The sequence below is a fragment of the uncultured Chitinophaga sp. genome, assembly GCF_937898475.1.
Taxonomy (GTDB): domain Bacteria; phylum Bacteroidota; class Bacteroidia; order Chitinophagales; family Chitinophagaceae; genus Chitinophaga.
In genome coordinates, this window is record NZ_CALEJS010000013.1 from 115344 (window position 1) to 346029 (window position 230686).

The 230686-nt window shown below is 48.9% G+C and carries 191 protein-coding genes and 1 other RNA gene (1 of these 192 running past the window's edge); 83 read left to right on the forward strand and 109 right to left on the reverse strand.

Translation table 11 applies throughout. The features are described 5' to 3' along the window. The first annotated feature begins 41 nt into the window (after positions 1-41). Positions 42-656 carry a DUF4230 domain-containing protein gene (locus Q0577_RS06085; protein ID WP_298733741.1) on the forward strand — a complete coding sequence of 205 codons (615 nt, stop codon included), beginning with the start codon at positions 42-44 and terminating at the stop codon, positions 654-656. Positions 657-662: 6 nt separating this feature from the next. On the opposite strand, the gene Q0577_RS06090 is transcribed toward Q0577_RS06085, so the two are convergent. After that, positions 663-1382, reverse strand: a complete 720-nt coding sequence (locus Q0577_RS06090; protein WP_298733742.1) for a hypothetical protein — start codon at positions 1380-1382, stop codon at positions 663-665. 249 nt (positions 1383-1631) lie between these two features. Between Q0577_RS06090 and Q0577_RS06095 the strand changes: the two genes are divergently transcribed. Further along, a complete protein-coding gene (locus Q0577_RS06095; protein WP_298733744.1) occupies positions 1632-1955 on the forward strand; it encodes an RNA-binding protein in 324 nt (107 codons plus the stop codon). Between the two features lie 619 nt (positions 1956-2574). Here the strand turns inward: Q0577_RS06095 and Q0577_RS06100 are convergent. The 5 genes from Q0577_RS06100 to Q0577_RS06120 all read right to left on the reverse strand — a co-directional run bounded on the left by Q0577_RS06100 (position 2575) and on the right by Q0577_RS06120 (position 7000). Then, the gene (locus Q0577_RS06100) at positions 2575-3204 is read right to left on the reverse strand and encodes a response regulator transcription factor (protein WP_298733746.1); all 630 of its coding nucleotides are present in this window, start codon (positions 3202-3204) and stop codon (positions 2575-2577) included. 184 nt (positions 3205-3388) lie between these two features. Beyond that, positions 3389-4738 carry a dihydrolipoamide acetyltransferase family protein gene (locus Q0577_RS06105; RefSeq protein WP_298733748.1) on the reverse strand — a complete coding sequence of 450 codons (1350 nt, stop codon included), beginning with the start codon at positions 4736-4738 and terminating at the stop codon, positions 3389-3391. Between the two features lie 108 nt (positions 4739-4846). Continuing rightward, positions 4847-6094, reverse strand: coding sequence for a CinA family nicotinamide mononucleotide deamidase-related protein (locus Q0577_RS06110; RefSeq protein ID WP_298733750.1), 1248 nt, complete (start codon positions 6092-6094; stop codon positions 4847-4849). 60 nt (positions 6095-6154) lie between these two features. Continuing rightward, the gene (locus Q0577_RS06115; protein WP_298733752.1) at positions 6155-6568 is read right to left on the reverse strand and encodes a thioesterase family protein; all 414 of its coding nucleotides are present in this window, start codon (positions 6566-6568) and stop codon (positions 6155-6157) included. A gap of 24 nt (positions 6569-6592) precedes the next feature. Beyond that, complete coding sequence (locus tag Q0577_RS06120) at positions 6593-7000, reverse strand: DoxX family protein (RefSeq protein WP_298733754.1); 408 nt, start codon at positions 6998-7000, stop codon at positions 6593-6595. A 311-nt stretch (positions 7001-7311) separates the two neighbouring features. Here Q0577_RS06120 and Q0577_RS06125 point away from each other — a divergent pair, with 311 nt between their 5' ends. The 3 genes from Q0577_RS06125 to Q0577_RS06135 are packed head-to-tail and all read left to right on the forward strand — an operon-like array spanning position 7312 to position 13047. Continuing rightward, positions 7312-10383 (forward strand): tetratricopeptide repeat protein, encoded by a 3072-nt coding sequence (locus tag Q0577_RS06125; protein ID WP_298733756.1) that lies wholly within the window; start codon positions 7312-7314, stop codon positions 10381-10383. Positions 10384-10410: 27 nt separating this feature from the next. Next, positions 10411-12057 carry a hypothetical protein gene (locus Q0577_RS06130; protein WP_298733758.1) on the forward strand — a complete coding sequence of 549 codons (1647 nt, stop codon included), beginning with the start codon at positions 10411-10413 and terminating at the stop codon, positions 12055-12057. A 30-nt stretch (positions 12058-12087) separates the two neighbouring features. Continuing rightward, positions 12088-13047: an SPOR domain-containing protein gene (locus Q0577_RS06135; RefSeq protein WP_298733760.1), complete on the forward strand. Its 960-nt coding sequence runs from the start codon at positions 12088-12090 to the stop codon at positions 13045-13047. Here Q0577_RS06135 and Q0577_RS06140 read toward each other — a convergent pair whose 3' ends face one another. After that, positions 13048-13953 (reverse strand): SDR family oxidoreductase, encoded by a 906-nt coding sequence (locus Q0577_RS06140; protein ID WP_298733762.1) that lies wholly within the window; start codon positions 13951-13953, stop codon positions 13048-13050. A gap of 60 nt (positions 13954-14013) precedes the next feature. Continuing rightward, the gene (locus Q0577_RS06145) at positions 14014-16110 is read right to left on the reverse strand and encodes a prolyl oligopeptidase family serine peptidase (RefSeq protein WP_298733764.1); all 2097 of its coding nucleotides are present in this window, start codon (positions 16108-16110) and stop codon (positions 14014-14016) included. Positions 16111-16321: 211 nt separating this feature from the next. On the opposite strand from Q0577_RS06145, the gene pfkA reads away from it, so the two are divergent. The 4 genes from pfkA (at position 16322) to coaA (ending at position 21275) form a co-directional block, all read left to right on the forward strand. After that, positions 16322-17302, forward strand: coding sequence for a 6-phosphofructokinase (pfkA, locus tag Q0577_RS06150; RefSeq protein ID WP_298733766.1), 981 nt, complete (start codon positions 16322-16324; stop codon positions 17300-17302). A gap of 11 nt (positions 17303-17313) precedes the next feature. Continuing rightward, a complete protein-coding gene (gene pyk / locus Q0577_RS06155) occupies positions 17314-18804 on the forward strand; it encodes a pyruvate kinase (RefSeq protein ID WP_298733768.1) in 1491 nt (496 codons plus the stop codon). 134 nt (positions 18805-18938) lie between these two features. Further along, positions 18939-20297, forward strand: a complete 1359-nt coding sequence (locus Q0577_RS06160; protein ID WP_298733771.1) for an NAD-dependent succinate-semialdehyde dehydrogenase — start codon at positions 18939-18941, stop codon at positions 20295-20297. 27 nt (positions 20298-20324) lie between these two features. Then, the gene (gene coaA, locus Q0577_RS06165; protein ID WP_298733773.1) at positions 20325-21275 is read left to right on the forward strand and encodes a type I pantothenate kinase; all 951 of its coding nucleotides are present in this window, start codon (positions 20325-20327) and stop codon (positions 21273-21275) included. Positions 21276-21383: 108 nt separating this feature from the next. On the opposite strand, the gene tssD (Q0577_RS06170) is transcribed toward coaA, so the two are convergent. The 5 genes from tssD (Q0577_RS06170) to Q0577_RS06190 form a co-directional block, all read right to left on the reverse strand. Beyond that, positions 21384-21773: a type VI secretion system tube protein TssD gene (gene tssD, locus Q0577_RS06170; RefSeq protein WP_298733775.1), complete on the reverse strand. Its 390-nt coding sequence runs from the start codon at positions 21771-21773 to the stop codon at positions 21384-21386. A 177-nt stretch (positions 21774-21950) separates the two neighbouring features. Continuing rightward, positions 21951-22472 carry a type VI secretion system TssO gene (gene tssO / locus Q0577_RS06175; protein WP_298733777.1) on the reverse strand — a complete coding sequence of 174 codons (522 nt, stop codon included), beginning with the start codon at positions 22470-22472 and terminating at the stop codon, positions 21951-21953. A 127-nt stretch (positions 22473-22599) separates the two neighbouring features. Continuing rightward, positions 22600-23775, reverse strand: coding sequence for a hypothetical protein (locus Q0577_RS06180; RefSeq protein ID WP_298733779.1), 1176 nt, complete (start codon positions 23773-23775; stop codon positions 22600-22602). 11 nt (positions 23776-23786) lie between these two features. Then, on the reverse strand, positions 23787-24641 hold the full coding sequence (locus tag Q0577_RS06185) for a TssN family type VI secretion system protein (RefSeq protein ID WP_298733781.1): 855 nt from the start codon (positions 24639-24641) through the stop codon (positions 23787-23789). Positions 24642-24672: 31 nt separating this feature from the next. Then, entirely contained in the window at positions 24673-25626 is a 954-nt protein-coding gene (locus Q0577_RS06190) for a hypothetical protein (RefSeq protein ID WP_298733782.1), read from the reverse strand. A 147-nt stretch (positions 25627-25773) separates the two neighbouring features. Here Q0577_RS06190 and Q0577_RS06195 point away from each other — a divergent pair, with 147 nt between their 5' ends. From Q0577_RS06195 to Q0577_RS06205, 3 genes are read left to right on the forward strand one after another with little or no spacing between them, the layout of a single operon-like run. Continuing rightward, entirely contained in the window at positions 25774-26835 is a 1062-nt protein-coding gene (locus tag Q0577_RS06195; protein ID WP_298733784.1) for a PKD domain-containing protein, read from the forward strand. 9 nt (positions 26836-26844) lie between these two features. Then, positions 26845-27276 carry a GPW/gp25 family protein gene (locus Q0577_RS06200; RefSeq protein WP_298733786.1) on the forward strand — a complete coding sequence of 144 codons (432 nt, stop codon included), beginning with the start codon at positions 26845-26847 and terminating at the stop codon, positions 27274-27276. An 8-nt stretch (positions 27277-27284) separates the two neighbouring features. Beyond that, complete coding sequence (locus tag Q0577_RS06205; protein ID WP_298733787.1) at positions 27285-29114, forward strand: hypothetical protein; 1830 nt, start codon at positions 27285-27287, stop codon at positions 29112-29114. A gap of 77 nt (positions 29115-29191) precedes the next feature. Here the strand turns inward: Q0577_RS06205 and Q0577_RS06210 are convergent, their stop codons facing one another. From Q0577_RS06210 to Q0577_RS06230, 5 genes are all read right to left on the reverse strand, one after another. Beyond that, positions 29192-30214, reverse strand: coding sequence for a transglycosylase SLT domain-containing protein (locus tag Q0577_RS06210; RefSeq protein ID WP_298733788.1), 1023 nt, complete (start codon positions 30212-30214; stop codon positions 29192-29194). Positions 30215-30238: 24 nt separating this feature from the next. Then, on the reverse strand, positions 30239-31138 hold the full coding sequence (locus tag Q0577_RS06215; protein WP_298733790.1) for a hypothetical protein: 900 nt from the start codon (positions 31136-31138) through the stop codon (positions 30239-30241). Positions 31139-31246: 108 nt separating this feature from the next. After that, a complete protein-coding gene (locus Q0577_RS06220; protein WP_298733792.1) occupies positions 31247-32626 on the reverse strand; it encodes a DUF5458 family protein in 1380 nt (459 codons plus the stop codon). Between the two features lie 55 nt (positions 32627-32681). Next, entirely contained in the window at positions 32682-33131 is a 450-nt protein-coding gene (locus Q0577_RS06225) for a hypothetical protein (RefSeq protein WP_298733794.1), read from the reverse strand. A 109-nt stretch (positions 33132-33240) separates the two neighbouring features. Continuing rightward, positions 33241-35709, reverse strand: a complete 2469-nt coding sequence (locus Q0577_RS06230) for an ATP-dependent Clp protease ATP-binding subunit (protein ID WP_298733796.1) — start codon at positions 35707-35709, stop codon at positions 33241-33243. A 527-nt stretch (positions 35710-36236) separates the two neighbouring features. Between Q0577_RS06230 and tssD (Q0577_RS06235) the strand changes: the two genes are divergently transcribed. The 5 genes from tssD (Q0577_RS06235) to Q0577_RS06255 are packed head-to-tail and all read left to right on the forward strand — an operon-like array spanning position 36237 to position 40538. Next, positions 36237-36626: a type VI secretion system tube protein TssD gene (gene tssD / locus Q0577_RS06235; protein WP_298733798.1), complete on the forward strand. Its 390-nt coding sequence runs from the start codon at positions 36237-36239 to the stop codon at positions 36624-36626. A 3-nt stretch (positions 36627-36629) separates the two neighbouring features. Next, positions 36630-37013: a hypothetical protein gene (locus Q0577_RS06240; protein ID WP_298733800.1), complete on the forward strand. Its 384-nt coding sequence runs from the start codon at positions 36630-36632 to the stop codon at positions 37011-37013. A 21-nt stretch (positions 37014-37034) separates the two neighbouring features. Next, positions 37035-38858: a type VI secretion system Vgr family protein gene (gene vgrG / locus Q0577_RS06245; RefSeq protein WP_298733802.1), complete on the forward strand. Its 1824-nt coding sequence runs from the start codon at positions 37035-37037 to the stop codon at positions 38856-38858. Between the two features lies 1 nt (position 38859). Next, the gene (locus Q0577_RS06250) at positions 38860-40227 is read left to right on the forward strand and encodes a hypothetical protein (RefSeq protein WP_298733804.1); all 1368 of its coding nucleotides are present in this window, start codon (positions 38860-38862) and stop codon (positions 40225-40227) included. A 41-nt stretch (positions 40228-40268) separates the two neighbouring features. Continuing rightward, the gene (locus Q0577_RS06255) at positions 40269-40538 is read left to right on the forward strand and encodes a hypothetical protein (protein WP_298733806.1); all 270 of its coding nucleotides are present in this window, start codon (positions 40269-40271) and stop codon (positions 40536-40538) included. A 6-nt stretch (positions 40539-40544) separates the two neighbouring features. Here Q0577_RS06255 and Q0577_RS06260 read toward each other — a convergent pair whose 3' ends face one another. Then, positions 40545-41807: a PmoA family protein gene (locus Q0577_RS06260; RefSeq protein WP_298733808.1), complete on the reverse strand. Its 1263-nt coding sequence runs from the start codon at positions 41805-41807 to the stop codon at positions 40545-40547. A gap of 112 nt (positions 41808-41919) precedes the next feature. Here Q0577_RS06260 and Q0577_RS06265 point away from each other — a divergent pair, with 112 nt between their 5' ends. After that, a complete protein-coding gene (locus tag Q0577_RS06265) occupies positions 41920-42189 on the forward strand; it encodes a hypothetical protein (protein WP_298733810.1) in 270 nt (89 codons plus the stop codon). A gap of 62 nt (positions 42190-42251) precedes the next feature. Here the strand turns inward: Q0577_RS06265 and Q0577_RS06270 are convergent, their stop codons facing one another. Both Q0577_RS06270 and dnaK read right to left on the reverse strand, forming a co-directional pair. Further along, positions 42252-43268 (reverse strand): dipeptide epimerase, encoded by a 1017-nt coding sequence (locus Q0577_RS06270; RefSeq protein WP_298733812.1) that lies wholly within the window; start codon positions 43266-43268, stop codon positions 42252-42254. A gap of 87 nt (positions 43269-43355) precedes the next feature. After that, a complete protein-coding gene (dnaK, locus tag Q0577_RS06275; RefSeq protein ID WP_298733814.1) occupies positions 43356-45266 on the reverse strand; it encodes a molecular chaperone DnaK in 1911 nt (636 codons plus the stop codon). A 194-nt stretch (positions 45267-45460) separates the two neighbouring features. Between dnaK and Q0577_RS06280 the strand changes: the two genes are divergently transcribed. The 3 genes from Q0577_RS06280 to argS all read left to right on the forward strand — a co-directional run bounded on the left by Q0577_RS06280 (position 45461) and on the right by argS (position 49856). After that, on the forward strand, positions 45461-46807 hold the full coding sequence (locus tag Q0577_RS06280; protein ID WP_298733815.1) for an OmpA family protein: 1347 nt from the start codon (positions 45461-45463) through the stop codon (positions 46805-46807). A 412-nt stretch (positions 46808-47219) separates the two neighbouring features. Further along, on the forward strand, positions 47220-47777 hold the full coding sequence (locus Q0577_RS06285; RefSeq protein WP_298733817.1) for a porin family protein: 558 nt from the start codon (positions 47220-47222) through the stop codon (positions 47775-47777). Positions 47778-47924: 147 nt separating this feature from the next. Continuing rightward, complete coding sequence (argS, locus tag Q0577_RS06290) at positions 47925-49856, forward strand: arginine--tRNA ligase (protein ID WP_298733819.1); 1932 nt, start codon at positions 47925-47927, stop codon at positions 49854-49856. A gap of 115 nt (positions 49857-49971) precedes the next feature. On the opposite strand, the gene cdd is transcribed toward argS, so the two are convergent. The 4 genes from cdd to Q0577_RS06310 form a co-directional block, all read right to left on the reverse strand. Continuing rightward, positions 49972-50457, reverse strand: coding sequence for a cytidine deaminase (gene cdd, locus Q0577_RS06295; RefSeq protein WP_298733820.1), 486 nt, complete (start codon positions 50455-50457; stop codon positions 49972-49974). Between the two features lie 90 nt (positions 50458-50547). Then, positions 50548-51720: a signal peptidase I gene (gene lepB, locus Q0577_RS06300; RefSeq protein ID WP_298733822.1), complete on the reverse strand. Its 1173-nt coding sequence runs from the start codon at positions 51718-51720 to the stop codon at positions 50548-50550. Positions 51721-51805: 85 nt separating this feature from the next. Beyond that, positions 51806-52450, reverse strand: coding sequence for an alpha/beta hydrolase (locus Q0577_RS06305; RefSeq protein WP_298733824.1), 645 nt, complete (start codon positions 52448-52450; stop codon positions 51806-51808). Between the two features lie 11 nt (positions 52451-52461). Further along, a complete protein-coding gene (locus tag Q0577_RS06310) occupies positions 52462-53646 on the reverse strand; it encodes a sigma-54 dependent transcriptional regulator (RefSeq protein ID WP_298733826.1) in 1185 nt (394 codons plus the stop codon). Between the two features lie 245 nt (positions 53647-53891). On the opposite strand from Q0577_RS06310, the gene Q0577_RS06315 reads away from it, so the two are divergent. Together Q0577_RS06315 and cysM are read left to right on the forward strand one after the other, a co-directional pair. Next, positions 53892-54701, forward strand: coding sequence for a serine O-acetyltransferase (locus Q0577_RS06315; protein WP_298733828.1), 810 nt, complete (start codon positions 53892-53894; stop codon positions 54699-54701). Between the two features lie 20 nt (positions 54702-54721). Beyond that, positions 54722-55603, forward strand: coding sequence for a cysteine synthase CysM (gene cysM / locus Q0577_RS06320; RefSeq protein WP_298733830.1), 882 nt, complete (start codon positions 54722-54724; stop codon positions 55601-55603). A gap of 106 nt (positions 55604-55709) precedes the next feature. On the opposite strand, the gene Q0577_RS06325 is transcribed toward cysM, so the two are convergent. After that, entirely contained in the window at positions 55710-56693 is a 984-nt protein-coding gene (locus Q0577_RS06325) for a pyruvate dehydrogenase complex E1 component subunit beta (protein ID WP_298733832.1), read from the reverse strand. Between the two features lie 200 nt (positions 56694-56893). On the opposite strand from Q0577_RS06325, the gene Q0577_RS06330 reads away from it, so the two are divergent. Then, positions 56894-57520, forward strand: coding sequence for a hypothetical protein (locus Q0577_RS06330; RefSeq protein WP_298733834.1), 627 nt, complete (start codon positions 56894-56896; stop codon positions 57518-57520). A 57-nt stretch (positions 57521-57577) separates the two neighbouring features. Here Q0577_RS06330 and Q0577_RS06335 read toward each other — a convergent pair whose 3' ends face one another. Together Q0577_RS06335 and Q0577_RS06340 are read right to left on the reverse strand one after the other, a co-directional pair. Beyond that, on the reverse strand, positions 57578-58753 hold the full coding sequence (locus tag Q0577_RS06335) for an acetyl-CoA C-acyltransferase (RefSeq protein WP_298733836.1): 1176 nt from the start codon (positions 58751-58753) through the stop codon (positions 57578-57580). A 120-nt stretch (positions 58754-58873) separates the two neighbouring features. Then, complete coding sequence (locus tag Q0577_RS06340) at positions 58874-59680, reverse strand: PKD domain-containing protein (protein ID WP_298733838.1); 807 nt, start codon at positions 59678-59680, stop codon at positions 58874-58876. Positions 59681-59824: 144 nt separating this feature from the next. Between Q0577_RS06340 and dnaG the strand changes: the two genes are divergently transcribed. Further along, the gene (dnaG, locus tag Q0577_RS06345; RefSeq protein ID WP_298733839.1) at positions 59825-61807 is read left to right on the forward strand and encodes a DNA primase; all 1983 of its coding nucleotides are present in this window, start codon (positions 59825-59827) and stop codon (positions 61805-61807) included. 7 nt (positions 61808-61814) lie between these two features. On the opposite strand, the gene Q0577_RS06350 is transcribed toward dnaG, so the two are convergent. Both Q0577_RS06350 and Q0577_RS06355 read right to left on the reverse strand, forming a co-directional pair. Next, positions 61815-62309 carry a dihydrofolate reductase gene (locus tag Q0577_RS06350; protein WP_298734170.1) on the reverse strand — a complete coding sequence of 165 codons (495 nt, stop codon included), beginning with the start codon at positions 62307-62309 and terminating at the stop codon, positions 61815-61817. Positions 62310-62320: 11 nt separating this feature from the next. Continuing rightward, complete coding sequence (locus Q0577_RS06355; RefSeq protein WP_298733841.1) at positions 62321-63115, reverse strand: thymidylate synthase; 795 nt, start codon at positions 63113-63115, stop codon at positions 62321-62323. Between the two features lie 330 nt (positions 63116-63445). Here Q0577_RS06355 and Q0577_RS06360 point away from each other — a divergent pair, with 330 nt between their 5' ends. Beyond that, a complete protein-coding gene (locus Q0577_RS06360; protein WP_298733843.1) occupies positions 63446-66463 on the forward strand; it encodes a SusC/RagA family TonB-linked outer membrane protein in 3018 nt (1005 codons plus the stop codon). 32 nt (positions 66464-66495) lie between these two features. Continuing rightward, a complete protein-coding gene (locus Q0577_RS06365; protein WP_298733845.1) occupies positions 66496-67803 on the forward strand; it encodes a RagB/SusD family nutrient uptake outer membrane protein in 1308 nt (435 codons plus the stop codon). A 95-nt stretch (positions 67804-67898) separates the two neighbouring features. Here Q0577_RS06365 and Q0577_RS06370 read toward each other — a convergent pair whose 3' ends face one another. After that, a complete protein-coding gene (locus Q0577_RS06370; protein ID WP_298733847.1) occupies positions 67899-69077 on the reverse strand; it encodes a proline dehydrogenase family protein in 1179 nt (392 codons plus the stop codon). Positions 69078-69158: 81 nt separating this feature from the next. Between Q0577_RS06370 and Q0577_RS06375 the strand changes: the two genes are divergently transcribed. Next, a complete protein-coding gene (locus Q0577_RS06375) occupies positions 69159-69935 on the forward strand; it encodes a FecR family protein (protein WP_298733849.1) in 777 nt (258 codons plus the stop codon). A 65-nt stretch (positions 69936-70000) separates the two neighbouring features. On the opposite strand, the gene Q0577_RS06380 is transcribed toward Q0577_RS06375, so the two are convergent. Continuing rightward, positions 70001-71032 (reverse strand): sugar phosphate isomerase/epimerase family protein, encoded by a 1032-nt coding sequence (locus tag Q0577_RS06380; protein WP_298733851.1) that lies wholly within the window; start codon positions 71030-71032, stop codon positions 70001-70003. A gap of 150 nt (positions 71033-71182) precedes the next feature. Here Q0577_RS06380 and Q0577_RS06385 point away from each other — a divergent pair, with 150 nt between their 5' ends. Further along, positions 71183-71608 (forward strand): hypothetical protein, encoded by a 426-nt coding sequence (locus tag Q0577_RS06385; RefSeq protein WP_298733853.1) that lies wholly within the window; start codon positions 71183-71185, stop codon positions 71606-71608. 6 nt (positions 71609-71614) lie between these two features. Here Q0577_RS06385 and Q0577_RS06390 read toward each other — a convergent pair whose 3' ends face one another. From Q0577_RS06390 to Q0577_RS06400, 3 genes are all read right to left on the reverse strand, one after another. Beyond that, positions 71615-72481: an alpha/beta hydrolase gene (locus Q0577_RS06390; RefSeq protein ID WP_298733855.1), complete on the reverse strand. Its 867-nt coding sequence runs from the start codon at positions 72479-72481 to the stop codon at positions 71615-71617. Between the two features lie 80 nt (positions 72482-72561). Then, positions 72562-73005, reverse strand: a complete 444-nt coding sequence (locus Q0577_RS06395; RefSeq protein ID WP_298733857.1) for a hypothetical protein — start codon at positions 73003-73005, stop codon at positions 72562-72564. A 49-nt stretch (positions 73006-73054) separates the two neighbouring features. Then, complete coding sequence (locus Q0577_RS06400; RefSeq protein ID WP_298733859.1) at positions 73055-73975, reverse strand: S-adenosyl-l-methionine hydroxide adenosyltransferase family protein; 921 nt, start codon at positions 73973-73975, stop codon at positions 73055-73057. A gap of 103 nt (positions 73976-74078) precedes the next feature. Here Q0577_RS06400 and Q0577_RS06405 point away from each other — a divergent pair, with 103 nt between their 5' ends. The 4 genes from Q0577_RS06405 to Q0577_RS06420 all read left to right on the forward strand — a co-directional run bounded on the left by Q0577_RS06405 (position 74079) and on the right by Q0577_RS06420 (position 80309). After that, complete coding sequence (locus Q0577_RS06405; protein ID WP_298733861.1) at positions 74079-75923, forward strand: glycoside hydrolase family 9 protein; 1845 nt, start codon at positions 74079-74081, stop codon at positions 75921-75923. Between the two features lie 725 nt (positions 75924-76648). Beyond that, entirely contained in the window at positions 76649-78769 is a 2121-nt protein-coding gene (locus Q0577_RS06410; RefSeq protein WP_298733863.1) for a DUF4082 domain-containing protein, read from the forward strand. 146 nt (positions 78770-78915) lie between these two features. Then, positions 78916-79503: a TetR/AcrR family transcriptional regulator gene (locus Q0577_RS06415; RefSeq protein ID WP_298733865.1), complete on the forward strand. Its 588-nt coding sequence runs from the start codon at positions 78916-78918 to the stop codon at positions 79501-79503. Between the two features lie 65 nt (positions 79504-79568). Then, a complete protein-coding gene (locus Q0577_RS06420) occupies positions 79569-80309 on the forward strand; it encodes an SDR family NAD(P)-dependent oxidoreductase (protein ID WP_298733867.1) in 741 nt (246 codons plus the stop codon). 202 nt (positions 80310-80511) lie between these two features. On the opposite strand, the gene Q0577_RS06425 is transcribed toward Q0577_RS06420, so the two are convergent. The 4 genes from Q0577_RS06425 to Q0577_RS06440 all read right to left on the reverse strand — a co-directional run bounded on the left by Q0577_RS06425 (position 80512) and on the right by Q0577_RS06440 (position 85712). Next, a complete protein-coding gene (locus Q0577_RS06425; protein ID WP_298733869.1) occupies positions 80512-81288 on the reverse strand; it encodes an SDR family oxidoreductase in 777 nt (258 codons plus the stop codon). 21 nt (positions 81289-81309) lie between these two features. Next, positions 81310-83847 (reverse strand): phosphocholine-specific phospholipase C, encoded by a 2538-nt coding sequence (locus Q0577_RS06430; protein WP_298733870.1) that lies wholly within the window; start codon positions 83845-83847, stop codon positions 81310-81312. Between the two features lie 118 nt (positions 83848-83965). After that, a complete protein-coding gene (locus Q0577_RS06435) occupies positions 83966-84664 on the reverse strand; it encodes a LytTR family DNA-binding domain-containing protein (RefSeq protein WP_298733872.1) in 699 nt (232 codons plus the stop codon). After that, positions 84654-85712 carry a histidine kinase gene (locus Q0577_RS06440; protein ID WP_298733874.1) on the reverse strand — a complete coding sequence of 353 codons (1059 nt, stop codon included), beginning with the start codon at positions 85710-85712 and terminating at the stop codon, positions 84654-84656. Before Q0577_RS06440 ends, Q0577_RS06435 begins: the two co-directional genes overlap by 11 nt. Before the next feature lie 182 nt (positions 85713-85894). Between Q0577_RS06440 and Q0577_RS06445 the strand changes: the two genes are divergently transcribed. From Q0577_RS06445 to Q0577_RS06455, 3 genes are read left to right on the forward strand one after another with little or no spacing between them, the layout of a single operon-like run. Further along, positions 85895-86377 (forward strand): (2Fe-2S)-binding protein, encoded by a 483-nt coding sequence (locus Q0577_RS06445; RefSeq protein ID WP_298733876.1) that lies wholly within the window; start codon positions 85895-85897, stop codon positions 86375-86377. Then, the gene (locus tag Q0577_RS06450) at positions 86374-88569 is read left to right on the forward strand and encodes a molybdopterin cofactor-binding domain-containing protein (RefSeq protein ID WP_298733878.1); all 2196 of its coding nucleotides are present in this window, start codon (positions 86374-86376) and stop codon (positions 88567-88569) included. The genes Q0577_RS06445 and Q0577_RS06450 overlap by 4 nt, the downstream gene beginning before the upstream one ends. A 24-nt stretch (positions 88570-88593) precedes the next feature. After that, positions 88594-89004, forward strand: coding sequence for a cytochrome c (locus Q0577_RS06455; protein WP_298733880.1), 411 nt, complete (start codon positions 88594-88596; stop codon positions 89002-89004). 157 nt (positions 89005-89161) lie between these two features. On the opposite strand, the gene Q0577_RS06460 is transcribed toward Q0577_RS06455, so the two are convergent. Both Q0577_RS06460 and Q0577_RS06465 read right to left on the reverse strand, forming a co-directional pair. After that, positions 89162-89536 carry a DUF779 domain-containing protein gene (locus Q0577_RS06460; protein WP_298733882.1) on the reverse strand — a complete coding sequence of 125 codons (375 nt, stop codon included), beginning with the start codon at positions 89534-89536 and terminating at the stop codon, positions 89162-89164. Between the two features lie 99 nt (positions 89537-89635). Next, positions 89636-91165: an aldehyde dehydrogenase family protein gene (locus Q0577_RS06465; protein WP_298733884.1), complete on the reverse strand. Its 1530-nt coding sequence runs from the start codon at positions 91163-91165 to the stop codon at positions 89636-89638. 159 nt (positions 91166-91324) lie between these two features. Here Q0577_RS06465 and Q0577_RS06470 point away from each other — a divergent pair, with 159 nt between their 5' ends. Continuing rightward, complete coding sequence (locus Q0577_RS06470; protein ID WP_298733886.1) at positions 91325-92257, forward strand: AraC family transcriptional regulator; 933 nt, start codon at positions 91325-91327, stop codon at positions 92255-92257. On the opposite strand, the gene Q0577_RS06475 is transcribed toward Q0577_RS06470, so the two are convergent. The 5 genes from Q0577_RS06475 to Q0577_RS06495 all read right to left on the reverse strand — a co-directional run bounded on the left by Q0577_RS06475 (position 92211) and on the right by Q0577_RS06495 (position 98266). Further along, positions 92211-92708 carry a hypothetical protein gene (locus Q0577_RS06475; RefSeq protein ID WP_298733888.1) on the reverse strand — a complete coding sequence of 166 codons (498 nt, stop codon included), beginning with the start codon at positions 92706-92708 and terminating at the stop codon, positions 92211-92213. The two genes, Q0577_RS06470 and Q0577_RS06475, sit on opposite strands and share 47 nt — an antisense overlap. A 56-nt stretch (positions 92709-92764) precedes the next feature. Further along, positions 92765-93346 carry a Crp/Fnr family transcriptional regulator gene (locus tag Q0577_RS06480; RefSeq protein WP_298733890.1) on the reverse strand — a complete coding sequence of 194 codons (582 nt, stop codon included), beginning with the start codon at positions 93344-93346 and terminating at the stop codon, positions 92765-92767. A 28-nt stretch (positions 93347-93374) separates the two neighbouring features. Next, on the reverse strand, positions 93375-94178 hold the full coding sequence (locus Q0577_RS06485) for a helix-turn-helix transcriptional regulator (RefSeq protein WP_366883971.1): 804 nt from the start codon (positions 94176-94178) through the stop codon (positions 93375-93377). A gap of 177 nt (positions 94179-94355) precedes the next feature. After that, positions 94356-95132: a response regulator gene (locus tag Q0577_RS06490; protein WP_298733893.1), complete on the reverse strand. Its 777-nt coding sequence runs from the start codon at positions 95130-95132 to the stop codon at positions 94356-94358. Between the two features lie 17 nt (positions 95133-95149). After that, positions 95150-98266, reverse strand: coding sequence for a two-component regulator propeller domain-containing protein (locus Q0577_RS06495; protein WP_298733895.1), 3117 nt, complete (start codon positions 98264-98266; stop codon positions 95150-95152). A 251-nt stretch (positions 98267-98517) separates the two neighbouring features. On the opposite strand from Q0577_RS06495, the gene Q0577_RS06500 reads away from it, so the two are divergent. The 5 genes from Q0577_RS06500 (at position 98518) to Q0577_RS06520 (ending at position 110338) form a co-directional block, all read left to right on the forward strand. Then, a complete protein-coding gene (locus tag Q0577_RS06500) occupies positions 98518-101622 on the forward strand; it encodes a TonB-dependent receptor (protein WP_298733898.1) in 3105 nt (1034 codons plus the stop codon). A 26-nt stretch (positions 101623-101648) separates the two neighbouring features. Then, positions 101649-103547, forward strand: coding sequence for a RagB/SusD family nutrient uptake outer membrane protein (locus Q0577_RS06505; protein WP_298733900.1), 1899 nt, complete (start codon positions 101649-101651; stop codon positions 103545-103547). A gap of 25 nt (positions 103548-103572) precedes the next feature. After that, positions 103573-104274, forward strand: coding sequence for a DUF3823 domain-containing protein (locus Q0577_RS06510; protein ID WP_298733902.1), 702 nt, complete (start codon positions 103573-103575; stop codon positions 104272-104274). Between the two features lie 103 nt (positions 104275-104377). Continuing rightward, positions 104378-106822, forward strand: coding sequence for a glutaminase family protein (locus Q0577_RS06515; RefSeq protein WP_298733904.1), 2445 nt, complete (start codon positions 104378-104380; stop codon positions 106820-106822). Between the two features lie 102 nt (positions 106823-106924). Then, entirely contained in the window at positions 106925-110338 is a 3414-nt protein-coding gene (locus Q0577_RS06520) for a PA14 domain-containing protein (RefSeq protein ID WP_298733906.1), read from the forward strand. A 70-nt stretch (positions 110339-110408) separates the two neighbouring features. On the opposite strand, the gene Q0577_RS06525 is transcribed toward Q0577_RS06520, so the two are convergent. Continuing rightward, positions 110409-111185, reverse strand: a complete 777-nt coding sequence (locus tag Q0577_RS06525; RefSeq protein WP_298733908.1) for a M57 family metalloprotease — start codon at positions 111183-111185, stop codon at positions 110409-110411. A 373-nt stretch (positions 111186-111558) separates the two neighbouring features. Between Q0577_RS06525 and Q0577_RS06530 the strand changes: the two genes are divergently transcribed. Together Q0577_RS06530 and Q0577_RS06535 are read left to right on the forward strand one after the other, a co-directional pair. Next, complete coding sequence (locus tag Q0577_RS06530) at positions 111559-112617, forward strand: glycosyltransferase family 2 protein (RefSeq protein ID WP_298733910.1); 1059 nt, start codon at positions 111559-111561, stop codon at positions 112615-112617. A gap of 22 nt (positions 112618-112639) precedes the next feature. Continuing rightward, positions 112640-114445, forward strand: a complete 1806-nt coding sequence (locus tag Q0577_RS06535; protein ID WP_298733911.1) for a hypothetical protein — start codon at positions 112640-112642, stop codon at positions 114443-114445. On the opposite strand, the gene Q0577_RS06540 is transcribed toward Q0577_RS06535, so the two are convergent. From Q0577_RS06540 to Q0577_RS06620, 17 genes are all read right to left on the reverse strand, one after another. Continuing rightward, complete coding sequence (locus tag Q0577_RS06540; protein ID WP_298733913.1) at positions 114411-116960, reverse strand: lantibiotic dehydratase; 2550 nt, start codon at positions 116958-116960, stop codon at positions 114411-114413. The genes Q0577_RS06535 and Q0577_RS06540 overlap by 35 nt on opposite strands. 111 nt (positions 116961-117071) lie before the next feature. Further along, entirely contained in the window at positions 117072-117791 is a 720-nt protein-coding gene (locus Q0577_RS06545; RefSeq protein ID WP_298733915.1) for a head GIN domain-containing protein, read from the reverse strand. Between the two features lie 28 nt (positions 117792-117819). Then, positions 117820-118200, reverse strand: coding sequence for a holo-ACP synthase (gene acpS, locus Q0577_RS06550; protein ID WP_298733917.1), 381 nt, complete (start codon positions 118198-118200; stop codon positions 117820-117822). Between the two features lie 21 nt (positions 118201-118221). Continuing rightward, complete coding sequence (locus Q0577_RS06555) at positions 118222-120609, reverse strand: TonB-dependent receptor (protein ID WP_298733919.1); 2388 nt, start codon at positions 120607-120609, stop codon at positions 118222-118224. A 131-nt stretch (positions 120610-120740) separates the two neighbouring features. Beyond that, entirely contained in the window at positions 120741-122048 is a 1308-nt protein-coding gene (locus tag Q0577_RS06560) for a hypothetical protein (RefSeq protein ID WP_298733921.1), read from the reverse strand. A gap of 19 nt (positions 122049-122067) precedes the next feature. Beyond that, a complete protein-coding gene (locus Q0577_RS06565) occupies positions 122068-123384 on the reverse strand; it encodes a hypothetical protein (RefSeq protein WP_298733925.1) in 1317 nt (438 codons plus the stop codon). Positions 123385-123422: 38 nt separating this feature from the next. Further along, a complete protein-coding gene (locus Q0577_RS06570; RefSeq protein ID WP_298733927.1) occupies positions 123423-125177 on the reverse strand; it encodes an ABC transporter ATP-binding protein in 1755 nt (584 codons plus the stop codon). After that, positions 125174-125449, reverse strand: a complete 276-nt coding sequence (locus Q0577_RS06575; RefSeq protein ID WP_298733929.1) for a hypothetical protein — start codon at positions 125447-125449, stop codon at positions 125174-125176. The genes Q0577_RS06570 and Q0577_RS06575 overlap by 4 nt, the downstream gene beginning before the upstream one ends. Positions 125450-125455: 6 nt before the next feature. Next, positions 125456-126286, reverse strand: a complete 831-nt coding sequence (locus Q0577_RS06580) for a cupin-like domain-containing protein (RefSeq protein ID WP_298733931.1) — start codon at positions 126284-126286, stop codon at positions 125456-125458. A gap of 20 nt (positions 126287-126306) precedes the next feature. Further along, positions 126307-128226, reverse strand: a complete 1920-nt coding sequence (locus Q0577_RS06585) for a S8 family serine peptidase (protein WP_298733933.1) — start codon at positions 128224-128226, stop codon at positions 126307-126309. Between the two features lie 21 nt (positions 128227-128247). Beyond that, the gene (locus Q0577_RS06590; protein WP_298733935.1) at positions 128248-129120 is read right to left on the reverse strand and encodes a hypothetical protein; all 873 of its coding nucleotides are present in this window, start codon (positions 129118-129120) and stop codon (positions 128248-128250) included. A gap of 23 nt (positions 129121-129143) precedes the next feature. Then, on the reverse strand, positions 129144-130604 hold the full coding sequence (locus Q0577_RS06595; RefSeq protein ID WP_298733937.1) for a radical SAM protein: 1461 nt from the start codon (positions 130602-130604) through the stop codon (positions 129144-129146). A gap of 65 nt (positions 130605-130669) precedes the next feature. Further along, positions 130670-130858: a hypothetical protein gene (locus Q0577_RS06600; RefSeq protein ID WP_298733939.1), complete on the reverse strand. Its 189-nt coding sequence runs from the start codon at positions 130856-130858 to the stop codon at positions 130670-130672. A gap of 41 nt (positions 130859-130899) precedes the next feature. After that, the gene (locus Q0577_RS06605; RefSeq protein WP_298733940.1) at positions 130900-131088 is read right to left on the reverse strand and encodes a hypothetical protein; all 189 of its coding nucleotides are present in this window, start codon (positions 131086-131088) and stop codon (positions 130900-130902) included. A 44-nt stretch (positions 131089-131132) separates the two neighbouring features. Continuing rightward, positions 131133-131324: a hypothetical protein gene (locus tag Q0577_RS06610; protein WP_298733942.1), complete on the reverse strand. Its 192-nt coding sequence runs from the start codon at positions 131322-131324 to the stop codon at positions 131133-131135. An 80-nt stretch (positions 131325-131404) separates the two neighbouring features. Continuing rightward, positions 131405-133327, reverse strand: coding sequence for a S41 family peptidase (locus Q0577_RS06615; protein ID WP_298733945.1), 1923 nt, complete (start codon positions 133325-133327; stop codon positions 131405-131407). 45 nt (positions 133328-133372) lie between these two features. Next, entirely contained in the window at positions 133373-134332 is a 960-nt protein-coding gene (locus Q0577_RS06620) for a UPF0489 family protein (RefSeq protein ID WP_298733946.1), read from the reverse strand. Between the two features lie 474 nt (positions 134333-134806). On the opposite strand from Q0577_RS06620, the gene Q0577_RS06625 reads away from it, so the two are divergent. The 3 genes from Q0577_RS06625 to Q0577_RS06635 are packed head-to-tail and all read left to right on the forward strand — an operon-like array spanning position 134807 to position 137855. Further along, positions 134807-136156 (forward strand): condensation domain-containing protein, encoded by a 1350-nt coding sequence (locus Q0577_RS06625; protein WP_298733947.1) that lies wholly within the window; start codon positions 134807-134809, stop codon positions 136154-136156. Between the two features lie 59 nt (positions 136157-136215). After that, the gene (locus Q0577_RS06630; protein WP_298733949.1) at positions 136216-137004 is read left to right on the forward strand and encodes an AraC family transcriptional regulator; all 789 of its coding nucleotides are present in this window, start codon (positions 136216-136218) and stop codon (positions 137002-137004) included. A 17-nt stretch (positions 137005-137021) separates the two neighbouring features. After that, a complete protein-coding gene (locus Q0577_RS06635) occupies positions 137022-137855 on the forward strand; it encodes a glycosyltransferase (RefSeq protein WP_298733951.1) in 834 nt (277 codons plus the stop codon). Here Q0577_RS06635 and Q0577_RS06640 read toward each other — a convergent pair. Both Q0577_RS06640 and Q0577_RS06645 read right to left on the reverse strand, forming a co-directional pair. Next, positions 137845-138591, reverse strand: coding sequence for a GNAT family N-acetyltransferase (locus Q0577_RS06640; RefSeq protein ID WP_298733952.1), 747 nt, complete (start codon positions 138589-138591; stop codon positions 137845-137847). The two genes, Q0577_RS06635 and Q0577_RS06640, sit on opposite strands and share 11 nt — an antisense overlap. A 67-nt stretch (positions 138592-138658) precedes the next feature. Continuing rightward, positions 138659-139576, reverse strand: a complete 918-nt coding sequence (locus Q0577_RS06645) for a hypothetical protein (protein ID WP_298733954.1) — start codon at positions 139574-139576, stop codon at positions 138659-138661. A gap of 540 nt (positions 139577-140116) precedes the next feature. On the opposite strand from Q0577_RS06645, the gene Q0577_RS06650 reads away from it, so the two are divergent. The 5 genes from Q0577_RS06650 to Q0577_RS06670 all read left to right on the forward strand — a co-directional run bounded on the left by Q0577_RS06650 (position 140117) and on the right by Q0577_RS06670 (position 143449). Then, on the forward strand, positions 140117-140566 hold the full coding sequence (locus Q0577_RS06650) for a carboxymuconolactone decarboxylase family protein (RefSeq protein WP_298733956.1): 450 nt from the start codon (positions 140117-140119) through the stop codon (positions 140564-140566). A gap of 18 nt (positions 140567-140584) precedes the next feature. Beyond that, positions 140585-140788, forward strand: a complete 204-nt coding sequence (locus tag Q0577_RS06655; protein WP_298733958.1) for a hypothetical protein — start codon at positions 140585-140587, stop codon at positions 140786-140788. Beyond that, a complete protein-coding gene (locus tag Q0577_RS06660; protein WP_298733959.1) occupies positions 140760-141242 on the forward strand; it encodes a YciI family protein in 483 nt (160 codons plus the stop codon). Before Q0577_RS06655 ends, Q0577_RS06660 begins: the two co-directional genes overlap by 29 nt. A 44-nt stretch (positions 141243-141286) precedes the next feature. Continuing rightward, entirely contained in the window at positions 141287-142525 is a 1239-nt protein-coding gene (locus Q0577_RS06665; protein WP_298733961.1) for a DUF6596 domain-containing protein, read from the forward strand. A 123-nt stretch (positions 142526-142648) separates the two neighbouring features. Next, positions 142649-143449 carry an OmpA family protein gene (locus Q0577_RS06670; RefSeq protein WP_298733963.1) on the forward strand — a complete coding sequence of 267 codons (801 nt, stop codon included), beginning with the start codon at positions 142649-142651 and terminating at the stop codon, positions 143447-143449. A gap of 55 nt (positions 143450-143504) precedes the next feature. Here the strand turns inward: Q0577_RS06670 and Q0577_RS06675 are convergent, their stop codons facing one another. Both Q0577_RS06675 and Q0577_RS06680 read right to left on the reverse strand, forming a co-directional pair. Then, the gene (locus Q0577_RS06675) at positions 143505-144347 is read right to left on the reverse strand and encodes a hypothetical protein (protein WP_298733965.1); all 843 of its coding nucleotides are present in this window, start codon (positions 144345-144347) and stop codon (positions 143505-143507) included. A 626-nt stretch (positions 144348-144973) separates the two neighbouring features. Next, a complete protein-coding gene (locus Q0577_RS06680) occupies positions 144974-146503 on the reverse strand; it encodes a TROVE domain-containing protein (RefSeq protein ID WP_298733967.1) in 1530 nt (509 codons plus the stop codon). Positions 146504-146753: 250 nt separating this feature from the next. Here Q0577_RS06680 and Q0577_RS06685 point away from each other — a divergent pair, with 250 nt between their 5' ends. Next, a complete protein-coding gene (locus tag Q0577_RS06685; RefSeq protein WP_298733969.1) occupies positions 146754-148601 on the forward strand; it encodes a thiamine pyrophosphate-dependent enzyme in 1848 nt (615 codons plus the stop codon). Between the two features lie 6 nt (positions 148602-148607). Here the strand turns inward: Q0577_RS06685 and Q0577_RS06690 are convergent, their stop codons facing one another. The 7 genes from Q0577_RS06690 to Q0577_RS06720 all read right to left on the reverse strand — a co-directional run bounded on the left by Q0577_RS06690 (position 148608) and on the right by Q0577_RS06720 (position 157283). Next, a complete protein-coding gene (locus Q0577_RS06690) occupies positions 148608-150329 on the reverse strand; it encodes an alpha-amylase family protein (protein ID WP_298733971.1) in 1722 nt (573 codons plus the stop codon). 274 nt (positions 150330-150603) lie between these two features. Then, positions 150604-150897, reverse strand: coding sequence for a hypothetical protein (locus Q0577_RS06695; protein WP_298733973.1), 294 nt, complete (start codon positions 150895-150897; stop codon positions 150604-150606). Positions 150898-150979: 82 nt separating this feature from the next. Beyond that, on the reverse strand, positions 150980-153925 hold the full coding sequence (locus Q0577_RS06700) for a histidine kinase (protein WP_298733975.1): 2946 nt from the start codon (positions 153923-153925) through the stop codon (positions 150980-150982). After that, the gene (locus Q0577_RS06705; RefSeq protein ID WP_298733977.1) at positions 153918-154721 is read right to left on the reverse strand and encodes a LytTR family DNA-binding domain-containing protein; all 804 of its coding nucleotides are present in this window, start codon (positions 154719-154721) and stop codon (positions 153918-153920) included. The genes Q0577_RS06700 and Q0577_RS06705 overlap by 8 nt, the downstream gene beginning before the upstream one ends. 158 nt (positions 154722-154879) lie before the next feature. Beyond that, complete coding sequence (locus Q0577_RS06710; RefSeq protein ID WP_298733979.1) at positions 154880-155362, reverse strand: LytTR family DNA-binding domain-containing protein; 483 nt, start codon at positions 155360-155362, stop codon at positions 154880-154882. Positions 155363-155485: 123 nt separating this feature from the next. Beyond that, positions 155486-156220 carry a LytTR family DNA-binding domain-containing protein gene (locus Q0577_RS06715; RefSeq protein WP_298733981.1) on the reverse strand — a complete coding sequence of 245 codons (735 nt, stop codon included), beginning with the start codon at positions 156218-156220 and terminating at the stop codon, positions 155486-155488. Further along, the gene (locus Q0577_RS06720) at positions 156192-157283 is read right to left on the reverse strand and encodes a histidine kinase (RefSeq protein WP_298733983.1); all 1092 of its coding nucleotides are present in this window, start codon (positions 157281-157283) and stop codon (positions 156192-156194) included. Before Q0577_RS06720 ends, Q0577_RS06715 begins: the two co-directional genes overlap by 29 nt. Positions 157284-157505: 222 nt before the next feature. Between Q0577_RS06720 and Q0577_RS06725 the strand changes: the two genes are divergently transcribed. Then, positions 157506-158321: an alpha/beta hydrolase gene (locus Q0577_RS06725; protein WP_298733985.1), complete on the forward strand. Its 816-nt coding sequence runs from the start codon at positions 157506-157508 to the stop codon at positions 158319-158321. Between the two features lie 184 nt (positions 158322-158505). Continuing rightward, positions 158506-159345, forward strand: a complete 840-nt coding sequence (locus Q0577_RS06730) for an alpha/beta fold hydrolase (RefSeq protein ID WP_298733986.1) — start codon at positions 158506-158508, stop codon at positions 159343-159345. A 591-nt stretch (positions 159346-159936) separates the two neighbouring features. On the opposite strand, the gene Q0577_RS06735 is transcribed toward Q0577_RS06730, so the two are convergent. Then, complete coding sequence (locus Q0577_RS06735) at positions 159937-162159, reverse strand: DNA/RNA helicase domain-containing protein (RefSeq protein ID WP_298733988.1); 2223 nt, start codon at positions 162157-162159, stop codon at positions 159937-159939. Continuing rightward, the gene (locus Q0577_RS06740) at positions 162156-162485 is read right to left on the reverse strand and encodes a nucleotide pyrophosphohydrolase (protein ID WP_298733990.1); all 330 of its coding nucleotides are present in this window, start codon (positions 162483-162485) and stop codon (positions 162156-162158) included. The genes Q0577_RS06735 and Q0577_RS06740 overlap by 4 nt, the downstream gene beginning before the upstream one ends. A gap of 551 nt (positions 162486-163036) precedes the next feature. Here Q0577_RS06740 and Q0577_RS06745 point away from each other — a divergent pair. Further along, positions 163037-163450: a DUF6088 family protein gene (locus Q0577_RS06745; RefSeq protein WP_298733992.1), complete on the forward strand. Its 414-nt coding sequence runs from the start codon at positions 163037-163039 to the stop codon at positions 163448-163450. Beyond that, positions 163440-163841, forward strand: a complete 402-nt coding sequence (locus Q0577_RS06750; protein ID WP_298733994.1) for a nucleotidyl transferase AbiEii/AbiGii toxin family protein — start codon at positions 163440-163442, stop codon at positions 163839-163841. The genes Q0577_RS06745 and Q0577_RS06750 overlap by 11 nt, the downstream gene beginning before the upstream one ends. A gap of 205 nt (positions 163842-164046) precedes the next feature. On the opposite strand, the gene ssrA is transcribed toward Q0577_RS06750, so the two are convergent. From ssrA to Q0577_RS06770, 4 genes are all read right to left on the reverse strand, one after another. Next, positions 164047-164421: a transfer-messenger RNA gene (ssrA, locus tag Q0577_RS06755) on the reverse strand. A gap of 96 nt (positions 164422-164517) precedes the next feature. Continuing rightward, positions 164518-165867, reverse strand: a complete 1350-nt coding sequence (rseP, locus tag Q0577_RS06760; RefSeq protein WP_298733995.1) for an RIP metalloprotease RseP — start codon at positions 165865-165867, stop codon at positions 164518-164520. A gap of 77 nt (positions 165868-165944) precedes the next feature. Then, the gene (locus Q0577_RS06765; protein WP_298733997.1) at positions 165945-167111 is read right to left on the reverse strand and encodes a 1-deoxy-D-xylulose-5-phosphate reductoisomerase; all 1167 of its coding nucleotides are present in this window, start codon (positions 167109-167111) and stop codon (positions 165945-165947) included. A gap of 69 nt (positions 167112-167180) precedes the next feature. Further along, a complete protein-coding gene (locus Q0577_RS06770; protein WP_298733999.1) occupies positions 167181-168674 on the reverse strand; it encodes a GH3 auxin-responsive promoter family protein in 1494 nt (497 codons plus the stop codon). Between the two features lie 374 nt (positions 168675-169048). Here Q0577_RS06770 and rplU point away from each other — a divergent pair, with 374 nt between their 5' ends. Then, positions 169049-169351, forward strand: a complete 303-nt coding sequence (gene rplU, locus Q0577_RS06775) for a 50S ribosomal protein L21 (RefSeq protein ID WP_298734001.1) — start codon at positions 169049-169051, stop codon at positions 169349-169351. Positions 169352-169380: 29 nt separating this feature from the next. Beyond that, the gene (gene rpmA, locus Q0577_RS06780; protein WP_298734003.1) at positions 169381-169635 is read left to right on the forward strand and encodes a 50S ribosomal protein L27; all 255 of its coding nucleotides are present in this window, start codon (positions 169381-169383) and stop codon (positions 169633-169635) included. A 91-nt stretch (positions 169636-169726) separates the two neighbouring features. On the opposite strand, the gene Q0577_RS06785 is transcribed toward rpmA, so the two are convergent. Further along, complete coding sequence (locus tag Q0577_RS06785; protein WP_298734005.1) at positions 169727-170086, reverse strand: hypothetical protein; 360 nt, start codon at positions 170084-170086, stop codon at positions 169727-169729. Positions 170087-170235: 149 nt separating this feature from the next. Here Q0577_RS06785 and Q0577_RS06790 point away from each other — a divergent pair, with 149 nt between their 5' ends. Together Q0577_RS06790 and Q0577_RS06795 are read left to right on the forward strand one after the other, a co-directional pair. Continuing rightward, positions 170236-171912: a DNA polymerase/3'-5' exonuclease PolX gene (locus Q0577_RS06790; protein ID WP_298734007.1), complete on the forward strand. Its 1677-nt coding sequence runs from the start codon at positions 170236-170238 to the stop codon at positions 171910-171912. A gap of 102 nt (positions 171913-172014) precedes the next feature. Beyond that, positions 172015-172512: a GNAT family N-acetyltransferase gene (locus tag Q0577_RS06795; protein ID WP_298734009.1), complete on the forward strand. Its 498-nt coding sequence runs from the start codon at positions 172015-172017 to the stop codon at positions 172510-172512. Between the two features lie 316 nt (positions 172513-172828). Here Q0577_RS06795 and Q0577_RS06800 read toward each other — a convergent pair whose 3' ends face one another. From Q0577_RS06800 to Q0577_RS06810, 3 genes are all read right to left on the reverse strand, one after another. After that, positions 172829-173770, reverse strand: a complete 942-nt coding sequence (locus Q0577_RS06800; protein WP_298734011.1) for a type IX secretion system membrane protein PorP/SprF — start codon at positions 173768-173770, stop codon at positions 172829-172831. A gap of 6 nt (positions 173771-173776) precedes the next feature. After that, complete coding sequence (locus Q0577_RS06805; RefSeq protein ID WP_298734013.1) at positions 173777-179899, reverse strand: Calx-beta domain-containing protein; 6123 nt, start codon at positions 179897-179899, stop codon at positions 173777-173779. A 67-nt stretch (positions 179900-179966) separates the two neighbouring features. Continuing rightward, a complete protein-coding gene (locus Q0577_RS06810; protein WP_298734015.1) occupies positions 179967-180092 on the reverse strand; it encodes a hypothetical protein in 126 nt (41 codons plus the stop codon). A 271-nt stretch (positions 180093-180363) separates the two neighbouring features. On the opposite strand from Q0577_RS06810, the gene ahcY reads away from it, so the two are divergent. Beyond that, entirely contained in the window at positions 180364-181692 is a 1329-nt protein-coding gene (gene ahcY, locus Q0577_RS06815; protein ID WP_298734018.1) for an adenosylhomocysteinase, read from the forward strand. A gap of 184 nt (positions 181693-181876) precedes the next feature. Beyond that, positions 181877-182608, forward strand: a complete 732-nt coding sequence (locus Q0577_RS06820; protein WP_298734020.1) for a pyridoxine 5'-phosphate synthase — start codon at positions 181877-181879, stop codon at positions 182606-182608. A 322-nt stretch (positions 182609-182930) separates the two neighbouring features. Here Q0577_RS06820 and porQ read toward each other — a convergent pair whose 3' ends face one another. The 6 genes from porQ to Q0577_RS06850 all read right to left on the reverse strand — a co-directional run bounded on the left by porQ (position 182931) and on the right by Q0577_RS06850 (position 190410). Further along, complete coding sequence (porQ, locus tag Q0577_RS06825) at positions 182931-183986, reverse strand: type IX secretion system protein PorQ (RefSeq protein ID WP_298734022.1); 1056 nt, start codon at positions 183984-183986, stop codon at positions 182931-182933. 140 nt (positions 183987-184126) lie between these two features. Further along, positions 184127-184357: a hypothetical protein gene (locus Q0577_RS06830; protein ID WP_298734024.1), complete on the reverse strand. Its 231-nt coding sequence runs from the start codon at positions 184355-184357 to the stop codon at positions 184127-184129. Between the two features lie 211 nt (positions 184358-184568). Continuing rightward, entirely contained in the window at positions 184569-186971 is a 2403-nt protein-coding gene (gene lon, locus Q0577_RS06835) for an endopeptidase La (protein ID WP_298734026.1), read from the reverse strand. A 229-nt stretch (positions 186972-187200) separates the two neighbouring features. Then, positions 187201-187818, reverse strand: a complete 618-nt coding sequence (locus tag Q0577_RS06840; RefSeq protein ID WP_298734028.1) for a porin family protein — start codon at positions 187816-187818, stop codon at positions 187201-187203. Positions 187819-188077: 259 nt separating this feature from the next. Continuing rightward, entirely contained in the window at positions 188078-189076 is a 999-nt protein-coding gene (locus Q0577_RS06845) for a hypothetical protein (protein WP_298734029.1), read from the reverse strand. 149 nt (positions 189077-189225) lie between these two features. Then, a complete protein-coding gene (locus Q0577_RS06850; protein ID WP_298734031.1) occupies positions 189226-190410 on the reverse strand; it encodes a metallophosphoesterase in 1185 nt (394 codons plus the stop codon). Between the two features lie 323 nt (positions 190411-190733). On the opposite strand from Q0577_RS06850, the gene Q0577_RS06855 reads away from it, so the two are divergent. The 9 genes from Q0577_RS06855 (at position 190734) to Q0577_RS06895 (ending at position 198478) form a co-directional block, all read left to right on the forward strand. Then, positions 190734-191414: a metal-dependent hydrolase gene (locus Q0577_RS06855; RefSeq protein WP_298734033.1), complete on the forward strand. Its 681-nt coding sequence runs from the start codon at positions 190734-190736 to the stop codon at positions 191412-191414. Positions 191415-191545: 131 nt separating this feature from the next. Continuing rightward, complete coding sequence (locus Q0577_RS06860) at positions 191546-192367, forward strand: AAA family ATPase (RefSeq protein ID WP_298734035.1); 822 nt, start codon at positions 191546-191548, stop codon at positions 192365-192367. Continuing rightward, on the forward strand, positions 192351-193265 hold the full coding sequence (locus Q0577_RS06865; protein ID WP_298734037.1) for a ParB/RepB/Spo0J family partition protein: 915 nt from the start codon (positions 192351-192353) through the stop codon (positions 193263-193265). The genes Q0577_RS06860 and Q0577_RS06865 overlap by 17 nt, the downstream gene beginning before the upstream one ends. Before the next feature lie 28 nt (positions 193266-193293). After that, the gene (locus Q0577_RS06870) at positions 193294-193956 is read left to right on the forward strand and encodes a DUF5683 domain-containing protein (protein ID WP_298734039.1); all 663 of its coding nucleotides are present in this window, start codon (positions 193294-193296) and stop codon (positions 193954-193956) included. Positions 193957-194006: 50 nt separating this feature from the next. Next, on the forward strand, positions 194007-194723 hold the full coding sequence (gene dapB, locus Q0577_RS06875) for a 4-hydroxy-tetrahydrodipicolinate reductase (RefSeq protein WP_298734040.1): 717 nt from the start codon (positions 194007-194009) through the stop codon (positions 194721-194723). A gap of 68 nt (positions 194724-194791) precedes the next feature. Beyond that, entirely contained in the window at positions 194792-195208 is a 417-nt protein-coding gene (locus Q0577_RS06880) for an Rrf2 family transcriptional regulator (protein WP_298734042.1), read from the forward strand. Between the two features lie 215 nt (positions 195209-195423). Next, on the forward strand, positions 195424-196107 hold the full coding sequence (locus tag Q0577_RS06885; RefSeq protein ID WP_298734044.1) for a phosphoadenylyl-sulfate reductase: 684 nt from the start codon (positions 195424-195426) through the stop codon (positions 196105-196107). A 111-nt stretch (positions 196108-196218) separates the two neighbouring features. Continuing rightward, entirely contained in the window at positions 196219-197127 is a 909-nt protein-coding gene (cysD, locus tag Q0577_RS06890) for a sulfate adenylyltransferase subunit CysD (RefSeq protein ID WP_298734046.1), read from the forward strand. 103 nt (positions 197128-197230) lie between these two features. Beyond that, positions 197231-198478: a GTP-binding protein gene (locus tag Q0577_RS06895; RefSeq protein ID WP_298734048.1), complete on the forward strand. Its 1248-nt coding sequence runs from the start codon at positions 197231-197233 to the stop codon at positions 198476-198478. 292 nt (positions 198479-198770) lie between these two features. Here Q0577_RS06895 and Q0577_RS06900 read toward each other — a convergent pair whose 3' ends face one another. Then, positions 198771-199589: a glycerophosphodiester phosphodiesterase family protein gene (locus Q0577_RS06900; protein WP_298734050.1), complete on the reverse strand. Its 819-nt coding sequence runs from the start codon at positions 199587-199589 to the stop codon at positions 198771-198773. A 363-nt stretch (positions 199590-199952) separates the two neighbouring features. Further along, a complete protein-coding gene (locus Q0577_RS06905) occupies positions 199953-200891 on the reverse strand; it encodes an NAD-dependent epimerase/dehydratase family protein (protein WP_298734052.1) in 939 nt (312 codons plus the stop codon). Positions 200892-201086: 195 nt separating this feature from the next. Here Q0577_RS06905 and kdsA point away from each other — a divergent pair, with 195 nt between their 5' ends. Then, positions 201087-201920, forward strand: coding sequence for a 3-deoxy-8-phosphooctulonate synthase (kdsA, locus tag Q0577_RS06910; protein WP_298734055.1), 834 nt, complete (start codon positions 201087-201089; stop codon positions 201918-201920). A 51-nt stretch (positions 201921-201971) separates the two neighbouring features. Further along, the gene (locus Q0577_RS06915; RefSeq protein ID WP_298734057.1) at positions 201972-202376 is read left to right on the forward strand and encodes a hypothetical protein; all 405 of its coding nucleotides are present in this window, start codon (positions 201972-201974) and stop codon (positions 202374-202376) included. Positions 202377-202452: 76 nt separating this feature from the next. On the opposite strand, the gene Q0577_RS06920 is transcribed toward Q0577_RS06915, so the two are convergent. Together Q0577_RS06920 and Q0577_RS06925 are read right to left on the reverse strand one after the other, a co-directional pair. Beyond that, positions 202453-203250: a DUF4382 domain-containing protein gene (locus Q0577_RS06920; protein WP_298734059.1), complete on the reverse strand. Its 798-nt coding sequence runs from the start codon at positions 203248-203250 to the stop codon at positions 202453-202455. A gap of 112 nt (positions 203251-203362) precedes the next feature. After that, positions 203363-203932 carry a thioredoxin family protein gene (locus tag Q0577_RS06925; protein WP_298734061.1) on the reverse strand — a complete coding sequence of 190 codons (570 nt, stop codon included), beginning with the start codon at positions 203930-203932 and terminating at the stop codon, positions 203363-203365. Positions 203933-204376: 444 nt separating this feature from the next. Between Q0577_RS06925 and Q0577_RS06935 the strand changes: the two genes are divergently transcribed. Then, on the forward strand, positions 204377-206644 hold the full coding sequence (locus Q0577_RS06935; RefSeq protein ID WP_298734067.1) for an aconitate hydratase: 2268 nt from the start codon (positions 204377-204379) through the stop codon (positions 206642-206644). A gap of 56 nt (positions 206645-206700) precedes the next feature. On the opposite strand, the gene Q0577_RS06940 is transcribed toward Q0577_RS06935, so the two are convergent. Beyond that, positions 206701-207192, reverse strand: coding sequence for a metallophosphoesterase family protein (locus Q0577_RS06940; RefSeq protein WP_298734069.1), 492 nt, complete (start codon positions 207190-207192; stop codon positions 206701-206703). Between the two features lie 69 nt (positions 207193-207261). On the opposite strand from Q0577_RS06940, the gene purU reads away from it, so the two are divergent. Then, positions 207262-208131: a formyltetrahydrofolate deformylase gene (gene purU, locus Q0577_RS06945; protein ID WP_298734071.1), complete on the forward strand. Its 870-nt coding sequence runs from the start codon at positions 207262-207264 to the stop codon at positions 208129-208131. Positions 208132-208253: 122 nt separating this feature from the next. Here purU and Q0577_RS06950 read toward each other — a convergent pair whose 3' ends face one another. Then, positions 208254-208850, reverse strand: a complete 597-nt coding sequence (locus tag Q0577_RS06950; protein WP_298734073.1) for a hypothetical protein — start codon at positions 208848-208850, stop codon at positions 208254-208256. A gap of 58 nt (positions 208851-208908) precedes the next feature. Here Q0577_RS06950 and Q0577_RS06955 point away from each other — a divergent pair, with 58 nt between their 5' ends. Further along, positions 208909-209736 carry a CHAD domain-containing protein gene (locus Q0577_RS06955; RefSeq protein WP_298734075.1) on the forward strand — a complete coding sequence of 276 codons (828 nt, stop codon included), beginning with the start codon at positions 208909-208911 and terminating at the stop codon, positions 209734-209736. Positions 209737-209741: 5 nt separating this feature from the next. On the opposite strand, the gene hutG is transcribed toward Q0577_RS06955, so the two are convergent. The 6 genes from hutG to Q0577_RS06985 all read right to left on the reverse strand — a co-directional run bounded on the left by hutG (position 209742) and on the right by Q0577_RS06985 (position 216443). Then, a complete protein-coding gene (gene hutG, locus Q0577_RS06960) occupies positions 209742-210764 on the reverse strand; it encodes a formimidoylglutamase (RefSeq protein WP_298734077.1) in 1023 nt (340 codons plus the stop codon). Between the two features lie 9 nt (positions 210765-210773). Further along, positions 210774-212000: an imidazolonepropionase gene (gene hutI / locus Q0577_RS06965; RefSeq protein WP_298734079.1), complete on the reverse strand. Its 1227-nt coding sequence runs from the start codon at positions 211998-212000 to the stop codon at positions 210774-210776. A 100-nt stretch (positions 212001-212100) separates the two neighbouring features. Beyond that, positions 212101-213774, reverse strand: coding sequence for a urocanate hydratase (gene hutU / locus Q0577_RS06970; RefSeq protein WP_298734081.1), 1674 nt, complete (start codon positions 213772-213774; stop codon positions 212101-212103). After that, a complete protein-coding gene (hutH, locus tag Q0577_RS06975; RefSeq protein WP_298734083.1) occupies positions 213752-215320 on the reverse strand; it encodes a histidine ammonia-lyase in 1569 nt (522 codons plus the stop codon). The genes hutU and hutH overlap by 23 nt, the downstream gene beginning before the upstream one ends. Positions 215321-215346: 26 nt before the next feature. Further along, positions 215347-215847: a MarR family transcriptional regulator gene (locus Q0577_RS06980; RefSeq protein WP_298734085.1), complete on the reverse strand. Its 501-nt coding sequence runs from the start codon at positions 215845-215847 to the stop codon at positions 215347-215349. Between the two features lie 206 nt (positions 215848-216053). Further along, the gene (locus Q0577_RS06985; protein WP_298734087.1) at positions 216054-216443 is read right to left on the reverse strand and encodes an SET domain-containing protein; all 390 of its coding nucleotides are present in this window, start codon (positions 216441-216443) and stop codon (positions 216054-216056) included. A gap of 141 nt (positions 216444-216584) precedes the next feature. Between Q0577_RS06985 and Q0577_RS06990 the strand changes: the two genes are divergently transcribed. After that, positions 216585-217454: a bestrophin family protein gene (locus Q0577_RS06990; RefSeq protein ID WP_298734089.1), complete on the forward strand. Its 870-nt coding sequence runs from the start codon at positions 216585-216587 to the stop codon at positions 217452-217454. A gap of 52 nt (positions 217455-217506) precedes the next feature. Then, a complete protein-coding gene (gene mgtE, locus Q0577_RS06995) occupies positions 217507-218883 on the forward strand; it encodes a magnesium transporter (RefSeq protein WP_298734091.1) in 1377 nt (458 codons plus the stop codon). Positions 218884-218944: 61 nt separating this feature from the next. On the opposite strand, the gene Q0577_RS07000 is transcribed toward mgtE, so the two are convergent. Next, positions 218945-219484 carry a histidine phosphatase family protein gene (locus Q0577_RS07000; protein ID WP_298734093.1) on the reverse strand — a complete coding sequence of 180 codons (540 nt, stop codon included), beginning with the start codon at positions 219482-219484 and terminating at the stop codon, positions 218945-218947. A gap of 34 nt (positions 219485-219518) precedes the next feature. Here Q0577_RS07000 and Q0577_RS07005 point away from each other — a divergent pair, with 34 nt between their 5' ends. The 4 genes from Q0577_RS07005 (at position 219519) to Q0577_RS07020 (ending at position 226769) form a co-directional block, all read left to right on the forward strand. Beyond that, a complete protein-coding gene (locus Q0577_RS07005; RefSeq protein ID WP_298734095.1) occupies positions 219519-221891 on the forward strand; it encodes a prolyl oligopeptidase family serine peptidase in 2373 nt (790 codons plus the stop codon). Positions 221892-221939: 48 nt separating this feature from the next. Further along, positions 221940-223775, forward strand: a complete 1836-nt coding sequence (gene glmS / locus Q0577_RS07010; RefSeq protein ID WP_298734097.1) for a glutamine--fructose-6-phosphate transaminase (isomerizing) — start codon at positions 221940-221942, stop codon at positions 223773-223775. 24 nt (positions 223776-223799) lie between these two features. After that, on the forward strand, positions 223800-226031 hold the full coding sequence (locus Q0577_RS07015) for a DUF4954 family protein (protein WP_298734099.1): 2232 nt from the start codon (positions 223800-223802) through the stop codon (positions 226029-226031). A gap of 168 nt (positions 226032-226199) precedes the next feature. Continuing rightward, positions 226200-226769 carry a DNA-3-methyladenine glycosylase I gene (locus Q0577_RS07020; protein ID WP_298734101.1) on the forward strand — a complete coding sequence of 190 codons (570 nt, stop codon included), beginning with the start codon at positions 226200-226202 and terminating at the stop codon, positions 226767-226769. On the opposite strand, the gene Q0577_RS07025 is transcribed toward Q0577_RS07020, so the two are convergent. The 5 genes from Q0577_RS07025 to Q0577_RS07045 all read right to left on the reverse strand — a co-directional run. Next, positions 226766-227158, reverse strand: coding sequence for a septal ring lytic transglycosylase RlpA family protein (locus tag Q0577_RS07025; RefSeq protein WP_298734103.1), 393 nt, complete (start codon positions 227156-227158; stop codon positions 226766-226768). The two genes, Q0577_RS07020 and Q0577_RS07025, sit on opposite strands and share 4 nt — an antisense overlap. 48 nt (positions 227159-227206) lie before the next feature. Beyond that, positions 227207-228274 (reverse strand): cytochrome c peroxidase, encoded by a 1068-nt coding sequence (locus Q0577_RS07030; RefSeq protein ID WP_298734105.1) that lies wholly within the window; start codon positions 228272-228274, stop codon positions 227207-227209. A gap of 30 nt (positions 228275-228304) precedes the next feature. Beyond that, positions 228305-229075, reverse strand: coding sequence for an MbnP family protein (locus Q0577_RS07035; protein WP_298734107.1), 771 nt, complete (start codon positions 229073-229075; stop codon positions 228305-228307). 63 nt (positions 229076-229138) lie between these two features. Beyond that, positions 229139-230383, reverse strand: a complete 1245-nt coding sequence (locus Q0577_RS07040) for a sugar MFS transporter (RefSeq protein ID WP_298734109.1) — start codon at positions 230381-230383, stop codon at positions 229139-229141. 58 nt (positions 230384-230441) lie between these two features. Beyond that, positions 230442-230686 carry the final stretch of an SDR family oxidoreductase gene (locus Q0577_RS07045; RefSeq protein ID WP_298734111.1) on the reverse strand. Its footprint extends 538 nt past the window's final position, so the window shows 245 of its 783 coding nt (coding positions 539-783); the start codon falls outside the window, past its right edge; its stop codon occupies positions 230442-230444.

The window sequence follows — 230686 nt, forward strand, 5'->3', positions numbered from 1 at the left end:
TATACCTCAAACTTCAAAACTCAAATCTCAAACTTTAAAACATGAAACGATTTTTTACGCTTTTAATCCTGGCCCTGCTGGTGCTCCTGATCTTCTGGCTGGGCAAACAGTTTGGCAGCAGAACCACCAGCCAGGAAGTATTGAGCAACAGTATAGTAGTAAGGGAAATTGCAGAACTGGCCAGCTTGGAAGTACAGGGCGTTGCCAGCATTAAACGCAGTAACCTGGAGAACAGCGGCGACTGGACGGATAACCTCAAGAAGGTGTTCCTGGAAAATACGATATGGGTATCTGTTCCCTATCTGGCAAAATATGGTGTGGATGTGAACGAACAGAATTTTCGTGTATCCAGCAATGCAAGCAAGATTACCGTGCGGATGCCCACCCCCAAACTGCTCAGCTATGAGCTGAAGATAGACAAGATGGAAACCGCCAACCGCAAAGGCTGGTTCCTTTTCCAGGATGATGAAACCTATACGGACGTACAAAAGAAACTGTACCAAACCTCCCGCGCGCAGCTGGAATCCAACACCGTATACCTGCAGCAGTCTAAAGACAAGATCCGCAAGATCATTTCGCAATATTACCAGCCATTTTTAAACGATCATGAGCTGGAAGTAATATTTGAAGATGGAAACAACCCGGCCTTAAATTAGGCGCTTTTAAGCCGCATTCCGGGCTATATATTTTACCAGGCAGCGTTTAGCCACCGGCAGCAGCGTTTCGTTCAGGGGAAATACCAGTTCGGTATCGATCCGGTATACGGCCGGGTTAGGCAGTTTTTTACGCTGGCGGATCAGTAATGTTTTGATATGCTCACAGGAATACACCAGGTTCTTCTGGTAAGCCTCAATATACTGCGTGTGAATACCACGGTATTTTTCATCATGCCGCTCAAAAATAGTGAGCCGGTACTCATACACCAACGTGTCGCGGCGGCGGCCGTCTGACAAAAACAGGTACCCCTCCTGGCTGTCCAGCGGGATCAGTCCAACCGGCGCAATATTGATACTCTCTTCCACCAGTTCATAGATCTCCGTGCCTTCCTTAATGGTATTGTTCATTTTGTTCATGGCGTAGTGAATGATGGACTCAAGTTCCTGCATCAGCTCGTCATCTGCGATCATCTGCTCATAGAGCAGCTGCAGCTTTTCCATGTTCAGTGCCGTAAGCCGTTTGGGAAAGTGCTGCTGGATAAACTGTTTGTTTTCACGGAAAGCGACCAGGTTGTTGTAGTGAAAGATCACATCTGCCAGCTGCGGGTACAGCATGTGCTGGTTGAAGTAGCGGTTTATTTCCTGGAGATAGGCGAGCAAGGTATATTTTTTCTGCTCGAAGTCTATATATCCGTCTGCGAACCATGTTTCACTTAATACACCCATAACAATAAAATTTAATGGATTATATATTAAATTTACAAAAAAAAGGTCATAAATGTTGCATGATATTGCCTTTTATATCGTTTTAATAAATATTTAAAAAACTGTCGTAATCCTTACCAGCACTATATCCGGGGTATAGCAGCTATACCCCCTGGACATCTTTTTACAAATAGTTTAACCGGTTGTCGCTTTTATCGAAGTAATTTCTTTATCTTCAGTATTATTTTTCAATTTTATAATTTTTTAGTCATGAACATTTACGTAGCCAACCTTCACTATAGGTTGAACGATGAGGACCTTCACCAGATATTTGCCGAATTTGGGGAAGTTAAGTCCGCTAAAATCATTAAAGACCACGAAACTGGCCGTTCCCGCGGTTTCGGATTTGTGGAAATGCCTAATCAGGAAGAAGGACAAAAAGCTATGGACAGTTTAAACGGCAGCGAGATTGAGGGCAAGCAATTAATGGTAAACGAAGCAAGACCTAAACAACCGAATAATAACTTCAGAAGTGGTGGTGGTAACCGTGGTGGCGGTGGATACGGCGGCGGCGGACGCGATCGTCGCTATTAATGTTGTTACTTATTCTATTGCGCCAGGTTATTCAAGGCCAAAACGAATTGAAAGAGCCGTCTCAAAAGTAATTTTGGGACGGCCTTTTTCTTTTAGGTTGTTCAGGGGTAATTAAGCGTATTCACCATAGAAGACAGTATAGGTCCTGAAATGAAACGGGGCCGCCTCAGGAATGAGACGGTCCCGTTTCATTTCAGGCAGGACCAGGATGTATAACCCGTATCAGGGCTAGACACCCGGTCTACCTGGCAATAAAGCATCGGCTATGACCTGTAGCGCTTTTTTAGGACTTATGGACTCGGATGTATAACCAGTATCAGGACTATTTTATTCACCTGTATAGCTATTTTAGGACTAGACAGACCCGCGCTACATCTGTGTTAGATCAGGGATGTCCGGTAGATGTCCGGTATGTGTCCCGTAGTTGAAGGGTAGATGTCCGGTCTCTTAATAGATACCAGTCATCTACCGGTCATCTACCGGGATCATACAAATGAACCAGCCTTCATCATACTGGAGCAATGCATAAACAATGGGGCCGCCTGCTGACTGACAGGCGGCCCCATTGTTTATCTGGTAAACCTTAATGGAGTTTATATGCTAAGTGGCTGAAAATGCATCAGAGATTATTCAGGCAGATTCTTGAAACCAGTTCTGATTTGGAAGACACGTTCAGTTTGTGATAGATCTTCTTCAGGTGATGATTGACCGTGAAGACCGACAGATGCAGGCGGTCTGCCATGACCTTATAGGAATGCCCTTCCTTCAGCAGGTGTAGTAACTCGTATTCCCTTTCTGTTAGCTTATACCGGATGTTCTGCAGCGGATCTTCATTGATATGACGGATCAGCGTATAACAGACCCGAGGGCACAGCGTGCCGCCGTAGCGGATGGCGTCCTGTATGCCCTGGTAAATCTCCGTAAGGCGGCTGCTTTTAACAATATAGCCGTGAGCGCCCGCCTTGAGGGCTTCCAGCACATACTGTTTTTCCTGGTGGCCAGATAGTATAATGATCTTTGCGTCCGGAAAGAGGGTGCGCAGCCTGGGGATACCGGCTATACCAGTTTCGCCGGGCAGGTGAATGTCCAGCAGCACTGCATCTGCATGCATTTGCTGCAAGGGCAGTTCCCAGCATTCTTCCAGCGAGCGCTGGGCAAATACCACTTTACATTCGGGGTAATCTTCAAAAAACTCCCGGTAGCTGCTTAACTGGAAAGTATTGTCTTCAATAATGCCGATTCTGGTCATGGGGTAAGGAATAGGGTATTTAAGTACACTGGTTGTTATTTCATAGCTATACCGTGTAAGTTACTGTGAATCGCCCTTTTAGCGGTTAACCAGATGTTAATGAACCCGGTATATTTAGCAAATAAGTAATTAAAAAAGGCCGGACCGCATGGCGGTCCGGCCTTTAACTTTAAAAAGACGTTTATCAATATTCTTTCTGCGGATCAAAGCTTTCGAGTTCCTGCGCCACTGCGCTGAGGAAGGTAGCGCCCAGTGCGCCATCCACAATACGATGGTCGTAAGAAAGCGAGAGGTACATCATGTGGCGGATAGCGATGGAGTCGCCATATTCCGTTTCGATCACCACCGGTCGTTTTTTGATGGCGCCTACGGCCAGTATGGCCACCTGCGGCTGGTTGATGATGGGTGTACCGGCCAGGCTGCCAAAGGTGCCCACATTGGTGAGGGTGAAAGTACCGTTCTGGGTATCTTCCGGTTTCAGGCGGTTCTGGCGGGCGGCATTGGCCAGATGGTTTACCTGCCGGGTCAGGCCTACCAGGTTGAGCATATCTGCATTTTTGATCACCGGCACGATCAGGTTGCCGCTGGGCAGTGCAGTAGCCATGCCGATATTGATATCCTTTTTGATGATGATCTTATCACCATCCAGGGAGCAGTTCACCAGGGGGAAACGTTTCAGGCATTTCACCACTGCTTCTATAAATAGTGGCGTAAAAGTGAGCTTCTCTCCTTCCCTGCGTTCAAAATCTTTCTTAACAGCATCGCGCCATTTTACCATGTGGGTAACATCGGCTTCTGCAAAGCTGGTGACGTGCGGACTGGTATGCTTGCTGCGAACCATGTGCTCGGCAATCAGCTTGCGCATACGGTCCATTTCAATGATCTCTACATTACCATTACTGCTGCCGTTATATTGCGGCGCAGGCGCGGCGGCTATTACGGGCCTGGACGCTACTACGGGCGCCTGCACGGGTACCGTTTCTTCTGTTACAGGCGATGGTGTACCCTGTTTGCGGGCGGCTACGTATTCCAGTATATCTTTCTTGGTCACTCTTCCTTCATTACCGCTGCCCGGTATCTTTTCCAGCTCGGCAAAGCTTACGCCTTCCTGCTGGGCAATGGTGAGCACCAGGGGAGAATAGAAACGCGGGGTACCGGTGGTGAACTTTGGCTCTATCTGCTCCTGCACCGGTGTTGCCGCAGCGTAGGATGCTTCCTGCTGCGCCGGTGCATGATGAACCTCTTCCCGGGGCGCAGGCTGTGCGGGAGCCGGCGCCGGTGTTCCGGCAGCATCAGCAGTCTTAATACGTGCAATGACGGCGCCTACCGGTACTACTTCGTTCTCTGCAAACAGTAATTCGGTAATTTCCCCATCTGCAATGGAGGGCACTTCACTATCCACCTTATCGGTAGCAATTTCAAGCACGGTTTCATCAGCTTTTACCTGATCACCGGGCTTTTTATGCCAGCGTAATATGGTGGCTTCCATGATGCTTTCCCCCATTTTAGGCATTACCAGTTCTACAATGGCCATAAGATCTATTTTAGTGTTTTGCTGGGAACAAATGTAAGGTAATTAGTTAGAACGCGAAACGCTGAAGGCGGAATGCGCAACGCTGCATGCCGCGTTAGGTGTTCTGCATTAAGCATTCAGCAACTTCCTGAGCTCATTCATGGCATAAATAGCGGTCATGTGGATGTTGCGCTCACGGTCGTATATCATCCGGTGTTTGACAGTGACGATGTTTGCGGCACTGGCAACGGCTATCCACACCGTGCCCACCGGTTTTTCGGGAGAACCGCCATCAGGCCCCATGATGCCGGAAACGGCGATCGCATAATCTGTTTCCAGCAGCTGCAGTGCTCCTGCGGCCATTTCGCGCACCGTCTCCTCACTCACGGCGCCATGTGCGGCCAGCGTTTCCTCCTTTACCGCCAGCAGCTTCATTTTCATTTCATTGGAGTAAGTCACCACACTGCCTTTAAAATAGGCTGAACTGCCCGGAATGGCCGTGATGTTATGAGCAATATAGCCGCCGGTACAGCTTTCTGCGGTACCCACGGTTTTATTGCCGGCGCGCAGTATGCGGCCCAGCACTTCACCCATGGGAATGTCTTCTTCTGCCACCGTAATATCTGCCAGCAGGGTTTGCATTTCCTGGAAATGCAGTTTCAGTTCTGCCGCTGTAGATACCTTGTCTTCACCCAGGGCGGTGAGCCTGAGTTTTAACAGTCCGTAGCTGGGCAGGTAGGCCAGTTTAATATAGGGAGGCAGATTGGCTTCAAAGTTCAGCAGCCGTTCTGCAATGAAGGATTCTCCCAAGCCGGAAGTAAGGAGGGTTTGATGGATCACGGCCTTTGTCGGGAATTGCTCCTGCAGGCGGGGCAGCACATGGTGTTCCATGATGCCTTTCATTTCGTGCGGCACACCGGGCATAGACACATATACCTTTCCATCCTTTTCGAACCACATACCGGGTGCAAGGCCCCAGTTGTTGAACAGTACCGTGCACACATCCGGCACCAGGGCCTGGTCTACATTGCGCTGCAGTACGGGCAGGCCACGGCTTTCAAAGAATTTCATGAGGCGCTGCAAGGTAGGCTCGTGCGATACCAGTTTGCCGCCGAAATATGCTGTAAGGGTAGGTTTGGTGATATCATCTGCCGTGGGGCCCAGTCCGCCGGTGATCAGGATGATATCTGCAGTGGCGCTTTCCGCGTCCAGGGCTTCCACGATGGCCTGCCTGGTATCTCCTACGGCTACACGGCGTTGCACCCAGATGCCCATATTATTCAACTGCTGTGCCATCCAGGCAGAGTTGGTGTCTATCGTCTGTCCGATCAGCAATTCGTCACCAATGGTGATAATGCTGGCTGTGATCTTTTCCACACTTGTTGGTTTGTTCCAAACCAAAAATAAAAAAGAAAAAAGCTTTTTTACTTTTCTTATTTATTTCTTGAAGAACGGTTCCAGCCGTACCCTGAGCGGTTCAGGCAGGTTCGACTTCGCTTTTGTGGCTGCATGCAGGAACACCAGGGTGGTAACGCCTACATTCAGCAGCTCGCCTTTTTCGTTATACAACTCTGAATGGAACTGTATCCTGTGTGTGGCGGGTAATTCCCTCAAAGTGGTCTTTACGGTGATCAGGTCATCATACAGTGCAGGGCGGAGGTATTTGATCTGCAGCTCCGCCACGGGCATGATTACGCCCTGCTCTTCCAGTTCGCGGTAGGTAAAGCCCAGTTCGCGGATGGCTTCCGCGCGGCCCACTTCGTAATACAGCGCATAATTACCGTAGTACAGGTACCCCATCTGGTCTGTTTCTCCGTAACGAACGCGTATGGTAGTAATCGATGTAAACATGCTGAAAAGTAAAACTTTTTACTTTTATCTTCCTATGAGGCTGTCAAAGCTCAGACGGCCGGGACCACAGAACAGGATCACGATAAAAACAGCCAGGTACAGGATGGCCTTTTCTTTCTGAGCGATGGGGTCATGCCCGTGGATCATAAAAAGCGCTACGGCCATCAGGATCACCAGGGGGATAGCCGCCAGGCGGGTAAGCAGCCCCAGGATAATAAAAACAGAACAAAATACTTCGGCGAAAACCGTCATGCCCAGCGAAGTAGCCTTGCCTACATGCAGGGGATCTGCAAATTTATGGGCCAGGCCGGCGAAATTCATCAGTTTAGGCCAGCCATGTGTTAACATCATTGCTCCAAACACCACCCGCAACAACAAAAGGGAAAAGTTAACCGTTCCATTGGTAAAGCCGGCAGAAAAGAGTTTTCTCATAGAATTTAAATATGGTTTAATTCTTGCTAATGAAATTGCCTGCAAGATAGGGGAATACGCATATGCCAGGGGTTAGAGTTATCCACATTATGGTTATCCACATCACTGTAGATAAGCTGTCAGAGTGAAAAAGGTTTAAACTTTTATATTTGCTACCATTGATTTAGCGTTTACTGGTTTATCCGTTTTCTTCGTTGAACGACCCTCCGGACTATTGATACCCTGCCAACATTAATTACCTGACATTCAATAGCCATTAGTCAATGAAGGAAACAGGTAAGCCAATAAACTATTTTAACAAATACAAGCGCATGCAATTTATAAGAAAGATCGTGGTTTCCGGACATTTGTATTTATCCCTGCTGGCTCTGGGAGGCGCCGGCCTGGCCGCCATTACCCCTGCCCAGGCCCAGCATACCCGTATTTATACTGACCAGGATAAAGTTTTCAAGGATGCACAGCAGCTTTTCCAGCAGGAGAAATACGCGGTGTCTATGCAGCTTTTCAGGCAGGTGCTGGATAATATCAACTATTTCCAGGAAACCAACCGCTCGCTTGTAAAAACAGATGCAGCCTACTACTATACCGTGTGTGCGCTGAAACTGCAGCAGGCCGACGCGGAGAAAATGGCGCAGCAATACCTGCAACGCACCAACAACAATGCCCGGGAGCAACTGGTAAGCTACCAGCTGGCCAAATACTACTTTCACCGCAACAAGCTGAAAGAGGCCATCCCCCTGTATGAAAAGGCCAACATCGACAACCTTTCCAACGACGAAATAGCCGATGCTAAATTTGAGCTGGCCTACTGTTACTTCAATGTAAAAGATTTCCAGAAAGCCCAGCCTCTGTTTGCCTCTATTAAAGAAATAGAAGGCAAATACTACATACCCGCGAATTATTACTATGGCTTTATTGCTTACAACAACCGGCAGTACAGCGAGGCGCTCGCCAGCTTTAAACGGGTGGAGAAAGAACCCAAATACGCTGGCATCGTGCCCTACTACATTGCAGAGATCTACTACTTCCAGGGCAAAAAGGATGAAGTGATCCGCATTGCAGAACCGCTGCTGCAGAAAGGCAATGTATACTACGATGCAGAACTGAAGCAGTTATTAGGACAAGCCTATTTTGAGAAAAAAGACTATAAAAAAGCGCTGCCTTACCTGCAGGAATACCAGGACAATGCAGAAGAAGTAAGGAAAGAAGATGTTTACCAGCTGTCTTACTGCTACTACCAGACGGGCGACTATAACAAAGCCATCAGCGGTTTTAAACAGCTGAGCGGCGAAAAGGATTCACTGGGACAGAACTCCATGTACCTGCTGGGCGACTGTTACCTGCGCACCGGCCAGAAGGCCAATGCACGTAATGCCTTTGCCTTTGGCGCCCGCAACAACGCCAACCCGCAACAGCAGGAAATATCGCGGTTCAATTACGGCAAGCTTTCTTATGAACTGGGCTACCAGGACGCAGCGCTGACAGAGCTGACCAATTTTGTAAACACCTACCCGCGATCTGCTTACAACAAAGAAGCGAAAGAGATACTGGTCAGCCTTTTTGCCAGCACCAATAACTACCAGGACGCCATCACCACCATTGAGTCGCTCCCTGAAAAGAACCCGACCGTGCTCCGCGCCTACCAGCGGGTAGCCTACGGAAGAGCCACCCAGCTGATAAACGATCAGCAGCTGGGTGAGGCAGACCGCCTGCTGGATATTGCCATCAAAAATGCCTATGATCCGAACATCAAACAGCTGGCGCATTTCTGGAAAGCCGAAATTGCCCTGCGCCAGCAACGTACCGATAACGCCATCATCAACCTCAATGCCTACCTGACCGGCGGCGTGCCTTCCTCCGGGGAAGCCAATGCACAGACGGCCAGCTATAACATGGGGTACAGCCTGCTGAAGAAAGAGGACTATACCCATGCCCTGCAGCATTTTGAAGCTGCCCAGCGTGTCAGCGGGCCCAATGCGCCACGCATCGCCAACGATGCATTACTGCGCAGCGCAGACTGCTACTACATGCTGAAAGATTTTGGCAAGGCCACCGCCTTGTATGACCGCGTGATCGCCAAAAATGACCCGGACGCAGACTATGCTACTTACCAGAAGGCGGTGATACTGGGCATACAGGGTAAATACAATGAGAAACTGGCCCTGCTGAAACAGCTGGGTAACAAATATCCTTCTTCCAGCTTCGGCAACGACGCAGATTTTGAGATCGCCAACACCTACCTGGCTTCAGAAAAATACACAGAAGCGATCCCCTTCCTGGAGCGTGTGCTGCAGAAACAGCCCAACGGGCCCAATGCACCAAGGGCGCTGCTAAAACTGGGACTGTGCTATTTTAACCGGGATAATGATAACAAGGCCCTCTCCTATTACCGCCAGGTAGTAGAGAAATATCCCAACTCGGCAGAAGCCGGAGAAGCATTGGCGGCCATCAAAGACATTTACATCAGCCAGGGCAAAACCGATGATTACGTAGCCCTGCTCAAAGCCAGCGGCCGTACCGTAACTGCATCTGCAGCGGATTCTCTTGCCTATGCAGCGGCAGAAGCCAAGTTCAACGGCAATGATTGCAGCGGCGCTACCGCGGCTTTCAACAACTACATCAAACAATATCCCAACGGGCAGTTCCTGCTGCCTGCTTACTTCTATAAATCAGAATGCGCCTATAACAATAAAGATTATACGGCCGCATTGCCGGGGTATGAGTTCATCCTCTCCGGGAACAACAGCATTTATGCGGAGCGCGCCGCCCAGCAGGCCGCCAACATTTATTTCTACCAGGTAAAGAATTATGAAAAAGCCCGCAACTATTACCTGCAGCTGCAGGACCTGAGCACGGGCAAAGAAAATACCCTGACCGCCACCCGTGGCCTCTTACGCAGCAACCTGCAGTTAGGGCACTGGGATGAGGCAGGCAATTATGCGGAAATGCTGCTGTCTTCTTCCAGCATCAGCACAGACGACCAGATACTGGGACATTATGCCATGGGCCGTTCCCTGCAGGAAGCCGGCAAACATGACGATGCCATCAGCGAGTTCAAAACAGTGGCAGGCATGACAAAATCCGAGACCGGCGCTGAAGCCCGTTATTATACAGGTATCAGTTACCTGAAAAAGAACGAGCTGGATGCTGCGGAAAAGGCAGGCTTTGACGTGATCAAAAACACCCCTTCCTATGGATACTGGGTGGCAAAAGCCTATATCCTGCTGGGAGATGTATATACCCAACAGAAAGATTATTTCAATGCCAAAGCCACTTTCCAGAGCCTGGCTGAGAATTGCCCGATACCGGAGCTGAAACAGGAAGCAAAAGAAAAACTGGGTAAAGTAGAAGCAGCAGAAAAAGCAGCTTCCAAGATCAAGTAAAAAAGTTAAAAGTAAAAAGCAAAACGAATGAAGGGTTATACCAAATATATGAGCAGGTGGGGAATGGGAACGGCGCTGGTTGTTGCAGCCCTTGGACTTCAACAACCGGTGCAGGCGCAGGACTCGCTGAAACAGGAAACGATCGACATTATCTCTACCTATCAGCCCAAATTGCGCGACGCCGCCAAGCTGAACTTAACGGCTTCACTGCCCGGTACGGATACTGCCCGTCCGCGCCTGTTGTACCAGGTACCGGCCCTTAACCTGGCTTTCATGTATCAGCCCGTGCCCTTAAAGCCCCTGGCCCTGGGTAAAGATTCCCTGAGCGCGCTGCAGAATAATTTTATCAAAGGCGGCTTTGGCAATTATAAAACACCCCTGATCCAGGCTGGCTTTGGCAGCAACCGGAACGAAAAGTTCAACTACGGGCTGTATGGCAGCTTTATTTCTTCAAAAGGGAATATCAAAAACCAGGACTACAGCGCGCTAAACGTGCTGGCCTCCGGTACCTACTACTCCCCCCTGTTTGAGATTAACGGCAGTGTAGGTTTTGACCGCAATGTAATCCACTATTACGGGTATGACCATACGATGTTTGACTTCTCCAAAGGGGATGTAAAGCAGGCTTTTAACCAGGGCACCCTGCAGGTAGGACTGAAGAACCGCCCCCTGAACGACTGGGCGCTGCAATTTGCACCCAAGGCAAAATTCATCCTGTTCAATGATGCTTTTGACCGCAAGGAAAATACCGCCATCATCAACGTACCGGTGAGCAAGCAGCTGGTGCAGGACCTTTTCCTGAAAGCAGAAGGCGTACTTGATCTCTCCACTTTCAAGGAAGATAACCAGGAACAGATCAACAACAACGTGGTGGCCATCCATCCCGCTTTTGAGATCATCAAGCCGGGCTTTACCCTGCATGCGGGCGTAAATCCCACCTGGACCAACAGCAAGTTCTACCTGCTGCCAGACATTGTGAACGAATCACACCTGATACGCAAGAAAGTGATCCTGAGCAGCGGCTGGATCTCTTATATCGACAAGAACAGTTTCCGTAACCTGGCCAACAAGAATCCTTTTATTGGCCAATACCCCGGCGACATACTGAATACAAGAGTAGAGGAAAAATATACCGGTATTAAAGGTACACTGGGAAGCCATTTCAACTACAATACCAAATTTGCCGCGGTTACCTGGCATAACCTGCCCCTGTTTGTAAACGACACCACAGTAGGCAATACCTTTCTCATCAAAAATGAAGACCAGCTGCGTGCTTTCCAGCTGCATGCAGAGATCGGCTATATCGAGGAAGAAAAATTCCAGGTACGTCTGAGTGGCGACTGGTATAATTACAACAAGCAATACACCGAGGTAAAAGCCTGGCATATGATCCCTTTCCAGGCCAACCTGTACGGACAATATACGGTAGGCAGGCACCTGCACCTGGACGCCAATCTCTATGCGCTGAGCGGCAGTTACTACCAGCTGGCCAATAAGGATTTTGCCAAAACCAAGGGAGCGGTTGACCTGAACGCCGGCGCCAACTATGATGTTGGCCGTAATTTTAACGTGTGGGTAACTGCCAATAACCTGTTTAATTCGCATTACCAACGCTGGAACGGCTATCCCACCTATGGTTTTAATATCGTAGGAGGAGTGATGATTAAATTTTAAAGTTGTAAACTTGCGCAATAATCAAACACCTTGATATTAGAACAGTACATACAGGACGTCCTTTTCAGGCAGCAGGTATGCATTGTGCCGGGGATCGGAACCTTTACCCTTGAGCACATACCTGCGCAGTATAATGTAGTGGACAAAAGCCTTGACCCGCCGGGACAGCGGGTGACTTTTGAAGAAAAATGGACAGACGACGGCTCCTGCCTGGAATGGATCTCGCTGAAAGAGCAGCTGGTTCCCGCTATTGCCAGCCGTAAGCTGGAAAAGTATATTGAAGACTTCAAGGCCAGCCTGCAAAGCGGCCGCCCGCTGGAATTACCGGGCATAGGCTCCCTGCAGGCCGGCCCTACAGGACATATCAGTTTCACCCCGGAAACCCTGCCCGGCAGGCCGGACGCCCTGCACCTGCAGCCTGTGTTGCGGCCCGATGCCACGCCAAGTGTAACGGTAGGCACTACGGAAGTAGTGAACAATGAAGTGGTGGATCATTACACCGTACCACCATGGGAGGAGGAAGAACAGCAGTCCCGTTTTAAATGGTGGTGGGTGGCAATTCCTATTGCGGCCGCCCTGGTAGCTACCGCCATCTGGTGGTTTGTGAGCAACCAGGTACCAACGGAATCTACAGTAGATAACACGGCAGTTACAGCGCCTGCCGTTACCGATACCATGAGCTTACCGGCCGAGGTAACACAGACGGATACCGCCAGTACGGCGCCTGTGCAGCCGGAGCCGGGAGATCCGTCGCAGATCCTGGAGTATTATATTGTATGCGGTTCCTATAACAGCCTGGCTGCTGCTGAAAAGCGTGCGGCCAATCTAAAAACCTATGGGCAGGATGCATCTGCATACGGCAATAATGACTCTACCCAGTTTAAAGTGAGGATCAGGTTTAAAACGCCGGCGGCCGATACAACAGAAAAGATCAGATTTGTGAAGACGACCTATGGGGGAAAACACGATGTTTACCTGGAGTTTAAATAACTATTGTTTTGCCCCTATTTCCCTGGCAACTATTTCCAGCCCTTCTGCAAAGCTTCTAGGCTGATACCCCAGTTCCTGTACCGCCTTATCGATGACAAAACCTGTTTTAGCCGGACGTTTGGCCGGTTGAACAAAGCTTTTGGCATTTACCTTCTCGATGAGGCGGAGATCGAGCTTAAAGAACTGGGCGGTTTGTACGGCCATTTCATAAGGCGATAACATTTCATTGCCGGATATATGAAAGATGCCGGTAGCCTGCTTATCCGCCACCAGCTTACAACCTTCGGCAAGATCCTGCACCAGGGTAGGCGTACGCCACTGATCGTCTACCACCTTGATCTTCTTACCCTGCTGGAGATTGTTCTTTACCCAGGTGATAATATTGCTGCGCTGCATATCGATGGCAGTGCCGTACACCAGCACGGTCCGTACAATAGCCCAGGGCAGCTTGCTGTTCCGGATCATACGTTCTGCCGCTACTTTGCTGGCGCCGTAGTAACTGAGCGGGTTGGGGGCATCATCTTCCCGGTAAGGACCTTCCAGGCCGTCAAAAATGAAATCAGTAGAGAGGAACAGGAAAAAGGCATTATACTTTTCAGCCGCCTGGATAAGATAACGTGTAGCGGCTACGTTGGTATCCCAGCAGGCATCTTTGTTACGCTCGCATTCATCCACCTGTGTCATAGCGGCCGCATGTATAATGATATCGGGACGGTGCTTTTCCACTAACTGCTGCACGCTGACCGTATTACGCAGGTTCACTGATTCATAAGTATACCCCTGCCGGGACGGGAGGCGGTTCACACCCCTGCCTGCCGCAATCACTTCATACCGTTCGTCCGCAATAAACAGCGGAATAAGATGCTGGCCTAATAAACCGTTACTTCCTGTGATTAAAACCTTCATAGCAGCAATTTATTAAAATTACGAATTATCCCGGCTAGCGGGATAATTCGTACTAATAAATTACTTAAAATCCACGCCAAGATTATACAACGTGAACGCCCATACATCGGTTGCCTCGTCTATTTGTTTGGACGTAGGTTTGCCGCTGCCGTGTCCAGCCTGTGTTTCAATGCGGATCAGCACCGGGTTGGGGCCTGTCTGGCAGGCCTGCAGGGTGGCGGCAAATTTAAATGAGTGGGCGGGCACTACGCGGTCGTCATGATCGGCAGTGGTAACCAGGGTGGCCGGATAAGCGGTACCTGGCTTCAGGTTATGGAGGGGAGAGTATTTTACCAGGTAACGGAATTGTTCAGGATTGTCGCTTCTGCCATACTCAACCGCCCAGGCCCAGCCAATGGTGAAATGCTGGTAACGCAGCATATCCATTACGCCCACAGCCGGCAGCGCCACCTTGAAGAGGTCCGGCCGCTGGGTCATACAGGCTCCTACCAGCAGGCCGCCGTTGGAACCACCCCTGATGGCTATACGTGAAGGGTTGGTATATTGCTGCTGTACCAGGTATTCTGCCGCGCCGATAAAATCGTCAAACACGTTCTGCTTATGCTCCAGCATACCCGCCTTGTGCCAGGCTTCTCCATATTCACTGCCGCCGCGCAGGTTCACTACCGCGTAGATACCGCCCTGTTCCATAAAGAGCAGGTTGGAAGGACTGAAGCCCGGCGTCATGGGAATATTAAAACCGCCATAGCCATAAAGCAGTACCGGGTTGTTGCCTTGCTGCTGCATTCCCTTTTTATAAGACAGGAAAATGGGTATGCGGGTACCGTCTTTACTGTTAAAGAACACCTGCCTGGTTTCATACTCGTCCGGGTTGAAGTTAAGCGTAGGCCTGGTATAAAGGGTAGATTTACCGGTGGCTACATCATATTTATATATTGTGCCGGGAGTAGTATAAGAGCTGAAGGAATAGAACAGGAATTTGTCGTCTTTCTTTCCATTGAAGCCACTTACCGAACCTATACCCGGAAGTACCACTTCCCTGGATGTAGCTTTCGCGCCCGGCCTGATCTCGTACTGGTACATGCGTTCAGAAGCGTCTTTCAGGTAGCCCACAAACAGGCGGCCGGCTGCCATACCTGCGCTGGAGAGCACTTCCGGTTTCTCGGGCACAATGGTTTCCCAGTTCTCCTTTTCTGGATGTGCAGGATCTACCAGCACGATCTTATAATTAGGCGCATCATGGTTGGTGTGCACCAGCAGCTTACCCCCTATATTGTCTATCACACCAGGCTGGAAGTCGAAACCTTTGATGAGCAGTTTAAAGTCTTTCTGCCCCGCATCCTGCAGATCACGGTACCAGATCTCAGCACCGGACGTACCTTCCGTGGTGTGGAGGATCAGGAAGCGCTCATCTTCCGTAACAGCCACGTTGGCATTGCGGAGGGGGTGGTCTTTATCTACAAACACCAGTTCGTCCTGCTCCTGCGAAGTGCCCAGGCGGTGATAGTATACCTTGTGGAACTCATTCTTCTGGGAAAGGCGGTTTTTCTCGCCGGGGGCGTCGTAGCGGCTGTAGTAGAAGCCATCGCCCTTCCAGGAAAGGCCGCTGAACTTGATCCATTCCAGCTTATCGGGCAGCAGCTCCCTGGTGGCCACATCCATCACAAAGGCCTGTTGCCAGTCTGACCCCGCGCCGGACAGTAAATAAGCTACATAGCGGTGATCCCTGGAGAAACTGACGGAGCCGAGGGCCGTAGTGCCGCTGGCAGACAGCTTGTTGGGATCAAGGAACACTTCGGGCTTGCCGTCCAGGCCTTTCTGGCGGTAAAGGACAGACTGGTTCTGCAAACCATCGTTCTTATAATAATAGTAATATTCCCCTTCGCGGAAAGGCGCCCCGGTTTTTGGATAATTCCAGAGAACGGAGAGGCGTTGCCTGATGGCGTCCCGGAAAGGGATCCTGGAGAGGTAAGCATTTGTTACCGTGTTCTGCTCCTTTACCCAGGCGGCGGTAGCTTCACTGTGGTCGTCTTCCAGCCAGCGGTACGGGTCCGCTATTTTAACGCCATGATAATCATCCACCGAATCTGTTTTCATCGTAGCCGGATATACCATCCCGGCTTGCTGTGCCATTGCACTGCCTGTTAAAATACTCATACCCAATACCAATATTTGTCTATAATGCTTTTTCGTCATAAGTATAGTTTTTGAAAAAATTTCCAGGATTGTTTAACTAAAATTGAAAATTTCAATTATTTAAGCGGATTACTGTTAGGAAACAAAATCCAAAATGTTATTTTTGTGCGCCCTTTCGGTGTTTTTTTAACAAATCAATATAAGCACCGGGAAGATAAATATTATATCCTGAATGAAAAAAGTGAACAACATTGCGGTTCTTACTTCTGGCGGGGATGCCCCAGGCATGAATGCGGCTGTACGTGCGGTGGTAAGAACAGGTATTTATCACCAGTTGAACGTTTATGGCATCATGTATGGCTACCGGGGAATGCTGAGGAACGAGATCCTGCCAATGGAATCAAAATCAGTGGCCAACATTATCCAACGTGGGGGCACCATCCTTAAAACGGCCCGTTGCAAGGATTTTTATGAGCCGGAAGGCAGGAAGAAAGCCTACGAAAACCTGAAAAAGCACAACATTGACGGCCTGGTAGTGATTGGAGGTGATGGTTCTTTCAAAGGAGCCCAGAAATTCTCTGAAGAATTTGACATCCCCTGTATCGGTTTACCGGGTACTATTGATAAAGATATTGCCGGTACGGATTTTACGATCGGGTTTGATACTGCCGTAAATACCGCTATCGAAGCTATTGATAAAATACGCGATACTGCCGATGCGCACGACCGTCTTTTCATTATTGAGGTGATGGGACGTGATGCCGGTTATATAGCGTTGTACAGTGGCATTTCCACTGGTGCGGAACATATCATGATGCCGGAGCATAAGTCTGAAGTGGAAGAGATCATTGCAGACCTGCAGGCTAATGAGCGCCGCCGCAAACTGGTGAACCTGATCGTAGTGGCGGAAGGCCATGAAGCAGGCGGCGCCAACGGCGTAGCGGAAATGATCAAGCACGAGCTGCCGAACGCAGACACCCGTGTGTGCATCCTGGGCCATATCCAGCGGGGCGGCTCTCCTACTGCGCAGGATCGTATCCTGGCCAGCCGTATGGGTTTTGCAGCCGTGAACGCACTGCTGGAAGGCAATCATAACGTGATGGTAGGCATCGTAAACAACAAAATCCACTATACACCGCTGGATCATGCTATAAAAGCAAAAGAAGAAATGGATCCGGAATGGGTTAAGATGTGTAAAATTCTAGCGAGTTAAAAATAAGCCGTATGAGTACAAAGGATTTATCCAAATATTACCACAAGCAGATGGATCATGAAAAATCCAGGGAACACTCTAATCACAAAACAAAGATTGTTGCCACTGTAGGACCTGCTTGCGATACCTATGAGAAATTGCTGGAGCTGGTGCAGGCCGGCGTAAATGTGTTCCGTCTGAACTTCTCTCACGGCTCACACGAAGACAAGCTTCGCATTATCCAACATATTCGCCAGATAAACAGCACTGAACCTTACAATGTAGCCATCCTGGCAGACCTGCAGGGCCCCAAGCTGCGTGTGGGAGAGATCGAGAACAACGCCCTGCCCCTGAAAGCAGGCGATATCCTCACTTTTGTGAACGAGAAAGTGGTGGGCACCAAGGAAAGGATCTATGTTTCTTACGAGAACCTGCACAGGGATGTAAAGCCCGGTCAAAAGATCCTGCTGGATGATGGCAAGATAGAAACCGTGGTAAAAGAGGTGACCGCTGCCGGAGAGATCAAGGCAGAAGTAACCCTGCCGGGCGTACTGTCATCTAAAAAAGGGTTCAACCTGCCTGATACCAAGGTTTCCCTGCCTGCGCTGACAGACAAGGACCTGGTTGACCTGGAATTCATCATTGACCAGGAGTGCGATTGGGTGGCCCTGTCTTTTGTACGTAACGTAAAAGACCTGACTGATCTGCGCAAGAAGCTGAAAGAGCGTAATTCCAAGATCAAGATCATCTCTAAAATAGAAAAGCCGGAGGCTATCCAGAACCTGAAAGAGATCATCTGGGAAAGCGACGGCGTAATGATCGCCCGTGGCGACCTGGGTGTGGAACTGCCGGTAGAGCAGATCCCGATGATCCAGAAGGATATCATCCGCAAATGTATCCACCGTGCAAAACCGGTGATCGTGGCTACCCAGATGATGGAGAGCATGATAGACCGTACCCGTCCCAACCGTAGTGAAATTACGGACGTGGCCAATGCGGTACTGGAAGGCGCCGATGCGGTGATGCTGAGCGGCGAAACCGCTACCGGTCAATTCCCTGTACTGGTGATCCAGACCATGAAGAAGATCATCGGGGAAGTTGAGAAAGAAGACATCATCTACAACCGTAACCTGATCCCCCACCGTCACTCTTCCACTTTCCTGAGCGACGCCCTTTGCTATAATGCGTGTAAGATAGCAGAAGACCTGGATGCAGACGCCCTGATCGGTATGACCCAGAGCGGCTACACCGGCTTCATGCTGAGCAGCTACCGCCCGCGTTCTCCGCTGTATATCTTTACCAAGGAAAGAAGCCTGGTAAACCAGCTGAGCCTGAGCTGGGGTGTGCGCGCCTTCTACTATGCTGAAGAAGAGAGCCTGGACGATATCGTGTTCGACCAGATCAACATTCTCAAGGAAAGAGGCTTCATCAAAGCAGGCGATGTGGTGGTGAATACCGGCAGCACGCCTGTAAAAGAGCACCTGCCTACCAATGCCCTGAAGATCACCAGGGTAAGTGAATAAGGTACTAACGGCACTTAAAATAGAAAGGAGAAGCAGCGCAGCTGTTTCTCCTTTTTTTTACGGATAATGCTATTCATGGAAAAAGTACGCCATTAGCGCATATAAGCCTTAAATTTGAGGCCTAAAATAATTTTATGGGTACTTTTAAAAGCATATACCCGTACACACTGGAAACCATTGCCGAGTACGCAGCGCATACTGATAAAGAGATTGAAGCCAGGCTGGCGCTGGGCCATACCGCTTACCTGCAGTTACGGCAGATGCCGCTGCAGCAGCGTTGCGACCTGATGCTGAAAGTGGTGGAGCTGCTGAAAAAGAACACCACGGCCTATGCCACGGTGATCACCAGGGAGATGGGTAAAACACTGAAAGAAGCAAAGGCAGAAGTACTAAAATGCGCCACCAGCGCAGCATACTATGCTCAAAATATGGCGGAGATCTTACGGCCCAGGCCTATTACAGCCGATGCCAAAAGGAGTTATGTAGCCTATGAGCCCAAGGGTGTAATACTGGCAATTATGCCCTGGAACTTCCCCTACTGGCAGGTATTCCGCTTTGCCATTCCGAATTTACTGGCCGGCAATGCAGGCCTGCTGAAACATGCCAGCAACACCAGCGGTTGCGCACTGGACATTGAGAAGATCTTCCTCGAAGCTGGTTTTCCGGAAGGCGCTTTTCAAACCCTGCTGGTATCTTCCAAAAACATAGAACCCGTTATCGCCGATATGCGCGTGCAGGGCGTTACCCTTACCGGCAGCACGCCGGCGGGCATGAGTGTGGCGCAACTGGCGGGTAAATACATAAAAAAGACCGTGCTGGAACTGGGTGGCAGCGATCCTTTTATTGTACTGAAGGATGCCGACCTGGAAAAGGCGGCCTCCATTGCCGTAAAGGCCCGCATGCAGAATGCAGGGCAGTCGTGCATAGCTGCCAAACGCTGGATAGTGGAAAAAGACATTGCAGCTGCGTTCACCGATAAGGTAAGCAGCCTGCTGCAGCAGATGAAGCAGGGAGATCCGCTGGCGGAAGATACACAAATGGGTCCTATGGCGCGGCCCGACCTGGCGGAGGAGCTGGCCGGGCAATTAGCAAAAAGCCTGCAGCAGGGAGCTCAGCTGTTAACCGGCGGAACACATGACGCCTGTAATTTTGCCCCTACCCTGCTGAGCGGCGTAACACCGGATATGACAGCTTTTGAAGAAGAGACCTTTGGTCCGCTGGCTGCCATCATCACAGCTGAAAACGAGCAACAGGCCATTGCGCTGGCCAACCAGACACCGTTTGGCCTGGGCGCCGCGCTGTGGACCAGCGACATAGAAAAGGCCACCCGCCTTGCCACACAAATAGAAAGCGGCAATGTGTTTATCAATGACATGGTACATTCAGATGCCCGCCTGCCTTTTGGCGGTGTCAAGCAATCCGGCTACGGCAGGGAGCTCTCGTCCGAAGGTGCGCACGAATTTCTGAACATCAAGACCGTGTACGTGAAATAAAAGCAATGCTGCTTCCTATATCCGCATATGAAACAACAAACTAAACCAGTGCGCTACTCTCCTTACACCACTATCAGCAGGGAAGAATGGGCCAAAAGAAGGGACGATGCCATTATACATTTCGAGAATGACCTGCATAAGCTGCAGGGCCTTAATGAACCACTGACATCGGAAGAGATACTGCAGGTGTACCTCCCGCTCTCCCGCCTGCTGAACCTGCATGTAACAGCAGCCCAGCAGCTCCATGCTACTACCAGCAGGTTCCTCAACAACCATGCGCATAAGGTGCCCTATATCATCGGCATTGCAGGCAGTGTGGCGGTAGGGAAAAGTACCACCGCCCGTGTATTGCAACGCCTGTTATCTGCCTGGCCCAATCATCCGCGGGTAGACCTGGTAACTACAGACGGTTTCCTGTTTCCCAACAAGGTACTGGAACAGAAAGGGCTGATGAACCGTAAGGGATTTCCTGAAAGCTATGATATCAGAAGACTGATACATTTCCTTGCCAATGTAAAATCAGGCATGGAAAAGATTGCTGCGCCCATTTATTCTCACCTTGAGTATGACATCATACCCAACAGCGTGCAGTGGATAGAATCGCCTGACATAGTGATCGTGGAAGGTATTAACGTGTTGCAGGTAAGAGCGCGTAAAGAACGCGAGCCGGCGGTATTCGTATCTGATTTCTTCGACTTTTCCATTTATGTGCATGCAGAAGAAAAACACCTGCGGCAATGGTATATTTCCCGTTTTGAATCATTACGGCGCACTGCCTTCCAGGACCCTCACTCCTACTTTCACCGGTACGCCCATCTTTCAGACGAAGAAACAGTGGCCATGGCTACCCAAATATGGAACGGGATCAATAAACCTAACCTGGAGGAGAACATTGAGCCCACGCGTTACCGCGCCAGCCTGATACTGGAAAAGGGCAGCCATCACTTTGTACAATCCATACAATTAAGAAAAACTTAAGGCGGGACCAAACTCACTTTAACGCGCGTATAACCTTAACGCATACATGAAAAAACCCCGTTCATTGCAGAACGGGGCTTCCCAAAAAATGTCTGTGACATTATATTACTATCCTACCCATTGGTTAATGTGGGAGCCGCTGCCTGATGACAGTTCGCGGGCAGAGATAGTAAAGCTAATTGTCATCGGGTTCGGATTGTCTGCTTCGAAGTTCTCTTCGAATTTTACCAGATAGCCCTCTTTGAACTCAACTGTTTTTAACTTTGAATCAGAATCTCTTTTGTAGAAGGTGATCTTACCATCTTTTCTTTCAAAGTTGTTGACCATCCATTCAAAGAGATCTGTTTCTCCGGTGGATTCTACTGTTAAGCGGATGCGGCCGCCGCGGGTAATGGCGGACGGACGGCCCGTGGCGTCTACCTCCTGACTGAGGTCATAGCTGCAATGTTTTACAACGTACTTTTTGCCAGCTACTTCGAATTCGGATTTGAAGGACATGGGTTAAATGTTTAAGGTTACCAAATAAAAAAATACCAAGAAGTAATAATAAGTATGATAACCAAATTTAGCGTATACCGCTAAGGTAGACAAGCCAGCAGGGCGGATAAGCAGATAATTTAACAAATAAATTTTAAACTAATTTTTAAAATTAATAATGTAACACAGCCGTCACCGTTATCTTCCCGGTGTGCTTGCAGACAACCTTCTGTAGTAGTCAAGCTGGCTCTGGGTTTGATTTAGCTGGCTGGTAAGATCCTGCACCTTTTCTTTCAGTTCGGCAATTGTTTTCTGTGCATCCTGCAGACCGCGGAGCTGCTGTTTGCTTTGATGCAATGCCAGTCCGATCTGCACAGAATTATCATACAGGTTGTAATGACTTACCACATCTTTCGGAATGGCATTGTGCATATCAGATAATCGTTTGGCCACTTCCTGGTCCATATAGATTGCATTCTGATTGGGCATATTAATAGAATCCAGGTTGGTCTTTACTTTCTCAAGGTTCTGCAGGAAAGATGCCTGGAATGCTTCTTCCTTGCGGAAAGTACTCAGTTCTTTCCTGAGTTCAGTGTTTTCTCTTACCGGCACCTGGTAGTTAAAGAAGATGGCCAGCACGAAAAGGCCCACTGTGACAACAAAAAATAAAAGGAACCATAAAAAGGCGGTTGTTCTTTCCTGTTTGTTTAGTACTTGCATGTTTATTTTAGCTTTTAGCTTTTGGCAATTAGCCTGTAATTTTTTACAGACTTATCTGCTAATTAGTATATAAATATGATAAAGGCATTGGCTAACAGCTAACTGCTAATAGCCAACAGCTGCTTTATCAGTCTGTAAAGAACCAGCGTTTTGTTTTGTGCTTGCGAAGGTATTCGCTGTCCTCCGGTGTCTCTTCTTTCACGAAGATGCTGCTGTCAGTTTTGCGGCCGATATAGTCAAGACGGCTGAGGCTATCAAAGAGTTTGTTCACTGCGCGTACAAAGGGTATCATGGGTTGCAGGCATTCCCTGATATCAGTATGCCTGTAGCGGATGTTGGCGCAATTTACCATAAGCGCCTCCAGCTCTCCTTGTTTCAGCTCGCACCATTCACTGAAATAGTTCAGCAATTCTTCCTTACCGGCGCTGGCGCGCTGGTCTATGGCGTTCTTCATTACACGTGCCAGTCCTGCAATTATCTCCAGCATGACAGCCGGCGCCTGGTATAGTCCGAGCCACCGGAACTGTGAGATGCGGGTGCCAAGATATTGCACTACCCGCTCGGTGATATAGAGCACTACCTGTGCAAGGTCGTTATCCTGTTTACGGGAGTAGATCTTCTGTACAATGTGCACGCCATAGAGCTCCATCTGCCCAAGGAACTGATCCAGCTCCTGGTGAAGGTCTGCCAGTGCAGGATGTGCAGCGATCATGGAACAGGGCGGAATGTAATCATCATCCAGCTCAGGACGTGCATCCTTCACCGTGATCCTGCCCAGTATCATCTGGTAGCTGCCCAGTTGCCCCTGCGGCAGCTGAGACACCGGCGTTACCTGCAGGGTATACTCCGGCGTAGCATAGGGCAACCTGGGCGGATCTTCCTGCAGCAGCGGCTCTCCGCTGGGCTGGCGGTTAAAGGGATTTACCTGCATCAGTATATAATAAGCCGTTTCTGTATGCCGGGGATCCCAGTTATATACAGTTTCAGGAAAGGTAGTAGCATATTTAAGTGAATGCACGGTATGTTCGGGTATTTCTATACGTGCGCCACCGGGCGTAACGGCCCTGCATTCTGTCAGCTTGATACGCCACTGATGCTGATTATCTGAAACGAACCAGCATCTCAGCGATTCCTTCTGTTCTGCCTTGGGTGGCAACAATCCGTAATTCTGTGCATGTAAGCCAACGGTAACGGCATCCCGGATCTGATCCAGCATCGCATTTTCAGTATCGATAAAATGCTGCTTCTTTATCTTCATGCCATCTACCCAGTTAACGGGAAAATATTTTAAAGGCTCCGCCATAAAAACGATGTTTAAGATATAGTTACTCTGTTACAAATGATCACGCTGTTCTCCTGTATCCCATTCATAAAAACGGGCTTCTCCGGATCCAGCGTTTTAGCGCCTGCAAGCCAGCGCGGTTTGAGATGGAACACCCATCCGTAGGGTTGTCCGTTCGCATCTATGAAGTCGATAGGCGTATTGGGATAGCGGTCGTTATAATCATTAATGAAGTGATAGAAAAGATCCCCCAGGTCCATTTTTATGGGTGTGCGGGCCCTGAAATAAATGCGGGCATTATCGTTGGCTTTTTTCTCCAGCTCAAAACCTATTACGATCAGGTCTCTCATTTCATCTTCGTTCACTTCCGGTGCTTCCTTATATAAGGGATACTGCCACCATTTATGCACCTTGGCAGGGATGGCCATCATCCTTTCAAATGTTTTATACACAAATGTTGGCAGCACAAATGAGAACATGGAAGTGAGCATGGGATAATAAAGGTAGGTGCCTTTAGACATCCAGTAGTGCATCAATACTGAAAGGCCGCCACCGAAGAGCCAGATAGCCACGATGAAGGCCAGCTCCGAGCCCAGCGTTTTTTCATTTGCCCAAAATCGTGTATACATAAAATGGCAGTGTACAATACCTAAGCCAAGGAACCAGACCATGTAAAAGATGTACTGGCTCATCAGGTTCTGATGTGTAAACAGGTAAGGCAGGGAGGCTACCACGCCAAATACGAGGGCCATGAAGAAAAGGTACCAGAGGGCCTTCTTTTTATAGAGTGCAAAGTTCCGGATAAAGCGGCTTAACAGGGCCACCACCAGGGAGCCGATGGCCAACATAGCCGCTACAACAAAATATATTTTAGCTTTCAGTAACATACCAATGAATGTATATCAAAAATAATTCCGGTTAAAGGAACATGTTATATCCCATGATGCCCTCCCTGGGGTTTGCATCCGCTACAGCCGCTCCCTTTTCGCCTGCGTTAGGTTCAAGAATGGTTTCTACCTCTGCATCAGCAGGCAATAAAAAGCTGTAACAGGTTTCCAGCAACCTGCCATAAGGCTGCCATGGCAAATAATCGTATATGCGGCGATGTTGGAGGGGGCCAATGGTCACTTTCATCAGCGGCATATCGGTGTAAAAGTCTTCTCCGGCCAGTGTATCCATTCCCAGGCGGCACTCGCCCAGCGGGATGCCGCTGCTGCTCTTTACCTGTTGCGGTGCGTGATCGCAGACAATGCTTACCTCTTCTTCGAGTATCACCTGCAGGCATAACTGTACCAACGGAATGTTACCGGCAATGCGGTGCATATAGGGCAACAACTTTACAAGCCGGTTTACAGGAACGCGCGGCAGATCGGGGCTGATATTCCAGAAAGAAAGGAACAGCTGATCTGCATCTTTTCCAAAAGCATCGAACAACAAATGTTTTTCTCTTTGCTCGAGGAATACACGTTGTAAAAAAAACTCATGTTCAATAGGCCTGAAAAATTTACGGGCCTGCAGTTCTTCCTGTTGTTGTTTTTTATAACTGGCCACCATCTCACTCACACCACCGCGGCGTTGTGATGAAAACTCATGGAACAGTCCTTCAGGCAGGCGATCGTACAATCCATCCCTGGAGAGCAGCAGTGTGATGAATGGATGATAAGGCTGCGCATCATCTAATTTCACTCCTGTTATATCACGCGCAAAGGCACGGCTGAACACGTTCTCCATTTGCACGGTAACGGCATCCTGCGGCACGTGGTTATCCAGCAGCTCACCCACTACTACTTCGGCTCTTACGTCTTCATGCAAACAACGAATATGGTCTATCACTTCTTCCAGCACAGCCGCTTTTTGTGCATAGTTCGCCATTTAAGATATTATTTACGGTTTTTCTGCGGTTATTATTGATATGAACAATTGTGTAATGTTAGTTCAGTTTTTCGGGTTAATATCAATTCATATTTAATGGCAATTTATCTAAAAAATTATTTAAAATTGCAAAAACGTGAAAAACCGATGGCCCCACCTAAAACACCCAACGAGCGACAAGTTAACTCGGTAAGACCTTTCAGCAGCATCACCAGCCATATCGATCCGATGGTGTTGTATACTTTCCTGGCCTTGCTGGTAATTAGTGTGGCGATACTGGCTTTCAAGGCCGGTACGCATCAGGATTGCAGTAATATGAGCATAATGTTCAGCAGTCGTGAGCATGGTGTAAATAATACTTATACAGTTGGTGAAGTGATCACTTTCAAGGCCGGTAATACAGGTGAATCACGTTCGGGTTACAGTTGGAATTTTGGTGATTCCAGTGCACAGCAGCAAGGGCAGCAGGTATATCACTCCTTTGCAGAGGCTGGTGATTATACCATCACGCTGCAGTCTGGCAAATGCAGCTGGCAGCAGGATATACGCGTGGTGAATCCCGCGCCTGTGAACACACCTCCACCGGTAGCGGATATATTTCCTGTGATAGAGGGGCCTGAAGAAGCATTTGTAGGCAAGCCTGCTACCTACCGTAACAGCACACCCGGCGCCAACCGCTGGGAATGGAGATTACAGCAGCCCAATGCGGAGACCCATAACGGTTCTTCGCATACATATATCTTTAGCAGTCCGGGAGAAAGGATCATAACGCTGATCGTAAACGGAGATTCCAGCCGCATGGTAAAGAAACGTATACAGGTATTTCCCGCGCCGGCAACAAACCGTCCTGATAATTTTGTACCGCCGCCGTTCCCTGTGCAGGAAACCAAACCGGAGCCTGCCATAACGCCGCAGCCGGAGAAGCCTAAGGTGCCTTCCATCACGGATGATGAATTCCGCGTGATGCTCACGCAGTTAAACAACAAGCAGAAAACCACGCAGGACTTTGCTCCTTACCTGTGTAACAACCTGAATGCACGGGTATTGCTGAACGATAAGGAGGTGAAAACGTTCAATGAGTTCTGCAACGCCATCAGGGGCAAAAAACGTATCAAGATAGAAATGGTGAATCTTATCAAGGACCAGGAAGGATGTGTGAAAGAGATCAGGATACGGTATGACAAAAAAGGATTCCTGGGTATATTTTAGCAAACAAACATGAAAGGACAATACTACCGGTTACCGCTTGACCTCTCCCGTATCCTTCAGAAAAAGGATATGCCGGTGTGCAACCTGGAAGAATCAGTGGGACAGCATATACACCTGCTGATCACTACTGTGCTGGGAGAAAATAAAGATGATCCGGAGTATGGCTGCCAGTTGTGGGACAACGATTTTGATATCAAAGCCACCAACAACGAGATCAAGGAACACGTTGAAAATGCCATCCGGCAGGCCATTGTGCGATATGAAAAAAGACTGGTACAGGTAAGGGTCACAGCGTTTGTGAGCCAGGAAGAGCTGTCTATGCTGAGTGGAAAGAAAATAAAGAAGAAAATTAAAGTGAGCGTTAACGGCACACTGGCCAAGAATAACAACCCGTTCCAGTACAGCAGTTATTTCTTTGTAAGCCCCTTGTCTTTTGACTGATACAGATTATGAAAGAGAAAAAAGAACGCATAAAGGACAGGATGTTAAAAACGGCCGCGCGCCTTTGGGGCTACCCGGATGTGGAAGTAGAAACATCTTTTGACCCTGTTGTGCAACTGCTGCTCGAAGCCTGTGCCAGCGAGCTGGAAAAGATATCCGGCGAGGTGGATGTATCGCACGCCAGGCTGGTAGAACGGCTGGCCCAGATCATGATGCCGGAGATCATCACCAGCAGTCAGCCTGCCTATGGCATATTGCACGCCAGCAGTAATGAAACAGTCACCACCATTCAGGCAGATCACCAGTTCTTCTATAACAGCAGATCGGGACACAACAGCCCGGATATTTTCTTCAGCCCTGTTACACAGCACCGGCTTTTCCGCGGGCATATCCGTTATATGGCCATTGGCAGCAAGCTGTTTGAAAGCAGGGATCACTGGTTCAAGGAACAGGTGCTGCAGGGCGCCATTCTGCCGGATACCGCCCCTAATCATATGTGGCTGGGCCTGTCTATGGATGTGATGCCCGAAAGCTTTGAAGGCCTCTCTTTCTTCTTTGACCTGCGTAATATTCATCAGCAGGAAATGTTTTATTATTACCTGCCCCAGGCGCGCTTCTTCATCAATGAGCAGGAGCTGCCTTTACAAAGCGGTTATTATCACAGCCGCGGAGAGCGGGAGGAAGCGCTGGATACGATGATGAACCTGGCCTTTGACACCAATGCCAGGTACAGCAGCGAAGTGCTGCAACGGTACCGCCGGCACTTCCTTACAATCAATAACCCCTCAGCAGCCATAAAAGGAAGCACGGCACCGGAGAGACTGCGGCAGACATATGGAAAGGACTGGGCCAGTGTTGCACCCAATATTACCTGGATCAGGGTGGAGTTCCCGGAGGCCCTGCATCATACCCTGCTGGAAGACCTGTATTGCAATACGAACTGTTTCCCGGTGATCAACAAGCAGCTGAACGAACAGTCGCTGAAGCTGAACCGCTACCTGAACATCATTCCCCTGCATACACCCGATATTTTCTTTGATGTAAAAAGAGTGTATGACCTGGGCGGCGCCGATTATCATGTGCGCAATTTTACTACCGCAGGTGAAATGCAGGAAGGTGAACTGGTTGTACGCAGCAGTGGTATAGGCCGCTTTGATTCAAGAGAAGCCAAGGAAATTATTGCTTACCTCATTGAAGTGATACGGGATGAAAGCTCGCTGTTTGAAGAAGTGAAGAACGATTATGTAGCGGGCCGTATGCGCGAGCTGCATCAATTGATCGCCTCCCTGGAAGAACAATTGCAGCCATCCAGCAACAAAGGGAATATTCCTTACCTGATGGTCAAGCCCAGGGAACAGGCCAGTTACCTGTTCGTAGAATTCTATACCACCAATGGCACTGCCGCCAACAATATACGGATGGGCACCCGCCTGCAGGAATATGGGAATATACATGTACAACCCACCAGCATTACATTGGTCACCAATACACAAGGGGGAAAAGACCGGCTGAGCATTGATGAAAAGATCAACCAGTACCGCTATCACCTGCTGTCTCATAACAGGATCGTTACGCCGGAAGATATCAAGGCGCTCTGCAGGTATATTTTAGGCAAGGAGCTGAAGTCTGTAGCCGTTACCAAGGGCGTAACCCTGCTGCCAGGCGGCGCTGCGGGCTACAGCCGCAGTATTGATATCCGCATTACCCTGACCAGCCCCCCGGATAAATATACCAGCGGCAGCTTAAACTACCTGAAAGATGAACTGCTGACCCAATTGAAAGAACACGCCGCCAACAATTTTCCTTACCGCATATTCATGAACGACATACTTATGTGAGTTTAATGGTTTGAGCGTTTGAAAGTTTGGAGGAGTACATTTTCAGGACGCCAGCAAACACTCAAACGCTCAAACTTTCAAACGCCTTTAATAAGCTTGACGGCGCCCCCTTCTTTCAATTGAGTTAAGGGCACCCCTTTGTTACCGTCGTTATCGCATAGTACCAGGGTGTTGCCAAAACCGAGATCCACGTAAATACGGTTGCTCACCAGCCATCCCCTGCCGGAAATGTTGGTGTTCCTGCTGATGTACACGCCGTCTGCCTGCAGATCGTCCAGCAGCTGTACGCTTACGAGCTGGCCATCTGTAAAGGAGGCGCTGTTATGCAGGCGGGCATTATAGGTTTGTGCAGGTGTTTTGGTGCGTTTCTTTCCTACGGTGATACGGATGGTGTTGAAGGCAAGATCATTATCGGGGTTGGTGCTGCCGGCGAACACGGAAGCATTGGTGGCATTCTTGTTAAAAACATTAAAGCCAAAACCGGGAAGATACAGTTCGGGGCTTTCAAATAGCTGCTTTACGGCAATGATCTTATAGATATACTGGGCGGTTTCATTGTTCAGCATGAGCTGATAGTAATCTTTACTGCCCTGCTTACGTATGTTGCGGGAGATATTACCAGCGCCGGCGTTATAAGCAGCGGCTGCAAGGGTCCAGGACTGCAGCTGTCCGTACAGTTTACGCAGCAGCACACAAGCCGCCTGGGTGGCTTTGAGCAGGTGGTTACGTTCATCATATCCGTCACCAACTACCAGTCCCAGTTCTGCGGCTGTACCTGGCATCAGCTGCCATACGCCCTGGGCGCCCACCGGCGAGGTGGCATTGGTAAACCCGCTTTCTACTACGGGCAGGTACTTAAAATCTTCGGGGATCTGATATTGTTTGAGTATAGGAACAATAAGCGGGAAGTATTGTTCTGACTTGGCTTTCAGCAGGGGCAGAAAATTCTGATGACGCAACTGACCTTTGATCACATCCATGAGGCGATAGGATACAAAATCGCGTTCCATTGGCACAGCTTCCCCGCAGAAGTCCAGCTGCTGGGCCTTCACTGTGTTAACATACAGGCATAAAAACAATATGAGGTACCTGATGATCATGATCGTTGATCCGGACTGCTTAGCTTATGGTGTGATCATATACTTTGGCAATGCATTGACTGGTGTATAGAGCACCAGTTGTTTCTGATCTGCATTATTCTGCAATACGATGATCACTTCGTCGTTGCGTTTGAATGTGCGTGAAGGCACCACCAGTACAAGGTCCTGGTCTTCCTTCTTATCTACCTTTGCAGGTGTTTTCTTATATAACACCGGCATGGTGTACAGGCGGTCTGCCGCTTTGCTGTCCTTATACATCATAGTAGCTTTTACCGGCTGATAAGGCTGTTGCGAACGGTTTCTCAGCTTATAACAGAAATACACCAGGTTATTCAGTGTCATGGCATTTGAGAAGCTGAGGGAGATGCCGTTTACTTTTGTTTCGTACTGGCGGTTCACTTTCTTCTGTTTACCAAAATCCGCTGCTATTTTACCTACGGTAAAAGTATCTATTTCCGGATGCGCGGCGGCGGCGGCATCATCTGTCACCACGGGTATCTGTTCTCCGTCGCTGCCTTTTACAACGGCTGTTTGCGGGGCATTGCCCGCGCCTTTTTCTGCGCCGTCTTTACCTGAAAGCGTGTACTTCAGTTGCGTCAGGTCTACTTTATCCCGGTAGGCCAGGATGAGGTAGTGAATGTTACCGCCTTCCCTTACAATCAGGTTGGTGGTTCTGGGCATTGGCGCCGTTGGCCTGATAAATACCAGGTTGCCGTCTACAATGCGGTAATCATAATCTGCATTCTTGCCATCACCGATCTGGAAGGTGCTCACTGCTGCGTCACAGCTGATCAGTGTGGCTGCCCCCCTGGTGGTTAATATCGTATCTACGGAATTTCCTGTTTGTGCAATTGCCTGCCGGCTGCTGAACGCCAGCAAAGCGCACAAACATAAGCCGGCTATCACATGCCCTGTTCTTGTCATGCTTTCTGAAATAATTATTAACACAGGTATGGAATTAATGATATGATGTGCAGACAGGCGGATGCGCTTTTCAGCACATGCTCCTGTCTGCACATACGCTCAATGATGTTATTTGTTATCCTGTTCGTATTCGGTTTCCCATTCATTCACATCTTCACCTTTATGGCCTTCCATTTTGATCAGGAAGTTCTTGGCCGGGAAATAAGGCTTGAGATGAATATCGAGGTGAATACGGTCTTTCTGTATCGGGTCCTGTTCAAAACGGCGGACGTTGAAATCCTCTATCAGTTTGTCCGGCCCGGTGATGCTGTCGAGGAAGCGGATAATCTGTTTCATGAGGTCTTTCCGCGTGTTGGCATTGAAGTTTTCAAATGCACGGCGGTTCAGGAAGTCCATCAGTACTTTGGTAACATAATCGAACACGCGCACAACGGAGTAGGTTTGCAAACCGATATTATCGCCGTTGAACAATGTTTTGGCGCTGAAGGCCATGACCTTGCCATACTCTTTCACCATGGGAACGAGGCCCAGTTTTTCGAGGCTGGCTATTTCACTTTTCTTCAGTTCAAATTTTACGCCGTCCACTTCATTCATACCGCCGAATTTCTTACCGGCGGTTACCTGCGACATGAGGGTTTTATAAATCTTGCCTGCCAGTGCGCCGGAAGGTGGTATGTACAGGTTATCGTCCTCTCCCACTTCATCAAATTTACCACGGCCTACCAGCCAGTTACAGGCCATGATCACATTGGAGCGGTGTATCTCACCACCGGTCAGATTAGCCTGCTCAAACATTTCCATTACATCATCCGGCGCATCCAGGTGCGAGAAGTCGGTGATGAGCATCACTTTACTGTTGTGCGCTATCTTGGCCCATTTCTCCAGCACTTTATTAGAACCCAGGTAACCCGGGATCACGAGCAGGCTGTAGTTGCCACGAAGGTCCAGCCTGTCGTAGTTCTGGATGATTTCCTGGTTGATGGCGTCAATAAAGCGGGTGTTATCCAGGTCTTTCAGCTGATCCAGCTCTACGTTGATGAACGCTACATTCTTTATCTTGTCTGATTCTGTGTTCTTGAAGAAGAGGGCTACGTTGCGGTAAGACTGTTCCAGTTCGCGGGTAGCTTCCACGGCTTCGGCAAGATTGGTATTCAGCACTTTTTCTGCCTGTTCTGCATGTTCAGCGCAGTAGTTCACCAGGTCATTGAGTTCTGCGTTGGTAGACAACACTTCTTCCCAGATCTTGAGTGATTTACGGAGATCGTCACGCTCGCCTTTCTTATTGGCTTCGGTGAGAAATATATTACGTCTTGCTTTACGTTCAGGATTGAGGTTCTGGGCGCCATCAATAGATGCTTCCAGCAGGTCAAATCCCCCGTATTTTGCCAGCGCTGCAATACTTTGTTCAAGGGATAATTCCTGCGGTTGTGCTGCAGGCTGACCGGCAGTTTGCAGCTCCTGCTGCTGGTTTTTTTGTAGTTCTGCCATAGCGATTGAATTATTCAATTACGAATTATCAAGGATGTGATGCGGTGCATCGCGGTTATTTATTTGCGTCAAGGTCTTTTAACATACCTCTGATAGCGCTTAACAGGGCCTGTCTTGCAGACGGGTCTGCCAACGCAGTTTTCAGGATCTTATTCGTCTTCAGGTGTTTCATGATCTTGATGAACTGCTCTTTCTCTGCTGCGAGGTCATCCAGGAATGGACTTTGAGCGGTGATACCTTTTACACCGAAGTCTCCCAGGTTATGGAACTGTAATGTTTCGGGCACGGTGCGGCCCTCTGCATCATGAAAGGTTACGGGTACGGAAGGCTTGTAGTGTGCAAAAACATCTTCTACCGAGGTTAAACCTTGTACTATTTCGGGCTTAACGGGCGTTTGCTGGGTTAACTTTTCAGCAAACAGGGTGCGGTTATGAGATATTTCAACAATGGCCTCATTGGCGTCGAGCTTTACCTCATTACCGCCAATTCCATAATTATCATTCATAAGAAACGGTTTTATTATTATTGATGGTTACCCTTGTTACAATTTAATCAATTTATCTAAAATAGTTTTCAGCCTTTAGTGATGATGGAAGCGGATGATGTATTAATGATTAAGCATTAACAACGGTCCATTTCAGTTCTCCCTGTTCATCCAGGTCAAGAGACACTTCCATATTCTTCTGCAATGCACCTTCGATGATCATACGTGATAACGGTTTGCGCAAACGGCTGCGGATCACTTCTTTCAACGGGCGTGCACCATATTGCGGCGAATATCCCAACCCGGCCAGATGCCGGCGTGCCGCATCAGACACCTGGAAGCTGATCTGCTGTTGTTTTAGCATTCGCAGCAGGTGCTGCAGGTGAATGTCAAATATCTTCACTACGTTCTCCTGCTGTATAGGACCAAAAGGCACAATCTCTGTCAGGCGGCCCAGGAATTCGGGCCTGAAGTACCGGGCCATGATCTCCATGAGCTGTTGCGCCGGAGGGATCACTCCATCACGGAAAGATTGTGCGATATGATCACTTCCTATATTAGAGGTGAACAGGATCAGTGCATTTGAGAAATCGCCGGTTTTGCCCAGGCGGTCATGCAGCTTTCCTTCGTCCATGATCTGCAGGAAAATATCGAACACAGAAGGGTGGGCCTTTTCAATCTCGTCAAACAATACTACTGCGTAGGGCTGCTGCCGTATTTTATTTACCAGCAAGCCTCCTTCTTCATAGCCCACATAACCTGGCGGGGCGCCGTACAGGAGGGCTGCAGAGTGCTCTTCCTTGAACTCAGACATATCAAAGCGGATCATGCAGCGCTCATCCTGAAACAAGAAGTCTGCCAAAGATTTTGCCAGCTCTGTTTTTCCCGTACCAGTGGGCCCCAGGAAAAAGAAGGAACCAATGGGCTGGCCGGGCCTGCTTAAGCCTGAGCGTGATTCGAGAATGGCCTCTGCTACTGTTTTCAGCGCATGGTCCTGTCCTACTACACGCCTGCGTAAATGAACGTCCATATTCACGAGCCGTTCTCTTTCCTGCGTCTGTATCTTGCCCAGCGGTATGCCGGTGGCTTCTGCAATGATGGTGGCGAGGTCAAGCGGCGTTACTTCATCCTGGTGGGTGGCGGCCAGTGACTGCAGTTGTGATAACACATCCTGCAAAGTATTTTTCAGCGTTGTTATATCTTCAATTTTGTAGAGATCCGCAGGATCCTGCAGGCGGCTGGTAAGTAATGCGCTCAGCCGCTGCATTAACTGCTGATGCAGCCATAGCAGTTCCTGTCGTGCGGCGGGCGCAGCTGTATCAATAGCATCCAGCTCCTGCTGCAATTGTTCCAGTACCTGGCTGCCGGTATCCTGCAGGGTGCGGATGGCCGCCATCGTACGGTCCAGCAGGTTAATGGCGCTATCAGGCAGGCTGCGTTCCTTGAGGTAGCGGCGGGAAAGGCGGATAGCCTCCTGCGTTACAGGCGACGCAAGTTTGAGGCGGTAATATGCTTCATAAGCGGGGATCACGGCCCCGATCATACGTGCTGCCAGCGCTTCGTCAGGCTCCGCCAATGATATTGTTTCAAAGCAATGGCGCAGCAGGCTGTCTGGTTCTATGAGCTTACGGAAACCTTCGGGTGTGCTGCTGCCAATCACAATGATCTCACCCTTCCCGATGGCGGCCTTTAGAATATTGGCGATACCGCCGCTGCCTGAGGCGGGTTGCTTATCCAGCAGCGTGTGCAGGTTATCTATGAACAAAATATGTCTGCCATTTTGCTTCAGCTGCTGAATAATCTGCAGGAGACGATCTTCCAGCTCATTCTTGTAAGCAGCCCCGGCAATAAAGGCGCCATAATCCAGCGCATAGATATCCGTTTGCTGCAGTAGCAGCGGCACCTGCTTTTGTACAATGGCGCGGGCAAGTCCGCCAGCGAGCGATGTTTTACCAACACCGCCTTCCCCTGTCACCAGTATGCTGGATCTGCCTTTGCGTGTAAGTATCTCCGTCATCATGCGGATCTCCGCATCGCGGCCTATCAGCGCATGTTGCGTTTCCAGCAGCTGCGGCTCGGTGAGGCGATATACATATTTCAGATTGAATGGCGTAAGTGTGGTTGCGCTGTGCTGACCATTGGTACCGGCTTGTTTTACCTTACCGTTATTATAGCGGGCCAGCAATTGATCGCGGGTAAAAGGAAATGTTTTCAGCTGCTCATACGAAAATCCTACCCCTGGTGTGCTGATGGCGATGAGCAGGCACCAGGCATCGGTAACATCCTGGTTCAGTTCCAGGTGAATGGCATCAGCTTCATGCAACACAGTGGCAGCCTGCTGATCAGGCCCCGGCTCATCTGGCAGGCGAGGTGATTTAGGCTGGCTATCCAGGCGTACATCTGCCCACTCTTCCATATAATATATATCCAGGTCCATGGATTGCAAAGCATTGGCCAGGCCTACTTCTTTATGCAGACATGCTTTCAGCAGGTGCGCAGGAGTGTACTGTGCATGATGATATTCTTTTGCGATTGCCTGGGCTATACGTATGGCAGCCTGCACTTCGGGTGTATAAGTAGTGTATGTTGCCAGGGTCATTGGATGATATACGGTTTTTCTAACTAATGATTAAATTATTCCATTCGTGGATCCATGCCTGCTGGCGATGGATGGGTCTTTTGTTACAATGCTGTATTATGGCAATAAAGATACGGTTAAAATGTATATATTATATTTTCAACACGGTGAAATAGGCTGTGGTGGCTGACGGATATATGATGTATGAAAGCGGTTCTCTTCTTTTACAATTTTCTTCACAAGACCGTCGTGCTCGCAAAATGTTATCAATCAACGAAGCAAATACTTACTTTATAAAAAGTAAAAATTCATTTATTCGTTAATGTTATAACTAATCGGCAAACATCTATTTTGTTAAATTACTTAAATCAGTTACTCACGTGTGCATAGTCGCTGAAAAAATACAATCCTGTATTTCTGAAGAATAGTTATTTTCGTAGCCGAACCATCATCCATTCAGACAACGCTTAAAAAGGACAAAAATGGAAAAACCTTAACCCGTCACCCGACACGAATATTATATCTGTACATTCTAAACCCAACATTATATGTCATTCATTGCAGAATTAGAAATAGACGGACAAACCCTGAACGTGCTGGAGTGCAATTACGGGTTTTCACAAGCTACTGATAACCTCGGCAAACCTTCCGCTATGCCCAGAGGCGGATCCATCTCACTGATACTTGAATCATCAAAGGACACTGATCTTGTACAATGGATGGTATCGCCCGATCAGAAAAAAGGCGGCACCATTACTTTTAAACGGCACGACTTTAATGCCCCCCTGCGGACGGTTGAGTTCTCAGACGCCATTTGCGTTCAGTTTCATGAAAGCTTTAACAGTTCAGGTGCAAGCCCCATGGTAACGCATATCGTTATCTCTGCAAGAGAAATGAAAATAGGCAGCGTTTCACATGTAAAGAACTGGGGAGAGTAATTTATGTATACGCTTACTGACAAACATTATTCAATTGCCTGGTTCATCCGGCAATGCCTGGAAAATGCTTTCCGGCAGCAAGACGGGAAGCCTGCACAACACCTGCAGCTGAACCAGGAGCTGACAAAGTTTACACTTAAGCTGCCTGCCTTTTTATACAATGCAGGTTATACCCCTGCTATCATAGCACCAGACAGCATTCATATAAAACAACAGGGCCTTATTGCTGACATCAGCATAGACCAGGTTGGCCAGTTCAGATATGATATCAGCACAAAACAGGTACATGCTTTAAACACTGTTCCGGATACAAAAGCAACACTGGCCATTCCTGATACAAAAACGCGCTGGCAAAAACGTAAGCACGTGTTGACATTTAATTTTTAACCCATCCACAATTATCATACTATGCAAACATTATCCTCCGGCATAGATAAATTCCTGCAGCAATCTGCTATCAGCATTGAAGGATATAACGGACCGGTAGAGTTCAAAGAAGTGGTCCTTGAGCAGGCGGTTAACAGTCATCATTACTTCAGCTTTTTCTGGCGGCCCGGCGGCGTGATCAGCGATATCAACTATCAGCGCCAGATCGTGGAAAGCTATATTGGCAAAAGCCTTTCCATCAGCTTTAACAGTTACCGCTTCCAGGGACTGATCACCAGCATTGGCGTAATAGACGAAGACGGCGCCACCAGGGGTTTTCATGTGGCCGGTGTAAGTCCTACTATTTTGCTGGATGATGTGCCGCAAAGCAGCTCCTATTACCAGCAGAACCTGCAGGCCATCCTGCAGGCATCTTTGAAAGATGCAGGCAGCGCCGTAAAAACGGAAATGGTGCCTGCCTATAAAAAACAGATACCGTATTGCGTACAGTATAATGAAACAGACTTTGATTTTGTGGCGCGCCTGGCTGCACGCTATGGCGAATGGATGTACTACGACGGCAGCAAGCTGGTGATAGGCGATATTCAGAAAAGCGATCTTAAGCTGGATAACAATGTAACGCTTCACAACCTGAAAATAGTGGCCTCTGTGAGCCCGCAGCGGGTAAACCTCGTTTCTTATGATGCACTCACCGCATCGCCGGTAAGTGAAAAAGCACAGCGCGCGGAAATTGGCAGCGATGCCTATATGCGTATATCAGCTGCTGCATCTGACGGTATCTTCTCTGCTGCTTCCAATAAACAGACCTTTATCAGTCATGGATATAACCAGGATGAACTGAAGCGCGCCAAAGAGCTGCAAACAAAAACCACTGCAACAGAATTTGTAAAAGTAAGCGGCGTAAGCCAGCTGCCTGTGGCGCCCGGTCAGCGTATTATCATAGCATCAGATAAAAGCCAGTCTGCCTACATCGTTACTGCCGCTAAACATTACGCAGATACGCCCGGCAACTATCAATGCTCATTTATGGCCGTACCCGGCGATGTAAAAGCACCGCCCTACAGCAATCCTCACCAGGTGCCCAAAGCAGAAATGCAAAGCGCTATTGTGAAGGATAATAACGATCCCGATAAACTGGGCCGGGTAAGAGTGCAGTTCTTCTGGCAGCAGCAAAGTGATATGAGCCCCTGGCTGCGACAGGCATCGCCTGCAGCGGGCGGTGGCACCGGTTTCCACTTTGTACCCGAAGTTGGAGAAGAAGTGGTGATAGGCTTTGAAGGCGGCAATGCAGAAATGCCCTTTGTGCTGGGCAGCAAGTTCAATGGAAAATCCAAAAGCGGGTATGGCGATCCGCAGAATAATGTGAAAGCCATTAAAACCCGTAGCGGCAATACCATTGCACTGGACGACGCCTCCGGCAGCATTACGGTTACAGACAAGAACGGCAGCCAGATGATGATGGACGGATCAGGTAACATCACGGTATCTTCACAAACACTGGTGACCGTAAAGACGGAAGACAAAATTGTAGTAGATGCGCCCAATAAAATAGAGTTCCTCTCCAAGGAAGTGCATATTAAGGGATCGGAAAAAGTGGTGATTGGAGAAGGCCCCGCACAGATCACGGTAGACAATGTAGGCAACAAGATCGAATCTGCTGCCGATAAGATCAAGCATACCGCCCAGACGCTGCACGAACTTTATTGCGACGCCAACTTCAAATTCAAAGCGGAACATTGTGAGGGCATTGGCAGTACTAAAATGGACTTCAGCAGTACCAGTGTAAAGATGACGGGCAGCACAACAACCGATATTGTAGGAGGAGCTTTGAACCTTAACTGTTAAAATGAACGAACATAATCCGATAGCGCTTGAACTGAATAAGATCCAGCGGGCCTGGTTAAAAGAGGTAAGCCCCCGGCCGGAGCAGCGCGTGGTAAGAATGATCATCAAACCGGAAGAAGCGCGTGTATACGAAGGATTCTGTAAACTGGAATCTTCTGCATTTGGACAACTGCCGGAAGTTTTTGTTACACATCTTACGGCTTTTGAGGATGAAGACACTTTCAGCGCAGCTATTATAAAAGACTGGCTGGAAACTTACGATAACAGCGAAAAGCTGATGGAGGACCTCCAGCAGCGCAACATTGCCTTTGCATGGAACCCGCAGGCATACCGCCAGGCGCTTGCCAATAATAATGGCGAGCCGCTGGATACTACCCTGTTGTGCATGCTGGACGATTTCCGGCAGGCATTGCCGCAGGAGGAAAAGCAACTGGTACTTGTTTTGTTACCCCGCCTGGTCAGTGATCTCAGGCATATGAAGCAATGGCTCATCGCATTGCTGAAAAAAGGTATACCCGCAGGCGTTAAGCTGCTGGTCTTTGATCATGCAGGTAATGAACAGTTAGCCATACACGAGCGGCAGTTTCCGGGACAGCTGCACGCCATGCATGTACCCATTGACCTGCACAAGGCCATCCAGAAATTGTCGCAAAGCGGCAATCCCAATGATCCGGAAATTGCCTTACGCAAATGCCTGTTTGAAATGGGTAAGGCCCTGCAGGCGAAAGATGTGAAGCTGCTACATGAATGGGGACAAAAAGCGCTTGACTGTACGCAGCGAAGCGGGAATAAAGGTTTATTTGCGACCACCCACATCATGTATGCAGGCATGCTTTTTTATTTTAAGAAAGATCCCGCGCTGCCCCAGCTGCTGGACCGCGGCATGCGTATTGCCAAACAAGGCTCACAACAGGGAGATAAAGCCTGCCTGCCGCTCCTGATCCAGTTTTACGGTTATCACGGCGCCTACGCACAATTGCGCAGACGATTTGATGAGGCTATTGACTGGTTCATCAAACAGGCCCGCGCAGCGCAGGAGCATCAGTTTAACCAGCAGGCGATGAATGGATGGTACCAGGCCGCGGAGCTGTGCAGACGTAAAGATACAGGGCGCTATTACAGCGTACTGGAAGAAGCCTACCTTGCTGGTCTGAACCTGCAGGATGAGGAGATCAGCACTTCCGTTTACATTTACCTGCTGCGCGATTATTACGATTATGTACACTCCAAAAAGATCCAGGAAAGGATCAATAATATAGATGAAAAAATGGGCCGGCTTTTCGGCGAAAACTGGAAAGAAGAGGTGGACCGTATCCGTAAAACCCGTGCGCCGTTAATGATGCCTCCGCAGACAATGGAGGAAGCCTGAAAATTAAGAAAGCAGCTTTTTACGCAGCAACTCATCGCCTTATGAAAAACCTCCACCATCCTCACAAGAATACTGATACCGCTTCCTGGGGCCAGGTAATATTGTCTGTTGCCGTGGCATTTATTGGCTTCGGATTTGCCATATTCCGCTATCTGCAGTTTTCCGGCCTGGCTGCCAACCTGCGCCTGAGCCGTATTGAGCGGCCCATTTACCGGCTGGCTGGTAAGTGGGGCATTATCACCGTATTTATTCTCATGGGCCTTACGGGCGTTTACTACACCATCAGGTATTACAGGCTGATGAGGAAATAAGCTGCTTTAGTGAGCAGCGGTTATTTTCAACACCGGCGGGTGGGCCAGGTCATTCCATATGGCGTCTGCTTCTGCCGGGGTAATATCATCGTTATAGATCAGTATGCGGTATTTTAGCGTGTACTCTTTCCCGTAAGTCAGCAACCAGGGTTTCATTTTAGTAGGGCTGAAATTGATGAACAGCTCTCCCCGCTCCATATTTTCGCCCCATACCCTTACAGGCTCGGGTGCATCAAAATTTTCCGGGTAACATAATACCAGCATACCTGTACGGCCTTTCGCCGTTTGTCCGGTTACCTTTATCCAGCGGGCACGCGTACTGTCTGCATCTTTACGGGTGCGCCCTTCAGAGGTCAGCACCTCGCTGGTGGCCGTGGTCCATTCTGTGGTAGCCCTGAAACCAAAGCCGCCGCCGTAACGGTATTGCAGCAGGTGTACAGCACTGTTGCCGGCGCAACTGAAAGTGGAGGTAAAATCCCAGAAACGGCGCGCGCCATTTGCCTGTGCGGGATAAGCGCGAACATCCAGCACTTCATTCATGGCTACCTTTTCCGGAGCCTGGCCATTTAGTACTACGTGTTCCTGCAAGGCTTTAAAGCCGCCCCATACAGGGCCTTCATTCCTGGAGAGAAAGCCGGTAAAGCGTACGGTGCCTTCTTTTTTATACAGGTTCCAGAAGTCTATTTCGCGCCCTTCAAATTCAGTATGCGTCCAGGGATTCCAGATGCCCACATGGTGCCAGTGGTCTTTCGGATGGATATGGGTGAGCACCGCCCCGTTGGGCGCCCATAAAGGATGTATGAACCCGCTGCGCTTAAATGCACTGTCAACACCTGCGGGTGGATATACCGTGGCATAGTTGTATTGCAGTATAGGCTGACTGCCCTGCTGTAATACCAGTGTGCCCTGCTTGTCTGTCGCCTGTATCAGCGCTGCATCCGCCGGGGCCTTATTACTTTGCACCAGTTCAAATGTTCTTTGTGTTCCGGCTGCGGTAATGCCTGAAAGTATCCACCACAGTTTACGGGTGTAGCCCTGCTCTACCTGGAAGGGGACGGTAATACGTTGTGCGCCTTTCACTTCTACCAGTGTAAAGGCGGAATCCGGCAAAGCCGTGAGGCCATCAAGGGCAACAGATATGGGCGTGTTCTCTCTTTTATAAGCGCCGGCTTCCACTGCAATGCGGGCCAGTTGCTGTGCATGAGTACTAAGCATATCAACAAAAAAGAAATGGAGGAACAGTAGTATGCTGACAAATAGTTTTTTCATCCGTGGATTTCTTTTTAAGGCTACACCGGGTTATAAATACGAAGTCCTTTAAAAATAGACAATCCCTGCGGGCTATGCAAACATAAAATAACGTAACTTGAATCAGTAACCCATGAAAGCACTGCATCATAACAAACAATCACCGGAGTACCTTGAATTAACGGGCAGGCTGGAGCTACGCACCTTTTACGCCAATACCAAACGTAGTTTCAGCGGTATTTACCTGGTTACTGAAAAGGCTGCCTACCTCATACGCCCCGCCCATATGCCGGCTGACGGGCATAATCCGTTGCAGGCGCTGTTAGGCAAGGTGATCACCGCAACGGGACAGTTGAAACATGAGGTGTTCCTGGCACAGCAGTTTTCAATTCTTAATGAATAATGAATAATTAAGAATTGCGGAGGAGGGACCAGCCGCCAGGTTGAGACACTAAATAATAATTGTTAATTATTAATCAGAACAGCCCCCGTTCCAGGGCGATCTGCATAAGCAATGCGGCCGTCGATGATCTTCACGCCGTCGGAGGTGTCTTCTGCTAAAAGGAGTGGTCCGTCCATATCAACGTAGTCGAGGTAAGGCAACAGGTGTGCGACAGCGGAGGTGCCAACGGTGCTTTCGTTCATGCTGCCGGTCATCACCTTCATGCCCAGATGTTTTGCGCTGGCGATCATCCTGCGGGCGGGTGTGATACCGCCACATTTGGTCAGCTTGATATTGATGCCGTGAAAATAACCGTGGCAGCGCTCTACATCGGCTTCTACGATACAGCTTTCATCGGCGATGAGAGGCAGGGCGGAACGTTCAAATACCTGTTGCATGCCTTCCCAATCGGCGGCAGGCATGGGTTGTTCAATGAACTCTACGCCCAGCTCACGAAAGGCGGCGGCATTGCGGAGGGTTTCCTCTACGCCCCAGGCGCAGTTGGCATCTACCCGGAAGATGGCAGCGGTGTGCCGCCGCAGCTCCTTTATAATGGCAATATCATCCGGGGTACCGAGTTTTATTTTATAGATGGGCCAGGGAAATTCTCTGAGCTTGTTCACCATATTTTCGATGGTGTCTATACCGATGGTATAGTCTGTAAGCGGGTTATGGCTGATATCAAGCCCCCATAGTTCATACAGCTTCTTACCCTGCATTTTTGCATAAAGATCGTGTGCGGCGAGGTCCAGGGCGCAGAGGGCAAACATATTATCGGCAAATAAGGGATACAGTTTTTCCCAGAAGGCTTCCGGGGTATCCAGCGTATAGGCTTCTATGATGCTGCGGTGTTGGTTAATAGCTTCCATGAGCCGGGGCACCGTCATATTATAATAGGAGTTATCGGCGGTTTCTCCCAGGCCGCTGTAACCATTTTGCCGCAGCTCTGCCACCAGTAGGGGCTGTACGTCCTTTGACTTACGGGATATGGTAAAGGTATGTCTGAATTTAAGTTCGAAAGGGTATAGTGCTAGCTCCATGTTAACAAAGTAAAAAAGAAAAAGCAAAAAAGAAAAAGGCGCGGAGAATGTCCGCGCCCTTTTTGTATACTTTACTGCTAGTTGTTGTTATTTCACTTCTTCAAACTCTGCATCGGTTACGCCACCTTCACCGGCGTTACCGGTACCCTGACCCTGTGGCTGGCCTTGCGGCTGTTCGCCGTTAGGCTGTGCACCCTGGGTAGCTTTGTACATCTCTTCTGAAGCAGCGGTCCATGCAGCATTCAGTTCTGCCACACCAGCATCGATCTGGGCAATGTCCTGTGCTTTATGTGCTTCTTTCAGTTTGTTAAGCGCCGTTTCAATAGTGGCTTTTTTGTCAGCAGACAGTTTGTCGCCATACTCCTTCAGCTGTTTTTCTGTCTGGAATACGAGGCTGTCTGCCTGGTTCACCTTTTCTATCTTTTCGCGTTGTTCCTTATCTGCAGCTTCGTTTGCCCTGGCTTCGGCCTTCATCTTTTCGATCTCGTCTTTGTTCAGACCGCTACCCGCTTCGATACGGATGTTCTGGGTCTTACCGGTGCCTTTATCCTTCGCGGTTACGTGCAGGATACCGTTGGCGTCAATATCGAAGATCACTTCGATCTGCGGAACGCCGCGGGGTGCGGGCGGAATATCTCCCAGCATGAAACGGCCGAGGGAACGGTTCTGGGCGGCTAAAGGCCTTTCACCCTGCAGTACATGTATTTCTACGCTGGGCTGGTTATCAGCAGCGGTAGAAAATGTTTCAGATTTCTTGGTAGGAATGGTGGTATTAGCTTCGATCAGCTTGGTGAACACACCACCCATTGTTTCGATACCCAGGGAAAGCGGCGTTACATCCAGCAGCAATACGTCTTTTACTTCACCGGTCAGTACACCACCCTGGATAGCAGCACCAATGGCCACTACTTCGTCAGGGTTTACGCCCCTGTTGGGTTTCTTGCCAAAGAATTTTTCTACCACTTCCTGTATCTTGGGGATACGGGTAGAACCACCTACCAGGATCACTTCGTTGATATCTGAAGTGCTTAAGCCTGCATCCTGGAGGGCTTTGCGGCAGGGTTCAAGGGTCCTTTCCACCAGGGTGTCGCTCAGCTGCTCAAACTTGGCGCGGCTCAGCTTCTTCACCAGGTGTTTGGGAACGCCATCCACTGCAGTGATATAAGGCAGGTTGATCTCTGTTTCTGAGGAAGAAGACAGCTCGATCTTCGCTTTTTCTGCAGCTTCTTTCAGGCGCTGCCATGCCATCGGATCTTTGTGGAGGTCAACAGCTTCGTCCTTTTTGAATTCGTCTGCCAGCCAGTCCATGATCACCTTATCGAAGTCGTCACCACCCAGGTGGGTATCACCGTTGGTAGATTTTACTTCAAACACACCATCGCCCAGTTCGAGGATGGAGATATCGAAGGTACCGCCACCGAGGTCAAACACGGCAATTTTGCTGTCATGATGTTTTTTATCCAGACCGTAAGCCAGCGCGGCTGCGGTAGGTTCGTTAATGATACGGCGCACATTCAGACCGGCTATTTCACCAGCTTCCTTGGTGGCCTGGCGCTGGGCATCATTAAAGTAAGCGGGCACCGTGATTACGGCCTCGTTCACTTCCTGACCCAGGTAATCTTCTGCTGTTTTCTTCATTTTCTGAAGGATCATGGCAGAGATCTCCTGCGGCGTATACAGCCTGCCATCTATATCTATACGGGTGGTGTTGTTATCTCCTTTAGCCACTTTGTAGCTCCAGTGGGGTATTTCATTGTTCACCTCATCATAGCGGCGTCCCATGAAACGCTTCACTGACATAATGGTGTTGATAGGGTTGGTGATAGCCTGGCGTTTGGCCGGGTCCCCTACCTTTCTTTCTCCGTTCTTTAAGAATGCCACTACAGAAGGGGTCGTACGGCGGCCCTCATCGTTGGCGATCACTACCGGCTCGTTGCCTTCCATTACCGCAACGCATGAGTTGGTAGTACCTAAGTCTATACCTATTATTTTTCCCATAGTAATTAAGATTCTCCTTTAGTTGTAGATTCTCGAGTATTTGCTAAAGGTTTGTCAATGATTATGCCAAGCAAAAATTTATGCAAATATGTCAGTTTCATGAACCAGGGCTGCTATTATTTGTTAATGGGTTACAGGATCATCCTTTGCCCACAGGGGCGGATAACCATATTGGTAACTTAACCTTTAAGTTCATGAAAAAGACCTTCCTATTATGGGCTACCGGGACGCTGGCCCTCGCAGCTCCCCTGAGCACCTCAGCCCAGACACCAAACAGCAGCAGTACTTCAGCGGGAATCTTCAACGGCCCCAAGGACTTCAAAACCTGGTCCATCGGCGTAAACGGGGGACTACTGGCACCTGTAGCAGCTACCGGCGGACAAAATGATTTTACGAAATGGAAAGCTTCTGCAGGGTATGGCGCTTATGTAAAATGGCAGCTACTGCATGCCCTTGGCATCAGGGCAGATTACGTTGGCGGTAAACTGCGGGCAGACAATTCAAAAGAGCTGGGTAATGATGAACTACCTTCCCGGCCATACGATGCTTATGAAACCAAGCTGAAATGGTCTGCCAGCCTCAGCGCAGTGGTAAATGTGGCCACTATCAACTGGCTGTACAAGCAGAACTTTGTACAGATCTATCTTATGGCCGGGGCGGGGTTGGCCGGCTATAACCCCGAACTGGAAAGAGGCGGCACCAAGACCGAGTATAAACCCAATGGCACTATCAAGGAGCTGATCATTCCCGTGGGCGGCGGCCTTAAGTTCAAACTGTCAGAAGTGGTGAACCTTGACCTGGGTTATACCATGCATTTCCTGGACGGGGATAACCTGGACGGCTATAACTACGGCGGCGGGCATGACAAGTATTCCTATGGTTATGCAGGCCTGGAATTCAGCCTGGGCCCCGGCACCAAACGGCAGCTGGCCTGGCACAACCCTGCCAAAGTGATGTATGATGAACTGGCAGCCCAGAAGGCAGCCCTGCAACAGGAGCTGGAAAGCACCCGCAGCACCAATGCCCGGCTTAGCGCAGATATGGACAAGGTGTTAAAGGATACGGATGGAGACGGCGTATCTGACTTCTTTGACAAATGCCCCGGCACCACCCAGGGCGTAAAAGTGGACGGCGGCGGCTGCGAGCTGCCAAAAGATACTACCCCCAGGACCGTTGTACAGCAGGTTACGGAAGAAGACCGGCGGCTGGTGCGCGATGCCATCCAGAACCTGGAATTTGCCACCGGCAAGGCGGATATCAAACCCAACTCCTACCCTTCCCTGAACCGGGTGGCAGAACTGCTGAAAACCAAGAATTTCAGCCTGAAACTGGCCGGGCATACGGATAATGTGGGCAGGGACGATAATAATATGCGCCTGTCTAAAGACCGGGCAGAATCAGTGAAACAATACCTGGTGAGCCAGGGGGCCAACCCGTCCAGGATAGAGGCGACAGGTTACGGCGAAACGCAGCCGATTGCCAGCAACAAGACAGCGGCAGGGCGGCAGAAGAACCGGAGAGTGGAATTTACCCTTTACTAGCCCGGTACGCCATACGTTTTTACCTGCGCTGGTGCGCTTTAATCTAAGCTTGTGTGCGCTTTTAATGCGGATAGCACGCAGGTCTCACTAAGCTCTCCCGTTAGAACAACGAGGAAAGGACTAAGATACCATGGGGAACCGGCGAGGAAAAGACTAAGGAACGACTAGGAACACATTAAACACCTGCGGCGAACAGACTAAGGAACGACTAAGGTTGCATGAGGCATTCCTTAGGAAAAGACTAAGTGCAGACAAGGGATTGACGAGGAAATAACGCGCAGATATACAAGGGCGCTCCTGGCAGGAGTGCCCTTTTTTTCCTCCCTCCACCGGCGGTAAGTGTACCCTCAATTCCATATATTATAAACCGGCATACTATTTGCTTCTGCTGAGTCCAATACATCTACATATTATGAAAAAATTATTCTTAACAGTGATCATTGCCGCGGGCGCTACCTTCGCAGCACAGGCACAGGACATCAGTTTTGGCGTAAAAGGCGGTCTGAACGTAGCCTCCATGACAGACGTTGATGCCAGCAGCAAAATTTCAGGTCATATTGGCGGTTTCGCTAACTTCAAATTCCAGAAAAGCTGGGCCATCCAGCCGGAGCTGCTGTTCTCGGGTCAGGGCGCCAGGGTGGATCTTCCCGGGGATGATCTCAAATATGCGCTGAGCTATATCAACATCCCGGTGCTTTTCCAGTATTATTTCCTGCCTGAATTTTATGCAGAGGCGGGTCCTCAGCTAGGCATCCTGGCAAGTTCAAGGGTTAAAAGAGGCGGTGTCAGCGAAGATGTTGACGGCTTCAAATCGGTAGACATCGGCAGCGCGATCGGCGTAGGATACAAATTCCCGATCAACGTAGGCGTGTATGCCCGTTATACCTTTGGTTTCACTGACCTGATTGACGGCCTGGCTGATCCCAGGAACTCCGTTTTCCAGATAGGTGCGTCTTACACCTTTAAATAACTGATCCATCCGGATCAATTAGTCCGTGGTCAATTATTCATCGTCCGCCGCCTGTTTGCCCGATATGCGCAGGTCCGTTTACGATGAATTATCGGCCATGGACTTTTTTTTTACCTTTGCTGCTACTTTGCATTAACAGTTTTCCACATGAGTGTTGTACAAACCATCAGATCAGCAGCAGTTACCGCTATTAAATCGCTTTATAGCCAGGAAGTTTCCCTATCCGATATTGCCATCAATGTTACCAAACCGGAATTCGAAGGGGAGTATACCATCGTTGTGTTTCCTTTTACGAAATTCAGCCGCCAGAAACCGGAGGAAACCGGTAATAACCTGGGCAACTATCTCCTGACCCACTTTCCTGAGCTGATCTCCGGTTTTAACGTGGTAAAAGGCTTCCTGAACCTGAGCATCAGCAATGCTTACTGGACAGGCTTCCTGCAAACTCAGTTTAACAACCCCCACAGTGGCCGCAAGCCTGCCAACGGTAAAAAGGTAATGGTGGAATATTCTTCCCCCAATACCAACAAACCCCTGCACCTGGGCCACCTGCGTAACAATTTCCTGGGCTATTCCATTGCCGAGATACTGAAAGCTAACGGCTATGAAGTGATTAAGGCCAACCTCGTGAACGACCGGGGCATCCACATCTGTAAATCCATGTTGGCCTGGCAGCTGTTTGCCCATGGAGATACCCCCGCCTCTACCGGGATCAAGGGAGACCACCTGGTAGGCGATTATTACGTAAAATTCGAGACCCAGCTGAAAGAGCAGGCGGAACCTATTATAGCCAGGGTGCTGGAAAATGACCTGCGGGATTTTGAAGGCACTGAAAGAGAAAAAGTGGAAAAACTGGCAGCCCTGCTGCATAAGCCTGAGATCCAGCAGGACAAAGAGAAGTCTGGTAAAATAACGGACGAGATCAAAGAGCTGGCCCGCAATAAAACAGAGATCATGCAGCAGGCCAAGATCATGCTGCAGCAATGGGAAGCCGGCAATCCCGAGGTAAGGACGTTGTGGGCCACCATGAACGGATGGGTATACGAAGGATTTGAGACCACCTACAAAAGGTTGGGCATCGATTTCGACAAAATGTACTACGAAAGTCAGACCTACCTGCTGGGTAAAGACCTGGTGGAAGATGGCTTACGCAAAGGCGTGCTGTTCCGCAAGGAAGACAATTCTGTGTGGATAGACCTGACCGCCGATGGCCTGGACCAAAAGCTGCTGCTGCGTGGCGATGGCACCTCTGTATATATGACGCAGGACCTGGGCACCGCACGGCTCAAGTATGATGATTATCATATGGACCAGAGCATATACGTAGTGGCGGATGAACAGAACTACCACTTTAAAGTGCTGCAGCTGATCCTGCAGAAACTGGAAGAGCCTGCTGCAGCGGGCATTTATCACCTCTCCTACGGGATGGTGGAACTGCCCCATGGGAGGATGAAAAGCCGCGAAGGCACCGTGGTGGATGCAGATGACATGATAGATGAAATGGTGAACACCGCTGCCCAGCATACAAAAGAATCCGGCAAGCTGAGGGATTTCAGCGAGGATGAACTGCAACGCCTCTACGAAATGATAGGCCTGGGCGCCATGAAGTTTTTCCTGCTGCGTGTAGACCCCAAAAAGAAAATGATCTTTAACCCGGAAGAGTCTATTGACTTCCATGGATTTACCGGGCCTTTTATTCAATATGCACACGCCCGTATCAAATCTATTTTAAGAGAGTCTGGCGTGACAGATACCAGTCATTTGGACACATACCGGCATAATGACAGTTTACTGCCAATGGAGAAAGCACTGATCGTGCTGAATGAACAATTTGGTGAAGTACTGCAGGACGCTGAAAAAGAAATGAGCCCTTCCATCATCGCCAATTATGCCTTCCACCTGGCGCAGCAGTTCAACTCTTTTTACGCTGAAAAAGTGAATGGGGTGTATACTTACTCTATTGTAAATGCGGAGTCTGAAGAGAAAAGGAACCTGCGTTTGCAGCTGATCACACTCACGGCGAATACCATTGCCCAGTGCATGAAACTGCTGGGAATTGATGTGCCGGAGAGAATGTAAGAAAGAGCTGTTGGCAGCTGGCTGCTAGTAGCTATTCTCCACTGCCCTGTGACAGAGTTGTTCTCCTTTTGTCAGCTCACCGGAAGCGATATACGATTTCCCGAGCATGAATCTGCTAATCCATGTCTTTGGCGGAGAAGGACAGTGGTAACAGGAGGCTGGCTGCAGGAAGGATGTACACTTTTCCGCTCTGGCCGCCCATGATCAGGCGGATGGGTTGTTGCTGCCGCTGCTCGTATTCTGCCAGGGTCTGGCGGCAGATGCCGCAGGGAGAGATAGGATGACTGCTGCTGCCCTCCATATTATGATAGCTGACAGCAATGGTTTGTATAGCTACGCCGGGGTACAGTGAAGAGGCGGCCGACAGTGCTGTTCTTTCTGCACAGATGCCTACGGGAAAAGAGGCGTTTTCCTGGTTGGTACCGCTCAGGGTCTGGCCATTGGCCAGCTGCATCACTGCGCCAACACGGAAATTGGAATAGGGTGCATACGCCTGTTCCGCAACTTTCCTGGCTGCCTGCAGCAGTAGCCTGTCGCTCTCTTCCAGTTCGGAAATATCATCATAACTCAGGTATTCAAAAGACTGCTGCTGTTTTTTCATATGCTTGTTTTTTAGCGGGGTGTTGAAATTTAAAATGTCCTGCCCCCTTCAACAGGCGCAGGACATCAGCAATTTGTATATGGAAGTATCCTATTTAATTGTTCTGAACAGGCGGCTCCAGCGTATGCTTCCGTTGCCGTAGCTCATCCAGATCAGCCAGGCTTTACCTACTACGTGATCTTCCGGAACGAAGCCCCAGTAGCGGGAATCCAGTGAGTTGTTACGGTTGTCGCCCATCATCCAGTAATAATTCATTTTAAAGGTGTAGGAATCAGCCGGTTTATTGTTGATATAGAACTGACCGTTCTTTGATTCCAGGGTATTGCCTTCGTATACACGGATCACGCGCTCATAAATGGAGATGTTGCTGCTGTCCAGCTTAATGGTAGCGCCTTTCTTGGGAATATAGAGCGGGCCAAAGTTTTCTTCGGTCCAGTGATAGTTGGCGGTATCGTAAGGAAATACAGACTGTTCGCCGCTGAAATAGGGCTTTATGCTCTTTACCACCGGGAAATTCTTCAGGGCTGCCACATTACCGGGTGTGAGGTTGTAAAGGAAAAGTCCTGCTGAAAGCGTAGCGTCGGGGTTAGGTGTTACGTCCAGTTCATCCAGGCGCTCCGGGTTCAGGGGATCGCCGTTGGTTTCCACCATGTACCTTCTTTCACTTTCAGGCGGTATGGGGGCCTGTTTGCCGTTCACGAACACCACACCGTCCCTGATGGAAAGGGTATCGCCGGCTTCTGCCACGCAGCGTTTAATATAGTTCTCGCGTTTATCTACCGGGCGGGCGGTAACATGGTAAGACTCCCAAACGGCGTCGCGGCCAAGGCTGCGCACCAGTCCGTAATAGCTTTGGTCCTGCTGTTCCAGTGCAACGGTATCGCCTTCGGGGAAGTTGAACACCACTACATCGTTCCGTTTGATATCTGAAAAGCCGGGCAGGCGTTTATAGGGCCAGTGCACTGCTTCAGAATAAGCTTTGGTGTATTTGGTACCCGGCAGGGTATGATGGGTAAACGGTACTGCCAGCGGGGTATTAGGGATGCGCGGGCCATAGGTGATCTTGCTCACAAAGAGGAAGTCATTTACCAGGAGCGTTTTTTCCATGGAAGGGGTTGGAATGGTATACGCTTCAAAAATGAACGTACGTATTAACGTGGCTGCGATGATTGCAAAGATGGCCGCATCCAGCCATTCGCGCACGGCGGATTTCCTCTTCCTGGGTTGCCCGTCATTATTGCGCCTCCAAAATGCCAGATTCATTGATCAGTACTAGTTTAAAATATCGTTAAAAGAACAAATATAATATTCTGTTGGTAGCCAGCTAACTTTCCGTGTAAAAGTTTTCTTAAAGTTCCTGGCTGAGTATCCTGTTGATTTCTTCCGCCCGGTTCATGACCATAAAATGTCCGCCACCGGGTATTATATGCGTAGGTTTTACAAATCTCACCGGGAAGGTAAGATCTTTCGCACCATTTATATGTACGATGGATGGCGGAATAAAGTCATTTTCCCATTGTATAACCGTATTGATGGCCCATCGCAGGTAAGTATAGTCTTTTTTCCGGAGATAATCGCGCAACAGGGCTTCCTCCTCCGGAGATTTTACGCCCAGGAAATATCTCACCACGGGGTATCGTTGTCTGAATATCAGCTGATCCGGCAGGTGGTGCAGGCGCAGTTTCCTTACCCAGTTAAAGTACGGCGGGCGCTCACGGGTATGCTTGATGGTGCTGACCAGTATATTTTTGGCAATGGGCCGCTGCCGGGCAATTTCCAGGCTGATCATCCCACCGAAGGAAAGCCCCAGCAGGGTGATCTCTCCGTCTGCGGTGATGCCCTGCGCCATCCTGGCGGCGTAGTCACGGAAAGGCTCATTGGGCAGCGGATCTAACCAGGGCAGGTAGTGCACCGTATACGAGCCGGGGAACCGCAAACGGCAGAAGATGCGCTCATCTGCGCCCATACCACTGATCAGGTAAATGTGCTTCATCAGCTGACCGCTTAAATATTAGCCTTTTTTCTTTCGCGGCCGGGCAGCACATAGTCTTCCACATTGTCTGCCGTAATGGTTTTGCCGGAGAGGATGACCAGCCTTTCCACTACGTTGCGGAGTTCCCGGATGTTGCCAGACCAGTTATGCTGCTGCAGCGCTTTCATTGCTGCGGGATCAATTGCTTTTTTGGCGATGCCGTATTCCTGGCAGATGTTACCCAGGAAGTGCTCTACCAGTGGCGGCACATCTTCGCGGCGATCGTTCAGGGAGGGCACATGTATGAGTATAACGCTCAGGCGGTGGTAGAGATCGAGGCGGAAGTTCTTTTCCTCCACTTCCCTCAGCAGGTCTTTGTTGGTAGCTGCGATCACGCGCACATCCACACTGATCTCCTTATCGCCACCCACACGGGTGATCTTTCCTTCCTGGAGGGCGCGCAGTACTTTGGCCTGGGCGCTGAGGCTCATGTCGCCGATCTCATCGAGGAAGAGGGTACCGCCGTTGGCCTGTTCAAATTTGCCGATGCGTTGCTTAACGGCAGAAGTGAAGGACCCTTTTTCATGCCCGAAGAGCTCACTTTCAATCAGCTCGCTGGGAATGGCGGCGCAGTTCACCTCTACCAGGGCGCCGGCAGCGCGGCTGCTGCGTTCATGGATCCAGCGGGCCACCAGCTCCTTACCTACCCCGTTCTCGCCGGTTACCAGCACGCGGGCGTCTGTTGGGGCTACCTTCTCGATGGTTTCCTTTATTTTAAGAATGGGAGCGGATGCCCCGATCATTTCCTGTGTTTTGTTCACCTTGCGGCGAAGCGTTTTAGTTTCTGCCACCAGGTGGGTCTTATCCATTGCGTTGCGCAGGGTGATGAGCAGCCGGTTGAGATCGGGCGGTTTTGAGATATAGTCAAAAGCGCCTTTCTTCACAGCGTCTACCGCGGTGTCGATATTACCGTGACCTGATACCATGACAATGGGAATGTCGGGATTGGTTTCCTTGGCCTTTTCGAGGAATTCCAGGCCGTCCATCTTGGGCATTTTAATATCGCATAACACCGCATCGTACTGTTTTTCCTGGAACATCTTAAAGCCTTCTGCACCGTCTGCCGCTTCGCTGATTTTATAGCCTTCATATGTAAGGATCTCAGTGAGCGTTTTCCGGATACTCTTTTCGTCGTCAATAATCAGGATATGAGCCATATTGGTGTTTTGTGTAGGGAGCAAAGATAATGAATTGATGGGCTAATATGCTAATGTACTGATGAGCGGAGACAGGGCGGGACAGCCGCCCGGATTTGTTATTATTCAGAAAAAAAAGCGATTTTTTATAGAAATCTACTGCAAATGCCATGCAGTTTGAAAATTTACAAATGGAAAGCAAATTTTACAGGTTTTATGCGTACTTTCAATATACTAAGTGTTTAGACCTGTAATTTTACGCCGCTATGAACAAACTAATAGAGGAGCTAAAGCGGAGGCATCAATGGGCAGCGGCTAATACGTTCCCGTCTACTTCGGCGGTAAGCGAATTTGCCAACAATCTTGTCAATTGGTTATTCCCGGAACATACGGGCAAAGTAATGAATGAAACGGAGCTGGAGCAATATGCCCTTGTATTGCAGGATGAGCTGCAGCAATTGCTGCAGGTGATGCAAACCCAGCTGCCTGATACGGCGGCGCAACTGGCGGCCCGTTTCATGGCCCAGGTACCTGCCATCTATGAAGATCTTACCAAAGACGCTACCGCCATTTACCAGGGAGACCCCGCCGCTACCTGTTTATATGAGGTGATCAGGGCCTATCCCGGGTTTTATGCAATTGCCTATTACCGCATGGCGCATGCCCTGCACCTGCTGCATATCCCCCTCCTGCCCCGTATGATCACGGAACTGGCCCACGCCCACACGGGGGTGGATATCCATCCCGCTGCCGAGATAGGGCCTTATTTCTGCATTGACCACGGCACCGGTATTGTTATCGGTGAAACCTCTGTGATCGGCGCGCATGTAAAGCTGTACCAGGGCGTTACGCTGGGCGCGCTCAGTATCGACAAGAGCATGGCCAAGAGCAAACGCCATCCTACCATAGAAGAGCATGTAGTGATTTATGCAGGAGCCACCATACTGGGAGGAGACACCATCATCGGCCATCACAGCGTGATTGGCGGTAATGTATGGCTGATCAAAAGCGTGGCGCCGTTCTCCCGGATCTACTATAAGGCGGATGGCAGCATGAACATTGTAGAAGTAGTTTAAACAGGCATAAAAACATCAAGATGCATTCGATACTCGACCAGGTAGGTAATACACCGTTAATTGAACTGAAGAAACTGACTGCAAATCCCAAAGTAACGATATACGGAAAGCTGGAAGGCAATAACCCGGGCGGCAGCGTAAAAGACAGGGCTGCCTACGGGATGATCAAAGGGGCGCTGGACCGGGGGGAGATAAAGCCCGGCATGAAGCTGATAGAGGCCACCAGCGGCAATACCGGTATTGCGCTCGCCATGATTGCGAATCTCTTTGGCGTTGAGATAGAACTGGTGATGCCTGAAGACGCTACCCGTGAGCGGGTGCTGACCATGGAAGCTTATGGCGCCAGAGTGGTATTGACCCCCAAAGAGGGATCTATGGAAGCAGCGATTGACTATGCCCATTCACAGGTGGCCAAAGGCGGGTACTACATGCTGAACCAGTTTGCCAACCCCGATAATTATGGCATGCACTATAAAACCACCGGTCCGGAGATTTGGCGGGACACTCAGGGTGGCGTTACCCATTTTGTCAGCGCCATGGGCACTACCGGTACCATTATGGGGGTATCCCGCTACCTGAAAGAGCAGAATCCGCAGGTACAGATTGTGGGTTGCCAGCCTACGGAAGGTTCCCGGATACCGGGCATCCGTAAATGGCCGGAAGCTTACCTGCCTAAGATATTTGAGAGTGAGCGGGTAGACCGCATTATGGATATAGCGGAGAGCGAAGCCCGGGAAATGACCCGGCGGCTGGCTAAAGAAGAGGCTGTGTTCTGCGGTATGAGCAGCGGCGGAGCAGTGGCAGCGGCCGTGCGCCTGTCGAAGGAACTGGAGCAGGGGGTGCTGGTGTGCATCATCTGCGACCGGGGAGACAGGTACTTGTCGAGTGACCTTTTCGGCTGAGCGGGCTATTAATAACTAATAATAAAAAAGCTGACTGTTATCATAAACAACAGTCAGCTTTTAATATTACGGTATAGCTGATGGCTAAAATCCAGCAGCTAGCAGCTTATTTCTTCATGTACATTACTTCCTTCACCAGTTTCACGGTACGCTCCACATCAGGTAGGTACAGTTTAACCAGGTTGGGTGCGTAGTGCATGGGCGCATCTGCCGCAGTGATACGGCGGATGGGCGCATCCAGGTAGTCGAAACCTTCTTTCTGGATACGGTAGGTGATCTCAGCAGAAACGCTGGAGAAGGGCCATTGTTCTTCCACGATCACCAGGCGGTTGGTTTTCTTCACAGATTCCAGGATGGTGAACCAATCCAGCGGGCGGATGGTGCGGAGGTCTATCACCTCAGCCTCAATACCTTCCTTGGCCAGTTCTTCAGCAGCGCCCAGGGCTACTTTCATCATCTTGTTGAAAGAAACGATGGTAACGTCTTTACCAGCGCGTTTCACGTCTGCCTTACCGATGGGGATAATGTACTCTTCTTCAGGTACTTCGCCCATATCGCCATACATTACTTCACTTTCCATGAACACTACCGGATCGTCGTCACGGATGGCAGCCTTCAGCAGGCCTTTGGCATCGTAAGGGTTGGAAACGGATACTACCTTTAGGCCCGGTATATTGGCATAATAACTCTCGAAAGCGGTGGAGTGCTGTGCACCCAGCTGACCGGCTGAACCGTTGGGACCGCGGAAAACGATGGGGCAACCCACCTGTCCGCCGCTCATGGCCAGCATTTTAGAAGCAGTATTCAGGATCTGGTCCAGCGCCAGTACCGCAAAGTTCCAGGTCATGAACTCTACTACAGGGCGAAGGCCATTCTGAGCAGCGCCAACGCCGATGGCAGCAAAGCCTAACTCTGCAATAGGGGTGTCTATTACCCTTTGGGGCCCGAACTCATCCAACATTCCCTGGCTCACTTTATAGGCACCATTGTATTCGGCTACTTCCTCTCCCATCAGGAATACACGCTTATCAAGGCGCATCTCTTCCTGGAGGGCTTCTCTTAAGGCTTGTCTGAAAGCTATCTGACGCATGCTATTGGTATAATAATTTGTAATGATTAATACCTTTCCTTTAAAGGCAGGGCAAAATTATTGTTTGTTGACGAAAAAGCAAAGGATTTAGAAAGGGTTCCGGATTTAAATGTTAATAAAATATGAAAAAAGATTAATATATTGGCTTTACGAAAGTCACTGATAACTGATAACTGTCAACTTAATTTAGTCCCTATCCTATGATCACTGTTACTATCCTGTCTATCAGCTTCCTGACAGCGGTGTCCTGCAAGATCAAAAAGGTAAAATCGCCGGATGCCGTACGGCTGCTATGGTATATTCACCTGGCGTTGCTGTTCTTTTCTGTTATATGCCTGTTGCTGTTGGCAAATGGCTATGGCTTTAAAGGGGCCTATACTGAGAGGGTCTTTTTTTCGCTGTACGCCGGATCGGGCGTCATACTATACGGGCTTACGCCCAAGGATACTACGGGCAGGTGGCTGTACCTGCTGTGTTTTTTCGGGTTTCCCTTTGTGTTGCTGTTTGGCTTGTTGCTGCCGCCGCTGCGGATACTTACCATTATGGCGGGTGTTGCCCTTTTGTATGACGGCAATTTAACCCGCTACCCTATTGACAATGATTATGCTATCCAGGCAAAAGAGCAGGGGATCCTGTCACGCTATCCTACCTATAGCCTGATCAGCGATAAATACTGGTTGTTTGAGAAGGTGACGCCGGATGTGATCAGACAGGAGTATACGCCCAGATCGCTGGAGATTGCGAAGAAAAATGAAAACAGCGTTGATATCCGGCTCAGGGGTGTCAACAGGATGCGTTTTGACACCACGATTGTATTGATAGATTAGCTGCCGGCTACCGGCATTCAGTTAAAAGCCGGGAGCGGGCAGCTAACAGATTTGTGCTTATGCTTTTTCGAGGATGATAGCGCTTGCGCCGCCTCCGCCGTTACAGATGCCGGCTACACCGTAGCGGCCATTGTTGCGGTGAAGGATGGAGTTAAGCGTTACCGTTATACGTGCGCCGCTGCAGCCAATGGGATGCCCCAGGGCCACGGCGCCTCCCCATACATTGAGCCGGTCTGGCGACAAGCCAAGGTCCCGCTGGTTAGCCAGTGCTACGCAGGAGAAAGCTTCGTTGATCTCCGCAAAATCCATATCAGAAATTTTTAGCTGTGCCTTGGCCAGGGCTTTGTTGATGGCTTTCACCGGTGTGGTGGTGAACCATTCCGGCGCCTGGGACGCATCTGCAAAACTAACGATACGGGCCAGGGGCTTTAATCCAAGCTCTTTCAGTTTTTCGCCGCTTACCAGCAGTGTTGCTGCCGCGCCATCATTAATATTGGAGGCATTGGCAGCAGTTACGGTGCCGTCTTTCTGGAAAGAGGGTTTGAGGGAGGGGATCTTTTCGAAGTTCACTTTTTTATAATCTTCGTCTTCCGTAACGGTAACTACCTGTTTACCCGGCACTTCTACGGGAAGTATCTCCTCTTTGAAATATCCTTTCTCAAAAGCTTCGGCTGCCCGCTTGTAGCTGCTGACTGCATAGGCGTCCTGGTCTTCCCGGGAAAGCTTGTATTCAGCCGCACAGATCTCTGCCGCGTTGCCCATGTGAAAATCCTTGTAGGGGTCCCAGAGGCCGTCTCGCAGGATACCGTCTATCAGGGTGCCATTGCCCATGCGATAACCGCTGCGCGCTTTATCCAGGTAATAAGGAATGTTGCTCATGCTTTCCATACCGCCTGCCACCACAATGTCATTGTCGCCCAGCAATATGCTCTGCGCGCCCAGCATAATGGCTTTCATACCGGAGGCACATACTTTATTAACGGTAGTACAAGGTACGTTGGTGGGAATACCGGCATAGATACTGGCCTGGTTGGCGGGCGCCTGACCAAGATTGGCACTGATCACATTGCCCATATATACTTCGTTCACTTCGCTGGGTGCCACGCCTGCCCTTTCCAGCGCTGCCTTTATCACCAGCGCGCCCAGCTGCGTGGCCTGCAATGCGGCCAGTGCGCCGTTGAATGCGCCGATGGGCGTGCGGACTGTTGAAACGATAAATACTTCTTTCGTCATAAAATAAGATTGTTTGGCTTGATCATTCAAATATAGGGGAAAAAGGCGAAGGTGCTTTATAAACAAAAAGGTGAAAAGCGGCGTACCGCTTTTCACCTTTTTACATACCTGTAAATATCATTACTGCCTTACCGTCAGCTTCCGCGTAACGATATCAGAACAGCTGTTCTGGTATTCCATGTGCACTTCTATGGTATACTCACCGGAAAATCCGTATTCATGATCAAACCTGAGCGGTTCACGGTTCTTGCCCGTAAGGTTCTGGGAGGTACCGTCGCCCCAGTTGAGCCACATGCGGTAAGGCACGTTCTCATATGCCGGTGTTACTTCCAGGTCTACCATCCGGCTGCACAGCCAGGTGTAGGAGATCTGGGCCAGGGTTTCTGTTACCCGTCCGATCACCACGGTGGTGTCGCGCAGCGTTTGACCGCAAACGTTATAGGTAACCGAATAGGTACCGGGTTCGCAGGCACGCAGCGTACTGGTAGTATCACCGGTAGACCACAGGTACCATCCCGGATCGTGATGGCCTTCGGCCATGGCAGTATTATTAATAATGGCGCAGTAGTTCCGGCAAAGCGGATGCTGAACGCCAAGGTCGAGAATCGGGAGAATATCCACCTCCTTATAGCTGAACACCTTCATGGAAGTAGCACCTGAAGGTACTACCATTGTCAGCCTTACCACGTAGTGGCCCGGGTTGTTAAAGGTATGGGTAGGCTGAGGACCGGATGCTGTACCACCATCGCCAAACTCCCAGTACCAGTCGATCACTGACAACTCAGAAGTAGTCTTTACATCAAATGTGATTTTCTTGGGAGCGCAACCAATTGTGTCGGTAGCTACGATCTTCACGTCAAAACTCTGTGCCTTTATGCCGGAAAAAGCCAGGAACGTGCATGCAAACAGTATTAAAAATCTTTTCATGCTTAAAGGTATAGGGTGAAATTTGATGTAAATATATAAAAATTAATATGTAATTGCATTAAAATTGATTAAATATCAACATATAATCCTTTATAAACGGTTGAAAGGGGATATTTAACGGCGAAATCTGTAAATTACCTATGTTTGCAGTTTGCATTTTCCAGTACCGTGATCGCGCAACATACCATACAACAGATACTGAGCCGCATAGACATCGTGGAGATCGTAGGCTCGTTTGTGAAGCTGAAGAAAAGAGGTACCAGCTACCTGGGCCTGTGCCCTTTCCATAATGAAAAGACCCCCTCTTTCACGGTATCGCCCAGCAAGGAGATCTATAAATGCTTTGGCTGCGGCGCCAGCGGCAACTCTATCAGCTTTCTGATGGAGCACGAAAAGTACTCTTACGTAGAGGCTTTACGGTGGCTGGCGCAGAAATATAATGTAGAGATCGAGGAAACCGAGGTTAGTCCAGAGGTAAAGCAGCAACAACTGCTGGCAGACAGCCTGTATATTATTAACGGGTTTGCAAGGGATTATTTCAGCAAAACCCTGCTGGAAACCGAGGAAGGACAGAATGTGGGCCTCAGTTACTTTGAAGAGCGTGGCTTTACACGCGAAACCGTGCAGAAATTCCAGCTGGGCTACTGTACCAATGAGCGGGACGCTTTTGTGAGAACCGCGCAGGAAAAGGGATACAATATTGAATACCTCCAGAAAACGGGGCTGGTAACCATCCGCAACGAGCAGCCGGTAGACAACTACCGCGGGCGGGTAATATTTCCCATCCATAACCAGTCAGGTAAAGTGCTGGGCTTTGGCGCCCGCATACTGGTAAAGAATGACCGGGCGCCCAAATACATTAACTCCCCGGAAAATGAGATCTATGTAAAAAGCAAGGTATTATATGGTACTTACTTTGCCCGGCACTCTATAGACCGCCTGAACGAATGTTTGCTGGTGGAAGGGTATACAGACGTAATCTCCCTGCACCAGGCAGGTATTGAGAATGTGGTAGCATCCAGCGGCACTTCGCTTACGGCTGATCAGCTGCGGCTGATCAAAAAATACACCAATAACCTCACCATCCTGTATGATGGCGACAGCGCAGGTGTTAAAGCAGCGCTGCGCGGCCTTGATATGGCTGTGGAAGAAGGCCTGAATGTGAAGGTGGTGCTGATACCGGATAAAGAAGACCCGGACAGCTACGTGCAGAAGATCGGCGCTCCTGCCTTCCGCGAGTTTGTGGAAACCAGCAAGCAGGACTTTGTGCTGTTCAAGCTGCAGGTTGCCATGCAGGAAATGGGCAACGACAGCAGCCGTAAAAGCCAGCTGGTAAACGAGATTGCAGAAACCATCTCCAAGATTGACAAAGTAGAGGATTTTACCCGCCAGCAGGATTATATACGACAGTGCAGCCAGCTCCTGAAGATCGATGAACAGGGCCTGATCACCCTTGTCAACAAATTCATCCGCGAACGCCTGCATAAAAGGGAACAACAACTGGCTAAGAACGCTCCGCCTGAAGACGACCAGCTGAGCGATGAAGCCATTGCCGCCATGGAAGCACAGGAAGCCGGAGTGGAAGTGGTTTTCAATACGGATGAAAAACAGGAAAAGGAACTGGTGAAGATTCTGCTGCGCTTTGGAGATATGCCTTTCAGCGAAGAAGACAAAAGCACGGTAGCTGACTATATTTTTCATCTGCCCTACGATTTCGAATCCCTGGCAGATAGCATGGTCATTAAAAAGATATTGCGGGAATATAAAAGCCAATATGATGAAGGCAATATTCCTGACAGGAAATGGTTCCTGTACCATGCGGACAGTGAGATATCCAAATACACTGCACTGGTGCTGGAAGATAAGGAAGCAGACCTGAGCGTGAACTGGAAACAGCGTTTTGAAATAGATACGATCTGCGGAGATAACGCCTATCTGAAAGATACCATCAGTACCACCAACTACCTGATATTACGCAAAGTAAAAAAGCTGGTGCTTGAAAACCAGCAGGAATGGGATCAATCTGCCCCGATAGAAGACCAGTTAAAATTCATTGAAGTACATAACCATCTCAAACAGCTCGAAAGAGAGCTCACCCAGAATATTGGAACGGTGATTTTCCGATAAGAAAGTTTTAAACTTTCTCCCACACTTCAAATGTGAAAGCGTACGCATGCTTTTCATCGGCAGGGTGCAGCTGGCTGCTTACCAGTTGCCACTCCTCTTTTGCAAGCACCGGAAAAAAGGTATCACCCTCTACATTTGCGTGCACCCTTGTAAGATAGACCCGTTGAATCAATGAAGGTAAGGCCTGTGCAAAGATCTCTGCTCCGCCGGTGATGAATACCTCATCGGTGTCAAAGGTGCTGGCGGCATCCAGCGCCTCCTGCAGGGATGCGGTAACGATCAATCCTTCCCGGGCATAATCTGCCTGGCGGGTGATCACAATATTCGGCCTGCCGGGTAAAGGTTTTCCCAGTGATTCAAAAGTTTTGCGGCCCATAATAATGGGCTTGCCCATGGTGGTTTGCTTAAAATACTTCAGATCAGCCGGTAAGCGCCATGGCAGCTGGTTATCACGGCCTATAGCATTATTCTCAGCTGCGGCAACAATAGCGGAAACAATCATCACAGATTAGATTATATGGCCACCGGTGCTTTAATATGCGGGTGGAACTGGTAATTAAGCAGTTCAAAATCTTCATACTTAAAGGAGAAGATATCCTTCACATCCGGGTTGATCTTCATCAGTGGTAAAGGATACGGTGTTCTGCTCAGTTGCAGTTTGGCCTGTTCTATATGGTTATTATATAAATGCACGTCGCCAAAACTGTGTACAAAATCGCCGGGCTGAAGTCCGCATACCTGCGCCATCATCATCGTCAGCAAAGCATAAGATGCGATGTTGAAAGGCACCCCCAGGAACACATCTGCACTGCGCTGGTACAACTGGCAACTGAGACGTCCATCAGCCACATAGAACTGGAACAGGCAATGACAGGGGCTAAGGGCCATATCCGGCAGATCTGCCACATTCCAGGCATTTACTATAATACGGCGGGAGTCAGGATTGGTTTTGATCTGCTTTACCACATCGCTGATCTGGTCTATCACTTTTCCGTCCCTTCCTTCCCAGCTGCGCCATTGCTTACCATAAACAGGTCCCAGGTCGCCATGTTCATCTGCCCATTCATCCCATATGCTTACACCATGCTCTTTCAGGTAACGGATATTGGTATCCCCGTTGAGAAACCATAAGAGTTCGTAAATGATTGATTTAAGGTGAAGCTTTTTGGTGGTCACCAGCGGAAAGCCATCCTGCAGATTAAAACGCATCTGGTAGCCAAAGCAGCTGATAGTACCCGTTCCGGTGCGGTCTGTTTTTGCAGCGCCATGGTCTAATATATGTTGTAGTAAATGAAGATACTGTTCCATGGGGGCAAAGTAACGAAAAATGTTGTTAAGGAGGAGGCATGGGGAAAGTGTGGGGAAACTTGAGCAGTAATAAACGAAAAATATAATATAAATTCTTCAAACAAAAAATGTGATTATAACGTAGAATTTTCGTAATCTGCTGTTAACAACCAAAACCGTCGCTAAACAAAGTGGGAGCCAGCTCGCAAGATAAGTTCCGTATGTACAGGCAGCCTTTTTGTCACCCAAATATTTAATCATAGTCTTTATCATATCCATGTCATTATTCCATGTATTATCTGCAACCTCATGAACTAAACACACTATCAATCACACCAAAAACCTAGTTCTATGTATCTATCTAAATCTACGCTTTTTGTGCTGCTATGTTTGTGCAGCACGTATTCGCTGTATGCACAACAAAACGTATCCGGGAGGGTAACGGATGCGGTGTTGGGCAAAGCCATCCCCGGTGTTACCGTTCGTGTGCCCAACACGAACAGGGGCACCATCACGGATGTTGATGGCAGATTCACGCTGTCTGTTCCGGATGGCAGTAACCAGCTGACATTTTCATTTACCGGCTATAAAACCAAAACGGCTGCCATTACAGGCAACACAGTGAATGTTACCATGGAAGAGGATTTTGCCCGCCTCGATGAAGTAGTGGTCACCGGTCTGGCCACCTCCGTAAAACGCAGCAACCTGGCCAATGCGGTAGCCACCATCAACTCCCGCCAGCTATCGGGTACAGCGCCTGCACAAACCTTTGATGCTGCATTGAGCGGTAAGGTACCCGGCGCATATATATCTGCCAACTCCGGTGCGCCCGGTGGCGGTATCTCTGTAAAGGTAAGAGGTATTACCTCCGTGTTCAGTAACTCTCAACCTTTATATGTGGTGGATGGGATCTTTGTGAACAGCGCCAGCGTTCCGGCAGGACTGAACGATGTAACCGGCGCGGCTACCGCCGGTAACCCGCAAAACCAGGATAACCCTTCCAGCCGTATTGCAGACCTGAACCCACAGGATATTGAGAGCATCGAAATACTGAAGGGAGCATCTGCTGCTGCATTGTATGGCTCTAAAGCTGCTGCAGGCGTAGTGGTTATCACCACCAAAAGAGGAAAGACCGGGAGAACCAATATCAGCGTAAACCAGGAAACCGGTTTTGTAAAAGTGCGGAAGCTGCTGGGACAACGTGTTTTCACCGCAGAAACAGCGGCCGACCTGGCAGGGTCTTCCAGCTCTCCCGACCCCGATGTAATTGCAGCCCGCAATGCGCTCCGCCAGGAGTTTCTGGATGCGCAGGCAGCCGGTAAGATCTATGATTATGAAAAAGAACTGTTCGGCCATACCGGTTTGCTGTTAAGCACCAACCTGAGCGTGAGCGGCGGTTCTGAAAAAACTACTTTCTTCTTTGCCGCCAACCGCCGCAGCGAAGACGGGATCATTAAAGGTACCGGCTACCTGAACAGCTCTTTGCGTTTGAACCTGGATCATAAGATCAACGACCGTATGTCAGTTGGCATTACCACCAACTATGTTAATTCCAGCGCAGACCGCGGCCTTACCAATAATGATAACAACGGCGTTACCTACGGCGTGGCACTATCTTCCACTCCAGGGTTCGTGGAACTGCATGCTGACCAGAACGGCAATTTTCCCCGCAACCGTTTTGCTGCATCCAACCCGCTGGAAACAAGGGCCAGGATGTTCAACAACGAACAGACCAACCGTTTTACCACCGGTATAAAGTTTGACTGGCGGCTGTTGCAAAGCGATAAAAGCACCACGCGCCTGGTAGCCAATGGTGGTGTTGACTTTTATAACTTCAGAACAAATGTAGTTTTCCCCAGCTCCTTACAGTTTATGGAAAACACCCTGAGAGGCGCTTCCATACAGGGTAATACCAATAATATCAACACGAACCTGAACGGTTACCTGATCAATAATTTCACCCCCTCCTCCAATCTCAGCTTCACTACCACGGTAGGCGCTACACTGGAAACTGGTAACCTTGATAACATTATTGTATTGGCCACACAACTGGTAGGTACACAAACCAGTGTAGACCAGGCAGGTGCTTCCAACCCCAGGCAGTTCCGACTGAAATACCGCGACAACGGTATTTTTGCACAGGAAGAGGTAACGATCATGGACGCTATTACCGCTGCCGCAGGTGTACGTTTCGACCGCTCTACCAACAACGGCGATTTCAAAAAGTACTACGTTTATCCCAAAGGATCCCTTGCCTGGAACCTGGCAAAAATGGATTTCTGGCAAGTTGACGCCATTGAAAGCTTTAAGCTCCGCGCCGCCTACGGGCAGTCTGGCAACGTGCCGCCCTATGGCAGTAAATTTACCGCCCTGGTGGGCTCTAATACCGGCGGACTGCCAGGTTCACTGGTAGACAACCAGCTGGGAAACACCATCATCAAACCAGAAAAACAGACCGAACTGGAAGCGGGTCTGGACATCAGTTTATTGAACGGCCGCATAAACCTGGAAGCTACTTACTACAACAAGAAGATATTTGACCTGCTGCTGCGCAGGCTTCCTCCCGGATCCAGCGGTTTTACCGCAGAATGGGTGAACGGCGGCGACCTGCGTAACCAGGGTATAGAGCTTGGCTTAAGCCTGCTGCCCGTTAATACCAAAAACGTAAGGTGGAGCTCCAACATTAACTGGTGGCGGAACCGCTCTAAAGTTACCAAGCTTAGCATCCCTCCATTTGCACTGGGCGCATTTGGTAACTCGCTCGGTACTTTCTATATAGAAGAAGGCGAACCGGCCACACAGATCAAAGGGTCCATACCTGATCCACAGCATGCAGGGCAGAACCTGTTTGTGACACTGGGAAATTCAGAACCTACTTTCCAGATGAACTTCTTCAACGAAGTGACCGTTTTGAATAATCTCAGCCTGCGTTTCCTGGTACATTGGAAAAAAGGCGGTGACAATATTAACCTTACCCAATTGCTGACAGACCTTGGAGGCACCAGTCCTGACTGGGATGAAGACAGTGATGGCGACGGTGTGAAGAATGGCCCCCAACGCGCTAATGCAGGCAGCGCTGCCATTTTTGTACAGGATGCGTCTTATGTAAGGATCCGTGAGATAGGCCTTTACTATAATATTCCATTACCTCAGAACAGGTATGTGAGAGGTTTACGGGTAGGAGTTTCAGCAAACAACTGGTTCACCTGGACAGACTACATCAGTTATGATCCGGAAGTATCCAACTTTGGCAGCAATACCATCAGCACCACCACCAGTCGTGGCAGCAACGGTATATCCAGCGGCGTGGAAGTAACGCCGTTCCCTGCTTCCAAACGTATGAGCTTCCATGTTGGCGTTGATTTCTGATCCGGTTCACCTTTACTTAAACTCATTATCATATGAAACTATCAATCACAAAATATACTGCACTATCTGGCTTAATACTGCTGGCGGCCGCCTGCCAGAAAGGCGAGATACCTAACCTGAACACTCCGCAGACAGACGTTATCACCATTAACCCTACCAGGGGAGAATTGAATAACCTGGTGACCGGCACCGAGTCTGGTATGCGTTTTACACTGGGCACCTATTACGATGCCATCGGCGTTATAGGGCGTGAAATTTACCGCTTCTCCGGATCTGAGCCCCGTTTTACAAGCGAGCTGCTGGGCGGCGGTTCATCTACACTGGACAACAATACCTTTTACCTTACCAATCCCTGGGCCTCCCGCTACCGCGTTGTAAGGCAAACCAATATACTGCTGGACGCAGCCACCAATTCAACAGCGGTTACTGATGCAGAACGCAAGGCTTACCTGGGGTTTGCCAAAACGATCCAGGCTTACCAGCTTTTGCTGAACCTGAATATGACAGATGCCAACGGCGTACGTATTGACGTAAGGGATGTTTACAATCCAGGGCCTTTTGTTCCGAAAGAACCTGCGCTGGAGGCTATTGCGCAATTGTTGGATGCAGGTAAGGCAGACCTGACAGGGTCGTCCGTGATCTTCCCGCTTTCCGAGGGTTTTGAGGGCTTTAACGATGCAGACGGACTTATCCGGTTTAACCGTGCACTGGCTGCAAGGGTAGCGGTATACCGCCAGCAATGGGCTGCCGCACTCACGGCGCTGAGTGAATCTTTCTTTGACCTGAACGGTGACTTTAACACAGGCGTATATCATGTATTCGGCACCGGCGCCAATGACATTCTGAACCCGGCATTCATTGCGCAGAACCAGAGCGGCGAGGTAAGAGTGGCGCATCCCTCCTATGCTGCAGATATCACACCCGGTGACGACCGTATCAGCAAAGCTACCCTTCGTACCAGCGCCGCAGGCCAGAGCGGGCTTTCCAGCAATCGCGACGTATGGGTGTACACCAGCAATACCGCGCCTATCCCCATCATCCGCAACGAAGAGCTGATCCTGATCTATGCCGAGGCCAGGATACAGCAGAACAACCTGCCCGATGCACAGGTAGCCTTAAACAGGATCCGTACCGGGCATAATATTGCTCCATATGGCGGCGCAGTAACACAAACAGCGCTGATCAATGAAATGCTGCGGCAACGGCGTTACTCTCTCTTCTATGAAGGACATCGCTGGATTGATGTACGCCGCTATAACATGCTTAACACATTGCCGCTGGACAGAGCAGGAGATGATGTATGGGATAAATTCCCGCTACCGCAGAACGAAAACCAGTAAATGCAAAAGCCAAATACTAAATTCCAAATACCAAATTCCAAATGATCTTCGCGACTACATTCGCTTATTTGGAATTTGGTATTTGGTATTTCCCCCTACATGGCTCTGCGCTTCAGCTCTTTCCTGATCAGGCTAAGCTCGCGGCCCATTTGTCCGGCGATGGAAGTATTCTCCTGGGCGCGCCTGATAAGGTAAGGCATTACATCTTTTACAGGGCCGTAAGGCAAATATTTTGAAACGTTATACCCTGCATGGGCCAGGTTGAAAGTGATGTTATCGCTCATGCCCAGCAGCTGGGAAAAGCTGACATGCGGGTGATTATGTGGTAGTCCTTTTTCGTGGAGCAGGCTGGCAGCCAGCATGCAACTTTGTTCGTTATGCGTACCTACAAAAACAGCCAGTTGATCAAGATGATCCATACAGAACCTGAGGGCCTCGTTATAGTCACGATCGGCAGCTGCTTTATCGGGTTGTATGGGCGATGGATAGTTCTGCTCCTCCGCCCGTTTGCGTTCTTTTTCCATATAGGCGCCGCGCACCAGTTTGGCGCCCAGCCAGTAGCCTTTTTGCTGCGCCTTCCTAAAAGAAGCATATAGAAATTCCAGGCGGTCATGCCGATACAGCTGGAAGGTGTTATAAACAATTACCTGTCCTTTATTGAACAGTTCCATCATCTCATCCGCCAGGTCATCAACGGGCTGTTGTATCCAGGATTCTTCTGCATCTATCAGCAGCCCTATCTTGTGTCTGGCCGCTGTTTCCGATATGGTGCGGATGCGGTTGCGTACCCGTTCAAATTCCTGTTGCTCTTCGCTGTTCACCGTGTCTTTACGATGCAGCTTTTCCAGCAGTTCAAAGCGGGCAAAACCGGTGACTTTAATAGCAATAAAGGGAATATTGGGATTGGTGGCAGCATATTCAATGGCGCGCATGAATTCAGGCACGGCTTTGTCGTAGTTCTCCTCTCCTTCCATCGCTTCCACCCCATAATCCAGGGCTGCTCCTACATGAAATTTGCCCAGGTGCCGGGCTGTTTGAGCGGCTTCTTCCAGGTTTTCACCGCCGCAGAACTGTTCAAAGATGGTGTTTTTAATGATCCCTTTAATGGGGAGGCCTATTTTAAAGGCCAGCGGAGTAAGCGTTGCTCCCAGCTTTACCAGCCATGGCCGCCCGATATTACTGAACAGGAAATCGGCTTTTCTGAGCGCTTTATCTGTTCTGTGCTCAAATGCAATGGCGGTATTATCAAATGACAAGGGTAGCTGCTTTTCCATGGGCCGCAAAGTTAAGGGGCCGCCATTGTTTTAACAAAAAACTGTTTATTTTTAACGCTGTCAGTAAAAACATCACCTTAAGTGTCAGTAAAATATACATTCCACAAATTTACAGGCCTGCTGTTATCAGCGGCTCTCTACAGCGGCTGCCAACAGCCCGGCGCAGATGCGGTAAAGGCCCTGCTGAACGATAACCTGACGTATACCACCTATGAGGGACAGGTAGGCCAGCGTAAACAGCTGCAGCTGGCCGACAGCAGTACGGTTGTACTGAACGCGGGTTCCAGGTTGCTGGTACCCCAAAATTTCCCCCAGGGAGGACGTGAACTGGTGCTGGACGGAGAAGCTTTCTTTGATGCCGCCCCCTCTGCCGCCCAGCCGCTGGTGGTAAAGACGGAGATCCTGACCATTACCGCACTGGGGACGGGCTTTAAAGTAAGATGTTTTGCGGCGCAACCCGGTGCTACCGCCTATTTGCTGAACGGAAAAGTGAGGGTAGCCAAAAGCTACCACTCCAGTTCAGACAACCAGCCGGAGATCCTGGAACGGGGTAACATGGTGCTGGCCAATAAAGAGATTGACCTGATGGAAAAGGAAACCTATGATCCCGCCGAGCTGGAAGCCTGGTTGCAGGAAGCGCTGCGTTTTGAAAACACACCTTTTACAACGGTAGTAAGGAAACTGGAAGACTGGTTCGCTGTTACGATCACCATTAAGGGCAGTGCATCAGACGTTCCGCCGCTGAACGCCAGCTTTAACAAACAAACCCTGCAGCAGGTACTGGAAAGCCTCCGTGAACCGGTGGGTTACAATAGTTACAAGATCAAAGGGAATGAAGTACAGCTGAATTTCAACTGATAAATGTGCTGATATGCGAATGAGCTGCTACTGCATTATCATCCGCATATCAGCACACTGAAAAATTATGCGAGTGTTGCTCCCACTTTTAACAGGAGTTCCTTTGTTTTACGTATACCTTCTTCTTCAGACAGCTTGCTGCCTTCGTATTCGATGCCTATATGCCCGGTATAGCCGGCATCCTTTACGATCTTCAGCATTTTGGCATAATCTGTTTCCACGCAGTTGCCGTTAGCGTCAAAGTCGTATGTTTTAGCGCTCACCCCTTTTGCAAAAGGCATTAATTCGAGTACGCCTTCATAGCGGTCGTATTCTTCCAGGCACTTTGTATTGGCCCAGCCTTCCGGCGTATTGCTCTCCGGCTTGGTACGGTTAAGGCAGAAGTTTCCAAAGTCAGGCAGTGTACCGCAGTTAGGCATGTTCACTGTTTTCATTACGTTGGCGAGCCATTTGCCATTGGAAGAAACCCCGCCATGGTTTTCCACTATTACGCTAATATTATGCGCTTTACCGAATTCAGACAGCTTGCTGAGAGATTCTGTTACTGCTTTGGCCACATCTTCAGGTTTGCCTTCGCCTGCGGCGTTTACCCGGATGGCGTGGCATCCCAGGTATTCGGCAGCTTCTATCCATTTGTAGTGATTCTCTACTGCCTGCAGGCGTTTTTTGGTGTTCTGGTCGCCCATCTCTCCTTCCCCGTCGCACATGATCAGCACACTGCGCACTCCATTGTCATCGCAGCGCTTCTTCAGATCGGCCAGGTAGGTTTTGTCCTTTGCCTTGTCTTTGAAGAACTGGTTCACATACTCCACTGCATTAATGCCAAATTCACTGGCTTTAGCCGGGAAATCGAGGTTGGTCATTTTACCTGCAAACAATGCCTGGTGGAAAGACCATTCTGCCAGTGAAATCTTGAAGAAAAGCGATTGAGCGGTTTGTTGGCCGGCGGTAGTATCGGCAGCGGTGGAATCGGCGCCGGCTTCCTGAGATGTGCCAGCACCTCCACAGGCGGCCAGCACAGATGGCAACAGGCCCATACCCATAGTATACACGCTTAGTTGTCTCAGGAACTCACGACGGTTTTTTGCTGTAGTCATATACGTGGTTTTCTGGTGAAGAGACCAAAATACAAATTATCAGGTACAAATCAACCCTAGTACAGGTGCGCTCAATACCCTACCCTGCATAACATTATTTAATTTAATAATATTTAGTATCTTGCAGCGGTCTAACTAACACCAATACCTATGAAAAAGACCCGAATACTCATGCTGTTGGCAGGTGTAGCCCTGTTTGCCTCCTGTAAGAAAGATGAAGAACAAGCACCCGCCGATGTGGCCATTAGCGGAACATGGAACAAGGTGAGCGAATACAGAACCATTACACAATCAGGAAGGATAACGAAGGACACGGTCTTTTACCCGGCAGGCAGCCATACCTGGACCTTTGACCTGGAAGCGGGAAAAATATACCGCCTGAAAGATACACAAGCCGATACCCTTTTTTACAAGCTGATAGAAGAGAATAAAAAGATAGTAACTGCGGTGGATGGTGATTTTATTTTTGAACTGGATACATTGCCTGTTCTGCAGCTGGATAAATACTACCTGAAAACGGAAGGACATTACACCACACCATTTACTATGGATGTGATCTCCAACTTTGCCCGTTAACGGCTGCTACCGGAGGAAGGCCAGTACGCTGCTGATCACCGTTTCATTTTTCATGATACGGAAGTGCCCCTCTCCCTTTATCCTGAGGGATTGAACAGCAGGGTATTGCCGAACAAATTCGCTGACCTGTTCCTGCTTTACCAGGTGGTCGTTCTCATCATAGGCAACCAGTATCTTATCTGCCTTGATCTGGTTAATGTGACGAAAAAGATCGAGCTCCCGCAGGTCTCCTCTCAATCGCTGCAAAATTATGCTTTGCAGTTTGGGCATTACCTGCTGGGGTATACGAAACAGCTGAAAGGTTTCATTGAAGAATACCGGTGCGCTCACGGCAGCGCTGATCATTGCCAAACGCGGCACACTCACCTGTTTATGCACCAGTGTAAGGGCTGCATTCAGTCCGCCCAGCGAGTGACCAATTACTGCATGCACCGCACCGCTGCGCTGCAGTAATTGTTCCAGTACATGCATCCACTGCATCAGGTTGGTGCGCTTTCCCTGGGAAGCACCGTGCGCCGGTGCGTCAAAAGTTATTACTTCATACCCGGCTGTTACCAGCGCTGAGACCATCTGTTTGAAATCAAAAGGGCTGCCGCCCCAGCCATGCAGTAACAGTACTTTTTTGCCGGATGTTCCCCAGCTGTAGAGTACCAGCGAAAGCGGGCGATCATCAAAAGGATAGCGGCTGAACTTCACTTTTTCTACGCGGGCAGTCTTTCTCAGGGCCAGCTGTGAATCCCTGAGTTTTCTTTTTGGCGGTGTGCTATACATGTTAAAGAACATACGGGCGGTTAAACCAGGAAATGGTTTCCCCAGCCTTGACAGTACAAATGCAGATACCCGCAGGGAGAATGGTAATACCTGGTGCTGCATACAATAAAGGTTAAGTATGCTAAATTAGACCATACGGTCTTAAGTAAAAAATTTAATTGGGAAAGGGGTGGAACGCTCCCTTACATGGTTTCCACCGCATCTTTATGGGTAGGTTTGTAATACAGGTAATAGAAGGCCAGTATCAGCACTCCTGTCACAAAGGGGATTACCGCCAGGTGCTTATAGGTGATGCTGCCTGTAACGATCTTTTCGTCAAAATGCATGAACTCTCCGATCATCCAGTAGGAGTTGGCCATGATCCACACGGTAATGGCCAGGTTATGGCATAGCTCTGACATAAATTGCCGGGTACGCCATGCGATGATGATGGATATGATCAGGGTAGGGAAGATCATCGCAATGCCCAGCGGACGCCATAGCATACACCAGCTGATGTCTTTCAGCAGCCAGAAAACAATGTGCAGGTTCTCCATCCTCCGGTAGCCGATAGGAATGCTGTAAAAGTTGTTGGAACCGCCGGCAACAGCCGTCTCTGTGGTTTGAGTGAGTGTCTCTTGCTCCATGGCTGCAAAAATATAAAAAGCAGGGAGCTTTCGGGAGAAAAACAGCTTCCTATTTCCGGATGGCCGCCGCCCGCTTCAGCACCACGCTCCAGTCGCTTCCGCTCCCGATATGATATCTGGCGGCAAAGTTGTCCATATTCAGTGCAAAAGCCACCTGCATCAGGCTGTTCAGATAAGCCAGCGGTTTGCCTTCAGCAACATCGCCAAAGGTGCGGGCATAAGGCATGACGCCCTGGTACACCTGTTTGCCTTTATGATACAGGCTAACCTGTAACATATCTTCCGGCTTTGCATCCAGGCGCTGGAAAAGAGTGTCTGGTATATTTGTCCATAAATTACCATACTGTACATCCAGGATGGCGATGGCGCCTTTCAGCGCGCCGTTTTCCAACACGGCTGACTGATGCGGAAGGCTTACAACAGTATCTGGCAATTCCGGGCCTACCTGCTCAAAAGTGATCACACCGGCAGCCAGGCGGGCCCCTGTATAAGCATAAACATCGCGACCATGGAAAGTATAGGATTGACGGGAATCATTCCGCCGGTTCAGTGCCTCGTCTATTTCGCGCAACGCTTCAATTCCTTCTGACCGGGCAATAAGGGTGAGTGTGCCGTTATCAGGGGTTACGATATAGTGACCGGCTTTTGTTTTTAATACGACAGATTTACGTGATGTACCCACCCCCGGATCCACTACAGACACAAACACAGTGCCTGCAGGCCAGTAAGGAATTGTTTGTTCCAGGCGGTAGGCCGCTTCCCAGATGTTATAAGCAGGTATCTCATGCGTAACATCATACAACTTCAGATCAGGAGATACACTGTTAGCTACACCTTTCATAGCTGCCACCGCACCATCCTTTAAACCGAAATCTGACTGGAAAACAAGGAGCTTATTCTGGGCGTTCAGCCGGAAAGCGCTTAATACCAACAGTAACAGGTACACGGACCTTTGAAAGTTAACTGGCATAACCATCATGTTTAACCGTGTCAAACTTACTAAATATTCAGCGGCAGCATATACATTACCGTGAATTATGATTATTTTACTGCTATCAGTCAAATTTATATCCATGCTTTATCAGCGGAAAAAACACGTCATCCTGGTATTGCTTTTAAGCATACCCATCTTGCTGCCTGCGCAAAACATCAAAATAGTAACCAATCATGTTGGTTATGAAAGCAGCAAGGCAAAGAAGGCCATTATCGTTGCCGAAAGCCCGGCCAGCATCAACAGTTTTCAGTTGATCAACGCGAACACCGGCAAGGCCGTCTATACAGGTAAACCGGTATTTACAGGCCCCGTTAATAAATGGAAGCACTGGGTGTTCTGGACCATGGACTTCAGCAGCTGTACAAGCCCTGGCGCCTACCGGTTACAGCTCACTGCCGGTGGAAAAAGTATCACCTCCTACCCTTTTATTATCGGTAAAAATGTGTTGGAGCAGGCCACCATTTCTGATGTGATCTACTATTTCAAAGGGCAGCGCAGCTCCGGGCTGCTGGATCAGGCAGACCGCCATCTCAGATTGGCTGGAAGAACCACAGATACAACGGGTATAGACGCACATGGCGGTTGGTACGATGCCACCGGCGATTATGGCAAGCATCTCTCCCACCTTTCCTTTTCTACTTACTTCAACCCGCAGCAGATCTCCCTCACGGTATACAGCCTGTTAAAGACATATGAGCTGCTGCACCAGAAAAGCGGCACCGGCTATCGTCAGTACAACAGAAGGTTGCTGGATGAAGCTATGTACGGCGCCGATTACCTGGCCCGTGTACATACTGCCGGCGGCTCCTTTTACCGCTCTGTGTCTGCACCGGGACCTGGTAAATATGCAAAAGACCGGATCATACCCGGCAAGGAAAGAGGATACAGCATCAAAAAATCAAAAGACCAGGCCGCAGGCAATGCAAATGTAAGGGAAGATGACTGGAAAGGCTACCAGGTAAGTTATCGTTCCGGCGGTGGTATCGCTATCGCGGCACTGGCTATTGCCGCTACCTATGATACCTCCGGTGAATACAGCAATGCTGATTACCTGAAAGCGGCAGAAAGCGCATTTGCATTCCTGGAACAACACAACCCTTCAATGACAAATAACGGCATTGAAAACATTGTGGATGATTATTGTGCACTGGCTGCTGCTGCAGAACTGTACAAGGCCACCCATAAGCCGCAATACCAGGCAGCTGCTGTTAAAAGGGCCGGGCAGTTAATGGACCGGCTTAGCTCCTGGAAAACTTATCATGATTACTGGCGGGCAGATGATAAAGACCGTCCCTTCTTTCACGCCGCCGATGCAGGCTTCCCGCTGGTAAGCCTGGCCAGCTATTATCCGCTGGCAGGCAGTGATATGCAACAGCGTATAAAGGAAACCGTTAGAAGGTCATTGCAGTTTGAGCTGTCTGTTACCCGCGAGGTTAATAATCCCTTCGGCTATAGCCGCCAGCTGGTACAGGATACTTCTGGCAAGCGGCATACTGCTTTCTTCTTTCCGCATGGTACGGAAACCGCTCCCTGGTGGCAGGGCGAAAATGCCAGGATCGCTTCCATGGCCAGCGCCGCACGTTTGACGGCCCGACTGTTCCCGGAAGACAAGCCGCTGCGCGATAGCCTGGAACGTTTTGCCCTGGACCAGCTGAACTGGATACTGGGCCTGAATCCTTACGATGCCTGCATGCTGCAGGGCACGGGTCATAATAACCCGGCTTACGGCTTCTTTGGTACCTTTGAATATACCAATGCGCCGGGCGGCATTGTGAACGGTATCACTTCCGGACTGGAAGATGAGGAAGATATCGACTTTAACCTGTCTTATGCTGTTACCGGTAAAGATTATGACTGGCGTTGGGCCGAACAATGGCTGCCGCATGCGGCCTGGTACCTGTTGGCGGTTGCATTGGGAGAATAATAAATATTATATGCTGAAAAGATTATTCCTATTACCTGAACTGCTGCTACTGCTCTGCATGGTGGTAGTTCGCCTGTACATCGGTAACTCCGGTATAGATATACATATGCATGACACTTACTTCATCTTCAGCGACCACCCATTATTCGGCAACATACTGTTCGCACCATTGTACTTCATGTTGCTTCTTACATGGTTAATACACCTTGCACTCAGAAAAAAAGGTTTGTTATCAGCCAGGTGGCATTGGGCACAGGTAATCATAAGCCTGCTAAGCTTATTAATCTTTAGCAGCTTCCCTGCTGCAATCGCTTATTACGGATTACCGGGGAGGCATTACGAGTACAACACCTTTGACACCCTTATCCTTGGACAGCTGTTTGTCGCATCCTGCCTTGCTGTCTTTATTATCTGTCAGCTGTTATTCTGGATAGCTGCGGCAGTTTTAGTGATAAAACAAGCCTTAAGCCGCTAAGGTCATTATTTATCTTCCTCCAACCGGGTGACAAGACTTGTTCCATCACCCGGTTTTTCTGTTTCTGGCACGGTTGTTGACAGATGGTGGTTTTTAATAATATTAATATTTTTCGTATATTTCGGCTCAGGTAAACCGATATCTTTATTTTAAAGCGTTATTAAGCATCATGTTAGGCAACTCTCTATCCTATGTTTGCGAAAAGCATTTCAGAACTCTGCTTTTCCCGCTGCTGGTTTCTCCTCTTTTTATGGTACAGACAATGATGGCTGCCAGCCACTTTGAGCGGGCATTGCCGGGGGACACAAGTATCTTTCAACCTGCAGACGCACCTTCCACTCCTCCCGTTAATGACGGGATGGGCGGCATTGAACTGGGTGTAAAATTCAGAGCCGCCCAAAGCGGTAAAATAACAGCCATCCGGTTTTATAAAGCCGGCGCCGTAGCCGGTAACTATACCGTGCACCTATGGAGCAGTTCCGGCAACAAGCTGGCTGAAGGTACCTTTGAGGCAGACACCGCAAAAGGCTGGCAACAGGTAGCATTTACCACACCTGTGACTATCAGCGCCAATACTACTTATATAGCTTCCTATTTCAATAACACGGGCGACTATGCCACCACCAATCCTTTCTTTGACAAGGCAGTGGTAAATGGCCCCCTCCGCGCGCTGGCCAATGGTGAAGACGGGCCTAATGGCTTGTATAAATACTCCACCACACCGGTATTCCCGGATAATAACTACGGCTCCAGTAATTACTGGGTAGATGTGGTTTTCATTCCGGATGAAGTACCTGCACAGCAGGCTGCGGTTGCAACACCGGTTGCTACTGCTACCGCTGGTGTTAAAGATACCATTGCTCCTGCTGTGAGCAATGTAAAACCGGTAACCAATGAAGATGGTACGGTAACCGTTTCCTGGAATACCGACGAAAGTGCAGATGCCACCGTGGATTACGACATCAATGCCGAAAACCTTACGCAGCATGCCGGTGATAATAAACGAGGCACAGACCACGCAGTACAGATTGCCGGCCTTACGCCGGGAGTTACCTATTATTTCAGGATAAAATCGAAAGACGCCGCCGGTAACACAGTGGTACGCCCTAATACTACCGCTCCGCCATTAAGCTTTACCGTCACAACGGGACCTTGTGCAGTAGACAGTTCTGCTGCCAACTTCCGTGATGGCGGACAGGATGTTGGGGCACTGGTAAACCCCAACGGCAGCATTACCCTGCAGCCACTGGTAAACGAAGAGTTTATCAGTGTACTTAAATCCATTCCCGAAGGCTGGTCCGGCGCCCGTTATAATAACGATGGTACCACCGTTAATAATAACGGCGTGATCACCGTAAACGGCACACATATCTTCTCCAATGCCAGCTTCGAGCCCGGATCGTCCATCGAGTTCGCCGCCATCTTTGGTGCAGGCAGCTATCAGAACATCGGCTTTTCCAGCGATCAGCCCTATGCAGACGGCACCTGGATCACCATTGGTCAGGCCAACAAGGCGGACGGTAATATATATGCCCGCGCTTCCAACAATACCGAAATAAAGATTGGATCAGGTTTACTGGGCTCTCTACACTTTTACCGTATCAAATGGAACCCGACCAATTTTGAGTTCTATGTTGATAACGATGTAAAACCTGCGGCCACCATCAACCTGAAGGTGACCACCAATATGTACATCCAGATCAGCGATTTTGTGAGCAGCGATGAAGGACTGTCTATAGATTGGATGCATGTGGCCCCCTACGCCACCTCCGGCAGCTTCACTTCAAGAGTGTTTGACGCAGGCGCCGCTACCAACTGGGGCGCGGTGAACTGGTTCGGGGAAACACCCCCCGGTACATCCATCGCTATTGCTGTCAGCACCGGTGACACCCCCAACCCCAATGATGGCACATGGTCTTCCTTTACACCTATTAAGGCGCCTGGCACCCCGGTGAACAGCAGCAGCCGCTACATCCAGTATAAAGCAACGCTGAGCACCACAGATAAAAAGTATACGCCTGTATTAAAGGGTGTTTCCATCAACTGCTCCGGCAACAGCAATATGGCGGAGAAAGTAAAGGAAACCCTTCAGCCTTCCAAGCCAACACAGGCGCCTTCCAACGGCAAGTTGGACGTAAAGGTGGCTCCCAATCCCAGCACCGATTACTTCACCCTGTCTCTCAGTGGTCCGGCAGATAAGCCCATCATGGTGAATATCCTGGACGCCTATGGCAGGATCGCAGAGCACCATCAGAAGGTAATGCCTTTTACCACCTTACAGGTAGGAGCAGCACTATCCCCCGGCACTTACTATGTAGAGCTGCTGCAGGGCTCACAACGCAAAACTGCCAAGATCGTGAAAGTGAAATAACCCGCCGCCGCAAGGCTGCTACTCATAAGTGATAAAAGATCACAGGCGCTTCTTCCCGAAGCGTTTGTGATCTTTTTAATTTGGCCGCTGCGTATCCCGAAAATAAATTTGGTAAAATAGACCGATTGGTTTAATTTTGTGTCATCATGAGTAAAGCAGAACGTACACGACAGTTGATCATTGAGAAAGCAGCGCTGATCATGAACCGAAAGGGAATGGCCGGCACCTCTATCAGTGATATAATGGAGGCCACCAAACTGGCCAAAGGTGGCGTGTACGGAAATTTTGCAAGCAAAGAGGAAATATGCGCTGAGGCCTTTGACTACCTGCTGAATAACGTCAGCAACACCATCCGTGCCTCCCTGTCAGATAAAACATCCGCAAAGGAACAACTGTTCAGCCTTCTGGATTACTACAAAAGTACTCCCCTGCGGCAGGATCTCTACGGTTGCCCTATGCTGAACTTCGGCACTGAAGCAGATGATACCAATCCCCTCATTAAGGAGAAAGTAAGCAAGGCTATCGCAGATTCCCAGGCGCGCATCGTTAAAATAATACGTAAAGGGATTGAAGCCGGAGAGTTTAAACCAGACTTTGATGCATCCCTGTTTGCCGTTAAAGCATTCTCCATGATAGAAGGCGCTGTACTGGTATGCCGCGTACAGGGCAACAGCAGGCAGATGCGTATCGTAATAGACATCCTCCGCAAAGAAATTGAAGAGCATTGTCTCTGATTTTTTTTGAGTTTTAAAAGACCGTTCGGTCTATTATATATACAAGACTATTAAATACTTTAACAATGAACATTCAAAACAAAAAAGTGCTTGTTACCGGCGGTGGTTCCGGAATAGGATTCTCTATCGCTAAAGCATTCGCAGATAAAGGCAACCAGGTGATCATCTTTGGCCGCACAGAAGACAGGCTGAAAGGGGCCGTAGCTAAACTGCCCAATGCCTCCTATGTAGTAGGCGATGTTACCAACGAAAAAGATGTACTGGCCCTGGTTAAGCAGGTGAAAGAAAATTACGGCGGTATTGATATACTGGTAAACAATGCAGGAACCGGAAGACCGCAGCCCCTTGACGGATCAGATAACATTATTGAAAGCGCCAGGTACGAGATTGAGCTCAATTATCTTTCCGTGGTGCGCCTTACCAGCCTGTTGCTGCCTGCACTGAAAGCGAGCAAGGAAGCCGCTATCATCAACATACAGTCTATCGTGTCTTATGTACCCAGCACTTACCTCGCCACTTACAGTGCCAGTAAGGCTGCATTGCACTCCTACTCTCAGTCGCTTCGCCTTGTGCTGCAGCAAAGCGCTCCGCAGGTAAAGGTATTTGAGGTGTTCCCTCCCTATGTAGACACAGATCTGACCAAGAACCTTGAAGCCAGTAAGTTAAGTCCGGAAGAGGTATCCAGCGACCTTATCCAGGCCCTGGAAAGCGATTCATTCGCTATAAGGAACGGCATCACCAAAGATATTTACCAGCTGTTCCGCCAGTCTCCCGAAGAGGCCCTGCTTGCGCTCAACGCCAAATAAACAGCTAATAGCAAATCAACCATACAACCGTGAATTGCGGGCTCCTTTTCAGGGCCTGCAATTTACATTATACACTTTACCGCATTGCTGGATATTCCCTATTGGCTGGCGCTCGCTATGATACACATCACCCAGCGGGTTCTAATAAATACATAATTGAAGGCAGTGATATTATCCGTCTTGGTAAAGAACAGGCCCCCGCTTACCCATCGTAAGGTGAAGGACTGATAGACGACCAGCCCCCATCTATCACCAGGCTTTGGCCCGTAATGTGCCGGGCCTTTTTAGATACCAGGAACATTGCCGCCTGGGCAATATCCAATGTGGTGGCTGGCCGCCCCATAGGGGTGAGGCGCGACCAGGTCTTTTCGTAATCAGGATCCGCAAGCGTCCGTTCTGTGAGCGTGGCGCCCGGTGCTACCGTATTCACATTGATGCGGTAAGGCGACAGCTCCACTACCAGGTTTTTGGCCAGCATTTCCAGTGCAGCCTTGGTCATACTGTAAGCTGCCAGGTCTTTATGCGCCTGGTGCCCCGTTACGGAAGATGTGAACAGGATACTGCCACCCTCCGCCTGTTCCTTCATCTGTTTTGCAGCCGCCTGCGCCAAAAAGAAATTACCGCCCAGGTTCACCTGCAGCACTTTATAGAAATCCTGCTCCGGATAAGTAAAAAAGTTGCCGAACAAAGTAATACCGGCATTCCCGATCACCACATCCAGTCTGCCAAAGCGATCTGCCGCCGTTTGTACCATTCCCTGGATGAAAGACAACTCAGCTGCATTACCACCGAACGGGATACAGGTTTTACCGGAAGGATCGATCTCCGCTGCTGCCTGCGCTGCCAGCGCCGGGTCAATATCATTGAGCAGCACTACCGCTCCTCCCTGTACCAGCTGACGGCACATCTCAAATCCTATTCCCTGCCCGGCACCGGTAACAATGGCCACCTGGTCTTTAAACATAGCACTGTCAGACATGATGTTTGCTTTTTAATGTAACTAACCGAGCACCCTCCCCATCAAAGGATCGCTGAAGCTTTCCCTGCCATTTTCCGCGTGGCCCGCATATCGCTTTTCAAAGATATCAAAACCATCCACTTTCACACTGAAATCATACCAGCCATGACTCTTATCCAGCGATAGCAGGATGGCCTCCGTAGCTCCCTGGCCAATCTTCTTTACTACATCTTTCTGACCATAGGCATTATCACGAATCGTTACCTTAAATGCACCGGAAGCCCCGGAATGCTTTATCCTGAGTATTGTGTTACCTGTTGGCCGTTTGGTCTTGGTGTCCAGCTGATCTTCAAAGCGGAATAGCAATGCGGGGTCTTTGTCACTACCCGCGAACTCGCGGTAAAAACCATTGGGTCCGTGCAGGCGTAACCGGTAGTGCCCTTTGTCAAAAGCATCCAGCGGCCATTGATAGGTAATGGCATCACCAGCAGCTACGGCAAATGCCCAGCTCCTGGCCATTTCCATCCCGCCTTGCTCACTCCTGAATTTGCCGGGCGCATATACCGTGAACGGTGCGCCGGCGGCCTTACCGCTGCTGTTGCCGGCGGCCATTTTGATCTCAATATGTTTTTTATCGGCACTCCACTGCGCATCTGCATATAACTCATAAGGCAGGCCACAGGCGGGACGTACGCCCTTTTCCTGCGCTACCAGGCGGTCAATCGTCAGCGGATCACGAACGATCTTCGCAATCTCCTGTTCAGACAATTGTTTATATCCTTTAGGCACGGCCTTAAAACGGGCATTATGAATATCTTCCACATAACGGTCCCTGTTGAGGAAGGCAATGTTATCCGGTTTGGCGCCGTTAAAGGGACTGAAAGCTGCTGTAAGATCACCGCAGATCGTTCTCCGCCAGCGGCTGATATTATCCTGGCGGATGTCTTTGCCCAGTTTCTGTTTTAAGAAAGTCTCCAGGAACTGTAAAGTGGAAGTATGATCAAATACCTGTGAACATACTTTACCGCCCCTGCTCCAGGGCGATGCGATCAGCATAGGCACCCGGAAACCTAGTCCTATCGGGGCTTCCCGCGCCTGTTTCTTCGGGACGCCCTGCTTCAGCTCATTTTCCAGCCTTACAAACTCCACTTCGGTATCAATACCTGCAGACACTTTACCCGTACCGGGTTTGTTATTATCGGGGATAGAGAATGGTACAAAGTGATCAAAGTAACCGTCATTCTCATCATAGGTAACAATGAAAATGGTCTTCTTCCACACTTCCGGGTTCTGCGTGAGGATATCCAGTATTTCAGATATATACCAGGCGCCATACCAGGGCGCGCTGGGATGATCAGAAAAGTTCTGCGGACCCGCCAGCCAGGATACCATCGGCAGCTTTCCTTCCTGCGCATCTTTGCGGAACTGGTACAACAGGTCGCCTGCGGGTACCTGTATTTCCCTTTGTGTTGTACCGTCTGTATAATTCAGCTTTGCCAGCGATCGGAAATTGGAATCGCCTTCATTGATTACAAAAGCCCTGCGGTACAGGTTCTTTTCTCTTTCTGTAAGCTTGTCAAAATTGGCAGTGGTCCATCTGGCCAGTTCTACCCGGGCATTATCCAGCACCTCCTGCTTCTTACTGATAGCTGCTTTTATCTTTCTAGCAGCTTCCTCTGTTGATGGCGTAGCTTCTTCCAGCGCATTGATCTCTCCCGGCAGGGTATCTGCCTGCTGCTGTAAATTCCGGAGATAGCGGGATGAGAACTTCACATTGTAGGCTGCAAAGAACTCCAGCAGGTTACAGCCAAAGTTGGCCAGCCATGCACGCTCCTCTCCCTTAAACCCGCCTCCGCAACTGAGGTCGTTCTGGTAGAACTTCCAGGGTATGTTGTGGTCTTCCAGCAGCTCTGGAAAAGTGTTCCAGGGCAGCTTTCCGTAGCTGTAATCATCATTGCGTATATGCGCTTTAGGACGCCCGTCTACCTCATGCGTAATCTTACCCGTCCAGAAAAACGAACGGTTGGGCGTTGTGCTGGTCATAGCAGAACAGAAGTTCTGGTCGCAAACCGTGAACGCATCTGCCATGGCATAATTGAACGGAAGATCTTCGCGCGTGTAGTAGCCCATTGTAAGCGGCATTGGAGCATACTCCTTATTGCCGGATCGTTTGGAGATCAGCCACTGGTCATATTTACCACCATTGTGCGCATCTACCTGGCTGGCGCGCGAGTGAGGCAGGGCCCCCATCCAGGTGCTTTTGGTGTCTTTAATATCCAGGCGGAAAGGCGCATAGGTTTCGCCCCGCTCATTGGTTTGCAGCCACACCGGTTTGTGGTCTGGCTGGCAAACAACCCTCGGATCATTAAAGCCACGCACTCCTTTTAAGGTACCGAAACAGTGATCGAATGAACGGTTCTCCTGCATCAGTATCACGATGTGTTCTGCATCCAGATAAGTACTTCCCGGCGCAGGGTCAATGGCAAGCGCCCGTTGTATGGAAGTGGGGAGGAACGTGGAAAGTCCGGCTGCACCGGATAATAACATTGACTTCTTGAGAAATTCTCTGCGTGTATCCATGCTAACAGTAACAGTTAAATGCCGTGAATATAATAAGGCATTTAAACAAATAAAAGCGCAGGGCGGGAAAACTGGATGACCGGTAAAAAACAGCAAAAGCCGGGGTAAGGGGGCTCACTCAGTTTCCGCGCAGGTATTCCATGAATTTCTGCTTATAGCTTCTGCCTACCGGGATGGAGAATTTATCGAGAGAAACAAGATCATTGCTGAAACCGCTTACCCTGTCTACCGCGATGATGTAAGACTTATGAACGCGTAAAAACTTACTCTCCGGAAGTTTCTCTTCCATATAGCTGATACGCTGATACGTGACCACCGACCTGGAATCCGTGATGATCTTGATATAATCCTTGATGCTTTCTATGTAGATGATCTCCCGCAGAAAGATCTTGGCCAGCTCCTTGTTCACTTTAAAATACATGTATGCCTGCTCAAAAGCATTGGCCAGCAGGCCGGATTCATGATGACTGAGATAAAGCTTATACTGGTTAAACTTCGCAATGGCTTTCAGAAAACGGTCAAAGGTGATGGGCTTCACCAGGTAATCCAGCGCATCGAGCTCATAACCGTCTGCACCATATTCGCGGTAGGCTGTTGTAAAAATAACCGGAGGACGCTGCGGCAATGAACGGATCAGCTCCAGGCCCGACATCTGCGGCATGGAAATATCGAGAAAGAGCACATCCACCATGCTCTTTTGCAGGAGGGCAAATGCTTCCAGCGCATTATTGCAGATGGCTGCTATCTCAAAGTGTTCGATCCTCGAAACATAAGAGCGGAGCAGTTCCTGTGCAGGAGGCTCATCATCAATGATCATGCACCGTACTGTTTTCATCTTTTTTGATCTTCAGAATAGTAAGAAAAGAATCATTCTCCCGTATACACTTGAACTCATAATTATCCTGGTACAGTATATCAAGACGTTTCTTTACGTTCTCCAGCCCTATACCGTTCTTGCTGCTGCCGTTTCCATTACTGTGCTCATCGCAGCTGTTCTCAATTTTTACAGAGAGCCATCCATCCTTCAATGCAATATCCATTCTTATCCAGCCGTCCCTGATATTGTTGGACACCCCGTGTTTGAAACTGTTCTCGATCAGTGGCAGCAGCAACAAGGGCGCTATTTTAAAATGATCTACCGGGTCAAAAACATTGAGTGATACATCCAGTCTTTTTCCATAGCGGATCTTCTCCAGTTCTATATAATTGTTGATATACTCCAGCTCCTTGCTCAGTGAAATAGCCGTTTCCCGGCTGTCATACAGCATATAGCTCAGTAATGCGGATAGACGGTAGATCAGTTCCGATGTTTGCTGGTTATTCTGCTGAGCATATGAGTAGATATTATTAAGCGTATTGAAGATAAAGTGCGGCTGCACCTGTGATTTTAACAGTTCCAGCTGCGCCTCTGCCTTGTCTTTCTGCAGCTGCTGGGTAGTACGCTGCTGTTCATACCAGGCCCGCAGAAAATAAAACATGGCATACAATGCTACGATCAGGTAGGTATTCACGGCTTCGATGATCAGCTTGGGCGGAAACAGGAAAGACATGGTCTGCTGTCCTTCGGGATAATACAAGGGATAGGTATAGTAGTAATTAAATGCACGGCGCATCAGCGTGAACACAACAGCGCTTACTCCGAATAATATCCAGAATGTGGTCCTCTTTCCTTTCAGGAAGAAGCGCTCTATCAGCACATGCACTGTGAACCAGGTAGCGCCGAAAGTAATGGGCACGATCACCGCAGCATTGATAGCGTATCTTTTGTACTCGCTGCCAACGGCAGCATTGCCCAGCCATTCATATAAAAAGTAAAATGCCCAGAACAGCAGAATGAAGCCCGTATTTCGTTTATAGCGCTGCATGCTGCAACTAAAATAATGAATTTAAGCTAAGAAAAACCTGTTTCGACAAACAACGGATTTGCACCACGAACGGCATTCGGAATGCGTATTGCCGCATGGGCGAATAATGCTCCCTTTGGGCTAAATAGCGCTTCGCCGCTGCGATAATGTGTTTACTTTGAAACTACAAAATACCTCATCACATGCCCACCTTACGTTTTCATATCAATGGCGCCGCACAACAATATGATGTGGATGCTGAAATGCCGGTGTTATGGTTACTGAGAGATTATGCAGGTTTAACCGGTACCAAATACGGATGCGGTATTGCGCAATGCGGCGCATGCACCATCCATCTCGATGGCAGGGCGGTACGTTCCTGTACGCTCAGCTGCGGCGCTGCGGCAGAAAAACAGATCACCACCATAGAAGGTCTTGCGCCCGATGGCTCGCACCCGGTACAGCAGGCCTGGATCAGGGAAGACGTGCCCCAATGCGGCTACTGTCAGGCCGGGCAGATCATGAGCGCCGCCGCGCTGCTCAATAGTAATCCCTCTCCTTCCGACCAGGAAATCCATACCGCGATGGCAGGGAACATCTGCCGTTGCGGTACTTACGTTAGAATAAGGAGGGCGATCAGAACCGCCATTGATTACAAGCTCAACCCAAAACCTCTTAACCAATGAACAGGCGTCATTTTATACGGATCGTACCGCTCACCGGCGGCGGATTGATGCTGGGCCTTTCGGGGATTGCCAAAGCTTTTGCAGCGGCAGATGAGACCACCGCAACAGACAGCGCCACAGCCATCGGCGACTTCCTTTCAGTACAAACCAACGGCGATGTGATCTTCCATTTCACCCGCCATGAAATGGGCCAGGGCGTATCGACCGCCATGGCTATGCTTATAGCTGAAGAGCTTTGCGCTGATTTCGAAAGGGTAAAGGTTTCCTTTCCGCCGGCCGACCTGGTAAAATACAATGATGCCAACGGCGGACATGGCACAGGGGGCAGCTCTACCGTAATAACGATGACGCCTATACTGCGCAAAGCAGGCGCCACTGCCCGCGAAATGCTGATACAGGCCGCCGCGGCACAGTGGAATACTACTCCGGATAATTGTTATGCGGAGCACCATTTTATCATCAACAGGATCAGCGGACAACGAACAGGTTTCGGAGAGCTGGCCGAACAGGCCGCCAGGCTCAAAGTGCCAGCCTCCGTTACACTGAAAAGCCGCAGCAACTTCAGCATCATCGGCAAGGCCCAGACAGCTAAAACCTTACCCCTGCTCGTTACAGGCCAACACCGCTATGGTGCAGATGTGAACCTCCCGGGCATGAAGTACGCCCTGGTTGCAAGAGCGCCGGTATTCAAAGCTAAAATAAGATCTTATGACGCGGCAAAAACCCTCGCTGTCAAAGGAGTGAGAAAGGTGGTATCCACCAGGGTGGTAGCTGGTATTCAGGGCCCCCTTCTCCCCTATGATATACGCGAGGGCATTGCCGTTGTTGCAGATAATTTCTGGGCTGCGCATAAAGGCAGGGAAAACCTTGCTGTTGTATGGGATGAAGGCGTACATTCAAACGCCAGTATAGAAGATTTTGCCGCTTTTGTGAAACACCGTGGCGAACAACGCCTGGACCCCTCCGGCTATACCGGCGATGAAAACGCGATTGCCAATATCGACCATGTAAAGCAAACATTACGCGCCGGCTATGTATTTCCCTACATGCTGCATTCGCTGATGGAACCGCTGAACTGTACCGCCCATCACAAGGGAGACAGCTGCGAACTGTGGATCGGTAACCAGTGGCCGGAATACATTGCAGAAGAGATCACCCGCGTTTTTGGCATCCCAAAGGATAAAGTGAAGATCCACCTGTTTCCCTCCGGTGGCGGCTATGGCAGAAGGGCCTATCCCGATGCGGCAATTGAAGCCGTGTGCATTTCAAAAGAAGCCGGCAACATCCCCGTGAAGGTAATGTGGACAAGAGAGGATGATCACCAGACCAATGCCGTGCACTGCTACCAGCGCCTGGACTACCAGGCTGGCTGGGATGAACATAACCAGTTGTATGCCTGGTACGAAAAGGAATGCCGCACCTACATGTGGGACCGCCAGTACCCCGCTACAGAGCTTACCAGCAATGGCTACAACATTCCCAACATACGTTACGACCTGGAAGACCTCACCAACGAAAGCATCCTCCAGTCCACCGCCTGGCGCTCCGTAATGATCAATGGCTGGGCATTGAGCGAATGCTTCGTGGATGAAGTAGCCATCGCGCTCAAAAAAGACCCCTACGATTTCCGCATATCGCTGTTAAAGGAAGGACGGGAAGCCAATGTGGGCCATGCAGAAAAGATCAGTAACTCAAGAATGATCCGCGTATTGCAGCTGGCCAGGGAAAAGAGCGGGTGGGGCCAGGCGCTCCCCGCCGGACAAGGAAGAGGGATTGCCATTTACCCTTACGGCAATAGTTATTGCGCCATTGTGGCCCTGGTAACGGTAGCCGATAAGAAAGTGACCTTTAACCATGTTACCTGCGCGGTAGACTGCGGCATGGTGGTGAACCCTTCCGGCGCTAAAAACCAGATTGAAGGCGGCGTGGTGTGGGGGCTTTCTGCATTGCTGTATGGAGGCGTACAGGTAAAGAACGGCCGTGTAACCACTTCCAATTTTCACCAGAATAAAGTAGTGCGCATCAATGAATGCCCCGATATCGACGTACATTTTGTAGAAACTAACGACGAACAACCCTGGGGCCTGGGAGAAGTATCCAACCCGGTTGCAGTACCAGCCGTATTAAATGCCATTTACGCGGCCTGCGGCAAAAGGATCAGAACCCTGCCCGTTAATTTAAACGAAGCATAAGCAGCCATTTAACCTATATAAGCCATGAAACAGATGCCCGGATATTTGCCTTTGTTATTAGCCTTGTACCTTTTGTCGCTGGCCTTCAGGCAGCAGCCTGCTGCAGACCTGGAAGCCAGTATGGCAAGAGGAAAGATCTTATACGGTACTTACTGCCAGTCATGCCATGGTAACCAGGGCCAGGGGCTGGAAGGTGTTTTTCCGCCACTGGCAAAATCAGACTACCTGATGACAGACAGGAAAAGGGCTATTCAATCTATACTGTATGGGGTAAGCGGCGAAATAAAGGTGAACGGGCAAAGCTATAACCAGCCGATGGCCGGTGTGGAGGCAAAGGATGAAGAAGTAAGCGATATCCTGAATTACATCCGCAATTCATTCGGCAATAAGGGGGGCGCTATCAGCCCGGAAGAGGTAAAGGCGGCAAGGAAGTAAAGGGCGATACTATTTTAACTCCGCTCAAGTCCGTTCAATTCCACCTCATCTCCACCTCAGGCGTGCTAAGCCTGGTGTTACAGTTGTCTTACAATATACTTTTCGCTCAGGCAGCCCCTGTCTTCCTATCGAAAACGGTGTATGCGTTAATATTGTATCATTGTTGGGGAGGTATGGGGTCCAGCTGACCGATCTCCTGGTCAGAGAACACCCTTGAGCGGGTAAGGAACCGGAGACCCAGGGGTATTTCAAGCGAGAAGCTGCTGCCCCGGCCTGCGGTCACATCCAGGATCAGCTGGGTGTGCTTCCAGTATTCAAACTGGTCACGGTTCATGTAAAAGGGGCAACCGCCTGCTTCGCCCAGCAGCACATCACTGTTGCCTGTACGAAACTCTCCTGCCTGGAAGCACATAGGCTGGGAGCCATCGCAGCAACCGCCGCTCTGGTGAAACATCAGGGGCCCATGCTGCTGTTTAAGGCGTTCTATCAGTTCAAGGGCTTTATCGGTAGCAATAATACGCTTGGTATACATAAAGGTGGTTTTAACAGCACAAAGGGGGAACAGCCGGCTATAAAGCCACTGTTCCCTTTACAAACACCTTGTGCTTACCATGGTTTCCTTATAAAAGAGTTAAAAGAAACCAAGCTTGTTTTTGTTATAGGATATCAGCATATTCTTTGTCTGACGATAGTGGTTCAGCATCATCTTATGCGTTTCCCTGCCAAACCCTGATTTTTTATATCCGCCAAAGGGGGCATGCGCCGGGTAAGCATGATAGCAGTTTACCCAAACCCGGCCTGCCTGAATGGCCCTGGGTACCTGGTATAGTTCATGGGCGTCACGGGTCCACACCCCGGCTCCCAAGCCGTATAAGGTATCATTGGCCAGGGCAATGGCCTCTTCAGTTGTTTTAAAAGTAGTAACGCAGGTAACCGGTCCGAAGATCTCTTCCTGGAACACCCGCATTTTGTTGTGCCCCTTGAGCACCGTAGGCTTGATATAGTAGCCATGTTCCAGGCCGCTGTTCTGATGCCAGGCTTCACCACCGGTAAGTACCTGGGCGCCTTCCTGTTTGGCAATCTCAAAATAGCTCAGGATCTTGTTGTACTGGTCTTCTGATGCCTGTGCGCCCATCATCACGGTGCTGTCAAGCGGATTCCCCATTTTTATGGCTTTGGTACGCTGTATCACCCGGTCCATAAAGGTTTGGTAGATGTTCTCATGTACCAGTATGCGGCTTGGACAGGTACAAACTTCTCCCTGGTTAAGGGCAAACAGCACAGCGCCTTCTACGGCCTTATCGAAGAATTCATCGTCCTGCGCAGTGACGGACTCAAAGAATATATTAGGACTTTTGCCGCCCAGCTCCATGGTAACGGGGATCAGGTTTTCAGATGCGTATTGCATAATCAGCCTGCCGGTGGTGGTTTCGCCGGTGAAGGCCACTTTATTGACCCGGGGCGATTGCGCCAGCGGCTTACCGGCTTCCGGTCCGAAGCCGGTTACAACGTTGATCACGCCCGGCGGTACAATATCCTGGATCAGCTCCATCAGGCACATAATGCTGGTGGGCGTCTGTTCTGCCGGTTTCACAATGGTACAGCAGCCAGCTGCGAGGGCAGGCGCCATTTTCCAGGTGGCCATCAGCAGCGGGAAGTTCCAGGGGATGATCTGACCTACTACACCGATCGGCTCATGAAGGTTAATGCTGACAGTAGTATCGTCCAGCTCGCTCACTCCTCCTTCTTCACTCCGTATCACACCGGCAAAATACCTGAAATGATCAATGACGAGCGGGAGGTCTGCCGCCCTGGTTTCCCGGATGGGTTTTCCGTTATCGATGGTTTCGATCACGGCCAGGTATTCCAGGTTATCTTCCACTATCTGGGCAATTTTCAGTAACAGGTTGCTGCGTTCTGTAACGGATGTTTTACTCCAGGTGGCAAACGCCTTATGCGCTGCATCAATGGCCTTGTCAATATCTTTTGCATTACCGCGCGCAGCCTGGGTGAACGGCATTCCGTCAATGGGCGAGATGTTGTCAAAATATTCACCGCTTTCGGGAGCTACCCACCGGCCGCCGATGAAGTGGTCGTATCTTTCCTTGAACTGTGGGCGGGAAGCCACATTGCCTGCAGGGGCCGCAGTTGTGTTACTCATAACGCAAGAATTTTTGTTTGGTGATGGAATACAGCTAATTTTCACCAAAAAACAGGATTAAACGTCCACAATTGTATTTTTTTATAGCACGATTGTACCCTGATTTTTGTAACTTCAGTATAGGGGGTTAAACTTGTACCGGTCAAAAAAAACTGTGCCGTGCCTGTAAAGAGTCATCTTCGCAAAGTAGGTCTGACAGACCCAAACCACCTGCAAACGCTGGTAGAGAACAGGCGTATATTCAACCTGCGCAATTGCGAGCTGAATATCTTTGAAAGTTATCAGCAAGCCTACCAGGTGCCCCTCAGCTTCCCTGATTTTGTGATCACCAGCATGATCCGTGGTAAGAAGGTCATGCACCTGTCTGACGAGCCGGGTTTTGACTATCTGCCCGGTGAAACCGTGATCCTGCCCGCTAATGAGACCATGCGTATTGATTTTCCCGAAGCCACACCCGAAAATCCCACCCAATGCATTGCCCTGACAGTGGATGCGGCTTATGTGAACGAAACCCTGCAGTACCTGAATAATTACTACAACAGTAAGGATGAACAGAATGAATGGAAACTGCAATACAATCAATACCACTTCTCCAATGATGATGAGATCTCCGGCCTGATCAACAAGATCATCCGTGTTTGCAGCAGCCCTGATAAGTCAAAGGGCATTTTTGCGGATCTCTCGCTGAAAGAGCTGCTCATCCGCCTGATCCAATGTCAGCATCTGCAGCAGGTAGAAATGGAAAAAGGCGACCATTCCAACCAGACGCGCCTGCATTATGTATTAAACTATATCCAGGAACACCTGTCAGAAAGGATCGCCGTAGATGTGCTTTGCCGCAAGGCTTACCTGAGCCGCAACGTATTCTTCAAATGGTTTAAGGAGCAATTCGGGATCAGTCCGCTGGAGTACATCAATGCGTCCCGAATCCGGCTGGCCAAGGAGCTGCTGGCCGATGCCCGAAATGATATACAATCTGTGAGCGCACAGTGCGGGTTCAGTGACGTGAATTATTTTATACGCGTTTTCAGGAAACTGGAGGGTATTACGCCAGGGGCATATCAGGGGTGTGTAACGGGGCGGGTGCACTGATCTTCCTCACAGACCAATACCACACCCACCCAATAAACAACACCTGCAAAGGCACCCTGAACCACAAGTACTCCGGCCCGGGGCCATCATAGCTTCCTTGCTGCATATTAAGTTGTACCACAGCCCCATAAATATTGGCCGGAAGCAGCAGGATAAAGAACACGATCACTGCATAGCCTGTATGCCGCCTCAGCGCAGGCACTAGTAGCGCTAGTCCCATCAGCACTTCCATCACACCGGTAATATACACGATCGCTGTTTTGAAGGGAATAAAGGGAGGGACCATCATGGCCATGCCCTTTGTAAAAAGCACATGCCCGGTGGCTGTAAGGAATAACATCAGGCACATGGCCAGGTTGGCGCTGAATGTCAGGCGCCATTCACCGGTGGTCCACCGGCAGATCAGCGCACTTATTACAAAACCCGGAATTAAGACTGCTAAAGTTTCCATTGTTAGTTATTTCCAGCAAAATTCAGCAATACCGGGCAGCCCTGAAATGATGTATGTTAGTTTTTTGACTGCTGTTTCCGTATACGGCTCAGGCTTTCGGGATGGATGCCTAAGTAAGAGGATAAATGCTTTACAGATATCTGTTGGATCAGCGCGGGGTGGCGCTGCATCAACTCATTGTACCGTTCTTCCGCGGTGCGCGACAGCAGGTCCATCTCCCGGCGCAGCCTTTTTACGTACTGGTACTCTGCTATCAGGCGGCCTATCCGCTCGCCATTATGGTATTGAACGTAGAACTCCTGCAGCATCTGCAGCGGGATCGCCACTACTTCCGCATCTTCCAGCAATTCAATGGCAATGGCGCTTGGCTCCCGGGTAATAAGGGAGTAGTACGCCGTTACAAAATCGCCCTGGAACTGGAAGTCTACCGTAAACTCCTTATCACCTTTTACAAAGTAGTTACGTGTGGCCCCGGTATTGAGGAAGTAGATAAAGTTCTCCACCTGGCCTTGCCGGATCAGGAAATCACCTTTCTTAACATCTTTAACGATAAGCGTGGCTGCAAAAGCCTCCCACTCTGCATCCTCAAGAGGACTGAACCGGGAGAGGGCATGCCGGAGCTGAAGAAGATCGCTCATGGCCCAAAAATAGCAAAACATTTACATATCAGGGCGTTGCCGGGATCAGGGAGGTATTGGAATAAGAAGAAGGCGTAGTGCCCGTAAAAGACTTAAAATCCCTGATAAAATGCGACTGGTCTGCATACCCGCAATCATATGCTATAGCTGTAAATGAAGACTCATTCCTGCTGATCAGCTGCAGGCTTAGCTGGAAGCGGTTAATCTTACTGAAAAGTTTAGGTGTCATGCCGGTGTACTGCACAAAAAGCTTTTGCAGGTAGCGGGGAGTTACATTATACCGGTTCGCTGTATTCTCAATGGTATCTGCAAATGAATTACTGCGCATGTCTTTCATGATCTCGCCGATCATGCGCAGCTTCTCTGCTTTCTTTCTTTTCATGGACATACAATGCACCAGGAACCCTTCCAGCAGTTCGATCCGGCTGCGCAGGGAGGGCGCTTCCAGCAGCCTGGCATGCAGCTCTTTTACAACGGCGCCCATCAGGTCACGGAGGTCCACTACTTTATCATTGAACAGGGAGACTTCTTCGTCCAGGAAAAAGGCAGGGGCATGCGGCAGGAACTTAACGCCCAGCATCACCTGTCTGCCTACTGACTTCACCGGTGTGGGTTGTGTGATCTGGCCCCAGAGCTCCACAGAAGGGGTATCCTGGAATATGCCGTTCACTTCGGTACGCCATACACCTTCGCCGAGGTTGAAGATCATTTCCATGTTGCCAGCCGGAAATACGGTATCGTTCAGCTCAACACTGGAATCCGATTCAAAAATGAAGTAACATTTTACGTACGGCTTTAATTGTTCTCCTGGTGTTATTTCCCGGTAAGTCATAGTCTTTCGGCTAACGCTGATAAAGTTACATAATTTCAGCACCAAAGCAGTAGTCTGTCACATCTTACGGGTGGTGACATTCCACGCAATAGTTTCTTCGCAAAGCTAAAGCGGTTTGCCTGCTTAAAATTGAACAAAACGGAACAGTTTTATACCAGCCTGCAATTTTTTGCGGCTTTACTGGTTATCTTTCTTTCCCTGCCTCGAATGGATGTATTCTGTGGGCGTCATATCAAACTGGCGCAGGAAATTCCGGGTGAAATTGCTCTGTGTACTGAATCCGGTCATATTCGCCACTTCATAGATCTTGTACCTGCCATCGGCCAGCAGCTCTGCCGCCCGTTTCAGGCGCACTACATTGATCAGCTCAACGGGGGTAAGATCTGATACAGCTTTGATCTTCCTGTACAGGGTGATCCGGCTCATGTTCATAAAGCTGGCCAACTTTTCCACGTTGAGGTCTGCATCTTCCATATGCTGCAGGATGGTGACATTTAATGCTTCCAGGAAACGTTCGTCTTCCCGTGTATGCGCCATGCTCCTGATATGTACCAGTGGTGAGCTGGCAAAGAATGCGCGCAGGTGGTCCCGGTTGGCCAGCAGGCTGCTGATCTGCGCCTGCAGGTGTTCTTTGGAAAAGGGTTTTTCAATATAGGCGTCTGCTCCCAGCTCCAGTCCTTCAATCTTTGACTGGATGGTATTCTTGGCGGTAAGCAATATAACGGGGATGTGCGAATGTTCAAAGCTGGATTTGATATGGCGGCACAATTCAAAGCCGTCCATCTCAGGCATCATTACATCGCTGATGATGAGCTGCACTGGCTCTTTGTCCAGGATCTTCAGGGCATCCTCTCCCCTTTCCGTTACCAGCACCCTGTAACGGGGCGACAGGATGCGCTCCAGGAATTCGAGGATATCTTCTTCATCGTCAACTAGTAAGATAGTCGGTAACATACTGCAATATGCTTAATCTATTCGGTTTTTAAAGGGATCTGTAACACAAAGGTATTGATCTGTTCGCGGCTGTTCTTCAGGTATAGTTTTCCCCCATGCAGTTCTGCCAGTGAACGGGCAACGGTGAGACCGATACCGGTGCCTTTCTGTTTCGCGGTTTCCTTGAGCCGCACAAATGGCTTGAAGATCTTTTCCTGCATGTCTGCAGCAATAATATGGCCGTCGTTGCTGATCTCTATGGTAAAATAAGCATCGTCCTTACCTGCTGGATGCAGTACAACGGCTACCTGTGCACCGGCGTATTTAATGGCATTGCTCAGCAGGTTGCCCAATATCCTTTGCAGGGCTTCTTCGTCGGCAACAGCGTTAATGGCATAGGAAGGCAGATCAATGGTATAATCCAGTCCGCGTTTCTTTGCCTGGGGGGCAAAGTCAAGGAAGACCTGCTGCAGCAGGGCTCTTACATTTACTTTGGACAGGTCCAGGCGGAAGCTTTTCACTTCTATCTGGCGGAAGTTCAGGATATGGTTCACCAGCGACATCAGCCGGTTGGTGTTGCGCTCCATCATCTTTACATCGTCCCTGATCTGCGGCAGCTCGTCTGTTTTTTCCAGCAGGTTTTCCAGCGGCCCGTTGATCAGTGTCAGCGGCGTGCGTATCTCATGAGCTACATGTGTAAAGAAGTCGATCTTCGCTTCAAAACTTTCCTTTTCCTTTTTCTTCTGTGTTCTGCGATGATAATCGCGGATGATGTAAAAGCCGATGCTAAGCACCAGCAGTGCATAGAACAGGTATGCCAGCGGACTTGCCCAGAAAGGAGGCAATATACGGATGATGAGCTGCCGTTCAGATTCATCGCCCGCCCCGTTCACCACTGCTTTTACCCGGAACACATATTCACCCGGTGAGAGGTTGGTATAATACACTTTCCGGTTTGGCTGGATGGTGGTCCAGCTTTCGTCCACGCCGCTCATGATATACCGGTAGCTGGTCATATCGGGCGATATATAGCTTAACGCTGCAAAGTCCATGCTGATGGAAGAACGGTTGTAGGGCAGCTCTATTTTATCTGCATACAGGATGGATTGTTGTAACAATCCGCTGTCGCGTGCAGCTGATATCTCGCGGTTGTTGATATACAGGGTGGTAATATATACCGGCGGTGTTGGCGTATAGGCCGGCGATTCGTCGGGTCTGAAAGTGATCATGCCCTTGATGCTGCCAAAGTAAAGTGTACCGTCGGCATCCTTAAAACCGGAGTTATAATTAAAGTGATCGCTGGGCAGCCCGTTACTTTTTGTATACACTACCATGCGCCGCGTAGCAGGATTAAAACATACCAGTCCTTTTGATGTGCTGACCCACAACTGATAGCGGTCGTCCTCTACAACCTTGTAAATGTAATTGCTGGGCAGCCCGTTCTGCGTCATATACCGGATAAATTGTTTCCTCCCGGGGCCCAGCTGTGAAAGGCCGCCGCCTTCTGTGCAGAACCACAGGTTACGGGCATGATCTTCAAAAATATTATTGACGTAATCAGTGGGTAAACTGTTCCGGTTGCTCAGGTCGTTCACCAGCTGTCCTTTAATCTTTTTTTCGCGGTTGAAGTAATAAACGCCCTGTCCGTGAGTACCTGCCCATATTGTTTTATCGCGGTCCTCGTACAAACAGGAAATGATAATACCGGGAGGTATTTCAGGCGCCCGTATAAAACCGTCTGTCTGCGGCTCATATTCAAACAGCGAATTACCGGTTCCGATGAATATCCGGCCGGATGATGAGCGCAGCAGGCTGGCGATAAAATCACTTTTCAGATCATGCGAACCCTTCCCGGCGGCATAGTGTTTACGCAGCTTACCGGTTTTGATGTTCAGCACATCCAGTCCATGCTCATGGGTCCCTATCCATAGATCATTACCATCTGCTGCCAGGCCATGAATATTGGAATAGGTGATACAGCCGGCTGTACCTGCAGGTTCAAAATGCGTAATGTCTCCCGTGGCGGGGTTCAGTTTGTTCAGCCCTGCATCTTCCGTGCCTATCCATATATTACCATCCTTATCCTGGCAGATCTCACGTGCGGCATTGCCACTGATGGAATTCTTTGAATAGTCCGGGTAATATTTCCTGAAGAACTGGTGTTGCCGGGCGTAATAATTCACACCGCCAAAGAATGTACCTGCCCATACATTACCCTCATGGTCCTTACAGAGTGCATACACGGCATTATCAGACAATGAATAGGGGTCCAGGAATTTCTTGCGCAGGTTCACCACCTTTCCGTCGCGCAGGTCCATTATAAAGATACCTGATTCGGTACCAAACCATATTTCGTTATCGGAGTACTTCAATATACTGCGGATGTAAGCGGTGGTTTTGTCGGGATTATAGGTAAGTATATCTTTATAGGTCTTTGTGTCGATATCAAACATTTTGGCGCCCTGGCAGGAGGTGCCTACAATGATGGATTGAGGGCCTACGGGCAATAGCGCTTCCATGAAGCAGCTGCCTACTGCCGGTGAATGGGAGAACAGGTTGTAACCTTTGAAGGTTTGAGTAGCCCTGTCAAAACATTGCAGGTCGCCAGCGGCAGTACCCACCCACAAATTACCATCCCCTGCTATGCAGATGGTATTGGCCATAAAATAACGTTGTTTGGGAAAGCGCTTCAGTTCGCCGTTCTGCAGGTTATAATAACATAGGGAGTGGTCGGCAATGAACCACAGCAGCCCTTGATTGTCAGACTGCAGGCTGTAAACATTGCGCAGGGTGTCAATAACCCTTGTAAAGCGCTCCTGCGTGCGTTCATAGCGGTACAGCCCTTTCTGGGCGCCTACCCACATGGTGCCGTTATCGTCTGTATAAAGGGAATAGATCAGGTCTTTGGTGAGCGAGCGTTCATAATCATCATCCAGGTTAAATACTTTGATCTGGTAGCCGTCAAAGCGGTTCAGGCCCTCTTTGGTGCCAAACCACATAAATCCGTCCCGGTCCTGCAGGATGCTGATGACGGTATTATTGGAGAGGCCGTCCTCCACCTGGTAGTGCCGGAAATAATAATGCTGCTGTGCATTAGCAGGCAGCACGAGCCCCAAAGCCAGCATGATCACTGTCAAACACCGCAGAATCCGCATAAAATCAAGTAGTTAGATATGGCTGACGTTTAACCCTCAAACTTATGAAACATTTTGAACAAATAATGATACGCCCTGAATAATCGATTTAGCAAACAAAAACTTACTTCGCATAAAGGTTTAAAAGTACCAAATACTTTGCAATAATTACGTAATCGTTTACGTCGTTTTATTAACCAACAATTAATAGCTCATTTATGACATTCCGCGTTAAGCGTCCCCCTTCCGGGACGGGGACAACTATTGCCTTTATGCTCATCCTTTTCCTGATTACCTGTTATCAATCCGTTACCGCACAAAACACCAAATTTGTTGTTAAGGGGACTGTAGGAGACAGCTCCGGTGTAGGCATACCGGGAGTGACCATACAGGAAAAAGGGACTAAAAATGCCACGTTAAGTTCCCCGGACGGAACTTATTCTTTGTCCGTAAGCAGCGAAAATGCCGTGCTGCTTTTCAGCTTTATAGGTTTTATTCCACAGGAAGTAAATGTTTCAGGACGCAGCTCGGTATCGGTGCGTATGCTGAACGACAAGACCGACCTCGGAGAGGTGATCGTAGTTGGTTACGGTACCAAACGTAAAGGCTCGGTAACCGGCGCTATTTCTGCCGTTACGGCGGATGATATCAGCCGTGTGCATGGCGCCTCTACGGTGAGCAGCACGCTGGCAGGTAAGCTGCCCGGCGTTTCATTCCGGATGTCTGACGGTCGCCCCGGCGCCAGTGCTGCTATTCAGATCCGCAACCTGGGCGATCCTTTGTTCGTAATTGACGGTATCCAACAGGACGCAGGTCAGTTCAATAACCTGTCGCCCAACGATATTGAAAGCATCACGGTGCTGAAAGATGCTTCCGCTGCCATTTACGGCGTTCGTGCGGCCAACGGTGTAGTCGTAGTGACCACCAAGAAAGGTAAATTAGGCTCCGGTAATACAATCAACGTAGACGCTTATACCGGTATCCAGAACTGGACCAGGTTCCCTGAGCCGCTCACCAACTCATACGATTACATGAAGTACCGTGCAGAAGGTGAGATCAACCGCTTCGGCAGTACCAGTATCACCGATGCAGAACTGGAAAAATACAAAGCCGGTACAGAGCCGGGTTATCAGAGCTTCAACTGGAAAGACTTTATCCTTAAAAAGAATGCGCCTATCCGTTCAGCCAACGTAAACGTTACGGGTGGAACAGACAAACTTAACTATTACCTCTCAGGCACGCAGCTGTACCAGAACTCCATGCTGGGCCGGGAATTCGTGTTCAAACGTACCAACATCCAGTCTAACGTTACGGCTAAAGTAGCGACTGGCCTGAAGGTAGGCGTTCAGATCAACGGCCGCATAGAAACAAGGGATAATCCAGGCGTACCCTATGCCGACGACTATTGGCTGGCCCGCTTTGCCATCCTGCGTAATACGCCGCTGGAAAGGCCCTATGCCAACGATAATCCAAATTATCTGAATGATATCAAGCATAACGAGACCAACTGGGCTTATCTGAATAAAACCTTATCCGGCAAATACAGGAGCGATTGGCGTGTACTGCAGGCCAACTTTACCGGAGAGTACCAGATACCAGGCATCAAAGGCCTTACACTCAGTGGCATCTATTCTTACTATATCGCTGATAACGTGCTGAACAACCACGAGTACACCTACGTTACTTACACATATGATCCTGCTACGGACGCCTATAATCCTACCGGCGGTAGCTCCAATCCATGGAGAGAACGCGAGCAGATCAAACAAATCAATACGAACCAGCAGATACAGCTTAACTATAGCAACACCTTTGGCCGCCATACTATAGCTGCCACACTGGTAAACGAAAGGATCAGGAACCAGCGGCTCCGTAACTGGATACACGCTGTTCCTACCACCAATGTCTTACCACTGATCTACTTTAGTACTGCCGACACCTACGATGACAGCGATAATATCGAAACACGTATCGGTTATATCGGCCGCTTCAGCTACAGCTATAACGATAAATACTTCCTGGAAGTAGCAGCCCGCCGCGATGCTTCCTATGTATTTTCTCCAGACGACCGGGTTGGCTACTTCCCCTCTGTGTCCGCAGGATGGAGAATATCCGAAGAACCTTTCATGAAATACATCATCAAGAACAACAACCTGCTGAGCGATCTGAAGATCAGGGGCAGCTACGGTATACTGGGTGATGATGGTTCAGCACTTGGCCTTCCTGCCTATGCCTACATCGAAGGTTATAGCTATAACGAGGGTATCGCTATCTTCAATGGAGCGCCTGTGGTTGGATCAAGAGACAGGGGCGTTCCCATCACCAACATCTCCTGGTTAAAGAGCCGGATGTTTGATGTGGGCGCCGACTTCAGCCTGCTGAACGGAAAGATCAGCGGCGCTGTAGATTACTTCTACCGCAAACGTACAGGCCTCCGCGGCCGTAAATCAGACGTACTGGTGCCTTCCGAACTCGGCTATTCACTGCCCGATGAGAATGTTAACAGCGACGCCCAATATGGTCAGGAAATATCACTAAACTATAATGGCCAGATCGGAAAGGTGAGGTTCAGCGCGGGAGGTAACTTCGCTTACTCCAGGCAGAAATTCCTGGCATCTTACAAGCCCACGTGGCTAAATTCATGGGACCACTACCGTAGCTCTGCAGAAGGCAGGTTTACCCGTATTGACTGGGGTTTGGAAACCATTGGCCAGTTCACTTCACAGGAACAGATCAACAGCTACCCGGTAAATATCGACGGTCAGGGCAACAAGACCTTGCTTCCCGGTGACCTGATCTATAAAGACCAGAACGGCGATGGCAAAATAGACGGCTATGACGAAAGGCCTATCGGTCTTGGCGCAGGTAAACAGCCCAATATTAATTTCGGTTTTAACTTTGCCCTTGCCTACCGTGGCTTTGACTTCCATGCCGACTTCTCCGGCGGTGCAGGCTATACCTGGTTTCAGAACTGGGAAACAAGAAACCCGTTCCAGAACGATGGTAACCTGAATAAGATTTTCCTTGACCGCTGGCACCGTGCGGATATGCGCGATCCAAACAGCGCCTGGATACCCGGCAAATATCCTGCACTCCGCTTTAACGACGTAAATCATAGCAACAACCGCAACTCCGACTTCTGGGCGCATAACGTAAAATACCTGCGCGCAAGAACCATCGAACTCGGTTACTCCATCCCGGTGTCAGTGCTGCGCGTTGTAAACATGCAGAAGGCCCGCTTCTACATAAATGCCTATAACCTTTTTGCATTTGACAATTTGAAGTCTTACGACATCGATCCTGAGATCAATGACGACAACGGCCTTCAATTCCCGCAAAGCACCGTGTTCAACATAGGCATGAATCTCACTTTTTAAGTAACGGACCATATTAAATGACGAAGATGAAAAAACATATTCCACATATCATATTTGCCCTGATGCTGAGCTCCGCAGGGTGTAAAAGTGACAGCGAATTCCTGAACCAGACTCCAACTAACATTCTTACAATTGAACAGGCCTTCAAGGATCCCGCACAGGTAGAGTCCATTCTGGCCAACCTCTATAATCGCCAGCTCGACTTTAGCGGTCTTGACAATGGCTGGGCCTCTTTTGCTGACTTCAGTGAAAGCTTCCCTTCAGAGAACGGGGCCGCAGGTATTGTGCAACGCGACAGCTGGGGCTTTGGTGAGTGGGGCACCTGGGACTATACATATATCCGCGAGCTGAACCTTTTTATTGAAAGGTGCACTGCAGCCACCACTCTTTCTGAAGATAGCAAACGCAGGTTCCTCGCAGAAGCCCGCTTCCTGAGAGCCAATTACTATTTTGAAATGACCAAGAGAATGGGAGGTGTACCGCTGATCCTGAAATCAATGTTATATGACTTCGGCGGAGACCCCACCTACCTGCAATTTCCCCGCGCCAAAGAAGCAGAGATGTATGATTTTGTGATCAGTGAAGCAGAAGCCATTAAAGGGGATCTGCCTGTAGCGCCCAACCAGAAAGCCAGGGCCACTATGGCAGCTGCACTGGCAATGGAAGCACGCGCCGCGCTGTACGCTGGCTCAATTGCCAAGTATGGTTTCCGTACTCCGCAGGTAACCCTGCCCGGTGAAGAAGTAGGTATCCCTGCCGCTAAAGCAAACGGTTACTATACCACAGCGCTGACCGCAGCCAGGGAGATCATTGAAGGTAAAGCGGGCAACTATTCCCTTTACAACAGCAAGCCTGACCTGGCAGAGAACTTTGCTAATATCTTTCTTGAAAAGAACAATAACCCGGAATCTATATGGGTAGAAGATTTTAAATTAAAAAGCGGTAGGGTGCATGGCTTTACCGTGTCTAATCAGCCACGTTATGGCGCTGAGGAAGAAGAAGGAGGAAGACTTAATCCCTCTCTCAACCTTGTTGAAGCTTTTGAAAAGCTCGACAACACTTTTGCGCCTCTTCCCGTTACAGATGGTAGCGGTAACCCGATTTACTACGACAACCTGCTGGACATTTTCGCCGACAGGGATGCACGCCTCGCTGGTACCGTAATTACACCCGGCTCCGCGTTCAAAGGCCGTAACGTAGATATCTGGGCCGGCTACCTGCTGTCTGACGGAGGTATTCTGACAGGTGACGACCGGGGAGCACAAAAGCCGCTCCCTGGCACCACCAGTCCGGCGGTACAGGTGGTAGGCTTCGATGGCCCTATCAATGGCAAGGAGTTCACCGCCCAAACAGGCTTCTACATCCGCAAATACCTGGACCCCTCTCCGGGCGCAGGCTCCCGTGGTACCAACAGCGAAGTGCCGTTTATCCGTTACCGCTATGCAGAAGTACTGCTCAATGCCGCAGAAGCTGCTTTCGAACTGGGGCAACCAGCAGTAGCCGCAGGCTATATGAATGAAGTACGCGCCCGCGCAGGACTTACCATTCCGCTGACTGCCGCTGAGATCACCTTTGATAGGATCGTACACGAACGCCGTGTAGAACTGGCTTTCGAAGGTCACATCCTGTTTGACATGAAACGCTGGAGACTCGCGCACATCGTATGGGACGGCACCAGAATGACCGTTGCAGATCTGACCAGCAACATCGGTAAAGCTACCAAACGCAATACCCAGCCTTACGGGCTCTGGCCTTACAAATATTACAACCCAGGCAATCCCAATAACGGTAAATGGGTATTCAGGATCGTATTACCCGCACTGGTAACCCAGGCCAACCGCTTCAGACTAGGCAATTACTATTCTTTCATCGATGACAACATCAGGTCTAATAACCCGAAAATAGTAAGACAGCCTAACCAGTAATTCTTAACAGCTAGAATTGATCACCATGAACTTTAAACGTCACTATATAGCACTACTTATGATCGCAGCCGCTTTTGGTGCCTGCAGGAAAGATAATTATGATCCCCCGGCCTCCGACCTTACAGGACGGGTAGTATACAAAGGCGAACCGGTTAACGTGGAATACAACCAGGTATCCTACCAGCTGTATCAATACGGATTCGGGAGACTGGGTCCTATTGAAGGCTTCTTCACGCAGGAAGGCGGTTATTCCATGAAGCTTTTCGACGGCGAATACAAATTCATTATTCCCAATGGCCAGGGGCCCTTTGTATGGAGACAAACACCAACCGGCGCTCCGGATACCGTTGTCATTAATGTAAACGGCAAGACTGACCTCGACGTTGAGGTTACGCCTTACTATATGATACGTACGCCTGAGTTCAAATCTGCCGGTGGTAAGGTATCTGCCACCTTCCGGATAGATAAGATCATCACAGATGCTGCCGCTAAAGACATCGAGCGGGTAAGCCTGTATATCAATAAAACAACTTTTGTGTCTGGTGCCAACAACATCGCAGTCACTGACCTGAACGGCGCTGATATCACCGACCCGGCAAATGTTGCCCTGGAGGTAGACGTACCAACTATAGCTCCGGCGCAATCCTACGTATATGCCCGTATCGGACTAAAAATATCCGGTGTGGAAGACCGGCTTTTCTCACCCATCGTAAAAGTATCTCTGTAGCATAACAAGAGCCCGGCCTTTCGTTCATTGTTGTTAACCTTTCATAACATACAGGCGCTGCGGCAACTATAATCGGATTAATTTAAACTATAAATAAGTGTTCATGAAGAGAAAATGCGTAATTGCGATCTTATTATTTATCAGTCATTGGAGCTATGCACAACGACAGGCGCCTGCCTATCCACTTATCACGCATGATCCCTACTTCAGTATCTGGTCAACCAGCGACGGGCTGACTGCAACACCCACCAAACACTGGACCGGCGCCGATCAGTCCATTGTCGGTATATTGAAAGTGGACAGTACCCTGTACCGCTTCCTGGGAAATGAAGAGAAGTACTACAAAACCGTGGTACCGGCAGCGGATGAAGTGAACTACGATGCCACCTACACTGAAACTGCCCCTGCAGACAACTGGAAAGATCCTGCATTCAACGATAGCCAGTGGAAAAAAGGGAAGGCCCCCTTCGGCGATGATGCCGCCACCGCAAAAACACAGTGGCGCAGCAGGGACATCTGGACCAGGAGAACCTTCACCCTTAACCAGTCAGACTTCAGCAAGCTGTTCCTGAAAGTACAGCACGATGATGACATAGAAGTTTTCCTGAACGGCGAAAACATCTACTCTCATAAGGGTGTAGCCGGTCAGTTCAAATACCTGCCGCTGGATGAAAAGATCCGCAAAGCCCTGAAGAAAGGAAAGAACGTACTGGCCGTGCACGTGGTGAACACCGGCGGCGCTGCCTGGCTGGATGCCGGTATCGTAGAAGAACCTGCACCCAACCCCGACCCCGCCTTACAGGTGGCCCAACAGAAAAAAGTAACGGTCAGCGCTACACAGACAATATATGAGCTTACCTGTGGCAAAACAGATGTGCAGCTTACCTTTACCTCTCCCCTGCTGCTGGATAACCCGGAACTGGTATCAAGACCGGTATCTTACGTGAACGTGGCAGTTAAGGCAAATGATGGCGCTGAGCACGATGTACAGCTGTATTTTGGCGCGTCTACAGACATTGCCGTTAATACCCCCGCACAGGAAGTGAAAGCACAGCAATACGCCGCAAAAGGCCTTTCAATCCTGAAAGCCGGCACCACCGCACAACCGGTATTACAGAAAAAAGGCGATAACGTTCGTATAGACTGGGGGTATATGTATGTGGCAGTTCCTGCCGCCAACACCGTACGCCAGTTTGTGACGCCTGCCCGTCCCTTTACGCAGGTGTTCCAGCCCGCTAAACAGGCTGCTTCCACCGGTAAACACCTGGTGCTGAACACCGTAGTATCCCTGGGCAAAGTAGGCACGGTTACCAAAGAACAACTGATCCTGGTAGGGTATGATGACCTGTACTCCGTACAATTCTTTGGCCAGAACCTGAAAGCCTGGTGGAAAGAAAAAGGCGGTACCATCGAAGATCAGCTGGCAGCAGCTAACAAAGACTACAGCAGCATACTGCAGCAATGCAATGCCTTCAACGAAAAATTATTCAGCACCGCAAAAGCAGCTGGTGGCGAAGCATACGCAAAGCTCTGTGAACTGGCTTACCGCCAGAGCATCTCTGCACACAAACTCTTAAAGAGCCCGCAGGGTGAAACACTGTTCCTCTCCAAAGAGAACTTCAGCAACGGTTCCATCAACACGGTAGATGTAACCTATCCTTCTGCACCCCTCTACCTGCTTTACAATCCTGAGCTGCTGAAAGGCATGCTGAACGGCATCTTCTACTACAGCGAATCCGGTAAATGGAGCAAGCCCTTCGCCGCGCACGACCTGGGCACTTACCCGCTCGCCAATGGCCAGACCTACGGTGAAGATATGCCCGTAGAAGAAAGTGGTAACATGATCATCCTCACTGCCGCTATCGTAAAGGCAGAGGGTAATCCTGACTACGCACGCAAACACTGGAAAACACTCACTACCTGGTCTGAATACCTGGCCAAAGAAGGTTTCGATCCTGCCAACCAGCTCTGTACCGACGATTTTGCCGGTCACCTGGCCAGGAACGCCAATCTTTCCATAAAAGCCATCGTTGCGCTGGGATGCTATGCAGATATGGCTAAACAGCTGAACGACCAGGCTACTGCCGATAAATATCATGAACTGGCTAAAGGCATGGTGCAGAAATGGATGCAGCTGGCTGACGATGGCGATCACTATGCACTCACCTTTGAAGGCAAAGGCACCTGGAGCCAGAAATACAACCTGGTATGGGATAAGCTGCTGGAACTTCAGCTCTTCCCTGCAGATGTGTATAAGAAAGAAGTGAAATACTACCTCACCAAACAAAACACATATGGTTTACCGTTAGACAGCCGCCGTACCTACACCAAATCCGACTGGATCGTGTGGACCTCCGTGCTGACAGATAACCAAAATGATTTTGAGGCCCTGGTAAAACCTGTATACAAATATGCGCTGGAAACTCCTTCCAGGGTGCCGCTGAGCGACTGGCATGAAACACCGGACGGCAAAATGGTGGGCTTCCAGGCACGCAGTGTGGTAGGTGGTTATTTCATCAAACTACTCGAGAAAAAATTCTCTCAATGATCCTTATTTATCCATATTCCTGATTAGCTTAACTCACAGGCCTGTTGCTATCCGGCAGCAGGCCTTTTTATATCACCATATGAAACCCAAAATCCCTCAGTTATGAAAAAATTCCTGGTCTTTATCGTCCTCTTGCCATTACTTAATGTGCAGGCCCAGCGAAAACCGCCACGGGTACAGGGAAGCCCCTACCCCTTCTCTGCTGTACCAGATCGTTTGTACCTTACTTCTGAAAATTACTCGCCTTCAGAGAAGGTAGCCCTGCAAACCCTGATGGGCGTCATCGCCCGTACTAAACCGGAGATACTCAGAGACCTCTCCGGTCACCGCGGCCTGGTAGAAAAAGCGGGCGTCACTATCGACAACACTTATTACAACAATTTTCCCGGGCTGCTGTCGCATTTCACCAGCCGCCTCTCCGGCTACATTCTCTGTAATGCCAGGGATCACTCTACCAATGTGGCCATCTCACTGTCCGGTATCATGAACGCAGTAGCCATTCCTGCAGATATTGAGCAGAGCGCCATCAACGCCGGACTCACCCTTCTGCTGGATGTGCGTGATAAGAACGAAACCTGGGCCCTGGCTAATTATGACACCGCCTTCAGCCGTGACATCGCGTCTTACCAGCAAAGCGCTGATGACCGTGTGGGCTTCCTGGCAGATTACAGCACTTTCACCAAAGCATTCCAGTTCTGGGACGATTCGCATACCGGCCCGCTGGCCACCAGCGTGTACAACCGCATGAACAAAGGCGCCACCTACTTTGGCTGGGGCCCGCAGGAATACGGTACGGTAGAACAACTTTCATTAAAATCGGGGATGATCATCCCTTCCGACTGGGCAGCCAATATGTCGGCCCTCACCAACATTCCCCCTATCAAAGATGCTTTCCGCCAGAAAGATCCTGTAAAGCCTTTTGAGGTAGTGCCCAATGTGCACACCGTCTGCTTTGTGATCACTGACGGCGATAATGTGCAATGGCTGCTCGGTTCACTGGAGAACATGAACAACTGGAACAATCCTAACCGCGGCCGTGTAAACCTTGGCTGGACCATCTCTCCTTCCCTTGCAGAGCTGGCGCCGGTGGTGTATGAAAAATATGTAGACAACTGCCTTACCACTCCCGATGGCCGCAACCTGCTGATAGCCGGCCCCTCCGGCAGAGGTTACTACCTGCCCGGCCGCTATCCCGATGCAGACCTGGATACCGCCAACAGCCTGCTGAACCGCTACATGAAACAGGCCGACCTGCGCATTGTGAACATCATTGATGCAGATGACAGCGATAATGATCCAACCGCCTACCTGAAACAGGACAACATCGATGCCCTTTTCTATTATAGCTACGGCGCCAACTATACCGGCCGCCAGGGAAAGATAGACTGGTATAAGGACAAGCCCTCTATCGGTGGCAGATATACGCTGTGGGGTACCTTATCCTCTCCTGAATCACTGGCCGCCAAACTGAACCAGGCATCTACCAACATCTATTCTGAAGACGGCTACAGCCTGATATCCGTACACGTATGGTCAAGAAGCGTGAACGATGTGATAGACTGCATCAACCGCCTGGGCCCCAATGTACGCGTAGTAGCCCCTGATGAATTTGTATGGCTGATCAAAAAGAACCTGAAGAACATTCCCGTGGGCACCGGTAACGGACTGAAAGCAGCGTATTACGACGGTTATCATCATAACCATTTAAAATACCGCCAGACAGATCCTACTGTAGACTTTGACTGGGGCGCCGGCTCTCCCAACACGGCTTTGCTGGGTAACGACCAGTACTCCGTAGAATGGTCCGGACAGGTACAACCCCTGTATTCAGAACAATATACTTTCTATGTTACGGCCAATGATGGCGTAGTGCTCAAAGTGAACGGCCAGCCGCTGATCGTCGATCCCAATACGCAGGGCACACACACCCGCAGTGCCACCATCACGTTGAACGCGGGGCAGAAATACAGTATCGAACTGAAATACTCCGAAGGCAGTGGTAATGCCAGCTGCCGGCTGGAATGGCAAAGCGCTTCTCAATTGCGGCAGGTGATCCCAAAAGCACAGTTATATAGCCGGCCTTCATCCACTACAGGTTTTGTTACCGCCTTTGAATATCCCAACTATGGTGGATACTCTGCCGCACTGCCTATTGGTAACTACACGCTGTCTGGTCTGCAGCAGAAAGGCATTAACAATAATGAGATCTCTTCGCTGAAAATTGCGGAAGGATATAAAGTGATCCTTTATGCAGATGATAATTTCCAGGGCGATTCTGTCATACTTACTTCGAACCGCATGGCCATTCCCGGTTGGAACGATAAAGCCAGCTCGCTGAAAGTACTGGCTAACGGCGCTACCAACCTGGCAGGCTCTTATACCATCAAGAATGTAAACAGTGACCTGTTCCTGGATGTACGCGGGGGCCTCGGCGGACTTGGCGACGGGGTTAACATACAGCTCTGGCATGGCACAAATGCTGCCAACCAGACCTTCAACCTCAAACACCTGGGCGAAGGACGTTATACCATCACTGCCTATCACAGCGCCAAATCGCTGGATGTAGCGCAATCAGATACTGCAGAGAATGCCCGCATCTGGCAATGGACTGCCTCCGCGGCATCCAACCAGCAGTTCATTGCACTGCCCGCCGGTAATGGCTATTATAAATTCGTGTCTGTGCTCAGTGGTAAAGTGCTGTCTATCCGCGATGAAAGCACTGCGCCCGAAGCTGCCGTAGTACTGCGTACGGATACTGCGCAGGCTTCCGCCCGGTGGCTGCTTACAGCCTTACCTCCGGTGGGCAATGGCAACGGCCTCAATGCTGAGTACTACAACGGGATGGATTTTGACACACTGAAATTTACACGCATAGATCCCAATATTGATTTCAACTGGGGCGATGGTTCACCCGGCGGCGGCATCACCAATGATCACTATTCCATCCGCTGGACAGGCAAGATCGAGCCGCGCTACTCCGGCGAATACACGTTCTACATGACCAGCGACAACGGCAGAAGGCTGTGGATCGACAACCAGCTGGTGATCGATAAGTGGATCAACGACTGGGACATTGAATACTCCGGTACCATTACGCTGACAGCTGGTCAGCTGTATGATATCAAGGTGGAATACTTTGAAGATTTTGGCGGCGCCAATGCACGGCTGCGTTGGTCCAGCGCTTCACAGCCCAAGGAGATCATCCCCAGGAACCAGCTGTATGCCATCGCCCCCGCAGCGGCTAATGCGCGTACCGCTGTTTCGCTGAAAGAGACCCCGGCAAAGGACGATCATGTGGTATTGTACCCGAACCCCTCCCAGGGAACGATCCGCCTTAAATTTGGCGGAAAACAGGCAAAGGTAGCGGTGTACAATGCGTCTGGTCAGGTGGTGCTGCCGGTGAGAACGGTCGGGTATGATGAACCGCTGAACATTTCCGGACTGCAGGACGGCGTATACTTTATTCAGATAGATGTAGATGGTGTGAGAACAACGAAACGATTGTTTAAAGGGTAAATTGGATTGACACAAAAAGAAAAGGGCGTTCCTTTCCAGGAACGCCCTTCTGCGTTATGGCTATACCTGTTTATTGGGGATATAGAATTTGTGTGGCCAGTACATCACCGGCGGTAAATCCGGCCCAGTTCAGTACAAAGGAGTTCATTACAGAATTCGCATCCACGGTGGGCGTTCCGGGTATGTGTATACCACTGGTCTGGTTGGTATGATGGAAGCCGATGGTGTGACCAAACTCGTGCGTAATGGCAAACAGTTTCTGGCTGGCGGGCAGGCTGTTGTAGTTGGAATTGATCTCAACGCTTACACCGGGGCGGCCATTGGAAGTAGGCAGGTAAGCGCGGGCTATCCAGTTGGCGCTTTCAAAACCCATGAACACCCTGGTATAAACACCGGAGGGGCTGCTGATGATAGACATGCCCAAACGGGTGCCATTCACGGCATTCCAGTTGTTTACCGCACCCTGTATGGCTGTTCTCCAGGCAGTAGGTACGGCTGGTTCAATATAGATCCTTACATTGTTGTTGTAGGTGTTGCTCACAATGTAAGTGTGCCTCCGCTGTTCTGTCTGCGGACCGGTAGCGCCATCTTTCTTCCACTGCTCAACACGTGCTTTCAGTTCTGGCAGGGTCATGATAATATCGCTTTCTATAATCACCCGGTCTCTTTCATACACTATTTTTTGTGCATCAAATCCCTGGCTAACGAGATACTCCGTCATCTCAGCGGTATTATCTGCCGGAGCGGCGTCTTTTAATTCTTTGTCTTTCTGGGAACAAGCGGAGAAGAGAATAACTAACAATGCTACAAGTGTGGAATAACTGAGGGTTTTCCTGAGGTGCTTCATAGTAACAGATTTTGAGTTAAACAATGCAATAAAGATAAATAAGACAAGTGTGATGGAAATGCAGTGAAAAAAAACGATCTGGCTGCACTCCTTATGTCAAAAAAACGTAACAGAAACCTATTTCTGGGAAGTGATTTTATCATATTTCCCTATATTTTTATGAACATAGAAGTTAACGCAACTTCTTACTGGTTCTCTACGCCCAAATAATAACTTAACACCCTCTTTAGGAGTTAATCTCAATCTTATGTGGATTTTGGAACTACTGTTGATCGCATATTGCATCAAGATAGGTGTTTATTGCATTCTTTACATCCGTAGCAGTACGGAGGACCTCAATCGCAATACTAAAGTTAGTAACCCGCTCCCATCAGTGGATATCATACTGCCAATGTATAATGAGGAAAAAGTCGTGGTCAGAACAGTAAATAACCTGCTGGACATCACTTACAAAGCATGCACAATTATTATTGTTGACGATGGCTCTACTGACAATAGCCTCTCTATTGTATGCAGCCACTTTTCGGGGCATCCCAGGATAAAGATAGTCCACCAGGAAAACAGTGGAAAATCTATTGCGCTCAACAAAGGAGTAAGCGCATCCAACAGCGATATTATTGTTTGTATTGATGCCGACACGCTGGTAAAACCAGACGTATTAGACAAGATCCTTCCTTATTTCCAGGACAGCACAGTGGCGGCCGTGTCTGGATATGTAAAGGTCGGTAACCGGACTAACCTGATCACCTGCATGCAATATATTGAGTATGTTACCATCCAGAACTTTGAAAGGCTTGTTTTTGAACCCATGAATGGCATCCTCGTAGTACCCGGCGCATTAGGCGCATTCCGGCGCTCCGTAGTAATTGCAATGGGTGGCTTTAAAACAGATACACTGGCTGAAGACTGCGATATCACTATCAGGATGCTTTGCAATAACTACGTAATAAAAAATGCACCTTCAGCAATTGCCTTTACGGAAGCACCTGATAGTACAAGGATGTTCATTAAGCAAAGGGTACGTTGGACAGTGGGTATGGTCCAGGGGTTGCTTAAGCATGGCAAGGAACTTCTTACCCACTCCAACAAGGCGCTGGCTTACCTCGTTATCCCTTATACCTGGATCTTTCGCATACTTTTACCACTGCTGGCGCCGTTGGCAGACTATTATTTCATAGGCGGCATCCTTGCAGGCACATATGGCATGTTATCATATTACCTGCTGTTTATTCTTGTAGATGCAATGGTTCCTGCATTTATCATGGTCAAGAGGGAAGAACGTGCGGGCGTTCTTAAATGGATCCTGCTGCAGCGTTTCCTGCTCAGGCACTTAACGCTGCTAGTTTTCATCCAGATACTTATGAAATACTTCCGGGGGAATCAGAAAGGATGGGGTAAAATACCCCGTACCGGAAACGTGGAACTGGAATAACAACAAACAACCCATAACCATTATGAAAACTGAGCATTCAAAACCTGTCACGGCCGATAACACACGCACGCTCATCCTCCATGATTTTTATAACCTGATCATCAATGAAGAGGCGGATTACGGCATGATAAAGCAGCTTTATGTAACATTGAATATTCTCCGCCATACCGCTCCACACGTGACAATACACATTAACGACAGGAGCAACACAGATTACCGGCACATCTGGAAAAGTGACAGCTATCTTTACCATTATCTGGACGATATCCTATTTAACAGAAAATGGGAGGATATTGACTTTACCACTTATCAACTGGTTATTGTCCACCCCGCCACTGAAAAGGAGCTCTATACACACCTGAACACAAAATATGGTCAGCTCATCACCGCCATTCCGGAGGTCTTCTCTTTTATAGATCTAACCAACGCCAGTAATGGTATTTTCAAGCCTGTTACAGATCTTTTCAGGGAAAAGGCTCCATACCATCCCGGTCCCAGGCTATCAGCTGCGATTCGCGGCTTCAAGTACGAGATGAACCGTGCATTTACTGGTATGAACAGAGACAAGCAGCAACAGCTGCATGCCAGACCTATTGAAAAAATCATATCAGTAAACCACACATTTGCTGGCAAAAGTTTCAATAACATCCTTCTACTTGACGACTACCAGCGAAAATTCTACCTGGGAGACTCTTGTTTCTGGCTGATGAATATGAAGGAACAGATAATTAGCCTGTATAAGGCAGCAAAAGTCAGGATCAACTGTTGCAATGAAAAGCGGTTCGAAATGCTAAATAAAATATTCACAGGTTCCTTCGGCAACAATGTCTCATTTACGAATACCGACTGGAAAGACCTTGACATGAAGGCCTATGACCTGATCATATGCCACGCAGACCTGGTGATGAAATTCCTTAATTATCTCAGCGCCAATTATACAAACGGGCTTCCGGGCACATCTATATATTGCTTCTCCAACAGGGGAGGATTTAAGGATACTCCTAACACCTCAGCATGGGACTCCAGGCTGCTGCAGAAAAACAACGGCCATCCGACAGACGCTTTAACAGCACTCAGAAAAGCCAGAAAAAATGATTTCAGGGAGATACTTATAACCGAACAGGAACGCCAATGGGCAGACTCCTGGCTGCAACAACACCAAATAGAAAAAGAACACAGTGTAGTGGTATTATTAGCCGGGGCATCCGTCCCTCAGAAATCGATCTCTTTCCAGGCCTACATTGAATTGATAAAATGGTTCACCGCCTTTCCCGGAATAAAAGTATTAGTATTTGACGAACATAACATAGGCCGAAAAGCGGAGCTCGCCGCCGTTTTGAGCTCCCACGTGATGAGTCGTGTGATAGTAGCCGGAGGACTTGGCATCCGTAAAGATATGGCCCTGCTTTCAAGCCGCTATATCAGCGCTGTCATTGGTCCATGTACCGGCATGTTACATCTGGCCAATGGCATTTATTACTACCTGAAGAACAAAAACATCATAGAAAGCAAAGATATACCCCTCCTGCTTACCTACACAGGCGATCTCAGCGATCATGAGTCTGCATATCACCCAAGGTTCTGGTGGACCAATACAATGGTAAAGTGCGCTATCATTTCAAAGGATGTCAGCGGGCGCAGCATCGTCCGGAAGCTGAGCCAGTGCCCGTTAAGTGTAGAGGAATACCAGAAAATATCTCTGCCGGTAAGTATGTTTACCGGAGAGCTGCTTATCACCTATATCCGGGAAAATTTCCCGCACTTTATGAGCAGGCTAACCCATACAGTTTATACTACCGGTTGTACCACTGCACAAGGTGCTCCGTAACATACCCTTCCCCATTTACTTTATACAAATGTTCATTCCCCGGAAGCATCTCCTCTATCAACAGGCTGGAGCCAGCCTTCCTGATAATTTTCGCATATAATAATACCAGCAGTGGATTATGAAAATCAATATACTGAGGTTTGCTGTCCCCCTTTCCTGCGTTTGAAGCATTACGGGCACGACTGGCATCCTCAAACTTATTAGTTAGATGAACAAATACCCTGGCCGGAAGGCCAAGCTCCTTTCTCCATTTGTTTACAGCAAGAAAATAGTCGTCATGACCAATATCGGGCTGCTTAAACAGCAGCTTATCACAGGGAATGCACCATGCCTTCCTCTGTAATATCAGTTTACCATCATAAACTATGCGGGGTATAGCCAGTACCCCCTCTCCTCCCAGATAGGGCTTCAACAGGCTGGCTACTATAGGAAATGTAGCAGGGTCATTACCAGAAGTAAATTTTGAAAGAAAATCAAAAAGCGGTGACCGGTTGTTAGAAAGCTGCAGTCCCAGATCGTACAAAACGATCTCCTTCTGCGACTCCCGGTGAACAAGCATAAGCCGTTGCTGTTTCCTATCCTCCCTGACGAGGATGTCGGCAATATCAATATAATAGCTGCCTGCATTGTTACTGCCGCCGGGCATTCGCAGTTTACAGGGCAATAGCTGCGGATGTATATTGGCATTTGAATGTGCATTATCATTATTCTCGCAAAGGAGCGCATCATTCCCTTCCGGAGCGTTTGCATTAAGCTCCCTGAGTAGCTGGGTTATCTCAGGCGTAACGTAGTACAGGAAACGGCTGAACATTTTGCCAAAACCAAGATGAATGCTGTTCACCACTGCCTTTAGAGCTTTCACCCCGGATATGCCATCGGGTTCTTCATACAGCTGAACAAAAGCGCTCATCGAGCCGGGAGGAAGAGTCACGGGGAGTCCGGTTTCCATAGCAGCCCCCATGATATCACTGGCAGACAAATGAAGCTCCTGATCGCCTTCCTTATAAACCGCCTTACGGTTAATAACGGTTATGCATTTCGCTATACGCTCCTTCTCCGTACCGAAACTGTTGGAAACGCCAGCCCCCTCAGTCAATGAAAATTGTTCGAAGAACAACCATAACGGCACCTCCTGATCCTCATTATAGTGTTGCCTGTAAAAATCAAGCATCCGCAATCTGACGGAGAGATTCCGGTCATAAAAATAAAGGCAACCCGTCAAATGATTGATAGCAGTAACAAAGGACAATAAGGCTTCCTCCGGCAGGACCGGAGTGGCAGAACACTGGATGGAATCCTCAAAAAATAATTGCCGGGGCTTAAAGGAAAGCAACCCGTTATCCCGGCACAGAGCTTCACAAAGATCAGTTTGCGGCAGGCTCAAAATTAGCTTAGATCTGAGCCCGGCGAGCCGCTCTCCCGCTAGCTGCAGTAATGCACTTCTCTCCGCTGCGCTTCCGCTTTCCAGCTGCTTCGCAATTCCTGTGAAGCAACGAAGTAGTTCCACAACCGGTGCAGCAACTACAGCGTCATTCAGCGGTAACCCTGCTAACAGTTCTTCCAGCTTTATATTCCATTGAGGATCCGATACGGAGATACCAAAGTCCGGCTCTATAAACCCTACGTTAACAAGCGAGCTTAGTATCCCGGTACACACTTCTGCAGACTGGCCGGATCGCTGCATCAACGCTTTCCGCAGCTCATCCATAATAACCTCCTGCGTCTTTAAAATCTCCTGCACGCACCGCAGGTTGTCGTCAGCCACGATCCTGTGAAGCTTATACCTTCCCTCGTTACTTATAATAAAACTAAAATATTCTCCGTCTGTACAAAGGCTCCGGTTGAGATATACCTTAAAATGCCTGAGCACTTCATACTCGCCCCGCAGCAATAGTTTTAGATGATGGAACAACGCGCTGTTCAATCTCACAAAAGCCATCAGGCCGGATCCACCGTTCACCGGTTGGAACCTGTCATGTTTATCCGCATACGCGTCTGTTTGTCCAATGAATATGCTTGTAAACCGTCCAAATGGCGATGTCTTTGTGCACATTCTGCTGAGATAGCGGAGAAGTGTTTTTTCAATATCAAACTCCTCATTCCGGAAAGCCGCCGGAGCCGTCTGCTGGTATTTTATAAAATCGTTAACGAAATAATCGCTTGAAAATGTCAATGCCTGCTGAAAATTGTCGGCCGCCCCCTGCTCCTGCAACATAAGGCGGAGACTAACTACCGTTGAATTATACAAGTCATGGAAGGCTGCTTGCTGTGCCTGCAGAAGGGCGGTTCGCTCAAGAAAACTATTAAGAGCCGTCAGTACGTCCCCCTGCAGAACAGAGCGCGCATACTCCAGTTCCTGTGGTTTCAGACGCCTGCCGTTGAAGATACTGCGTCTTATATTCTGAAGCTGCTTCTGAGCAAGTGGTGGCGCCTCTTTGATAAAAATGAACAGCTGCTCACAAAGCCCTGCCTTTTCCCTCGCAAGGTCTTCTTCAAACTCCTGTAGCCACGCCATGCTTTGCCTCAATACTACCGGAGCATAGGCAGCAATGACATCAAAACTTAATCCGCATATTCTGCCGAATACAAAAGGGAACAGCTGAGCACTCACGGAGAATTATTTGACTTAATTGACCTTTGCTACATTTCCGCTGCCTTCCAGCCGCTTCGTTACAACGGGATCACCGAGGTATACTACATTGGCGCTACCCCCAAGCACTACATCAAGGGTAGATGTACATTTCACCTGCGCGCCTACGCTGCCCCTGACGTCCAGTTTAACATTCCCGGCCGTCAATGTGCGTGCATCCATATTTCCACTGCCTTTCAGCCGGCCTTCCAGCTCATTGCAGTTTCCGTTTAATTTAACTATCGAAGAGCCGTCCTTTTTGACCTTCAGCTTATTACAACTTACCCTAAGATCTATCAGGCCAGACCCGTTTGTCTCCACCTCCAATACGGCCGCCCTTACCGAACCTTTATGAGAAATAATGTTTCCGCTGCTTATACTTATCAATTTACTTAATTGACTGTAAGGTACATACACCTTGATCCCTTTATCCGTATTGAACCATACATCTGACTTATTCTTTATAACAAGTGCGTCTCCATCGTTCTGGCAAAGGATATAACCCATAAAATTATCCTCTGCCTCGATCCTGACATCCGGATCATTGGTTAATGAGTCAAGATAGATAGTTGCGGCAATATCCACGCGGATTACCGAAAAATCCTTAACCTTCCTGGATTGCGACACTACATGACCGCTTCCGTTGATCCCCTGGCAGTAAGCAGTCATATTAAAGGCGAATAGAAAGAAAAGCGGACAACAATACTTTTTCTTCATACAAAAACTGTTTAGTGTCTGAATCGTATTAATCCTGATAAAAAATAACAACGGCAGCTGCTACCGTCCTGGAATGCGATATGGAAACATCATGTTTTATGAAACCAGCCTGGGAGATATGCGCCTCCGCATTACCGGAAAAGAACAATTGCGGAGCGCCTGCGCTGTCGTTCAATACTTCTATCTGGTTCCACTGTATGCCCCGATTCCAGCCCGTTTTAAGCGCCTTGAACACAGCTTCCTTGGCTGCTATTTTACCTGCGAAATGTCTGTACTGGTCTGCCTTCCTCAAGCAGTAAGCAATCTCTCTTTCTGTAAAGGCCCTTCGCAGAAAGCGCTCACCATGTTTATCGATCAGTGTCTTTACAGTGTCTATTTCAATAACATCTATACCGGAGGAAAATAGCATAGTATTTATAAATAAAACACGTTAAATCCTTCTGCGCTCATCAGCAGCTCCTGTAGATCTGTTCCTGGCAGCTTTTATCTGATTGCTACCGAAGCGATAAGTAAAGGACACTTTAAACAGTCTTGACTCCGGTATCGTTGAGCTGTACAGGTCGAGCCCGTTGAAATCACTTGTGCTCTTAAGCTTCAGTGTATAAAAGATATCTGTATAACTTACTTTCAGCGTAGCCCGTTTTGCCCAAAGGTCCTGCTGTAGTCCCAGATCTACTTCGCCTATCGAGCTATTGTGGAAAGTGCCGTATACTTCAGGGCTCCTGTAAAAGAGCGATATCTCCGCGAAAGTCCTGTCTGTAAGTTTGAAACTGTTCTGACCATTAAAACTGAAAGTAAGCGCGTCTGTATTCAGGTTCCCCAGATCTACCGGCCCCTTGAATACAGTGCGGTAAAGACTGGCATTCAAATAGCAGCTCCACCAGTCGAAGATATCCAGGGCGGAGGAAATATTCAGGTTCAGCGTATTGTTTTTAGCCACATTCCGCTGCATATATATGATCTTGTTTCCCTCCGTTGTATCGATAATTGGGGCAAATACATCCGTGGTATGTTGGTAACCGGCTGAAACGATCAGGTACTGCCGGAAAGCATAAGTAAGCTGCATACTATGAGTGTATTGTGGTCTCAAAAATGCATTGCCCCTGGAGAATGTAAGTTCATCGAGCCTCATTTCAAACGGGTTCAGGTCCTGGTACGACGGTCTGCCTATACGCCGGCTGTAGGTAGCACTGAAGGTATGCGCATCAGCAGGCTGGTAAGTAATGGCTGCACTGGGAAAGAAGTTATGGTAGCTCCTTTGAATGTTCTCATCATTAACGGGGATCAGCGCGGTCAGCGTTCCGTGAGACCGGGTCTGCTCATAGCGAAGTCCTGCCTGGATTCCCCATTTCTTTAACTTAATATCATAGTTGAGATAAAATGCATAGATATCTTCCTTATAGGCGAAATTATTAGTACGGTTGCTATCGGTCATATCTATTCCCCCAATAACATTAAAGAAACGGAAATCGTTGGCAGTTCGTACAGTGCTGAACTTTGCCCCGCCCCCCAGCCTGCCCTTGAACAAAGGCTGCTCATAGTCTGCCTTGGCTGCATATACTTTTATATCAGAAGGCGCAATGGTGCGGTAGGTGGACGAACTTAGCGGCGTGGTCTCTTTCCCATTCAGGTAAACATTTGGCTGATAGCTCTGGTCATTCCTGTTAAAGAACACATAGTCCATATCTATATTCAGCTGCTTACCGGTAGAATCCTGGTATCTGTAGTTTACGTTATAATTAAAATTGTCGCGCTTCAGCAGCTGTTCATTCCTGGCCTGTAAGACGGAATCAATGGTCTGAACATTGGTGAAGATGAGTGTACGGCTGCTGATATTCTCTTCCTTTCTGCTCACGCTACCATTCATCAGGAAGCCGAGCGTATGCCTGCTGTTTAAAAAGAAATCCGCTCCTGCCTTAAAATTATGCCGTTTACTATCATCCAGGTCCGTTGAGGCCTGGTTATAATGAGTTAAAACATTGTCCTGGTTAAGCTGCGTCCGGTCATACGTGTATTTCTCCTCAACTCTGCCTGTATAATAACTGTAAGAACCATACAGGTTCATTTTTTTCCGGCGGTAGTTCACATCTGCAGAACCATCATACTTCGGCGTAAACCCGTATACTCCATTGATTGTTGCGCTTCCATTAAGGCCCATACTTCTGTCCTTCTTCATTCTGATGTTGATGATACCTGCAGTTCCGGCAGCGTCAAAACGGGCAGAAGGGTTACTGATGATCTCTATCGCTTCAATGTTGGAAGCCGGCATTGACCTGAGAACATCCGCCAGGTCTTTGTTGCTTAGATAGGACTGTTTGCCGTTTATCATTACTTGTACCCCGCCAGCGCCATTCAACGAGATCCTGTCGTCCTGTGAAACTGATACGCCCGGCGCCTTTCTTAACGTTTGCAATGCATTATCACCCGCCGTATTAATAGTGTTAGCGACATTAAAAATAAGCTTGTCTGCGTTTAGTTCGATCAGCCTTTTCCGTCCGGTAACTGTAACCTCTTTAAGGTTCTTTGCATCAGTTAATAGTGTTACAGGAGGCAGGCTAACACCGGACGATCCGCCATTTACCGAGATAGGGGCGGTTGTTTCCGTCTTAAATCCCAACTGCGAGATCTTTACAAAATATACCCCCTCCCGCAAGTCCTCAAATTGAAAAGCCCCTTGTGCGTCTGTCATCACCCCTTTGACCAACGCAGAATCGGCCTGCTTTAATAACACAACAGTCGCAAACTGAACAGGCGCACCCTTGCTATCCCTTACCACGCCAGTGATCTTTCCTGTTCCGTTTTCCTCCTGGGAATACACGGGGCTTATGATAAAAAGCAATAGAAAATTGACAACTAAACATGAAAGATATAATCTATACATACACCGGGCTGGTTATACAATAATGAATAGGGCTCGACAATGCCAGTGTTAAATTAAAAAAAATTTCATTAAATAACTTCTATTGCTTTATTATTATACAGAACGGATATAAAATAGAGCCTTGCATCAACAGGCCAGCCATCCAATTCTGATATGAGGTCAGCAACCGGTACTGGTGTATGCGTATTAAGCTTATTAATAATAGTTATAATACCCTGGTGATACTTCATCTGAAATTCGGCGCCACGGGAATATAAAAATACATCACCTGTGGGAGATGTTTTGCATTTTATCTCAAACGGGTATACACCACAAACGGTCTTACCGGAAAAATGCAGGTAGTCATTCTCATCGTATCCCGTTTCAGCTCTTCTTGACAACGGCCGGAATCGCCAACCGCCATTGCTTTTTATAGTCAGCCACGATTCTTCATAGATATTCCTGAACAGTTCTGTAAACGATACTCCTTCTGAAAAGTCGTCCAACCGGAGCAGACGGGCTATATCCGGGAAGCCGGAAAAATTGCTCTCCCGTCTTTCAGGAACAGTGATTGTCTTGTCACGCAGGTTAACATACTTCGCTTTAAGCATATCAAATAACTTATCCACTATCACGCTGCTGAGATGATTGTCAAACCAGAAAGTAACTCCTATTGAAAGGGCTTCGGTATAGCCGACGTGAAATGAGTTCCATGGCATAAAATAGATATCACCCTGCCCAAATGCATACCTGTCCGCCGACGGCAAAAGGGGAACAATATCCATATTATTCTGTTTTCCCCCGCAAAGATCATAATAGGCGCGTTCATCCCAGGTGTACATTGTTTTCCCACCAGGCCCGAGGTGAAAGTGTATAACACAGGAACCGCGGTGGTCCTGGTGTATGCCCAATGGTGTATAGCCGTAATTCCCAATGAACGTGGAAGTATGAAAACCATTCTGCGGAATACCGGTGATATCCAGCAACGGTTTTACCAGCATAACGATATACCGCGCCAGGTCTCCGGAGAACTTCTCAATCTGGTTAATGATCAATCCAAACTTCTTTTCTCCGAACACCCTCGCCGACCAGGAAATAATATCTTCTCCAGCTTCCGGCACATAAGGAAACAAGTATTCCGTTTTATAGGCCTCATCCTGTATCGCATTATCCACATATACCCTTAATCCCTGCATGCTTGATCTCCTCCGGCACATCATGGCCAACGCCTCCATTACATGCCGGTTCATCAGTTCAACATGTGCAGGTTGCAACGCATCTTTGACAACCGCCGTTTGCGTAAGATCGTTGGTGAGGGACATAAACTGCTTCCAGAAAAGGGTATCCGGCATATTACGGTAAGCGTCTGTCATTAAAGTGGCTTCGGCTGTATACATATCTGCTTGCATTAACTGATCAAAAAAAATCCACTCCGTTGAGATTATAAAAGTTCATCAGCATATTTATGCGCTTATCTGGCATGCCTGGCACAACTCCCTCTAGTAATTCCGCCACGTTGTATTCCGCCCCTTCATTCAGCCTGTCTATAAGGTCGGTTAGCAACGGCTGATAGCTGGTTGTCATTTCCACGCCCCTGCAAAATATTTTAAGCGCACCGCCGTTCCTTACCGCATAACAAATCCTGAAAGGAGCCGTAATTCTTACATTAGATGAAAGCAGCCACTCCACATCGGAGGGATTACCTGCTGAACGCCTCTGGCGGCTCAGCACCGGGCTTATCTTCCATCCCCCATTACTGAAAAGCCTCAGCATGTGATCCTGGTATTCCTCCTCCAGCAGGCTGACAAAGGGCGCTTCTTCCAGATACTCCGGCTGGTTCATTAATGCAGTTACTACGTCAAATCCATTATCATCTTCCTCCTTAACGGGTTTGGTGATAACTGCTTTGCGATAATCAAAATGTTTCTTCTTCAGGTTATCCAGCAACTGTCCGAGTATAACGTCTCTGCCGTGATTGTCAAACCACACCGACACGCCAATAGAAAGCTCCCCGGAATATCCGATGTGAAACTTGTCCCATGGCATATAATAAATGTCACCTTTCCCGAAAGTGAACTCTTTCGCAAAAGGAAGCAAAGGCGTTACATCCCGGTTATTCGGCCGGCCACCTGCAAGCTTGTTATACTCGTCCGCTTCCCAGTTGTACATTGTCTTTTTACCGGGACCAATGTGAAAATGAATAACATTACCTCCCGGCGAGTCCTGATGTATGCCAAGTGGTGTGAACCCGTAATTCCCTACAAATGTGGTAGTATGTAACCCATTGAGCGGGATTCCGATCCTGTCCGTAAGCGGCTGCATAAGCGTAGTCAGGCATTTGGCCAGTTCTTCTGATATTACCTCAGCCAGGTTCAGGATCATACAGAACTGCTTACCCGGGTATGCTCTTTCCGCCCACACAGTAACCGGCTCACCGGGCAAAGGTGGAAACATAAACACATGCTCTTCCATTTCCTGCTTTGTTAGCACTACCTGGTCAATATATACCCTGAAATAACCAGCCCCATCATTCCTATTATTACAAATGTTCCTCAGTACTGCCATAACCTCACTTTCAAGCAGCGACACAGTTCCGTTTGTCAATGCATCCTTCATCACAATCGTCTGTGTGAAGTTGTTGTTGTTCTTCAGGAAATCCTCCCACCAGGCAGCATCCATCTCCCGTGTCAACGATGGTGATGGTATCAGATATAGATTTTGTTCATGCAACATTTTTATCTGGTTTAAATTGTCATTAACAATCAACGGCTTTACTCGGCCATGGCCAGCTGCTCATTACCAGTCTTTTCTTCCGTGATCAGCTGATGCCTGAAAAGCTTGTAGTAAGCGCCTTTCAGCATCACCAGTTGTTCATGAGTGCCCTGTTCCACTATCCGGCCTTTATCGAGGAAAATAATCTCATCTGCTTTCTTTATAGTGCTTAGCCTGTGACTTACCAGCAATATTATGTTGTGTTGGCCGCTCCCGCGGATATTATCTAATATCAGCTGCTCACTTTCCGAATCTATAGCCGCCGTCGCCTCATCCAGCAGCAGCAGTGATGATCTCCTGAGCAGGCATCTCGCAATATTAATCTTTTGAGACTGACCGCCGGAAACAGTAGCACCTTTACTTCCCACAACAGTATCTTCTCCCGCCGGGAGCTGCTTAAGGAAATCCTGCATTTCCGCCATACGGAACGCGGCGCGAACATCATTCGGCGCTGCATCACTGTTATATATCACATTCCGGTATATGGTGTCATGAAAAACACAGCCTTCCTGGCTGACAAACATTACACGATCCCTCCATGCATGCAGGTCAATATCCTCAAGGTCCACGCCATTCACGGCGATACTGCCATTCAGCGGTTTATAAAAGCGGCATAAAAGCTGCAGCAGCGTACTTTTACCACATCCGGTAGCCCCTGCAATTGCATAACATTTTCCCGCCTGCAGATCAAGATCACAATTGCTTAGCACATCAACTCCGTTGTAGCCAAAAGTTACGTTTCGCAAACGGATATCCTGCACTTCTCCCCCCGCGCACTCCGCTCCAGCGCTCCGTTCCGCAGGTTGTTCAAACAATTCATAAAGCTGTTCCATGGAAACATAGGCCCGCTGCAAATCTGTGTGGAGGTACATCAGATCGGTAGAAGGACTGTAAAGGCGGTTTAGGTATTGCAGGAACGCCACCAGGCCCCCCAGGCTCATAGTACCAGCCAGCACGTCTGAACCGCCCCATCCGAATACCATAATAGGACCCAGTGCTATCAGAAAGGTAGCAATGTTCCTGTTCATGGAAGTGTTTATAATACTTTTCAGATGCAATCCCATCAGGGTTTCCTGCCTGTCATGCAGATTCGTATTCTCAAATGTGTAGGCATTAAATGATTTGATGAGTTTTACAGCATTGAACCGCTCCAGGAAAAACCCATTGAGGTCCGCCTCCCCATTACTGACACGACCGTATATTTTCCGGAGCCTTGGCGTAAAGTACTTTATATTAAGATAGATGAACGGAAATACCATGGCTGAAATAAGGAAGAGTTGCACGTTCAGCACACATAGCATAATCACCAGCCCTGCGATCGTAAGCATGTTGTTGAGCAGCCGTATTATACTATTGGTCAGTATCTGCTGAATCCTTCCTACCTCGTTGCTGATCTTGTGATGCAGGTCACTCGGCTTATTATTGTGGAAATAGCTGAGTGGATATCGCATGATCCTGTTAAACAGATCTTTCCTGATATCCAACACAATCCTGTTGCTAAGCCGTATATATACATAATCCGAAAAAAAAGCCGCAACAAGACGCAATATGTAAATAGCTACCAGCAACAGCAGTATCTGCAATAGTAGCTTATGATCCTTTCCGGGGAACACATCGTCGATGATAACCTTCAGCAAGTACGGCGATGAGAGGGACCCGGCGCTGCTCATCAGCATCAGCACGCACAACAAAACCTCGTGCCACTTGTATGGCTTCAGATAGATAAGAAAACGCTTGATTACCTTCAACTTCATATCCGTGTACTTTCATGTGGTATGGATTTGTATACCCGCTCCTGCATCACTTCAAAGTCGACGAAAAAATCCAGGTCTACATCATCGTCATCCAGCACTATATCAAACTCGTCCTCAATAGTTGTTACAAGAGCCAGCGCCTGGCTGGACTCGCTTAATATAATATGCAGTTTATCCCGTATGCTCAGTATCTCACTCTCCTCCCGCATTTCAAACAATACAATTTTGCTGATAATTTCTTCGAGCCTTTCTTTAACAGATTGCTTACTCATTGCTGTTCATTTTTCAATTGAAGTCAATATATTTTTGTCTACTATTTCTTTCATCACATCATAGTTCTTCCCTCCTTTTTCCCTGAAAAAGTTTAGTACAAATTGCGAGTTAGACCGGTTAATGAAATTCTCAGTAACAGAAATACCGGGTTCCAGGTTATATACAGCATGCCACCAGTTGCTGGGTGTGAACACCATCTGTCCTGGATGCTGTATGCAAACAAGCGGGCTCGCTTTTGCAAAATCGGGGAACTCCATAAGATCAGGATCAAAAGGGTTAACCTCTCCCTGGTATAGCAGTTCTCCCTGCTCAGGAGGGTAAAATAACCAGAGTTTCTTCCCCGTCACTACTGCATTCCATGCGCTGGTGTTCCATACATCCGTATGCAGCCCGGAAAACGATCCCGCCGCGCCGATGAACAGCCAGGAAAGGGAATGTTTCCGACGGTTGGCAGGTATGCTGTTATACCAGCATTGAAAACAGGCCGGCGCCATATAGTGGGCCATCAGGTCTGAGCCCAGATGGAATTGCAGATTAACCAGGTAGTAGGGAATATCGTCCTTATGCTCCACCATATAAGTGAAGTAGTCCTGCAAGCCGAAGGGTCTCCTCTCCTTTACACCGTTTACGACCCGTGTGCCCACCAGCTCCAGCTCGCCGAATCTTTTTATAAAGAATGCTTCATCCCACATTTTCATAGCGGGCCACTCACGCGTTGCATCTGTCAGCATGAAAGGCTGTGCGGACCAGCGTTTGTCACTATGGAACGTGACAGCATCCATATCCGACACAATCTGTATATGATCACAACCTTCGGGTATTCTTAATGCAGGCATAACAGCAATCACTTGTTATTTCAGGAGAAATGGCGTTGTATCACGTCCAACACAAGCGCATCGTTCTTATTATCCATAATGTCTATAACAGGCAAATCAAGTTCGGCTGCATATGCATCCATGCGCGACCGCATTTCCGCCGGGGGCAGTAGTTCCTGGCTGGAGAAAGCATGCCCTGCATTTGTCTCCACCTGTTTTTCCCACGGAGTCATTACACACATCAGCGTGGGTACTTTGCAGAAGTTATAAACGGTTTGTATCGTTTGCCGTATCAAATCGGAAGGGTCCGCCGGGTTTATAGCGCAGATAACGGCATCCGGCCGTACTCCCATCAGATAATGCATGGACGTAAGCACAGAGCCGCCCGCTGCCTCGTTCACGTAAGTAACCCTGGGGAGTATGCCACCCTGGATGCCGGTCAGTATGATATCGGGCTGATTATAGTACTGCACGCATTTCATAGCAGTGTCCAGCAACCTGTTCCACGATGTCAGTTTTGCTTCCACATTTCCCTTGTAACCATAGGGAAATATAAAGGATGAGCCCAGCAATACGCCCTGGGGCTCTGTAGACACGTGCGAAACATCATACCCTGCGCGTTTTAGTATCTGCCTTATCCGCAGCTGTGCTGTGATCTTGCCTTGTTTGCTGCCTGTACCTATCAATGATAATACCGGGGCGCTTACCTGCGGCATGTACTGAAAATGCTCCAGCTCCCGGATCATCTCCTTGTTGATTGCCGGCATCAGTATCCGCCCACTGTAGGAAGGATGGTTCCGGCTGACAAGCTTATGGATATAGTCGTGAACCTCATTGTCAAGGACCACAAAATTCTTGTTCCGCTTGATACAATTGATCAGCAGACGGGTTCCAAACAGAATATTTGCATCTACGGGAACATCAAGGAAATACCCTACGGCCAGCGTATCAAAATCATCATACTCATGTGGCAGCAGATCCCGTCTCACTACCGGGCCCTGATCCTCACTCTTCTGTGTTTGCATCACGTTGGCCCGCATACGGGGATAATCTATAACCAATGTAACTTTTGCCGTTACCTCTCCCGGAAACTCAAGCAGCGTACCCAGCTCTTTTTCAGAGGACGGGAATACTGCGAGCCTGTTCACATGCGCGGTGCGTTCAGCCGTAAACAACACTCGGCCCCTGGCGTCCCTCTCCCCGGGGCTCATTCCCTTCTCAGTGGACACAAGCAATGCGTCATCTCTCTTAATATAGCTCAGCTCCTGTATCTCCGGGTTGGAATGCTCCTTCACATATGCGCTGATCTCCTCCGTTGTCATCCCGGGGTTACGTGCAATAGCGGCGCCCAGAATACCAGAAAAATGAGCAGTGGCATAACTTGTACCTGCTGTTATCTTGAATGCATTATCTTTCCACGCTACCCGCTGGGAAGTGCCTTTCGCCAGTATATTGGTCTTCCCGTCGCCAATAAAATTGTATTCGTGCTTATTCCTGATAAGCCCGCAGGCAACTCCATACACAAAAGGAAAATGTGCCGGATAACAATCCTCTCTCGGAAAATTATGCACAGCTGCTACCACCGTAATACCGGCTTTGTGCAACGACTGACAGGCTTCGTGTAACGCCACTGAAGGAGTATTGGTAGCGATGCCGAGACTGATGTTCACCACAACTGCACCCTCTACAGCTAAACACCAATTAAGGCCCTTGCAAAGCAGATCCTCCGTAATAATACCGGTTTCAGACGTGAGTTTCAGCATATAGAGCTCCATATCAGGGGCCAGCTTATGAATAATGGCTGCTATTGCAGTGCCATGCCCGGTGATATCATGAAAAACACCTCTTTCTATAAGGAATGATTCGTTACGCTTGCGGATCGTATCGCCAGAAATACGGCAGTCTTTAAGCCGTGTATGACCTGCGTCAACTCCCTGATCTATAATAATGATCTTCTTCATGCAGCCTGCCTTTTTGTGACTTCATTTAACAAATGCATAATTCGTCTCTCTTTCATACACATTGTCCAGCGCTCCCACCAGGTCCAGGAATCTTTTGTAGTTCTTAAATCCCTGTGAGATCGCAGTATCAGCATAAACAGGGAAAGAATAGGAAAGCCTTACCTCTCTGGCGTCCCCGTTATCCAGCAATGGTTTGATCCTTTCCGTCAATTCCCTGATCACGGGATGACTGCCCGTATTTACTATACGATGGTCAAAGAAAATACTGAAAAGAGGATATTCCTCATTGCTGGATTCCAACTTCAGCGGGAAGTCATTCCGCGCAATCTCTATACGTTCAATATAGTAATAGAGCGCCCGGTCCTTATGGAACAGATTGAATAATCCGTCAAGCAACATTGGCAGCCTGGCGGGATCAGAATAGTTATGTATACGGGTAAATGATTTACTATTGAACGGGATACTCACAAATGCCGCCGGGATCACTTTATACTGATCTGTATAAAGTTTTTCAATAAAAGGGTATTCCGCCTGTGTCAGCGTATTAATGATCACCTCGGCATAATCATAGGTGAGGAAAGAGTTGCCTTCCTTTATCTGCTGTGCCCAGTTATTGCATATCTGATCCAGTGACCCGATGACAGTATCAGACATTTGCTCCTTTAACCGGCTGTCCTGCAGGCACAACCTGCAAAAGGCCTGCAAGTTGTAGCTGGCTATATTCAGCTTGTTCATCAGCTGCTTCCTGTTCTGGATGAAAACAGAAAGATCAAGCCGCTTATTTGTAAGCACCAGGCTGTAATTATTGTAGTAGCATTCATGGAACAATGTGCTGTAGTGATCCATCGCCTCTACCAGCTTTCTCTGGTCCATCATTTTTATTACGCTGTCCATAGTAAAAATATTACGTGCTGGTCCTATTTATTGGAGTGGCCTGTATTGGCCGCCATCAGATGCTTTGGCAATACTATGGTGTCCGGCTCCCGCTTCATAAGCAGGTACTGGTCTTTCAGGCTTTCCTCGGTTTTGGTTTTCCAGAACGTGCAGGGCGGCTTTCCTTCCTTTATTGCCTGGTGTGAGCACGATAACTTATCGCATACAGGCATGTATTTGCAGTTGGCGCATATGCTATTCAGCTCGCAACGGTCATATTCCATGAATTTCCTGTGCGTTTCAAGATCAAATCCTTGTGAAACATGGCTGATAGCCTGTTTACTTTCATGGATCGTTTCCCAGCATTTGTGGATATTACCTTCGGGATCCATCACAAGGCTGTATGGCGACACCCAGGTCGCACATTCTTCCTGTATTTCAGGCAGCATCCACTTCAGCCTGGCCTTACCAACACTGTTCTGCTCCGCCCACTCATTGAACAGCTTTACCCGCTTTTTCCTGAACATCTGAAGAAAATCATAGAACTCTTCAACGTTCAGGCGGGCGGATGTATCTGTCTCATTTGCCTCTTCATAAGTGCGGAGCCAGGCGGGTGAAAATGTAACCGCATTATAGCGTTGCGGCCAGAGGCCATAATTTTTAAAATCAGAGAACAATACATCAATAGATTCTGCCACCTCCCGGTCAGTATTGATCCTGATCGTAGCCTGCATACCATCCGGGATATAGGTCAGGTTCTCCATGATCAGCTCATAATTCCTTCCCCCCTTCTTTCCTTTGAGCGGCCGGCTTTTGTCATGCTTCTCCCGGGGACCGTCTATGGTCACCTGTACATTCTGCACATGATGTTCCTTGAGCAGCAGCCAGTTCTCCTTTGTGAGGAGGATACCGTTTGTGATAATACTGGCATTGTAATCCATACTGTACTTCCGGCTAAGTTCCCACAACAACGGGGAAAGTTTGGCCAAAGCGCCTTTGTTTATTAAAGGTTCCCCTCCATACCACGTAATGTTAATAGCCTCCCATCTTTTAACCGGCGACTTACGGATCATGTCTTCGAGATAGGTCATGATACCTTCAAAATTTTTCTCGTCCTTCAGAGACTTATTGGGTTTAACAAACTCAAAGCAGTAAGCGCAGCCCATGTTACAAAGAATAGTTGTGCCAATAGTGAGATTGATGCTGGCCGATTCCCTGTCATACAACAAATGCTGTTTTCCGGCATATTGCTGATGATACAGTTTTTTTTCATCCGTATGTTCCTCCACCAGGAAACCTTTTTCATACAGGTACTGCAGTGTTTCCCAGTGCTGGGGATAATCTTTAAAATCCACCGGTGAAGGGCCGGTGATCTCCCCTATAAACTTCCCTTCCTCCCAGGGCAGCACTTCCAACCCGCCGGATACAAGGTTATACAGAAGATATTCCTGCTCCTCCTCCACCGGCACCAATACATTATAGAAACTGGTTTTATAGCAACTCATGGGCTTACGTTTGTGGTCAATTAGCTGTTTCAGAACCGGAGGTAGTATCCTACCTCCGGTGTTTGTCAAAAAAGGAGATCGTCATCGCTCGTGTCAATTGAGCTGTTACCGAAACGGCAGTCAGTACCGCTTCCGTATTCCTGACAAAGTGCCTCCACCGTTTTGGCGTTGGCATAAACGTCTTCGATCTTACGAGGCTTGATCAGCTCTCTTACCTTTTCTGTGTTAAGTGGTGATGTGCTCCTGGGTTCCATAACAAAAGTTTGAAAAGTGAACAAAAGAGCTTTGGCATCCTTTAGAACAACAGATCGTCCTCATTGGGATCAATGGATCTGTTGCCGAAACGGCAGTCAGTACCGCTTCCATATTCCTGACAAAGTGCCTCCACCGTTTTCGCGTTAGCATAAACGTCTTCGATTTTGCGGGGCTTGATCAGCTCCTTTACTTTGTCTGTGTTAACCGGGGATGTGTTTTTGGATTCCATAATCAGAGGTTTTTAAACGTCAACAAAAGATATATGTGTTTTGATCAAAACAGCAGATCGTTGTCGCCCGTATCAATTGAACTGTTTCCGAAGCGGCAGTCGGTACCACTTCCATATTCTCCGCAAAGCGCTTCCACTGTCTTTGCGTCGGCATATACATCTTCAATTTTACGGGGCTTGATCAGCTCCCTTGCTTTTTGTTCGTTGGAAACGTGTTCCAAAGGATTGTTTTCCATCTTCTTTTTTTTAATGGTGAAGAAATATTGGAATTCCGGATTCCCGTTAGGTATTGGAAGATGAGGCTTTCTTCCGGCTATCAGCGCATGGAAAACTCCCTGTTGCTCTTTTTGATTTCTCCCAGCGCAATGCGCAGCGTCTTATCGTCATAGGGCCTTAATTCACTCACCTTGTTTATAACAACCATCTTATCCGGAACTATACCCTTGTTCTCAAGGCTTTCCCCACCCGGAAATATGATTTTGCCCGTAATGCTGTTAGTATACACGACCATTCCTGAAGGGAAGTGGACATCAAACCTGCTGGCAAGCACACCGGCAGTTTTCGCCGTGCCAATCAGCTCCACATTCGGCAAATGGTCTTTCAGCGTCTTGATGAATATCTCGGATGTACATGCCGTATTCCTGTCGCACAACAGCACTACCGGCATGTTGCTGCGGATGTGGTAAACGTTATCGGGAGCGATGCGCAGCGGCATCCCGGTAACGCTGTGCTCCAGTGAGTAGATCTCTTCGGGCTTGTTGATAAATAGTGAAAGCATCCTTATTGCCGACAGGGAGGCTCCCCCCCCGTTGCCTCTAAGATCGATCACCAGTCCTTTCGCATGTGATATTGCGTCCCAGTTATTGAGGAACCTCAGATAAACATCAAGGTACCAGTTGTTGATCCTGAAATATGCAATTCCGTCATCCAGCATACGGAAATTACAATGTTGCGGCCTGAAGTTATCAGGAATAACTATTTTTCCGTCGAACTTCACACAAACCTCTCTTTCACGAAATAGCGTATCCACAACAGTCAAGACCATGGAGTCGCCACGTTCCCTACCGATGCCTGCCGCCAATTCTTCCATTTCGCCATCTTTGAACGAAATATCATATAAGGAGGCTATGCTGTCAAGATAGCGGTTCAGAGGCATATGATCGATAGAGAGCACCTGGCTGCCTACAGGCAGCTGCTTCCGGTACCTGGCATCAAACACTGCGGCTACATATAGTTGCCTGTTCTTCAGGTACAAACGCACCGGCCAGATAGTTTTACTGCGCTTAGTGCCTTCACAGCCGGCAGGCGGCACCGCAATAGCGAGATGCCCGTCCCTGAACCGGTCCTTTACAAACCGGGTAACACTATCTACCAGCTCACAGAAATGTGCAGTATCTGTAAACGCCTTGGCGATGCGGTGGTAAGCCTGTTGTATCTCTTTCTTATCCAATCGCCTTTCCCCGTAAAAAGGATACCGGTCGATGATCTCCTCCATCAGCTTTTTAAACATCAGCATCTCCTCTTCTTTTCCTTTGACGCCGGCCAGCCTGACGTTCGCCCTTATAGCTGCATTTGTCTCCTCGCCGGTAGAGCTCAGGATACAGTTACTAAAATAGATTGTACCAGCAGCCGCCCTCTCCTGTTTGCCTGTAAGCCGGCTAAAGAAAGGATGCACGATGGGGTAAGTTCGTTCTGTGCTGTTGCCCAGCACAAGATCTGATACTACAAACATAGCCTCCTGTTTGGCGTTGGCTACAGTAGCAGAAACAAAGATCCTATATGCATTACCGTCCGCTCTCCCTGCTGAAGCGGCAAACTGCACGGGTAATGTATCACATCTGTTCCATCCGGAGAGTGCCTCATACAGCGGAACCTGGTATCCGTCATATGATACGGTAAACTCCTTGTAATAGTATGCCTTTTCTGCAGGGACATACAGACATAACGCAAACCCGCTGATGTTTTTCAAAAATGCCCGCTGACTTAAAAAACCATGTGCAGGAGCAAATGCAGGCCCGGCAGGGAAATGCGTTTGCCATAGCAGTCGCGTATTGCCGCTGCTATTATATCCGAGGCAGTAGCCGGTGTTCACCGGGCTTTCAAAAAATTCATATTCCGGGAAAAAATATTTTTTTCCATCTGGCTCACAGCTCGGGTCCTTCCGGATATGATATATGGTATCCGCCGGACTCTTATCATCATATACCGTTTCCCATTGCGCCCGTAAGGTGAACGGCAAGAACAGAAAAAATATCAATATCCGTACGCTAATCATACTGCCTTATTAATACGCTTCCGTGTAAGACTCCTGAGCTATACCGGCTCCTTTAGCTATCAATTCACCGATTGGCGTGATCTCCAGTTCATACATGTCCTTCAGACCGCTGATGAGTGTATCTTCTATCTTTCTCCATTGATCATGTGGCGTATAGCCGCTATACCTCGATCGGCATATTGTAATAACGGATGGCCTTAACTTCTTTTCGGACAGCTTACGGAAGAAAAGTGTCATCCGTTGCGCTATGGCTGCATCATCTACTTTAAGAGAAAAAGGATAAACATCCGGGTAAACCTCCCGGTAATTATTAAGTACGAGGTAATACTTTCCGGCCCGCTGTATGGCTTCCGCCTTGCAACCCATGTAACGTATCCGGTGATAGGGATCCCGCATAAATTTTTCGTACTCGCTCAACGTTACTTCTATAAACAGTTCTTCCAGTTCATTGGGATTACCGGAACAGGAGAAGTAATCGAGGTCAATATCAAGCGCCACATTTCCTGCTGCCGGAAGACCTTCTATGGTTCTCAGGTAATACCCGAATATATGTACATCAGACTCGGGGTACTCTTTTGCCCTCAGAATGACAGGTGTCACCTCTCCTCCAATGAGCTTTCTGCCTTCGCTGTTATATGAACGTACATACATTTTACGGGAGAGGTCCTTCTTCTTCCTGTGCTCCTGTTTGATCCAATAGACCTTATCAAAAAGCCCCTGGTAAATAGCAGGGAACATAAATGTGGCAATACCAACTTCGTTCCGGGTAAACACCTCCGCAGCTACGAGATCCGCCCATGCATCCTTTACAGATGTATTGAACCTTGGAATACCCATATCCGAATGCTCATCTACATGAATGAGCGTATTTCCATTTGCGGCGATCAGCTTGTTGTGAACACAGTAGCACCATGTATAAAATGCCTCATTATGCTCTTCCAGGATAAAAGTGGGTATCTTCGTTTGCATAGTTAACAAAAGGGATCTGAACATTAAAGAAATGCTTCCTGTATGGCGCGATTAAAAATCCAGTATAGCTAAATTAAATTCCTAACAATGAATTACAATTCCCATTTTTTGATCACTACTCCGTATTTCAGTTACCCGTGGCATTTCTACGGCCTTTAATTACTATCTGATTATAACAATGTATCATCAGAGGATAACTGTAATATTTTTTTTTCAAATGCTTTTTTTTTCAGAAAACAATATTTAGTTTTATAAAGAATAACCGTAGAGACACATCAATTGTCAGTCTTTTTAGTAAATATGTTTCTATGCTCACGACTTTGCCAACAGCACATTTATAGTAAACCCGTGAATTGTGTTTTGACGTGTAAATACTGAATCCGACAAAACCCAGGTGTACATTGCCCCCTTTATTGCAGAGCGCTTGTAGCAATGTTTGTAATGCTACTTGTATACATTAAACAATGGAAGCATATGACAGCAGACATCAGCACTTTAAAGTTCCCCGGATCACAAGAGTTAACACTCACAGATGCCTCCCCTGGGCAGCTCCAGTCCTGGCATCACAACTCAGGTATTCAAAACGGACAAATGCCGGACACCCTCGCAGTACAAGTCGTACAGCAACATCTTCATGTGGATGCCCTTGAACTGTCAGTAAAGCAGCTGATCATTCGTCATGAAAGCCTACGAACCTTTTTCCGGAAAATTGATGGCGTTATCAAACAGGTGATCATTCCGTACAACAATGAGCTGTTCTGCATAAGGCGGATGAATCTGCAGGAAGACAGTGATTTCGAAGAGACCATAAACAATACCTACATCTCGTGTGCAAAGGAGTTAAGTGACCTTGAGTCAGGCCCGCTTATCAAAATGGTTCTTTTTCATTGTCCGGGTAACCGTTATAAGTTCCTGGTCGTTATTCACCATATCATCTCAGACGCCTGGTCACTGAATATCATCAAGGAAGAACTGAACATATTCTACAAAGCCTTTAAGAATGGTGCAGTGCCCGTTATTACGCCGCTTCCTATGCAGCTCAGTGAGTACTGCAGGCAGGAAAATAAACGGTTCAATGAAAGAAAAACAGCAGAGATCGCCTATTGGAAAGAAAAGCTCAGCAAAATTAACGGCAAATATCGGCGTGAAACTATTGAAGCGCTCAACAACAGCGCTGCAGCAACATTTGCCGAAAACATAACCGGCCAAAGGTATACTGCGTTAAATACCGTTGCCATAGCCTGTAACATAAACACCGCGGGTGTGCTGTATACCTGCCTTTCATTGCTGCTTCATTATATTACAGGCAGGGAGAACGTGCTTATTGCCGCTTCTGTTACCGACAGATCGTCTGAAAGGACCAGGCGCCTAATAGGTCGGTTGGTAAGCGGTATCTATTTATACAGATCCTTACGGCCGCAGGCCACGATAAAAGAACACATTGCAGAGATCTATGTCGATCTCCTCCGCTCCTGCAGGCATAGCATTTCGAATCATGAAATGCTGGGCATAAATGAATCTGCTTTACGCGCCAACTGCGACCTGTTCCTGAATTTCGAAAAGAAATTGAGCGTTGAAACGTCCTGCAGCGTTGTAAAAACAGGGCATCAACAGGAACATGGCGCATACTATGCACTTTCATGCACTATTACCGAATTTAACGACGGCCTTTCGCTCAGGTGGAAATATTCCCACGCATGCTATGACCAACGCCGGATCGAACATATTTCACAGAGGAACAATCAAATCCTGGACTACATGTCCGCATATCCCCAACATAGCGTTGGCGATATGTTCAGGCACCTGAGGCTGCATAAGCTATAAAAGACGCGCCTGTACAATCATACAATATTCCCTCAATGCTTCCTGCAAAACCTGTAATTATGGATATCTCATGCGATGCAAAATGTCTCGTTCTTGCCAAGGATGAATCTGCAAGGGAAATTGAAGACATCCTGTCCCCGCATTATAACCTCATGGTCACTCACAAAAATTTCTTCGACCCTTCGCAGATACTGCGGCGTGAAAATATCCTGTGCGTTGTTGTCTACATCAAGAAAGGATACTTCGACCTGATACGGCCAGCGCTCCAGTTATCCAAAAGTCATTTTTCATTTATTCCCTTCATCAGTATCCTTCATGAAGTAGACCTGGAAATTGTCAGGATCTGCGGACATATTGGTATTGACCGGGTATTGGACAGGGGCACTCTTTACAGCCTGAAGAACGTCGTCTCCTCAGCGATCCAGCAGCACACCGTCAGGGTAAAGGCATCCGACTTCGGAATTGATCGAAATGGATATCCTTTACTGGTCAACCGCGCACTGCGCTTTGTTGAAGAGAATTACCTGTCCCTGATGAGCAGCAAAGAAATTGCAGAATTCGCAAGGATATCAGACTGCGCGTTATCCCGCATATTCAGGCAACATCAGCTTGTAGGTCCCAAACGCCTGCTAATGTTCTTTAAGGTAAGACACGCCGTTTATCTGATGGAGAACAAATCATTGGGGATAAAAGATATAGCAATTCTTTCAGGGTTCACAGATGAGAAACGGATCAACGATTGCTTCCATAGGATTTTCCAAACCTCTCCTCATAAGTTCAGAAGCGAGCTGACGGGAAATGAGCAGCGGGCAGAAATGTGGCATTCCATTTTCAGAAGCAATATCTAACCCATAAAGACTCGACTATGCAACAGCTATCCAACAGGTTCATTATTATTATTCCGGTATTTAATGCAGCAACATTAATCGGTGCCGCCATAGAGTCCGTGATGAGTCAGGAGTTTGATAATCTTGGTATCATCATAAGGGATGATATCTCCACCGACGGCACCCCTGCTGTCTTACACCAATTGCTGGGTATAGATGGGGTAAACACCACCTATAAAAGGGTCGGAAAAAAGGATATATGCTATGTAAGGAATAATGAAAAACTTTACGGCGGGGGCAACACTTACCACAGTGTATTACATTATGTAAAAAACAAAGATGCAGTTATAGGTGTAGTGGACGGAGATGATCAGCTGATAGATAACAAAGCTGCAAAGAAAATATACCGGCTTTATGAAAAACATAACATGTGGATGGTTTGGTCTCAACACCAGTCCAGACAGCTGCAGCAGCAGGGACTAACCGGCTATTCATCCCGGCTTCCACCGGATGAAATAATCTATTCTTCACGGAACTATTGGGCTGTTTCCCATTTCAGGACCTGCAAGGCATGGTTGTTCAATAAGATCAACCGGAAAGATCTCAAGGATCCGTTCTGCGAGGCACCCTTCTTCAGGGTGGCAGGAGATGCAGCGCTTTTATATCCGCTAATTGAGCTTTGCGGCAACCAGAAATCATTCTTTTTAGATGAAGTGCTTTATCTGTATAATGACGGCCTCTGTACAAACGAGGCAGCACTTTATCCTTCCGATGTATCAAAATATACACAATATATCCGCGAAGTACAGCATCGCTACAAACAGCAGAGCGCCTTGCAAAGTAAAGCCGCAACTAATATGCTCATACCCTGAAGAAATAATTCCTTATCACGAATTCCTCTTTAAAGCCCAGCTTCAGGTATAGGCCCTTCCCCATAGCGGAAGCTTGCAATGTGGCATATTCTGCCTTCAAAGCGATCGCCCTGTTCAGAATAAAAGCCATCATATCATCAGCAAAACCCTTTCTGCGCATTTCGGGGATAACGCCTACCGAATGAATACCGGATATGTTTCCCGTGTTATATAATATCGCGGTGCCTACCGGCTGTGATTCATCACGGGCGATGTAATACTCAATTTCTTTGTAAGTTCTCATCAGTATCTCTTCATGGATGTAATAGCCGAAGGCCTGCTTAAACAGGTTGCACCACAGCCCGGCGGTATCATCGTCCGTAACCCGTGTATAATCCAGGCGGATGTTTTGTTCAAAGGGCCTGACCAGCTTTAAGGACATGCCTATCTGCATGTTTCGTTGTTGAAATCCTGCTGTATCAGGCAGCTGAAAAGACTGACTGTTGTATATGTCCCAGTAAGGAAGCGTGAACACGGTAGCTTTGCCGGCTATGCTCCGGGCCGCTTCTGCAAGCAGGGCTTCGGTGAGATCTTCATTAAACCAGATGCGGTTGGGCCATTCGGAGTGTGGCACTTCTGCATAGCAGAATGCTTCTTTCTCGAGGCAGCCGTTAAAAGGGATACTTGCCTGTTTCCAGAGCCCGGTAAGATTCGCTATGTTGGCATGTATGGTGTAGTTGTCAGGACGGCTTGTCATGGTGAGAAATCAGGATTGAGATCAGCAACAAATTTACAACTTTGTTTGCCGATCCAATCCTTTAACCTTACTCATTCCAATGCTCACTATTTTTTGCATTTTTGAGCTCATCAATTTCTTTTTTCAGATCTATTATATACAAGGTCAGTTCTTCCACTTTCTGCAGCAACCGCCTGTTCATCTCTCCAACGTCCAGTCCATTCCTTTCTATCTCGGCTGCTGAAGGAATATCTGGCAGATGCTGATTACATTTTATGTAATTTTCCAGTTCGTGTAACGGAAGAAGGGAGTACTCCGGGGTAAAAACATAATCCGCCCAGCCAGTCTGCACAACCTTCAACCTTTTGGAAAAGATATCACCGTTTACCGCCAGTTTGGCCTGTGGGTTATTGGTACCAATACCTACATTTCCATTTGCATCTATGCGTACACGCTCCACGCTGCCATTTGTTGAGAAAATAAGAAATCCTCCCGGTGTGACAGCGTCAAGATAATTAGCATTATTGCGGGTAAATGCAATTCTTGCCCCGCTGGCCTGAAATTGTATATGACCTAATGAGCCGGCTATATCAAGCTTTTCAGTAGGGGTAGCCGTCCCTATTCCGACATTGCCCGAATTGAAAAAACTGTTCCCGTCGGAGTATAACTGTATTTTCAATACGATGGAATCCTGTTTAGGTGCACTGAATAAACTGAGCCGGGACGATGTCGGGCCAATATTGGAACCACCCGGCCGCAGTTCTACGGCATTGTGGCTAAATGCCCCCGGGCGGCTGCCCATTACCAGGCTATGACCAATCCAGTGAAAATAGCTGTAGTTCCACCCATTAATAGAATGGGCACTATTCAGGTATATTCGCCCACCCTGTACATGGAGCCTTTCAAGCGGAGTGGTAACCCCGATAGCAATACTGTCGGCTGTGATCTTCTGGGCCATTACTGACATGGGTGCAAGCAATAAAAATAGGAGTGTTTTTGTTTTCATGCGGGTCTGTTAATTTAAGAAATTGAAAAAATACAGGGCGTCATGCCAGCGTATATTTCGTCTGCAGCTTGTTGGGATCTTCATTATGTGATTCAGAAATCAATTACTGTCTGGGCCAACTCAATGATGTACGCTTAAAATATTCTATTCATCGCTTACTTAATTAGATATAGGGAATATGCTTGTTCTCTTGCATTATTAAACATAGTAAAACAAAGAAAGAATTTTTCCCTGAAATGCAGGTAAGTTTTTTTTAGCACTATCAGGCGGCCGGTTTTCTACACCATACTATTTTACCCCTCTACTCCATACGCCATCCTTGCACTATCCGGGAGGATACAAAGTGGTTTTCGTAAGATCCTGTACGAGGTCTTCAGGTAAAATATACTCCATACAAATAGATATCCGGCTTCGATTGTTTTAATTGATAATCAATAAATTACTAAATACTCCCATTTCTCCCAAAAAAATATTCCCCGCCTTGTCCAATTCCCGGTTCCCGGTTGTCATTAGGGTATAAAACAATAAAAAACTGACAATATGGAAACGAGACTCAATCTCTTCGAAAAAGGACAAAACGCGTTGAAACCATTATTCAGCTTTGGCAGCTATCTGAAGAAATCTCCCGTAGCAGATGTGCTTGAACTGGTATTTTTCCGTGTATCACAGATCAACGGTTGTGCTTACTGCCTGGATATGCATTCCAAAGATGCACGCGCCAAAGGTGAAACGGAACAGCGCCTCTACGGTATCAGCGCCTGGAAAGAAACGCCTTATTATACCGACCGTGAAAGAGCCGCCTTTGCATGGGCGGAAGCCGTTACCAAATGCGATGTTCCGGATGAAGTATACGCCATCGCCAGGCAACAGTTCTCCGAAGAAGAACTGGTAGATCTTACCGTTGCCGTTACTACCATCAATACCTGGAACCGCCTCAATCTTTCTTTCCCGCAGGTAGCCGGTACTTACAGGGTAGGTCAATTTGGATGATCTCCCACCCGTCAACAGATGATGATGAATCAATTCCTGATCATATTTCAACATCTTGACATCAAAACATCGCAACCACCGCCGGACCAGTGGCAACACTGGTTCGCGCGCATGGTTGCCAGGGAAGGTTTGCCCTGGACCAACCAAAAGTCATCCATTATAAAGATACAGTTACTGATCATCGGCGGCGGCTTTGCACAGCCACCGCGGCGCATGGAATGAAGGCACTTTCACCTTTGTAGCGGCAGGCGGAGGATTAACGGATAATTTATTAGTTTCGCAATGGAAATCATCAATGATCACCTTCAGTCCGCCGCTAAGCATGAAAGAGTTTCTATTAATATTCCGCAGGGACTTCATTAACAAGGAAGCACAGCCCGATAATAAAACATACGTTGCTCACCTGGGGCGCTGGCAGGAATGGTTTGAAAGCCTTGCCGCGCAGGACCGCCTGGCTAGTCCGCCGCAACACTGGGACATGAAGGGCAAAATAGTAAAAGCCAACAAGAGCGTTACCAACGGGCCCTATGTGGAGATCAAGGAATCCATCGGTGGTATGGCCGTCATCAAAGCCAGCAGCTATGAAGAAGCTACAGTTATCGCCCAGGGATGCCCCATACTCGAATTGGGCGGTAATGTAGAGATACGGAAGGCCTCCCACGCAAACGAGGAGTAATTTTGAAAATGCCTTTGTAACTTACAGGGGTATTTTTAAGATCTATGGAGGAAAGAGCGATTTTACCCAGGTTATTCAGAACAGAGTATCAGAAGATAGTCTCTGTTCTCTGCAGCCTGTTCGGGATTAAACATATCGAGGTCGCGGAAGACATTGTCAGCGATACCTTCCTTTCCGCCGCTGAGCACTGGAACACCAAAGGTGTACCCGAAAACCCCACCGCCTGGCTGTATACCGTAGCCAAGAACAAGACCAAAAACTACCTGAAGCATAACAATATCTTTGAGCAGAAGCTTGTGCCCAACCTGAAAGCCGGCGCCAGTGAGTTTGAAGAGATTGAGCTGGACCTGTCTGTCAAGAACATTGCCGACAGCCAGCTGGCCATGATCTTCACTATCTGCAATCCCGTCATCTCCGCCGATGCACAGGTGGCCCTGGCCCTGAACCTGCTGTGCGGCTTCGGCGTACAGGAAATTGCCGATGCCTTTCTTACCAACAAGGAGGTGATCTATAAAAGGATCAATCGCGCCAAAGAGAAGCTGAAAGAGGCAAATATCCGCATTGAACAGCCGTCCCTGGCGGCAATAGATCAGCGCCTGGAAACCGTGCTCACTACACTATACCTGCTTTTCTCCGAAGGCTATTATTCCACCTCGCAGGACACCATGCTCCGCAAGGATCTTTGTGCAGAGGCCATGCGGCTCTGTTACCTGCTGGTAGAAAACCCGGCCACCAACAAACCGGCTGCCAACGCCCTCCTGGCCCTGATGTGCTTTCATTCCTCCCGCTTTGATGCGAGACTGAATGAAAAAGGGGAAGCGATCCTTTATGAAGACCAGGACGAGACCCTCTGGGATAAAGAGCTCATCGCCACCGGCGAATATTTCCTGAACCAGGCGGCCACGGGCAATACCCTTACCCGTTATCACCTGGAAGCAGGCATTGCTTACTGGCATACTCAAAAAGCAGATACACCGCAAAAATGGGAAAGCATCCTTGAACTGTATAACAGCCTGCTGATCCTGGAATACTCCCCTATCGCGGCGCTCAACCGTACTTATGCCCTTGCCAAGGCAAAAGGTAAAGAGTCGGCTATTACAGCGGCAGAACAGCTGGAGCTGAAGGATAACCAGTTTTACTATTCGCTGCTGGGGACTTTATATACAGATATAGACAACAGCATCGCATTGGCGCATTTCAGGAAAGCATTGTCGCTGGCTACATCACCGGTGGATAAGGCCACCATCACCGCCAATATAGAAAAGCTGGAGAATCAGCATTGAAGACTGTTCAGTTAGGCATAAAGTTTGCCAATCCATACCCGGTAATACAAAAGGTATTACTATAATTGATAAAGTATGAACCGTAATCAATTATCATTTAAATATTTTAATCCGAAGTTTTCTATGAAAAATGCCGTAAGGACGTTTTCCCTGTTAGCGGTTACTTTGGTGCTGCTGGCTGGCTGCGTAGCAAAAAGAAAATATGTTGATTCGCAGGTAGCCGTACGCCTTTTAAAAGCTGACAGTGCAACGCTTGCCAACAGAGTATCCAACCTGCAGGACCAGGTTGCCCAGCTGGAGCAGAAGCTAAAGGAAGCGGGCGCCGCCAATGCACAATTGTCTCAGAGCGCCAGCGCTACACAAAACCAGTTGAATCAAAGCAAAGCTGCATTCGCAGAACAGCAGCGCAAACTGGAACAGTTACAATCGCTGCTGGACCAACAGAAACGGACCGCCGCAGAGCTCAGGAAAAAGATGGCCGATGCTTTAAGCGGATTCAGCTCCAGTGAGCTGACCGTTACACAGAAGAATGGTAAGGTATATGTAAGCCTCAGCGAAAACCTGCTGTTCCCATCCGGTAGCGCGGATGTAAACGCCAAAGGCAAGGAAGCGCTGAGCAAGCTGGCCGCCGTGCTAATCGTAAACCCGGATATAGCTGTTAATATTGAAGGGCACACAGATTCTATTCCTATCCGTACAAAATACCCGGACAACTGGGCATTGAGTACTGCCAGGTCTACCGCCATTGTAAGGATACTGACCAACACTTACCAGGTAGATCCTGTGAGGGTAATCGCCTCCGGTCACAGCCAGTACGACCCGGTTGAAAGCAATTCAACGCCCGAAGGCAGAGCAAAGAACAGGAGAACAGAGATCATACTTTCACCGAAGCTGGATGAATTGTATAAACTATTAGGCACCTGATCGTGATGGTGTTATCAAAAAAAGACCTTACCATTTAGCGGTAAGGTTTTTTTTATTATTTCCTGGCGATATACTCAAACCGGCTGATCCAGAAGATTTTCTCACCTATAGAATGCGCATTCACTACTGTCACCAATCCCCGCTCGTCATAAGTGAGGGTCCGTCTATACCCACTAATTCCCGACTCCCGCCAGTTGTTCAGGGAAAGCCTGGCCAAGTTTCGGTAATTGCCCCGGACAAAGAACGCCAGGCCATGCTGGACATTAAAATACCGTTCTACATTATGCGCATTGTCATAATCCGTGCCTTCGGGGATGGGTGGATTATTATTAAATACTGATGTCGTCAGGTTGCCTCCCGGATAATAAAATGTGGTAGAATCTATTTCTCCGTCAAAGACGTCGTCCCTGTCATAGAACACTACTTTGTCCGCATAATACCGGATTTGTACCGTATCCGTGAATATCAGGTTATTACCTGCAGAATCGTATACGATCTGTACGGAAGGAAGCGTATCAATACCGTCATAAATATACCTGCGGCCATAAACAACATAATCCCCAACGGTATGCCGCCTTATATCTGTGAGCCGGTTCTCAGCGTCATAACTGAGGGAGTCTATATACATACGGACCAGGTTGGAGGTATCATTCTCAGGCGACTCATAAGTTTTTCTCAGGATCGGCTTGTTGACCGCGTTATATTCCAGTTCATGCACGATCTTCCGGAAATTATCACCGATAAGGATACCGTCATGAGAATAGGTTTCGCGGAACCCGAGTTCGGTAACCTTACCGATCAGCCATCCCTTGCTGCCGGAAGGTGGATGGGATGGATCTTTTACACAGGCGTTCAGGCACGCAATAAGGAGCAGCGCTGCAAAAGGGGCTTTCTTCATGGTAATCTGATTTTGGCATTAAAGGTGAAGACTTACTTCTTCAAAATAAGAAAGGTAAGGGAAAGGAAAAATACTGGTATTAGTATTTCCTGCCACAATACAGCTGCTATCACTATGAATTGATAGAACAGTATTCTCCCGGGCAAATGATAGCCCTGCATCTTCAGCCTTATCCATATAATCACGACGAAACAATTATCAGGTCCAATTTCACCAACTTCTCAAATGCTGACGACGATTCTGAACCTATATGTCTGAGGGGAAAATACTGGAAATAGTAAAGCTGGACATTATCGAATACATCACTAAAAAAGACAAGTAATTTAAAAGTAAGGTAACAAGCGAAAAGAGTATTTCCTGCTCTACCAGCTGAGCTACGTCCCCATGTTCTGTTATTACCTGTGGAGACAGTGGGACTCGAACCCACGACACGGTCGTTGTAATCGAAGTAACTCTTATCTACAACACTTACTTTTAAACTACTATATTAAAATGAGAGCAACTGGCGAACCCAGTTCGGGGCAACGCAAGCCGGAGTCGAACCGGATAGTTATTACACTATTCCTCCCCTGATGGCGTGAAGTAACTGGTTTCTACGGCATCTCATTTTTCTTTATTCTCTCCTCCTATAACTCAATCGCATAAATCCTATCCAATGCATCCGCACCATGCTCCATCGCCTCCATCACATCAAACACTTTATCAGACCATCCGGCAACCAGGTGCACATCATTTTGTTCCACCCGCAGCGGCGTATTTCCATAACCTGACAGGTCAAACAGGTACAGCTTTGCCTGCGGCGCTATCCGCTTATAGGCGGCCCATCGGCTGGACAGCGTATTATGAGCAGATGCGTTATTGGTATTACTATCCCACAACTGTACATCTGTAAATATCATCACCTTATCGGCAATATATTTCCGTTGTACCAGGTCGTCCAGCACCAGGTAGCCGTTGGTAGCGTATCCTACCTCTCCCTCACGCCTGTAAAAAGCATCCACATTAGCCAGTACACCACGACGCGGTAATGAAACCATCTTCCAGGTATCACCAAACATGCCTGATACTACCCGCTGTGATTTATACTGCAGCAGCATCCCCAGCAACAGGCCGATATCATACAACAACACTTTACTCTTTGCGGATACTGGCTTTTGCATAGATCCGGACACATCGCAGGCGATAACCACTTTGGTATCCGGGTCAAATCCTTTCAGATGCTGCACACTATATGTGATCGCTGTTTCCAGCGTATCCATTAACAGGCTGGTATAATCAGAAGCAATATCTTTCAGTTCACGGTACGCCGCCAGGAAGCGGAAAGGTAATTGCTTTGATGTAGCCACTGCTTTTTCATCCGACAGGTACCTGCAGATCTTCCCGATATGTGCTGCGCTCACATTGGCGCTCAGTATATTTCTCAGGTTACGCAGCAGGGCCATGTATCCCAGTTTTCCGCTGTCGATCAGCGCTTCCCATTTACGGGTAAACGCAAGGGCTTTTTCTTCCGGCGAAGCAAATGCCTGCTGTCCTAATGCAGACAATTCCGTTTCCCAGGTATAAGGCGTAGCCAGTTCCTGTTTGGCTATTTTGTTGAACAATACCTGTTGCGTTGCATCCTTCGCTTTGGGGTGCACCAGGAACAGTGCGTCCCGCAGCTTCACCTCCGCATCGCGGTTGTATTTTGCAAACTGGTACTCGTCAAATTTATTGAAAGATCCGGCAAGGCCTTTCTGCAGCTGCTTGGATATCCTGTTCAGCTTCTTGGCGCTGGTTCGCTTGTTTGCCAGCTGGTAATAGGCCAGCAGTTCCATGATCTCGTCAGGACGCTGTACAATATGCTCCACCATTCTTGACACCAGGCTATCCCCGCTGTGGATCTTTGCCAGTTCTGTTGCCAACACTACCGGTGCTGTACGCAGGTTCATCTGCTTACGGGCGTATACCGCCAGCCTGGCCACAAACTCCGCCTTCACTTTCGGCAGCAGCGATATGATACGCGCCATGCGCTCATCCGCCTTTTCGTAAGTAGCATCGCTCAGCATAGTAGTTGCAATAGCTGCATACAATTCCATTTCAGGCGACATGCGGTAAGCCTTTGCTCCTTCATGGTTAAGGACGGTATCGTTTGCCTTTGATGTAGTATTGAACCTCATAACTATTGTTGTTTGTTGTTGACCACACAAAGATGACCACCCATGTATGCAGCCGAACTGCGCAGTTGAAAAATCTTTTCACGCGTTTGTATAAACGAATGACTGACAGTTAAATATTCCTGAAAAAACTTTTAAACCAGGGCCGCCCAAATCACAAGTGCGCAGCTCTGTTGCGCACATGAATGGCACTACTGCATGGACCGCTGGCTTCAGGCAGGATAATTGAGGCGGCATAGGAAAACAATTGCTTATGAACCAGGAAGTGAACAAACCATCTCAGCAGGAAAAGGCTGCAAGTAAGAAAACCTTATCTGATGCGCTGGTGGAGCGCCTGTTGGCATGGGGCATAGATACCATCTTCGGTCTTCCGGGCGATGGCGTCAACGGTTTCGTAGAAGCCCTTCGTAAATACCAGGATCAGATAAAATTCATCCATGTAAGAAATGAAGCTGTGGGTGCACTGGCGGCAGTAGCCTATGCAAAGTTCACGGGGAAAATAGGCGTGTGTTTTGCTACCACCGGGCCCGGCGCCATACACCTGCTGCAAGGTATGCTCGATGCGCAGCTGGACAGGGTGCCCGTGTTGGCTATTACTGGCCTCACCTATCACGACCTGATCGGTTCAGAAAACATGCAGGATGCCGATACCAATCAGGTGTTCGAGCCCTTCACTGCATTCAACCAGCGCATTATGGGTCCCGCGCACGTGAACACAGTAACGGATAAAGCCTGTCGTATCGCACTGAGCAAAAGAAAGCCGGTGCACCTGGCCATCCCTTCCGACTTTCAATCTGTGCCTGTTGAAGAAGCAAAAACATCCCCGGAAAATGTGCCCGGGCATACAAGGCCTGGCTTTACTCCACCCATACTGCTGCCAGAGCGCTCGTTGCTGGAAGCAGCAGCACAACTGCTCAAAGGCCGCAAAAAGATCGCCATCCTGGCAGGTACCGGGGCAAGGGGCGCAGCCGAAGAACTGGAGCAGCTGGCCGAAATACTCGGCGCTCCCATTGCAAAGGCAATGCTGGGTAAAGACATACTGCCCGATGAAAGTCCGTATACCACCGGGGGTACAGGTCATACCGCTACCTGGCCCACGCAACAGGCCTTTAAGGAATGCGACGCCCTGATCATAATAGGCAGTACCATGCCTTTTCTTAAATGGTACCCTGCACCCGGACAGGCAGTTTGTATACAGATCGATGATCAGCCGGAGCGGATCGGTATGCGGCACCCCGTGGATGTAGGACTGGCAGGCGATGCAAAGGCCATCCTGCAGCAGCTGCTGCCTTTGCTGCAAAAAAACGAAGACCGCTCTTTCCTTGAAAAAGCACAGCAGCATATGCAGCAGTGGTGGCAGCTCATGGAACAGCAGGGCACACAGCAGGATATCCCCATGAAGCCGCAGGTAGTAGCCTGGCAGCTTTCCGCCTGTATGCAGGACAATGCCATTCTTTGTGGCGATGCGGGTACCGTTGCCTACTGGATCAACCGGCATGTGAAATTGCGTAAGGGGCAGCGCTTCTCGCTCAGCGGTACCAGCTGCACCATGATGGCGGGAATTTCCTATGCCATCGGCGCACAGGTGGCGTTTCCAGACAGACAGGTGATTGCCTTTATGGGCGATGGGTCTTTAACCATGGCAATGGGAGATCTGCTTACACTAATTCAATACAAGCTGCCTGTTAAGATCATCCTGTTAAAAAACAACACCCTTGCACTGGAAAAATGGGAGCAGATGATGTTCCTCGGCAACCCGGAATATGGAAATGATCTGGCGCCGGCAGATTTTCAGCAGATCGCCAAAGGCTGCGGTATCCCTTCAGTAAGGATCGATGATCCCGCAGGTTGCGCAGAACAGTTAAGAGAGGCATTGGCAACAGATGGACCCGTGTTAATAGAATGCGTGGTTGATCCGCATGAACCTACACTGGAAGCACCGGTGCCCGAAGAACATGCGGAGCACTTCCTCGAAGCGCTGAAGAAAACTACCAAAGATAAACAGGCAATTGCCACTGAAGTAAAAGAACATGTGGAAGAACAGCGAAAAGCCGCTCCTGCCACTGTGGGATCAGGAGAAAAGAAAATAAGCGGAAAGTAGCACATGCTAAAGGGCCGCATTCACGCGGTACCATTTGTATCCATAACCCGGCAGCAGTATATCATAGCGCCTGTTCACAGGTTGCAGCTGCTGCCGTTTATCTTTATCCGTCAGCTCAAGCAGGTAATCATCACCCGCTGCTGCGTTTAAACGTACCTGTTGGGCCATCTTACTGAAGTTGTGCAATGTCAGCACAGATTTGCCTTTAAAAGTGTAGCGCATCAGCAGCACCGCAGGGGCCACCTGCTGTATCTCCCAGCTGCCCAAACCAATTTCCGGGCACTGTCGCCGCAGGCGGATCAGTTCTTGTATCACCCTCAGCAGCGATCCCGGATTTTGCTGCTGTGCCGCCACATTTACTTTCTCATAACCATAATCACCGCCGCTGATCACCGGCCGGAATGCCTTCGGCGCAGTGGTAAAGCCTGCCTGCAGAGCCGAAGACCATTGCATGGGTGTTCGCACTGCCAGCCGCTCCTGCAGCCGGAGATCATCTCCCATCCCGATCTCTTCACCGTATCTTATCACCGGAGTACCAGGCAGGGCAAATAACAGGCTGTAGGCCATTTCCATCAGCGGCCTGTTATTATTGAACATAGGCGCCAGCCGCCGCCGTATACCCCGGTCGTACAGCTGCATAGAAGTATCAGGACCAAAAGCCTGGTATACTTCATTACGTTGTTTCGTGGAAAGCCGTCCCAGGTCTATCTCATCATGGTTACGCAGAAAATAGGCCCATTGTGCAGTGGCAGGTTTCTTCTTTGTATCCTGCAACGCTTTTACCAGTAGCGCGGGCTTACCCGTGGCAAATGCATAGAACAGGTACTGGTTAACGTAAAAATTAAACATCATCTGCAACCCTTCGCCGTTTTCACCAAAGTATTTTACATTGTCTTCCGGTGGCACATTGGCTTCTCCCAATACAATTGCGCTGCCGTTATGCCACTGTACAAACCGCTGCATACCGGTGATCACCTCGTATTGCTGCGGCGGCTGATCAACACCCGGTGTGGCCACCTCTATCATAAAAGGAACCGCATCCAGCCGGAAACCCGCCACGCCCTGCTGCAGCCAGTAAGCCAGTATCCTTTCTGCCTCTGAACGAAGATAAGGGTTAGCAAAATTCAGGTCTGGCTGAAAGCGGTAGAAGCGGTGATAATACCAGGCCTTCGCCACCGAATCGTAACTCCAAACCTCGCGCTGCACACCCGGAAAAGCCATTCCCTTATCGTAATTGGAAGGCCGTTGCTGCGTCCATGCATACCACTGGTGATAAGGCGAAGCCGTATCCTGTCTCGCACGTTTAAACCAGGGATGCGCGTCTGATGTATGATTCAGCACCATATCCATGATCACACGCAGGCCACGCAGCTTTGCCTGGTACATAAACGCTGCAAAGTCCCCGGGCGTTCCGCATGTGGAGTCCACACCGTAGAAGTCTGCCACATCATACCCGTCATCCCTGCGTGGCGAGGGCTGAAAAGGCGCCAGCCACAAAGCGTCTACACCCAGTCCCTTCAGGTAATCCAGCTGCTGTATCAATCCCTGGAAATCTCCCTGGCCATCGCCGTCGCTGTCTTTGAATGTATGCACATCCAGGTTATAGATGATGCTGTTCTTATACCAGCGGTCTTCTGCAGCATCGCGGATCACATATTGTGCACGCAGCGATCCAGACCATAGCAGCAGCAGGCCGTACAATAAAATAACGGGGAACCTTCTGTTCATAGCGGAACATTTACCATCTACTTCGCAATCCACGGGCCAGATGCCAATACAAACAATTGGTTGCAGTGGCGGAACCTGGTTTTATTTACCAGTGAGACCACTATAATAAAAGTAGCCCTCAGATCAGGAGATCCGAAGGCTGCTTAATGTTCCCCCCAGTAAAATTTCCGATATGTCCATTTCCGGGCAGGTATGTACGCTATGTGAAAATGGATGCTATTGTTTCAAAGCGCCGTAAGTCTCGTGCTCAACATCATGCCATGCAAAAAGTGAATCAGCCGGCACTTGGTGTCCGATGTGAAGGTGCTTTCTTTACCCGGATTTTGGATAAGTTCCTGTAGCTGGAGGTTTTATCTGCTTTCCAGGTCAGTTTGGTCAGAGGATAGTTATAGCCGTTGAAATATTCATAGCATACCCAGGTGCCTGTAGTAAGTATCTTTGTGTTCTTACTTAATGCGGGTGTTGCAGGCGCATCCGGTTTCTGGACAGTACAGGAAAACAGGGTCAGGGATAATGATGTAAACAGCAGGCTAACATTCGTTAATCGGTAGTTGCAGTGTTTTATCATACAGGAACAGGGATATTGGCTGCTAAATTAGCGCAGCGCCCGCAGGTAAGGCTTCAAAAATTTAGTAACGGTAGTGAATTGTTTACGAACGGCGGATGATGATCCGCGCCAGGGTTCCCTGCACCTCGCCAGACGGACCCGTTATTTCAAAGATGTCAAATCCTGCATCAATATTATGGATCAGCTTCAGCTGCGTAACACGTTTACGGATGCTGTCCAGTCCTGTTGACTCATACGGGGAAGGACGGCTGGGTGCAGCGGTCAGCCCTGCACCATTATCTTTCACATCTATATAAAGCACCTCCTCCTCATCTTCATGAATATGAACAGACAGCAGGCTATCTGCAGACTGCCGGGGTACCAGGCCATGGCGGATGGCGTTCTCTACCAGGGGTTGCACCAGCAAAGGCGGTATCAGTATACCGGCGGTATCTATTTGTTCTTCGATGTCTACCTCGTAATGCAGCCAGTCATTAAAGCGCAGTTTTTCCAGCCGGAGATAGTTGCGGATCAGCTCCATTTCCTTTTCCAGTGTGATCAGCTCTTTTGAGGCGTTGTGCATATTCTGACGGATCAGGTCTGCAAAGGTCACCAGGTATTGATTGGCGGCCTGCCTGTTATCGCCATTCACCAGGCCCTGTATATTATTCAGGCTATTGAAAATGAAGTGGGGATTCATCAGCGCATTCAGCGCCTTGTATTCCAGTTTCATGAACTTTATTTCGGACGCATGTACCTGTTCTTTCTTCCTGATGAAGTAACGGGTAACCAGGTGAATGACCCACCATAGTAAAGCTGCGAAGCACAAAGCCGCCAGTAATATAAACCACCAGGATGTCCAGAATGGCGGGGTGATGGTCAGCAGCAGGGACGCCGGAATACTGTGTACATTGGAAGCGCTGCTGGCCCTTATCGTGATGGTATAGCTGCCCGGCCTGAAAGAAAGCAGGTTGATCTCTTCATTCCTGATGGGGCGCCATCCTTCTTCCCCACCGCCGGAAACGGTATACTCATAGCTGAGATCTGTCATACCGAATGCCAGCGCCGTGAAAGACACCTCGATGTTCCCTGATTCGCCGTAAGGAATGGTTACATGACCACTGCCCGTAGTATAGGATTGCTGCAGGGTACTGACACCGGTAAAAAGCAAACGGGATGGTGTAGCTTTTTGCAGCAGGGCTGTTAAAGGTACGGCTGTAATATTGCCGTCCTTAAAGAAATAACAGGTATGGCCATCGGAGAAGATACGCTCCGCATCTGCAGGCACAAAGGGATATGCAACGGTGGAAAGCTCATATACCGGGCTGCCGGCGCCTGGCGTTACCTGCAGTATACGGTACTGCTTATTGGTACAGATCAGCAGATGACGGTTGTCCAGCTGGAAAGCCCTGTCCCAGATACAATCCTGTAACGGCAGCGTATCAACGCTCATACGGCTGTCGAAATGATTGCAGATGATAAGCCGGTTACTGTTATTCCATCCCACCAGGTAATTACCCAGCATATAAAAACGGGACAGGCTCAGGTTTTTAAAGGATGCCTGCAGCACGGCGCTGTCATTCACCATCCTGTACATTCCTTTACCCGTGCTGAACCAGATATCGTTACTGTCGGATTGTGCCATGTAGTATATACGCTGACCGTCTGAGACCCGGAATACATCTTCCAGTGCAGTGCTGCCAGCCGTCCCGATCTTTGAGCGGTCTATCCGCAGTATAAAATAACCGTTATGTAACCAGTAGATGTACCGTGGAGTATTGCAGATCACCTTTACGGCTGATATCCGGTATACCTGGTTGACGGGCGATGCTATAAGGTGATTCCGTTTGACCGTTGGCTTATCTGCCACCAGGTTTTGTACAATAAAATGATCCTGGTCTGCAATAAAATGGAAATTGCCCTGATCATCCGCTATAGCTCCCGGCTGTGGCACCGGGTCTTTTCCCCGGCCCCTGTATTGCATAAGATCGAATATGCGTGTAGCTTTTCCCTGCTGAAAACGATAAAGCTTTTTATCATCGGTAGTAAAGAAAAGTTGCCCTTCTGCAGCAAATGCGTACTGCGCCGTTCCTGTATAGCAGTTGTTATAGAACTTAGTTTCGCGGAAGCGCCTGTCAAAACAATACACGCCATTGTTGAGCGTACTGACCCAGTAATTGCCATTCACATCCTGCGACACATCCGTTATCCTGGAAGTTTTCAGCATGGGTGCGCTGTTATTGATGACCAGCCCTTTCTCTGTTCCCACAAAGGTATCGGTTTTGCTGATGTACAGGCTGTTTACATTATCAAATACTTCATCGCCCTTAAAATGATAGATAGGCTGATCATCCTTATAAACCGCTTTCTCAGATACAATGTAGCACATCTCCTGCCCTACCCTGCACCGGTGCCTGTTATTAGGCCTGACCCTGGTTGAGATGATATTGTAACCGGTATCTATCAGCAGGCTGCCATGCCCGGTGAGCAGCTCATAGGTGGAGGGAGAACGTTTGCTGACAGCCACTGTAAGGTCGTTGGGGCCCTTGCCCCATAATTTGTTCAGGTAATACACCCGGCAGGTATTGCCTTTAATGTTTACAAACATTTCCTTGTCGGAAAAATGCAGGGTGAAACTACTGTCGCTCTCCAGCGAAGTACCAAATGCATGCGATGTGTTGGAAGGCAGGTTAGGAAAAACGCTGTTGGCGGTGTGGATCTTTCCATCTTTAAAATAGCACAGGTTACCCTTGAAACAATTCAGCCATATACGGCCGTAGTGGTCTTCAAAAAGGCTGATAACATCGTTGTCCGTCAGACCGTCGGAAGTAGTGAATGTTTCAAACCTGATGCCGTTATACCGGGCAACGCCTTTATCCGTTGCAAACCACAGAAAGCCGGTGCGGTCACGGTACACCTGGTATACCATATTACCGGGAAGCCCGTCTTCTTTTGTATAATGAATAAGCGGGAATTCCTGCGCCGGGCAGGGTTGCGCGATGATAATGAGCAGCAGCAGTGTAATATATTGCACAATCTTTTTACACATGCGTAGCCCGGTATTGCTGAAGGAAAGTAAGCAGGCCGCTGTGTCGCCTTCTGCCAACGGGCAGACTGAAGCGGGTACCGGAGGCTACCACCTGGCTGCCGTCTTTAATGATCTGTTTAATGTGCAGGCCGTTCACCAGGTAAGATTTGTGGATCCGGTAAAACTGGTCTGCCGGCAGCAGTTCTTCATACTCTGCTATGGAATTGCTCATCACGGTTTGTTTTACCTGGCCGTCTTTCAGGAATGTTACCTGCGAATAGCTGCCTTTGGCGGCAATATAAAGCAGGTCTTTAAAATCGACGATCTCCACAGAGCTGTTGTCGCGCAGGCAGAGCTGCCTGGGTTGCGTATGCTCTTTTAACTGCCTGGACAATGCCTCATAGGCAGGTAGTTGTACGTTGGCCTTGAACCGTATTCTTTCTTTGAGCTTACGGATGGCGGCGGCCAGGTCAAAAGTATTGATCGGTTTCAGGATGTAGTCGATAGCATTCAGCCGGAACGCCTTTACGGCATATTCGTCATAGGCCGTCACAAAAACGATCTCGAAATTCACGGGAGAGATACGTTCAACAAAACTGAAGGCGTTCTCTTTGGGCATTTCTATATCCAGCAGCAGGGCGTCCGGTGTGTGTTCGCGGATCAGCATTTCCGCCTGGGTGGTGTCCTGCGCAATGCCCATGATGTTGATATAGGGGTCTACATCACGGAGCAGGATGTTCCGCAGGTTATTACAGGCTTCCATCTCATCGTCTACGATGATAATGTTTAGTGGCGGATCGGGTGTCTGCGTTGTCATAGGTGAGATAAAAGTAGCTAAAATCCTCCATAGGCAAAAAGAAGGCGCCTCTTTCCGGGAGGCGCCTTACTGACATTTGGGGCTAGTTCCTGAGAATAATCGCGGGGGCAAAACTTTTTTGGGGCACAAACAGAGTAATCAAACTACGGGTTAACAAATCATTCTCCCAACCACTTACGGAATTCGGCCGCTTTTAAACGGCTTACAATAACATCCTCTCCTGTATCGGGGCTAAGCCATATTTTTAGTTTGCCATTGAACCAGGCATGAACCTGCCTGATGCTGGTATAGCTGACAATAAACTGCCGGTTGATCCTGAAAAAGATATTGCCATCCACTTCCTGCTCAATATCGTCCAGGCTCTTTTCCAGGATGTGTTCTGTATCGCAGACGGTCCTGATGCAGGAGAAGCGTCCCTTTACGTAGAAATAGGCGATATCTTCCACGGCGATGGGGAACAAGCGGGTTCCCTTGCGTACCAGGTAACGCTGCACCGGCGTACGGTCGCGGAAGCTCACGCGTAACAACCGGCTGAACAGGCTGGGTACTTTCACTACCTCTACCGCTGGATTGATGCCTGCTACCAGTTCCCTGATCTGGTTGGCAGCTGCCGTCTCACTTTCGTCGAAAAGAATCTTCATGACCGCTTGTTTGTGCTGTAAAATGTTGATGCAGCAAAAGTAAGGTAGCAAACAGCAGGTTCACCGGTTTTCCGACAAAGTGCAATAATGGTAGACGAAATGCTTACGGGGGCGACGAAGATCTTAATAGATGAGTTTTTTCAGGCTTTCGAGGTAACTTCTTGCCACCACGATCTCGGTGCCGTCATTCATCACAAGAAAAGTTTTGGAGATATCGCGGTACACTTCCTTCACGTGATAGATGTTCACGATAAAGGAGCGGTGCACACGCAGAAAACGCTGGGGATCCAGCCGTTTCTCCAGTATGCTGATGCCCTGGGAGCCCAGGTAGGATTGTCCGGCAACATGGATACGCGTATAATCCTTCTCCGCCTTCAGGTAAAGAATATCCTGTACATCCAGGCTTTTAAGACGGCCCGGGGTTTCTACAAAGATCCTGGGGGGATAATTACCCTGTTGCAGGGGGATGTTAGCCGCGAGGGTATATAAGGCATGCTGGTCTGTCCGCTGCCTGATGCGCGATACAGACAGATCGAAACGCTGACGGGTATACGGTTTCAGCAGGTAATCCACTGCATTCATTTCAAAAGCCTTGATCGCGAAACGGTCAAATGCCGTGGTAAAAATGATCATGGGTATATGTGCGATCTCCTGCAGTACCTCCAAGCCATTAAGACCGGGCATCTGCACATCCAGGAAAACCAGGTCTGGTTTCATCTCGTTAATGGCCTTTACCGCTTCAATACCATTCTCGCATTCGCCCAGCACATCCATTTCCGGGTGGGCCTGCAGATACTGGCGGATCAGGCTGCGCGAAGCTTCTTCATCATCAATTATTAAGACCGTTGTTACCGACATGATGTTGTATAGGAATGTAAAAATAAAATGTCATCCCCGTGGGATGATTCCTTTCAATATAAAGCGTTTCGTTGAATAACAATTCGAGCCGCTGCCGCGCATTCCGGAGCCCCACCCCTTTGGCAGACAGCATCTCCTGTACATCACCAGCATAGCCTTTGCCTGTATCGCTCACGGTTACCTTCAGTTTACTGTCTGCACGCTCAAAGCCAACCGTGATCCTGCCGCCGTTCAGGCTGGGTGCAATACCATGGCGGATGGCATTTTCCACCAGCGGCTGCAGCAGCATGGAAGGCACAATGATATTTCCCGTCTCTTTCAGGCAGCCGATCTCGAACTGCAGGCGTTTACCAAAACGCCTGTTCTCCAGCTCCAGGATGGTATTGATAAAAGCGGCTTCCTCGTTAAGCGGCACCCATTCGTGCTGGGTAACATACAACGCATAGCGGAAAGTATCTGCCAGCTTGGCGATCAGCTCCCGCGTGGTTTCCTGCTCCGGCGGCACACTGGCGCTGATGGAGTTCAACGTATTGAAAAGGAAATGCGGCTGTATCTGCGCCTTCAGCGCATTGATCTCACTGTTATAGGCCAGCGAAGAGAGCTCCTTTTCCTTTTTCAGCTGCAGCTCACGTTCCCTGAAAAAGTGATAAAGGTGAAGAAAGCTGAAGATCTGTACATAGAAAAGCAGGTTAGGGCCAATATTCAACAGCACACTGTGGGCAGTGATGGGCGCCTTGCCGCTGAGGGGATTGTAAATCACATACAGCCCTATCCAGCTGAAATAATAGATCAGGGAGGTAGGCAGATGGAACCAGAAACGTTTCTTGAGCGGCCAGTGGGCCAGCTTCCTGAAATGTAGCCACCAGGGCGGTATACACGAAACGAACATGAACACACAGTCTACCGCCGTTTCCCTTGCATAATGCCAGGATACCCGTCCGCGGATCAGGTCTGGGAAGCCGTATAACAGGCTCATCACAACAAAAAGGGACAGGAAGGCTACGATCTCCTGCCAGGTTACACCCGGCACCAGGCCTTTTTTATTTCCCGGAGGATTGCTCATGATAATTCAGAATAACTCGCCCAATATACGGCAAAATCGTAGTGGTAAAATTAGGGCGCTTGTAAAGTTGAACGCCGCAATGGTGTGTGAAATGACGGAAAAGACGGTTGAAATGACGATTAAAGCGTATGAACCGTAACAATTATCCCGGTGCCGTTCAATTTGATTTCATAAATTAACCGAAAGCACTATTTTTATCCGTCAATTAAATTTCACGCTTTTATGAGATATTTCTGCTACCTGCTGCTCCTTTGTTTTGCCCTGCCGCTGATGGCCCAGGATACTACAACCTACCTTGAACAAAAAGATATACTGTACCGTACCGGGCAATTGGACGACTATATGAAAGAGCGCTGCCGGCTGGACATTTACTATCCTGCCAGGCATGCCAATGTGCCGGTGATCGTATGGTTCCATGGCGGAGGGATAACGGGTGGCAATAAAGAAATACCCCGTGCGCTGAAGCAGCAGCATGTGATCGTGATCGCGGTTAACTATCGTTTAAGTCCTAAAGTATCCTGTCCGGCTTACATTGAAGATGCCGCCGCTGCTGTTGCCTGGGCCTTTAATCATGCAAAGGAATACGGTGGCGATCCTGCGAAGATCGTGGTATCCGGGCATTCTGCCGGCGCTTATTTGTCGGAGTTAGTAGGCCTTGATAAAGAATGGCTGGCTAAGTATAATATCGACGCCAACCGCATTGCGGCACTGTTCCCCTTCAGCGGACAAGCCATCACACATTTTACTGTTCGGAAGGAAAAAGGCATCCCGGATACAAAGGTCACGGTAGATAAATATGCGCCCATAACGCATATCCGTGCTGATGCGCCGCCGATGTACATCTACACTGCCGACCGCGAGCAGGAGCTGCTGGGCCGCTATGAAGAAAATGCCTACCTGGCACGCATGATGAAACTGGTGGGACATAAAAAGACGTACCTCTACGAGTTTGACGGCTTTTCACATGGCGATATGCCGGGGCCCGGGTTCCAGTTAATGCTCAAGCAGCTGAATGCTGATTTCTGGAAGTTGAAATAGGTAATAGGGAGATTGATTATAAGAGGCGAATGCAATGGGTGTTTTACGTCCGTTGCATTCGCCTTTTTATGTACGTATTAAAGTCATTGTAAATGGTCCGGGCGTTCAGGTGCCATGTTCAATTTAACCTAAGTTAAAAACATCCTTGCTGTTTTGATCGAAGTTTGCGTCAAACATTACAAATATGAAAACGCACTACAAACAATTTATGGCAAGGCCATTATTCTTCCTGGTACTATTAGCAACGATCGCTGTGGTTGCTTTCAGCAGTTGTTCAAAAGATGATGATCCGCAGATCCCCCATCCCAAGACCTTTGTATTGGTGCATGGTGCGTTCCAGGCGCCATATGCGTGGCAGTTTGTCAAATCAAAGCTCGAAGCGGCAGGTCAGCAGGTAGTGGTGGTGGAATTACCCGGCCATGGGCAGGACCAGACAGATCCATCAACTATCAGCATTAATACCTACCGTGACAAGGTGATTACCGCCATCAACGAAGTGAAGGGATCGGTGGTGTTAGTTGGTCACAGCCTTGGCGGCGCCATCATCACTGCAGTGACAGACTCCATACCGGGCCAAATTGATAAACTGGTGTATCTCGCAGGATTTGTTCCCGCAAATGATCAGTCCATACTTGACCTCACGATGATGGATCCCGGTTCTCTTTTTGGTCCGGCGCTCACTTTCTCTGCCGATGGGGCAACAGCAAGTATTGCAAACGACAGGATCGTTTCTGTATTTGCCCAGGATGCAGACGCTCAGGTTCAAAAATTACTGATGGATAATAACAGACCCGAACCAATTGCAGCGCAGGCCGATAAAATCTTCCTGAAAAACCCGGCATTTGCAGGAGTTCCAAAATATTACATCGAAACCAAACAGGACCATGCTATTACCATTGATTTGCAGAACAAGATGATCAGCGCGGCTAAGATAACAAACGTTTATTCGGTGAATACAGGGCATTGTCCTATGCTTACGCAGCCGGATCAGGTGACGCAACTGCTGTTGGAGATTAGTAAGTAGTGTGAGCTTAGAAAAATAAACAACGGATATGTATTTGATGCTCTCTCAATTCGCCTGCCACTCTCCTTAAAGCGTAGCTCAATTAAGGTTGCTAATTTTTTTCACCAGGTGTATACTTTCCCTGGTGCTATTTAATGTTGAGTGAAAGTTTGTGCGCTTTCAACCAATCCGGATCAAGCGCCTCTTCCGTATAACTATAGTTCAGTGCTATATCTGATGTCAGCTTATAGCCTGGAGGAATATACTTAATCTGAGATACTGTCAGGTGAAGGAGCTGTTCTGTTATCTTACACGGCCGTTATGTAACGTAGCGGCTCCGTTTAATTAGCTTACAACGCCGTTCTGTCAGGTGGAGCGTCCGTTCTGTTGTCTTACATGGCCGTTATGTAAAGTGGCGGCTCCGTTTAATCAGCTTACAACGCCGTTCTGTCAGGTGGAGCGTCTGTTCTGTTGTCTTACATGGCTGTTATGTAAAGTGGTGGCTCCGTTTAGCTAGCTTACAACGCCGTTCTGCGAGGTGGAGCGTCTGTTCTGTAGTCTTACATTGAAGTTCCGCTGGTCTGAAAAGGAATATCCGGCTTAAACAAGATCTCATGGGCACTTCTGACTATACAAAACCCTCTCAAAAATCCCGATAACTTCCAGTCTGGATAGCTCGCTTCCTTCAAGTACAATATCTCTGAATGAAGGGTTCGTGGAACAAGGTTTGAGAAGAACGCGCTCATGCTCCCACGTTCCGTCAGCGTTATACTGCTTTTCGCTGACGTATTCCTTAACCGTATAATTCGAACCGAAGTCAGCGTCCTGTATGTCCGAATGAGCAACTAATACAACTTCCCCGTTCCTGGTTCCCCCGGTATACTTACGAAATAAACAGATTGCCCCGTTAGGGATTTTCTTATTCATTGACTCACCTTCAACTTTACATGCAAAATGGTCTTTTGATATTCTTAAACCATTCTGCTGTCCGGCAAAGATCCATGTTGCATCTTCACTAACCAACTGCTGCCTGCTAAAGCTTCCGGCCGCCGCTTTCAAATTATAAAGGGGTACACTATTAACATATGGTATCATCTGCTCGTTTGTCCCGGTCTCATTGGGAACAATCTCATTATGCAAGGGGATGTGTTGTGCAAAGTACTCCCGGAGTGCTTCATCGCATACATAAATGTAGGTACCTTTAATTCCACGTAGCATCAACGTTTTGTAAATATTAATAATAAACGCCTTCAGCTGCCTGGGATCCTTAACACCATGCTTACCATTTCTGTCGTAATAATTATTCTGCTTAATTATAATTTCCCCTTTTCCTTTATCATAGCTGATTTCATTACCGAAAATGATACCGGTGTAATTTAGGTCATACCCTTGTACCGTATGAATACAGCCTACCTCATTAATAGCATTTGCTGAGTGTATCCAGTTTCGTTTTACACTATTCCATCTAAGCTTTAACTGCCCGATATTAATATCATAAGCTTTCTTATTCTTTTTTGAAGGCCATGGCCAGGCATACCCGGCTACTACCCTTGCAAGCTCCTCCTCGCCATCCTTCTTCCTGATATGCTCTATCATCTGGGACAGATCCTGAAAAAGCAGGAAATCATATTTCCTGAAACGAACTTTCTCCTGGCCTGGGATACGCCCACAATTCAGCAGGGCATCGATGAATCTTACATACATCAATCCTCCTTTTACACGAAATTGCGAATAGAGGAAATCAGTTTTCGTTGTTTTTCTGTTCTTTAAAAGATCGAACTTTTCCTGCGGCACATCTGAAGGTTTGACCGATTGAAATTCATCATAAAAGAGAATGCTTCTATCCGACCGCTTTAACACCCAGTCCAGTTCATCATCCTTGTCCTTATCAAATCCCAGCTCTTCAGATATCTTGTCAAAAACGCCAAAATAATTGCCCAGATTGCTCCGTCTCCGTAACCGATGCGCCTCATCGACCACTACTATATCATAGTGATTTTTTCTAAGATCAGCTGGACCAACTACCATATCAGCCCTTAATCCTTCCACATGCCTGAATATTGTTTGTACGGTTGCCCGAAAGGAGTCCATAGGAATTACCAGCGCCATTTCCGGACGTGGTAATTTTTGTTTTATTTGCTGTACAAGTTCTATTATCCGCTTATCTTCCGGCCCCAAAGCCCTGAAATTAAAGTCCTCTGCTGCCGTATGTAAAAGCTTAAAAAGGAAAACGGCCAATACTGTTTTCCCCGAACCTGCGCAACCTTCGATAACAGAACTTTTATATTGATCATCCAGTAAGGACTCAAGGATCAATATCAGACTTTTCGTTTGCGCTGCGTTTAACGATTTATATGGTGAATACTTAAAGAGATCAGAATTATCAATTTGCTTTAGCGTATGTTTTGCGATCCCTATTGAGCGAAATTCTTCCCATACAGACTGGAAAATACCATCATACAGTTCTTTCTTTTGATAGTAATTATGGTGAACCAGACCGAGATTACCATTTAACAGTTTGTACATACCGTCTCCGGACAAATATCTTATACAGTTAGCTTCAATGTCGAGCGTTGCTGATTTGTTGAACTGACTGCTGGAGATCAGATAGGCTTCCTGTAGCTTCTTCTTTTCAGGGTGATTTAAGTGGGTAATTAACCTGGTCTTTATGTCGATAGTCTCGCCAACATATGCGGCAGCATTCTTTTTATTTTTTTCTTTCAGCAAATAAACAACCGGCCAGAACTCTTCCGGAACTTCACTATTATCCAGTTGTCTGATTACCTCCGGGTTAAAATCATATTGCTTAATGGAATACTCCTGTGGGGTCTTCATAGCTCGTTGTATTTCCTGGCGCTGCCTTTAGCTTTTTCAATGGGATATTTTAAGGCATTCTTCTCTATCTTGTTACTTACAATTTCATTGATGTCAAACCCATACTTATCCGCTAACTGCAGGGCATAGGTAAAGATGTCTGCCAATTCCTCCTTTACCTTTTCGGGATCTGCTTCTTCGGCCTTTTTCCAGAGGAACAGTTCATTCAGTTCAGCGGCTTCGATGCTTATTGCTAAGGCCAGATCTTTTGCATTATGAAATTGGCTCCAGTCACGCTCTGCATTAAACTGCCTGATTTTGTTTATTAATGTTTGCAATTCGCCCATAAAATGCCTTTAGATCACCTAATTTAAGAAACAATTGCAGACGAAGATTAACCTCTTTCTCAATGCCCATCACCCGCATATCTTCAAAACAAAAAAGGCAGCCCATACGAACTGCCTTAATTTAACAAATTTATTCTGTGGAGCCGGCGGAACCGGAACCAAAAAATCTTTAAAAACGGTTGAAATGGCAGCATTTCCAGCCAAATGTGGAGTGGAGGGCACCACATTCGTTTTTAAAAGTGGAGCTGGCGGGGGCGACTGTTTTTCGGATTCCCCCTTGTCCATAGCATATCTTCGCGATTCTTGAACCCAATGTAACCGAATTTGTAACCGTAATAGGTTTGGATCAGGTATATAGGCATTAAAAGAAAGAGCTATATATCGGTGCTAAATTACTAAAAATACCCACAAAACTTATTCGTAACGGTAAGTTATTCAAATATAAAAGTTATTAAATCAGATAAAATCTGTGTTTCCAGGAATTACGTGAAAAGGCAAGTTTTATTTTTTCAAAATGTCGTATCTTTGTGATCAAATTATATTGATAATCAATGAAAAAGAAGAGGACTTTGGAAAGCAGAATGTATGAGCGTATCCGGCGGACGAAGTCTACCGTGTTGCTTCGGCAAGATTTTGCGGATCTTGGTGATTATGACCAGGTCGGCCGCGGGCTTAAATCATTGACTGAAAAGCAGAAACTGATCAAAATTAGCCAGGGAATATATGCAAAGACACGGAAATCAGTGGCGACAGGCAAGATTATTCCGGCCGAACCATTGCCTGATCTGGCGAAGAAAGCTTTGAATAGGCTGGGTATTAAGACTAGTCTTACCCAAGCGGAAATTGCATACGAGCAAGGGCGATCTACACAAATACCCACAGGCCGCCAAATTGCGGTCAATAGACGAATAACCCGAAGGATTGGGTTCAATGAAGCGTATATCAACTTCGAGTATGCCAGATAAGCAGTTGATCGAAGACGCAGCAGCTGAGTTGGGTATTAGCAAGGCCTTTGTTGAAAAGGACTGGCATGTAGTCCAAGTGCTCCAAATAATTTCATCGATACAAACGGAAGATCTTCTACTTACATTTACCGGAGGAACCTCCTTGTCAAAAGCGCATAAAATTTTAAAGCGATTTTCAGAAGACATAGATTTTACGGTTACCCCGCGATCATTCATGATGCATCACCAGCAAATCTTCCATGCTAGCCTTTTTCAGGGCAGCCATTCTAACTTTTTTATGGCACCGACGGCACTTTACCGCCGGGGAGCTCTTCCTAAAAAGCAACAACACGGTTTTTCCAAGAGATTCGGTTACAAACTAAAGGAGGGGCAATGTAACCGAAAAACGTAACCGATCCAGGCAGATCAGAATAGATTCATATGGATCCCTTTTTTTTGGAGGGTTGATTTAGCCAGCTACGCACTTATATTAAAGTAGTGCGTCACAATCAGCAAACATGTAAACAATATGTTTAAAGATTGAAATTGAGCCAATTAAAATCAACATACGAAGACTTTAGCCAATAAAAAAAGGATATCCGAGACAGATATCCTTTCTGTGGAGCCGGCGGGAATCGAACCCGCGTCCAAACATATTCCCCAAAAGCTTTCTACATGCTTATTTACGCATTGTTCTGTCGGGACTCGGCAGGGGCGCAACAAACCAACCTCGTCCTTATCCGTTTAAGCTTCAATGCTCACTCACGGAAACCATGAGCATCTATCCTCCTAGGTTTGATGATTCAGCGGCGGCTGTCTTAGCAGGCGCAGACTAGCGGCGGCTATAATGGGTGTCTAATCGCTGATTAGGCAGCCATGGCGTAGTTAGATTCGCCAATTATAGTTTGTATATTCAGATTTACGTGCTAATTATACAACGCACGACATGCTTACACTTTCAAAGACCTATGCTGTCAAAACCAGGCGACCCCAGTTGAACTGCAAATATACGGAAAATTCAGCTATTAGCAGTTAGCTATTAGCAATCATCCGCAGCTAACCGCTAACCGCCAATAGCTAAAAGCTATTTAAGAAAACCACTTACTAAAGATATTCCTCCACAGGTCCAGCCCGTTGGCATACAGCAACAAGCCGAACAATATCACCATGCCCACGATCTGTGCATATTCCAGGAATTTTTCGCCGGGCTTGCGGCCGGTAACCATTTCGTACAGCAGGAATAACACATGACCGCCATCCAGCGCAGGGATCGGCAGGATGTTCATAAAGGCCAGGATAACAGACAGCAGGGCCGTCATTTCCCAGAAAGACATCCAGTCCCACTCGCCGGGAAAAAGGTTGCCAATGCTCAGGAAGCCGCCCACTGACTCGCTTGCCTTTACTTCCTTGGACACAAAGATCAGCCGCAGCTGCTGCACATATTTTACCAGGGTATTGATACACTTGTTAAAACCAGCCGGGATGGCCTCAAAGAAGCTGTATTTTTTGGTGTTCAGGGAGAAGAACTTGGTCATGTCCCGGTCAAAGTATACGCCAATCAGGCCGCTCTCGGGAACTTTCATTTTGAAGTTCAGGGTGTCTTTTCCGCGTACGGCGCCCACCTGGATCTCCTGTTTGGCCCGTCCCTTCATCTTCTTCCGGAAATCACTGAAGTATTCCGTTGATTCGCCGTTGAGGGAGACGATCTTATCTCCTTTTTTCAGGCCGGCCTTTTCCCCAACGGATTCTTTCTCAAAGTCAGATACGATATACGGTACCCTGGGAATGGCAAAGGGAGATTTCTGCTTGATCATCTGCCGGATGAACCCCGGGGGGATTGCAATGTTCATCTGCTGACCGTTACGGTCTACCTGGATGCTCTTCGCCTCATGCAGGATGATCTCCGCAGGGATGGCGCTGAAGTTCTCCACGGCAACACCGTCAACAGACAGTATCTTGTCGCCGTCACGCATACCAACGCTTTCCGCCAGGGAATCTACTGCCACTCCGTATTTCACGGCGGTGGTAGGCAGGTAGGTTTCGCCCCAGTACCATAACATCATTGCATATATCAGGAAGGCTAATATCAGGTTAACGGTTACGCCGCCGATCATAATAATGAGGCGCTGCCAGGCGGGTTTGGAACGGAACTCCCAGGGCTGGGGCGCCTTGGCCATCTGGTCGCGATCCATACTCTCATCGATCATCCCCGAGATCTTTACATAGCCGCCCAGGGGCAGCCAGCCTACTCCGTATTCGGTTTCGCCTTTCTTGAACTTTAGTAAGGAAAACCAGGGATCAAAGAAGAGATAGAACTTTTCTACCTTGGTCTTGAATAGCTTGGCCGGGATAAAGTGCCCTAATTCGTGCAATACTACAAGGATAGACAGCGATAGGATCAGCTGTCCGGCCTTCACTAATATTTCTTGTGTTGTCATGTAACTTAAAGGATCTAAACAGATAAAAGCATCCGCCTGTTAAAATATTACAATTATTACGATTATTACGAATGATTTCAGATCACAATGGAATTGATCAGCGCAGCTGCATGCTCACGGGCGGCAGTATCGCTTTCATAATAATCGTGTAAGGTGGGCACTTCAATGAAGGGCACCTTTACCAGGGTTTCCTCTATTACTTCCGTCATCTGCAGGAACCCGATCCGGTTTTTCAGGAAGGCATGCACCACTTCTTCATTAGCCGCATTCAGCACACAGGCCGCGTTGCCGCCCTTTCTGAGTGCTTCTATGGCTACAGCAAGGTTACGGAAAGTTTTAACATCTGGCTGCTCAAAAGTGAGGGAAGGGTAGTTTTTGAATGAGAACCTCGGGAAATCGTTGGACAGGCGATCCGGATACCCCAGCGCATATTGTATAGGCAGTTTCATATCCGGCAGGCCCATCTGTGCCTTGATAGAGCCGTCGTTGAACTGCACCAGCGAATGTAAGATGGATTGCGGATGGATCACTACCTCGATCTGGTCAGGTTCCAGGTCAAACAGCCAGCGCGCCTCGATCATTTCCAGCCCTTTATTCATCAGGGTGGCAGAGTCGATGGTTATTTTGGCGCCCATGCTCCAGTTAGGATGCTGCAGGGCATGATCTTTCTTTACATTGATAAGGAAATTGGGCTTCTTACCCAGGAAGGGCCCGCCGGAAGCGGTGAGGATCACCTTTTCCACCTGGCTGGCGCGTTCGCCCTGCAGGCATTGGAAGATAGCCGAATGTTCGGAATCTACCGGGATAACGGGTACATTCCTTTTCCTGGCGGCGGCCATTACGATATCTCCGGCCACTACCAGGGTCTCTTTATTGGCCAGTGCCACAGGGGTACCGTGCTCAATAGCAGATAAGGTGGGGGCCAGGCCAGCGAAGCCCATGATGGCGGCCAGCATTATATCTATATTATCCCAGGCAGCCACCTCTACCATGGCGCGGCTACCGGCAAATACCTTGATCCCTTTGTCGAATAATACGTTCTTTACGTTTTCATACTTGCCTTCGTCGGCTATTACCACGGCATTAGGCCTGAATTTCAGGGCCTGCTCTATCAGCAGGTCTGCATTCTGGCGGGCGGTCAGCACCTCTACCCTGAACTTGTCAGGATGTGCGGCTATCACGTCCAATGCCTGTATACCAATGGAACCGGTGGAGCCAAATATGGCTATGTTCTTCTTAGTCATTGTACAATAATATCAATTATCACTGATTTAAGATTGCATGGCTACTGTTAAATGTTTTGCAATCTTTTGTCACTGAAGATATTGCATCAGCTGTTCTGCCAGCGTTCTGTCGTTGCTTAAACGGGGTACTTTATTCTGTCCGCCCAGCTTACCGATGGATTTCATAAAATCTATAAATCCCTGCCGGCGGATAGGCCTGATCTTCAGGGGTTGTAATATATTACCTGTCAGCAGATCATTATAATAAATGTTCTTTTGCCTGAGGTGATGATCTACCTTGGCTGCAAAGGTAGACAAATCAGCCGGCATGGTTTCAAACTCGATGAACCACTCATGGTAAGGCAGTTCTCCATTGGTTTGTACCATAGGCGCCACTGTAAATTCGGTGATCCGTACCTGTTCTTCCGCTGCTACTTTCATCAGGCTGTACTCTACCTCCTCTCCGATCACGTGCTCGCCAAAGGCGGATATAAAATGCTTTATGCGGCCCGTTACTACCAGCCGGTAAGGGTTCAGCGACACGAATTTAACGGTATCGCCAATATTATAACCCCACAAACCCGCATTGCTATTGATGATCAGGGCATAGTTCACGCCCAGCTCCACTTCCCTGAGCGAGAGGCGGGTGGGGTTTTCGGAAAAAATCTCCTGTGCGGGAACGAATTCGAAAAATATACCGGAATTGGTATTCAGCAGCAGGCCTTCCTGTCCCTGTGTATCCTGGAAGGCGATGAAGCCCTCTGATGCCGGGAAGGTTTCGATGGTGTGTATCGGTCTGCCGATGGATTCCATCAGCTTGGCGCGGTAGGGCTCAAAGTTTACACCGCCGTACACCAGCAGGTCCAGGTTTTTGAACAGCTCTCCCACAGATTTTCCGCTGCGTTCAGTGAGCCGGTCAAAGTACATCTGCACCCATGGCGGAATACCGCTGATCAGGGTCATGTCCTGTTTAATGGTCTCATCCACTATCTTGTCAAGCTTGGTCTCCCAGTCTTCGATACAATTGGTTTCGTAGGTGGGCAGCTGGTTGGTGCGCAGGTAGCCCGGAACGTGGTGGTTCACTATACCGCTCAGCCGGCCGGTAGGGATGCCGCCTACCCGCTCCAGTTCAGGAGAGCCGGAGAGAAAGATCAGCTTACCGTCGGCAAAGGCCGTATTACCGGTTTCCGCCATGTACATCAGCAGGGCGTTACGGGCGGTATCGATATGATTGGAAATGGAATCTTTGCTGATGGGTATATATTTAATACCGCTGGTAGTGCCGGAAGTTTTGGCAAGGTATATTGGCTGGCCTTTCCAGAGCACGTTATGCCTTCCTTCCTTTATCTTATTAATATATGGCTTGAACTGCTCATAGTCCCGGATGGGAACAGCCGCTTTAAAATCGTTATATGTCTGGACGGCGTCAAACTTGTGGTCTTTGCCAAAATCCGTTTTTCTGCCTGTTTTTATCAAATCCTCCAGGATACTCTCCTGGTCTTCTACCGCCCTTTGCATCTCCTTCCTGATCCTGCCGTTAACAATGGAAGCAAATGGTTTGGCAAGTAGTGACTTAAACTTCATGCCCTATAGTTTAAAAATGAAAATAGTCCATTATTGAAATGACAAAAGTATAAAAATTGCAGGGGCAAGATAACGGTTTTTATTAACAGTGATCCGGACCATGGTCGATAGTCCATAGTCCACAGCCTGTCACCTGAGGCGGGAAAGCCCGTTCAGAAACTATTCTGCAGACCGGGGTTATGGACGGTGGACCAGGGACTATGGTCTATAATCAAAAAAAACGTATCTTTGAAAAGAATAAGCTCTTTCTCAATTAGGGTCATTAGCTTATATGTTGCGATTTGCTTTTAATTTAGCAATACTAAAAAAAAGCAGAAAAGTTTGTCATTTAGAAAACAAGTGGTACTTTTGCAGGAAATTATTTTTGGATAACTATGTTTGCAGTTGTAAAAATCGCAGGTCAGCAATTTAAAGTGCAAAAAGACCAGGAAATCTTCGTACAGCAGTTAGAGGGTAACGTTGGCGACAAAGTTGAATTCTCTGAAGTGCTGTTAACAGATAACGCTGGCGCGCTGACAATAGGTACTGATGTAAAATCAGTGGTAAAAGCAGAGATCCTTGGCCATGTACAGGGTGATAAAGTGATCGCTTTCAAGATGAAGAGAAGAAAAGGCTTCAGAAAGAAAATCGGTCATCGCGCACACTTTACGAAGATCAAGATCAATGATATTGCTTAATTTCTTAAAAGTATAAACTCTAGAATAGAATGGCACACAAAAAAGGTGAAGGTAGCGTTAAGAACGGCCGCGATTCCCAAAGCAAAAGGCTGGGAGTAAAGATTTTCGGTGGGCAACCTGCTATTGCCGGTAACATAATTATCCGCCAGAGGGGTACCGTATACCATCCTGGTCAGAACGTAGGCCTTGGTAAAGATTTTACAATTTTTGCCACTGCTGATGGTGTAGTTGAATTCCGTAAAGGACGTGAGAATAAAACCTACGTTTCCGTTAAGAGCATTTAATTTGACACCACCGCGCAGGTGAAAGGCCTGTAATACGGTGATTGCCATAAAGTTTTTTTTAATACCCAATTTTTCATTTACTAACCCAAATTCAAAAAACAATGGCAACAATTAAAAAAGCTGCTAAAAAAGCAGCGCCTAAGAAAAAAGCTGCTGCTAAGAAAGCTGCGCCTAAAAAGAAAGCTGCTGCTAAAAAAGCTGCTCCTAAAAAAGCTGCTCCTAAAAAGAAAGCTGCTGCTAAGAAAGCCGCTCCTAAAAAGAAAGCTGCTGCTAAGAAAGCCGCTCCTAAAAAGAAAGCTGCTGCTAAGAAAGCTGCTCCTAAAAAGAAAGCTGCTGCCAAGAAGGCTGCTCCTAAGAAGAAAGCCGCTGCCAAGAAAGCTGCGCCTAAGAAGAAAGCTGCTGCCAAGAAGAAATCTTCTCCTGCATCTCCTTCTCCTTCAGCACCTTCCACTCCGGCTGCACTGTAAGATCGGATTTACAACTTGTAGAATAAAGATCCCGGCACACAATGCCGGGATCTTTTTTTTGCCCCTGCCCCACCTGGTGTTATCGAAAACCATAAATCTTATTAGCTTGCGGTTCTTAGCCAAAAGCCCATTTATGGATAACTACAGCATAGCCGATAACTTCTCCCTCCTGTCCAAACTGATGGACATCCACGGTGAGGACAGCTTTAAAGCCAAATCATTTGCCACTGCCGCCTTCACCATCGAAAAGCTGCCACTGCAGCTGAAAGACACACCCGCCGAAGAGATAGGCCGCATAAAAGGTATTGGCAGCTCCACCAGCAAAGCCATCCAGGAGATGCTGCTGACCGGCCGATTATCCCTGCTGGAAACCTTTGTAGCCAAAACGCCGCCGGGTATCCTTGAAATGCTGAAAATAAAAGGCCTGGGACCCAGGAAAATAGCTGCCATCTGGAAAGAACTCGAGGTGGAAAACCTGGGTGAGCTGCTCTACGCCTGTAATGAAAACCGCCTGATGCTGCTGAAAGGATTCGGACAGAAAACACAGGACAGCGTACAGCAAAGCATAGAGTTCTACTTCTCCAACCGCGAAAGGTTTCTCTACGCAGAAGTAGCCAGCCTGGCGCAGGACCTGGAAAAACGCCTGCAGCAGGCTTTAGCCCCCGCACCGGTTTCATTGACCGGGCACATTCGCCGCACAGAAATAATCATCGATGAAATAGCGCTGGTAGCCGGCGCCGCAGCCTCCACCATCCAGCAACACCTGGAAGCAATACCCGCATTCAAACTGCTGGAAGCTACCACGGAGTCACAGCTATGGCAACACGAACAACTGGTGAAGATCCGTATCTATCCCTGCCAACCCAATGACTTTGCCAGAACGCTGTTTGTCACCACCGCAGATCCTGATTTTCTTGAACACCTTGACGCCGGCGGCAACGCAGCCACCTTCCTCGAAGGCAGTAAAACGGAGACGGATATCTTTGAAAAAGCCGGACTGGATTACATTGAGCCCTGTATGCGCAACGGCGGACTGTCCATTGACCTGGCCCGGCGGAAACAGCTACCCCAACTGATCAAGCCCGAAGACATCAAAGGCATTATCCACTCGCACAGCCAGTGGAGCGATGGTCTGCACAGCCTGGAAGCCATGGCCCTGGCAGCTAAAGCACAGGGACTGGAATACCTGGTGATCAGCGATCACTCCCGCTCCGCCTTCTACGCCAATGGTCTCAGTATTGAACGTGTACAGGAACAGCATGCACAGATCGATGAACTGAATAAAAAACTTGCGCCTTTCCGCATTTTTAAGAGCATAGAGGCCGATATCCTGAACGATGGAAGCCTGGACTACCCCGACGAAGTGCTGGCCACATTTGACCTCGTAATCGCTTCTGTGCACTCCAACCTGAAAATGACGGAAGAAAAAGCAATGGCCCGTTTACTCAAAGCTATCAGCAACCCCTATACTACCATACTGGGGCATATGACCGGCCGCCTGCTGCTGAGCCGTAACGGCTACCCGGTAAACCACCAGCAGATCATCGATGCCTGCGTTGCCCACGGCGTGGTGATAGAATTAAACGCCCACCCCCGCCGCCTGGATATAGACTGGCAATGGTTGCCTTACGCGCTGGAAAAACATGCGCTCATCTCCATCGACCCCGATGCACACAGCATAGACGGCTTTGCCGATACCTGCTACGGTACCCTGGCAGCCCGCAAAGGCGGCCTTACAAAGGAACGCAACCTGAGCAGCTTTAGCAGGGAGGGCCTTGAAGCGTTTCTGGAGGCACGAAAAAACCGGTAATTAATAAGGAATAATTAATAATAGTGGGACGAGGGGCTAACCTGGACTGTCCCAAAGCCGCAACGCTTAATTATTAATTTTTAATTCTTAACGCTACAAAGCATGGACCTGACAATAAGAGAAGCGACAACAACAGACATCACACTCATACAGGAACTCACGGAGAGGATATGGCGGCCAACGTATCAACATATATTGTCTGCGGAGCAGATAGATTACATGATCGATCTGATGTATAGCACGGCTTCGCTTCGAAGGCAGATGGAGGCGCTGGAACATCAGTTTATACTGTTGTATGATGGTACAACAGCTATCGGGTTTGCGGCTTACAGCACTACCGATGCAGCTGGCATTTATAAACTGCATAAGATCTACCTGGATGGCGGCTACCAGGGAAAGGGCGTTGGTAAATTCCTGATAAATGCCGTAATAACGCGTGTAAAAGCGCAGCAGGGCCATATACTGGAGCTGGATGTGAACCGGCATAACAAAGCCCGCCATTTCTACGAAAAGCAGGGATTCGTGGTGGTGAAAGAGAAAGATACGGATATAGGTCAGGGCTATCTGATGAACGACTATGTGATGCAGAAAACACTATAGGCATAAAATAAGCAGCCTGGTAAGAAATACCAGGCTGTTTCCCATGTTAACCATTAAAAAGACACAACTTCATTTATGTTTTCGATGCTCTGTAAGTGTATACGGTAATAAGCCTACCGTTTATATTAGTATTTACGACAATGCTATCCGCCCGGATTTAGTTTGCCGCAACTTTTTCTAAAGATTTCCAAGCAGCTATCTGTTAGTAGCTAATACATAATGAAAAAGTTCTCACAAGGCAAGTATGTGAGAACTTTTCGTTAAAAACAGGTGCATATTAATTAATGGGCTGCGTAAATACAGGCAGATGGCCGGCTTAAAAATAGCGCGGCTCCAACTCACGTTCGGTGTTTGACCACTGGAAACGGTAGTTGATCATGACCTCATGCGAAACCGACTGAGCGCCTTTGAGGTTGGACGACATAGGCGTATCGTATGAATAGCCTACCATAAAATTCTTTGAAACCTGTACCTGTACCAGTCCGCCAATGCTCTTTTCAGACCTCCAGGAGGCGCCCAGCCATACCAGTTCCTTGATCAGCACACTGGTATTGAAATCAATACCCAGCGGCGATCCTTTCACTTTACGCACTACCAGGTTAGGCTTGACCTTCGTATTCTCCCCGGCATCAAACAGGTAACCGGCGGTCAGGTAATAATGCGTGTTGTAAACGATCTTGTTCACCTTGTTCCCTACATCAAAACTCTGGAAGGTGGGAGACGAAAGTCCAACGTAGAAATTTTCTGCAAACAGCGCAAAACCAAAGCCTACTTCTGATTTGAAGTAGCTTTCATTCTGTGCGAAGATCGGGTCTGTAGTAGTAAGGGCGGTGTTATTCTCCCTGAACTGCGACATGCCTACCTTCAGGCCCAGCGCCAGGCGCAGGGTCTCGTTAAGGTCTACACGCTGCGATATATGAAAGTTAAGCGCCGTACGCGACTGTACGGTGATCTTTTCATTCATGGCAGAAAAGCCCACACTGGTATTGGTTTCCTTAAAGGGCGTATAGAATGTGAAAGAAGCTGTTTTAGGCGCGCCATCCACTCCTACCCATTGGTTACGGCCTATCAAAGTCATGCTGGCCGCCTGGTCAATACTGGGATAAGCAGGATTGATCAGCATACCGTTCATTGCATACTGGGAGTAGATAGGATCCTGCTGGGCGCGGGCAGGAAGATAACAGGCCGTTCCCAGCAACAGCGCCGCCAGTAGTTTCAGGCAGCGCTTCCGTGTATCTATGATCAGCATTTTCTCCATGTTCGTCTATTTCCGTTTTACCACTATGAACCCAACATATTGCTCCTGCTTACCGGCGCTATCCCATACCTGGATACGATAGAAATAGGAACCGTCTGTCACTTCCTTGCCTGCATTATTAAGGCCTTTGAAGTTATTGTCAGTATTATTATAGTTGGATGTCTTGAATACTGTACCTCCCCACCTGTTAAAGATCACCACTTCATTACGTTCATACTTCTCAATGTTCTCAATGTACATGGCATCATTGCCCATACCGTCTCCATTGGGCGAGATAGCAGGATGCACCCGTATCTTGCCGCTGTTGTTATTTACCCAGCGCCCGTCAGTGATCCAGCCTTCTATTGCGTCCGGTACGCCATCGTTATCAGAATCATCATCGAGGTAGTTAGGTATGCCATCGCCATCGGCATCATCATCCAGCGGATCACCGTTGCCGTTGGTATCTTCCTCGCCATCCAGGATGCCATCGCCATCAGAATCGCAGGTGGGACAGAAAGGATCATCGTTGAAGATGATGCCCAGCACCGAATCGGGCGCCATGGTAACAGGCAGGTTCTGGTTGGATGTTACTACCGGTGGCAGCAGCTTGATGGCAAAAGTGTCGTTCCTTTCAAAGGAGCTGTCGCCATAGATCTCTATTGTCATTGCACCGCTCAGCTGACCGGGCTCTATCTCGATCGGCTTCCTGCTGCTGTCAAAGTCAACACCGGGTGTTGCCTTGCCCAGGAAGGTTACCTTGTTGCCAAGGTCAGGGAAGCTGTAAGGCAGGGTTATATGACGCGAGCTGGCCCTGCTGAGCTGTACTTCCAGCGTCATCGCAAACTCTCCTTTGCGGTTACCTTCATTCACGGTATATACCGCATCTTTGAAGGAGACCTTCAGAGAGTCGTCCTCTCCTACCACTACGTTCACATCGGAAGCGAGGGCTGGCCAGTAAACCGGGTTTTCCGGGTGCACCGCATCAGGGATCACCTGCAGGAATACAAACCCTTCATCGTCATTTGTCACGTTGTCAATGGTAGCAATATTGAAAGTATATTCTGTAGTACCGGCAGGCAGTACTGCTGTCAGTGTATCACCGATCTTGTTAACGGGTCCCAGGCTGGTGGTAATACTCCTTGCCTGATCATATACTACTTTCAGTCCGACGGTAACATCTGCCTTATTCGCTGCGGATGATTTAAGCGTCATCCCAATGTTGCCTCCCTCCATAATGGCGGCCGCATCTGCAAAGAGGCTCAGCTTCATGCTGTCGTTATCATTCAGCGGGATAGATACACGCGGGTTGGAAGACAGCGGCCAGGTAACACCTGTCATGGTGCTGCTAACGTTGCTGATCTCAATATCTACCGTTTCTGTGCCTTCTACCAGGATATCATCTACCGGCGTCACGTTCACAGACACTCCGTTTTGTCCGGCGGGTATGGTAAGCGATCCGGACACCGGCGTATAGTCAACACCGGGGGTAGCAGAACCACCTACATTGTAGTTCACGTGGACATCTCTCAACACGGTGAGGGCCGGATCAGTGAAGCGTATGCGGAAGACACCCGCCGTTGAAGGCTCACTGGCATCATTGAGTTTTTCCACCATCATTGCACGGCCGGCGGCGTTTATATCATCATCAACGATGTTAACGGTGAGTGTGGTGCTATTCACCGGGAAAGTAACCGTGGCGCTGCCTCTTGGCATACGCGCCTGCTGCAGGCTGAGGGTTACGGTCTCGTTTCCTTCCAGTAATTTATCATCTATCACTTTCACCGGTATTGCAATGCTGTTGGTGCCTGCTTTGATAACGGCGGTAGTTCCCACGGTGGTCCAGTCTGCAGCGCTGGCTGTTCCGCCGATCGTTAAAGTAACATTGATGTCTGCAGCAGCAACAAGTCCGCCCGGCAGACTGATATTAAAGCCACCATTGGTAGCCGGTTCTGCAGCGTCTGCCGTTTTCACGGCAGTGATCTGCAGCGGTGCTTCCGGGATGGTGATATTGGCCGGCGCAACAACGGTATAGCCTGCAGTAACAGTAGTATTCAGTTTCAGTATCTCGGTACCTTCTGCCAGGTTATCACTCACTATTTGTATGGTATGTGTTAACTCGTTGGTACCCGCGGGGATGGTCACGGAGGCGGGCAGTCCGCTAAAGTCAGCCGCAGCGCCGGTGAAAGCAGCATCCGGGGCAATGGTGAGTGTAATGCTTGCCGCAGACGTGATACCTGGTTTTACAAAGCCGATGATCACCCTTGAGCTGTTGCCTTCATGCAGTGTAGCAGAGTCAATGGCTACACGCAGCTGGCGGTTGGCAGGATCTTTACCTGTAAGGTCGTCTATCGTTACGCTGAGGCTGTCTGCAGTGATGCCGGCGAAACCGGTAACCGCCGCTTTCAGGCGCAGCAGCTCTGCCGCTTCTATAATATTATCATTGAGTGCATTGATGGTAATATCCTTAAAGTTTTCACCCGGGTTGATGGTAACAGTGGTGGGCAATCCGCTGTAATCGGTAGTGGCGGCGGTAGAAGCGCTACCGGCTGTCACGGTTACATTAAAGGGCTTGTAAGGTGTAATACCTGCTGGCAGGGCGATACGCACGGTGTAGGTATTTCCTTCTTCAACAGTATTACCTGCGGAGAATGGCTGTGGCTGCAGGGTTACTTTCGGGTTGCTGCCGTCCCTGATAGTGAGCGACAGTGAGCCGCCTGTAAACCCGGTAGCACTGGCATTGATGATCAGGCTTTCGTTCTCTTCCAGCAGGTTATCGGTGTTGGCACGGATAGGCGCCGGGAAGTTTACAGATCCGGAACCTGCTTTGATGATAACGGTAACGGGCAAGCCTGTATGTTCTGCATTGGTAGCTACCGATGCCGCATCTTTTGTAATGGTAACAGGGATATCATAGCTGGTCACCTTACCTGCGGGCAGTGCGATGGTCACCATAGCACCGGTGCTGCTGCCTTCTGTAATAAAGGTAGTATCAGCGCTGATGGTCAGCGGCATACCCACCACATAATCCTGGTCTTTCAGCGTAACGGTAGCCGGTGCAAATGTAACACCCGGCAAACCGGTAGCGGTGGCATTGATTACCAGCGTTTCATCGGGTTCCAGCAGACCGTCTGCAGCAATGTGAATAACACCGGTAACAGCGGCATTATTGTTATTGAGCTGCGGTACAGGATCAAAGGTATAGTCTGCATTTACTGCAGTAGACCCGGCGCCTGTTTGCGGTGTGATATTGATGGGCACCTCTGTGGTAATGCCAGCCGGCAGACTAAAGGTTACATTATATGCGGTGTTCTCTGTCAGCGGACCAGGTTGTGTAGTGATCGTGATCACCTTATTAGCCGGGTTCTTCCCGGTAACATCCAGGATACTATCGCTCACTTGTGTAAAGGTGAGTCCCGGTATATCTGAAGTTGCACCGCTGAGCGTAAAGGCTTCCGTATTTTCAAGCACCTGGTCTGATTGTGCGGCCAGGTATTTGTTAACCGTGATCTCACGCTCACCTGCGGGAATAGTAATGGTGGTGGAAGCGAAGCCAAGATCCGCAGCGCTGGCTGCAGAAGTTGCATTCCGGGTGATAGTCACCGCGATGGGCCTTCCTGCCATGATGTTGGGGTTAATAAACCCTACTTTCATGGCTACCGAGTCACCTTCGTTGATACCGCCACCGCCAACAATGCTCATCTGGAGCTTGCGGTTGGCAGGGATGTTCACCGTAGAATCTTTGATGTTGATGGTGAACGGTATAATATTATAATCCAGTGAGCCGCCAGCGAGTACCAGTGTTTCATCACCTTCTACCAGGCTATCCAGCAGGGCGCTGAGGGTAAAGGTAGAACTGTTGGTACCTGCAGAGATCTTGAAGAAAGCTGCTTCGGGCAGTTCGGTATAGTCAATTGCTTCAGAAGTACCGCCCGGAACAATGGCCAGCGGAATATCATTGCTGGCATTGGTGCCCGGAGGCAGCGCCACTGTAAAGATCACCGGGGCGCCTCCTTCCATCAGGTATGGTGCAGAAGCAGTTATCTTCAGGGTATTGGCATCATCGTCCAGTATTAATATATCATAGGGCGGGAATTCATAGGTACGCGGAACATTATCCGTTACTACCGCCGTTACGTGCAGTTTCTCTGTACCTTCTGACAGGTTATCATCTATTACTGTGAACGGTATAGTAGTAAGATTACCGCTGGTGATCTGGAAAGCAATGCTGTCCAGCGTGTAGTCGTCTACGGAAGCCGTAGAGGCAGGATCGTTCTGCAGCATGCCCAGCTGTATCTTAATTGGTATTTCGGTAGTAACACCGGGCGGCAGACTGAACTGCAGGCCACCGTTATAAGGTTCACCTACGGTTACCCCAGGTACCGGGCGCATGCTGATCACCCGATTGGCGGGATCGTCATAGGTCTTGTCTATGATGCTGATAGCGGCGCTCACGGTTTTATGCATGCCCATCACATCTGCATCCGCCTGCAGATCAAGCAGCTCTTCATATTCAAGTATCTTATCGCCGGTGGCTTGTATATTAAAGGTAACGGAATTGGTATTTTCCCTGATCACCACAGTGGAGGGGAATGTTACATCTCCGGAGCCGGTAGTGGAATTGGATTTACGTGTGATCGTAATAGTAATATCTGACGCGGCCATCACACCGGCAGGCAGGCTGATGGTAGCGTTGGTGCTCTGGCCTTCATCCAGGCTGGTGGGCGCAGTAAAGGTCAGGGAAACATCTTCATCATCGCGGATAGTGTAAGAACAGAGGTTGGCCGTGCTGTTTACGCTTAGCAGGAGGTTCTCTACCGTATTGTCCAGCGTAAAAGTAACGGTACGGTTGCTCTGCACCACGCTGTTACCCAATATCATGATGGCAGAATCAACATCGATCAGCGTGGGGGTGTTCCTGTAAGTTCCTGCAGGGATCAATATACCGCGTTTACATTCGTAATCTACTCCTGGCACCGCCGGGTTAGCGCCCGAAGGCGTGGCTTTCAGGGGCACATATAACGGGTAGGTAAGTACGATATTCTTTGAGTTCGCTTTATTGTATACTTTCAGTCTCAGACCGGTGGCGCTGTGACGATCACTGCCTTCGTCCGCAGTAACGGCGGGACTTTCAAACTCCACATTCAGCTGACGGTCTGTAGCCGGCGCAATGGAATCTATATCTGAAATGGCGTCAAAATCTGTATAAGAATTGCCATAGCCAGACAATATCCGGGCAGAGAAGACCTTTGCCGTTTTGGAAAGACTGGTGGCGCTGCCGCCGTAAATATCTCCAAATGACGTATGTACGATCATACCATTTGGCGTTCCGTCGTAGTTGGTATTATATATATTGGTGAGCCAGCAGCTTTCCGGGATATTAACGATCATGCCCGCTGCATCGGTGGCCAGGAAGGAAGAGAATCCTTTTTTCATCCGGAGCACGTGAGAGCGGTTGGGATTATAGGTACCACAGGCATCATCCCGGAACAGGGATACCGAGGTGTAGGGCGGTACATCAGGACCGATACCTTTTGAGCAGGCGGCGTTATTGATCCAGTCGCCCGTGGTAGCATCAAGCGCTGCATATTCGGCAAGGTACAGGTGGCCTTTGGTGGTCAATGTATCGCCCTGCGCTGCAACGGTGTAGTCCATTATAAAATAGGCCTGATCTTTTACATAGGAGATATCGCACAGCACCGTTATTTTCTCTGATCTGCCATAAATAGTTGATACATAGTTTAGCACATTTCCTACCAGCTGAACGCGCCAGGGAGACATCACCGTTCCGTCTCCCCTTTTTGGCGAGATAAAGCTCCAGTTCACTTTATTCACCCTCCGGGTACTGTCAAGATAGGTATTGTTCAGCCCTATATAAGTGGTAAGGCCGCGGGGGGCCTCTGTACCTTCAAAGGTCTGGCTGTATCCGTTCTTATAAACACGCTGGGAACCATCTGCCAGTATTTCAATCTTCAGGCCCGGATCGGATGCGGAGCCGCCGGTTTCGTTGATCGTTTCTACTACCTGGGCACTTACGCTACTGCCAGTAAATAACAACAGTATCAGAACCAGGCACTTTTGCAGCCGGGATACGGCTTTGCAAAAGACACCGCGGTCTTTGCTTGGTACGGTATAGGAAAAAACTGACATAATTGTGCGTAAATTTCTATTTATGCATCTATATTTTAAGATCCAACAGATTAATTATAGCGAGCGTTTACATGCTCCAAACATCCTTTCTTTTGTTCACCTTGTTCCGGTCCAGTTGCAGGTAGGCCTTATACATCAGCACTTTGTGCCTTCGTGGAAGCTGCATTGTGCCGATAGATAAGACCTTCGTCATATTATATAATACACGAATTTATATAAAATAAATATATTATTGCAATTAAATTTAATTTATCCACACTATGTTAACAACCCGGTAACAAATGATACCCTATGGCACACGCGCTACAGTCTTCATTCTTTACAGATTATTTTTCGGATAAAATGTGGAAAACCCCTCGGGCTTAGAACAAATCACTACGGGAATACGATAAAGTGGATTTTTCTACTGAGTATTGGCAGGTAACCTAAAATAAAGGTAGATTTGCGAAAAATAAGATAGTAACATGTCAACAATCGCTAAATCCAACATTGACTTTAGCCTTAAATATAAGGTAAAAGATATGTCTTTGGCCGAATGGGGCCGGAAGGAAATAGAGCTGGCAGAAGCAGAGATGCCGGGTCTGATGTCCCTGAGGGAAGAATATGGCGCCAGCAAGCCGCTGAAAGGCGCACGCATTGCCGGCTGCCTCCACATGACCATCCAGACCGCCGTACTGATCGAAACCCTGGTACACCTGGGCGCTGAAGTACGCTGGAGCTCCTGTAATATATTCTCTACACAGGATCATGCTGCCGCTGCTATTGCTGCTGCCGGTATCCCCGTGTTTGCATGGAAAGGCATGAATGCCGAGGAATTTGACTGGTGTATTGAGCAGACCCTGTTCTTTGGCAGCCCTGATCGTCCGCTGAACATGATCCTGGACGATGGTGGCGACCTTACCAACATGGTACTCGACGTTTATACCGAACTGATTCAGCATATCAAAGGATTGAGCGAAGAAACCACTACCGGCGTTCACCGCCTGTATGATCGTATGCAGAAAGGCACCCTGCCTTTACCCGCTATCAACATCAACGACTCTGTTACCAAATCAAAATTTGATAACAAATACGGCTGCCGCGAATCCTGTGTGGATGCCATCCGCCGCGCCACTGATGTAATGATTGCCGGTAAAGTTGCCGTAGTAGCAGGTTTTGGTGATGTGGGCAAAGGCTCTGCAGAATCACTGAGAGGTGCAGGCGCCCGTGTGATCGTTACTGAAATAGACCCGATCTGCGCACTGCAGGCTGCTATGGAAGGTTATGAAGTGAAAAAGATGGTGGATGCCATCAAGGAAGCCGACATCGTAGTAACGACAACCGGTTGCCGTGACATCATCACCGGAGAACATTTCAAACTGATGAAAGACAAGTGTATCGTTTCCAACATCGGTCACTTCGATATCGAGATAGACGTTGCCTGGCTGAACAAAAACTATGGTAATACCAAAGTGGAGATCAAGCCCCAGGTAGATAAATATACCATCGACGGTAAAGATATCATCCTGCTGGCTGAAGGCCGCCTGGTGAACCTGGGTTGCGCTACCGGTCACCCTTCTTTCGTGATGAGTAACTCTTTCACCAACCAGGTACTGGCCCAGCTGGAACTGTGGACCAACAGCGCCAACTACGAGAACAAAGTATACGTGCTGCCCAAACACCTGGATGAGAAAGTAGCCCGCCTGCACCTGAAGAAAATCGGTGTGGAACTGGATGAACTCTCCAGCGTACAATCAGAATACCTGGGTATCCCGGTAGCGGGTCCGTACAAACCGGATTACTACCGCTACTAGTAGCATAATCATTAAGCGTTAATAATTAATAATCGTAAGGCGAGTGACGTAAAAGGCACGAGCTTTACGATTATTAGTTTAGGGGACGCAGTGACATTTTAAGAAGCACAACATCTTCATGATGTATGACATTCGCTCCGCAATTATTAATTATTAATTATTCATTGTTAGTTATCTTTATCTTATGACCAAGTTAAGTGTTAACATCAACAAGTTTGCCACCCTGCGCAATGCACGGGGCGGCAATCTCCCGGATATATTAAAGGTTGCACAGGACTGTGAGCGTTTTGGCGCAGAAGGTATTACCGTACATCCCCGCCCTGATCAGCGGCATATACGCTACCAGGATGTGTGGGACCTTAAACCGCTTGTTACCACAGAATTCAATATAGAAGGTTATCCTTCCAAAGAATTTATGGACCTGGTACTGGCCGTAAAACCAGATCAGGCTACCCTGGTACCAGACCCACCGGATGCCATTACCTCCAATACCGGGTGGGATACCATCCAACACCAGTCTTTCCTCAAAGAAGTGATCGGCCAGCTGAAAGCAGCCGGGATCCGGGTGTCTATCTTCCTGAACGCCGAAGTGGATAAGGTGGAAGGCGCCAAAACAGCCGGAGCCGACCGTATAGAGCTGTACACCGGTCCCTACGCCGAAGAATACACCAGGGCCCGTACCCAACCGCAGAACCTGCAGCTGTTCAATGACTATAAGAATACGGCCAGGGAAGCAACAGCCATCGGGCTGGACCTCAACGCCGGGCACGACCTGAACCTGGAGAACCTGCGCTTCTTTAAACTGCATATTCCCCAACTGAAAGAAGTGTCTATTGGCCATGCCCTGGTATGCGATGCGCTTTACCTGGGACTGGAAAACACCATCCAGCAGTATAAACGGCAGCTGGTAGACTAAGCTTATATGCTTTTACCCCGGATTGCATGCGCTTTTTAATAAGCGTGTCATATGGGTGAGGTATGCCCTGCATACGGACAGCACACCAAAAGCATACGGAGAACGCCTGGAGTAAATCCCCGCTAAGCGACTACTAAGCACTTACTAAGAACTTACTAAGCACTTACTAAGTACCCACTAAGCACTTACGATACTGGTACTAAATTAACCCTAAGTCTGTTTCACCTGTAAACGGCCAGGAAAAGCCTTGTAGAACTGAAGGTGAGCTGCACTTGAGGTGGACATGAGGTGGACTTGATGCCGGTTTAAATTGTATCAGTCCTTAATCCCTCACCAGCATGCCCCATTGCTGTAGCGGCAGGTTGATGCCCAGCTGGTTAAAGGCGGCCGCCCGCTGGTACCAGGCCCGGGCATAGCGCAGCTGCAGCTTACGGGTAATCACCCCTACCCCGGCAGAAAAACCGCTCAATCCTGTTTGTCCTGACCACGCCAATTCCTGACGCCGTAAATGGTTGTAGGCCAGGGTCAGTTCCACATAACGGCCTATCTCCCATTGGGCGGCCAGCACAAAATGCCTGAACAGCTTATCAAAGGCCTTACTGCCGGTGTGCACGGTATCCCCATCGGAAATAAGACTCCCCTCTTCCAGGGCAGGATCTGCATAACGGATATCAAACTGGTACAGGTGATGGATGGTGGCTGACAATTGCAGGGGCAGATGCTGCAGGCGTTTGGAGATGCCCACCTGCAGATCAAAGGGCAACGGCTCGCGGTTACCGTTAACGTACGTACGCAACTGGGCCCCCATGTTGCGGGCCGCCAGTCCTATCTGTAGCTGCCGGGTGGTGTCCTGGTAGGCGATGCCTACATCTGCCGCAATACCCGTGGAGCTGTAGGGCTGGTAGCGGGAATGGATGAATTTAAGGGAGATACCGTAATACCATCTTTCAAGGTAGCGCCTGGAGGCGGTGAGCTGCCAGGCAATATCGCGGGGCGAAAAAGTGCCCTGCACATTACCGGCGGCATCTGTCTGCGCCATACTGCCGTAATTCACGTACTGCACGCTTCCCGCAAAAGTGGTTTGCAGCCGCTCCGCATGGTACCCGAACATCACGTGCCCGTAGCGCACATCTGCCACATAGCTGGTATAGTTTGCCTGTAAATGTCCATGCATGGAGGGCCGGAGTAAGGCGGGACTTACAGTAGCCAATGAAATGTCTTCTGTCTGCTGGCTAACGTTCATGCCCCCGAGGGCGGTTAACTGGGGCGCGGCGGGCAGGTCAAGAAAGGGAAATACGCTTTTACCACCCAGCACCTGTGCTGTCAGGGATTGAATACATAGGATACAAGCGATGAACAGGGAACAGCGTTTTGACATCGGGGCACAAAATACTGAAAGTTTGAAAGTTTAAGCGTTTGAGGGTTCAAAGTTTGAGGGTTTGAAAATTTGAAGGGGTCACAAGTAATTGGACACGTTCAACTTTCAAACCCTCAAACCCTTAAACTTTCAATCCGGAATTATAGACATTCCTCGCAGATCTTCCTGGCAATTTCCCTGATGAGGCCATCGGCAATGATCTCTTCCTTGTACAGGGCTCCTACGCAGGCGCCCTCTGTAGAAACGAACAGCAGCTCATGGCCTACTACATTGGCCTTGATACGGCATTGTTTTGCCTCACGCTCTACGGAAATGTCCACATCGTAGCGGTCATTCTTATACGGCACGCTTAGCTGCTTATGTGTTCTCATGTCAAAAAAATTTATATACTCATCAAATACGCTCCAAAAAGCGTACCTGTGCAAAAGCTTCCACTAAAAAACATAAAGCCACTCCAACGTTCAGCAGGAATGGCTTTATGAACCCTTAAAACAATCAACATGAAGTTCACTTCCAAACAACACTTACTCAGAAGTGAACCGTATAATCAGTTGCCGTCAGGACTGACAGCAATCTTAACACTTACTTCTTTAATAACGCAATATCGAGCACTTGGTTCATTTCTTTCACAAAATGGAACTTCAGGCCCTTTATATAGTCCGGATTAATATCTTTTATGTCTTTCTCGTTCTGCCAGCACAGGATCACTTCCCTGATACCGGCTCGTTTGGCGGCGAGGATCTTTTCCTTGATCCCTCCCACCGGCAGTACCTGTCCGCGGAGGGTGATCTCCCCGGTCATCGCCAGGTAAGACTTCACCCGGCGGCCTGTAAAGGCGGAGGTTAAGGCGGTCAGCATGGTAACACCTGCACTGGGACCGTCTTTGGGCACTGCCCCCTCCGGTACGTGAACGTGTACATTTTTGTGAGAGAAGTACTTAGGATCGATCTTATAGTCACTGGCATTTGCCTGTATATAGCTCAGCGCGGTAGATACGGATTCTTTCATCACATTGCCCAGGTTGCCGGTGAGCCGCAGCTCTCCCTTGCCTTCGCTCAGGCTGGTTTCGATAAAGAGAATATCGCCTCCTACATAGGTCCACGCAAGACCCACGGCCACACCTGCCGGGTTGCCCGCTTTATATAATTCATTGGAGTAACGTGACTTACCCAGGATCTTCTCTACCAGTTCATCGCTCAGAGCATCGGGCACTTTATTTTCCAGTGCCACATCTTTGGCCAGTGAGCGCATAATGGATGCCAGGAGCCTGTCCAGCTCGCGCACACCGCTTTCACGGGTATACTGCTGGATCATTCTTTCCAGTACGGGGCCGCTGAATTTCATTTTCAGGTCTTTCAGGCCATGCGCTTCCCGCTGTTTGGGGAGGAGGTGCCTTTTGGCAATTTCCACCTTCTCTTCTACGGAGTAGCCGCTGAGATCGATGATCTCCAGGCGGTCGCGGAGGGCGGGACTGATCGCATTGATATTATTGGCGGTGGCGATGAACAAAACCTTGCTGAGGTCATATTCCAGCTCCAGGTAATTATCGTAAAAGGTGCTGTTCTGCTCAGGATCCAGCACTTCCAGCAGGGCAGAACTGGGATCTCCCCTGAAATCGTTGCCGATCTTATCTATCTCATCGAGGATCATCACCGGGTTGGAGGATTTCCCCTTGCGGATAGACTGGAGGATGCGGCCGGGCATCGCCCCGATATAGGTTTTGCGGTGACCGCGGATCTCACTTTCATCATGCAGGCCGCCCAGGCTCAGACGCACATATTTGCGGCCGATAGCATTGGCGATAGAACGGCCCAGGGAGGTTTTACCAATACCGGGAGGGCCTACAAAGCAGAGGATGGGCGATTTCATGTCGCCTTTCAGCTTCAGTACGGCCAGGTATTCAAGGATGCGTTCCTTGATCTTTTCCATCCCGTAGTGATCATGATCCAGTACTTTCTGCGCTTTTTTCAGGTCGTAGCTGTCCTGCGTATAATCCAGCCAGGGAAGGTCCAGCATGAGGTCCAGGTGGTTGTACACCACGCTGTAGTCCGGCGTGCTGGGATGCATGCGCTCCAGTTTCTCTACACCTTTACGGAACAGCTCTGCAGCTGCTTCGGGCCATTTCTTCAGTTCTGCTTTACGCTGCATTTCCCGTATCTCGCGGTCGTTGGTATCGCCGCCCAGTTCTTCCTTGATGGATTTGAGCTGTTGCTGCAGGAAATATTCCCGCTGTTGTTTATCGAGATCAGCTTTGGTCTTGTTGGTGATCTTGTTCTTGAGCTCTGCCAGCTGCAGTTCTACCTGCAGGAGTTTCAGCAGCACTTCTGCGCGGGTCCGTATGTTGTTGATCTCCAGCAGCTGCTGCTTGTCTTTCAGCTCGCTGTTGAGGTTAGACGCCACAAAGTGTACGAGGAAAGAGGCATTCTCAATATTCTTCAGGATAACGCTGGCTTCTGACGGCAGGTTCGGCGAAAGCTGAATGATCTGTCCTGCCAGGTCTTTGATGGATGAGATATAGGCATCAAACTCCTGGTCGTTATCCGTTACTTCATCCTGTAAAATAGTGATGCCTGCTTTGAAGTAAGGATCTTCTGTGGTAATGGCATCTATCTTAAAGCGTTTGCGGCCTTGTATGATGATGGTAGTGCCCCCGTCAGGCATTTTGATCAGCTTAACGATGCGGGCTACGGTACCAACGCCTGTAAGATCTGATATATTGGGGTCTTCTATAGAACTGTCTTTTTGCGCTACCACACCGATCAATTTGTCAGTCCGGTAAGCATCGTTCACTGCTTTGATCGATTTGTCCCTACCTACAGTGATTGGCAGTACCACACCTGGGAACAGCACGGTGTTCCTTAAAGGCAGTATGGCAAGCTCCTGAGGTATTGTTTCATCTTCCTGGCCGTCTCCGTCTTCATTCAAAGGGATAATAGGCATGAATTCCATCTCTTCTTCCGGGTTCCCTAAATAAAATCTGTTCATCGTGTTAGTTTAGCTCCATGAAGGTAGACATTTTGTCAGGATGACAGCTGTCTGCCTGCTTTTTTAATAACGCTAACATAGTGTTCAAGTTTGATGCCAGGGAAAAAACAAATTCCAAATTCCAAATTCCAAAAAAGAAATTCCAAATTCCAAACCCCGGAGACTTTCGCAACGATCTTCGCCACATTTGGAATTTGGAATCTGGAATTTGGCTTTTGGAATTTTAACCTTAAAGTGTCACACCAACACCCAGCTGAATAGCCTGGTTTTTCCAGTTGCTGGAGTTGGCAACATCGCCGGCATTTTTCACGTCTGTAAAGCCGATGATGTAACGGGCGCTTACGTTCACGATAGGCAGTTGCAGCCAGAGGCCTGCTACACCGGCAACATCGCCGCCTTTAAAGGCTTCCTTGGATCCTTCCAGTGCGTTCTTGTCGCTTAACAGTGCACTGAATTGCGGCCCCACCTGCAGTTTCAGGCGGGGAGATCCCAGGTTGATGTTGGCCAGGATGGGAATGCTCAGGTAGTTGAGGCTGATCTTTTTGTTGTTGTTATCCGGATCATTCAGGTTATCGGTGTTATAGATCTCACTGAACCGGTCGGTTGTTTTTGTTTTGGTGGAAGAGAAGATCAACTCACCCTGTACGCCAAAGCCTTTCACCAGGTTTACCTGTGCAAAGCCGCCGAGGTGGTAGCCCAGTTTAAAACCGTCCTGGTAACCGGTACCATCCAGTTTACCCAGGTTGGCGCCGCCTTTGATACCAAATCTCAGTAACCTGTCCTGCGCATGAGCCGAGGAGAAAGCAGTCAATCCCAGTACTGCCATTACAAAAAACAGTTTTTTCATGTTGATGTTATTTGATTTTAGTAGGCCAGCATGGAATCCCGCGATTTCATGCTGAATGTTATTTGATTTACAGATTGCAGATTGTCGATTTCAGTACCACATGGAATCAGTGATTGCACGGGTTATCCGGATATATGCTATACAGTTTTTCAATAGCGCATGGCAAATAAGTTTACAATGAGCGTAGCAAAATCTGTGCTACACTTCTTAGAAACTAAGATAGAGGGCGCAATATAGTATAAAAATAAATTACGTGTGATCAGAAGCTATAACTTGCCCGTGCGGTGAAATAACTCATGAAGCTTTTGTCTTCACCCTGCAGGGGCTTAAAAATGGTGAAGGAGGGTGAGAGTGTAACATCGCCTATCGTATAGGAAACGTTGAGCGTAAGATCCAGCGCACGGGGCTCAAAGCCTGTTCTGGCGGCTGATTCGGAGCTTGCCGGTTCTCCCAGCGGATCAAGCGGATGGGTTTTACTTTTCTTGATATCGTCTTTTATTTTAGGAGAGCGGGAAATGTACTGAAAGCCTTTCATGTTACTGTAGTAATGCGCTGTACCGAGGATAAAGCCGGCAGACGGCGTTAAGAGCAGGGCATCATCAAACTTCAGCACATCTAAAAAAATAAAGGGGTGACGCAGGTTGAGGATCACGTTGAAGTCTCTCCCGGAAATGGTGCTTATTGTTTCGGTGCTGCCGTTGTTTGGACGGCGTTTACGTCCTATCTTCCAGTAGTCTACTACACGGTCTGTCTGGCTACCCCAGCCAAGATCCAGGCTGATACCGGGTTGCAGCCACCATTTGCGGTAATAGAAATAGGCGAAGAGTTCATTCTTGATCGGTGTGGCAGGTACATCGCTGGAATCAGCAAAGAAATAGCGGGTGTAAGAAATGCCCGTCAGGAAGTTGCGGTTCTTCGTATAGTCATAATTGAAAGACAGGTCCCATTCAAACCAGGGGCTTTGTTCTGCATTGAACAGGTAGTATCCGCTGAAGGAGCCGGACAAACCGGATTTATGATAATAGGCTATTGAAGGTGAGAAAAAATTCTTCATCACAATGGGGCGCTCAAAGTCGGCTGTCTTTGCCCCATAGGCAGGATTATTACCGTAACCAATGCCAATAAGCACTTCGCTCTTTTCCCGTTTCTGTAAGATCGAATCCAGCTGCCGTTGCAGCTCTTCCAAGGATGTTTGTCCCACCACAATCTGGCTATAGCCTAATAAGCATGCCAGTACTACGCACCAGTGTTTCCACATTTGTGAAGTTATGGTATCTTTTACTAATATACCTGTTGCAAGATAGGATTAATTCTGAATAATCAGTCCATGGTAACAGCTTCAGGGTCTGGCAACCCTGAAGTAGTCACACTGGTTTTAGATACACTTGGTATGGACTATCGGACTATCTACACCAGCTCTATCAGTGTGATTTCCGGTAAAATCCCTACGCGGCCGGGGTAGCCAAGGAAGCCAAAACCGCGGTTCACGTACAGGCGCTGGGCGCCTTCTTTATAGAGGCCTGCCCATTCTTTATAGAAATACTGGGCGGGGCTCCATTTTACACCGGGTATTTCCACACCAAACTGCATGCCGTGGGTATGGCCGGCGAGCATCAGGTCTATATCCGGGTATTCGGGCCTTACCTGGGCATCCCAGTGGGTGGGATCGTGGGAGAGTAATATTTTAAAGGGTGTGTGGGCAGCGCCTTCGTAAGCCTTTTTCAGGTCGCCGTATTTGGGAAAGCGGCTCATAGCGCTCCAGTTCTCGATGCCAAGAAGGGCGATCTGCTGACCTTCACGTTCCAGGAGCACATGTTCGTTCATGAGCAGGCGCCACCCCAGCTCACCATGCACCTGTTTGAGACGTTCCAGGTTGTCGGCCCTTTGTTTGCTGAAACCGCTGGCGTCTCTGTCGGGCCAGGGGTAATAATCGCCGTAGTCATGATTCCCCAGTGTTGAATAAACGCCCATGGGCGCTTTGATCTGGCTGAAAAGATCCATATAGTGATCCATTTCCGCGGCGCGGTCATTCACCAGGTCGCCGGTAAAGAGCACCAGGTCTGCCTGTTGTGCGTTCACCAGCTCAATACCTTTCTGAACGGCCGCCTTATTATTGAAGCTGCCGGAGTGGATGTCTGACAGCTGAACAATGCGGAGTCCTTTGAAAGCAGGCGGCAGGTTCTTAAACGCCATTTTTATTCTGTGCACCCGGTAATTGTACTTGTTGGAGAAGCCATAGGTAAGGGTAGCGAAGAGGCTGCCCCCCATCAGCAGGCCCATTTTGGTCAGGAACTGCGAGCGGGTAATGCCGCCGGGGGCCTCCGCCGGCTGACTGGTTTTTGATGAACCAAATTGCTGGATGATCCACGTGATGCCGCGGCGTACATCATCCGCCAGTAAAAATATAACGGTGAGCAGTTTGGCCATTACCAGGCCGATGAGAATGGCCATCACATAAGACCGGACAATGGGCTTCCAGTCGTGCCAGTTCAGATAAGGCAGCAATATGATGGTGGCAATGCAGGCAATGGATACAAGCCAGTAGCCGCCATATACCAGGGTCCTGGTACGGGGGGCGGCAGCGTTGCTCATAATAGCCCGTATACCCATGAAAACGTAAATATCCAGGCAAATGATCAATAGGATAAGTACAACTGAATTAAGTCCTGAGCGCATGTTGAAAACAAAGTTATATCAAATAGAAATGACGATTGACCAGCCCCGATATTGTACCCTTCATCAAAAATGCTGCTAAGAATGGCCCTCAGCGGGCCTCTTCCCTGCAAACAACTCACAATCAGGCTATTAACATCGAATTACACTATTTTTTGTGAATAAATAAATATTCTCTTCCCGTTTATATTTGTCTAATCGTTGTATTTTTGTCACATTTGGTATCTTCAGCCGGTTATATTATGAAATTTACTTATTACGGTCACTCATGTTTTGCGGTAGAGATCAGGGGCAAGCGGATCCTTTTCGACCCTTTTATTACCTACAATGAGCTGGCTAAGTCAGTGGATGTAAACAGTATAGTGGCAGATTACATTTTTGTTTCCCACGGGCATGACGATCATGTGGCGGACCTGGTTAACCTGGCGCGCCGTACCAAAGCTACCGTGGTAGGCGCCTACGAGCTGGTTACCTGGGCCGGGAAACAGGGTATCGAAAAAACGCATCCCATGAACACGGGCGGCAAGTGGCAGTTTGATTTCGGTACGGTGAAATGTGTAGTTGCCCATCACTCCAGCGGCCTGCCAGACGGTTCATACGGCGGTAACCCGCTGGGATTCATTTTTATAAGCGAAGCAGGTAATTTCTACTACAGTGGAGATACGGCGCTGACCTTTGATATGGAACTGGTGCCCCGTTTTGCGAAACTGGACTTTGCCGTGCTGCCTGTCGGCGATAATTTTACCATGGGTACCGAAGATGCCATCATCGCCGCTGAGTTCATTGAATGTAAGCGTATCATTGGCGTGCACTATGATACGTTTGGTTATATTAAAATTGATAAGGAAAAGGCCCAACAGGCTTTTGCAGACGCAGGACTGGAATTGCTGCTACCGGATATCAACAGCTCGATAGAGCTGTAAGCCGCTGGCTGTTAGCTATCAGCTAAAAGAAGACACAACAAACGGGCTAAAAGCTAAAAGCCAACAGCTAACAGCTTCTCCCAGCCCACCTATTTATCCTAAGAAACCAAAGAACCTATTTTAAGTTTAACATGGCAAGAATTATTGCAATAGCCAATCAAAAAGGGGGCGTAGGTAAGACAACCAGCGCAATTAACCTGGCCAGCAGCCTGGCAGTGCTGGAATACAAAACCCTGCTGGTAGACGCGGATCCGCAGGCCAACAGTACCACAGGCCTGGGCTTTGATCTGCGTAACATACAGCAAAGCCTGTACGACTGCATGGTGAATGATGTGCAGGCTAAAGACGTGCTGCTGGAATCTGATACACCGAACCTGAAAGTATTACCTTCCCATATAGACCTGGTTGGCGCCGAACTGGAGCTGATCAACCACCCCAACCGCGAGCAGGTGATGAAGCAGGTGATAGACCCGGTAAAGGATGACTACGACTTTATTATAGTGGATTGTTCCCCTTCACTGGGCCTGATCACTGTAAACGCCCTGGTGGCGTCAGACTCCGTGATCATCCCGGTACAGTGTGAGTTCTTTGCGCTGGAAGGTTTGGGCAAACTGCTGAATACCATTAAGATTGTACAGAGCAGGCTGAACACCTCCCTGGAGATAGAAGGCATCCTGATGACCATGTACGATGGCCGTCTGCGCCTGAGTAACCAGGTGGTGGATGAAGTGAAACAGCACTTTGAGCAAAGCGTGTTCAATACTATCATTCACCGTAACACCAAACTGGGTGAAGCGCCCAGCTTTGGTAAGTCTGTGATCATGTATGATGCAGCCAGTACAGGAGCGATCAACTACCTGAACCTGGCCAAGGAAATACTGCAGAAGAACAACTTCACGAAAATTAAATCAGAAGATAAAATCCTAGCTATTAACGATGACCAATCCGAGTAAGAAAGAGGCGTTGGGAAAAGGCATCCGCTCGCTACTTCAAAACATAGACACTGATCTGAAACAGACAACCAGCGCACTTGGCGAACAGGTGGTGGCTGCTGCAACGGGCATTGAACGTATACCGCTGGACCAGATAGAAGTGAACCCGAAGCAGCCAAGGCGTGACTTTGACGAGCAGGCGTTACAGGAATTGAGCCATTCCATTAAGCTGCACGATGTTATTCAGCCCATCACCGTCAGCAAGTCTGGAAAGAAATACCAGCTGATAGCCGGTGAGCGCCGTTTACGCGCCAGCAGGATGGCAGGATTGAAGGATATTCCCGCGTATGTAAGGCAGGTCAACGACCAGGAACTGCTGGAACTGGCGCTGCTGGAAAACCTGCAAAGGGAAAACCTGAATGCCATAGAAATTGGCCTGAGCTACAAGCGGCTGATGGACGAATGCACCCTTACACAGGAGCAGGTAGCAGACCGGATGGGTAAAGAAAGAAGCACCGTTACCAACTATATACGTTTGCTGAAACTGCCCCCTGATATCCAGGTGGCTGTACGCAACGGCCAGCTGAGCATGGGCCACGCCCGCGCACTGATCGGTATCGAAAATGTGGAAAAACAACTGTTCGTTTTCAACGAGATCATCAAGAACGGGCTGTCTGTACGCCAGACTGAAGAACTTGTGCGGAAGACCAACCATATCGACAAAAGCAGTGTTAAAAAACCGGTAAAAAATACATTGCCGCCTCCTTATCAGAAAATAGAAGATAACTTAGCCTCTCATTTTGCAACTAAAGTATCACTGGACAGGAACAAGGCGGGTAAAGGCAGTATCACCATTGAATTTTACTCAGACGAAGAACTGGACAGTATACTGGAAAAAATAGACTTATACGGTGGCTAACAAAGCAGGGTATATATTTCGCTATTTATTGTCCCTTTTTCTTTTGCTCCTGATAGCCGTCTGTTCCAGCAGACCGTTATACGCACAGGATACATCCCGGATCAGACCAGATACCATTCGCCCGGAAACGGCCAGGAAGGATAGCCTGCAGGCTCCCGCTGCTGCTGCCGTAAGAAGGGATTCTGTGCCTCCCCTGCCAACGAGGATACCTCACAGCCCGCGCAAAGCCGCTTTCTATTCTGCCGTGCTGCCGGGTTTAGGACAGGCCTATAACCGCGAATACTGGAAAATACCGCTGGTATACGCTGCAATGGGTATCTCTGCCGGATTCTTTATCGGCAACTTCAACTATTATAAAGATTTCAGGAATGCCTACCGCATGCGTATGGACGGTAATGCCAATACAATTGATCCCTACGTGGGCCTGTACAGCGACGCCTCCCTGAAAATACTGCGGGACGCCTACCGGCAATACGTGGATTACTCGGTATTGGTTTTTATACTGGCCTATGGCCTGAATATTATAGATGCCACCGTGTTTGCACACCTGAAAGACTGGAACATGTCTGACGATCTGAGCATGCGGGTAGTGCCCAAGGTGATGGATACGAAAGCGATCGGTCTCAGTCTGCAGATCAACCTCGGAAAGGGTAAACGCAGCAACTACAGGGGCCTCGCTATCAGCCACTAACAGCTAACAGCCAGCAGCTATCAGCTTAAAAATCTAATCAAACACTTGTCATGAAAATAGCTCTCATCGGATACGGAAAAATGGGAAAGGCCATAGAAGCCATTGCAGTTGCAAAAGGACACGAAATAGTGCACCGCATAGACCTGAACAGTACCCATCTGCTGGAAAAAGAAGAACTGAGCAAGGCCGATGTAGCAATTGAATTCACTACTCCCGAAACGGCATACAGCAACATTCTTAAGTGTTTTGATGCCAATGTACCGGTGGTATGCGGCACTACAGGCTGGCTGGAAAAGCTGCCCGAGATCAAAGCCCAATGCCTTGAAAAACACCAGGGTTTCCTGTATGCCAGTAACTTCAGCGTTGGCGTGAACATCTTCTTTGAGATCAACAAACGCCTGGCGGAACTGATGACCTCCCAGCCCCAGTACGATGTAAAGATGGAAGAGATCCATCATACCCAGAAAAAGGATGCTCCCAGCGGTACGGCTATCAGCCTGGCAGAACAGATCCTGGAAAAGGTAAGCCGCAAAACCGCCTGGGTGAACGAGGAAAGCACCCGGCCGGAAGCCCTGTCCATCCTTTCCAGGCGGATCGATCCCGCCCCCGGTACCCACAGCGTTACCTACACTTCAGCAATAGACGACATCACCATTACCCATACCGCACATTCCCGCGAAGGGTTTGCCGCCGGCGCCGTTGTGGCCGCCGAATGGCTGGACGGCAAAAAAGGTATCTTTACCATGAAAGACGTGCTGAACCTTTAAACTTCAAACTTTTAAATATATTTGCCTCCAACTAGGCGCGTTCCCGGTGGGATGCAAATCGTATTTATATGCTTTCAAAGAAAACACAATATGCCTTTCATGCCTTGATACACCTGGCTGAGAACTTGGATAAAGGGCCCATCCTGATATCTGAGATCGCCCAGGAAAAGAATATCTCCATCAAATTCCTGGAGAATATTCTGCTGGAGCTGAAGAATGCAGGCATTTTAGGCAGTAAGAAAGGAAAGGGCGGCGGTTATTACCTGATGCGCCCTCCCAAGGAGATCGCCCTTGCACGGATCATCCGTTTGCTGGATGGCCCTATTGCCCTCCTCCCCTGCGTGAGCCTCAACTATTACGAGCGCTGCGAGAACTGTAAGGATGAGGCGGTATGCGGTTTGAACGATGTGATGAGCAAAGTGAGGGATGCTACTCTTAAAATACTGGAAAACAAAACATTAAAAGACATTCTCACAAGAAACTGATCTTTGTAGTTTGAAAGTTTGAAGGTTTAAAAGTTTGAAGGTGTTCCTGCAGTATTGAGCTTCCTTCTGACTCTTAAACCTTCAAACTTTTAAACCATTGCCCCCAACTTTCAAACCCTCAAACTTTCAACCCCCAAACTTTATACTGTCATTCGTGTAATTAAACCTATCTTTTTTATAGAGTTTATGTATTTTTGTGCCAGCTAAGGAAGTACATGACAGACATTAAAGCAGCAATAGCCGGAATGTCGGAGCCGGCTGGCATTCAATATCTTACCGAACAATTTCCGGGCGCAGTGGCCTTCTCCACCTCTTTTGGTCAGGAAGACCAGGTGCTGGCGGACATTATCTGGCGCAATCAGCTCCCGGTAAGGGTGTTTACGCTGGATACCGGCCGTCTTTTCCAGGAAACCTACGATCTTATGGACCTAACCCGGGCCCGTTACAAACAGCCGTTTGAAATCTATTTCCCGGAAACTGCCGCAGTGGAAAAGCTGGTGGCAAAAAAAGGCATGAATAGCTTCTACGATTCTGTTGAGAACCGGAAGGAATGCTGTTATATCCGTAAAGTGGCGCCGCTGAACAGGGCGCTGCAGGGCGTAAAGGTGTGGATCACCGGACTGCGCGCAGAGCAGTCTGAAAACCGGCAGGGCCTGGAAGTACTGGAATGGGATGAAGCCCGTGGCCTGTACAAATATAACCCCCTGATCCACTGGTCCTATGAAGACATGCTGGCTTACCTGGATCAATATAATGTTCCGTTCAATAAGCTGCACAACCAGGGCTTTATAAGCATTGGCTGCGCTCCCTGTACCCGGGCCATTGAACCAGGCGAACATCCCCGCGCCGGGCGCTGGTGGTGGGAAGAGTCTAAAAAAGAGTGCGGACTGCACGGATAAATTAATAATTAATAATGAACAATGAATAATTAAGGAACGGGTGTTCCACCTGGCATTTGTGTAGAAAGTATTGTGGGTTCCTGATTATTCATTATTAATTACTTTTACGATATGAGTAATAAAATACAATGGGAGTTTCCGCAGGCACTGGAAGATGAGGCTATTTACATTCTCCGTGAAACGGCAGCGCAGTTTGAGCGGCCGGCAATCCTGTTCTCGGGAGGTAAAGATTCTATTACTATTGTGCGGCTGGCACAGAAAGCTTTTTACCCGGGAAAGATCCCCTTTCCCCTGCTGCATATAGACACCGGTCATAATTTCCCTGAGACCCTGGAGTTCCGCGATCAGCTGGTGGCCTCACTGGGAGTAGACCTGGTGGTACGCAACGTGCAGGATAGCATTGACCAGGGCAAAGTACAGGAAGAAACCGGTAAATATGCCAGCCGTAACGCCTTACAGACCGTTACCCTGCTGGACGCCATTGAAGAACTGAAATTTGACGCCTGTATAGGAGGCGCCCGCCGCGATGAAGAGAAAGCCCGCGCCAAGGAAAGGATCTTTTCCGTACGCGATGAGTTTGGCCAGTGGAATGCTAAAATGCAACGCCCCGAACTGTTTGATATGCTGAACGGCAAAATCCATATAGGCGAGCAGGTAAGGGTATTCCCCATCTCCAACTGGACAGAGCTGGATGTATGGAACTACATCCGCCGCGAAAAGCTGGATATTCCATCTATCTACTTCTCCCACGAAAGAGAGATCATAGAACGAGACGGCATGTATTGGCCCTATTCACCCTTCCTGAACACAACGGAAGAAGAAGTACCCTTCCGCCAGAAAGTAAGGTTCCGTACCGTGGGCGATATGACCTGTACCGCAGCCGTGATCTCCGAAGCAGATAAACTGGAAGATATTATCTCAGAAATACTGGAAGCGAAGATATCTGAAAGAGGCGCCAGGATTGACGACAAACGTTCTGAAGCCGCCATGGAAAAAAGGAAGCAGGCAGGATATTTCTAAACAGCAGCTGGCTAGCAGCTATCCGCTTTCAGCCGCTTTCATATACTGATAAATTTTTTTGATTGCTGACAGCCAGGAGCTGACAGCTAAAAGCTTAATAAACATGGAGGTTTTACGTATAGCCACTTCCGGAAGTGTGGATGATGGTAAGAGCACACTGATAGGCCGTTTATTATACGACACCAATTCTATCCCCCAGGATAAGCTGGAGGCGCTGCATGCGGCCAGCAAACGTAAGGGACTTGACTTTACAGACCTGTCGTTATTAACAGACGGCCTGGTGGCTGAGCGGGAACAGGGTATAACCATAGACGTGGCGCATATTTACTTTTCCACGCCTACCCGTAAATATATCATTGCCGATACGCCGGGTCACGTGGAATATACGCGTAACATGGTGACCGGCGCTTCCAATGCGCAGGTTTCCCTGATTCTGATCGATGCCCGCAAAGGTATTGTAGAACAGACTTATCGCCATTTCTTCATTGCCAACTTGCTGCGTATTGAGCACCTGGTGGTATGTATCAATAAAATGGACCTGGTGAATTACAGCGAAACCCGCTTTAACGAGATCGTGGCGGATTTTCAGCTGCTGTTACAGCAGGCTGCCTTCAAGGAGCAGGTGGTGGAGTTCATTCCCATCTCTTCCCTGTATGGCGAGAACCTGGCCACCCGCTCTGAAAAGATCGGCTGGTTCAAGGGCGCTCCCCTGCTGGAATACCTGGAGCAGATCAGCTTTGACCGTGAAGACAGGCAGCACCCCGCCCGCTTCCCGGTGCAGTTTGTAATACGCCCCAGAACAGAAGCCTACCACGATTTCCGCGGCTTTGCCGGTAAGGTGGCCAGCGGCCATTTCAGCACAGGCGATGAAGTGATCTCACTGCCTTCCATGCAGAAGAGCCGCATCAAGTCTATCGAGCAATTTGAAACGCAGCTGTCTACCGCGCATGCAGGCGACAGTGTGGTGATCACCCTGGAAGACGAGATAGACACCAGCCGTGGCAATATGCTGGCTAAGCCGGATAATGTACCCGCTGCCCTGAAAGAGATCACCGCGCAGGTGTGCTGGATGGATCAGCAAAAACTGGTGTCCGGTAAAACTTACCTGCTGCAGCATGGCATTAACCGTGTAAAAGCAAAAGTGCAGCAGATCCACCATGTGATTGAAGTAACTACCAACCGTACCGTAGAGGATAAGAAAGAGCTGGGGCTGAATGATATTGGTAAGATTACGTTGAAAACAGCACAGCCGATATTTGGCGATGCTTACCCGGTGAACCCCGCTAATGGCGCGTTTATACTGGTGGATGAGTTTAGCAATGCAACGGTGGCGGTGGGATTTATTGAGTAGAAATGAAGCGTATACTATAAAGTGATCGTGTCGCGTAATTACGGGAATGGTCTTTAATAGCATCACTGCGCGGGGAGTAAAATGGTTTTTAGTCACGTCATTGCGAGGAGCAATGCGCAAGCATATGAGCAAGGGGCGACGAAGCAATCTTTTTGGCTAAAGGATTGCTTCGCCGCCCCTCGCGCTTTTTCCCTGCGGCGCCTCGCAATGACGTGACTGAAGACCCGTTGCTCCGCAATGACGCATCTGAAGACCGGTTGTTCCGCACAATAACGACACTAAAGCCCCGCAATTATCTATTAAAGAAACGGTCAAATTCAGAATCCACCTGGAAGTATTGCACGCCCCATGCTTTGAGCCTGGCAGCATCGCGGCCTGCCATGGTGTAGGGCCGGGCCCTCTTACGGTAGCGGCTCCAGTTAAGTACGCCTACTACCATGATACCTTGTGCCTGTGCCCATTTAACATCATCTTCCGTCATGGTACCAGCATCACCGAAGAGGTAGTAGAAATCGGGGTTGAAGCCAGGCTTCTGGGTGTTTACCTCCAGCTGCTGACGGGTGCAGCTTAATTTTATTTTTCCTGTGAAAAAGTCGGTAGATTCATCAGTGCCGATCATCATAGCCTGCTTATCCAGGCCGTGTTGCTGCAGGAGGCTAAGCAACTTGTTAAAAAGAGCGGTATCAAGGCCGGCGATCTTATTATCCAGCATTACCTGGATGCGGCCGCTGCAACTGGCCAATGCATCTTCCAGCCTGACCACCTGTGTTCCCCGGGGCGTTCGCAGCTGGCTGATCTCATCCCAGGTCATGGAAGACACGGATTTATCCACCCCGTAAAAGCGTTTAAAGGTATGATCGTGGTGTATAATGAGCACGCTGTCTTTAGTAACGCGAAGGTCCATTTCCACCATCCAATAACCGCGCTCCACCGCATCTTGCAGGGCGTGAAGGCTGTTCTCTGGATTGATGCTGCCTACCACCCCGCCCCTGTGCGCAATGAGGTAATAACGCCCAAAACCCTTGCTGGGCAGGCTTGTTTGACCAAAAGCGTGCGGGGATAGCAAACAAAAGCTTAATACGAGTAATAGCTCCCCCATTCTCTTTTTCATCCGGAAAGATTGATTTTTCGGGTCAATGGAACCTTTTGCGCTATTACACCTTTACGTGGTGTACGCTGCCGGTTTCACAAAGCATCCTAAATTTTACTGATAAAATAACAAGATTGGCAGACCCATCAAAATGAAAAATGCTTTTATTGCTCACTTTGTTCACTGTCAGATGCTGTGCACAATGCTAACCAATTTATATGCCATTGTAAATGATGGCATACCGTGGTACACATGCGTCCGTTAAAGCATTACACTATTTAAAAAAATAGTAATCACCGATGGTACTGCCATCCCGTTTTCCCTTTCTATAGGAAAATGCGGATAAAAGGACACACAGGATAGTTATCAGAAAAACAGGGTGGATTAAAGGTTCTTTAGCATATCCGTTACCATTTTAGGTAAGTCGTACTCAGGCTTCCATCCCCAGTCGGTGCGGGCCAGCTGGTCGTCAATACTCTTAGGCCAGCTGTCAGCTATCTGTTGCCTGTAGTCAGGGTCATAGCTGATGGCAAAATTAGGAATATGCTTTTTTATTTCCGCAGCAATTTCTTTCGGAGAGAAGCTCATTGCGCCCAGGTTATAGGAAGAGCGTACCGAAATCTTCTGCTGATCTGCCTCCATCAGCTCTATGGTAGCGCGGATGGCATCCGGCATATACATCATGGGCAGATAGGTATCTTCAGAAAGGAAGCAGGTATATTTCTTATGCTCCAGGGCCTCATGAAAGATCTCAATGGCGTAGTCTGTAGTGCCGCCGCCGGGAGCCGATTTATAGCTGATCAGGCCCGGGTAGCGCAGGCTTCTTACATCCACGTTATAACGGTGCTGGTAGTACTCGCACCAGCGCTCGCCCGCAAATTTACTGATGCCATAAATGGTGGTAGGTTCAATAACGGTATGCTGGGGGGTGGTTTCCTTGGGAGAATTGGGACCGAATACGGCAATGGAGCTGGGCCAGTATATTTTATCCAGGTTCTCTTCTTTCGCGATGTCCAATACGTTGAGCAGGCTTTGCATGTTGATATGCCAGGCAAGCAGCGGGTTCTTTTCGCCGGTAGCAGACAGGATAGCGGCCAGGAGGTAGATCTGCGTGATGTTGTGACGGATCACCAGCACGTGCAGCATCTCCTTGTTCATTACATCCAGTGAAACATAGGGACCGCTGCCTTTCAACAGATCGTGCTCTTCCCGGAGGTCAGAAGCCACTACATTTGCCCCACCATACATCTTCCTCAATGCCAGGGTCAGCTCAACACCTATTTGCCCGCAGGCGCCTATTACAAGAATCTTGTCTTTCTTCATATTGAATTTTGCTCCGTAATATTAATTGCTTCGTTGAAATCCAGGAACAGGGCACAACAGTACTTGACAATGTTTCAACAATCCGCGCCGGGCAAGGCGCTGTAACGTATCGCATTTGTGAAGCCTGTTACAATATTATGACAATTTAAACATTTGGCGGATTCCGTACCTTTACCTCCTGAAAAAAAAGCAACGATGAAACACCTGAAAGCATTATTCAAGGAGCAATATAATCCAGACAATTTTTTCCTGATAGCCGGGCCTTGTGTAGTAGAGAACGAAGAGCTGCTGATGACGGTAGCAGAGAAAGTTTCAGGCATCTGCAAAAGACTGCATATCCCTTACATTTTCAAAGCGTCTTACCGTAAAGCCAACCGTACCAGCATACATTCATTCACAGGTGTAGGGGATGTAGAAGGGCTGGACCTGCTGCAAAAAACCGGCAAGGCATTTAACCTGCCCGTAACCTCTGATATTCACTCTGCAGCTGAAGCTGCCATGGCTGCCGCATATGTAGATGTGCTGCAGATCCCCGCGTTCTTATGCCGCCAGACAGACATCCTGCTGGCAGCTGCGGAAACCGGTAAGGTAGTGAACGTAAAGAAAGGCCAGTTTGTAAGCGGAGACGCCATGAAATTTGCCGTTGAAAAGATCAAACAGGCAGGCAATAACCAGGTGATCCTGACGGAACGCGGCACCACCTTTGGTTACCAGGACCTGGTAGTAGACTACCGGAATATTCCCATCATGAAACATCACGGCGTGCCTGTGGTGATGGATTGTACCCACTCCCTCCAGCAGCCTAACCAAAGCAGCGGTGTTACCGGCGGTAACCCGCAGATGATCGCTACCATCGCAAAAGCGGCTATCGCCACAGGCGCGGATGGCCTCTTCATAGAAACACACCCGGAACCTTCCAAAGCCTTGTCTGACGGCGCCAACATGCTTCAGCTGGACCGCCTGGAAGAATTACTGGAACAGCTGGTGCGCATCCGCGAAGCGGTAAGGGAAAATGTAGCGATCGGATAGCGAATCTGCTGATTTTTCATTAAATTCATACTACACTAAACCCATCTCACCATGATCCGTTTACATGATGTAAAAACAGGTGATACCGTATTAGTAAAGTATGAAGGCGAACTGCTGGAAGGCAAGGTACTGGAGGTGAACGCGGAAGACAAACAGGCTTGTGTGCTGACCCACGAACAGCAGGATTTCTGGTATAGCCTGGACGACCTCTACCCTATCCCCCTGGATGAAACCCAGCTGCTGCGGCTGAAGTTCCAGAAAGACGAAGCGCAGTCTAGCAATGGCAGCGGTGTAGTGTATGTGCGCGGGCCTTTCAGCGTAAGGCTGTACCAGCAGGAAGGGCAGGATCTTGTTCGCCTGGATTACCGGGATGAACACCGTGAGATCAAAGGACCGCTGACCGTTAACCAGCTGCAGAACCATTATCACGGAATGACAAATTTCCACCTCGAATAGCAGGTTATCCTGCATAAGAAAAAACCTCCAGAGGTAAAGATCTCCGGAGGTTTTTCTATTTGCATCTATGCTTGTTCTATTTTACCAATCGTACGGTGTCTACCGCAGTTACCTGGCCCAGATTAACCTGCACACTGGTTTTTACCGCAGTATTGAAAGTAGTGTCTGTAGGTATAAAATGCAAAGCATAAGCGCCGGCAGCGAGCCCTTTTACCATATATCCGCCGGCAGCGGTATAGGTGCTGGCCACCGTATCAGCGCCATTCAGCACTACTACAGCTGTTAACACAGAGTCGGGCAGTACGGCGCCTTTGATAGTACCGCCGGTAGCTTCCATAAAGCCACGGATCACCGGCTTCAGCATATATTTGCCGGAGCCTCCTGCTTCATGAATAGATTTCGCTACGTCAAAATCAAGTACCAGTTTGTACAGGATGTCTGCAGTAACTTCGGAGTTCAGCTTCAGCTTTACGCCGGATGACTGGCCGCTGGGTGTTTGCAGGCGGATGGTCTCACCGCTGTTGGTAATTACATAATTGTCATCCCCCAATACCAGGCGGATCTCTTTTACCACGCCGGTATTAATGTAGGCGTCAGCCAGCAGGGTGTCTTTGTCATTTACCAGGTCAAGCAGGTTGTATTTACCTCTTCTGATCCCTGATAAGGACTGCCAGCCGTTGTCATCGCTGTCGGAGTAGTTGATGTTCACATCCTGGATGTCGATGTAAACAGCTTTGAAATCGCCCGGATCGTCGGTGAGCGCAACCTGTAAACGGGCTTTGCCGTTATTGTCGCTTTTAGAACAGGAGGCCAGGAAGCACATACCCGCCAATACCAAAGTACCTGAAAGAAGGTTTCTCAATGAAAGTTTCATTACGTAGTGTTTACGGTTTTAAGATGTAGGTGTTCCGGTTAATGGGAACATCTATGAGACCCTTCAAAAGGAGTAAAGTTTAAAATAGTGTAAAGAAAATCTTAATTTGTTGTTAAATGTGCTTTTCCATTTTCCATTTAATGTTGCAACCCAGGCTGGGTTTCTGAAGGGGGCTAACGGGCCGGTGGGCTATAATGGCATCCAGTGCGGCGCGCATGTCTTTGCCATTGAGGGGTTGATCATTTCCGGGCCGGGCATCATCGAGCTGGCCGCGGTATACCAGTTTCAAGTCCTGGTCATAGATAAAAAAGTCGGGGGTGCAGGCGGCCTCGTAAGCGCGGGCGGTTTCCTGGGTTTCATCGTACAGGTAGGGAAAGGGGTATCCCAGCTCTTCGGCCACTTCGCGCATATGTTCCGGGCCATCTTCGGGGTATTGGGAGGCGTCGTTGGCGCTGATGGCCAGGAAGCGGATGCCTTTGGCCATATAGCCGGTACTGAGCCTTACCAGTTCGGGCTGTATATATCTTACAAAGGGACAGTGGTTACAGATAAACATCACAACGGTGCCGATGGGAGGCTGCTCCTGTTGCAGGCGGATGATCTTGCCGGATACTACATCCAGCAACTCAAAGTCGGGGGCCGGCGTGCCCAGGGGGACCATATGGGAGGGTGTTCGGGCCATTCAACGTGTATGGAACTAACTACAAGTACCTTAACGGGTTGCGTCTCGCGTTAAGGATATAATTTTTCATATTTACCCAGAAAGCCAGGATCATGTATATAATGACAGGCGACCCCATCGTCAAAAAAGAGGTATAGATAAAGAAAAGGCGGATTCGGGAGGTTGCTACCCCCAGTTTTGCGCCTATGGCTGAGCACACTCCAAAGGCCTGCCATTCTACAAAACCCTTTAATCGCTTCATATATCAAATTTATTAAAATCCGGTGTGAAATCCAAAGCGGGTTGATGGTCCGTTATCCATGCTCCTAAGCCGGGAAGGCACAGCTTGTTGCGTGCCTGCGGCCATGGTCCGCAGACTATGGACTGTGGACTTATTTTAAAAAAATCCCGATTTTAGTTAATTTCGCGGTGCAATTTTTAACCGCTCTTAAATATTTATTTCTCATGGTGTTTGATATTGAAATGATTAAAAAGGTGTATGCGGCACTGCCGGGTAAAGTGGAAGCTACCCGTAAAATGTTAGGCCGTCCGCTGACACTGGCAGAAAAGATCTTATACGCCCACCTGTTTGCACCTGCTACTACTCCTTACGAAAGAGGCAAATCTTATGTTGAATTTGCACCGGATCGTGTAGCCATGCAGGATGCAACCGCCCAGATGGCCTTATTGCAGTTTATGACCTGCGGGCGTGACAAAGTAGCGGTTCCCTCCACTGTACACTGTGATCACCTGATACAAGCCAAGACAGGGGCCCAGGAAGACCTGGCCACTGCCAAGGATACCAATAAAGAAGTTTACGAATTCCTTTCTTCAATTTCCAATAAATATGGCATCGGTTTCTGGAAACCGGGCGCCGGTATCATTCACCAGGTAGTGCTGGAAAATTATGCGTTCCCCGGCGGTATGATGATCGGTACAGACTCTCACACCCCGAACGCCGGTGGTCTGGGTATGCTGGCCATAGGCGTAGGCGGCGCAGACGCGGTAGACGTAATGGCCGGCCTGGCATGGGAACTGAAAATGCCCAAACTGATCGGCGTTAAGCTGACCGGTAAAATGAGCGGCTGGACCTCCGCTAAAGACGTGATCCTGAGAGTGGCCGGCATCCTGACCGTAAAAGGCGGTACCGGCGCGATCGTGGAATACTTTGGCGAAGGCGCCGATAGCCTGAGCGCTACCGGTAAAGCTACCATCTGTAACATGGGTGCGGAAATAGGCGCTACCTGCTCCGTATTTGCGTACGACGATAAAATGTCTGCTTACCTGAAAGGCACCAGCCGCGCAGAAGTAGCTACCCTGGCAGATGGCATTAAAGAACACCTGCGCCCCGATGCCGAGGTATATGCAGATCCGGCTAAATACTATGACCAGATCATCGAAATAGACCTGAACGAACTGGAACCCTATGTGAACGGTCCTTTCACTCCGGACCTGGCATGGCCCATCTCCAAATTCGGACAGGCAGTAAAAGAGAACAACTGGCCCGAAAAGCTGGAAGTAGCCCTGATCGGTTCCTGTACCAACTCTTCCTACGAAGATATCTCCCGTTCTGCTTCACTGGCCAAGCAAGCCATTGACAAGAACCTGGAAGTAAAATCAGAGTTCACCATCACCCCCGGTTCTGAGCTGGTACGCTTTACCATTGAAAGAGACGGACTGCTGAACACCTTTGACCAGATTGGCGGTGTTGTACTGGCTAATGCCTGCGGCCCCTGTATCGGTCAATGGGCCCGTCATATAGACGATCCTAACCGTAAGAACTCCATCATCACTTCCTTTAACCGCAACTTCGCAAAACGTAACGACGGCCTGGCCTCTACGCATGCGTTTGTAGCTTCTCCGGAAATTGTAACGGCGCTGGCCATAGCAGGCGACCTTACCTTTAACCCGCTGAAAGACAAACTTAAAACCAAAGACGGTAAAGAAGTAATGCTGGATGAGCCTACCGGTTTTGAACTGCCCACCAAAGGCTTTGATGTGGAAGATGCCGGTTACCAGGCTCCTGCCGTTGACGGTAAAGGCGTACAGGTGATCGTATCTCCCACCAGCGACCGCTTACAATTACTGGCGCCCTTTGCTGCATGGGAAGGCACTGACCTGAAAGGCCTGAAACTGCTGATCAAGGCAAAAGGTAAATGTACTACTGACCACATCTCCATGGCAGGCCCCTGGTTAAAATACCGCGGTCACCTGGACAATATCTCCAACAACATGCTGATCGGCGCAGTTAATGCGTTTAACGATAAAACTGACAACGTAAAGAACCAGCTGACCGGCGAATACGGTGCAGTACCCGCTACCCAGCGCGCTTACAAAGCGCAGAACATCGGTTCTATAGTAGTAGGCGACGAGAACTACGGTGAAGGTTCCAGCCGCGAGCACGCCGCTATGGAGCCCCGCCACCTGGGCGTAAGGGCCATCCTGGTAAAATCTTTTGCACGTATCCACGAAACCAACCTCAAGAAGCAGGGTATGCTGGCGCTTACTTTTGCCGACAAGGAAGATTACGAGAAAGTGCAGGAAGATGATACCATCGACATCCTTGGCCTGACCGAGTTTGCTCCCGGCAAAGCGCTGACCGTAGTGCTGAACCATAAAGACGGCAGCAGCGATACGATCACTGTAAACCATACCTACAATGAACAACAGATCGAGTGGTTCAAAGCAGGTGGTGCGCTGAATGTGATCAGGTCTCAGTTTGCGAAAGCCTAATCTTTCTATAACGTAATAAAAAAGGGCAGCGTTTGCTGCCCTTTTTTTTATGCTCCTTACTTTGTTAGCTCTATTACTTCGAGCTTGCCGATATTTCCTCCCTCCAGTTCAAAGCGCACCAGCGTTTTTACCTTATGCCAGCCCTGCTGGCCACAGGCCCCGGGATTGATGTGCAGCAGCTGCAGTGCAGGATCGGGCATTACCTTCAGAATATGTGAATGCCCGCAGATGAAGAGCTTTGCAGGATGTTGCAGCAGCTTCTCCTTTACGCCGGGTGTATATTTACCCGGATAACCGCCAATGTGGGTCATGAACACACCTGCTCCTTCCAGCGTAAAATGCAGATCCTCCGGGTAGCGGACACGGAGATCCGCCCCATCTATATTACCGTATACGGCACGGAAAGGTTTGAAAGCTTCCAGCTCATCGGCCAGGGCGGTATTGCCAATATCGCCGGCATGCCAGATCTCATCTACCTGCTCAAAATATTTAAACACCTGCGGGTGCAGGTAACTATGCGTATCCGACATTAAACCGATCTTTTTCATATGCAGCCTACAATTAGAAAATAACAAATGTAATTGTTATTATTTTACAGATTATAAAGCCGTTTATCCATGCATCCATATACCGATATTACCGGCAGGTTGTTGATCTGTTGTCCAGACGGACCCGGCATTGTGGCGGGGGTTTCGCAGTTCCTTTTCTCCCATGGCGCCAATATACTGGATGCGAGTCAGCACAGTACAGACCCGAGAGAAGGGCTTTTCTTCATGCGTATGGTATTTCACCTGGAGAACACCGGCATGAGCCGCGAAGAGCTGGAGCAGGCCTTCAGGGAAAAGGTAGCCTTACCCCGGCAGATGGAGTGGCGTATTGACTATACTGACCACCGCAAAAAGATGGCGATCATGGTATCCAGGTATGACCATTGCCTGGTAGAGCTGCTCTGGCGCTGGCGCAACGGGGAACTGGCGGTAGATATTCCGCTGGTGATATCCAACCACGATCACCTGCATAAAACAGTAGCGGATTTCGGCATTCCGTTTTACTACCTGCCTGTAACAGCCGCCAATAAAGCGGCACAGGAACAGGAGGCTATTTCGCTGCTTCAGCGGCATCAGACAGATTTCATTGTACTGGCCAGGTACATGCAGATACTGTCTCCGGGGTTTGTAAGCATCTTCCCGGGGCGCATTATTAATATACACCATTCCTTTCTGCCTGCTTTTGCAGGCGCCAGGCCTTACCTGAACGCCTATACCAGGGGCGTAAAACTGATAGGCGCTACCGCGCATTATGTAACAGATGACCTGGACGAAGGTCCGATCATTGAGCAGGACGTTGCCCGGGTTAGCCACCGGCATGCGGTTGATGACCTGGTATTACTGGGACAGGATATTGAAAGACAGGTACTCACCAGGGCCGTAAAAGCACATATAGAAGAGCGGGTAATTGTGCACGGCAACAAAACAATTGTGTTTTAAAATTCCAAAGTCCAAAGACCAAAATCCAAATTCCAAAAGCTACCATTAGAGCAGCCTACCTGAAGTAAGCCATCTTAAACGAAGCCTTTGGAATTTGGATTTTGGTCCTTGGAATTTTATAACTAGTTGTTTATGAACTTAGCCAGCGCTTTGCCGGCATCAGCATAGGCTTCGGCTATACGTACGCCTGTATCAAAGTCAAAACCACCGAAAACGCGGCCCTGGGCTTTGTCTACAGATATTTTAGCCAGCGCTTTGGAAGGGTTGGCTGTTTCCACGATCCATACTTCACCGTTCATTGAGGCATTCTTACGCCATACACCTACGTTAAAGCCAGGCTCAATAAAAGAGGTCTTGAAGACCAGGGTGTACTTAGCGTCCTTGTTGTGAACTGCTTTGATGTTTCCCTTGTCGTTGAACAGCTCAATGAACTTAGGCTCATAGCGGGCTTCGCGGTCGTCTTTCCAGGCTTTGGCCCAGCTGTCGCCTCTTCCGGCCTCTTTTTTGTTGTAGTCAGCTGTTTTGTCCTTGATGTAATCTTCTTCTTTGTCGTACTTACCAACTTTCAGGTTGTCGTAAGCGAACGCGGTGTTAATTTCTGTTTGTCCCTTGAGCACATCCAGCGTGCCTTCTGTGAGTTTAAGCTTCTGGGCGCTGAGGGGTAACGATAACGTTGCGGCCAATAGCATGCCGCCAAGTGCGGGGATGAACTTAATCATAATTCAGGGGTTTAAAATGAAGTGCAAATATATCGTTAACTTTAATTAGCTGTAGCGCATGTGGGAAACTTTACATCAATACCTTGAGCAGCAATGCAATACCATTGCGGAACTCCTGCCTGAGATTGGGAAGAGGGCGGGCAGGAAGGATGTACACAAACTACGTGTATCCATCAAAAAAACCCGGGCCTGTATTGCGCTGGCCAGGCATTTATCCGGCGATGCCTTCAGAGGATCCCGGTATGTACGGCTGCTCAAAGTACTGCACCTGGCCGTTGGCGCCACCAGGGACCTTGACCTGCAACAGCAGCACCTGCGTCGTTATATCGAACAAAACCCGCAATATTTCCGTATCCTTTACCTGCTGTTAAAAAGCCATCAGCAAGCCGCGGAGCAGCAGGCTCAGAACATTGCAGCTGCTTTTCCTGTGCGGTTCATTAAAGCGCTGCCTGCACAGCTGCTGAAAAAGCAACCGCAGGAGAACAATATTTCCCTGCTGCAGTTAAAAGCCTACCTGCAGGAAGAATTTGCAGCCATCGCAGCGCCCAGGGGCACCGTACCGGCTGAACAATGGCATGATGTACGGAAAGCCGTAAAACGCCTCTACTACCACCTTGAAATGACGGAACCTTTACTGGGGCCCGCCGGCCCCGCAAAAAGAATCATGGACTTTGCCAACAAAACCGGCTCACAGCTGGGCACCTGGCACGACCTGGTAGCCTTCCGGCAGTTTGTGAGTGATAGCACCCGTTTAATGAAGAATATAGGCGTTACCGTACCCAAGGGAGCTACAACGCTATGCAGGCGCATTACCGTAGACATACGAAAAGAACTGCAGCAATGCCGTTCACTACTCCGGCAGAAACCGGATGTCAGTCTTATCTGAACACGTTAAGCCGACAAATAATGCTGTACTGCTTCGTAGATAAGCGCAGCCCCCAGTTTGGCCGTGCGGGCATCAATATCCAGGGCAGGGTTCAGCTCCGCAATATCTATCCCTGTTATTTTACCGCTTTGAAGAATAGTGCGGTAGCATTCCATAAACAGGCCGCCCGGCAAAATACCGTTAAAGGCAGTAGCGCTTACCCCGGGCGCAAAGGGCGCTGCAAAAACATCGAGATCTATGGTGAGGTATATGTGTGTTGTTTGCTGCAGCATGGATTGTATGGCTGTATAAAGCGTTGCTTTATCCTGCATATGAAAAGCGTCTGCAGGGATTTGCTGCGCCCCCGACTCCCTGGCTATACGAAACAACTGGGGCGTATTGCTGTGCTGCTGTATACCCAGCGCCAGGTAATGGTAAGGTATCTTTTGCTGTTTACAATCCTGCGCCAGCTGCCAGAAACCAGTGCCGGAACTGGGTCCGTCAGGACCAGGTATACGCAGATCGAAATGAGCGTCAAAATTAATAAGGCCCGCGGCAGGTATGGTTCCCTGCTGCTGCAGGAATTTGTGGATACCACGAACATGGCCATACGTAATTTCATGTCCGCCGCCCAGCAATACCGGCAGGTAGCCGGCAGACAGGATACCCGGCACGGCTTCGCTCAATACTTCCTGCGCCGCTTCCAGGCTGGCGTCGGGGCATAATACATCTCCTGCATCTACCAGCAGGTTGTCTGTCTTAAAATGCACCGGTAAGGGAGAACAGGCGCGGCGCAGGGCCAGCGGCCCCTCTGCGGCTCCTACCCTGCCTTTGCTGCGCCGCACCCCCTCATCGCAGACAAAGCCCAGCAATGCCAGGCCTTTTTGTCCGGCGCTCAGTGGGGGCAAAGGCGCCTTTGAAAGATCGTGCAATTGTATACGCTGGTGCCACCTTTGCAATTCAGGCTCGGCGCCGTCTATCCTGCCCGTCCAGGTATTGGGGGCGGTGGCCCGGTAATACTTGGCAGCTATCTTGCCTGTGCTTATCATAAAAAAGGTTTAGCTGATCATCACTCCTTTCTTCCACACCATAGCAGGTTTCATCTTTCCCTGGTAATAGAGCAGATCGCGGTAGTCGCCACTGGGATAGGCCTGCATGTCTGCTGCATAGTGCAGTCCCAGTTCACCGGTCTGGCGCAATTGTAATACCGGCGCTGCCCTTACCGTAAGCGCTGCCAGCGTTTCAGCCACAGACAGTTTCTGCGCAGCACTTAATACAGCCGCCTGCAGCAGCAGGTCGCCCATAGGGGCAGAGCCCGGGTTCCAGTCGCTGGCAATAACCAGGCTGGCGCCCTCATCCAGCAGGCGGCGGGCCGGCGCAAAAGGCATACCCAGGCCTAGTGAGGCGCCGGGTAATACTACAGCTGCAGTTCCCGAATGAGCCAGCTGCGTGATCTCTTTATCTGTACTGGCTTCCAGGTGGTCTGCCGACAAGGCGCCTGCTGCAACCGCTACTTCGCTGCCCCCGGTGCTGAACTGATCTGCATGCACGGTAGCTGCAAATCCCATGGCGATTGCTTTATCCAGGAATGAGCGGGCTGCCTGCGGCGTAAAAGCCGTTTCCTCTATGAAGATATCCACCCGGGCCGCCAGCTGTTCTGCCTGTACTACCGGCAGTAATTCGGCCAGCACCCGGTTAAGGTATTCGGTCTCCGTACCCGGGAAGTCTTTCGGCAGCATATGCGCCGCCAGGCAGGTAGGTATCAGGGTAGCCTGCGTGTGCAGGGAGGCGCTTTGTATGGCCTGCAGCATTTTCATTTCACTTACCATATCCAGTCCATAACCGCTCTTTACTTCTATAGTAGTAACCCCTTCTTTCAGGTGGCGGTTAGCGCGCGCTACGGTATTTTCTGCCAGGGTAACGTCATCGGCCATACGTGTTTTCAGCACAGAATCCCATATACCGCCACCGGCGCGGGCTATTTCCAGGTAGCTTTTACCGGCTACCCGCATGGCGTAATCACGGTTGCGGGTGCCGTCATAACAGATGTGCGTATGGCAATCAATAAAGCCGGGCAACAACACCATAGGCTTGTCAATAAAATGCACCTCACTCTGGGGATACTGCAGCCGCAATGCTGCAAAGCGCCCCATATCAGTGATCACGCCATCTGTTACCACTATGCCGCCTTGTGTTATCACCGGCAGCTGTTCATCCTGCAGGGGACCTTTTAACGGCAACCCGCTCATGGGAAGTATCTGACTGAAAGGACCGATCAGTAACATAATTACGAGTTAATTACCAGTTTGGACGATTAAGCGTTTGAAAGTCTGAAGGACGTCCTGTTGGTTGTGACGCCTTTACATCCTTGAACGTTCAAACCTTTCAAACAATCCTAATGTTGAATTTGTCCGCCCATTCCTGTGCCTTTTCATAGCCTGCGTCTGCATGACGGAAAATGCCCAGGGCAGGGTCATTGAACAATACTCTCTTAAGGCAGGCGGCTGCCCTTTCTGTTCCATCTGCCACTATTACCATGCCTGCATGCTGGGAGTACCCCATCCCTACGCCGCCGCCGTGATGGAAGGATACCCAGGTAGCGCCGCCGGCAGTATTAGACATCAGGTTGAGGAGCGGCCAGTCGGACACTGCGTCGGAGCCATCTTTCATGGCTTCTGTTTCGCGGTTAGGTGAGGCCACAGAGCCGCAGTCCAGGTGATCGCGGCCTATTACGATAGGCGCTTTTACTTTACCGCTGCGTACCAGCTCATTAAAAATGAGGCCTGCCTTTTCCCTTTCGCCAAGGCCCAGCCAGCAAATGCGGGAGGGCAGCCCCTGGAAAGCCACTTTCTGCTGCGCCTGTTTCAACCAGTTGATCAGGGCGGTGTTCTCAGGGAAGGCTTCCATTAACGCACGGTCTGTGGTGTAAATATCTTCCGGATCACCTGAGAGCGCTACCCAGCGGAAAGGCCCTTTGCCTTCGCAAAACAGCGGACGTATATAGGCAGGCGTAAAGCCGGGGAAATTGAACGCATTAGCTTCACCGCCTGCTTTGGCAAACTCCCGCAGGTTGTTGCCATAATCAAATGTAATGGCGCCACGGCTTTGCAGCTGCAGCATGTATCCTGCATGGCGGGCCATACTTTTCAGGGAGCGCCTTTCATATGCAGCAGGATCGCTTTTACGCAGTGCAGCTGCTTCCTGAAGTGATAACCCGTTGGGCACATAGCCGTTCACCGGATCATGGGCAGATGTCTGGTCTGTCAGTATATCCGGTGTGATATTGTCCTGCAATAATCTTTCCAGCAGATCGCCGGCATCGCTTACAAGGCCAACAGAAAGCGCTTCGCCACTGGTTTGTGCGGCTTTCACCCATTGAATGGCTTCTTCGTAAGAATGCGTCATGCGGTCTATATACTTAGTGTCCAAACGCTTTTGGATACGGGCGGGGTCCACATCTGCACCCAGGAACACCGCACCGGCCATGGTGGCTGCCAGGGGCTGTGCGCCGCCCATACCTCCCAGGCCTGCTGTCACCAGCAGCTTACCTTTCAGGTGGCCGTTAAAGTGTTTGCGGCCGCACTCCACAAAGGTTTCGTAGGTGCCCTGCAGTATACCCTGCGTGCCAATATAGATCCAGCTGCCGGCAGTCATCTGGCCAAACATCATCAGCCCTTTGGAGCGCAGCTCGTTAAAGTGCTCCCAGGTGGCCCATTTAGGCACCAGGTTACTGTTAGCCAGCAATACCCGTGGAGCCTGCGGATGGGTACGCACAATTCCCACAGGCTTGCCTGATTGCACCAGCAAAGAATGCTCTTCATCCAGTTCCAGCAGCAGGCGGATGATCTTTTCCAGGGCGTCGCGGTTGCGGGCCGCCTGGCCTATACCTCCGTACACCACCAGTTCATCAGGATTCTCTGCCACTTCGTGATCAAGGTTATTGAGCAGCATGCGCAGCGGCGCTTCAGTCTGCCAGCTTCTTGCATGCAATTGTGTGCCACGGGGCGCTCTATAATGCGGGTGATCCGCGTAGGTATTAATAAAGTCCGAACTGGTCATGATAAATGCCGTTTAAGGGTAATTGATGTATGGTGGCTACCTCGTTGGCTAAACGAACGAAGGACTGATCGGTGATGATGGTATGCAGGGCGCGGATATCATCTGCAAAGATGCGGTCTTTCCTGGCGAAGGACACTTTTTCCCTGACGTAACTATGGCAGGCTTCGAGTATGGGACCTGATTTAAGCGGGCGGCGGAAATCAACAGCCTGGGCGGCGTACAGCAGCTCTATGGCCAGGATGTATTCCAGGTTACTGATCACCTGGTTCAGCTTGCGCGCACTGATAGCGCCCATAGACACATGGTCTTCCTGCCCCAGTGAGGTAGGCACGCTATCAGCGCTGGCGGGAAAGCACAGGGTTTTGTTCTCTGTTACCAATGCTGCCGTGGTATACTGCGGGATCATAAAACCGGAGTTCAGCCCGGCATCTTCGATCAGCAGTTTGGGCAGCCCGTACCGTCCTTCTATCATCATATAGCAGCGCCGGTCTGATATGTTGCCCAGTTCTGCTGCCGCGATGGTGGCGTAGTCAAGTGCCATGGCCAGTGGCTGGCCGTGGAAGTTGCCCCCGCTGATGGTATCGTCTGCACTGAAGATAATGGGATTATCGGTTACGGCATTCAGCTCGATGGTGGTTAATTCCATCAGGTGCTGCCAGGCCGTACGGGAGGCCCCGTGTACCTGGGGCATACAACGCAGGGAGTAGGGATCCTGTACACGGCCGCAATCTACGTGGGCGGCCATGATACCGGAGTTTTCCAGCAGCAGCTTTAAACGCTGCGCTACCAGCTGGTTGCCCGGGTAGGGCCGGATGGCATGCAGGCGCGGATCAAAAGGCTTGGCGGTGCCCATCAGTCCTTCCAGCGACAAAGCGCCGATAATATCCGCTGCTTCCAATGCATTGTGAAAGCGCTGCAAGGCTTTTACTGCAAAGGAGAGTATAAACTGGGTGCCGTTGATCAGGGCCAGGCCTTCTTTGGGCCCCAACACCACCGGCGCCATACCCTCTTCCTGCAGGGCCGCTGCAGCCGGTGTTATACGGCCTTTATACCACACCTGCCCAAGCCCGATCAAAGGCAGGAACAGGTGGGCCAGCGGAGCCAGGTCGCCAGAGGCGCCTACTGATCCTTTTTCAGGTACCAGCGGGGTAATGCCGCGCTCAATATGCCAGAGAATGCGCTCCAGCGTAGCGGGCGCTATACCGGAGTAACCCTGCGCCAGCGACTGCGCTTTGGTAATGAGCATGAACCGGGCCACCTCTTCGGGAATGCTATCGCCTACGCCTACACTATGGCTCTGCAGGATGTTGTACTGCAAGGCCCGGGTATCTTCCTCAGATATCCTGGTATCGCACAGCGGGCCAAAGCCGGTATTGATACCGTATACTACGGTATGGCGGGAAACGATGGTCTGTACATGGTCATAACTGGCTTTTATCCTGGCAAGGACTTCGGGCGTGAGGATAGCCTTTTTACGGCCGGCGGCTATATTCAATACGCAGCCAACCGTTAGCTGATCAATACCGTATTTGAATGCTTCGCTCATTTTGGTGTATGTTAATGCGGTAATGGTTACGGGTTTACAGCCTGCCTGCGGGGCAGGCGTGCGGAGATCCGCATGGACAGCGGTGTTTGCTGTACGGCCTGTTCTACCTGGGCAATGCCTTCCAGCAGCAGTTTACTCTGCTTATGGGTAGCGGTCAGTTCTGTCATAGCAGCGGTGATGGCCTCCCATATGGGTTGTACCTGTTGCAGCAGCTCCTCTCCTTTCCTGGTCAGGGCCACCAGCTGACGCCTGCCATCATCCGGGCAGGGCGCTGTTTTAACCAGGCCTTTCTTACGGAGACTGGTTACCAGCTGGCTAACGGCAGAGTGAGACACTTCGAGGGTATCGGCAATGTCTATCAGCGGCATGGGCTGCTGCCGGGAAAGCACGTAGAAAACCGGGAACCAGCTGGCGTCAAAGGGAATACCTTCCTGCTCATACACCTTGTTCACTTCCATGAGGAAGTACTCACTTAAGCGCCGCAGGCGGCTGCCAAACACAAGGAAACCTAAGGACTGGTAGAACATATTAGCTGTTAGCTGTTGGCGCTTAGCAGTTAGCTAAGACCAGTTATTAAATTATATAAGTACTTATATATTTAGTTACAAATTTAGGGAAATTATCATCCCGGCAATCAGGTCCTGGAAAGAGATAATTCCCCTTTAGTCTTTTATGGGTCCACCGGCCAACAGCCAATAGCCAGAAGCTAATAGCCAATAGCTAACAGTTGCCCTTACGATCTCTTTACATCAAACCACACCGGCGAGGTATCGGTTACTTCGCCATTATAGTTGATGCTCAGTTCTTCGCCTTTTTTGATGTCGCGACGGGTTTTGATGCTCATGGTTTCAGCATCAAAATCCATTTCGTACTCGCAATTGGGGTCGTAAGAGTGATTGTAGATAGAGCAGAAGCCGAGCGCAACGCAGGAGCGGGTTTCCCGTACTCCCCACAAAAAGATGTAGTTATGCAGCTTGGTCTTGTCTACCTTCTCCGTATCATCATAAGATAATACGATCACAGGGGATACCTCAATGAGTGTACCGGCAGGTATTTTTTCTTTGGTGAAGACGCCTCTGCCTTTTTTCTTCGTCTTGTCAACATATAAGTACGGCTTTATCATAGCACTCGCTCTGTAAGTCAGGTATAATTTAGGAAGCGTAAAATAAAGGTAAAGCAACAAGTTATCAAAATCAGGCGTAAAAATTTTAGGTTTGCGGCCGGAAAAAGATATTTTCGGTCTAACCTTTATAAACGCATCCGAATGATCAATTACAATCCTAAGGAGTGGTTCACCTTTATATTCCGTTTTCACAAAGCAGATACCGTACGGCAGCTCTTTCCCATGTTCATAGCGCTGACCCTGTACGCTGCCATCATCGCCTTCCTCGAGCTGGAGGTGCTGCACCTTAAAAGGATCCCGGAAGTACAGCACCTGTCTATCGTACATGGCCTGCTTGGATTTGTAATATCACTGCTATTGGTATTCAGGACCAATACCGCCTATGACCGCTGGTGGGAAGGCCGCCGGCAATGGGGTATGCTGGTGAACAACTGCCGTAACCTGGCCATGAAGCTGGCCGCTATCCTGCCTGCAGGCGACGAAGCCAGCAGGGCCTACTTCAGGACCATGATCCCCAATTATGCCTTCTGCATGAAAAACCATTTAAGAAGTGATTTTATTCCTGAAGAGCTTGAACAGGTAGCAGGTTTCACACCAGATACGCAAAAACACGTGCCTAACCAGGTAGCCGGTCATATCATGGCCAGGATACAAGAACTATACCGCCAGCAGCAGATCAGCGGCGACCAGCTCATTACCATCAATGCGGAGCTGCAGTCCTTTACGGATATCGTGGGCGCCTGCGAGAGGATCAAAAACACCCCCATCCCCTTCTCCTACAGCGTTTTCCTGAAGAAGTTCATTTTCTTTTATGTAATGACCATGCCCTTCAGCTATGTGTTCAATGCGCATTACCTGGTGATCCTCATTGTGGTGTTTGTTTTCTACGTATTGGCCAGCCTTGAGCTGATAGCGGAAGAGATTGAAGACCCCTTCGGCAAGGATGCCAATGACCTGCCTACCGATACCATCTGTGAGAATATCAGGAAGCATGTAAAGGAAATATTGTAAGTCATGAGTTGACGATTTTATTTAGTTATTTTCGCCCGAGAGTCTATGGAATATGGAAAATGAAGCCTTACTGGAAAAATTCAGCTTGCTGGCCAATGAGCGTAACCACCAGGAACTGCGTGTATACCTGGACGATCAGCTCATTACAGATATAGCGGAGCTTATCTATGAGGATCCGGAGCAGGCCGACCTGATCATCAACAACTTATCCATCAGCCGCGCAGCAGCAGCATTCAGGATACTGGATTTCCCCCAGCAGGAGGAAGTGATACGCGGCCTCCCTGCCCCTAAAGTGGCCGAGCTGCTGAACGAACTGCCGGCGGATGACCGCGCCGCTTTCCTGGGCGAGCTGCCCAGCGAAGCCGTTAAAGAACTGATCAAGCTGCTCACCCCCGAAGAGCTTAAGATCACCCTCTCATTGCTGGGCTACCCCGAAAACAGCGTAGGCCGTATCATGACACCGGACTACATTGCCGTGCGGGAAGAATGGAGCGTAAAACAGGTGCTGGATTATATACGTGAACATGGCAAGGACAGTGAGACCATAGACGTAATCTACGTAGTAGATGAAAAAGGCGTACTGATGGATGACTTCAGGATCAGGGAATTCCTGCTGGTATCCCCCAATACCCTGGTACATACCCTGATGGACGACCGTTTTGTAGCCCTGCATGCCAATGACGAACAGGAAGAAGCCATACAGGTGTTCAGGATGGAAAACCGTGTGGCCCTGCCTGTTATAGACGATCAGGGCGTGCTGCTGGGCATTGTCACCATCGATGACATGTTGTGGATCGCCAATGAAGAACATACGGAAGACATCCAGAAAATAGGTGGTACCGAAGCCCTGGATGAACCCTACCTGGATATGCCCCTGCTGAAACTTGTTAAGAAAAGGGTAGGCTGGCTGGTAGTGCTGTTTATCGGTGAAATGCTGACCGCTACCGCTATGGGCTTCTTTGAAGATGAAATTGCCAAAGCAGTGGTGCTGGCCCTCTTTGTACCGTTGATCATTTCCAGCGGCGGCAACAGCGGATCACAGGCTTCCACCCTCATCATACAGGCCATGGCCCTGGGTGAAATAGATATCCACGACTGGTGGCGGGTAATGCGCCGGGAGATCCTCTCCGGACTGATGCTAGGCGGAGTACTCGGCCTTATCGGTTTTATACGCATCCTGCTCTGGAACTCGCTGTTTCATACCTATGGCGATCATACCTTCCTGATAGGCATTACCGTTGGCTTCTCCCTTATAGGCGTAGTGCTATGGGGAACGCTTTCCGGCTCCATGCTGCCACTCCTGCTTAAAAGACTGGGAGCTGACCCGGCCACTTCTTCCGCTCCCTTCGTTGCCACCCTGGTAGACGTTACGGGGCTGCTCATTTACTTCTCAATGGCGTACGCATTTATGGAGGGCATTCTCCTATAAATAATGAATAATTAATAATCAGGAACCTGTGCCCGGCTTGACACTCGTAGCCCTGGCATTATTAATTAAACTTCTGCCAATGTACCTTAACAGCGTCACGGTGTTTGTAAATGATGAAAAGGTTGTTGTAATCTTTATCACCGATTGAATCTACCGGTGGCTTTGCTTTCAGGGCCCGCATAATGGGTAGCAGGGTATTGCTATGACCCACTATCAGCAAACGCTTACCCCAGTCTTCCCGGCGGGTGATCTCATAGATGAGGGATTCACCGGTGGTATCGGGCATATAATAGGCCGTGTCTAGGTGCAGGTGCTCAAACAGGGGATCGGCTGTTTGCACGGTCCGTTTGAACGGCGTGAAGTAGATCTTCTGCAAACCGGAATCTTCCAGCAAAGTATAAAGATGATGGGCCCTCACATGACCTTCCTGGGTTAAGGTAGAATCTGCACCCGGATGTTTCTCCGCATGCCGTACCAGGAAGAAGGTACCCGTCAGAAAGGTGCTGTCTTCTGTCAGCGGCACTGGCTGCCGCACTGGCTTAGACTCGCATGCCATCAGCACCAGGCATAATAAAGCAACATATTTTCCCAATGTTTTCACCGTTTTTATACTTTTAACAAAATAACACTCTGCTATGAGAAAATGGTTACTGTCTCCTATTATTTTATTGATCTTTGACAATACCTATGCCCAGCAAAGCAATTCCCTTTCCGTTGAAAAGATTATGCGTGATCCGAAATGGATAGGCAGCTCACCGGATAAGATCTTCTGGGGCACTGACAACAAAACCTTTTACTTTGACTGGAACCCGGAAAATGCAACGGCAGATTCTCTTTATGCCGCCAGGGTAGACCAGGTTAAACCGGTGAAAACACCCGCCGCTGAAAGGGCTTTGATACGGGCCCGCGAACAGGGAGTATATAACCGCGACAAAACAATGCTTACCTATTCCTATAACGGGGATATCTACCTGCTGCGCCTTGCCAGCAACACACTGACCCGCATTACCAGCACCACGGCCTATGAAAGCAACCCGCTGTTCAGCTTCGGTGAAAAAAGGATTGTGTATCAGCAGGGACAAAATCTTTACTCCTGGGACATTGCCGCCGGCCTTACAGAGCAGCTGACCAACTTCCAGCGTGGCAGCGCGCCTTCCGGTGCTGCACCTACCCTGAACGAGCAGGAAAAATGGCTGCAAAACCAGCAGATGGAACTCATGCAGGTATTAAAGGAAGCCAAAGCCCGTAAAGACAGCGCAAAGGCCTTCAACAAGGCACATGAAGCAACTGGTCTGCGTACATTGTATACCGGCGACAAAACTCACGAAAATATCGTGATCAGTCCTGACGGACGCTTTATCACTTATCGCCTGTACCGCGGCCCCACGGGCGTTACAAGCACCATCGTCCCTTCTTTTGTAACAGAAAGCGGCTTTACCGAAGATATCTCCGCCCGCACCAAAGTAGGCGCAGCACAAGGCACATTTGAAAGTTATGTATACGACCGGCAGCGGGATACTGTCATCCTGGTAAAAACAAACGCCATCCCCGGTATCAATGATCAGCCGGATTACCTGAAAGATTATACGAAAAAGACGGATACCGCAAAAACAGCCAAACCAAGGTCCGTACGGATACAGGGCCCTTACTGGTCTGACGCCGGCACCCATGCCATTGCAGACGTGCGTTCTGCAGATAACAAAGACCGCTGGATCATGCTGCTGCAACCTGCCAGCGGCCAGCTGAAATTATTAAACCGGCAACGTGATGAAGCCTGGATAGCGGGCCCCGGCATTAACGGATGGGGCGTTAACATTGGCTGGATAGATGAAAACACCTGCTGGTATCAGTCCGAAGTCAGCGGCTATTCTCATCTGTATGTTACCAACGTAAATACCGGGCAAACCAAAGCGCTTACCAGCGGCAAATATGAAGTACAGGATGTATGGCTGTCTAACGATAAGCGGCATTTCTATATCGTAACCAATGAACCGGCGCCGGGAGAAAAACAGCTGTACCGTTTATCTGTTGATGGCAGCAAAAAAGAACGCATTACGCAGCAGCAGGGTGCACATGAGATCTACCTTTCTCCCGATCAGCAATGGATTGCCTATCGTTATTCCTATAGCAACAAACCCTGGGAACTGTTCCTGCTGGCTAACAAACCGAATGCACAACCGGTACAGGTAACAGATAAGGCACAATCTGCAGCATTTCGCAGCTACCCCTGGCGCGACCCGGAAGTGATCACTTTCAAAGCAAGGGACGGCGCCAATGTATATGCACGCTTATATACTCCCGAAGCCGCTAAGAAGAATGGCGCCGCCGTCATCTTTGTTCACGGCGCAGGCTACCTGCAAAATGCACATAAATGGTGGAGCCAGTATTACAGGGAGTACATGTTCCACAACCTCCTTGCGGATAAAGGTTATACCGTACTGGATATAGACTACCGCGGCAGTGCAGGCTACGGGCGCGACTGGCGTACCGGCATCTATCGTCATATGGGCGGTAAGGACCTGGACGACCATGTAGACGGTGCAAAATACCTGGTGCAACAACTGGGCATCGATGAAAAACGCATTGGTATTTACGGAGGCAGCTACGGTGGCTTCATCACACTGATGGGTATGTTCACAACACCTGATGTGTTTGCTGCAGGGGCCGCCTTACGATCTGTTACAGACTGGGCGCATTATAATCACGGCTACACCAGCAATATCCTGAACGAGCCTTTTACTGACAGCATTGCCTATCGCCGCTCCTCCCCTATTTACTTTGCCGAAGGCCTGAAAGGCCATCTGCTGATGTGCCATGGCATGGTGGATGTGAACGTGCATTTCCAGGATATTGTAAGATTGACGCAAAAGCTGATAGAGCTGGGCAAGGACAATTGGGAGCTGGCAGTGTATCCCATGGAGGACCATGGCTTTACAACCCCCAGCAGCTGGACGGATGAATATAAGCGGATCCTGAAACTGTTCGATACAGAGTTGCTACGTAATTAGTGTTATTAGCATATATTGCAAGCTAAAATACTTACAAACTTTAGCAATATGTGTGGAATAGTAGCTTATATAGGGCAACGCGATGCCTACCCCGTTGTATTGAAAGGCCTCAAAAGGCTTGAATACCGCGGATACGATAGCGCAGGCGTTGCCATACTCAACCATGGCTTGCATGTTTATAAGAAAAAAGGCAAGGTGGCCCAGCTGGAAGATTTCCTGACGGGCAAAAATATGCAGAGCCATATTGCCATCGGGCATACCCGCTGGGCCACTCATGGCGAACCCTGCGACCGCAACTCCCACCCGCATGTTTCGGGCGATGGCAAGCTGGCCATGATACACAACGGTATCATTGAGAACTATGCCCTGCTAAAACAGGAACTGCTTAACAAAGGACACCAGTTTGAAAGCGATACCGACACCGAAGTACTGATACATTTTATAGAGGAGATCCGCAACAGCAATCAATGCGCTGTTGAAGAAGCCTTACGCATCGCCCTTAAAAGAGTAGTGGGCGCTTACGTGATCGTGATTGTAGATGAAGATAATCCGGATACCCTGATCGCGGCCCGTAAAGGCAGCCCGCTGGTAATAGGCGTAGGCAAAGGCGAGCACTTCCTGGCTTCTGACGCATCTCCCATTGTAGAATACACCAAAGAAGTGGTGTATGTGAACGACTACGAGATCGCGATCGTAAAGGCAGACGAACTGATACTGAAAAACATTACCAACGAAAGGCAAACACCCTATATCCAGAAGCTGGATATTGAGCTCACCGCTATTGAAAAAGGCGGCTTTGATCACTTCATGCTGAAGGAGATCTTTGAACAGCCGCAAACCATTTTTGACAGCCTGCGCGGCCGCCTGGATGCGAAAAACGGACAGCTGACCCTTGGCGGCATCCGGGAATATACAGATGTACTGGCCAACGCAAGGCGCGTTATTATTGTTGCCTGCGGCACCTCCTGGCATGCAGGACTGGTAGCGGAATACATGATAGAAGAATTGTGCCGCGTACCCGTTGAAGTGGAATATGCATCTGAATTCCGCTATCGTAACCCGGTGGTAGGACCGGGAGATGTGATCATCGCCGTATCCCAATCCGGCGAAACGGCAGATACCCTGGTAGCCATGGAAAGCGCCAAAGCACAGGGCGCCATCATACTGGGCGTGTGTAATGTAGTAGGCTCTTCCATTGCGCGCCTTTCACACGCCGGCGTATATACGCATGCCGGTCCTGAGATAGGAGTGGCCAGCACCAAGGCTTTTACCGCCCAGCTGGCGGTACTGTGCCTGATAGGTCTGAAAGTAGCGATAGAAAAAGGCTCCATCAGCCAGCAGCGCTTTCAGCACCTGCTGGACGAGTTACAGGATATACCCGAAAAAGTTGGCCTGGCCCTGAAGCTGAACGAGCAGATAAAACAGGTAGCGCAAAAGTATAAGGATGCACGCGACTTTCTCTACCTGGGCCGCGGCTATAACTTCCCCGTGGCACTGGAGGGAGCGCTGAAACTGAAAGAGATCTCCTACATACATGCCGAAGGCTATCCCGCTGCAGAAATGAAACATGGCCCTATCGCACTGGTGGATGAGCAGCTGCCCGTAGTATTCGTAGCTACACGCGACAGTTTCTATGAAAAGATCGTCTCCAACATTCAGGAAATAAAAGCACGCAAAGGAAAAGTGATCGCAATTGTAACAGAAGGCGACCAGATCATCCCTGCCATGGCAGATGATGTGATACAGGTACCGGAAGCCGATGAACTGGTATCGCCCATCATTTCCGTGATCCCTCTGCAATTGCTCGCTTACCATATCGGCGTATCGAAAGGATATGATGTAGACAAACCCAGAAACCTCGCCAAGTCAGTGACGGTGGAATAATGTCTGACCTCAAACTTAATTGTCATGAACCTGATACAAAAGAAACCCTTAACGGAACTGGGCTATCATTTCATTGATGCCAGCTTTTTACCCAAAGGAAAAGACGAATATTACCTGCGCAACCAGCAATGGGGTAAGCATAATATCTACCGCAAACTTACGGCACAGGAGATAGAAACACTGGTGAGGAATGACAATACTTCTGACGACTGGAACTGCATTTTTGTGGCCAATGAGTTTAACCCCCAACTGGTGCAGCACTGCCACTTTTTTGGAATGGTGCGCATCGGCAAACTGGAGCCCTACTTCCTTGAATTTCACAACCTGCGGCTGCCGGTAGGCCTTTATAACAGCACCATCTGCGCCTGTGATTTCGGGGATAATGTGGTAGTGCACAACGTAAATTTCCTTTCCCATTATATCATCGGTAATGAAGTGATCATTGCCAACGTGAATGAGATGGCTACTACCGATCATTCCAAATTCGGTAACGGTATCATTAAAGACGGAGAGTCGGAGAACATCCGTATATGGCTGGAGCTCTGCAACGAGAACGGCGGCCGCAGCGTGATGCCCTTTGACGGTATGCTGCCCGGGGATGCTTACCTGTGGACCCGCAGCCGCGACGATGCCGCCCTGCAGGAACAATTCAAAGTCTTCACTGAAAAACAGTTTGATAAAAAACGCGGCTATTATGGCATGGTGGGCGACCGCTCCGTGATCAAGAACTGTAAGATCATTAAAGATGTAACCATCGGCAGTGATGCTTACCTGAAAGGAGCTAACAAGCTGAAGAACCTGACCGTTAACAGCAGCGCCGAAGCAGCTTCACAGATAGGAGAAGGATGTGAAATGGTGAACGGCATTGTCGGCTACGGCTGCCGCGTATTCTATGGGGTAAAGGCCGTACGTTTTGTGATGGCTTCGCATTCCCAGCTCAAATACGGCGCCCGCCTGATCAACTCCTATCTTGGCAATAACGCCACTATCTCCTGTTGCGAGGTGCTGAATTCACTGATCTTCCCTGCACACGAGCAGCACCATAATAACTCTTTTCTCTGCGCGGCGCTGATCATGGGACAAAGCAACATGGCAGCCGGCGCTACCATCGGCTCTAACCACAATTCACGCGGGGCAGATGGTGAAGTGATCGCTGGACGCGGCTTCTGGCCCGGTCTTTCGGTAACGCTGAAGCACAATTCAAAATTTGCCTGCTTTACGCTGCTTGCCAAAGGCAACTACATGCAGGAGCTGCATATCAGCATTCCCTTCAGCCTGGTGGTGAACAGCGAACATGATGACTGCCTGCGCGTGATGCCCGGTTACTGGTTCCTGCACAACATGTACGCCCTGGCCCGAAACTCCTGGAAATATGTTGACCGCGACAAACGTACTGAAAAGATTCAGCTGATCGAATATGACTACCTGGCGCCTGATAGTGTGGAAGAAATGCTTGCCTCCCTGCCGTTGATGGAAACAGCTGTAGGTAAAGCCTGGCAAAAACAGCAGCAACAATCTAATGGCCAGTCCGGCGATAAGGCACTCCGCGAAAAAGGCCGCCGGCTGCTACTGGAACGCCCTGCAGAAGTAGCCCGCCTCACCGTATTGGCAGAAGGTATGGAAAACAGCCAGCGTTGTGTGCAACTGCTCAAAGTAGAAAAGGTGTACCCGCTGTTCAAAGAACTGATTGTATTATACGGCATCCGCAATATACTATTGCACGTTGCAGCTGGCAACATCACTTCATTTGCCGATCTGCAGGCCATCGCCAAAACCGCCAGACTCAGCTCCTGGATAAATGTAGGCGGCCAGCTGATGAAAGCGGCCACCGTAGAAGATATTAAATCACGGATCAAAAAAGGAAAGATCAACGGCTGGGCCCAGCTGCACGAAACATATAAACAGGCAGGCCAGACCTATGCATACGATAAACTGCAGCACGCTATCGCCAGCATGCTCTTTGTGCAGGATAAAACCTTCAAAGATCTTACGCCTGATCTGTTCATGCAAAATCTGCAGCAATCTGTTGCCACCATGGAAAAGCTTACAGACAACATCTATCGTTCAAGAGAAAAAGACTACCAGAACCCCTTCCGGAAAATGTCTTATGAAAGCGAAGCAGAAATGGAAACCGTAGTCGGCAAACTCGATGACAACACCTTTATAAAACAAACCGTTACCGACCTGGAAGCTTACAAAAAACAGGCTAAGACGCTTATCACGAAATGGGGCTTGCAACTTCCGGTTATCAATTAATAATTATCAGCCCTCTGATGCACATAAAAATACCGTGTTTGTTTCGGTGCTGACAGCCGGTTCTACCTTTCCGGATTAAGGTTAGGTCCGACCTAAACAAGCGTCGGATAATTACCACTTATTCGCTTATTTTAGCCGGGCAATACTGATTATTAATTACCTTGATTTATGGAAGATAAAAAGATCCGTTGCAGCTGGTGCCTGAAAGACCAGCTATACAAAGACTATCACGATCATGAATGGGGAGTGCCCCTGCACGATGATACCCGCCTGTTTGAGATGTTAAATCTGGAAGGAGCGCAAGCTGGTTTAAGCTGGTACACGGTATTGCAGAAAAGAGAAAACTACCGCAAAGCGTTCGATAACTGGGACGCTAAAAAGATAGCCCGCTATACAGATGCGAAAGTGGAAAAGCTGTTACAAAACCCGGGCATTATCCGCAACCGGCTCAAAGTACTGGCCACCATCAGCAATGCAAAAGCTTTCCTGAAGGTGCAGGAAGAATTTGGCAGCTTTGACAAATACATCTGGCAGTTTGTTAACCACCAGCCCATCATCAATCACTACAAAGGCTCCTCCGGCATACCCGCTAAAACGCCCATTTCAGACGCCATGAGTAAAGACCTCCTGAAGAGAGGATTTAAATTCGTTGGCTCTACTATCTGCTACGCCTTTATGCAAGCCACCGGCATGGTGGATGACCATTTTGATGAGTGCTGGAAAAAAAATCTTAATTAAACCCGCTGCACCTTTACCGTTGTGAGCCCACGCGCTACAAAGCCCAGCTGACGGGCGGCGTGTTTGGTAAGGTCAATGATACGTTTGTTATTGCGGTGCAAACGGTCGGTTATTTTCACAATAACGGAGCGGCCGTTGCGGAGGTTGGTCACTTTTACATAAGAGCCCAGGGGAAGGGTGTTGTGGGCGGCCGTCATGCCACTGTTGTCAAACACTTCGCCATTGGCGGTGGTGCGGCCATTGAACTTGTCCGCATAGAAGCTGGCGGTGCCATGCGCACCTTTATCCCCGTTCTTTTTCCCGGCACCCAGGAAGATAGGGTGCAACAGGAGACTGCTGCAGAGGCATATCACCAAAAACCTGATACACTTTACTATTTGCCTGTCCATGGCCGCAAATTTACGAAAACCATGCCGAAATGCCTGCGGGGTCTGCCTTTAGTCTATCAGGATCTCGCTAAGTGATTGATTATTAATAAACGAGGGATCTGTCAGGGTATTCAGGAACATGTAGAGCGCCCTTTGCTCCTGTTCGGGCAGCGGGATGCCGTTCTTTACCAGGGGATCCAGGGTGCTGCTCTGGGCAATGCCATGATCATAGAGGGCAAACACCTGGTAGATGTCAAAATAGCGCCCGTCGTGCATATATGGAGGGCTTTTTAATACGTTCCGCAGGGAGGGCACTTTAAACTTCAGGTAATCGCCTGTACTGCCGGTGATCTTCATCCTCCCCACGTCATTGAGGGCGGGCAGGTAAGGCAGGCCATTGTTACGGTAGGTAAAATCGGTAAAAAAGGGCTCTTTATGGCAGGATGCGCACTTCTGCTGAAAGATGGTATAACCGGCCTGTTCTTCGGCTGTAAAGGCCACGCCAGGGGCTTTACGGATCACACTGTCGTATTTGGACTCAAATGATACCATGGTGGCCATAAACTGGGTAAGGGCCCTGAACAGCCGCTGGCTGTTCACCTCTTCGCTGCCAAAGGCCGCTTTGAACATTTTCCGGTATCTGGCGTCTCCCTGTAAGCGCTGTACCAGGTGGCCCAGGTCCTCCCCCATCTCGTTTGCATCGGTGATGGGTGTGAGGGGCTGTATTTCAAGATTGTTGACCCCGCCATCCCACATAAACTCTTTTTGCCAGATCAGGTTGAAAAGCGTGGGCACGGAACGGATACCGATCCGGCCTTCAATTCCATGAGCCAGGGCATGGTCAAAATGACCGAAAGCGGCAAATTGCTGGTGACAGAATCCGCAGGAAATGGTGCTATCGCGCGACAGTTTGGGATCATAGAACAGGTGGCGGCCCAGGGCAATACCCTGTTTGGTAAGGGGATTTTGGGAAAAGTCATAATTGGGAGCCGGTATACCGGGGGGCAGGTCCAGGGTATAAGGCTCGGGCGGACCGTCCTCATTACCGGGCGCAACGCTGTCTTTCCGTCCGCAGGCTTCGGATCCCGCCAGGATTAATACCAGGCAAAACAGCGTGATGAAATAGAAAACTTTCATGATATGCCATTGGCAGTCAGCTGTTAACAGCTAGTCTGCCTGTATAGTGAACATGTTTTTATAGTTGTCGGCAATGGCGGCGGCCTGCGCACCCGCAGTAATACAGCTGGGCAGCTGCTGAAAGCTGATACGGTTTGGCTGATCAAACCAGGTATAGGCGTCTGCGGTGATCTCAAAAGCCGCATGCCCGTTTTGTCCCAGTTCCACGGGCGCCGGGAAACTCAGCTGTACCCTGCGCAGGGCATTATTGGCGCCTTTAAACCCGCCAATGTGATATTCCACCAGGGTGGCCGGCAGGCTGGACACCGGCGAGGTACCTTCCAGCTTGGCCATAATATAACCACTGTTCCAGGTCCAGAACATGCCATTTACCGGATCCAAAGCGCCGGTTTGCGCGCCGCTGTTGTTCCTGGCGCTGTCTACCCCCAGCAGGAAGCTGATGCTGCGGTATGTACCCGTGGGCAGTTCCTGCAATGTGAGCTGCTTCGTACTGTCGTTTTCTTCGTTTATGAGGAAGTACGCCGGCGTCAGGTTAACTTCCTGACCGCTGGTGGTAGTCAGCGAAAAGTTGCTGACATAATACTTGAACGCAGTGATATTGAAGCTTTCCCCGGCTGCATTGACATAGCTGGTATTGCGTAGTACCATGGGCTGACCATTCACCACGCTGGTAAAGCGCAGCTGCAGGGAGGCGATATTGGGCGGCGGAGCGCTGGATTTAGTACAGGCTGTTTCTCCCGTTAACAACAGCAGGCAAAGGAAAGAAACCGGGAGGTGCAAAAGAAAATTCCGCAAAGTCATCGTAAAGCTTTACAGCCTTAAATTACGATGATTTTGCGGAATAATATGGGAGGAATCGATATATCAGGCTCTTTTGTAGCCCTTCCAGCCGTAATAGAACACCACTGCAAAACAGAGCAGCGGAACAATATAGGCGAAAGAGGTGGAACGGCTGTCTGCAATGGTCCCCATCAGGTAAGGCACAACAGCGCCGCCTACAATAGACATGATGATAAAAGCGCCTCCTTTCTTAGTATGCCTTCCCAGGTCTTTTACACCCAATGCAAAGATGGTGGGGAACATGATAGACATGAAGAAAAACACTGCCATTAACGCATATACGGAAGGCGCGCCGCTACCCGTCATCACAAATGCACATAATACGATGTTGATAACGGCATACAACGCCAGCAGTTTGTTAGGCGCCACTTTCCTCATAATTGCCGTACCCACAAAACGACCTATCGTAAATAATGCCAGGCTTACCGCCAGCAGAAAAGAAGCTCTCTTGCTGCTGATACCCTGCCAGTATTCTGTTACATAGTTGATGAATAGCGCTCCTACCCCTACCTGGGCCGCTACATAAAAGAACTGCGCGATCACGCCCCATACAAAATGGCTGTAAGCGATCAGGGGCTTTCCGGTGGTAGCAGCCAGATCAGCGGCATCCGGTGCAGCCTCTTCCTTTATCTCAGGTAAAGCAGTGCGGTAAAAGAAAAAGGCAATGAGCAATACCACAGCGCCGATCACAATATAGGTAAGCTGTACAGAACCCAGATCGCTGCTGCCTGTTTCACTGCCACCAAAAAACAATACGCCGCCAATAAGCGGTCCTGCAAAAGAGCCCAGACCGTTAAAACACTGGGACAGGTTAAGACGGAACTCAGAAGTTTCCCGGCTTCCCAGTACCGTTACATACGGATTGGCCGCAGTTTCAAGGCAGGTAAGGCCGCTGGCCAATATGAACAGCGACAGCAAAAAAGCATTGAAGTTGGCATAATGTGCAGAGGGATAGAACAGGAAAGCGCCTGCTGCATATAACAGCAAACCTAAAATGATCCCTCTTTTATAGCCATACTTATTCATGAAGATCCCTGCGGGTAATGCCATCAGGAAGTAAGCGCCGAAATATGCCAGCTGTAACAAGGTAGACCTGGTCTTCGTAATATTCAGCACTTCCTGGAAGTGTTTGTTCAATACATCCAGCAGGCCATATGCCAGTCCCCATAAGAAGAACAGGCTGGTGACCAGGATAAAGGGGAATAAGTAGCTTTTTTTGCTATCCGTTACCGCAGTAACGGAAGACGTGGAAACAGTGGCTCCAGCCATAGGTTAGTGTTTAGTGATTGTGAAAAAGCTATCAGCCATTAGCTAACAGCTAACAGCTTTACGAAATCGATCTGTCCAGATGTGTATACCCGCCATCCACATATACAATCTGTCCTGTGGTATGCGAAGAATGTGCAGAGATCAGGAACACCGTCATCGAAGCAATTTCTTCTGAAGTGGTCATCCGCTGCTCCAAAGGAATTTTGGATACGATGGAAGCCAGCTTCTCTTTCGGGTTAGGCAGAGAGTTGATCCATGTTTCATACAGCGGCGTCCATACTTCCGCCGGGATCACCGTGTTTA

Coding starts and splice junctions, on each gene's coding strand:
- Q0577_RS06085 (WP_298733741.1), top strand. CDS start 42: ATGAAACGATTTTTTACGCTTTTAATCCTGGCCCTGCTGGTGCTCCTG.
- Q0577_RS06090 (WP_298733742.1), bottom strand. CDS start 1,382: ATGGGTGTATTAAGTGAAACATGGTTCGCAGACGGATATATAGACTTC.
- Q0577_RS06095 (WP_298733744.1), top strand. CDS start 1,632: ATGAACATTTACGTAGCCAACCTTCACTATAGGTTGAACGATGAGGAC.
- Q0577_RS06100 (WP_298733746.1), bottom strand. CDS start 3,204: ATGACCAGAATCGGCATTATTGAAGACAATACTTTCCAGTTAAGCAGC.
- Q0577_RS06105 (WP_298733748.1), bottom strand. CDS start 4,738: ATGGCCATTGTAGAACTGGTAATGCCTAAAATGGGGGAAAGCATCATG.
- Q0577_RS06115 (WP_298733752.1), bottom strand. CDS start 6,568: ATGTTTACATCGATTACTACCATACGCGTTCGTTACGGAGAAACAGAC.
- Q0577_RS06120 (WP_298733754.1), bottom strand. CDS start 7,000: ATGAGAAAACTCTTTTCTGCCGGCTTTACCAATGGAACGGTTAACTTT.
- Q0577_RS06125 (WP_298733756.1), top strand. CDS start 7,312: ATGCAATTTATAAGAAAGATCGTGGTTTCCGGACATTTGTATTTATCC.
- Q0577_RS06130 (WP_298733758.1), top strand. CDS start 10,411: ATGAAGGGTTATACCAAATATATGAGCAGGTGGGGAATGGGAACGGCG.
- Q0577_RS06140 (WP_298733762.1), bottom strand. CDS start 13,953: ATGAAGGTTTTAATCACAGGAAGTAACGGTTTATTAGGCCAGCATCTT.
- Q0577_RS06145 (WP_298733764.1), bottom strand. CDS start 16,110: ATGAGTATTTTAACAGGCAGTGCAATGGCACAGCAAGCCGGGATGGTA.
- pfkA (WP_298733766.1), top strand. CDS start 16,322: ATGAAAAAAGTGAACAACATTGCGGTTCTTACTTCTGGCGGGGATGCC.
- pyk (WP_298733768.1), top strand. CDS start 17,314: ATGAGTACAAAGGATTTATCCAAATATTACCACAAGCAGATGGATCAT.
- Q0577_RS06160 (WP_298733771.1), top strand. CDS start 18,939: ATGGGTACTTTTAAAAGCATATACCCGTACACACTGGAAACCATTGCC.
- coaA (WP_298733773.1), top strand. CDS start 20,325: ATGAAACAACAAACTAAACCAGTGCGCTACTCTCCTTACACCACTATC.
- tssD (WP_298733775.1), bottom strand. CDS start 21,773: ATGTCCTTCAAATCCGAATTCGAAGTAGCTGGCAAAAAGTACGTTGTA.
- tssO (WP_298733777.1), bottom strand. CDS start 22,472: ATGCAAGTACTAAACAAACAGGAAAGAACAACCGCCTTTTTATGGTTC.
- Q0577_RS06180 (WP_298733779.1), bottom strand. CDS start 23,775: ATGGCGGAGCCTTTAAAATATTTTCCCGTTAACTGGGTAGATGGCATG.
- Q0577_RS06185 (WP_298733781.1), bottom strand. CDS start 24,641: ATGTTACTGAAAGCTAAAATATATTTTGTTGTAGCGGCTATGTTGGCC.
- Q0577_RS06190 (WP_298733782.1), bottom strand. CDS start 25,626: ATGGCGAACTATGCACAAAAAGCGGCTGTGCTGGAAGAAGTGATAGAC.
- Q0577_RS06195 (WP_298733784.1), top strand. CDS start 25,774: ATGGCCCCACCTAAAACACCCAACGAGCGACAAGTTAACTCGGTAAGA.
- Q0577_RS06200 (WP_298733786.1), top strand. CDS start 26,845: ATGAAAGGACAATACTACCGGTTACCGCTTGACCTCTCCCGTATCCTT.
- Q0577_RS06205 (WP_298733787.1), top strand. CDS start 27,285: ATGAAAGAGAAAAAAGAACGCATAAAGGACAGGATGTTAAAAACGGCC.
- Q0577_RS06210 (WP_298733788.1), bottom strand. CDS start 30,214: ATGATCATCAGGTACCTCATATTGTTTTTATGCCTGTATGTTAACACA.
- Q0577_RS06215 (WP_298733790.1), bottom strand. CDS start 31,138: ATGACAAGAACAGGGCATGTGATAGCCGGCTTATGTTTGTGCGCTTTG.
- Q0577_RS06220 (WP_298733792.1), bottom strand. CDS start 32,626: ATGGCAGAACTACAAAAAAACCAGCAGCAGGAGCTGCAAACTGCCGGT.
- Q0577_RS06225 (WP_298733794.1), bottom strand. CDS start 33,131: ATGAATGATAATTATGGAATTGGCGGTAATGAGGTAAAGCTCGACGCC.
- Q0577_RS06230 (WP_298733796.1), bottom strand. CDS start 35,709: ATGACCCTGGCAACATACACTACTTATACACCCGAAGTGCAGGCTGCC.
- tssD (WP_298733798.1), top strand. CDS start 36,237: ATGTCATTCATTGCAGAATTAGAAATAGACGGACAAACCCTGAACGTG.
- Q0577_RS06240 (WP_298733800.1), top strand. CDS start 36,630: ATGTATACGCTTACTGACAAACATTATTCAATTGCCTGGTTCATCCGG.
- vgrG (WP_298733802.1), top strand. CDS start 37,035: ATGCAAACATTATCCTCCGGCATAGATAAATTCCTGCAGCAATCTGCT.
- Q0577_RS06250 (WP_298733804.1), top strand. CDS start 38,860: ATGAACGAACATAATCCGATAGCGCTTGAACTGAATAAGATCCAGCGG.
- Q0577_RS06255 (WP_298733806.1), top strand. CDS start 40,269: ATGAAAAACCTCCACCATCCTCACAAGAATACTGATACCGCTTCCTGG.
- Q0577_RS06260 (WP_298733808.1), bottom strand. CDS start 41,807: ATGAAAAAACTATTTGTCAGCATACTACTGTTCCTCCATTTCTTTTTT.
- Q0577_RS06265 (WP_298733810.1), top strand. CDS start 41,920: ATGAAAGCACTGCATCATAACAAACAATCACCGGAGTACCTTGAATTA.
- Q0577_RS06270 (WP_298733812.1), bottom strand. CDS start 43,268: ATGGAGCTAGCACTATACCCTTTCGAACTTAAATTCAGACATACCTTT.
- dnaK (WP_298733814.1), bottom strand. CDS start 45,266: ATGGGAAAAATAATAGGTATAGACTTAGGTACTACCAACTCATGCGTT.
- Q0577_RS06280 (WP_298733815.1), top strand. CDS start 45,461: ATGAAAAAGACCTTCCTATTATGGGCTACCGGGACGCTGGCCCTCGCA.
- Q0577_RS06285 (WP_298733817.1), top strand. CDS start 47,220: ATGAAAAAATTATTCTTAACAGTGATCATTGCCGCGGGCGCTACCTTC.
- argS (WP_298733819.1), top strand. CDS start 47,925: ATGAGTGTTGTACAAACCATCAGATCAGCAGCAGTTACCGCTATTAAA.
- cdd (WP_298733820.1), bottom strand. CDS start 50,457: ATGAAAAAACAGCAGCAGTCTTTTGAATACCTGAGTTATGATGATATT.
- lepB (WP_298733822.1), bottom strand. CDS start 51,720: ATGAATCTGGCATTTTGGAGGCGCAATAATGACGGGCAACCCAGGAAG.
- Q0577_RS06305 (WP_298733824.1), bottom strand. CDS start 52,450: ATGAAGCACATTTACCTGATCAGTGGTATGGGCGCAGATGAGCGCATC.
- Q0577_RS06310 (WP_298733826.1), bottom strand. CDS start 53,646: ATGGCTCATATCCTGATTATTGACGACGAAAAGAGTATCCGGAAAACG.
- Q0577_RS06315 (WP_298733828.1), top strand. CDS start 53,892: ATGAACAAACTAATAGAGGAGCTAAAGCGGAGGCATCAATGGGCAGCG.
- cysM (WP_298733830.1), top strand. CDS start 54,722: ATGCATTCGATACTCGACCAGGTAGGTAATACACCGTTAATTGAACTG.
- Q0577_RS06325 (WP_298733832.1), bottom strand. CDS start 56,693: ATGCGTCAGATAGCTTTCAGACAAGCCTTAAGAGAAGCCCTCCAGGAA.
- Q0577_RS06330 (WP_298733834.1), top strand. CDS start 56,894: ATGATCACTGTTACTATCCTGTCTATCAGCTTCCTGACAGCGGTGTCC.
- Q0577_RS06335 (WP_298733836.1), bottom strand. CDS start 58,753: ATGACGAAAGAAGTATTTATCGTTTCAACAGTCCGCACGCCCATCGGC.
- Q0577_RS06340 (WP_298733838.1), bottom strand. CDS start 59,680: ATGAAAAGATTTTTAATACTGTTTGCATGCACGTTCCTGGCTTTTTCC.
- Q0577_RS06350 (WP_298734170.1), bottom strand. CDS start 62,309: ATGATTGTTTCCGCTATTGTTGCCGCAGCTGAGAATAATGCTATAGGC.
- Q0577_RS06355 (WP_298733841.1), bottom strand. CDS start 63,115: ATGGAACAGTATCTTCATTTACTACAACATATATTAGACCATGGCGCT.
- Q0577_RS06360 (WP_298733843.1), top strand. CDS start 63,446: ATGTATCTATCTAAATCTACGCTTTTTGTGCTGCTATGTTTGTGCAGC.
- Q0577_RS06365 (WP_298733845.1), top strand. CDS start 66,496: ATGAAACTATCAATCACAAAATATACTGCACTATCTGGCTTAATACTG.
- Q0577_RS06370 (WP_298733847.1), bottom strand. CDS start 69,077: ATGGAAAAGCAGCTACCCTTGTCATTTGATAATACCGCCATTGCATTT.
- Q0577_RS06380 (WP_298733851.1), bottom strand. CDS start 71,032: ATGACTACAGCAAAAAACCGTCGTGAGTTCCTGAGACAACTAAGCGTG.
- Q0577_RS06385 (WP_298733853.1), top strand. CDS start 71,183: ATGAAAAAGACCCGAATACTCATGCTGTTGGCAGGTGTAGCCCTGTTT.
- Q0577_RS06390 (WP_298733855.1), bottom strand. CDS start 72,481: ATGCAGCACCAGGTATTACCATTCTCCCTGCGGGTATCTGCATTTGTA.
- Q0577_RS06395 (WP_298733857.1), bottom strand. CDS start 73,005: ATGGAGCAAGAGACACTCACTCAAACCACAGAGACGGCTGTTGCCGGC.
- Q0577_RS06400 (WP_298733859.1), bottom strand. CDS start 73,975: ATGCCAGTTAACTTTCAAAGGTCCGTGTACCTGTTACTGTTGGTATTA.
- Q0577_RS06405 (WP_298733861.1), top strand. CDS start 74,079: ATGCTTTATCAGCGGAAAAAACACGTCATCCTGGTATTGCTTTTAAGC.
- Q0577_RS06410 (WP_298733863.1), top strand. CDS start 76,649: ATGGTACAGACAATGATGGCTGCCAGCCACTTTGAGCGGGCATTGCCG.
- Q0577_RS06415 (WP_298733865.1), top strand. CDS start 78,916: ATGAGTAAAGCAGAACGTACACGACAGTTGATCATTGAGAAAGCAGCG.
- Q0577_RS06420 (WP_298733867.1), top strand. CDS start 79,569: ATGAACATTCAAAACAAAAAAGTGCTTGTTACCGGCGGTGGTTCCGGA.
- Q0577_RS06425 (WP_298733869.1), bottom strand. CDS start 81,288: ATGTCTGACAGTGCTATGTTTAAAGACCAGGTGGCCATTGTTACCGGT.
- Q0577_RS06430 (WP_298733870.1), bottom strand. CDS start 83,847: ATGGATACACGCAGAGAATTTCTCAAGAAGTCAATGTTATTATCCGGT.
- Q0577_RS06435 (WP_298733872.1), bottom strand. CDS start 84,664: ATGATCATTGATGATGAGCCTCCTGCACAGGAACTGCTCCGCTCTTAT.
- Q0577_RS06440 (WP_298733874.1), bottom strand. CDS start 85,712: ATGCAGCGCTATAAACGAAATACGGGCTTCATTCTGCTGTTCTGGGCA.
- Q0577_RS06445 (WP_298733876.1), top strand. CDS start 85,895: ATGCCCACCTTACGTTTTCATATCAATGGCGCCGCACAACAATATGAT.
- Q0577_RS06450 (WP_298733878.1), top strand. CDS start 86,374: ATGAACAGGCGTCATTTTATACGGATCGTACCGCTCACCGGCGGCGGA.
- Q0577_RS06455 (WP_298733880.1), top strand. CDS start 88,594: ATGAAACAGATGCCCGGATATTTGCCTTTGTTATTAGCCTTGTACCTT.
- Q0577_RS06460 (WP_298733882.1), bottom strand. CDS start 89,536: ATGTATACCAAGCGTATTATTGCTACCGATAAAGCCCTTGAACTGATA.
- Q0577_RS06465 (WP_298733884.1), bottom strand. CDS start 91,165: ATGAGTAACACAACTGCGGCCCCTGCAGGCAATGTGGCTTCCCGCCCA.
- Q0577_RS06475 (WP_298733888.1), bottom strand. CDS start 92,708: ATGGAAACTTTAGCAGTCTTAATTCCGGGTTTTGTAATAAGTGCGCTG.
- Q0577_RS06480 (WP_298733890.1), bottom strand. CDS start 93,346: ATGAGCGATCTTCTTCAGCTCCGGCATGCCCTCTCCCGGTTCAGTCCT.
- Q0577_RS06485 (WP_366883971.1), bottom strand. CDS start 94,178: ATGACTTACCGGGAAATAACACCAGGAGAACAATTAAAGCCGTACGTA.
- Q0577_RS06490 (WP_298733893.1), bottom strand. CDS start 95,132: ATGTTACCGACTATCTTACTAGTTGACGATGAAGAAGATATCCTCGAA.
- Q0577_RS06495 (WP_298733895.1), bottom strand. CDS start 98,266: ATGCGGATTCTGCGGTGTTTGACAGTGATCATGCTGGCTTTGGGGCTC.
- Q0577_RS06500 (WP_298733898.1), top strand. CDS start 98,518: ATGCTCATCCTTTTCCTGATTACCTGTTATCAATCCGTTACCGCACAA.
- Q0577_RS06505 (WP_298733900.1), top strand. CDS start 101,649: ATGAAAAAACATATTCCACATATCATATTTGCCCTGATGCTGAGCTCC.
- Q0577_RS06510 (WP_298733902.1), top strand. CDS start 103,573: ATGAACTTTAAACGTCACTATATAGCACTACTTATGATCGCAGCCGCT.
- Q0577_RS06515 (WP_298733904.1), top strand. CDS start 104,378: ATGAAGAGAAAATGCGTAATTGCGATCTTATTATTTATCAGTCATTGG.
- Q0577_RS06520 (WP_298733906.1), top strand. CDS start 106,925: ATGAAAAAATTCCTGGTCTTTATCGTCCTCTTGCCATTACTTAATGTG.
- Q0577_RS06525 (WP_298733908.1), bottom strand. CDS start 111,185: ATGAAGCACCTCAGGAAAACCCTCAGTTATTCCACACTTGTAGCATTG.
- Q0577_RS06535 (WP_298733911.1), top strand. CDS start 112,640: ATGAAAACTGAGCATTCAAAACCTGTCACGGCCGATAACACACGCACG.
- Q0577_RS06540 (WP_298733913.1), bottom strand. CDS start 116,960: ATGGCGTGGCTACAGGAGTTTGAAGAAGACCTTGCGAGGGAAAAGGCA.
- Q0577_RS06545 (WP_298733915.1), bottom strand. CDS start 117,791: ATGAAGAAAAAGTATTGTTGTCCGCTTTTCTTTCTATTCGCCTTTAAT.
- acpS (WP_298733917.1), bottom strand. CDS start 118,200: ATGCTATTTTCCTCCGGTATAGATGTTATTGAAATAGACACTGTAAAG.
- Q0577_RS06560 (WP_298733921.1), bottom strand. CDS start 122,048: ATGTATACAGCCGAAGCCACTTTAATGACAGACGCTTACCGTAATATG.
- Q0577_RS06565 (WP_298733925.1), bottom strand. CDS start 123,384: ATGTTGCATGAACAAAATCTATATCTGATACCATCACCATCGTTGACA.
- Q0577_RS06570 (WP_298733927.1), bottom strand. CDS start 125,177: ATGAAGTTGAAGGTAATCAAGCGTTTTCTTATCTATCTGAAGCCATAC.
- Q0577_RS06575 (WP_298733929.1), bottom strand. CDS start 125,449: ATGAGTAAGCAATCTGTTAAAGAAAGGCTCGAAGAAATTATCAGCAAA.
- Q0577_RS06580 (WP_298733931.1), bottom strand. CDS start 126,286: ATGCCTGCATTAAGAATACCCGAAGGTTGTGATCATATACAGATTGTG.
- Q0577_RS06585 (WP_298733933.1), bottom strand. CDS start 128,226: ATGAAGAAGATCATTATTATAGATCAGGGAGTTGACGCAGGTCATACA.
- Q0577_RS06590 (WP_298733935.1), bottom strand. CDS start 129,120: ATGGACAGCGTAATAAAAATGATGGACCAGAGAAAGCTGGTAGAGGCG.
- Q0577_RS06595 (WP_298733937.1), bottom strand. CDS start 130,604: ATGAGTTGCTATAAAACCAGTTTCTATAATGTATTGGTGCCGGTGGAG.
- Q0577_RS06600 (WP_298733939.1), bottom strand. CDS start 130,858: ATGGAACCCAGGAGCACATCACCACTTAACACAGAAAAGGTAAGAGAG.
- Q0577_RS06605 (WP_298733940.1), bottom strand. CDS start 131,088: ATGGAATCCAAAAACACATCCCCGGTTAACACAGACAAAGTAAAGGAG.
- Q0577_RS06610 (WP_298733942.1), bottom strand. CDS start 131,324: ATGGAAAACAATCCTTTGGAACACGTTTCCAACGAACAAAAAGCAAGG.
- Q0577_RS06620 (WP_298733946.1), bottom strand. CDS start 134,332: ATGCAAACGAAGATACCCACTTTTATCCTGGAAGAGCATAATGAGGCA.
- Q0577_RS06625 (WP_298733947.1), top strand. CDS start 134,807: ATGACAGCAGACATCAGCACTTTAAAGTTCCCCGGATCACAAGAGTTA.
- Q0577_RS06630 (WP_298733949.1), top strand. CDS start 136,216: ATGGATATCTCATGCGATGCAAAATGTCTCGTTCTTGCCAAGGATGAA.
- Q0577_RS06635 (WP_298733951.1), top strand. CDS start 137,022: ATGCAACAGCTATCCAACAGGTTCATTATTATTATTCCGGTATTTAAT.
- Q0577_RS06640 (WP_298733952.1), bottom strand. CDS start 138,591: ATGACAAGCCGTCCTGACAACTACACCATACATGCCAACATAGCGAAT.
- Q0577_RS06645 (WP_298733954.1), bottom strand. CDS start 139,576: ATGAAAACAAAAACACTCCTATTTTTATTGCTTGCACCCATGTCAGTA.
- Q0577_RS06650 (WP_298733956.1), top strand. CDS start 140,117: ATGGAAACGAGACTCAATCTCTTCGAAAAAGGACAAAACGCGTTGAAA.
- Q0577_RS06655 (WP_298733958.1), top strand. CDS start 140,585: ATGATGATGAATCAATTCCTGATCATATTTCAACATCTTGACATCAAA.
- Q0577_RS06665 (WP_298733961.1), top strand. CDS start 141,287: ATGGAGGAAAGAGCGATTTTACCCAGGTTATTCAGAACAGAGTATCAG.
- Q0577_RS06670 (WP_298733963.1), top strand. CDS start 142,649: ATGAAAAATGCCGTAAGGACGTTTTCCCTGTTAGCGGTTACTTTGGTG.
- Q0577_RS06675 (WP_298733965.1), bottom strand. CDS start 144,347: ATGAAGAAAGCCCCTTTTGCAGCGCTGCTCCTTATTGCGTGCCTGAAC.
- Q0577_RS06680 (WP_298733967.1), bottom strand. CDS start 146,503: ATGAGGTTCAATACTACATCAAAGGCAAACGATACCGTCCTTAACCAT.
- Q0577_RS06685 (WP_298733969.1), top strand. CDS start 146,754: ATGAACCAGGAAGTGAACAAACCATCTCAGCAGGAAAAGGCTGCAAGT.
- Q0577_RS06690 (WP_298733971.1), bottom strand. CDS start 150,329: ATGAACAGAAGGTTCCCCGTTATTTTATTGTACGGCCTGCTGCTGCTA.
- Q0577_RS06695 (WP_298733973.1), bottom strand. CDS start 150,897: ATGATAAAACACTGCAACTACCGATTAACGAATGTTAGCCTGCTGTTT.
- Q0577_RS06700 (WP_298733975.1), bottom strand. CDS start 153,925: ATGTGTAAAAAGATTGTGCAATATATTACACTGCTGCTGCTCATTATC.
- Q0577_RS06705 (WP_298733977.1), bottom strand. CDS start 154,721: ATGACAACGCAGACACCCGATCCGCCACTAAACATTATCATCGTAGAC.
- Q0577_RS06710 (WP_298733979.1), bottom strand. CDS start 155,362: ATGAAGATTCTTTTCGACGAAAGTGAGACGGCAGCTGCCAACCAGATC.
- Q0577_RS06715 (WP_298733981.1), bottom strand. CDS start 156,220: ATGTCGGTAACAACGGTCTTAATAATTGATGATGAAGAAGCTTCGCGC.
- Q0577_RS06720 (WP_298733983.1), bottom strand. CDS start 157,283: ATGAGCAATCCTCCGGGAAATAAAAAAGGCCTGGTGCCGGGTGTAACC.
- Q0577_RS06725 (WP_298733985.1), top strand. CDS start 157,506: ATGAGATATTTCTGCTACCTGCTGCTCCTTTGTTTTGCCCTGCCGCTG.
- Q0577_RS06730 (WP_298733986.1), top strand. CDS start 158,506: ATGAAAACGCACTACAAACAATTTATGGCAAGGCCATTATTCTTCCTG.
- Q0577_RS06735 (WP_298733988.1), bottom strand. CDS start 162,159: ATGAAGACCCCACAGGAGTATTCCATTAAGCAATATGATTTTAACCCG.
- Q0577_RS06740 (WP_298733990.1), bottom strand. CDS start 162,485: ATGGGCGAATTGCAAACATTAATAAACAAAATCAGGCAGTTTAATGCA.
- Q0577_RS06745 (WP_298733992.1), top strand. CDS start 163,037: ATGAAAAAGAAGAGGACTTTGGAAAGCAGAATGTATGAGCGTATCCGG.
- Q0577_RS06750 (WP_298733994.1), top strand. CDS start 163,440: ATGCCAGATAAGCAGTTGATCGAAGACGCAGCAGCTGAGTTGGGTATT.
- rseP (WP_298733995.1), bottom strand. CDS start 165,867: ATGACAACACAAGAAATATTAGTGAAGGCCGGACAGCTGATCCTATCG.
- Q0577_RS06765 (WP_298733997.1), bottom strand. CDS start 167,111: ATGACTAAGAAGAACATAGCCATATTTGGCTCCACCGGTTCCATTGGT.
- Q0577_RS06770 (WP_298733999.1), bottom strand. CDS start 168,674: ATGAAGTTTAAGTCACTACTTGCCAAACCATTTGCTTCCATTGTTAAC.
- rplU (WP_298734001.1), top strand. CDS start 169,049: ATGTTTGCAGTTGTAAAAATCGCAGGTCAGCAATTTAAAGTGCAAAAA.
- rpmA (WP_298734003.1), top strand. CDS start 169,381: ATGGCACACAAAAAAGGTGAAGGTAGCGTTAAGAACGGCCGCGATTCC.
- Q0577_RS06790 (WP_298734007.1), top strand. CDS start 170,236: ATGGATAACTACAGCATAGCCGATAACTTCTCCCTCCTGTCCAAACTG.
- Q0577_RS06795 (WP_298734009.1), top strand. CDS start 172,015: ATGGACCTGACAATAAGAGAAGCGACAACAACAGACATCACACTCATA.
- Q0577_RS06800 (WP_298734011.1), bottom strand. CDS start 173,770: ATGGAGAAAATGCTGATCATAGATACACGGAAGCGCTGCCTGAAACTA.
- Q0577_RS06805 (WP_298734013.1), bottom strand. CDS start 179,899: ATGTCAGTTTTTTCCTATACCGTACCAAGCAAAGACCGCGGTGTCTTT.
- Q0577_RS06810 (WP_298734015.1), bottom strand. CDS start 180,092: ATGACGAAGGTCTTATCTATCGGCACAATGCAGCTTCCACGAAGGCAC.
- ahcY (WP_298734018.1), top strand. CDS start 180,364: ATGTCAACAATCGCTAAATCCAACATTGACTTTAGCCTTAAATATAAG.
- Q0577_RS06820 (WP_298734020.1), top strand. CDS start 181,877: ATGACCAAGTTAAGTGTTAACATCAACAAGTTTGCCACCCTGCGCAAT.
- porQ (WP_298734022.1), bottom strand. CDS start 183,986: ATGTCAAAACGCTGTTCCCTGTTCATCGCTTGTATCCTATGTATTCAA.
- Q0577_RS06830 (WP_298734024.1), bottom strand. CDS start 184,357: ATGAGAACACATAAGCAGCTAAGCGTGCCGTATAAGAATGACCGCTAC.
- lon (WP_298734026.1), bottom strand. CDS start 186,971: ATGAACAGATTTTATTTAGGGAACCCGGAAGAAGAGATGGAATTCATG.
- Q0577_RS06840 (WP_298734028.1), bottom strand. CDS start 187,818: ATGAAAAAACTGTTTTTTGTAATGGCAGTACTGGGATTGACTGCTTTC.
- Q0577_RS06845 (WP_298734029.1), bottom strand. CDS start 189,076: ATGTGGAAACACTGGTGCGTAGTACTGGCATGCTTATTAGGCTATAGC.
- Q0577_RS06850 (WP_298734031.1), bottom strand. CDS start 190,410: ATGAGCAACGCTGCCGCCCCCCGTACCAGGACCCTGGTATATGGCGGC.
- Q0577_RS06855 (WP_298734033.1), top strand. CDS start 190,734: ATGAAATTTACTTATTACGGTCACTCATGTTTTGCGGTAGAGATCAGG.
- Q0577_RS06860 (WP_298734035.1), top strand. CDS start 191,546: ATGGCAAGAATTATTGCAATAGCCAATCAAAAAGGGGGCGTAGGTAAG.
- Q0577_RS06865 (WP_298734037.1), top strand. CDS start 192,351: ATGACCAATCCGAGTAAGAAAGAGGCGTTGGGAAAAGGCATCCGCTCG.
- dapB (WP_298734040.1), top strand. CDS start 194,007: ATGAAAATAGCTCTCATCGGATACGGAAAAATGGGAAAGGCCATAGAA.
- Q0577_RS06880 (WP_298734042.1), top strand. CDS start 194,792: ATGCTTTCAAAGAAAACACAATATGCCTTTCATGCCTTGATACACCTG.
- Q0577_RS06885 (WP_298734044.1), top strand. CDS start 195,424: ATGACAGACATTAAAGCAGCAATAGCCGGAATGTCGGAGCCGGCTGGC.
- cysD (WP_298734046.1), top strand. CDS start 196,219: ATGAGTAATAAAATACAATGGGAGTTTCCGCAGGCACTGGAAGATGAG.
- Q0577_RS06895 (WP_298734048.1), top strand. CDS start 197,231: ATGGAGGTTTTACGTATAGCCACTTCCGGAAGTGTGGATGATGGTAAG.
- Q0577_RS06900 (WP_298734050.1), bottom strand. CDS start 199,589: ATGAAAAAGAGAATGGGGGAGCTATTACTCGTATTAAGCTTTTGTTTG.
- Q0577_RS06905 (WP_298734052.1), bottom strand. CDS start 200,891: ATGAAGAAAGACAAGATTCTTGTAATAGGCGCCTGCGGGCAAATAGGT.
- kdsA (WP_298734055.1), top strand. CDS start 201,087: ATGAAACACCTGAAAGCATTATTCAAGGAGCAATATAATCCAGACAAT.
- Q0577_RS06915 (WP_298734057.1), top strand. CDS start 201,972: ATGATCCGTTTACATGATGTAAAAACAGGTGATACCGTATTAGTAAAG.
- Q0577_RS06920 (WP_298734059.1), bottom strand. CDS start 203,250: ATGAAACTTTCATTGAGAAACCTTCTTTCAGGTACTTTGGTATTGGCG.
- Q0577_RS06925 (WP_298734061.1), bottom strand. CDS start 203,932: ATGGCCCGAACACCCTCCCATATGGTCCCCCTGGGCACGCCGGCCCCC.
- Q0577_RS06935 (WP_298734067.1), top strand. CDS start 204,377: ATGGTGTTTGATATTGAAATGATTAAAAAGGTGTATGCGGCACTGCCG.
- Q0577_RS06940 (WP_298734069.1), bottom strand. CDS start 207,192: ATGAAAAAGATCGGTTTAATGTCGGATACGCATAGTTACCTGCACCCG.
- purU (WP_298734071.1), top strand. CDS start 207,262: ATGCATCCATATACCGATATTACCGGCAGGTTGTTGATCTGTTGTCCA.
- Q0577_RS06950 (WP_298734073.1), bottom strand. CDS start 208,850: ATGATTAAGTTCATCCCCGCACTTGGCGGCATGCTATTGGCCGCAACG.
- Q0577_RS06955 (WP_298734075.1), top strand. CDS start 208,909: ATGTGGGAAACTTTACATCAATACCTTGAGCAGCAATGCAATACCATT.
- hutG (WP_298734077.1), bottom strand. CDS start 210,764: ATGATAAGCACAGGCAAGATAGCTGCCAAGTATTACCGGGCCACCGCC.
- hutI (WP_298734079.1), bottom strand. CDS start 212,000: ATGTTACTGATCGGTCCTTTCAGTCAGATACTTCCCATGAGCGGGTTG.
- hutU (WP_298734081.1), bottom strand. CDS start 213,774: ATGACCAGTTCGGACTTTATTAATACCTACGCGGATCACCCGCATTAT.
- hutH (WP_298734083.1), bottom strand. CDS start 215,320: ATGAGCGAAGCATTCAAATACGGTATTGATCAGCTAACGGTTGGCTGC.
- Q0577_RS06980 (WP_298734085.1), bottom strand. CDS start 215,847: ATGTTCTACCAGTCCTTAGGTTTCCTTGTGTTTGGCAGCCGCCTGCGG.
- Q0577_RS06985 (WP_298734087.1), bottom strand. CDS start 216,443: ATGATAAAGCCGTACTTATATGTTGACAAGACGAAGAAAAAAGGCAGA.
- Q0577_RS06990 (WP_298734089.1), top strand. CDS start 216,585: ATGATCAATTACAATCCTAAGGAGTGGTTCACCTTTATATTCCGTTTT.
- mgtE (WP_298734091.1), top strand. CDS start 217,507: ATGGAAAATGAAGCCTTACTGGAAAAATTCAGCTTGCTGGCCAATGAG.
- Q0577_RS07005 (WP_298734095.1), top strand. CDS start 219,519: ATGAGAAAATGGTTACTGTCTCCTATTATTTTATTGATCTTTGACAAT.
- glmS (WP_298734097.1), top strand. CDS start 221,940: ATGTGTGGAATAGTAGCTTATATAGGGCAACGCGATGCCTACCCCGTT.
- Q0577_RS07015 (WP_298734099.1), top strand. CDS start 223,800: ATGAACCTGATACAAAAGAAACCCTTAACGGAACTGGGCTATCATTTC.
- Q0577_RS07020 (WP_298734101.1), top strand. CDS start 226,200: ATGGAAGATAAAAAGATCCGTTGCAGCTGGTGCCTGAAAGACCAGCTA.
- Q0577_RS07025 (WP_298734103.1), bottom strand. CDS start 227,158: ATGGACAGGCAAATAGTAAAGTGTATCAGGTTTTTGGTGATATGCCTC.
- Q0577_RS07030 (WP_298734105.1), bottom strand. CDS start 228,274: ATGAAAGTTTTCTATTTCATCACGCTGTTTTGCCTGGTATTAATCCTG.
- Q0577_RS07035 (WP_298734107.1), bottom strand. CDS start 229,075: ATGACTTTGCGGAATTTTCTTTTGCACCTCCCGGTTTCTTTCCTTTGC.
- Q0577_RS07040 (WP_298734109.1), bottom strand. CDS start 230,383: ATGGCTGGAGCCACTGTTTCCACGTCTTCCGTTACTGCGGTAACGGAT.